Origin of the sequence: Corynebacterium nuruki S6-4 (assembly GCF_007970465.1) — a bacterium.
GTDB lineage: Bacteria > Actinomycetota > Actinomycetes > Mycobacteriales > Mycobacteriaceae > Corynebacterium > Corynebacterium nuruki.
Map to the genome: position 1 here is coordinate 1,958,842 of NZ_CP042429.1, position 230,686 is coordinate 2,189,527.

The window sequence follows — 230,686 nt, forward strand, 5'->3', positions numbered from 1 at the left end:
AGCTGGTGGACGCGGCGTCCTCGATGATCGTCGACTGGCCGACGAACCTGCGGGCGACGATGGGGCCGCTGACCGAGCTGCCGTCGGACAAGCTGCAGCGTGCGCTGACCACCCTGGAGCCCGGCGAGAAGTGGCTGGTGGAGCCGAAGTCGCTCGACAACACCGGCCGGCTGTGGTCCCCGGGCATCCGCGCGGACGTGAAGCCCGGCTCCTTCTTCCACCTCACCGAGGTCTTCGGGCCGGTGCTCGGCCTGATGCGTGCGGAGACCCTGGAGGAGGCCATCGAGCTGCAGAACCAGACCGATTTCGGCCTCACCGGCGGCATCCACTCCCTCGACGCCGCCGAGGTGCGGCAGTGGGTGGACAAGGTGCGTGTCGGCAACGCCTACGTCAACCGCGGGATCACCGGTGCGATCGTGCAGCGGCAGTCCTTCGGCGGCTGGAAGAAGTCGTCGGTCGGCCTGGGGTCGAAGGCCGGCGGCCCGAACTACGTCATGCTCATGGGCTCCTGGTCGGACGCGGTCACCAAGCCCGTCGAGATCGGCGTGACCACCGGATCCGGCGAGGTGGACGCCTTCCTCGGCGCCCTGTCCCACGGTGAGCACGCCCTGTCGGCCGAGGACCTGGCCTGGTTGACCACCGCCGCCGTCGATGACGCCGCCGCCTGGTCCGCCGAGTTCGGCACCCCGCGTGACCTCACCGGGCTGGAGTCCGAGGCGAACATCTTCCGGTACCGCCCGGCCCAGGTCGTGCTACGCGTCAGTGCGGACGCCGTGCCCCGCGAGGTCGCCCGGGTGCTCGCCGCCGCCCACCGTGCGGACGCAGCGGTGCAGGTCATCGTCGATCCCGGCGTGTCCGAGACCGTCTCCGCGGTGCTCGCCGCGGGCAGTGGGCTGGGCTTCCCGGTCAGCACCCTCGACGACGCGACCTTCGCCGCGCAGCTCGCCCTCGGTGCCCTCGACGACGACGCCTCCGCCCGGGTCCGCTACGTCGGCTCCGTGCCGGACGCGACCCACGAGCAGCTCGCCGGACGCCCCGAGGTCGCACTCCTCGACGACGACGTCACCGCGTCGGGCCGGGTCGAGCTGCGGTTCTGGCTGAAGGAGCAGGCGCTGGCGATGACGCTGCACCGCTTCGGTAACCCCGCCCCCGCGTTCCACGCGCTGGCCACCGAGCTGAAGGGGTAGGTTCCCCGGTCCCCCCGGTTCCCCGGTTCCCCACCGGGGCCGCTCCCGTGACGCGCGTCCCCGACGACTCTGCACCGACTGCTGATGCTCCGTCTCCTCGAACGACTGCTCCGTCGCCCAGGTGTACCTCCGCCACCATTCGGATCGGTTGTCCGCCCGCGTCTTCTGCCGGAGCGTCACCACCGCAGCGGCGATACCCACCGCCGCGACCAGGATCTGCACCAGCCGCAACCACTGATCCGCCCCCATCGTCCCCCACCTTCTGTCGTCTCCCGCGTCCGCTCGGCTCACCGGTGGGCCGGGCATGTCTCCCGGGAGACGTCACAGGTGTGCGTCGACCGGTTGGTTTCCGGGGCCCGGACCAACCGGTCGTGACGCACCTGGCGGGAGACCGCCGGTTGACCGCCGGACGGTGGTCCGGAGGCTGTTCCGCCACCCTCAGGCGGTCAACCCGGCCCGTCAGTGCCCGTCAGTGCTGCGCGGGGACGCCCGCGCCCGCTACGCCTTCACGTTCTGGTCGGTCGGCCGGATCATCACCGTGTCGACGTCCATGTGCGCCGGCCGGTCCGCGACCCAGCGCACCGTCTCGGCGATGTCCCCGGCCGACAGGTTCAGCTTGTCGGCGTAGACCGCGTCGGCCTTCGCGGCGTCCCGCAGGCGGTTGAGGCTGAAGTCGGTCTTCACCCGGCCCGGGTCGATCTGGCAGACGCGCACGCCGGCGTCGGCGAACTCGATGCGCATGACCTCGCTCAGGGCGGTCTCGCCGTACTTCGCGGCGTTGTAGCCGGCGCCGCCGCGGTAGCCCCAGCGGCCGGCGACGGAGACGATGTTGATGACCTGCGGGGCGGGGGTCCGGGTGAGCTCGCCGAACAGGGCCTGGGTGACCTGGAGGGTGCCGAGCACGTTCGCCTCGTACATCCACCGCCAGTCGTCGATGTCGCCGTCGAGCACCGAGTCCATGCCACGGGCACCGCCGGCATTGTTGACCAGCAGGTCAGCACCGCCGAGGTCGTGGACGGCGGTGGCGAGGGCGTCCACCGACCCCCGGTCGGTGACGTCGACGGGCACGACGTGGGTGGTGGCGTCCGGCGCGGCGGCGGCGATGCGGTCGGCGACCTCGGCGAGCTTCTCCGGACGACGCGCGGCGAGGACGACATCCCAGCCGTCGACGGCGAGAGCGGTGGCGGTGGCTTCGCCGATGCCGGCGGAGGCGCCGGTGACGACGGCGAGGCGGGTGCGGCCAGTGGTGTTGTCGGTGATGTTTTCTGCAGCAGTCATGTGGGCGATCGTACCGAACCGGCCCTGTCCGCCCGCTAGGATCAGGGACCATGAGCAGCTTCGAGAGCACCCTGGCGGACCTGAGGGCCCGCACCACCCGGCGGAAGAACGTCGCGCTGACCCGGGCGCAGATCGAGCGGCCGGTGCTGGCGGGGAAGGTCATCCGGCGGGTCACCGGGGGCGGGTCGAAGAAGAAGGGCGCCCATGCTCCCGCGCAGGACGCCGCCCCGACCGCCCCCGTCGTCCTGACCCGCACCAACGGCATCGAGGCGGCCAAGCGGGCCGCCGGCGTCCCGGCCGGGCACTGACCGGCACTGACCGGGCACTGACCGGGCACTGACCGGGCACTGAGCGCTACCGACAGGCCGGGTTGACCGCCTGAGGGTGGCGGAACCCCCTCCGAACCACCCTCCGGCGGTCACCCGGCAGTCTCCCGCCAGGTGCGTCACGACCGGTTGGTCCGCGCCCCGGAAACCAACCGGTGGACGCACACCCGCGGGTGTCGTCGACCTACGGCCGCGGCACGAGGTAGCGTCCCGCACCCGGCACCAGCTCGACCTCCATCGGCAGCGGTGCGAAGCAGTCCCCGTCGGCGTAGCCGTTGATGTGCTGCCCGCCGCGGTCGGTCATCTCGATGCGCACCTTCTTCGCCCGGTAGGTGTTCACACCCGTCTCCTCGACGAAGCTGCCGTCGAAGATCTTGATGAACTTGAACGCGGCCCGCGCCCGGTTCATCCGCTCCAGGACGGTGATGTCGAGGATCCCGTCGTGGTGGTCGGCGTCCGGACAGATGAGCATGCCGCCGCCGTAGCTCTTCGTGTTGCCCATCGCCACCAGCGTCATGTTCTCCTCCAGCACCCGCTCCTCCGGCGTCCCCGGATCAAGGACGAGCCGGGTGGGGATGGAGTGGAAGTTGAGGAATTCGGCGACGATGGAGATGTTGTAGCGCATCTGCCCCTTCGGCCAGACGATCCGGTTCGTCCGGTCGCTGACCAGCGAGTCGAAACCGGCGCAGGCGATGGTGCCGAACCAGTGCTCGTCACCGGCGTCGTTACGCATGATGCCCAGGTCGGTGGTGGTGTAGAAACCGCGGGCGATGACGTCGGCCGCCCGGCGCGCGTGGGTGGGGATGCCGTATTCGCGGGCGTGGTCGTTGCCGGTGCCCGCGGGGATGATGCCGAGCGGGACGCCCGACCCGGCCTGTTCCTGCAGGGCGAGGTTGATCAGTCCGTCGCCGCCGCACACCACCAGGGCGTCCACCTCCGGGTCGGCGACCATCTGGCCGGCCAGTTCCCGGGCGCCGTCGGGGTCGGCGCCCTGGATGGTGAGCACGTCGATGCCGTGGTCGGCGAAGCGGTCGCGGGCGATTTCGGCGGCGAGCCCGGCGCGTCCCTTCCCGGCGTGCGGGTTGGTGAGCAGGGCGACGCGCTGCAGGTCGACGGTGCCGACCTCGTAGGTGCTGTTCTCTACCGCGGCTGTCGCCGCCGCTGTCTTCTCAGCCATCAGGACGCCCCTCCCCGGTCGGCGGCCACCAGTGTGCCCGGGTTCATGATGCCGGCGGGGTCGAGCCGGGCCTTCACGGCCTGCAGCACCGCCACGCCCAGCTCCCCGATCTCGGCGGCCATGAACGGCCGGTGGTCGTGGCCGACGGCGTGGTGGTGGGTGACGGTTCCGCCGTGGGTGGTCAGTGCGGTGGTCACGGCCGTCTTCGCCGCCCGCCACTGGGCGACCGGGTCGCCCTGCTGGGCGGCGACGACCGTGAAGTACAGTGAGCAGCCCTCCGGGTACACGTGGGAGATGTGGCACATGATCAGCGCCATCGTGCCCGACTCGTTGAGGGACGCCGCCAGGGCCTCCCCCACCGCCTTCTTCAGTCGCGGCACATTCGCCCAGTCGGTGGCGGTCTCGAGGGTCTCGCACAGCGCGCCGGCGTCCAGCAGCGAGTCGCGGAGGACGGGGGCGTTGAAGCGGCCCTGTTCCCAGGCGCGGGCGGGTGCCTCGCCGCGGCTCTTCCCGCCGAGGGAGAGGATGAGGTCGCGGGTCTCCCGGTGGCGGGCGGCGGTGTGCTCGGCGGTGCCCTCGAAGACGGTGATGCACAGGCAGCCGGGCGGGGCGGTGGATTCGCCGGCCTTGTCGCCGGAGGAGAGGTTGATCGAGGACTCGATCTCGTCGGACAGCCGGATGACGGTCGGTCCGGTGCCGGTCTGGACGACGGCGCGCAGGGCGGCGGCGCCGGTGGCGAAGTCGGGGAAGGTGAAGGCCTCGTAGCGTTTCGTCTCCGGCACGGGGTGGACCCGCAGCCGGACCCGGGTGACCACACCGAAGGCGCCTTCCGAACCCATGACGAGTTCGCGGAGGTCGGGGCCGGCGGCGGAGGCCGGGGCCGCCTGACCGGCCTGCAGGACGCCGCCCGGGGTCACCAGGGTCAGTTCGCGCACCATGTCGTCGAAGCGGCCGTAGCCGGCCGAGTCCTGGCCGGAGGAGCGGGTCACCGCGTAGCCGCCGATCGTGGCATAGGGGAACGACTGGGGGTAGTGGCCGATCTGCAGTCCGTGTGCGGCGAGTGCGAGTTCGGCGGCGGGGCCGGACAGTCCGGCCCCTAGGGTGGCGAGTCCGGAGACCGGGTCGACGTCGGTGACCTCGTCGAAGCGGACGAGGTCGAGACTGACCACGCCGCGGAAGGTGTGGCCGGCGTCCGCGGTGTAGGGGGTGAGGCCGCCGACGACGGAGGTGCCGCCGCCGAACGGGACGACGGCGATGTCGCGGGTGGTGCAGTGCTGCAGGATCTGCAGGACCTCGTCGTCGGTGGCGGGGGCGAGGACGGCGTCCGGCGCGGTGATCTCGGAACCCTCCGCCCCGGACCGCCATTCCAGCAGGTCAAGGGAGGATTTACCGCGGGACCGGGGGGCGCGCTGGGCGTCGGCGGTGGTGACGTGGCCGTCGCCGACGATACGGCGGAAGGCCGCCAGGTCCTCCTCCGGCAGCCGCGGGGCGGTGAGGTGGAGCCGGTCGACGGGCACGTCCTTCGCCGGGACCGCACCGTCGTCGACGACACCCATGAGGCTCGACAGCATCTTCCGGGTCGATTCCCCCAGCGGCTTCGCCTCGTCGACCGTCCCCCACAGATTGAACTTCATCGGCGGCAGCGGCACACCCCGGTCGGTGCTCGTCTCGGTACTCATGGTGAGTCAGGATACCGGGGTACCGGACGCCGGGAGGCCGGTTCACACGATCGGCTCCATTGGTTCTCCCGGCCGGGTCGCGGCTAGTGTCGTCAGTGTGCCGCAGTCCCAGTCCCCACCTGCCCGAGGTCGCATCCTCGACGCCGCCGTGACCTATGTCTCCGAACACCCCGGCGAGGACATGCCGCTGCGGGCGGTCTGTAGCGCGGCGGGGGTCCAGCTGCCGACGCTGTACCACTATTTCGGCAGTAAACGGGGGCTGCTCGACGAGGTCGAGAAGATCGGTTTCCAACGCTTCATGGCGGCCAAGCGGCAAGTCCAGACCTCGGGGAACTTCCTCACCGACATGCAGCGCGGGTGGGACCGGCACATCGAGTTCGCGATGGAGAATCCGGGGCTGTACCTGCTGATGTACGGACAGCTCCAGCCGGGGTCGATCAATGCGGGCCGTCGTGAGCCGGAGGAGTACACCCTGGGACAGTGCCGGAAGGCCGGGCAGGAGGGCATCCTCGTCGTCTCCCCGGAGCTCGCCGCGGCGCACATCATGTGCACCTGCATCGGCGCCGCCCTGCGTTTCATCGTCTACGGGGAGGTCGATGCCGTCCTGTCCCGGGAGATCCTGGACGCCACCCTCGACACGGTCACCGGGAGTGACCACCGGGCGGAGTCCCCACGGGTCACCACGGCGGCCCGGGAGCTGCTCCTCGCCCTCGCCGAGGAGGACGTGGATCTCGCCGGCCCGGAGCTCAACCTGCTGCAGCACTGGCTGCAGCGGATGTGACGGCAGCGGCGCCGCGCCGGTGGCGGGGCTGACAGCGCCGCCACCATGCTCCCCCGCTCCGGGGAGACTCCATTTCACTAATAAAATCCCTGCTGCCCTGGGCCTATTGTCGGGACGATATCCCCATTTCGTCGGCGGCAAGGAGCAGTCATGACCCCCGTCCCTCCGGTCCGCGGACGCCTCCGGAGGCCGCTCTCCCGCCGCCGGTTCTTCACCGCCACCGCAGGGGTCGCCGTCCTCGCCGCCACGACCGCCACGACCGCCTGCAGCAGGACCTCCGGGTCCTCCGCCGACGGCACAACCCCCGGCACCACCGGTCCGACCGGGACACCTGACACGGCCGCGGCGTCCGACCAGCTCCCGGACACCGCCCCCGCCTATCCGCCGGACCCGATGGACCGGATCAACGCTCTCGAGGGTGCCGTCCCCAACCAGTGGGGCACGGACATCCCCGGGATCACCGCCACCGTGGGCACGGTCCCGGGGGTCCGCACCCTCGCCCTCACCTTCGACGCCTGCGGCGGTCCCGGCGGGTCCGACGTCGACCACGCCCTGCTCGACCTGCTCCGCGAGAAGGCCGTGCCGGCCACGCTCTTCCTCAACTCGCGGTGGATCACCGCCAACCCGGAGATGGCCCACGACCTCGCCGCCGACCCGCTGTTCCGGGTGGAGAACCACGGCACCCGGCACTGTCCGTTGAGCGTCACCGGCCGGTCCGCCTACGACATCCCCGGCACCACCGACGTCCACGACGTGTACGCGGAGGTGACCGGGAACCGCGATCTCATGCGCACCGAACTGGCCACCGATCCGGGCTGGTTCCGGTGCGGCACCGCCTTCTACGACGATGTCGCCCTCACGGCGGCGTCCTACCTCGGCGTCCGGATCGCCGGTTTCACGACCAACCTCGATGCCGGCGCCACCTTCACCCCCGACCAGGTCGCACAGCAGTTCGCGACCGCCCCTGACGGGGCGATCTGCATCGGCCACACCAACCAGCCCGGCGGCGGGACAGCAGCCGGGCTCCGCACCGCGCTCGAGGCCACCGACCTCAGCACCGTGCGGTTCGTCCAGCTGCCCTGATCCGATGGTCCACCACTCACACACCCTCCGCGTCCTCCCCTGAATCCCAAGGAACGCCATGAACCTCCACAGCCCCACCCGCGTCACCACTCTCGCCACCGCGCTCTCCACCGCGGCACTCGGCATCGCCGCGTCCGTGGCCACCGCCGGGAACGCCGGTGCCGCCACCCCGGTCGGCGATGCCGTCGTCTTCGGGGACTCGTACTACTCGTCCCCGGCCTCCGCCGACCGGACCGGGGACTGCGGACAGTCCGACCAGAACTGGCCGCGGCTCGCTGCCGCGGACACCGGTTCCCGTGTCGACGACTGGAGCTGCAGCGGCGCCACCTCCGGGTCCATGCTGGACCGTATCGACGCCGCAGCCGCCGCCGGAGCACTGTCCCCCACGACCTCCTCGGTCTTCATCTCCGTGGGCGGCAACGACTTCAGCCATCAGGACGCCGTGCGGGGCAACCCGGTCCCCGACCTCGACGCACGTCGGGCCACGGTACTGGGCAACGTCGGCGCCGCGGTGGCGAAGATCCGCGCCGCCGCACCGGTGACCCGCATCATCTTCTCCAGCTACCTGCCGGCTACCGACGGACCGACGTACTGCCCGCAGGGCACGGCCGGCCCGGCGCAGTCGGACCCCGGCCTCGACTCGACCGAGGCCTATATCAGCGACACAATGGCATTGGCGGCCGGTTCCACCGGCAGCGAGTTCGTCGATGTCCGCGGAGCGGCGAAAGCGCAGGGCAACTCGACCTGCAGCCCGGTCGGGCAGCGGTTCGTCACCGGTTTCAGTGACGGCGGCGCCGACCACCTCTTCGACTGGCACCCGACACAGGCCGGCAACCGCTTCATGGCGGACCAGCTGGAGCCGCGGATCACCGCCCTGCCGTTCTAGGACCGGCACTTGGCTCCCGACCACAGCACCCACGACCAGGAGGACCGAGACATGGCCCCGACCACTCCGACGACTGCACAGACGACCCGCCCCCGCACCCGACGCCACCCGCTCCGTCGCCCGCTGCGTCGCCTGGGATCCACGCTGGCGGGTGCCGTGCTCGCCTCATCGGTGCTCGTGGCCTGCAGCGACAACGACGACGACAGCTCCGCGGCCGACACCAGCGTGAACAGCACCAATGACGCCTCCGAAGGCATCCTCGCCGGTGGTAACCAGGGTAACGGGGAGATCGTCCAGGCCATCGACATCCAGTCGAGCGTCCCCGGTGAGAACCTCGGCGACCGGTTCGTCGAGCGGATCCACTACCCGGTCCGGAACGGGGTGGCGGACCCGACGCAGAACTGGGCGGACTTCTACCTCCCGGAGGGCCACCACGATGTCGATACCGTGCCCCTGGTGATCTTCATCCACGGTGGCGCCTGGCACGGCGGGGCGTCCAACGTCCGGCCGATCGTCCAGAAACTCGCGGAACGGGGCATGGCCGTCCTCAACGTCGAGTACCGCGACATCAGTAACGGGGGCGGCTACCCGGAGACCTTCTCCGATGTCGCGGACGCCCTCGACTACGTCCCCGCCCTCGACCAGCGTCACCCGGAGATCACCACGGACGACGAGACCGTCGTCGGGCACAGTGCCGGCGCCCAGCTCGCCGCCTGGGCCGGCACCCGCGGTGACCTCGACGAGCACCAGATCGGGGCGAACCCGAAGTTCACCCCGTCCCGGGTGGTCTCCCTCGCCGGTCCGCTGGACCTCGTCTGGGCCGCCGAGAACGGCGACCACAACATCGTCACCGCCATGCGGGGCACCCCGGAGGAGGTTCCGGACAAGTACAACAACGTCGACCCGATCCAGAACATCAGCCGGAAGGTCCCGGTCGTCGCGATGCACGGGCTCAACGACAACCTCGTGCCGAAGGACAACTCCGAGCACTACGTGGACGCCGTCACCCGGGCCGGCGGCCACGCCAAACTGGTGCTCATGGAGGGTGAGGACCATGTCTCCTTCCTGCAGGAGAGTTCCCCCCACTTCGAGCAGATCCTCGACGTCATCCACAAGGTGACGACCCACCCGCGGGAGACCCTGCGCGACAGGCTCGACGGCGCGACGGTCGACCTCGCCGAAGGTCTCCGGCACCACTGAGCGGTACCGGGCAGCACCGGGCGGCACTGAGCCGTTCCAGGCCGGCTCAGGCCGGTCAGTACACGACGACGGTCTCGCCGATACCGAGGGTGTCGAAGTAGTGGGCGGCGACATCCTCGGGAAGGTGGACGCACCCGTGGGACTCCTCATTGACGTCACCACCGTGCAGGGCGTGGCCGTTGCCCGTGAAGTACACCGAGTTCGGCATGGCGTCCCCGTCGAACACGTAGCTGACCTCGTCCTTCACCTTGCGCACCGTGTGGAAGGTCCCGCGGGGCGTGTCCTCGCCGGGGCGTCCGGAACTGATCGGCACCGGCCCGAGGGTCACCGCCCCGTCCTGCTGCAGCCAGCTGCGTCGGCCGTCGATGTCGACGCACACGGCGGCCTCCGCCGGGCACGGCGTGGTGGCGGGATCGAAGACCGGGGGTTCCGGCGGTGCCGGCACGTGTGTATCGTCTGCACCGTCTGTGCCGTGTGTGCCTTCGGCCACGACGGCCCCGACCGGGCCCGGCGCGCCGGTCGCCGCGCCCGGCGAACCGGTCGGGTCGCCGCTCTCCGTCTGTTCCCCCGATCCACCGCACGCGGCCGTGAACAACGCGGCACCCAGGGCCACCCCCAGACCGCCGAGGCGGGCCGCCTGACCCCGGGATTTCCGTACCGTTCGCCGTATCATCGCCAACTCCTGCATTCTCTCCGTGGACATCAGACCGGCCGCAAAATATAACAGCCGCCATTCCGGCATGTATCAGAAATACATTGTGCGCACGACCGTACGCACCCTGCGCCACCCGGGAAAGCCCCGGCACCGTTGACCGTCGGCGCAACCCCTGCCCGGAGGGGGAAGTGCTTCACTATTGGCCGCTGACTGTCACCCCGTTTCCCACGGCATTATTCTCGGACAACGCACCTGCCCGGCCATCAGAAAGCGCACCACCGTGAGTACCACTGCCGTCCTTTCCGCGACACCCCCTTGCGGGACTTTCCGGAATGAGCCGCGGCAGGTCCTCGGATGAGAGGGCCCGGGAACCGGAGAGGAATCCGGAGGGCGACAAGATTCACGATCGCCGCCGTCGCCGCGGCAGCAGTCGGCGGCGGCGCCCTCGTGTACGCCGGGGAGTACCGGAACGGCGCGGACGCCGGAAACGACGTGAACGCCGCTGATGCCGAAGCACCCGCGACCACCTCCGCACCGGTCCCGGCACCCGAGCCCCTCCCCGCACCGCCGGACTGGGACTACAGCACCGTCATCGGCTACACCGGTGACGACACCGAGATGCACCTCACCTTCGACGACGGCCCGGGGAAGGACACCCCCGCCATCCTCGACATCCTCGACCGCTACAACGTCAAGGCCACCTTCTGCATGACCGGCAGGCAGACCGACGAGGAGCCGGACATCGGCCGGCAGGTGCTCGCCCGCGGTCATCTACTGTGCAACCACTCGTACTCCCACCTCCCGTCGATCAACCGGGGGAACGCCGCCGGCATCACCGCGGAGATCAACAAGGCGAACGATGCCTTCGCCCGCCAGTACGGCGCCCCGCAGCCCACCTACTACCGGGCGCCGGAAGGGGTGTTCAACGGTCAGGTCCCCACTGCCCTGGCCGGACTGAAGATGCGGGCACTGGGCTGGGCCGTCGACAGCCGGGACTGGACGAAGCCCGGGGTGGACACCATCGTCAACAACGTCCTGTCCCAGGTCGGCCCCGGGAAGATCGTGCTGATGCACGACGCCGGCGGCACCGACCGCGCCCAGACCGTCGCCGCACTCCCCCGCATCATCGAGGGAATCCGGGCAGCCGGCTACCGGCTGACGACGCCGCGCTGACCTCCCCGCCCCCACGGTGGATCACCCCCTCACCCCCTCCCGGAACCGCCGCCGGGAGCGCCCCGACCGCATAGACTCAGGAGCCATGCCGCTCCACCTCCCCTTCCGCCAGACAGGCCGGACAGCTGCCGCCCCCCACACCGTCGCCTTCGACACCGGCGGATCACACCTCTCCGCCGACCGCCGTCGGATCGACCTCGACGCACTTACCGCGGCGTCCGACCGGGGCGCCCCGGAGCATGTCGACCTCGTCGTCATCGGCGCCGGGGTGACCGGCACCGGGGTCGCGCTCGACGCCACCACCCGCGGCCTCGACGTCCTGCTCGTCGACGCCCACGACCTCGCCTTCGGCACCTCCCGCTGGTCCTCGAAGCTCGCCCACGGCGGCCTGCGCTACCTCGCGACCGGCGACGTCGGCATCGCGCGACGCTCCGCGAAGGAACGCGGAATCCTCATGGAGACCTCCGCCCCGCACCTGGTCCACGCGGTACCGCAGGTCGTCCCGGTGCAGGACCGCTACAGCCTGGCCAACCGGATCCTGCCCCGGCTGGGGTTCTTCGCCGGTGACCTGCTGCGCGTCGCCGCCGGCACCTCCTCCACCACGCTGCCCTGGTCCCGCACCGTGTCGCCGAAGACCGTGCGGCGGCTGTGCCCCGCGGTCGAGACCGACGACCTCCGGTTCGGCTACGTCAACTATGACGGCCAGCTCATCGACGATGCACGTCTGGTCACCGACCTCGCCCGCACCGCCGCGGGCTACGGCGCCCGCGTCCTGACCCACACCCGCGCGGTCGAGGCCCACGGGGACCGTGTCGTCCTGCAGGACGGCCTGGGGACCGGTTCGCCGTTCACGGTCACCGCCGGTGCGGTGGTCAACGCGACCGGGGTGTGGGCCGGGGACCTCGATCCGCAGGTCACGGTGCGGCCCTCCCGCGGCACACATCTGGTCGTGGACGCCGCGGTGGTCGGCGACCCCGACGGCGCCCTGACCGTGCCGGTGCCCGGTCACACCAACCGGTTCTGTTTCATCCTCCCCGAGCAGCTTGGCCGCTGCTACGTCGGCATCACCGACGAGGAACCGGACTCCGACGACATCCCCGACGTGCCCGAGGTCCCGGACGCGGACGTCGACTGGATCCTCGGCGTGGTCAACCAGGCGCTGCACACCGACCTCACCACCGGTGACGTGATCGGGGCCTATGCGGGGCTGCGTCCGCTCGTGGAGTTCGCCGGGGACGCCGGGGCCGGCGGATCCACCGCCGACCTGTCCCGCGAACACGTCATCCTCACCGGCACCGGGCAGGACGCCCGGCTGGTCACCGTCACCGGCGGGAAGCTCACCGAATACCGGCTGATGGCCGAGCAGACCGTCGACGTGGTCGCCGGGCTGCTGCGTGAGGACGGGGAGGCACCGGGGCCGTGCGTCACCGACCGGCTGCCGTTGGTCGGTGCACCCGACTCCGGACCGTGCCGGGACATGCAGGCCACGGAGCTGATCGGCCTGCCGACCTCCCTCATCGACCGGTTCGGGTGGGAGGCGCCGCAGGTCGTGGCGGACTGCATCGTCGACCGGCCGCTGGATCCGGTGGGGTTCGTCGGCGACGGGGGCGGACGACGCCCGGTCGACACGGTCCGAGCCGAGTTCAGCTGGCACGTGACCCGCGAGGGGGCGGTGACGGTGGACGACCTGCTGGACCGGCGGTCCCGGATCGGGCTGGTCGAGACCGACCGGGCGGCGTGTGAGGAGACCGCCCGCGAGGTGCTGCGCGCGGCCGGACTGCCGGCCTGATCCACCGGCCCGCGGCAGCGCATCTGTCCCGGCGGCAGGCCAGGCAGGCCGGGAGCACCGGCGGCTACATGAGTTTCAGGTCGCCGGCGGCCGTGCGGGCGTCGTCGGCGTCCGCGAAGCCCATGATCTCGACGGACAGGCCGCTGTCCGAGTCGATGTAGAACAGCGTCTGATCGCCGTAGCTCTCGACGTCGGACGCCCCGACGGTCACCGGTCCCTTGTGGGTGAACACCTTGCCGGTCGCCCCGGACTCCTCACCTGCGAGCACACTGTTGAGGTAGTCGACCCGGCTGTTGCTGGTGAGGATGTCGACCTGGTGCTCGGTCTCGTCGCCCTCCCACATCGAGCAGGTCGATCCGTCGACGGAGTCCGGTCCACTCGTGTCGTCGACGTAGTTGACCTTGAACGATGTCAGGGTGCAGTCGCCGAGAAAGTCATTGAGGGAGGCGGGGACCAGGTTCTTCCACTGCGAGTCGAGACTCTGGTCACCGGCTGCGTCGCTGCCCGAGGAGCTCGAGCCGCTGCCGTACCCGTAATCGTCATAGCTGCTGGTCGACGGCGCACTGTCGCTGAGACGGCTGCCCGAGTTGTTGTCCCGTGCGGTCGTGTCCTTGTCATCGTCACCGCCGTTGCGCAGCACGGCGACGAGGATGCCGGCAATGACGATGATGACCACCGCCACCCCGGCGATGAGTGCGATCGCCTTCCCGCTGCCGCCGGACTTCCCGGGACCACCAGGACCACCCGGGCCACCGGGGCCACCGGGGCCACCGGGGCCACCGGGCTGACCGTACTGGTTCTGGCCGTAGGCGGGTGCGCCGTACGGCTGCTGGCCGGGCTGGGGTTGGCCGTAAGGCTGCTGCCCCGGCTGCTGCCCGAACTGCGGTTGCTGCTGGCCCGGTGCCCCCTGCTGACCTGCACCGTAGGGGTTCGCCGACTCATTCCCGGGGCTGTACTGGGCCCCGTACTGGGGTCCGTTCGGGGCTCCGTACGGAGACCCGTTCCCGGGCCCGTACTGGGGATCGCCGCCACCGCCCTGCGGTTGCGACCATCGTCCGTTGTCGTCCGGGTTGTTCTGGTCAGGTTCGCTCATCACGGGGCTCCGTTTCTCCGTCGTGTTCTACGTCACAACAAAAGAGTAGCGGAGGTGCGTCCCCCTCCACAGTGCCCCCACCAGGTGATCTGCGTTAACCCCGCTGCCCTCCCCGCAGATCCCCGGCCTTCTCCCCCGTCATCCCCGGTCACAGCCCCCGGGTGCCGCGGACTTCAGAGGAGCAGGACCAGTGCCGTGGCCGCCGCGACGACCACCAGCACTCCGCCCACGACGATCAGCCCTGCCCTGTTACCGGTGTTCTGCGTGCCGTTGGTGGTGGACATGGTGTGGCTCCTTCCGTCCGCCGCGAGGGGAAATCTTCCCGTCAGCTCTCAGCTTAGGCGTACGGTGGGCCCGCTGCCGCCCCTGCGGGCATACTGGACGCCATGGACCTGTCTTCCCTCCCCCGTCCGGGGTCCAGCCCCACCGGATCCCGGACCACCACCTGGCCGGCTGTGACGGGAGCCGGACCCGAACACTCCCGGAACTACATCGCACGGTGGGAGAACCTCGAGGCAGAGGGCCGGGACATCGTCGGCGAGGCCCGCCTCGTCGACGCTCTCGCCCCCCGCTCCGCCCGGATTCTCGACGCCGGTGCCGGCACCGGCCGCATCGCAGCCTGGCTCGCCGCCCGCGGCCACCAGGTCACCGCCGTCGACATCGACCCCGCCCTCGTCGGATACGCCCGGGAGCGGTACGCCGACGTCCCCGTCGACTGGCACGTCGGTGACCTCGCCGTCGACAGCGGTGACCTCGGCGTCCCCGCCGGACCGTTCGACGTCATCGTCTCCGCCGGCAACGTCCTCGCCTTCATCCCGGACGCCGCCCACCGCACCGCCCTCGGCGTCCTCGCCTCACGGCTCGCCCCGGACGGCCGGCTCGTCGTCGGCTTCGGCCTGAACCGTGGCCGCAGTGCGGAGTCCTTCCTCGCGGACGCCGCGGCCGCCGGCCTCACCGCCGACCAGACGTACAGCTCGTGGGATCTGCGGCCGTTCACGGCGTCCGACGGTTTCCTCGTCGCCGTCCTCTCCCCCGACCCCGGTACACAGGAGGTGCACCATGACTGACACCGGAATCGCGCGCGTCGTCTTCCGCCACAACCCGGCCAGCGACCCGCAGTGGACCTACTACGGCATCAACGCCCCACTCGCCGGATCCGCGCAGAAACTCTCCGAGGCGAAGTTCTCCGCCACACGTGACCTGCAGTTCCTCTCCGGGGAGGAGGAGCCGGCGATGCGCAGTTACGCCGAATGGGCGGTCGAGCAGGAACCGGCCCAGAACCTGGCCGCCGATCCCGGGTCGTTCGTGCATCCCGGCGTGCCGATCTACGTGCGCACCCTCCAGGACGAGGACACGAATCTCCGGTTGAAGCGGCAGAACCTCGCCCAGGCCTATCTGGAGAGCGTCCGCGAGGTGGCTGAGCTGCGCACCTCACTGCCGGCGCTGGTCGGCAGTGACGTGGAGTCCGGCGACGGTCCCGGGGAGGTCATCCTCGTCACCCTGTTCCCCCAGGATCTCCTCGGGGACGCCCTGCTCAATCTCACCGCCCTCGACACCGTCATCTTCTGCCTTCCGGAGGGTGCCTCCCTCGGATTCCTGCCGGTCAACGGCGCCGAGGTGTGGCCGGACAACGGCGGGCCGGGGCTGCTCGACCGGCTCGCACTCGACGAATTCGCGACGGTCCGGGATCTCATGGCCGCCAGCGACTGGGAGAACAACGGCCACCGGGACGACAGGGACGATGGCGACAGCGACGACGAGGACGACGAGGACGATGCCGGGGAGGACCGGGACTGACACGGAGACCGGAACGGAGACGGGGCCGGCAGCGACGCCGGGTGACAAACGGGACAGCAGGCGCGATACTTGTCCCCATGCATAATTCCCGCGCAACCTCCCGTACCCGCCGCGCCCTGGTCGCCGGCACCGCCGTCCTCGGCCTGACTCTCGCCGGGACCGGTGTCGCCTCCGCCACCGACCTGCCCGGTTCCTCGGTCGGCACCAAGGCCGACGAAGGGACTGACCCGGTGCAGTCGGTCGTCACCTCGCTGGAGAACTGGTACAACAACACCGACATCCTCGGCTCCCTCACCAGCATCGCCGGCTCCGCCCTGACCGGCGGTTCGACGGCCGGCTCCTGGATGTACCTGCTGCCGTCGACGGGCCACTAGACGCAGTCGCCGGGTGCATTGCCCGTAGGTGCACTGCCCGGGGGGTGCCGTGGCCGCCACGGCCGGAAGTGTTACCACCCCGCAGCGCTCTAATCCGGCATTTCCCCAGGTCGCGGAAAGTCTTACCCGGCTCAGCCGGTAACACTTCCGGCGGTGCCCCGCGGAACGAATCGACAGGTGGATTTCCCTGCGCTCAGGCGGCACCTCGGTTCGCGAACCCGGCATCCGCAGGATTCTACCGACCCCCGGGTTCTGAAAACCGACACCGACGGCGATGTGCGCGGCCTCCTCGGGGAACACCCCTAGTAGCCGTAGCCGCCGTAACCACCGCCGTAGCCGTAACCACCGCCGTAGCCGTAACCACCGCCGTAGCCGCCGCCCCACAGCGGGGCTCCGGTGTAGTCGTCGTAGCCGTCACCGTTGTTGTCGACCGGGCCCTGCGGCACCGCGGGGGCCTGCGGGGCTCCGGCTCCGCCGGTTCCGGCTGTGCCCTGGCCGCCCTGGCTGCCCTGGCTGCCCTGACCGGCGTCGGCGCCGTCGGGGGCCTCCGATGCGGGGGCGTCACCGTCGTCGGGCTTCTCCGGCTCCTCACCCGGCTTCGGGACGCGGTGGACGTCCTGCGGTGCCGGACCGGTCGCCCGGGAATCCTGCTCGGCCGAGCTGGCCGAGCCGGCCGACGATGTGGCGCCCGCCCTGCCACCGAGGTACATCTGCCGGGCGAGTTCCGGCGCCATGAGCTCCATCCACGTCGGGGTGAAGTGGTTGCCGTCCCGGTAGACCTGGACATTGCCGACCACGGCCGGGCAGGTCCCGTCCCGGCAGTACGCCGGACTCAGGTCGAGGTTGGTGATGTCGAGCCCACGGTAGGCCATGAGCGCCGGGTTCACCGGGGCCAGCTGCGACTGCGACGGGCCGCAGTCCGCGGGGTCGCCACCGTCGGCGAGGCAGAGCTGCGAGTTCGAGAGCACACCGTTGCTGTCCTGGGTCCACGCGTTGTCGCGCACCCCCCAGGTGTGGATGCCCGCCCTGGACAGTCGTCGGACCAGGTCGACGTAGCCGTCGGGAGACTGGTCGGGACCGTCACCCATCATGGTCGTCGGCCGGGTGCTGGTCATGAACACCCCGTCGGTCGGCGGGTTGTCGAGGATGTACTGTGCGGCACGCTTCTGCCACACCGAGCACTCCGGGTAGTCGGACCCGTCGAGGTGCGGCAGGTCCATGCCGACCACGCAGCCGAGCTTGAGCACGGGCACGACGGCGAAGCCGCGCTGCCGGCCGATGGCGTCCAGCGCCGGCAGGTAGTGCTCGGAGTGGGAGCCGCCGGCGAGGTACATCGTCCGGTCGGAGTCCACGTCGCCGTACCGGCAGGGTTCGTCGGACGCCCCGAGGTCGTGGGTGTGGATGATGTCCTCCTGCTCGAACTGGGCGACACAGCCGTCGAGGGTGGACTGGGGATTCATCGTCTTCTCGTCCCACACCGCCGGCGGCTGGAAGTTGACGCCGTCGGGGACCGGGGCACCCTCCAGGAAGGCGCGCGGCCCCGGGTACTCCGACGGGTCCAGTTCACTGACGGACAGGGCGCGGGCGTCCTGTTCGTTGCGGTGGGTGGCGTACGGCCCGAAAGCGATGACGCCGACGGTGGCGACGACCATCACGGCCGCGGCGACGAGGCGTCCGGTCGTGGCGGCGCGGCGGCCTTCCCGGGGACGCATCGCGGCGCGCAGGTAACCGGGGTCGGTGAGGACGCGGGAGCGCGGCGGCTTGGCCTTCTGCCGCAGCGGGGTCTCGATGAACCGCTCGGTCAACCACGCCAGCACCAGCGAGATGACAATGACCGCCACACCGACCACCGCACCCCGGGTGGTGCCGAGGCTGGCGGTGATGCCGGCGAGGCCGCCGTCGTTGCCCCGTCCGACGCGGGCGAGCCGGAAGGTGGCGAGGACCAGCAACGGCCAGTGCCACAGGTACAGGCTGTACGAAATCCGGCCCAACACCTGGAACGGACGGGTCCCCAACAACCGCGTCACACCCACCGGCTCCGACGCAGCCTCCGGATCCGCACCCGGATTACCCGCCACAATCACCAGCGCCGCACCGGCCAACGGCACCAACGTCCACGGCCCCGGGAACTGCGCCGCACCTTCCAGGAACACACCCGTCCCGACGATCAGCAGCACACCGGCCACCCCCAACGGCCACCGCAGCTTATCCAGCACCCCACCCAGCGGACGCCGCAGCAACCACAGACCGAACAGACCCCCCAACCCGATCTCCCAGAACCGGCTCACCGGCGAATAATAGTTCCACCCCTGGTCAGCACCGTGCAGGTACACCGCATAACCGAAGCTCGCCACCGTCGCCGCCACCAGCAGCCAGTGCAGCACACCCGCACCCAGCCGCTGCGCCATCCACGGCCACCGCCACCGCACCACCGCAGCCAGCACCGCGATCACCAGCAACGAACCCACATAGATCTGCAACTGCGCCGACATCGACCAGATGTGCTGGAACAGACTCACATCCCGGTTGATCGCCGCATAATCCTGCCCCGCCTGCGCCAGATGGATGTTCTGGTAGTAGAGGAGGGACGCCATGGCGTCCTTCCCGGTCTGGATCCACCGGGTCGGCGGATAGATGACCGTCGCCGCGATGACGATCACGGTCACGATCGTGATCAGGGCCGGGTAGAGCCGCCGGAAGATCCGCAGGAACGCCTGCACCACCGTCAGACCGTGCGGATTCAGCGCATTACGGATCTGCGGGCCGAAAAAGAAGATCCCGCCGACGAGCAGGAACACATCCACGCCCGACGACACCCGACCGACGAACACGTGGAAGATCACGACCAGCGCGATCGCCAGTCCACGCAACCCGTCAATGTCGGGCCGGTAGCCACCGCGGCGCCCCCCGCCGAGACGGGTGGACGTGCGGGGCGGGGTATGTGAAGCGTCTTGCATAGCGGGTCAACCTTACCGTTCCGGATCGTCGAAAACCGACTCAGGGGCAGAGCGTGCCGTATACCCCGTACGGGTCATAGCAGCCGTAGCTCCCGCCGTAACCGCTGTAGCCGCCGGAGCCACCGTACGGGTCGTAGGTCCCGTAGCCGGTGCCGGCGGCGCCGCCGGCGGATCCGGGCGAGGTGCCCTGCCCGGTGCTCTGCCCGGTGTCTGAAGCCTTCGGTACGCGGTACACGTCCTGCGGCGCCGGACCGGACCCCCGGGCGCCGGCCGGAGACTGGGCCGGATCCTTCGCCGGGTCCTGCGCCGGGTCCTTCACCGGGTTCTTCGTCGGCGCCTTCGCCGCCTGCCGCCGGGCCTGCGCCGCGGCCGCAGGGTCGAACATCTGCCGGGTCAGTTCCGGCGCCAGCAGGGTGGCGAACAGGTCACTGAAGTGCTGTCCGTCCCGGTAGACCAGGATGTTGCCGACCACGGCCGGGCAGCGGCCGTCGCGGCACAGGGCGGGGGTCATGTCGAGCAGGCTGACATCGAGTCCGGCGAGGGCGGCGGCCGCGGGGTTCACCGGTGCCAGGGCGTCCTGTTCGGAGGTGCCGCAGTCGCCGCCGTCGGCGGAGCCGCTGCCGGAGTCCTCACGGTCGGCGACGCACAGCCGGCCGTTGCCCTGGACCCCCGCGGACTCCATGTTCCATGGTGTGTCACGCACGCCCCAGGTGTGGATGCCGGCGTCGGAGAATTTCCGGACCATCGCCGTGTACTCGTCCGGTGTCTGGTCCGGACCGTCGCCGGCGATTGTCGTCGGCCGGGTGACGGTCATGAACACCCCGTCGGTCGGCGGGTTGTCGAAGATGAACTGCTGGGCCTTCCGGTCCCAGTCACGGCACTCCGGGTAGGCTTCCCCGTCGAGTTTCGGCAGCGGCATCCCCAGCACGCAGCCCATCTTCAGTACCGGGACAAGTCTGATGTGCTGCTGCTGCGCCACCAGGTCGAGGCCGGGGAGGTAGTGCTCGGAGTGGGAGCCGCCGGCGAGGTACATCGTCCGGTCGGAGTCCACGTCGCCGTAGACGCACGGTTCGTCCCCGTCGTTGAAGTCGTGCGTGGTGACCAGGTCGGTGTCCTCGAACCGGGCGTAGCAGCCGTCCGACTGCGTGGCGGGGAGCATGTGCTCCTCGTTCACCGGATCGGGCAGGACCGGCAGATCACCGGGGACGCCGGCGTTGTCGAGGAACGCCGCCGGTCCCGGGTATTCGCGGGGGTCCACACCCGCGGCATCGAGGGCGGCGAGCCGGGTATCGTCCCGGTGCTTCACGGTCGGGGCGAAGGACAGGACGCCGACGGTGGCGACGACGGCCACCACCGCGGCAAGGACGGCCCGGCCGTGTCCGGTGACCGCGCGGCGGATGTAGCGCGGGGCGAGCACGGTGGAGCGGGCGGGCCTGGTCTTCTGCCGCAGCGGGGTCTCGATGAACCGCTCGGTCAACCACGCCAGCACCAGGGACACGACGATGACCGCCACACCGACCACCGCACCGCGGCGGGGTCCGAGGGTGGCCGTGATGCCGGAGGTCCCGGCGGACCGGTTGGCGGCCGAGGTCGAGAACCAGAAGGTGACGAGGACCAGCAACGGCCAGTGCCACAGGTACAGGCTGTACGAAATCCGGCCCAGCACCTGGAACGGACGGGTCCCCAACAACCGCGTCACACCCACCGGCTCCGACGGCGCCTCCGGATCCGCACCCGGATTACCCGCCACAATCACCAGGGCAGCACCGGCCAGCGGCACCAGCGTCCAGGGTCCCGGGAACTGCGCGGCCCCCTCCAGGAACACACCCGTCCCGACGATCAGCAGCACACCGGCCACACCCAGCGGCCACCGCAACCTGTCCAGCACCCCACCCAGCGGACGCCGCAGCAACCACAGACCGAACAGACCCCCCAACCCGATCTCCCAGAACCGGCTCACCGGCGAATAATAGTTCCACCCCTGGTCAGCACCGTGCAGATACACCGCGTAGCCGAAGCTCGCCACCGTCGCCACCACCAGCAGCCAGTGCAGCACCCCCGCACCCAGCCGCTGCGCCATCCACGGCCACCGCCACCGCACCACCGCAGCCAGCACCGCGATCACCAGCAACGAGCCGACGTAGATCTGCAGCTGCGCCGACATCGACCAGATGTGCTGGAACAGGCTCACATCGCGGTTGATCGCCGCATAGTCCTGCCCCGCCTGCGCCAGGTGCAGGTTCTGCACGTACAGCAGCGAGGCGGCGGCGTCCTCCCCGGTCGCCGTCCACCGCACCCGGGAGTACACCACCAGGGAGGCCAGCAGGGTCACGGTGACGACCGTGACGAGCGCGGGGTAGAGCCGCCGGAAGATCCGCAGGAACGCCTGCACCACCGTCAGACCGTGCGGATTCAGCGCATTACGGATCTGCGGGCCGAAGAAGAAGATCCCGCCGACGAGCAGGAACACATCCACGCCCGACGACACCCGACCGACGAACACGTGGAAGATGACGACCAGGGCGATCGCCAGTCCACGCAACCCGTCAATGTCGGGCCGGTAGCCACCGCGGCGTCCCCCGCCGAGACGGGTGGACGCACTGGAAGCTAAAAGTGAAAGGCCTTGCATAACGCGTTCACCGTACCGGGGACGGTGGCGGCGGGCCGCATCATCCCCGTCGTGCGCGCGTCGTGTCCCCCCGCGACGGCGTCCCCCGGCGGCCGCTCAGAACTCCGCGGAGGCGAGGTCCAGTTCGGCGATCTCCCGGTCGGTGAGCTCCAGCGTCGCCGAGGCGAGCAACGGGCCGACCTGTGCCACGGTCCGGGCCGAGGCGATCGGGGCGGTCACCCCACGACTGCGCAGCCAGGCCAGGGCGACCGACGCCGGCTCCACCCCGTGGGCCTCGGCGACGGTCACCACGGCATCGACCACGGCGAACGGGTCGGCGTCCCCGCCGAAGTACCCGGTGGTCTGCGCTTCCCGGGCGGCACCGGCGATGTCGTCCCGGCTGCGGTACTTGCCGGTGAGCAGGCCGGAGGCCAGGGAGAAGTAGGAGTAGACGGCCACGCCGTACTCCTCGGCGAGCGGCCGGTAGTTCTTCTCGTAGCCGGCGCGGGCGAGCAGGCTGTACTGCAGCTGGACCGCGACGGGCGCCGCGGGGCCGTCGGCGGCGAGGCGGAAGAACTCCCGCATCCGCTCCGGGGCGTAGTTGGACAGCGCCATCCGCCCCACCCGGCCGGACTCCACCAGCGCCACCGCGGTCTCCACCTGGTCGGCGACCGGCACGGACTCGTCGTCGTAGTGGTAGTAGTACAGGTCGATCCGGTCGGTCTGCAGACGCGACAGGGAGGCGTCGAGGTTGCGGTCGACGACGTCGCGGGCGAGACCGGGGGCCGACTGGATGGCGCCGACCTTCGTGGCGATCTTCACCTTGTCACGGTTGCCGGCGGCGAACCACTCGCCGAGGACGGTCTCGGATTCGCCGCCGGACAGGCCCTCGCCCCACTGGGAGTACATGTCGGCCGTGTCCACCAGCGTTCCGCCGCCGGTGGTGAAGGCGTCCAGCACCGCGAAGGACTCCTCCCGGTCCGAGGTCCAGCCGAAGGTGTTGCCGCCGAGGGTGATGGGGATATCAGTCATGCCCCCACGCTACCCGGCGTCCTCCCCGACGAGCAGCGCGCGCTCGTCGTCGGTGAGCGGGGCGGGACGCCGCGTCTCCGGATCGAGGTTCACGATGACCGCATCCCCGTGGACGCAACGCTCCCCGTCCTGGTAGAGCTCGTGGGTCACGGTGTACGACGTCCGACCCAGCCGGGACACCCACACCCGGGCGGTGACCGGGGCGTAGCTCAGCTCGCGGTCGTAGTCGGCGTTGATGGTGCGCACCACATGCGGGGTCTGCGGGGTGGGGCTGGTCCCGGTCCACGCCAGGGTCGCCCGGACGCGCGCCTCCTCCATCAGGGTGATGGCGTGGGCGTTGTTGACGTGACCGTTGAGGTCCTGGTCGGACCACCGGACGCCGATCTCGGTGGTGAACACGGCATTTCCGCTCATCGCTGTCCTTTCGTCCCGGTGCTCCCGGGGTTCTTCTTCTCGGCACGGACCAGTCCCCCACCGACGATGAGCCGCTGGATCTCACTGGTGCCCTCATACAACCGCAGCAACCGGACATCCCGGTAAATGCGCTCGACGGGCACACCCCGCATGTAGCCCGTCCCACCGTGGATCTGGACGGCCTTGTCGGCGACGTCCCCGACCATCTCGGTGCAGAACAGTTTCGCGGCCGAGGGTGCGATCCGGGTGTCCGCACCGCTCTCGTAGGCCTCGGCGGCCTGACGGACCAGTGCGCGGCCGGCCATCACCCCGGTCTGCTGGTCGGCGAGCATGGCCTGCACCAGCTGGAAGTCGCCGATGACCGTGCCACCCTGGGTGGCGGTCGCCGCGTAGGCCACCGATTCGTCGAGCGCGCGCTGGGCGGTGCCGACGGCCAACGCGGCGATGTGGATGCGGCCCCGCGCCAGGGAGGTCATGGCGGCCTTGTACCCGACGTCCTCGGACCCGCCGACGAGGGCGGATTCCGGGACGCGGACGCCGTCGAAGAAGACCTCGGAGGTGCCGGCTCCCGCCTGCCCCATCTTCCGGTCCTTCGGGCCCACCGTCACGCCGGGTGTGTCCGCCGGGACGAGGAACACGGCGATCCCCGCGCCCCGGTCGTCGCGGGGGCGGGTGCGGGCGAAGGTGATGAACAGGTCGGCGTCCGGTGCGTTGGTGATGAAGCGTTTCGCGCCGGTGATGACCCAGCCGTCACCGTCGCGGACCGCCTTCGTCGTCAGGCCGCCCGGGTCGGACCCGGCGCCGGGCTCGGTGAGGCAGAAGGACGCGACGACCTCCCCGGTGGCCAGCCGCTCCAGCCAGGTGGCCTTCTGTTCCTCGGTTCCGTAGTTGACCAGGACTTTTCCGGCGATGCCGTTGTTGGTGCCGAACATCGACCGGAAGGACAGGGCGGTGTAGCCGAACTCCATGGCCAGCTCCACGTCCTGCGGCAGGGTCAGGCCGATGCCGCCCCATTCCTGCGGGACGGTGTAGCCGAACAGCCCCATCTCCTTCGCCCGGTCGCGGATGTCGGCGGGGATCGCGTCGGTCCCGGCGATCTCATCCTCGCGGGGGACGACGTGGTCCCGGACGAAGGACCGGACCAGGGCGAGGATCCCGGCGAACTCGTCGGGGCCCACCTCCGGGTCGCTGCCGGAACTGTGGGAACTGTCAGGTCTGCCGTCACTCATCTGACTGACAGTAGTCCTGATTGAACCCGGATTCAGCGGAACCGCTCCGGCAGTTCCGGCTCACCGAGCGACAGCATCAGCCGGTTCGCCCAGTTGAAGAAGGCGGCACCGTTGATGACGTCCAGGATCGACGCGTCATCGAGGCCGGCGGCACGCAGGGCGTCCACGTGCGGGGTACTGAACCGCACCGGGGTGGCGGCGAGCGCGACCGAGGCGTCCCGGACCGCGTTCCACACCGGGTCGCCGAGGTCGGCGCCCGGCCCCTCGTCACAGAGCCGCTGGACCGCGGCGGCACGGTCGGAGGCGTCCCCGTAGTGCTCCGATTCCTTGATCGCCCGGCCGGTGTGCACCGAGGCGCAGTACACGCAGCCGTTGAACCGGCTGGTCACCGCGGCGGACAGCTCCCGCTCGGCGCGACCCACACCGTCGGTGGTGTTGAAGAAGATGTCCCGGTCGGTCAGGGTACGGGCCTCGAGCGCGTCAGGGTCCCGGGCGAGCAGCCGGAAGTACTCCGACTTCGCCCGCAGCGGGTCGACCAGGGCCTCGCGCTGCCGGTCGGTGAGGTCCGCCTCCGCCGTCGGCGGCACCCACGGCACCCAGCCGAGGGAGTGGGTGACGAAGCGGGTCGGGCGGGCCAGGTCCGGGTAGCTGAGGACGTCGAAGGCGCCACCGGTCAGGTCGCCGTCCCCGTCCTTCTCCCCCTCGGCCGCAGCACCGTCGGTGTGCGGGTGGCGGGGGGCGGTGGTGCCGTCGAACCGGCGCACGTCACCGACCGGGATACGCCGGGCCGCCACCCCGAGACCGTGGGCGGTGCGCACCTGGAAGGTGAGGAAGGCGATGAGCTGGGCGAGGCTGACGACCTCGGTGGGGGTCCAGCCGGCCTGGGCCAGCGGGGCGAGGCGCTCCGGGCGGGAGTCCCGCGGGTGCAGGACGAGAACGTGGGCGAACTCGACGGCGGCGGACAGCCGGTCGCCGAGGACCCGCCGTTCCGACCCGGAGACGGTGAACGTCGGCCCCGGCGCGGACTCCCCGGCGAGGTCGGGTTCCCGGTAGTCGCCGTAGGGGCCGGTGAGGCCGGACGCGTTGACCAGCGCGCGGGCGTCCGAGACGACGGCGGCGAGGACGGCCACCAGGTCGGGGTTCGTGTCCTCGACCTCGTCGGCGAGCATGTCGGCGTAGACCCCGGTCGCCCGGGCGGCGGCGGTCGCCCCGCCGTGCAGGCCGGTGACGAAGGCGGCGACGGCGTACCGTTCCGCGTTGCTGAAGTTGCCCTGCACGGCCGGGTCGGTGGGTTCGAACAGGGCGGTGAAGCTGCGCTGCGCGTTCTCGCGGGCCTGTGCCCGGTGGTGGCGCAGCGCCGCGATGGGCCCGGTGGTCTCCGAATCCTCGTCGATCTCGGCGAGGTAGTCGATAAGGTCGTTGCTCACAGTCATAAGCCCAGGTTAAACCCGCCGGAGCGGTAGCGCTCCCCCGGGATCGCGGCGAGCAGCTGTCCGGTGAACTCCGTGGCGGGATGTTCGAAGATCTCCGGGGTCGGGCCGGACTCCATCTGCCGGCCGTGGCTCATCACCGACACGGTGTCGCTGATCTCGCGGACCACCGACAGGTCGTGCGAGATGAACACGTACGTCAGCCCGAGATCGCGCTGCAGTTCGTCGAGGAGGGTGAGGATCTGCGACTGCACCGTGACATCCAGGGCCGAGACCGCCTCGTCGAGGACGACGAGTTCCGGGTCGAGGATCAGCGCCCGGGCGATCGCCACGCGCTGCCGCTGGCCGCCGGACAGTTCCGCCGGACGCCGCTGGGCGATGTCGCCGGTCACCGACCCCGAGCCGCTGCCGAGTGCGACGCGGTCGAGGATGCCGGTGACCTTCTCCCGCACCGCACCGGCCGACAGGTCGGTGAGGTTGCGCAGGGGTTCGGCGAGGATCCGGCCGACACTCTGCCGGGGATCGAGGGAACTGTAGGGATTCTGGTAGACGAGCTGGACCCGCCGGCGCAGGTCGCGGCGTCCGGCCTGGTCGAGGGTGTCGACCCGCAGGTCGCCGAGGCGCACCTCGCCGGCGGTCGGCGCCTGGAAGGCGGCGATCATGCGGGCGACGGTGGACTTGCCGGAGCCGGATTCACCGACGATGGCGTGGGTGGTGCCGGGGGCGACGGTGAAGGAGACGTCGTCGACGGCGACGAGCGGGTCCCGGCCCCGGCCGCGGGAGAATTCGCGGCGCAGGCCGGTGACCTCCAGCAGCGGTTCCGGGGTCGGCGCACCGGTGGCGGGCCCGGGCCGGTAGGTGGACTGTTCCACCGCGCTGACCAGGGAGGGGGCGTCCGCCAGGAGGCGTCGGGTGTAGGGGTCCTTCGGGTCGGTGAGGATGCGGTCGGTCGGGCCGGTCTCCTTCACCTCACCGCCCTGCATGACGACGAGCCGGTCGGCGCGGTCCCCGGCGACGGCGAGGTCGTGGGTGATGAACAGCACGCCGAGGCCCAGTTCGGTGCGCATCCGGTCGAGCAGGTCGAGGATGGTGCGCTGCACGGTGACGTCGAGGGCACTGGTCGGTTCGTCGGCGATGATGAGTTCGGGTTCGGCGGCGACCGCCGCGGCGATCAGGGCCCGCTGCTTCATCCCGCCGGAGAGCTGGTGGGGGTACTGGCCGTAGCGGACCTCCGGGTCGTCGATGCCGACGGTCTCCAGCAGTTCCAGGACCCGCTTCCTCCGGGCGGCGCGGTCCAGGTTGCCGGTGGCGCGGCGGTGGATACGCAGCACCTCCCCCACCGATTCACCGATGGTCTTCACCGGGTTCAGGGAGTTGTTCGGGTCCTGCGGGATCAGTCCGATCCGGACGCCGCGGATACTGCGCCACTGCCGGGGACTGAGCCCGGTGAGGCTCTGCCCGTTCAGCCGGATCGTCCCGCTGACCTCGGCGCTGCCGGGCAGCAGGCCGAGGGCGGCGAGGGCGGAGGTGGACTTGCCGGAGCCGGATTCGCCGACAATGGCGGTGGTGCGGCCCTTCGCCACGGTGAGGCTGATGCCCCGCACCGCGGGCACGGTGCCGCGGCGGGTGCGGTAGCCGACGGCGAGGTCGGTGATCTCCAGCAGCGGTGCCGTGTCCCGGTGGGGTTCGTGCATCTCCGGACGCCACGAGCCGTCGTCCCAGTCCATGCGCGTGCTCATCGCAGGTCCTTCCCGCCGGCGCGCTGCAGCGCCTGGCTGAGGTGATTGGTGGCCAGGACGACGAGGACGATCGCCAGGCCGGGCAGGACCGTCAGCCACCAGGAGGTGGCGATGAAGTCGCGGCCCTCGGAGATGATCAGGCCCCACTCCGGGGTGGGCGGCGGGGCGCCGTAGCCGAGGAAGCCGAGGGTCGACAGCTGCAGGATCGCGCTGCCGAACTGCAGTGCCGCCAGGGCGAGGACCGGGGTCAGCGAGTTCGGCAGGATGTGGCGCCACAGCACCGTCCACGCCGACCCGCCGGAGCCGTAGGCCGCCTCGACGAAGTCGGTGGCCGCCACGCCGAGGACCTCGGAGCGGGCCAGCCGGGCGAACATCGCCACGTTGGTCACACCGACGGCGACGGCGGCGTTGAGGGTGCCGTAGCCCAGCACGATGATGACCGACAGGCTCAGCAGCAGGGCGGGGATGCTCAGCAGGACGTCGACGATCCGCATGATGACCGTGTCCAGCCAGCCGGCGCGGGAGCCCTGGCCCGACTGCCGCACCGACCCGGCGACGAGGCCGAGGAGGGTGCCGACGACCATGCCGACGAGTACGGCGATGAGGGCCCCGGCCAGTGACTGGCGGGCTCCCCAGACGACGCGGGTGTAGAGGTCGCGGCCGACGGCGTCCGTCCCGAACCAGTGGCTGCCCGAGGGAGCGAGCAGCGGGGCGGTGGTGCCGGACTCGGCCGGGTCACCGGAGGCGAACAGGCCGGGGACCAGGGCCGAGGCGACGGCGATGACGACGACGATGCCGGACAGCCACACGCCGGGACGGATACTGCGCAGGGTGCTCATGCCCGCACCTCCTTCCGGGTACGCAGCCGCGGGTCGAGCACCGGGTACAGCAGGTCGACCGCCAGGTTGACGAGCACGTACACGGCGGCGGCGAGGACGACGACGGCCATGAGGACGGGGGTGTCACGGTTGGAGACGGCGTCCACCGTCATCGCCCCGATCCCGGCGCGGGAGAAGACCGCCTCGGTGACGACCGCACCACCGACGAGTTCACCGAAGGTGAGCCCGGCGATGGTCAGTGCGGGCAGGGTGGCGTTGCGCAGCACATTGCGCCACAGCACCCACTGGCCGCCGGCGCCGCGGGCGCGGACGACGGTGATGAACGGCCGGTCGGTGACATCGTCGATGCCGCGGATCAGCACCTGGGCCAGCGGCGCGGACAGCGGCAGGGCCAGCGCCACCGACGGCAGGATGAGGTCCTGGAGGCTGGAGGCGTGGATCACCGGGATCCAGTCGAGGGTGAAGCTGAACACCTGGATGAGGATGATGCCGAGCCAGAAGGCCGGCAGCGAGACGAAGAGGGACGGGATGCTGCGCAGGACGCCGGCGAGCCACCGGCCGGCCCGGGTGTCCGGGAAGGAGGTCGCCGCGACCGCGAGGACGACGGCGACGACCATGGCCAGGACGAAACCGGTGGCGGCGAGGGCGAGTGTGCCCGGCAGCGCGTGGGCGAGGGCGGAACTGACCTTCTCCCCGGTCTGCATGGAGTTGCCGAAGTCGCCGGTCAGCGTACCGGTCAGCGAGTTCCAGTAGCGGGTGAGGACGGGTTCGTCGGAGCCGTAGGTGCTCCGCATCTCGGCGATCTGCTCCGGGGACAGGCCGAGCTCCGGGTCGGCGTAGCGGGTGGAGACGGCGTCCCCGGGCAGGGCGGTGAGCAGGATGAAGGCGACGGTGAACGTCGCCCAGAGGACGAGGACGGCCTGGCCGAGACGGCGCAGGACTGCGGCGGCGGTCATCGGCGGGCCTCCCCGGTGTCTCCGGTGTCTCCGGTGTCGATGCTGGCCGGGTAGAACCACGGCCGGCCGATGGATTCGGCGCGGAAGCCGTGGACATAGGGCTGCACGCCGTAGACCTGCGGTTCCTCGAACATCGGCAGGATGTAGGCCTGCTTGGTCAGGTAGTCCTGGACGTCCCCGGAGGCGGCCGCGCGCGCGGCGGCGTCCGGCGAGGAGGAGACCTTCCGCAGCAGCTCCTCGAGGTGTTCGTCGCCGATGGAGCCGTCCGGGTGCATGTTGAGCAGCTGGTTGCGGTCGTCGGAGTAGTACTGCGACTTGATGACGTCGTAGTCGGCGCGGCCGACCATGGTGACGTTGAGCTGGATGAGGGATTCGTCGGTCTGCGCGGCCTTCTGCGCGGCGACGTCGCCGGGGTAGAGCTGCACGTCCACGCCGATCTTCTTCAGCTGTTCCTGGACCATGGTGACGACTTCGCGGGTGCGGGGCTGCTGGGCGGCGTCATTGGCGGTGAGGCTGAGTTTCTTCCCGTCCTTCATCCGGACGCCGTCGCCGCTGCGGACCCAGCCGGCCTCGTCGAGGAGCTGTTCCGCGCGCTGCGGATCGTAGGTGTAGGCGTCCTTCTGTTCCCGGTAGCCGGCGGCGGTCGAGGCGATCGCGGAGGTGGCCAGCGGGTATGAGGGGGAGAACAGCGAGGACAGGATGCGCTGCCGGTCGACGCCGGCGATGAGCGCCTGACGGACCCGGATGTCGGAGAGCAGCGGGTGGCGGAACCGGAAGTCGATCTGGTTGTTCACCCCGGCGGTCGGGGCGGAGAGGATGTCCACCCCGGCATCCTCGAGGTGCTTCTCCTCGGGGGCCTCGATCTGGCGGGCGACGTCGCCCTGGCCGGACTTGATGCCGCCGACGCGGACACTGTCCTCCTTGGCGACGACGACGTGCACCGTGTCGAGGGCGGGGCGTCCGGTGTTCTCCCCCCGTTTCCCCAGCTCCGGCGGTGCCCAGTCGTAGTCCTTGCGGGCGGAGAGGGTGAGTTCGGTGTTGCGTTCCTCCCCGGTGACGACGAAGGGGCCGGAGCCGATGACCTTGCGGGCGTTGCCGGGGGCGAAGCCCTCGTCGGTCATGTCCAGGGAGGAATCGGCGAGCAGTCCGGCGTTGAAGGAGCTGGTGGCCTGCGGGAAGCCGGGTTCGGGGTCGGTGAAGTGGAAGCGCACGGTGTGGTCGTCGAGGACCTCGCCGTGGTCGTAGGTGCTGATCTGTTCGGACGCCGTGAGCTTGTGCGCCTTGTTCCCCTTGCCGAACAGGTCGAAGTTGCGGACCACGTTGTCGGCGGTGAGCGGGGAGCCGTCGGAGTAGGTCACCCCGTCACGCAGGTGGAAGGTGAACTCGGTGGCGTCGGCGTTGATCTCCGGCAGGTCCGTGGCGATCCAGGGGTACAGCTGCAGGGTGTCCGGGTCCTGCCAGAGCAGCCGGTCGGTGATGTTGTTGACCACGCCGCCGTTCGGGTAGTAGCCGGCGGTCGGCGGGTAGAGGGTCTGGAACGGCAGGGACTCCAGGTACGTCAGTTCCCGGGGCGTCGGTCCGTCGTCCGCGCTGCCGCAGCTGACGAGCCCGACCGCGGCCGCCACGGCGGTGACCGCGGCGACGACGGTGGTGACCCGGCCGCGGCGGGTCCGGAAGTTTCTCACTGCTGCTCCTGCTTCTCCCTGGTCGTCATAAAAACAGACAGGTCTGTCCGTTTCGTGCCTCTGTCATGCTACACCCGGCCCCACCATCATCCGGGGCACGTGGCCCGACCGCCACCCCACCGGCGGCGATATCATGGCGACCATGAGCACGATCGCCGTCATCGGAGGTGGTCCGCGCGGCATCTCCGTCCTCGAGAGGATCGTCGCCGCCCGGTCCGCCGGTACAGACACCCCCCGCAACTCCCCCGACTCCCCCGACTCGCCCGACTCCCCCGACTCCGCCGGTCTCACCGTCCATCTCGTGGACGACACCGAACCCGGCGCCGGCCGCGTCTGGCGCACCAACCAGACCCGCACGCTGTGCATGAACACCCTGGCGGACGCCGTCACCCTGTTCACCGAACCGCGCTCCTCCGTCACCGCCCCCGTCGTCGAGGGCCCCACCATGTACGAGTGGATGGAACTCATCCGCGGCGACGAACTCACCGCCGCCGCCGACCCGTCCGGCGCCAAGACCACCCTGTTCCGCGCCCACCGGGCCTTCGTCCCCGGCGAGTTCCACGCCGAGATCGCCGCCGCGGTCCCCGAGTCCCACCCCTCCCGCGCCCTCTACGGCGAATACCTGCGGTGGGTGCTCTCCGTCGTCCTCGCCAGAGCCGACGGGGCCGACGGCGCCGACGTCGACGTGCAGGTCCACCAGGCCCGCGCGACCGGGATCACGGCGTCCGGCACGCAGGACCGCATCACCCTCGTCACCGGCGACACGGCCACCGAGGTCCCCGACGAGATCCTCGCGGACGCCACCGTCCTCGCCACCGGCTGGACCGACACCGAACCCGACGCCCTCGAGACCTTCACCGCCTCCTCCCTCGAGATGCACCCCGAGCTGACCTGGGTCCGTCCCGGCAACCCGGCCGACCAGGCCGTCGACGACATCCCCTCGTGGGCGGACTCCCACGAGGAGGTGCTCGTCCGCGGCCTGGGCATGGGCTTCTTCGACCTCATGGCGATGCTGACCATCGACCGCGGCGGCCGCTTCGTGCCGGACGCCACCGCCCGCTCCGGCCTGTCCTACCGGCCGTCCGGCCGTGAGCCTCACCTGCTCGCCGCCTCCCACCACGGCTACCCCTACCAGCCGAAACCCGTCTTCCACTCGCTGCCGCCGGCGGCGTGGACACCCCGGTTCCGCGCCGCGGTCGCCCGGCTCCGGCAGGACGCCCCGGCCGACGGCTACCCCGCGGACTCCATCGACTTCGGCACCACCCTGTGGCCCGCCATTCTCCGCGACGCCCAGGAGGCCTACTACCGGGTCCTACTCGGTGAAGGGACCGTCGCCGAGACCGGCACCGGTGACCTGAGCACCCTCGACGCGGTCACCGACGTCATCGACGACCCCGACGCCGACCCGTGGACCCTCCACACCGACCCCCGGCTGGTCAGGCTGGTGCCCGAACACCGCTTCAACCTGCCGATGTACGCCGACCCGGTCGCCGGCCTCGTCGCGGCGTCCGAAGGGGCATCAGGTGGGGCGCCCACCGTCGACGACCTCACCGCCCGGGTCGCCGACCTGCTCGGCAGCGACCTCCACGAGGCGGAACTCGGCCGCGCCTCCGCCGTCAAGGCCGGACTGCAGGTCATCGGCTCGGTCCGGAAACCCGCGCAGGTCGTCGACGAACCCGGCCGGTTCACCACCCGCTCGCGCCGCGCCGAATACGCCGAACTGCGGCGCGTCGGCCAGATGGTCGGGTCCGGCCCGCCCGCCTTCCGCACCGCCGAACTCCTCTGCCTCGTCGACGCCGGCTACGTCCGCTTCCTCGGCGGGCACCCCACCCTCGTCATCGACCCGGAGAAGCCCGCGTTCGCCATGAGCTCCCCCTCCACCGGGGAAGAGACCGTCACCTCCCGCACCCTCGTGGACGCCTGGCTGCACAAGCCGGACACCCGCACCACCGCCGACCCGCTGAGCCGGGACCTGCGGGAGGCCGGCCGGCTGCGCACCTGGACCCGCGGGGACGGCACCGCCACCCACGCCCCCGAGGTCGACCTGGCGACATCCCGGCTGATCGGGGCGTCCGGTGAGAAGGATCCGCGGGTCCACCTCGTCGGCATCCCGCTGCAGGACGTCCGCGCCGACATGACCATCTCCCCCATGCCCCGCACCGATCCGCTGATGCTGCAGGAGACCGACGCCGCCGCGGTCTCCGCGCTGCACGCCGCCGGCTGACGGGTGCCGCCGTGATCGACCTCAGTCAGGCCCCGGAGACCGTGGCCCCGCAGCTGCTCGGCGCGGTGCTGCGCCGGCAGTCCGTCGACGGCACCGTCGCCGTGCTGCTCACCGAGGTCGAGGCGTACCCGGGGATCGGGGATCCGGCGTCCCACACAGCAAACGGGTGGACGCCGCGGTGCGCCACGATGTTCGGCCCGCCCGGCCACCTCTACGTCTACGCCAGCTACGGCATCCACCGCGCCGGCAACATCGTCTGCCGGGACGAGGGCACCGGCGCCGGGGTACTCCTGCGTGCCGGGCGCGTGGTCGAGGGGCTCGACCTGGTACGCCGTCGGCGCAGCCGGGTGAAGGACGGTGCCGAGGTCATCCCGGAGGATGCCGCCCTCGCCCGCGGGCCGGGCAATCTCGGGGCGGCGCTGGGCCTGGACCTCGACCTCGACGGGGCGACCCTGGCGGTGGTCGACGGCAGCGGTACTGCCGACGGCGCCGACGGCAGCGCTGGCAGTGCTGGCAATGCCGGCAGTGTCGGCAGCGCCGGCCCTGCCGCATTCACCCTGACTCCGCCGGCAGCCCCGGTGGAGTACGTCCGCGGTCCCCGGATCGGCGTCTCGAAGAACGCCGACGCCCCGCTGCGGTTCTGGATCCCCGGTGAGCGGTCCGTGACCTCCCCGCGGCGTCCGCCACGGGGCTGACGGTGCCGGCCCAACGCCCGGCCCAGCGCCGACCGCGGCGACAGCCCTAGGCCCGCCTTCAGTTCGTGTCACGTGCCTTCACTTACGGTCGCCGACCCGGGGGTTCGCCGACCGTAAGTGATGGCAGCCGACCCGAACTGAAGGCACCCGGGTACCGCACCCGCCGACTGCGGGACCGGGGACGCCGCCGACCGGTAGCGTCGGAGGTGACGCCCGCCCCGACCATCCGAAAGGCTGCACCACCATGACGAACACCCGCGCCGGCGACGGCTGGACCTTCCTCGACGGACTCGCCGACGCCTACCCCGGCATCGCGAAAACCGACTACGAACGACCCCGCACCGACATCACCGCGGCGAAGCCCGAGGTCGAGCTCCTCGGCCGGGCCTCCGGCGCCGCGGTCACCCGGCTGACCTTCCGCGACCGCGACGTGATGGCCGACCACCGGGCGGCGGCCCCGATCCTGCTGATCGGGCAGGCCGGGACGATCGACGTCACCGTCGCACCCGCCGATGACAGTCTCGCCGACCCCGTCCACCTCACCCTGACCCCGGGAACGGCCGTGCACATCGACGGTGGACGGGTCCACAGTCTCACCGCCGCCGGCCCGGCCACGGCCACGCTGGTGGTCCTGACACCGCAGACATAACTGTTCCGACAGAACCAGTGTCCGATCCGCGATGGTGAGCGGCCCTCGTTTTTCCGTCGAACACACCCGGCCACCCCCGGCCGCACGTCCGCAGAAGTGGGGCCGGGTGCTGCGCGGCCGGGCGCTGCGGCGTCCGCACGCAGTGTGTTCCCGGTCCGTGGGACGCCGCTCCCGAGGTGCAGTACGGCTGCTGCACAGTGGCGTGCATCACAGGGGGTTGTTAGCGTCCATGACACCCGGAGCCGCACACCGCGACCGCTCCGGACACCTCACCACCGACCGGAAGGAAAACCCCATGGCCGATACGTTCACCGGCGCCGTCGTCGAAGAGTTCAACACCCCGCTCGTCATCGAGGACGTCGAACTCCCCACTCCCGGACACAACCAGGCGCTCGTCAAGCTCATCGCCTCCGGCATCTGCCACACCGACCTGCATGCCGCCCACGGCGACTGGCCGGTCAAGCCCACGCCCCCGTTCGTCCCCGGCCACGAGGGCGTCGGCGAAATCGTCGCCCTCGGGCCCGGCGACCACTCCGTGAAGGTCGGCGACATCGTCGGCAACGCCTGGCTGTGGTCCGCCTGCGGCGACTGCGACCAGTGCCGCAAGGGCTGGGAGACGCTCTGCCCCAACGCCGAGTACGGCGGCTACACCGTCAACGGCTCCTTCGGCACCTACATGCTGGTCGACACCCGCTTCGCCCCGCGTATCCCCGAGGGGTCCGACCCGCTCGAGGTCGCCCCGATCCTCTGCGCCGGCGTGACCGTCTACAAGGGACTCAAGGTCTCCGAGACGAAGCCCGGCCAGTTCATGGTCATCTCCGGCGTCGGCGGCCTCGGCCACCTCGCCGTGCAGTACGCCAGGGCGATGGGCATGCGTGTCATCGCCGTGGACATCGCCGACGACAAGCTGGAGCTCGCGACGAAGCACGGTGCGGAGTTCACCGTCAACGCCTCCGAGGTCGACCCCGCCGAGGCCGTGCAGGAGTACACCGACGGCGGCTCGCACGGTGTGCTGGTCACCGCCGTGCACCCGCAGGCCTTCGGCCAGGCGATCAACATGGCCCGCCGTGGCGGAACCATCGTCTTCAACGGGCTGCCCCCGGGAGAGTTCCCCGCCCCGATCTTCGACATCGTGCTCAAGGGACTCACCATCCGTGGCTCGCTCGTCGGTGACCGGCAGGACCAGGTCGAGGCGCTGGACTTCTACGCCCGTGGGCTCATCCACCCGACGGTGACCGAGTGCAAGCTGGAGGACGTCAACGACGTCTTCGACAGAATGGAGAAGGGCCAGATCGACGGACGCATGGCGATCCGCTACTGATCTGTCACCGGTCTGCTGCTGATCCGCCGCGCCTGCGCGGTCTCCTGTGCAGCACCCCGCGCGGCCTCCGCGTGGCACATGCCCGCATCGCGCGACGTGGGGATGGTCTGACCCGGCTCCGACCATCCCCACGTCGCGCGTTGCGGACACGGGTGGCGTCCCGGCGGCTGTGGCGTCCCGGCGGCTGCGCAGCTACAGCCCGACCACGCGGCCGAGCCGGACCTGTTCGTGGATCCAGTCGATGACGTCGTCCTCTGTGACTCGGTCTTCGACTAAGTCGACGACCATGTCGTCCTGGTAACCACTGATCTGCTCAGTGAAGCGGAGACCGTTGAGATGGAGGAAAACGGTGAACGTGAACCAGGCCGTGCGCTTGTTCCCGTCAAAGAAGGCGTGAGCCTTTGCCACGCCGTAGAGCAGCGCGACCGCCTTTTCCTCGAGAGTCTCGTTGAGGTCCCGCCCGAACATCGTCTGGAAGGCCGCGTTGACGGCACTCTCCAGCTCCCCTGGCCCCGTGACGGCATGAACGCACTCATCCAGGTGCTGATTGATCCTGATGATCTGCTCCGCCTTAACCTTGACGGTCACCGGTCACGCAACCGTCGCTCCGTCTCCTTCCAGGCTTCCTTTTCTCTCATCAAGGCCGCCCAGAACTCCTCGTCAGTCGCCGTCCGATCCTCGGGTCCGTCATCGTCTACCCGAGCCCCCGCCGTCGTGACCTCGTCCGCCGTGTTGTCGTGTGCAGCTGTCATGATGATGCCCCTTCCTGCACTAACCGCTCTGTGAGGTACCGACCCTACACGGCACCACGATCGTCAGAAACCCCCGTCCACAGTGGTCAGCGCATCCGGCCGCATCACGCTTTCCCGGTGCGCTCGCGGTGCCGGCAGCCCGGCCAACAGCACGGGCGCCGCTTCCCTTCCTCCAGTTCCTCGCAGGTCCGACGGATACGCCGGGTGCGGGTCTTCGTCTGCTTCACGTCCTCGACCCAGCAGATGAATTCGTTGCGCCCCAGTGGGGTACAGCTCTCCCACAGTTCGAGGACGCTGCGCGCCACTGCCGGGCTGCCGTCATCACCCTCACCCCGGTCGCCACCGAGAAGTGCGGCGCGCAGGTCATCGGGCAGATCATGGACGACACCGCCGGAAACGGTCACTTCACTCATGGTCATGAAGCTACACGCCGCACGGTGCGGCCTCCATGCGTGACGTCCGATACACAATTCGCCGTCCCCGTGCCGCGCGCACGCGGAAATGTGTATCGCACGTGACGTGCGCCGGGAGGAACCCCTACACCCGGAAGCGCTGCACCGCGGACCACGTCGGGTCCGCGTCATCGGTGAGGGACGCCGCGCCGAGCTCCCAGGTGTCCACCGTCGCCCGCAGGGTGTTGATGACATGGTCCAGCTCCGTGGCGGCGGCACCGGCGGCGGCCGACGCACCGGCGGACACCTCACCGGACGCGGCATCGCCCGACGCACCGGATACCGCACCGGACGCAGCACCCAGGTAGTAGTGCAGGGTGACCACGTCATCCAGGCACACCCCCTCCAGCCCGGACCCGGGCTCACCGGTGCCCTCCCCGCCGCGGTGCACCACGGCGACGAGCAGCCCGGCGTGGTTCTCCCGGACGGTGTCGGACAGCGCGTCTTCGGTGGCCAGCACCGTCGACCGGACCTGCGCCCCGGTGAGGTCCGTCGCGCGGAACGGGTCGATATGCAGTGTGACCTGCACATGCCGGTCCCGCCCCGGCGCGACCGTCGGCGCCAGGGGCACGATCGTGCGGACCGTCGCGTCCGCCCCGTCGACCTCCATCGTCAGCTCGGTGTGTCCGGGTCTGCCGTCCGGGTCCGTCGCGGCGTCCGCCATCCGGTCGATGAGGGCGCGCAGGTCCGCCATGCCCACGGCATGTTCCGGGCTGTGGTCGGTCACCGCGACATCCCCGATCCAGGTCGCGGCCACGTCGGCGCCGAGGGCGGCGTCCAGCAGTGCCCGCGCCACCGCGACATCGGGTGCGGCGGTCTCCCCGGTGCCTCCGAACAGTCCGGCGCGCAGTGCCGCGGTCTTCGCCGACCCCCAGTGCGGGTGCCAGACGGTCACATGGAAAATGCTGTGACCTGCACGGATGCCGATCCGGCACTCGTCGGGGTCGTAGTCGAGTCCGTCAGCACCGGTCACCGGTCCGGGCACTGTCACAGGGCGTCGAGCGCCTGCGTCAGATCGGCGAGCAGGTCGTCGATGTTCTCGATCCCCACGGAGATCCGGACCAGGTCGTCGGGCACCTCGAGGGCGGAGCCGGCGGCGGACTGGTGGGTCATCTTCGCCGGGTGTTCCAGCAGCGATTCCACCCCGCCGAGCGACTCCGCCAGACAGATCAGCCGGGTGTTCTCGCAGAACTGCAGGGCGGGCGCCTCGCCGCCGGCGAAGCGGACGGAGACCATCGCGCCGAACCCGCGCATCTGCCGCGCCGCGACCGCGTGGCCCGGGTGGTCGGGCAGGCCCGGGTAGAGGACCTGCGCGATTTCGGGGCGTCCGGCGAGGAACTCGGCGACGGCCTGTGCGTTGGCGCAGTGCCGGTCCATGCGCACGCCGAGGGTCTTGATGCCGCGGTAGGTGAGGTAGGCGTCCATCGGGCCGGGCACCGCACCGGCACCTCCCTGCAGGAACAGCAGTTCCCCGTCGACGTCCTCATCATTGGTGACGACCACGCCGCCGACGACATCCGAGTGCCCGCCGAGGTACTTGGTGGTGGAGTGCATGACGATGTCCGCGCCGAGGGCCAGCGGATTCTGCAGGTAGGGGCTGGCGAAGGTGTTGTCGACGACGAGTTTCGCCGGGTGCTCCCCGAGTGCGTCGGCGACGGCGGCGATGTCGGTGATGCCGAGCAGCGGGTTGGTGGGGGTCTCCAGCCACACCAGCTTCGTCTCCGGACGCAGCGCCGCGGCGATCTGGGCGGGGTCGGCCGTGTCCACGACCGAGCAGTGGACGCCCCACTCCCGGTAGGTGGTGTCGATGAGGCGGAACGTTCCGCCGTAGGCGTCGTTGCCGAGGATGAGGTGGTCGCCGGGGCGGAGCAGGACGCGCAGCACCGCGTCGGTGGCGGCCATGCCCGACCCCCAGGCGCGGCCGAACCGGGCGCCTTCGAGGGCGGCGACGGTCTGCTCCAGGGCGGTGACTGTGGGGTTTCCGCAGCGGGAGTACTCGAAACCGCCGCGCAGCTGCGCCACCCCGTCCTGGGCGAAGGTGGTGGAGGTGTAGATCGGCACGTTGATCGCACCGGTCTGCGCGTCGGGCTCGTAGCCGGCGTGGATGGCGTTCGTGTCGAAGCCGAAGGGGCGTCCGGTGGCGTCGGTGAGGCGGCGTTCGGCGTGCAGGGCGGCCTCACGGCGGGCGGCGGTGCCCGCGTCCGCGCGGGTCTCGTGCTCGGTCATGCCCGCCATCCTAGAGGACCGAGCTGTCTGTTCGTGGGCGCGGGGGGCCGGTATCCGACCCGTCCCCGCCACCCCGTCAGGACGCCGTCCGGCAGACTGGGGACCATGACCGGAACTCCCCGAGACCCTGCCGCCGACCCTGCCGCCGACCCAGCCGCCGCAGTGCGCGCCGAGGTCGACGCCGACCCGCGCACGATGTGGCAGCGCATGACCGCCGGCGAGCTCTACCACGCCGACGACCCGGCAATCGCGGCCGCCGGCCTCGCCGCCCGCTCCGCCTGCTGGCGGCTGGGGCAGACCGACCCGGCCGACGAGGCGTCCTACGACGCGCAGCTGCGTGACCTGCTCGGCACCGTCGGGGAGGACGTGATCGTCTGGCCCGGGCTCCGGGTCGACTACGGGACCAACATCCACCTGGCCGACGGCGTGTTCCTCAACGTGGACGCCACGATCCTCGACGTCTGCCCGGTGCACATCGGGAAGGACACGAGGATCGGGCCGGGCGTCCAGCTGCTCACCCCGCTGCACCCGCTGACCGACCATGCGCTGCGCGCGACCGGCTGGGAGTACGGCGCGCCGGTCACCATCGGCGAGAACTGCTGGTTCGGCGGCAACGTGACCGTGTGCCCGGGGGTGACGGTCGGCGACAACGTGGTCGTCGGCGCCGGATCCGTGGTCACCCGCGACCTGCCGGACAACGTGCTCGCCGTCGGGACGCCGGCGCGGGTGGTGCGGCAGCTGTAGCGCTGCGCCGGATCAGGCGTCCTGCTCGACCGACTTCCCGGTCCTGTCGGCGACGGCCTCGCACTTGTCCTCGGCCCCCGGGGTGCAGAGGAACACCCAGTCGCCGTCGGAGACCTTGGTGAACTCGTCCCGGCCCACCTCCTCGAAGGCACCCCGCTTCTCCATCTCGTCGACATCCATGCCGACGCCGAGAATCATGGCGTTGCTGCAGAACGCCACCTTCCCCTGCCCGTTGGGGTCATCCAGACATCCACCGGTGATGTCCCAGGCACGCAGCTGGTCCTTCGCCTGCTTGAGACTGTCCCAGCCCCTGTAGGTCTCGGCCTCCCGCTTCCGGTCCGCCTCCATCCTGTCCACCTCGCGGTTCATCTCCGCGTCCCGCCGGGCCGCCTGGTCCTCCTTGGAGACGGTCCCGGGGAGAACACTGATGTCCAGCCCGACGGCCTTCGCGGCGGCGTCGCAGCCCTTGCCGATCGCATCGCAGTATCCGACGACCCCCTCGCCGTCGAGCGGCAGCACCTGCGCGGCCATTTCCTCACGACTCTGCGAGCCGTACGCCGCCTCTTCCGGCGACTCCTCCATACCGCTCTGCTGCGTCAGCTCCCACATCTTGTCGACCTGCTTTCCGGCCACCTCGGCGCCGGACGCGGCATCGGCCTTGTCGAAGATGGTGAGCTGCGGGAATTTCTCGAAGTCCCCGCCGTTGCCGTGGCAGGACAGGACCGTGACCGAGGAATCGCCGCCGAGGTCCGGGTGCCCCGAGCAGGTGTAGCCGTAGTCCTCCGCCTTCGTCTGGAGGTCCTTCTGGGCTGCGGTGAGCTCCATGCTGCTGAAGGCGCCGGAGTCCGCGGCGGCCGAGGATGCTGCGGCTGCGGCGGCGGCCGCATCGTCCGCGGGGTTGCTGTCGTCGTTGTCGCTGCCGCAGGCGACGAGGCCGACGGTGGAGAGCAGTGCGACCGCGGTGACGGCACGGCGGGACAGCGATCGGGCGGACAGGGATCGGGCGGACAGGGATCGGGCGGACAGGGATGTCAGATGTGAGGTGAACGTCATGGACTTCATCAGAACACAGAGGGCTTCACGGGTTGTTCATCTCCCCCCGCTGTCTCATCTCACGTCACGCTCATACGTTGTTCAGTCCCCGACCGGTCGCGGCGTCCCTTCGGACGCCCCGGGGACCCCAGCCACAGGCCGGTCCACCTCTCCCCCCCGTGGCGCCGTCACGGCGTCCGAGATTGTCTCAGACGCTTTCCACGTCATAAGGTCCACCCATGACGCTCAAGAAACTGTCCGGGATGCTGCTGTTCCGGATCATCGTCGCGATCATCCTCGGCATCGTCTGCAGTCTCTTCTTCCCCGACTGGCTCGCCCGGGTGTTCGTGACCTTCAACGGACTGTTCAGTAACTTCCTCGACCTCTTCATCCCGGTCCTCATCTTCGCGCTGATCACCCCGGCCATCGCCGGCATCGGCAAGGGTGCGGGCAAGTGGCTCGGGCTCACCGCCGGCATCGCCTACGCCTCGACGATCGTCTCCGGACTCATCGCCTTCGGGGTCGCCACCGCAAGCTACAACTGGCTGCTCGGCGACAAGAAGATGGACACCCTCGCCGACATCGACGAAGGCGCACTCTCCCCCTTCTTCGAGATCGACATGCCCGCCCCCTTCGAGGTCATGACCGCCCTCATCCTCGCCTTCTGCGTGGGACTGGCGATGACCGCCGTGAAGTCCGACGTGCTCTACACCGGCGTCCGCGAGCTCGAGGGCGTGGTCATGAAGGTCATCAAGGTCTTCGTCATCCCGCTGCTGCCGATCTTCGTCTACGGCACCTTCCTCGGCATGGGCATGAACGGCACCCTGCTCGACGTCATCGGATCCTTCATCAAGGTGCTCGTCCTGGCGACTGTCATGACGCTCCTGCTGCTGGTCCTCCAGTACCTCGTCACCGGCGCGGTCGTGAAGAAGAACCCGTTCAAGGCACTGTGGAACATGATGCCCGCCTACGCCACCGCGCTGGGCACCTCCTCCTCCGCCGCGACGATCCCGGTCACCCTGGAAGGCGCGAAGAAGAACGGGGTGACCGAGAACGTCGCCGGCTTCACCGTCCCGCTGTGCGCGACGACCCACCTCGCCGGCTCGATGATGAAGATCAGCCTGTTCGCCCTCGCCGTGATCCACATGTTCGACCTAGACATCGGCACCGGGCAGTTCCTCGGCTTCCTGTTCCTGCTCGGCATCATGATGGTCGCCGCCCCCGGTGTGCCCGGCGGCGCGATCATGGCCGCGGTCGGCGTGCTCGGCGACCAGCTCGGCTTCGACCAGGACCAGATCGCCATCATGATCGCCGCCTACATCGCGATCGACTCCTTCGGCACCGCCGCCAACGTCACCGGCGACGGCGCGATCGCCCTGGTCGTCAACAAGATCTCCGGCGGCGCACTGGGCGGAGTCGACTCGGCCGAGGCTCGGGCCGACGAGGCCATCGCCGAGGACATCAGCGAGAGCCGGAACTAGCCGGGTACTAGCTGACGCCGCCGATCCGGTTCAGCGGCCAGACCTTGAACCGGACCTTGCCCACGACATCGTCGACGGGCACCGAACCGCCGTCCGGGGCGTCCTGGTGGTAGCGGGAGTCCTTCGAGTTGGTGCGGTTGTCCCCCATCACCCACACGTCGTCGTCCGGGACGGTGACGGGCCCGAAGTACCGGCCCTGGCAGGCGTCCGACCCGGTCGTCGGATCGACCTGGTAGGTCATCGGCTTCTGCGTGTAGGAATCGTCGACCTTCTTGCCGTCGACCATGATCCCCGGGTCACCCTGCTTACACTGCACGGTCTGGCCGCCGGTCGCGATCACCCGCTTGACCAGTGTGTACTCGTCGGGGGCGAGGATGCCGATCGAGGACAGGACGTTCTGGCCCGCGCGGAGCACGACATTGTCGGACCGGGTCGAGGTCCAGCCTTCCTCCCAGCCTGCGGGCGCGGCGAAGACCACCACGTCGCCCTGCTCCGGTTCCCCGAACCGTTCGCTGATCTTGTCCACGAAGATCCGGTCGCCGGTGCAGCCCTCGCAGCCGACGAGCGTGGGCTCCATCGACTCGGACGGGATCTGGTAGAGCCGTCCGATGAACGTGTTGAACAGGCCGAGGAGCAGCAACGCCACCACGATGGTGACGAGGTACTCGACCCAGGCGGGCCGTTTCTTCTTCGCCGTCGTGCCGGCGGTGTCGGATTCGTTCGCGTCGCTCACCCCAGCGAGCCTAGCCGCTGAACGCGAACCAGCGCCCCGCGACCCGCTGCAGCTGCACGTCCATGTCGTAGAGGGTGCCGAGGTTCTCAGCGGTCATCTGCTCCGCGACGGGGCCGGACGCCATCACCCGGCCGTCCTTCACCATGAGCACATCGGTGGTGGACGCCGCCACCTCCTCGACATGGTGGGTGATCAGCACCGTGGTGAGCCCGGGCAGGGCGGCGCGCAGGTCGTCGACGACGCGCAGCAGGGTCTCCCGACCCGGCAGGTCGAGACCGGTGGAGGGCTCGTCGAGCAGCAGCATCTCCGGGTCGGTGACCAGGGCGCGGGCGATGAGGGTGCGGGCCTTCTCCCCCTGGCTCATCTGCCGCCAGGTGCGGTCGGCGCGGGTGTCCATGCCCACCAGGGCGAGGAGTTCGGCGGTGCGGGCGCGGTGTGCGTCGGTGTAGTCGAAACGCTGGATCAGCCCGTTGGAGGCCGAGACGCCGGAGAGCACGAGTTCGGTGGCCGGCAGGTCGTCGAGGCGCTGCTTCGGGTCGACGTAGCCGATGCGTTTCTGCAGTTCACGGACGTCGGTGCGGCCGATGGTCTCGCCGAGGATCCGCACGCTGCCGGTCGTCGGGTAGAGCCGGCCGCCGGCCATCTTGAGCATGGTGGACTTCCCGGCGCCGTTGGGGCCGAGCACCGCCCAGTGCGTCCCGGTCGGGACGGTGACGCTGAAGTCCTCGACGAGGGTCTTCGGGCCGCGGCGGACGGTGACGTCGGTGATCTCGATGGCCGCGGTGCCGGTGCCGGTCGCGGTCGTGGACGCGGTTTCGGTGCTGCTCTCGGTGGTGCTCTCGGTCATGCGGGGCAGGTTACTCCGCCTTTACGTCCCATTCAGCGGTCGCCCCGTCCCACTGTGCGGTATATCCCGCCATCCCAGCCGCCGCGCCGCCCCGTCCCGCCCCGGCCCACCGGCCCCGCCGCAGGTGTGCGTCGAGGGGGTGGGATTCCCGGGCTGCACCACCCGGTCGACGTACACCCGGAGCGCCGTCGTCAGATGACTACCTCGCGCCCGGTCCGGCCCCGCGGCGTCCGGCATCCGACGCCCGGGGGCGCGCCACCCGCAGCGTCCGGCATCTGGTGTGACGCACACCATGGTGACGACCCTCCCCGCGGCTGCTAGCACCCCGGCGCGGCACTCCGTCCACCGTTCGGTGGGTGAATCGGCGCTGGTCAGGGTGTCCGGAGAGAAAAGTCGGCAGAAGTTTCGCCGTTTTGGTTGTCATAGTGAAATAGATATCGTATCGTGGCCCACACAACCTGGAATGTGTGTTCCAAAACACATTCCTTCTCACAGTCCATGGAGGAGATCATGACTGCGACAACAGACGCCGTGACCGCCGGGTCAGGCGGAACCGACGACGCTTACGAACACCACCTGACCGCCGACGAACAGAAGTGGATCGACAAGAAGAAGTACGCCTGGGTCTTCAGCATCTTCCCGGCCACCATCCCGCTGATCATCTGGGGCGTCGCCGAGTGGATGAAGGCGATCAGCGCGCCCGAGTTCTTCGTCCACGCCTCCTGGTTCCTCGGCCCCGTCGCCGTGTTCATCCTCATCCCCATCGGCGACTTCGTCCTCGGCCGGGACGGTGAGAACGCCCCCGAGGAGTTCGTCCCCCAGCTGGAGGAGACGAAGTACTACCGCATCGTCTCCTACCTGTACTTCCCGGTGATGCTCGCCAGCCTCATCATGTGCTGCTGGCAGTGGACCTACGGCGGCATGCCCTGGTACGACAAGCTCGGCCTGGCATGGTCGATGGGTATGACCTCCGGTATCAGCATCGTCGCCGCCCACGAGCTCGGCCACAAGAAGACCGGCTTCGAGCGCTGGCTCGCCAAGATCGTCCTCGCCGTCCCCGCCTACGGCCACTTCTACGTCGAGCACAACAAGGGCCACCACGTGAAGGTCGCCACCCCGGAGGACCCGGTGAGCTCCCGGATGGGTGAGAACGCCTACGTCTACCTGCTGCGCTCCATCCCCCGCCAGATCCCGCGCGCCTGGAACGTCGAGAAGACCCGCCTGGCGCGGTCGAAGAAGGGCCAGTTCAACCTGGACAACGACGTGTGGAACGCCTGGCTGATCACCGTCGTCCTGTGGGGCGCACTGCTCATCGGCTTCGGCATCGGCATCCTGCCCTACATGCTGGTCCAGGCGGTCATCGGCATCGCCCTGCTGGAGTTCGTCAACTACCTGGAGCACTACGGCCTGCTGCGCCGCAAGCTCGAGGACGGACGCTACGAGCGCTGCTCCCCGGAGCACTCCTGGAACTCCGACAACCTGACCACCAACATCTTCCTGTACCAGCTGCAGCGTCACTCCGACCACCACGCGAACCCGACCCGCCGCTACCAGTCACTGCGCTCCGACGTCTTCGCCCCCGAGCTCCCCGCCGGCTACGCGACGATGATCTTCGCCGCCGCGCTCCCGCCGGTGTGGTTCTGGATCATGGACCGCCGGCTGATGCAGTTCTACAACTACGACATCGAGCGGGCGAACCTGCACCCGGCGAAGGCCGCGAAGCTCCGCAAGAAGTGGAACCGCATCGCCGCCCAGCAGCCCGCCGCCGTCACCGCCGGACAGGAGAGCTGACCCATGGCCACCACCCGCACCACCAACTCCGGCCCCGACCTCGAGGCCCTGCGCGCCGCCGGCGGCGGGGACATCCCCGTCACCCAGGCCCCGCCGCAGAAGAAGACCGACCCGAGACTGCACTACTCGATGTGCATCGGCCTGACCGTCCTGGGCATCGCCGTCATCGTGCTCGGGGTGTTCGGTCTCAACGGAACCGCCGGCCTCGACGTGACATACCCCTGGTTCCTGCTGATCTCCCTGTTCTTCCTGCTGCCCGGTATCGTCGGGCTCTACCGCGGACCGGGTGAGCCCTCGACCCACGTCATCCCGCGGCCGAAGAACCGCAAGCCGATCGACCCGACCGCCGGTGCCGGCGGCGCGGCCGGTCCCCCGCCGGCCGTCTGACCACGGCCGCGCTCCGCACCACCCCACCACCCACACCGCACTCCCACCCCGACTACCCGAGAAGAGAGAACACCATGGCCGTCTACCAGTGCCCCGGCTGCGACTACCGGATCGACACCACCGTCGGTGACAGTTCCGAGGGCTTCGCCCCCGGCTTCGACTGGGACGCCGAAGTCCCCGAAGACTGGTTCTGCCCCGACTGCGGCGTCCGCGACAAAGTCGACTTCGAGAAGATCTCCTGACACACCACGCAAGCGAAAGGACCCATCATGAGCACCAGCACGATCACCGACTACAAGGTCTGGGAATGCGCCCAGTGCGGGTACATCTACGACGAGTCGAAGGGCGACCCCGAGGAGGGGTTCCCGCCCGGCACCCGCTGGGAGGACATCCCGGACGACTGGGAGTGCCCGGACTGCGGTGCCGCGAAGGCCGACTTCGACATGGTCCAGATCGGCTGACATGACACGCATCGCGATCATCGGCGGCGGCGTCGCCGCCCACACCACCCTGAAGAGCTACCTCGCCGCCGCCGGCGGGGACCGCGACCCGTCGACCGACACGGTCGACATCTTCACCACCGAACCGCACGCCCCCTACCGGCGTCCCGAGGTGAACAAGGGGATGCTGCTCACCGGGAAGACCCCCGCCGAGGTCGCCCTGCCCGGCGGGATCCTCACCGAGCCGGGCGTCACCCTGCACCTGTCCACCGTGGTCACCGCGGTGGACCCGGCGGCGCACACGCTCACCGCCGGCGACACCACCTACGCCTGGGACCGGCTGGTCTTCGCCACCGGTGCCGGTCCGCGGCTGCTCGATCCGACAACGAACCCGTGGCTCGCCGACCGCGACGTCCACTACATCCGTACCCCGGAGCACTCCGCCGCCCTGCGCACCCGACTCGCCGGGCTGGCCCCGACGGACACGGTCGTGGTCGTCGGCGGGGGCGTCCTCGGTCTCGAGGCGGCGTCCGCCGCGGCGACGCTGAGCGACGCTCAGGTCCACGTCCTGGAGATGGGCGACGAGGTCTGTGCGCGGATGCTCCCGCCCACAGCCTCCCGCTGGCTGCGGGACCGGCACGCCGAGCACGGTGTGACGGTCACCTGCGGGCTGGACGCCGCCGCGCTCGCCGCGCAGATCGACCGGCTCGACCCGACGGTCGTCGTCGTGTCGGTCGGCGCGGTCCGCGACACGATGCTCGCGGAGGACGCCGGCATCGCCGTCGGTGAGCGGCCCGGCGCCGGCATCATCGTCGATCCGGCGGGCCGGACGTCAGCTCCCGATGTGTGGGCCGCAGGTGACTGCGTGGAAGTCCACGGCGAGGTCGACGGTGTGCCGGTGATCGTCCGCCCCGAGGACGAGGGCTCCGCCCGGACCCTCGGCACCCTCGTCGGTCGCCAGCTCGCCGCCACCGGCACAGCTGCCGCGACTGCTGAGCGGGGTTCCTACCTCACCGAGCAGCGGCGCGGCTGGACGAACCAGTACGGTCTCATGCTCAACATCGTCGGGGACGCCGGCACGGCGTCGGACGACCGACGTGAACAGGTGGAGCTGTCCTCGCCCGAGGAGCTGGTGGTGTTCACCGTGGCGTCCGGGGCCCCCGGCGCCGGCGACGTGGTCACCGGCGTGACGACCGTGGGCCGTTCCCCCGAGGTCCGCGCGGCGAAGAACGCGCTGGGCACCGTCCTCACCGCCTGACGCGGCACCGGGCGGGGCGCCGGAAATGTCTGCCTTTATATCCGTACCGCGGGGCACGGTCAGGAGGATACCGGTTAGGCTTCAGGTATGTCCGTCGAGTCCCCGAACCGCTTCACCACCACTACGGGCCGCATCGGCAGCCGGTGGGTCGTCGAGACCACCACCGGACCGGTCAAGGGCCACGCCGCCAACGGCGCCGTCGCCTTCCGCGGCATCCCCTACGCCGAACAGCCTGTCGATGACCTGCGGTTCCGTCGCGCCACCGCCAGGCAGCCGTGGCACGGCGTCCTCGTCGCAGACCGACCCGGCGACTACTGCGCCCAGTGGCGTAACCCGAAGACCGGCTGGATCGGCTCGGAGCACTGCCTGTGGCTCAATGTCGTCGTCCCCCGGCAGTCCGAGACACACAGCACGCACGGTACGGATGCCGACCGGATCATCGACCCGGAGGCGCGGCGCCCTGTCGTCATCTACCTGCACGGCGGCGGCAACGTCCACGGTTCCGCCGGTGAGCCGCTGCTGTCCGGCGAGTACTTCGCCAACGCCACCGACTGCGTCTACGTCGCGGTCAACTACCGCGTCGGCATCCTCGGCCAGCTCGCCCTCGGCAACGCCGACAGTCTCGACGCCGACCGGTTCGACAGCAACACCGGCCTGTCTGACATCATGACGGCGATCGAATGGGTCCACGCCAATGCCGCGGCCTTCGGCGGCGACCCCGACCGCATCACCGTCATGGGCGAGTCCAGCGGCGGTGCGATGGTCACCGCCCTGACCGCCGCACCGCGGATCCACGGCCTCGTCGCCGGCTTCATCGGCCAGTCGCCCGCCGCCGCCATGGTCCACACCCCCGACCTCGCCGGCATGCTCGCCGACCACGCGCTCGAGATCCTCCACGGCAGCGACGACGGCAGGCGCCCCCGCCCCGAGGGCACCGGCACCGACCTGCTGGACGCCACCCCCCAGGGCCTCGCCTGGCTCACCGAACAACTCAACGCCTGGTCCTGGGGCCGGGCGGGCATCGCCGGCGGCTTCGCACCGGTCCTCGACGATCTGCTGCCCCGCCATCCGCTGGAGCCCGGCGCACAGTTCGATGTCCCGTTGCTGCTCGGCACCAACCTCGACGAGTACGTGCTGATGCGCTGGTCCTACCCGCGGCGGAAGGTCTTCGAGCAGCAGGCCCGCGACTTCGCCGAGAGCCTCGACCCGCAGTACGGGCCGGGCGTGCTGACCGGCCTCTACAACAGCGGCCGCGGCCGGGGCGACGCCGGACGGTTCCTCGGCGACGCCCTGTTCACCGCCCCGTCGATCCGGATGGCCTCCCAGCATCCCAGCTCCCGGGCCTGGCTGTACCGGCTGGACATGTCCACCCCCTCGCTGGACATCAGCGGCATCGGCGCGACCCACGCCCTCGACCTGCCGATCCTGTTCGGACGCTACGATTCAGGCCGCGGCCCGGGCGCGCTGCTCCTCGGCGGGCGGGACCGGATGCGGGCGACGACGGCGGCGATGCAGCCGCGGTGGCGCCGGTTCATCCATGAGGCCGACCCGGGCTGGGAGCCCTACGCCGACGGCTATGTCACCCAGATCTTCGACGGTGGTGAGCGGTCGGTCCCCGACCCGGATCCGGCACTGCGCGAGGCCTGGGCGCCGGTGAGCCTCACCGGCATGCCGGCGTAACCTCAGATGTAGTTTCCATACTGTAATATGTCGATATTTCTCCTGATGATCGACATGTCTTCCTGGACGTGCCTACACTGTCGACATGTCCGGATCTTTCGACCCGAATGTCCCCTTCAACCAGCTGCCCGGCCTTCCCCCGGACGCTGATGTAGAGAACCGCGCCATTCTCAAGGCGGTGATCCGCGCTCGGGAGCAGCTGGCCGTACTCGACACGTCCTGCAGACTCATTCCCAATCCCGAGATCATCACCTCGACGATCCCACTGCGGGAGGCCAAGGCCTCCACCGAGATCGAGAACATCGTCACCACAAACGACGAGCTGTTTCGGGCCGACCACGGTATCGACAGTGCACCGACCCCCGAGGCCAAGGAAGCACTGCGCTACAACACCGCACTCCACGAGTGGCCTTGCCCGCAAATCGTGGACAGGTAACTAAGCTGCCTCAGGGTCCTGGACAGCAGGTTTGTTGAACAGATTCATTTCGAACTCCACCGGCGGCACGTAGCCCAGCGCGGAGTGCAGCCGCCGACGGTTGTACCGGGACTCGATCCAGTCACCGACCTTCATCCTCGCCTCCGCCCGGGTGGGCCACTTCCGACGGTCGTAGAACTCCGTCTTCAACGTCGCCCACACACTCTCGGCCATCGCGTTGTCCCAGCACACTCCGGTCCTACCCACCGACTGGAGCATCTCCAGGTCCCGGCAGGCCTTGTACATGTCGTCACTGGTGAACTCGGTACCCCGGTCGGCGTGGAACACCACCCCGTCGGGCACCTCGCCACGTAGCGTATGCGCCATGCGCAGGGCCTTGGCCACCAGGAAGGTGCCCATGTGGGAGTCCATCGCCCAGCCCAGGATCCGGCGGGAATGCGCATCGGTGACCGCCGCGAGGTACAACCAGCCCTCATCGGTGCGAAGATAGGTGATGTCTGAAATCCAGACACGGTTGAGTTCGCCCTGGTCCCAGCCGCGTTTGACCCGGTCAGGGATCTTGTAGGCGTCCACACCGGCAATTGTGGTCACCGGGGTGAACTTCTTCGGGCTGATGCCCTCCAGGCCCTGGCGGAGCATGGATTTCGCCACGGTCTTCCGGTCAACCTGGGTGCCTTCCCGGGCGAGTTGTGCGTGGACTCGGGGTGCTCCGTACACGTCGTCGGACTCGGCGAAGACCTTCCGGACCTTCGCATCGAGTTCGTCGCGTCCACGGCGCTGTGGGCCGGGTTCTGCGTGTTGCCGTGTGGTCCAGGCGTAGAACCCTGACCGGGATACGTTCAGCAGGCGTGCCATGCGGGTGACCTCGTAGTTTGCCTTCTCCGCCGCCATCAGTTCGTACCGTTCGTCGGTCGTTGCTTGGCTGCGAAGAAGGCCGCTGCTTTTCCCAGAAACTCGTTGTCCTTGCCCAGCTCGGCGACCTGTCGGCGCAGGGCTTTGAGTTCGGCGCGTTCGTCCAGGGTCAGTTCCCCGGTCGGTTCGCCGGCCTCCTTTGCTCGTTCAGCGGCGACCCACTTGCCCAACGACTGGGCACCGACATTGAGTTCGCGGGCGACTTCGGCGATGGTGCGGCCGGTGTCGATCACCAGCCGGGCGGCCTCGTGCTTGTACTCGGGGCTGAAGGTGCGCCGCGGTCGCTTGCCGCCGCTGGCCCTGCTGGCTCCGGGGGTCTTGTTGGTCATGGTGACATCCTCTCGTGCGGGACGGGTCCCGCTATATCGGGTGTCCACTCAACGAGGGTAAGGCCACGAGGGACGAAAGTCCCTGCTGACCAGGCCACTGTCAGCACGCACCGCCATCGATGTCTGTAGCGTGCTCCAGAACGCCCCGGTCGATGTACGCGCCACACCCGGCACGTACATCGGAGACGGCCGCTCCGAGGTCCGCCGCTATACACCGCCATCCGGACCGGAGACAATCCGCCGACACCTCTCCGCCTGGGAGCGGTTCATCTACTCAGACCACGATCTCGATCCCCTGGTTCTCATGGCGCTGACCCACTACCAGTTCGAAGCTGTCCACCCTTTCCCTGACGGCAACGGCCGGACAGGACGAGTCCTCAACATTCTTCTGCTCATCCAGGAAGGTCTCCTCGAACTCCCCGTCCTGTACCTCTCGGGAGTGATTGTCAGGCACAAGAACGAGTACTACGACCGGCTGCTGTCGGTCACAACCGACCAGGACTGGGAAGGATGGATCCTGTTCATGCTCAGGGCAGTGGAAGAGGCCGCCCGGGAAACCGCAGAACTCATCGACACCCTGCAGGCACATCAGGAAGCCACTGCACTCCGGATCCGCGACCTACTTCCGACCTCCCCAGCCAAGGAACTCGCGGAGCTGCTTGTCACTCTCCCCTATGTGCGGATCCGCGATATCGAGACCGCTGATCTGGCGAAACGACAGACCGCATCTCATTGGCTGACCACACTCGCCGGCGCCGGCCTGCTGGAGGAAGCGAGGTCGGACGGCAGGCAGAAGGTGTTCATCAACCGGGATGCCCTCCGCATCCTGACGTAGCTCCGGCGGACGGACCGTCAGCGGGCGGTGGCGGATTCCGTCGCGGCGGTGCCGAGCTCCGCACCGGCATCCCGGCCGGACCCCTCAACAGCGTCGTCAGCGTCGTCAACCTCGTCAGCGTCATCGGAGTCGAGGTCGACGCCGGACCCCTCCGCGGCGTCCCACACGTCCTTCTCCCAGATCCCCGCGCGCTTGGCGACGATCGTGGCGACGAGCGACTGGCCGGTCACGTTGATCGCGGTACGGCCCATGTCGATGATCGGTTCGATGGCCAGCAGCAGGCCCACGCCCTCCAGCGGCAGGCCCAGCGTGGACAGCGTCAGAGTCAGCATCACGGTCGCGCCCGTCGTCCCGGCGGTGGCGGCGGAGCCGATGACCGAGACGAACATGATCAGCAGGTAGTCGGTGAAGCTGAGGTCCATGCCGAAGAACTGGCTGACGAACAGTGCGGCGACCGCGGGGTACACCGAAGCACAGCCGTCCATCTTCGTCGTCGCACCCAGCGGGATCGCGAAGGAGGCGTAGGCCCCGGGCACGCCCATGGAACGTTCGGTGACCCGCTGGGTCACCGGCATCACGCCCATCGAGGAGCGGGTGACGAAACCGAGGGAGGTCACCGGCCACACCCGGCGGAAGAAGCCGATGACCGGCAGGCCGTTGAACTTCAGGGCCAGCGGATAGATGACCAGCAGCACGATGGCGAGGCCGACGTAGATGGCGAGGACGAACTTGCCGAGCGAACCCATGGCGTCCCAGCCGTAGTCGGCGACCGCGTGGCCGATGAGCGCGCCGGTGCCGATCGGGGCCAGGCGGATGATCCACCACAGCACCTTCTGCACCACGCCGAGCAGCGATTCGGTGACGTTGAGCAGCGGCTCGGCGGACTTGCCGGCCTTCACCGCGGCGATACCGAGGACGATGGAGATGATCAGCAGCTGCAGGACGTTGAAGCTCACCGAGATGTCACCGTCGGAGGACGCCGAGGCGCCGAGGCCGAGGAAGTTCTGCGGCACGACCGAGTCGATGAAGCCCATCCAGGACCCGGTGTGGGACGGCTCGGCGGCGGAGGCTGCGTCGATGCCGGTGTTCGCACCGGGCTTCATCACCACACCGACGAGGATGCCGGCGAGCACGGAGAAGAAGGCGGTGATGGCGAACCAGATCAGCGTGCTGACCGCCAGGCGGGCGGCGTTGGCGACCTTGCGCAGGTTGGCGACCGAGGTGATGACCGCGGTGATGATCAGCGGCGGCACCATGGTCTTCAGCAGGTCGACGTAGATCGACCCGGTCTTGTCGAGGAACTGGGCGAGCCAGGGGCCGTCGTCGCCGCCGTCGGCGCCCTGGGCGCGGGCGATGAAGCCGAGGATGAGGCCGACGACGAGGCCGGTGATGACCTGGGCGCCGAAGCCGGTGAGCCAGCCGGGGAGGTGGCGGCGACGGGACGCCGGGGACGATCCGGTGGTTCCGGGTTCTCCGGACGCCACCGCCGTCCCCTCGGGCGAAGTATCGGACATGGGGTGTGCGGTCCTTTCAGACAGATCTGTCTATTTACTGCTCCGCATACTGTAACGCCACACGCCCCGGACTCTGTTCCCGCCCCCGCCTACCGTGACAGAGCTCACCCGGCACTCACCCGGGTCCGGCCGACCCGGTCCGGCGACCCACGCCGTGACCTGCGCAGTTCGTTCCCGGCGCAACATGCTGGGAGCCGCCTGGCAGTTCGGGACGAACTCCGTGATCCGGCTGTTCTGCGCTAGGCGTCCCGGGCGGCGGGCACGTAGCGTCGTAAGCGTTATGACAACCACCACCGCACCCGCCGCCGCCACTGCCGCCACCGCCACCACCGGGGCCGCCGCCGCACTGCCGATGAGTTCCCGACTGCGCCTGCACGCCCGCGACATCGCGAGCGTCATCGCCGTCATCGCTGGACTCGCCGCCATCAACGTCACCGCCCACCTCACCGAGCTGTCGACGGTCGCGATCGTCGTCCCGGTCGGCGTGGCCACCCTGCTGGTCATCGCCAAGGCCCGCGGCATGAGCTGGACCGACCTCGGTCTGGGCCGCGCCTACATCGGCAAGGGACTGGCCTACGGCACCGGGGCGGTCGTCCTCGTCGCCGCGGTCATCGCGCTGGCCCTGGCCATCCCCGCGACCCGCGGTTTCTTCTTCAACGAGTCCTATGCGTCGATCCGCACCGCGCTCCTCGCCGCGCTCGTCATCATCCCGCTGCAGACCGTGCTGCCCGAGGAGCTCGCGTTCCGCGGTCTGCTCCACGGCCGGCTGAAGCGGCTCGGCGGGACGAAGGCCGTGTTCATCGGCGGTTCCGTCCTCTTCGGCCTGTGGCACGTCGCCAGCTCGCTGAGCCTGACGGCCACCAATGTCGGCCTGACGAAGATCCTCGGCTCCGGAAGCGCCGCCCAGTGGGCGGGCGTGGGCCTGGCCGTCGTCGCCACCGCCGGCGCCGGCGCGGGGCTGACCTGGCTGCGCCACCACACCGGCAGCGTGCTCGCCCCCATCGGCCTGCACTGGGCCCTCAACGCCGTCGGCGCGCTCGCCGCCGCCGCGGCCTGGACCTTCCTGTGACCCGGTAGGACGCCCCGTCCGTTCCACCCCGGCACCGTCAGGGCGGCCCGACGGTCAGCGGGGCCGTGACTCGCAGGCGATGCCGTCGTGGTCCCCGTCGAGACCCGGCCGGTAGCCCGGCTGTCCGGTGCGCAGCGGGGCCGCTCCGGCCGCCCAGGCGTCCGCGCAGCGGGCGAAGTACACGTCACCGACCGGGGCCTCCGCCGGGGCGACCGGCACGTCGGCGGGCGCCGGCTCCGGTTCGGGTGCGGGTTCGGGCTGCGGTGCGGGTTCGGGGGCCGGCGCCTCCGCCGGGGCGTCCTGACCGGGGATGACGGCCCCGGAGCAGTTCCCGAGGACGCGCTGCATGGCGTCCTTCTCCGCCTGGGTGACCCACAGCGTGTAGGCGGCCTTCACGTCGATCTGCTTCGACACGTAGGTGCAGCGGTAGGACTTGTTGGCGGGCAGCCAGGTGGCGGCGTCCCCGTCGCGCTTCTGCATGTTCGCCGGACCGTCGACGGCCAGCAGGTTGGCGGGGTCGTTGGCGAGCTGTTCGCGCCGTTCGGGGCTGAGCTGCTGGGCCCCCTTCTGCCAGGCGTCCGACAGGGCCACGACGTGGTCGATCTGCACGGCGGTGGAGGTGTTCTGGCCGCGGACGAAGTTGATGACCTGCCCGGTGTACGGGTCGTCGAGGGTGCCGGTGAGGACCCGGCAGCTGCCCGGCTTCAGCGTGATGTCGGTGAGGTCGCGGGCGAGGATGTCGTTGCGGGTGTCGCAGCCGTTGCGGTCGACGTCCGTCCACGCGGGGCCGAACTGCTCCCGGTCGTAGCCGGTCTTCGGGGCGCGCCCCTTGACCTCGAGGGTGTCCAGGGTGGCCAGGGCCGCGGCGGCCGCCCCGTCCGGATCCTCCGCCGGCGCCGCACCGTCTTGTGCGGGGGTGTTGTCCGCCGGCGGCGGGACGGGCGCGGCGGCCGGGGTGCTGTCGACGGCGCTGTCGGACGCCGAGGTGGTGGCGGTGGGGCCGGTCGTGTCATCGCAGGCCACGAGGGTGGCGGCCAGTCCTGCCGCGCACAGGGCGGCGGCGAGCGGACGGAATGTTCTCATGGCTGTGAGAGTAGAGCGCCCTGTTCTGCAGCCCGCCTGCTGCCCGTCCGGATCCGCCACGCGGCGACGCACAGCAGCAGCAGGCACACGATCCCCGCGAGGCCCTGGATGTTGCCGTAGAACCAGTTCGCGGTCCCGAAGCTGTAGGGTCCGTCCTCCGGGTACACCTGGTAGTGGTGGTAGCGGGAGGACTGGTAGCCCGGATCGTCGATGGTGGTGGTCACCCAGTTCGCCGCGAGGAGGACGGCGCTGCCGAGCAGGGTCGGCCAGTCCCACCGGTCGCGGCGCCCGGCGACGAGTGCGGCCAGCTGGGCCGCGAGCAGCACCACCGCCACGATCAGCCCGGTCCAGTGGTGCGTCACGGCGATGGGGGCGGCGGTGCTCACCGCCAGGACCATGAGCAGCAGCGTGCTGACCGGCCGGCGGGCCTGCAGCAGGTGCCACGCCGCCCAGCCGGCGATGACGGCGATGACGAGCAGTCCGGGGATCATGACCTTCTGCGCCAGATCGGGGTCCATGCCCGCCCGGGACAGCAGGCCGGTGATCGCCTGGTTCGCCTCGAAGTCCGCCGCCCCGCCCCGGTCACCGGCGAAGAACTCGTCGGTCCAGAAGTCGAAGGACTGGTCGGCGCGCGCGATCCAGCCGACGACCACGGTGGCGAGGAAGCCGCCGAGGGAGCGCGCCAGGTCGCCCCAGCGCCGCCGGACGAGGAAGACGAGCGCGTAGGCGGCCGGGGTGATCTTGATGCCCGCGGCGACACCGACCCCCGCACCACGCAGCCACCGGGGGGTGAAGCCCAGCAGGTCCGCGGCGACGAGGAGGATGAGGAAGACGTTGATCTGGCCGTACATGAGGTGGACCTGCAGCGGTTCCAGGCACAGTGTGAAACCGAGCGCCCCGACGCCGAGGACGCCGGAGAACCCGGCGCGCCCGGCGCGCCCGCGGAACTGTCGTCCGACCCATGCGGGCAGTTCCCGGGGCAGCACCCGGTACACCGCCATCCACAGCACGAGCCACGCCGCCGCCACCGAGGCCCACGTCCACGTCAGCTGCATGGTCGTCTCGTCCAGCCAGGTCAGCGGGACGAACAGCAGCGCGGCCAGCGGCGGGTAGATGAAGGCGAAGCCGCTGCGGGAGGGGAAGTCGTCCCCGTAGAACGGGGCGTGGTCGAGGAAGGCCTGGCCGGCGTCCCGGAACACCCCGACGTCGAGGAGGTAGGCGTTCCGGGAGTGGTCGAGCACACCGGTCAGCTGCCAGAAGCACAGCACGATCCCGACCACCGTGGCGGCCACGACCGCGCCCCAGGCCAGGCGCAGGCGGCCGACCGCCCCGTTCGGCACGGCGGACGGGGTGCGCGGGGCGCGCTGTCCCGTCGGGGTGGGCGGGGTCGGCGAGGTCGACGGATTGGCTGTGGTCATCGGGGATCCAGCGTACCGGCTCCACACCGCCTGGTAGGGTGCGGCCCCGATGCCGTCCCTGTCCTACCGTCACGACATCGACGGGCTCCGTGGCCTGGCCATCGGACTCGTCGTCGTCTTCCACGTGTTCATCGGCCGGGTCTCCTCGGGGGTGGATGTCTTCCTCTTCCTCGGCGGGATGTTCTTCGTCGGCCCCCAGATCCGCAATGCACTCGACCCGACGGGCCGGACGCCCCTCCAGTCGGTCGTCCGACTGCTGCGCCGGCTCTATCCGGCGCTGCTCACCGTCGTGCTCGTCACCGTTGCCGCCGGGCTGGTGATCTCCTCCCGTGCGCGGCGTTTCGGGATCGCGGAGGACGCCTCGGCCGCGCTGACCTACCGGCAGAATCTCCATCTCGCCGACCAGGGCCACGACTACGCCGCGGTCAGCCGGGACGTCAGCCTCTACCAGCACCTGTGGTCGATGGCGGTGCAGCTGCAGATCTACCTCGCCGTACTCGTCACCGTCTGGGTCGTGGTCGGGGCTGTCGCTGCGGCGGCCCGGACCCGGCGCGACGGTACCCGTCTCCTGTACGGACTGCTCACCGCCGCGACGGTCGCGAGTTTCTGCTGGGCCGTCCACCTGCACGGCACGGACCAGGGCTGGAACTACTACTCGCCGGCCGGCCGGTTCTGGGAGATCGGGCTCGGCGGGCTGGTCGGTGTGCTGCTGCTGAACCGGCCGCTGCCGGCGGCGTGGCGCCGCCGGCGGGTTCCGGCGGGGGTGGCCGGCGTCCTGCTGATCGTCGGTACCGGTCTGCTGCTCGACGGTGCAGCGCAGTTCCCCGGGCCGTGGACGCTCGTCCCGCTGTCCGGGGCCGCCCTGGTCGTGGCCGCGGGCAACCCCGTCACCGGGTCGGGGGCCGGTACCGCCGCCGGCACCCCCGTCGGGGTGACCCGGCTGCTCGACGGCCGGACCTTCCAGCTGCTCGGCCGGTGGTCCTACAGTCTCTACCTGTGGCACTGGCCGGTCCTGGTGCTCGCCACCCGACTGCTGTCCCCCGGACCCGACGGCACGGAAAGCTCCGGTGATGCCGGAAGCGCGGGAGGCACCGGAGGTACCGGAATACAGGGCATCACCGCGACACTCGGCACCGGGCGCGGCCTCGCCACCGGCACCGCGGTCATCGTGGTCTCCCTGGTGCTGGCCCGGGCCACCCACCGGTACATCGAGGAACCGCTGCGCGAACACGGCCGGCGCCCGCGGTCGTGGTGGCCCGTCCGGCCGGCGGTGGTGCGCAGTGGTGCGGCGGTCGCCACGGTCGCCGTCACCGCCGCGGGCACCGTCGGTGTGCTCGCCACCGGGCCGGTCGTCGCCCACCGGGACGCCGTCCTGGCCGCGGCCACCGACCCCGACCATCCTGACCCGGCGGAGTATCCGGGGCCGCGGGCCCTGCTCGAGGAGGCCCCGGTACCCGAGGGTCCCCCGGTCGTCCCGGACGTCAGCGACGAACCTGCCATGATGCCGGTCTCGACCACCCCGGACGGGTGCACGGCGTCCTACGCGGAGACCGAACCGGTCCTGACCTCGGACAGCGGGGAACCGTGCGCCTACGGCGACGTGACCGCCGACCGGTCGATGTATCTGGCGGGGAACTCCCACTCGGAGCACTTCCTCGCCGCGCTCGACAGGATCGGCCGGCAGCGGCACATCCGGGTCATTCCGCTGCTCAAGGCCGGGTGTCTGCTCGGTGCCCCACTGCCGAAGGCCGACGGGGAGCCCTACCCGGAGTGCGGGGAGTGGAACGGTCACGCCCGGCAGTTCATCCTCGACAACCCGCCGACCGACGGGGTCTTCCTCAACTCCACCCGCCCCACGAACCTCGACGGCCGGGGGCCGGACCACACCCCGGACGGGGTCGTCGACCTGGTACGGCAGTTCACCGCCGCCGGTATCCACACCTGGGGCATGCGTGACACCCCCTGGCCGCGCGAGAACGGTGACGTGGTGGATCCCCGGCTGTGCGTGGCGGACATCGGCGAAGTCAGCGACGACAGTGATGACACAGACTGCGGCAGCCCCCGGCGGGAAGCCCTGGCACCGGTCAATCCCGCCGTCGAGGCCTTCCGCGGGGAGGACGCCGACATCACCCAGCTGGACGTCTCCGACGCACTGTGCGATGACGAACGCTGTCCCGGGGTGATCGGCAACACGCTCGTCTACCGGGACAGCTCACATCTGACGAGGACCTACGCAGGGATGCTCGCCCCCGAGATCGACCGGCAGATGTTCGGTTGACCGGTTACTGACCGTCGGGGATGTTGCCGTTGCCGTCCTCGAGGTGGGCGCGGAGGAACCACTGGAACTGCTCCATCGCGCCGATCTGGCTGATGAACATGTCCTCACTGACCGGATCGAGCTGGTCGAGCGCCGCATCGGCCTCGCGGGAATCGGCGACGACCTTGTCGTAGACCTCGTTGAGGGCCTTGAGGTGCTGGGTGGTGGTGCCCTTGTTGACGGGGTACTGCAGCGGCTCGCGGCCCGGCGCGTGGGAGTCCGGGGTGCCGATCGGCTCGCCGCCGAGGGCGGCGATGCGCTCGGCGACGGCGTCCGCGTTCGCACGGATCGCGTCGACCTCGGGGTCCAGCATCTCGTGGACGCCGATGAAGTTCGGGCCGACGACGTTCCAGTGCGCGTGCTTGAGGATGAGGTGGAGATCGTTGTAGGCGGTGAGGCGCTCCTGCAGGATGTCGATGACCTGCTTGGCGTTGCCCTCGGACAGGCCCGGTGCGGTGAAGTTACTCATGGTCGTCTGTCGCTCCTTCATGGATCGTGTGGTGTTTTCCTGTGGTCCGTCCATATCAACGGCTCACCGCCCATCATATTCCGGATCGGGACACCCCCGTCGGCCGTTCCACCCCCGGATGGGAAAGATGAAGGTAACGTCTCCATCACTATGTTGAGTGCGTTGAAGAAGCCGCTGACGGCGATCGAGAAAAGGGTTCTGGGCAGGGTGTTCGCCAACCCCCGCGCCTTCGAACGCGGACTGGCGATCTGGCCGCCACTGGCCGGCGACGGGGTCCGCGTCCACAACGTCGCCGACGACTGGTCCTACGGCGAAGTCGTCCTGCACTCCAGCCCGCTGACACAGAACATGCACGGCGCGGCATTCGGCGGCACCCTGTTCGCGATGACCGACTTCCTGTTCGGCACGCTCGTCATGAAACGCCTCGGACCCGACTACGAGGCCTGGACCCGCACCGGCCAGTTCCAGTTCCTCTCCCCCGGCAAGAACGGCGCACGCATGCCCGTCCACGTCACCGACGAGCTGTGCGAGGAGATTCTCGAGGGCATCGCCGCCGACGGCTACTACAACGTCGCCTTCACCTGCGTGATCACCAACCGGGACGGCTCGGTCGCCGGGGTCGGCCAGCAGGACCTGCATGTGCGCCCCCGCAAGGGCCGGGAAGCGGATCGGACGCCGGGCACCCCGCGCTCCCCGGAGGAGACCATGGCCGCCCGGGAACCCCGGGGCATGACCCTGGAGAACCTCGCCACCGCCGCGGCATGGCGCGCCTGGGGCGGACGCCCCGGGGAGCCCGACAGTGGCGAACACGGTCGGTTGACGGCTGTGCTCTCGGCCGCGCGCCGGATCCCGGATCCGGAGGACCAGGCCCGGTACGTGTGCGGTGAGATCCTGTCGCGGGGGTCGCTGACGCGGGAACAGCTGCTGGAACTGTGCATCCCGGAGCGGCTGCTGGAGCCTGCCGGGCAGTGACCCTGCCCCCGACCCCCGGCTAGACCCCGGGATGTCCGGGCAGGACGACCGCGAGAATCTCGGGGAGCGCGACGATCCTCGGCCGCTGCCCCGGGTCCGCGACGCCGACGATCTGCCCACCGTCCTCCCGCATCCGCCGCAACGCCTCGTGGGCCGGCAGCTCAGGGGGCAGGACCAGCAGGGGACGCGCCAACCCGTCCACTGCCCCGACACGGGTCTCCCGCGGCAGGGTGAGGGTGTCCCGGACGTGGACGTACCGGTCATCCGGCACAAGTACCCGCATCCTGTACCCGGCCCGGGCGGCGTCCTGCACCTCGCCGACGGTGGCACCCTCCGCCAGCACGGGGATGTCCGTGCCCGACAGGTCGGCCAGGCGCCGCCGGGTGAGGTCGAGCGCACCGACCACACGGTCCCGGTCCGCGGCATCCAGCACACCGGACGCCGCGGAGTGTTCCACGAGGTGACGCAACGATTCGGCGTCGTGGCCGCCCGCCGCGGCCCGGTCGACAGGTTCCACACCGGACCAGCGCACCAGTCGGTTGGCGACCCGGTTCATCCACAGCAGCAGCGGACGCAGCGGCCACGCCAGCATCCGGGCGGGGACCGACACGAGACGCGCCGCCCGGTCGGGGAAGGCGATGGCCCAGGACTTCGGCGCCATCTCGCCGACGACCAGGTGGAGGAACGTGACGACCAGCAGGGCGAGGAGGAACGAGACACTGTAGGCGGCACCGTCCGGCAGCCCGGTGGCGGTGAGGACCGGGGTCAGCCAGGAGGAGACGGCCGGTTTCGTCACCGCACCGAGTGCGAAGGTGCAGGCGGTGATGCCGAGCTGGGCGGCGGCGAGCATGACGGTGAGTTCGTCCATGCCGCGCAGGGCGGCGCGGGCGGTGAGACTCGTGGCCGCCCGCTCCTCCAGGCGGTGTCGCTTCGCCCCCAGCAGGGCGAACTCCACCATGACGAAGAATGCGCTGGCCACCAGCAGTGCGACGGTGACGATGATGACGGTCAGGGTAGTCATGCGGTCTCCTCCACACTCACGTCCACGGCGGACGGCACGTGTCGGTCCACCTCCGTGACCTCGGCAATGAGGACCCGGTCCGGAGTCTCCGCCAGCACCTCCCGGGGATCGGTGGGCAGCGGGACACGGACCACGTCCCCGGGGTGCGCCAGGGCACCGAGCTGCTCGATGACCAGGCCGGCGAGGGTCTCCGCGTCCGACACCGGCGGCCTGACGCCGAGCGTGCGGGCGACCTCGTCGAGGTGCTCGCCACCTGCGAAGCCGGCGGCCCGGGTCGCCGGTTCGTCGTGTTCGTCGTGTTCGTCGGTGATCTCACCGACCACTTCCTCGGCCAGGTCCTCGAGGGTCAGCACACCGGACATCCCGCCGTATTCGTCGACGACGCAGGCCAGCCGGTGTCCGCCGGCGGTGAGCGCGGCGAGGGCGTCCGGCAGGGACATCGCCTCGGGCAGCACCGGCGCCTCCCGCACGAGCCCGACGACCGTGGACGTCGGTCCGAGGTCGGGGTCCAGTACGTCATTGAGGTGGAGCACGCCGTGGAGTACCTCGTCGGCGCCCGCGCCCGAGACGACCGGATACCTGGTGTGCTCCACCGCCATCCGGGCCCGGGCCTGCGCCACAGTCACGGTGTCCGCGAGCGCGCCGGTACGAGAGCGCGGCACCATGGCATGGCCGACAGTGCGTTCCGGGAAATCGAGGATGCGGCCGACCAGCCCGGAGATGTCCCCGGGGAGATGACCGGCGACCTGTGCCTCGGCGACGAGGCGCTCCAGTTCCCGCGGGTCGGCCGTCGCGTCGACGTCCTCCACCGGGGTCACTCCGACCATTCTGAGCAGACCGTTGGACGACCGGTCGAACAACGCGATGACCGGACCGGCCACCCGCAGGTAGATTCCGGTGGAGCGGGCCAGGCCGAGCGCCAGCGGTTCCGGCGCCGCGATCGCCAGATTTTTCGGGTACAGCTCGGCGAAGATCATCTGCACCGCGGTGGCGATGGCCAGGACGACCACGGCGACGGCTGCGGCGGTCCCCGCCCCGCCGCCGAGCAGGTCGCCGACCGAGCCACCGATCAGCGGTTCGGCGAGCTCACCGACGAGCAGGCCGGTGACGGTGATGCCCAGCTGTGCCCCGGACAGCATGAAGCTGGTGCGCCGGGTGATGCCGAGGGCCCGGCCTGCCCGACCGGCACCACGGTCGTCGGCCGCGGCAGCGGCGGACAGCCGGGCGCGGTCGACGGACATGTAGGCGAACTCCTGCGCGACGAACCAGGCGTTCAGGACGATGAGGACGAGTACTGCGGTAATTCCGGTGATGAGCACCGCGACGGCTGCCGTGGTGCTCATCGTTGTTCACCGTCGTCCATGCGGGACGATCAACTCCTCGAGTCGGGGTCGGTCATGTGGTGAACGGAGTTTACAGGAACACGGGGACTGCTGCCGGTGCTGCCTGACCCCGCCTGGTACCGCCGGTACCTGTCGGGGGTGCGCGGCGGTGCGTAGCCTCGGGTCACATGAGTGAAGCAACATTTCCCGATATCTACCGTGCCGATGACCTCCGCTACTCCGACGAGGGTGACCACCCCGCCATGCCGTACCGCCGCAGCGGGGCGTCCGGCCTGAAACTGCCCGCGATCACCCTCGGCCTGTGGCACAACTTCGGTTCCGACCGGCCGCTGCAGACCCAGCGCGAGATCCTCCGCCACGCCTTCGACCGCGGCGTGACCCACTTCGACCTCGCCAACAACTACGGTCCCGTCCCCGGTGCCGCCGAGGAGAACTTCGGCCGCATCATGGCGTCCGATTTCCGCCCGTACCGCGATGAACTGCTGATCAGCTCGAAGGCCGGCTGGGACATGCAGGCCGGCCCCTACGGCTTCGGCGGCTCCCGCAAGTACCTCGTCGCCAGCCTGGACGCCTCGCTGAAGCGCATGGGTCTGGACTACGTCGACATCTTCTACCACCACCGCCCCGACCCGGAGACCCCGCTGGAGGAGACCATCGGCGCGCTGGACCACATCGTGCGGTCCGGCCGGGCCCTCTACGTCGGTGTCAGCTCCTACTCCCCCGAGCGCACCCGCGAGGCCCAGGCCATCGCGAAGGACCTCGGGACGCCGCTGCTGATCCACCAGCCCAGCTACTCGATGTTCAACCGCTGGACCGAGGAGGAACTGCTGTCCACCTGCGCTGACCAGGGCATGGGCGTGATCGCCTTCTCCGCGCTGGCCCAGGGGCTGCTGACGAACAAGTACCTGCACGGGGTGCCGGAGAACTCGCGGCTCGGCTCCCACAAGATGGACAGCGGCTTCCTCACCGACGAGACGCTGGAGGCCATCCGCGCCCTCAACGACATCGCGGCGAAGCGCGGCCAGACGCTGGCCCAGATGGCGATCGCCTGGGTGCTGCGCCGCCCGGAGGTCACCAGCGCGCTGATCGGCGCGTCCTCGGTGAAGCAGCTCGACGATTCGCTGGACGCCGTGAAGAACCTCGAGTTCACCGACGCCGAACTCGCCGAGATCGACAGGTACGCCACGGACCGCGGCATCAACCAGTGGGCCGGGGCGACCGCCTCCACCGAATAGCCCGGGTCGCCCGGGTAGCCCGGGGTCACCGCACCGCCCCGCTACGGCCGACCGGTCACCGCGAAGCCGGCGAGGTTGGTGGAGACCGCCTCCGGCTCACCGGTGTTCTGCCGGGCGTTCGCGGTCAGTGCGTCCAGGTGGTTGTAGCCGGGCAGGAACACCGTCCGGTTGGCGGGGTCCTCCGGCGGGTCGGCGACGATCCCGCCCTGCGCCGTGAACGTCAGGGTCGGCCTGCCACGGTACGCACCGCGGTAGAGCCGGTGGCTGTCGGTCGGACCGCCCTGGCCCAGCGCCATCTCGGTGGCGAGCCGGGACGGGAAGTACCACTCCGTGAAGTCCAGCGGCGGCTCGGACAGGCTCCGGGCCAGGTCGTGGATGGAGGTCACCTCGGTCTCCGGGCCCTGCCCCGGTGCCAGGCCGCCGTCCTCGTCGTAGTCGACCCACCGGTAGAGCGAGTCGTCCTTCATCGCCGGGGCGTACTTGGGGGCGTCCCCGAACGACTCGGTCGACAGCCGCCGGGCCCCCACCGCGTCGGCGGCACCGTCGGCCATGTCCTGGTTGACCGGGAACGTCTTCTGCACCACCGGGCCGTCGATGAAACCGACGGAGGACTGGAGGATCCCGAACGGCATGGAGTTGTCGTCGAGCAGGGCCCCGAGCACCGCGTCATTCGTCGCCCGGATCGACCGGATGTCGGGCTCACCGGTGACCGCGGTGACCGGGTTGCCGCCCAGCAGGACGCGCATCGTGGACTCGATGTTCGCGTTGTCCGGCAGCCGCGGGACGATCGCGGACAGTCCGTCCGGGTCGTCGTTGGCGGCCATGCCGATGAGGCCGAGGAGGTTCATCGTCTCCGGGTTGATCAGGCTCGGCGCCGCGAACACCGGGAGGCCGGGGCCGGGTGCCCCGTAGAGCGTGTCCACCGCGTCCCCGACCCCGGCGGGGAGTCCGTCGACGTCGACGGGCACCGGGGACAGGATGTGGCCCGTCAGGTCCGTGTCCACGACGGTGTCGAGGGCGAAGTAGCCGCCGCACTGGTTGAAGCCCGCGTCGTCGGTGGTCGACGGGTCGCCGTCGAAGTCCCACTCCGCGAAATAGCCGGACAGGTAGCCGCCGAGCGAGTGCCCGCCGCACAGCATCTTGTCCTGCCGGGTGGCCAGGTCGGGCACCTCGGAGCGCATGATGTCGTACTGGTCGCGCAGGGTCTGGTCGAGCCCGATGTCGTTGAGCCAGTCGAGGGAGGGGTCGACGGTGACGGTCGTGTCCCCGACGGGACTGGCCGGGTCACCGCCGTCGTACACGCCGAAGCCGTCGAAGGTGCGCCCGTTCTTCTCCTTGCCGCCGACGTAGTAGTCGAGGGCGTCGTTGACGTCCCCGGAGGCCCGGCCGGCCTCGAAACCGGTGTGGTCCTCCAGGCAGTTCGAGCGACGGTCCATCGCCCAGACCTCGATGTTCTTCCCCTGGGACGCCGCCTCGGTGACCGTGTTGCGGGCGACGCTCTCGTAGGCGCCCGCCCCCTCCAGGACGCCGGGCTGGCTGACGAGGATGCGGTCGGCTTTGTTCGGGTCGGTGGGGCCGGACGCGTTGCGGAAGCGCAGGTAGCTGACCCGGTCACACTGTTCCGGATGGGGCTTGGAGCCCTCGGGCAGCGGGATGTGCAGTGTCACGACCGAGGCCGCGACATTCTGCTGGTCGAAGGTCGTGTCGTAGGGGGTCTCGGTGCGGTCGAGGGACGGGGATTCCGGTGGGGGTGCCGGCGATGCGGCAGCGGGGGCCACGGTGGCCAGCGTCGCCAGCGTGGCGGTGGCGACCACGGCCGCCCCGACGGTGGAGAGAGCATTCTTCGTCATGGCGGACACACTATCGACGGAGAAACTATGCCGTGGCCGTTTCGTGACTTTCCGTCAGCCGGTCAGCCGCCGAGGACCACGCCCTCCCGGCGCGGATCCGCCCCGCCGAGCAGCGAGCCGTCCTTCTGCCGGACGATCGCGGACAGGCCGCTGGTCTGCGGCTCGGTGGAGACCTCGTGGCCCTTCTTCTTCAACGCCTCGACGAGCTTCTGTGTGTCCGCGGTGGGTTTCCCGTCGGCGCCGGCGATGAGCGGGTGTTCGCCGCCGATGCCGGTCTCCGCGGTGTTGCGGGCGCCGAAGTCGGGCATCGAGACCGCCTGCTGCGGGTCGAGACCCCAGTCGATCACGCCGATGAGGGTCTTCAGCACGAACTGCGGGATCACCGCCCCGCCCGGGGAGCCGACGACCATCGACAGGTCGCCGCGCTTCCCGTCGCGTCCGGTGTCGAAGACCATCGTCGGCGCCATCGAGGACCGGGGCCGCTTCGCCCCCTCGACCCGGTTGGCGACCGGGGTGCCGTGCTTGTCGACCGGGTCGGTGGAGAAGTCGGTGAGCTGGTTGTTCAGCAGGAACCCGTCGACCATGTGGAAGGAGCCGAAGGCGGATTCCACACTGGTGGTCATCGAGGCGGCGTTGCCTTCCCGGTCCACCACGCTGATGTGGCTGGTGCCGTGTTCCGGCTGGTCGGCGCCGCGGGCGGCGGTGAGACCGAGACGGCCCGGGTCGGCCTGCCCCATCGACGTGTCCGGGTCGATCAGGCCGGCGCGGTTCTTCAGGTAGTCCGGGGCGAGCAGGGTGTCCGCGCTCTGTCCGTCGGGTCCGGGCAGCGGGGTGAAGGCCGTGTCGGCGACGTAGGCGTCCCGGTCGGCGTAGGCGAGCCGTTCGGCCTCACTGATGAGGTGCACCGCGTCGGCGTCCGGCACGAAGCCGTCGGCGCCGGCCTCGGTCGGCGCGTATTTACCCAGGTCACTGTGGTCGAGGATCCCGAGTGCGCTGAGCACCGTGATGCCGCCGGAGCTGGAGGGCCCGGCGCCGCAGACGACCTTCTCCCGGTACGGTCCGCAGACCGCGTCGTGGATCTCGGGTGTGTAGGCGGCGAGGTCGGCGGTGGACAGCTGCGCCGGGGTGGTGCCGCCCTCCCGGCTGTTCGCGCGGTCCACGATGTCCTTCGCCAGGTCGCCGGTGTAGAGGGCGTCCGCCCCGCCGGCGGCGAGCGACCGCAGCGTGGCGGCGTAGGCGGGGTTGGCGAGCTTCTCGCCCGGCTGCTTCGCCGCACCGTTCCCGTCGAGGAAGTAGGACGCCGCCTCCCGGTCGCGGGACAGGTCATCGGCACTCGCGGCGATGGAGGCGGAGAGCCGGGGGCTGACCGTGAACCCCTCGTCGGCCATCTTCTCGGCCGGGGCCACGAGGTCGCCCCAGCCGGTGGTGCCGTAGCGGTCGTGGAGTTCACCGAGGGCGGCGACGGCGCCGGGCACCCCGATGGACCGGCCGGAGCGGCGGGCGTCCGGGGTCGGGGCGGAGGTGTCTTCCCGGGAGATCTGGCTGAGGTAGGTGCCGGTCGCGGCGACCGGGGCGGTCTCCCGGCCGTCGATGCTGGTGAGCTTCCCGGTTTTCGCGTCGTTGTAGAGGATGTAGCCGCCCCCGCCGACGCCGGAGGCCTGCGGTTCGACGAGGCCGAGGACGAACTGGGCGGTGACCAGGGCATCCGCCGCGGTGCCGCCGTCGCGGAGCACGTCGCAGGCGGCCTTCGTCGACAGCGGGTTGGCGGTGGAGACCGCGTAGTGGTCGGTCTTCACCGGCGTCATCCCGGTGCGGAAGCCGGTCGTCGCGGTCTCGGGGTTCGTCGCGAGGTTCTCGGGGGCGGCGGAGGTGGTCGCCGGCGCTGCAGGTTCTGTGGCTGCCGTGGATTCTGTGGCGGTGGCTGCGGCGGATCCGGCGGGGCCGGACACGGACTCACAGGATGTCGACGTCTGCGGCGCGTCGGCGGCGGGGGTGGATGAGCCGGTCGAGCCGGCGCTGGTGCCGGCGGCGGCATCCGTCGTGTCCGTCGGGTCAGCCCGGTCGGCGGTGTCGGGGCTCTGGCATCCCGTCAGGACCAGGGCCGCGGACACGGCGGCAGCAGCGACGGTGGCGGTCCGGCGGCGGGTTCTCCTCAGCATTCCGGTCATGCTTCGAGGGTAGCGGCGGAGCGCCGACTGTGCCGTCCGCTCTGCCGTCTGCGTTGCGACGCCGGAGGATGGTTTTCCCGGCCGCGACCGTCCTGGCGCGTCGAGATGCGGACGGCCAGGCACGGCTCAGCGCCGGCCCGGCTCAGCTCAGGCGCCGACGTGGGTGATGACGGCCTCGATGAACGGCTCGAGGTCGGCCTTGGTGCGCGAGGTGATGAGCAGGGGCTTACCGGCACCCTCCCCCGCATCGACGTGCACCGCCTCATCCACCCAGTCCGCACCGGCGTTGACGAGGTCGGTCTTCAGGCTGGGTGACGAGGTCAGGGTGCGTCCCTGCACCGCGTCGGCGTCCGTGAGGATCCAGGCGCCGTGGCAGATCGCGGCGACCGGCTTCCCGGCGGCGACCATGCCCCTGACCAGGTCGACGGCGGCGGCGTCCGTCCGGAGCCGGTCGGCGTTGGACACGCCGCCGGGCAGCAGCAGGGCGCTGAAGGAGGCGGCGTCCGCCTCACCGCTCAGCATGTCGGGGTCGTAGGAGGTGCCCCGTTTGCCGATGACGGGACTGTCCTCGGGGGCGACGATGAGCACGCGGCCGCCGGCTTCCTCGACGGCGTGCTTCACGCGGCTGATTTCGGCGTCCTCGAATCCGGTGGTGGTGAGGACGGCGACGGTCCTCCTGCTGAGATCGCTCATACCACGATACGGTACGCCCCACCGCGGTGATCCCAGTCACCGGGATCACCGACGGTGACGGACACGACAGTTCCGGCAGTGCCGGCAGTTCCCGCGGTACCGGCAGCCGGAAAGCGGCCGGTACCCGGTCAGTCCCCGGTCAGAACAGACCGTTCGGGTTCTCGTCGTAGGACCACAGCAGGTTCTTGGTCTGCTGGTAGTGGTCCAGCATCATCAGGTGCGTCTCGCGCCCGATGCCGGACTTCTTGTACCCGCCGAAGGCCGCGTGGGCCGGGTAGGAGTGGTAGTTGTTCACCCACACCCGACCGGACTGGATCGCCCGGCCCGCCTTGTAGGCGGTGCGGCCGTCGCGGGACCAGACGCCGGCACCGAGACCGTAGTCGGTGTCGTTGGCGATCTCGATGGCCTCGTCGAAGTCCTTGAAGGTCGTGACGGCGAGGACCGGGCCGAAGATCTCCTCCTGGAAACACCGCATCGCGTTGTTGCCCCTGAGGACGGTCGGCTCGACGTAGAAGCCGTTCTCCAGACCCTCGACGGTGCGCACCGACCCGCCGATGAGCACCTCGGCCCCCTCCTCGGGGCCCGACTTGAGGTACCCGGTGATCTTGTCCATCTGCTCGACCGATGCCTGGGCGCCGATCATGGTGGCCGGGTCCAGCGGGTTGCCGGCCTTGACCTTGCTGACGCGGTCGACGGCGAGCTCGAGGAACTCGTCGGCGATGGACTCCTGGACCAGCGCACGCGACGGGCAGGTGCAGACCTCACCCTGGTTCAGCGCGAACATCGAGAAACCCTCGAGGGTCTTCTCCCGGAAGGAGTCGTCGGCGTCCATGACATCGCCGAAGAAGATGTTCGGCGACTTGCCGCCCAGCTCCAGGGTGACGGGGATGAGCTTGTCGGCGACGGCCTTGTTGATGACCTTGCCGATCTCGGTGGAGCCGGTGAAGGCGATCTTCGCGATCCGGTCCGAGGCGGTCAGCGCGGCACCGGCCTCTTCACCGAGACCGTTGACGATGTTGAGCACACCGGCGGGCAGGATGTCGGCGATGAGCTCGGCGACGACGAGGATCGAGGCCGGGGTCTGCTCGGCGGGCTTGAGGACGATGGCGTTGCCGGCGGCGAGCGCCGGGCAGATCTTCCATGCCGCCATGAGGATCGGGAAGTTCCACGGGATGATCTGACCGACCACTCCCAGCGGCTCGTGGAAGTGGTAGGCGACGGTGTTCTCGTCGATCTGGGACAGGCGTCCCTCCTGCGCGCGCAGGGCGCCGGCGTAGTACCGGAAGTGGTCGATGGCCAGCGGGATGTCCGCGGCGAGGGTCTCCCGGACCGGCTTGCCGTTGTCCCAGGTCTCGGCGACGGCCAGGACCTCGAGGTTCTCCTCGAGCCGGTCGGCGATCTTCAGCAGGATGTTGGAGCGGTCCTGGACGCTGGTGCGGCCCCAGCCGGGGGCTGCGACGTGGGCGGCGTCCACCGCCGCGTCGATGTCGGCCGCCGTGGAGCGCGGCACCTGGCAGAAGACCTTGCCGTCGACGGGACTGACGTTCTCCAGGTACTGGCCCTCGGCGGGGGCGACCCACTCGCCCCCGATGAAGTTGTCGTAGCGGGGCTTGAAGGAGACGAGGGAGCCCTCGGTTCCGGGGGCGGCGTACACGTTGCTGGGTGCTGCGGTGACGGTCATGGAGTACCTCCGTGATCCGGCCCGGAATGGTGCCGGGCCGTCGGTGAACGGTTTCCCCGATCAAGGTAATCCTCCGGAGGTGTGACGGCGACCACTATATGTACATATCCGTTCCCGTTCCGCAGGACGCCGCCACGTCGCCGCTGGATACGTCACTCACCACCCCGTGCCGCCGGCAGCGGCAACCCCCGTTCCACAGTCGGAACGGGGGTGAAAAACGGGGGCGGCGGGGGTTGTCCCGCTGCGACGTCCTGACCTATGCGGCCGCCTTGCGGTGGAACAGCAGCCGGTCGAGGCTGAACTTCCCGCCGACGAGTGCGCCGATGATCGCGGCACCGGCGGCCAGCATGAGGACCAGCTCGTAACCGCCGCCGTCGACGAAGAACGTGCCGGCGTCCTTGTGGACGAACCACCAGGCGCCGAGCATGTCGATGACGACGAGGACGGCGACGACCGGGGTGAACAGTCCGACGATGATGAGGATGCCGCCGACCAGTTCCACGACGGCGGCGAAGACGGCCGAGGCGGTCGGGGCGGTGACCCCCATGGCCTCGAAGCCGTCCGCGGTGCCGCCGATGCCGTTGGTGAAGAATTTCTGCCAGCCGTGGGCGAGCAGGGTGACACCGATGGCGATGCGGGCGATGAGGATGACGATGTCGCTGATGAGCGGGGTGCCCTTCATGGAGACCTTCCGGGATCGACTAACAAGTTGACATGTCCACCATAGGCTTCTTGGTTGACATGTCAACTAATGTGAAGTCCGCCACCCCGGGGAACTCCCCGTCACAGCTTTCCGACACGCACCGCCACCGGCCACGACACCGGCCGCGGCCGGCCACTGTCCCCCCAGGCCTCCGCCACATCCGTGCAGAACGACTGGAACAGGTCCGCCCGCCCCTGCTCCTCCGCCTTGCGCACCGCCGACCACGTCCCCACGTAGCCGAGGAACTCGTCGAGGTCCAGATCCCGGTCGATGCTGAGCACCGGTGCCTCGACCTCCTCGAACGGGAAATCGATCGTCCGGTAACCCTCGTCGACAAAGTGCCGCTCCGGATCCCAGAACGGCCCGATCTCGTCGTAGTAGAACCGGCCGAACCGCTCCTGCAGGCCGGCGTCCCCGATCCGCAGCACCCCGTAACTCACCAGGGCGATGACCGCCCCCGGCACCGCGATCCGGCGGGCCTGCGCGTAGAACGCCGGCAGATCGAACCAGTGCGCCGCCTGCGCCGCGGTCACCAGGTCAGCCGTCCCGTCGACCACCGGAAGCTCCTCGGCGGACGCCACCTCGTAGGTGACGTTGGGGTGCGGTGCCGCCGCAGCGATCTGCGACCGGCTCGGATCGAAGGCGAGCACCCGGTCGAAACAGTCCGCCAGCTGCGTGGACAGCTGACCGGTACCGCAGCCGACATCCACCGCCAGCCCGGTCGACGGCGCCAGTTCCGCGAGGAACGACGCGACCTGGGTCGGGTAGGTCGGACGGAACTGGGCGTACTCGGCACCGCCGGTGAACCAGTTGCTGGGGACGTTGCCGGAACCGTCGGTGGCGGGTGAATCAGTCATGGCCCTCAGCGTACCGGGAGCTTCACAGGTCCAGGTCGGCCGCTGCGACGACCTCGGCTGTCCGCCCGGGTGCGGACTGGAACTGCCAGTAGAGATTGGTGTGGGCGATGACCTGGTCGACCGGCGGGGCTCCCCAGGCCGTCTTGTCTCCGGCAGTGTGTGCGTCGGACACGAGGGTGACGTCGTACCCGCGGGTGAACCCGCCGTGGATCGTGGAACGGATGCAGGCGTCGGTCTCTGCCCCGGTGACGATCAGACGTCCCACACCGGCCCCGGCGAGGACGCCTTCCAGGTCCGTGTCCTCGAAGGCGTCCCCGTAATGCTTGACGACCAGAGGTTCCTCCGGTGCGCGGGCCCGGAGTTCCTCGAGCTCGTCGACGAAGGCGGCGTCCCGCGAGCCGACCGGCAGGTGTCCGGCCTCGTGCCGCACCCACACCACCGGGACGCCCCTGTCCCGGGCGCGCCCCACGAGCCCGACGACGGCGCCGACCACGTCATCCCGCCGGTAGGCATCCTCGACCACGGCATTCTGGACGTCGATGACGAGCAGTGCGGAGTTCGGACGGTCCACCAGGGAAGTCATGGCCCCGACCCTACGCATCCCCGACACCGCGGAAACCCCCCGTTCGACGCGTACCCTCGGAACCATGTCACACAGTGAGCTGCACAAAACCTACGATCACGTCATCGTCGGTGGCGGCGTGGCCGCCGACAAGGCCGCACGCGCCATCCACGACCGCACGCCCGGAGCCTCCGTCCTCATCGTCACCCGCGACCCGGAAGGCCCGGTGTCCCGACCGGACCTGAGCAAGGGACTCTGGCTCGACGAGGCGACCACCGTGGACTCCGTCGACCTGGGCACCGCCGCCGACACCGGCGCACAACTGGTCACCGGCACCACGGTCACCGCCGTCGACCCGGCCGCCCACACGGTCACCACCGACGGCGGCGACACCGTCACCTACGGGACACTGCTGCTGGCGACCGGCGCAGCCGCCCGCACCCTGCCGGGTGTCACCGACGACCGGGTCCTCACCCTCCGCAGCCTCAGCGACTACCGCGCACTGCGGGACCGGGTGGCCGACGGCACCCGCGTCGCCGTCGTCGGCGGCGGCTACATCAGCTCCGAGATCGCCGTGGCGCTCAACGCCGTCGGCGCCGCCGTGCACGTCTACACCCCCGACGACCGGCTGCTCGGCCACATGTTCCCCACCTCGGTGACCGACCACCTCGAACGGGTCTACGCCGACCGGGGCGTGACCGTCCACCACGGTTTCCTGCTCACCGCCACCGGCACCTCCGACGACGGCCGGGACGAGCTGTACCTGGCCCCCGACGACGGGGACGCCGTGGTCGCCGACCTCGCGGTCATCGGCTTCGGTGCCGCGCCGGAGACCGGCCTGGCCGAGGCCGCCGGCCTCACCCTGGAAGACGGTGCGGTCGCCGTCGACGCCTCACTGCGCACCAGTGACCCCGACATCTTCGCCGCCGGGGACATCATCGAGTTCACCGATCCCCTGCTCGGACGCCGCCATGTCGAGCACGTCGACAACGCCGAACAGTCCGGGGCGGTCGCCGGGGAGAACATGGCCGGCGGGACGGCGACCTACGACTACACCCCGCTGTTCTTCTCCGACATCTTCGACGACGGCTACGAGGCGGTCGGGACGCTCAGCACCGACCTCGACATCGTCGAGGACTGGAACACCGACCACAGCGCCGCCGTGCTCTACTACCTGCGTGACGGGGTGGTCGTCGGGGTCCTGCTGTGGAACACCTGGGACAGTGTGCCGGCGGCCCGCGAGGTGATGGCCGCCTCGAAGGCCGGCACGCTCAGCGCCGCCGACCTGCCGGGGCGCATCCCCGTCGGCGACTGAGCTTCACAGTTCCAGCCGTTCCCCGGCCCAGCGTTCCCGCAGCCACCGGTCGTGGGACGCCACGACGACCGCACCCGGATAATCCGGGACCGCCTCCTCCAGCGCGGTGACCAGCGACAACGACAGGTGGTTGTCCGGCTCGTCGAGGAGCAGCAGGTCCGGCGGGTCCGCCAGCAGCACCGCGAGGGCGACCCGGCGCTGCTGACCGAGGCTCAGTTCCGCCAGCGGCCGGTGTTCGTCGCGCGGGTGGACCAGCCCGAAGGTCGACAGCGGCACCTCGTCCGCGGTCTCCTCACCGACCAGGTCACGGTAGGTGCGCTCGACGGTGCGTCCGGCACCGCGACCGTGCGGGTCGGGCAGCACGACCTCCTGGGTGAGGTGGCCGACGGAGCCGACGGTGACCGTCAGCGAGCCGGAATCCGGCTCCAGAGCGCCCGCGATCACCGAGAGCAACGTGGACTTCCCCGACCCGTTGGGGCCGGTGACCAGGAGTTTCTCTGTGCCGTTGAGGGTCAGTGAGGTGATGGGGAGGCGTCCTTCCACGGAGATACCGGACGCCACCACCACCGGACCCTCCGCCGGTTCCCGGACATGTCCCGGCACCGCCGCCGTGAGCCCGGCGAAGGTCAGCGGCTCCGGGGGTCTGCGGACCTGGTCCTCCTCCAGTTTCTCCAGCCGGGAGCGGGAATCGTTCACCCGGCGCGAGACGACCTTCGCGTTCCGGTCGCCGTAGAACTTCTTCGCGAGCTTCCCTTCCGTCCGCGGCGCGGCACCGGGATGTCCGACAGTGTGGTTGTCGCGGACCCCGGCACGCAGGCGTTTCAGCTCCGCCTGCTCGTCGCGGTACCGCCGCTCCCACCGGACACGCACATCCTCCCGGGCGGCAAGGTAGTCGGTGTAGTTCCCGGTCCAGCGGGTCGCCCCGCCGTCGACCCCGACCTGCGTGGGTGCCGGGTCGAGATCCACCAGGTCGGACGCCACGGCGTCCAGGAACGCCCGGTCGTGGCTGGCGAACAGCACCGGCCCGTGCCAGGAGTTCAGGACGCCCGCGAGGTAGTCGGTGGCGTGGTCGTCGAGATGGTTGGTGGGCTCGTCGAGCAGCAGGATGTCCGGCCGGTCGAGCAGCAGCCACGCCAGGGACAGGCGCGCCCGCTGCCCGCCGGAGAGTTCCCCGGTCGGCCGGTCGGTGGGGATGTCGGAGAGTCCGAGTCCGGCGAGGGTGGCGGCGATGCGGGAGTCCGTCTCCCACACGTCGAGCTGCTCGGCACGGTCGAGGGCTGCGGTGTAGGCGGCTTCGTCATAGGGGTCGGCGGCGGCGTCCAACGCGGCGAGGGCGCGCCGTTCGGCGGCGACGGCGGTTTCCAGTGCCTGTCCCACCGTCTCCGCCGGGGCGAACGGGGCGGCCTGGTGGAGCAGGCCGACACGGGCGGTACCCGTGCCGATGTGGCCCGCGGTGGTCGCTCCGGTCGGCAGGGAGCCGTGCACGGCATGCAGCAGGGTGGACTTGCCCGAGCCGTTCTCCCCGATCAGGCCGGTGCGCTGACCGGCGGAGACGGTGAAGGAGATGTCGGTGAGGATGCGGGTGCCGGCGATCTGGACGGACAGGCCGTCGATGCGCAGCGGGGTGGATACATGTGGGGATGGCATGGCGGAACTCCTGACCGGAGACACGGTGTGCCCCGCCGGGCTTGTGCCGACCGGTGGCCCGGAGCGTGTCGCTCGACGGTACCGCTGCCGGTGGCGCCTCAGGCGCGGGACGGTTCAGGGGTTCTACTTCCGCATGGCACCGACGGTAGCAGCGGCTGTCCGCATCGCGCAACGGGAGGATGGTCCGGGCCCCGGTCCACCATCCCCACGTCGCGCGGTGCGGACACCGGTCGTCCGGTCCGCCCCTCAGCCCTCGATGATCCCCCGGATGGCGTACAGCGTCTCGGTGATGCCGTAGGTGGCGGCGTCCTTCCGGTCCGCCTCCTCGGCGGCGGCGTCCTCCCCGAACTTCTGCGCGAAGTATGCCTCACCGTCGCCGGTGAAGGCGGTGTACTCGGTGAGGACGGTCGCGTCGTCCCGACGGTTCACCGGCGCCAGACGGTAGCCCCACACCGTGCCGGACGAGGTGACCTTCCAGGCGAATTCACGGCCGGGATCCCAGGTCACGACCTCGGAGACCGTGGACCACTCCCGGCCGGGCTTCCGGTTGTGGCCGGTGAATGTCGCACCGACGGTACGTGCCGCCGGATCGGTCGCGGCGGCACCGTTCCACTCCGCCTGGTAGCACTGGGCGCTCCACTCGCCGGTCCTGGTGATGTCGCTGACCAGGTCGAAGACCTCGGCGGGAGCGGCGGCGACGGTGACCGAGTCGCTGAGTTCGTAGGACATGGGACCGAGGATAGTCACCGGCAACTACCGTGGGCACATGTCCACCACACCTCACCACCGTCCGGAACACCGCCGCACGCCCCGCCGCCGCACGGCCGTCGTCTCCGCAACCGTCGCCCTCACCGGTGCACTCGTCCTGGCCGGCACCGGGACTGCCGGGGCCACAGAGGCCACCGAGGCCACAGCGGCCACAGACCTGCCGTCCGTTTCCGGGGCGCAGTCCCAGGTCAGCGGGGCGGTCGAGGACTCCGTCGAGTACGGCGGCTACGTCGTCGGCAGTGTGCAGGAGTTCTTCCGGTTGCCGGTCGACCAGGCCGTCGCCGGCAGCGTCGCCGCGGGTGCACTCGCCCTGTGTCTGCTCCTGCCGGACCCGCCCGTCCCCGACGGCACCTGCGTGATCTGAGGTCGCCCGGTTGACCGCGTCAGGGTGGAAAAGTACGCCCAGACCACCCTCAGGCGGTCAACCCGGGTCCGACGCGGGGCAGGCAGGGCGGGGCAGGCGGGAAGCCCTACACCGCCCCGCCGGCGGCGAACTGACTGCGGTACAGGTCGGCGTAGGCACCGTCGGCGGCCAGCAGTTCCTCATGGGACCCCTGCTCCACGATCGCCCCGTCCGTCATGACGATAATGCGGTCGGCGTCCCGGATGGTGGACAGCCGGTGGGCGATGACGAAGGAGGTCCGGTCCGCCCGGATCGCGTTCATCGCCTTCTGCACCAGCACCTCGGTGCGGGTGTCCACCGACGACGTCGCCTCGTCGAGGATGAGCAGCTCCGGGGCCCGCAGGAACGCCCGGGCGATGGTGATGAGCTGCCGCTCCCCGGCCGAGACCGACCCACCGTCCTGACCGATGGCCGTGTCGTACCCGTCGGGCAGGGCGTGGACGAACCGGTCGACATAGGCGGCCTTCGCCGCGCCGACGACCTCGTCATCGGACGCGTCGAGCCGGCCGTAGCGGATGTTCTCCATGATGGTGCCGTCGAACAGTACGGCGTCCTGCAGCACCATGCCGGTGCGCGAGCGCAGGTCGTCGCGGGTCATCTCACGGATGTCCACCCCGTCCAGCAGGATCGCACCACCGGTGACCTCGTAGAACCGCATGATGAGGTTCACCAGGGTCGTCTTGCCCGCACCGGTCGGCCCGACGATGGCGATGGTCTGACCCGGCTCGACCATCAGATTCATGTGCCCGATCATGGGACGGTCGGTGTAGCTGAAGGAGACGTCACGGAACTCCACCCGCCCCGGCTTCTGACCGGGGGCGAGCTGCGGAGTCGCGGGCTCCGCCGGATCCGGGTCCTCCTCGTCGGCGTCCAGCAGTTCGAAGATGCGCTCGGTGGAGGCGATGCCGGACTGCAGCATCGTCATCATCCCGGCGATTTCGCTCAGCGGCTGGTTGAACTCACGGGAGTACTGGATGAACGCCGTCGCCGCGCCCAGGGTCATCGACCCGCCGGCGACCTTCAGGCCGCCGGCCACGGCGATGAGCACATAGGACAGGTAGGACAGGAACTGCATCGTCGGCTGCATCGACCCGGACAGGAACTGCGCCTTCGCGCTCGCCGTGTACATCGCCTCGTTGCGGTCGGCGAACTCGGCGGACATCTCCTCCTGGCGTCCGTAGGCGACGACGAGGTCGTGGCCGGTGAAGGACTCCTCGATATGACCGTTGACCCGCCCGGTCTCCCGCCACTGCCCGGCGTACTGCTTCTGAGCCCGCGAACCGACGACCGCGACGACCACGGCCGTGACCGGCAGCGCGATCAGGGCGAGCAGCGCGAGCTGCCAGGACACGGTGAACATCATCACCGTGATGCCGATGAGCATCATGCCCGAGTACGCGACCTGGGAGATCGCCTGCTGCAGCGCCTGCTGGACGTTGTCGACGTCATTGGTCACCCGCGACAGGATGTCGCCGCGCTGCCGGGTGTCGTAGTACTTCAGCGGCAGGTGGTGCACCTTGTACTCCACCCGGGCGCGCAGTTCGATGACGACGTCGACGACGAGCTTGTTGAGGACGAAACCCTGCAGCCAGTTGAAGATGCTGGCCACCAGGTACATGCCCAGCACGAGGGCGATGAGCCCGCCGAGCCGGGAGAAGTCGATGCCCACGCCCGGGGTGAAGTCCATCCCCGACATCATCGAGGCGAGCTGGCCCTGGCCGGCCTGCCGCGCCCCGTCGATCGCCTGGTCGCGGGTCACCCCGCCGGGCAGCATCATGCCCACCGCGCCGGAGAAGATCTCGTCGACGGCGTGGCCGAGGACCTTCGGGGCCCACACGGTGAGCACCACGCACACCACCAGGGCGGCGAAGACCACGGTCAGGGCAAGTTTCTTCGGGGCCAGCAGGCCGAGCATGCGGCGGACCGCCAGCCCGGTGTTCTTCGCGGCCCGCGGCGCGCCCTGCATGTCCTGCGTGCTGTCGTCGTTCTCGGCCATTACCGGGCACCTCCCTGGGCGTCCTGCAGCTGCGACTCGACGATCTCCCGGTAGGTCGCGCTGGATTCCAGCAGTTCATCATGGGTCCCGCGGGCGACGATACGGCCGGCCTCGAGCACGAGGATCTGGTCGGCGTCGAGGATGGTGGAGACCCGCTGGGCGACGGTGACCACCGCGGCGTCCACCACCGTCGGGGCAAGCGCCTCCCGCAGCCGGGCGTCGGTGGCGACGTCGAGCGCGGAGAACGAATCGTCGAAGACATAGACCTTCGGCGCCGCGACCAGGGCGCGGGCGATGCACAGCCGCTGCCGCTGACCACCGGAGACGTCGGTACCGCCCTGCGCGACCGAGGACGCCAGCCCGGTGGCGGTGTGCTCCCCCTCACCGGTCGTCCGGCCGGCGACGAAATCGGCGGCCTGGGCGGTGCGCAGTGCCTCCCACAACTCCTCGTCCGTGGCGTCCTGCCGGCCGAAGCGCAGGTTGGAGGCCACCGTCCCGGAGAACAGGAAGGCCTTCTGCGGCACCAGGCCGACCCGGTCCACGATCTCTGCACGGTCCAGCTGCGTCACCGGCACTCCGTCGAGCAGCACCTCGCCGGCCGTGGGGACATACAGCCGGGGGATGAGGTTGATCAGCGTGGACTTGCCGGACCCGGTGGCGCCGATGACGGCGGTGGTCTGGCCGGGGTGCACGGTGAAGGAGATGTCCTGCAGCACCGGCTTCTCCGCACCCGGGTAGGTGAAGGAGACGTTCCGGAACTCCAGTTCCCCGCGCATCCGGTCCGGGGTGACCGGGACGGCGGGTGCCCCGATGGAAGGCTCGTGACGCAGCACCGTGCCGATGCGTCCGGCACAGACGATCGCGCGCGGCAGCATCATCGCCATGAACGAGCCCATCATCACCGCCACGAGGATCTGCAGCAGGTACTGCATGAACGCGGTGAGGGAGCCGACCTCCATCTGCCCGGCGTCCACCCGGTGACCGCCGAACCACAGCACCGCGGCAGTCGCCCCGTGCATCACCATCATGATCACGGGGCCCATGAGGACGAAGACCCGGCCGACCCGCTCGGAGACGAAGGCGACCGCACTGTTGGCCCGGTCGAACCGGGCGGTCTCGTGCCGTTCCCGGACGAAGGCCCGGATGACGCGGATGCCGGTGATCTGCTCGCGCATCACCCCGTTGATCGCGTCCACCCGGTCCTGCATCGAGCGGAACAGCGGGACGAGCTGGGCGATCATGATCCCGACGACGATGAGCACGACCGGCACCGAGACCCACATCAGCCAGGACAGGCCGACATCCTCGCGCAGTGCCATGACGATGCCGCCGACGCACATGACCGGCATCGTCACCATGAAGCTCAGTGCCATGACGGTGACCATCTGGATCTGCTGGACGTCGTTGGTGCCGCGGGTGATCAGGGTGGGCACCCCGAACTCCCCCATGTCCTGGGCGGAGAACCGGTCCACCCGGGCGTAGATGTCCCGGCGGAGGTCCCGGCCGATGCCCATGGCGGCACGCGCGGCACACCAGGTCGCCGCCACCGCCGTGATCACCTGGGCGAAGGCCACCGCGACCATCACGCCGCCGGTCGACCAGATGTAGCCGACATCGCCGCGGGAGACGCCCCTGTCGATGATGTCGGCGTTGAGGCTCGGCAGGTAGAGCGTCGCCAGGGCCGAGACGGCCTGGAGGACGAGGACCGCGGTCAGCAGTCCGGCGTAGGGGCGCGAGTAGGCGCGCAGCAGACGGAGCAGGTGCACGGCCCCGAGTCTAGATGGCCCGGCGGACAGAAGGACACGGTGAATTTTTGGCACCGCCGACCTCTCCCCGGGCCCGGTTTCCTTCAGGTCCGCGGCGGGGTCCGGGCCACTGCCCCCGATCGTGACAGCCGCTCGCTGTGAATTCGCTGGAGCATTGGGAGTACGGGCCCTCCTGTGCCTACGCTCAAGGGATGAGCCGGGCGAGGATCCACGGCTGCACCACCTTCTCGGACACCGACCACGGAAGACACGATCACTGCAGATGACACGCAAGAACCATCCGCCCCGCAAGGCATCCGTCATCAAGCTCACCGCACCGGTCCAGGCACCCCCTGCACCCCGGTGGATCCCGCCGACCCCGGACGTCGGTTCGGGAGCGGACGCCGTGGCGCCCGCTCCGGCCCGCACCCCGATGAAACTCACGGTCCCGACGGCTGCAGCCCCCGCTGCACCCGCAGCTCCGGGTGCTGCAGCACCCGCTGCGCCGGACGCGCCGACGGAGCCGCCTGTCCTGGTGCTGGGTCCGGCACGTGTCCCCGCGGCGCCTGCGGCCGTCCCGGCCCCGGAACCCGCGGCCGCGACCAAGAAGGCCGAGCCCAAGAAGCCCGAAACCGAGCCTGAAGCCACGCCCACGCCCGCGCCGGCGGCACCGCAGCCGGCCGCCGCCGCGACGACCGTCCGGCCCACCCGGAAGACCTCACCCGCACCGCAGCCCGCACCGGCCGCGGCCCCGGCGCCCCAGCCCGCACCCCAGCCAACCCGCGAGCCCGCCACGGTGCCCGCCGCCGCAGCCACAACCGCCGCAGCCCCCGCCGCGGCGTCCGGCAGGCCCGCCCGCGACCGCCGCCCCGCACTCCCCGCCGATCCCCGGCACACCGCGAAACCGGGCCGGATCCGCCGGCTCCCGGGCCTTGACGGCCTGCGCGGCATCGCGGTCGCCGCGGTCCTGATCTACCACTTTTTCGGCAGCGCCCTGCCGGGCGGCTTCCTCGGCGTGGACGTCTTCTTCGTCCTCTCCGGCTTCCTCATCACCGCCCTGCTCGTCCGCGAGTACGGCCACAACGGCCGCATCTCGCTGAAGAAGTTCTGGCAGCGACGGGCCCGACGGATCCTCCCGGCCGCCGCGACGGTGCTGGTCGTGTGCACCGCCGTGGCCGGCATCCTCGGCGGGGACGCCGCCGTCAATCTGCCACCGCAGTTCCTCGGATCGCTGTTCTTCGTCAACAACTGGGTGCAGATCAGTGAGGCACACAGTTACTTCGCGGACACCACCCCGCAGATCTTCATGCACTACTGGTCGCTGGCGATCGAGGAGCAGTTCTACGTCCTCTGGCCGCTGCTGTTCCTCGGCGCGATCCTGCTCGCCCGGCGGCTGGGCGTCCGCAGCCCCGCCACGCAGATGCGGTGGCCGGCGGCCCTGGCCACGGTCATCGGGATCGCCTCACTGATCGCCATGATCGTCCTGTTCAACCCGGACGATGACCCGAGCCGCGTGTACTTCGGCACCGACACCCACGCGTTCGGGCTGGTCACCGGCGTGGTCCTCGCCCTCATCGTCACCGCACCGTCGGACCTGTGGCCGGATTCCTTCCCGGTGATGGTCCGTCCCCGGATCACGAAGATGCTGGGGTGGACGCTGGCGCCGGTGGCGTTCATCGCCCTGGTCGCGATGATCATCTTCCTGCCGGACACCGCCCCGTTCACCTACCGCGGCGGCCTGTTCGTGGCGTCCCTGCTCACCGCCGGGGTGATCCTCTCGGTGGTGCGGGAGCGCGGCCCGGTGCCGGTCCTGCTGCAGTGGCGTCCATTTCGCTACCTGGGTGAGCGCTCGTTCAGCCTGTACCTGTGGCACTGGCCGGTCGTGGTGTTCCTGCTGCAGGAGCTGCAGGACGGCCCGAAGGGCCAGGAGACCGGTGTGCCGGACTGGGGTGTGGGACTGATCGCGGTGGCGGTGAGCCTCGTGCTCTCCGAACTGTCCTACCGCTACGTCGAAACCCCCTTCCGCCGCCGCGGCTACCGGGGCGTGCTCGACGGTCTCGGCGAGGCGAAGCGGATGCTGCCGGTCCCGGCGGCGGCGCTGACCCTGACCCTGCTGGCCGGTGTGGCGCTGGGCGACAGCCCGGAGCATTCCGAGCTGGAGGAGCAGCTGAGCAGCATCTCGAAGTCGCAGGACATGCAGAACCAGGCGCCGCCGCCCGCGGCCGGTGCCGCCGATCCGGGGCTGCCCGCCGGGCAGGACATCACCGCCATCGGCGACTCGGTGATGCTCGCCTCCGCCCCCTCGCTGTACCAGCGGTTCCCGGGTATCACGGTGGACGCCGAGACGTCGCGCCACTACACCGCCGGTGCCGGTGTGATCGACACGATGCTGGCCGACGGGTCGCTGGGCGAGTACGTGGTCCTCGGTTTCGGTACCAACGGGCAGGCCTTCGACGGTCAGCTCGACCAGATCATGGCGCAGCTCGGCCCCGACCACAAGGCCGTCCTCGTGGTCCCCTACGGCCACCAGGATCCGATCCCCACGGCCGCGCAGCAGGTCATCGACTACGCCCACGCCCACCGGAACGTCTACCTCGCCCCGTGGTGCAGCATGATCAGCGACCACCCCGAGGACCTGTACGACGACGGCGTCCACCCCAACGACGAGGGTGGTCCGGTCTACGCGGACGCCGTCGCCGCCGGTCTGCGGGCGGCGAAGGCCGGCACGCAGGACGCCGCGGTCAGCTGCGCGCTGTAGCTTTCCGTACCGCGCCGGTCACCCAGCGGTAGACGGCGACGATGAGGAGCACGAACGCGATGCCGCCGATCCAGTTGGCGGCGGTGGCGAAGCCGTCGGGCATGATGCCGAAGGCGTCGGAATCCCCGGTCCCGGCGATGACGGCGGCGTTGATCACGCCGAACAGGCTCTCGCCGACGATGAGCCCGGTCGCGGCGAGGGTGCCGAGCCGGCGGGCGTGGACGGGGTTGCCCCGCCGGTCCGCCCACCGGTTGTAGAACCAGCCGATGAAGGCACCGACGGGGATGATGAGGGTCAGGGAGACCGGCAGGTACATGCCCATGCCGACCGCCAGCGGCGGGAGGGCGAGGCGCACCCGGGCGTCCTTCGTGACCCGGCCGAGGATCTCGTCGACGAGGACGACTCCGGCGCCGATGAGCGCGCCGAGACCGATGAGACCCCAGTCCAGTGAATCGCCGAAGATACCGTCGGCGACCGAGGACAGCAGACCGGCCTGCGGTGCGGCGAGGGCGTTCTCCCCCGCGCCCGGGGCGCCGGCGAAGCCGAAGGCGGAGTTCATCAGGTCCATGATCAGCGGGATGAGCAGGGATCCGAAGATCACACCGAAGATCAGCGCGACCTGCTGCTTCCACGGGGTGGCGCCGACGAGCTGGCCGGTCTTGAGGTCCTGGAGATTGTCGTTGGAGATCGTCGCGACGCCGAAGACGATGGCGGCGGTGAACAGGGTGTAGGCCACCAGCGCGGTGGAATCCCCGTCGCCGCCGGTCACCCACTTGAAGATGAGGGCGGCGGCGAGGACGACGATCACGCCGACACCGGAGATCGGACTGTTGGATGCCCCGATCAGTCCCGCCATGTAGCCGCACACCGCGGCGATGACGAGGCCGAGGACGAGGACGAACAGCACGCTGATGATGATGAGCACCGCCGCGTGGTGGCTGATGCCGGTGCCGTCGAGGAAGACCCACAGCAGTACCCCGATCGGCACCATGAGCAGGACGATGCTGGTGACCACGGTGGGCAGCGGAATGTCCTTCTCGGTGATGTCGACCTCGGTGCCGGCGCGGCGGGCGCGGGAGGCTGCCAGCGAGTCGCGGATACCGCGGGCCACCGGGGCGATGATCTTCAGCAGGGTCCAGATGGCGGCGACGGCCATCGCGCCGGCGCCGACGAAGCGGACGTCGGAGGAGAACGTGTCGTCGACGACGTCGGCGATGTCGCTGAGTCCGCCGAGGTCACCGTGGGTGAACACGGGCAGCAGCACGCCGAAGGAGATGACCAGGCCGACGATCATGGCGATCCCGACGGTCGGACCGACGAGGTGTCCCACACCGATGAGCGCGAGGGAGAGGCTCGACCCGACCATCGTGCCGCCCCCGGCGACCTTGAACGCGGTGGACAGTTCGGCGGCACCGACCTTCAGGGCGCCGATCAGGGCCATGCCCGCGGAGGCCACGCCACCCCAGACGATGGCCATGAGTCCCTGGTGGTTCTCGTTGCGGCTGTCGGCCTGTGCTGTGGCGTCCTGTGGGGCGTCCTGTGCGGCGTCCTCGCGGTTCTCCGCGTCGCCGACCTTGAGCACCTCCGCGGCGGCGACGCCCTCCGGGAAGGGCAGGTCGTCGGGGCCGCCGGTGTCGGTGACGAGGGCGCGGCGCAGCGGGATGGAGTACATCACGCCGAGGATGCCGCCGATGAGGCAGACCAGCATCGTGGTCCAGTAGGGGAAGCCCGTCCACCAGCCGATCATGATGAGGCCGGGGAGCACGAAGATGATGGCGGAGAGCGTGCCGGCGGCCGAGGCGATCGTCTGGACGATGTTGTTCTCGCCGATGCTGTGGTTCTGCAGCTTGCGCAGGACCGCCATGGAGATGACGGCGGCGGGGATCGAGGTGGCGAAGGTGAGGCCGACCTTGAGTCCCAGGTAGACGTTGGCCGCGGTGAACACCAGGGTGATGAGACCACCGATGATCACCGCCCGGATCGTGAGCTCCCGCAGGGGGTGGGGCGCCGTGGCGGACGCCGCCTGTTGTGTCGTGGTCATTGGCGGCACATTAGTCGCCACGCTCCCGGGGCGCACTCCCCCTCGCACCATCTGTCCTGTCCGAAAGGCCCCCACCCCCGATCATCCGATCACCGCGGTCCGCAGCCGCGCACTGAACACCAGGAAGGTCAGCAGCCCGACGCCGACGTTGAGCAGCGCCCCGAACTGCTCGGCGACGAAGTTGAAGATCTCGGTGAGCAGAACCGTCACGAGGGACGCCGCGCGCAGCAGGCGCAGCGGCCACAGTCCGCCCCGGCGCATCAGATGCAGGACGACCGCGCCGGCGCAGAGCAGGAAGGCGAGGGTTGAGCCGCACAGTTGGCCGATCTGGGTGACGGCGGCCCCGGACCCCGGACGCATGTCCTCACCGACGGTGAGCACGGAGGAGACCACCCCGCCGGCACTGAACAGACTGATGAGCACGGCGGCGACGACGGTCACCCGTCGTCCGGTCCGCCGCCCCATGTCGACGGGGATGCGCGCCGCCACGGACTGCCGCAGCCGTTCCGTCGGCCCGGGATCGCGCCGCGGCAGGATGTCGAGTGTCCCTGACACGGCGGCGACAGCGCGGGGGTCCGCACCGCTGAGCCGGGCGTCGTCAAGCAACCGGGTGATCACCGTGCGCTGCCGGTCGGAGACCCCGGAGCCGACGCACTCCGCCACGAGGCTGGTGGCGGCGGCGAGATGCCCCGCGGGTGAACCCAGGCGGGAGTCCTGGATGAACCGGTTGACGAGGAGCAGGAGGACGAAGACGACGTACATCACCGAGATCGCCGGCGTGAAGAAGTAGTCGTTGCTCCTGGTGAGGAACTTGCCGACCTCGTCGAGGAAGAGACCGAGCCCGATACCGCCGATGACCACGGACAGCCGACGGACCCGTCGCCCGATGAACGACAGCAGCAGGACGATCGCCACGGTCATCGCCGCACCGCCCCACAGAGCGTGGGCGATGTGCAGGGTGCCGCCGCCGACCTGCGGATAGCCGGTGGCGGCGAGGTAGGCCCGGGTGACCAGGATCGTGGCGACGGCGGTCACCACCATGGCCTGGACGAAGGACCCGCCTCCGGAATATCTGGGCACGGTGTTCTCCTCAGGGTCTCAGGTTGCGGCTCAGGTGGCGGCTCAGGTGGCGGCAGCGCGGTTCACAGCAGGATGTGGAGCAGTCCCGTGGCACCGGCGACGACGACGCCGACGTTGATGACGGCACTGACCACGCTCCACACCAGGAGGCGTTTCCGGTCGTAGCCGGCGAGGGCGAGCACGAAGCAGTTGACGGCGATGGGCGAGATGAATCCGCACAGCACCATGGCCGGCCCGAGTCCGTACCGGTCGACCTGGCGCAGCAGGCGGACCGCGGCGTTCCGGTGCCGGCCGTCGACCTCGTCAGGCGCCCCGGCCTCCTGCTCTGCCCGCTCCGCGCGTCGTGCCGCCCGGCGTGTCTGCCGGATCGCGGCGATGCGGGTACCCCACAGCGTGGTGACCCAGGCGGCGACGACGGTGCCCGCCGTCGCAGCGAGGAAGGTGAGCTCCCAGTCGATGCCGGCGACCATGCCGATACCGGCGGCGATGTCGCCTTCGACAACGGGGATGACGGACAGGACGAACACCGCGACGACCTGCAGGGCGCGCGGCAGCATGTCCACCCACGTCTGGATGTCGTTGATCACGGTGGTGACCACGTCATGAACACCACTCATCACGTCCTGTATCATTGATAGAACGCTATCAGGGATGGACCCCCCTGACCATGTCTTCCGGCGTCCTGCCGGACACGCCGACCCACCTCAGACAATGCCTGATTTCATCCGTTCCCTCCCACTGACCGGCACCACCGTGGTGACCGTCCTGGCCGCCGTGGGTGTCGGTTGCCTGCTCGTGCTCGTCGCCGCACAACGGCCGCGGCGTGACCGACGGACCGTGGGTCGGCTCCTGTGGACGGCTCTGGTCGCCGTCGCGGTACCCGCCGCCGTCACCGCGGTCGCGGTCGCCGCGCTCGACCTCACGCTGGTCGAGATTCCCGTCACCGCGGTCGCTGCCGGTGTCCTGCTCAGGGCGGCCCTGATCCTCACCGGCACGGCGGTGGTCACCCGTCGCAGCCGGGCCTGGTGGACGGTATTTCCCTCGGTGGGCGCTGTCCTCACGACCGTGCTGCTGGTCAACGCGGGGTACGGGATGTTCCCCGATATCGGTTCGCTGCATCCGGAACCGTCCTACCGCGAGGTCGCCGCCGATGAGCTTCCACCGGCCGTAGCGGACGCGGTCCCCGTCGACCACTGGCACGCGCCGACGACGCTTCCGGAGTACGGCACGCTGACCACCCTGCCTGTCCCTGCCCCCTCCTCGGGTTTCCACGCGCGGGACGCCCATGTCTACCTGCCGCCGGCCTGGTCCGCGTCGCCCCGTCCACAACTGCCTGTGCTGGTGCTCATGGGGGGCATTCCCGGATCACCGGAGCAGTGGATCAGCCGTGGCCACGCCACCGAACTCGCCCACGACTACCAGCGGAAACACGGCGGACTCTCACCGATCATCGCCGTGGTGGACGCCACCGGTTCGACGTGGGGCGACCCGGTCTGCACCGACTCACCGACGGCGAAGGTCCGCACGTTCCTCAGCCGGGACGTGCCCGACTGGCTGCTCAGCCGGTTCAATGCGGACCCCGACCAGTCCCGGTGGACGATCGGCGGCTACTCCTACGGTGGTCTCTGCGCGCTGCAGGTGGTCGCCAACGCGCCGGACACCTACGGCGGCTTCCTCGACTTCTCCGGGGACCGGCGCCCCACTGACGAGCACCGGAAGCACGACAGCACCGTCCGGGACTTCTTCGACGGGTCGGAGCAGGCCTACCGGGACGCCAATCCGGAACATCTCCTCCACACCCGGTCCGACGACGGCCGGTACAGCCGCCTGCACGGCTGGTTCATCGCCGGCCACCGGGACCGTCCTGCAGTCGATGCCCTGCATGCGTTGTCTTCTGCGGCGGAACGGGCCGGGGTGGATGTCTCCACGGCCACGCCGCGGGGCGGCCACGACTTCGGCCTCTGGCGGGATGCCCTGCGCACCACCTTCCCTGACGTTGTCCGGTGGGGCGGCCTGCCGCAGAGCGGGCAGTGACCGGACGCCTAGAAGTGGCGTCCGATGTGCGCCTCCTCCCGCATGGTCTTCACCATGTGCGGGTAGTGCAGTTCGAAGGCCGGACGCTCCGAGCGGATCTTCGGCATCGAGTCGAAGTTGTGCACCGGCGGCGGGCAGCTGGTGGCCCACTCCAGGGAGTTTCCGTAACCCCACGGATCGTCGACGGTGACGACCTCGCCGTAGCGCCAGGAGCTGAAGATGTTCCAGATGAACGGCAGCATCGAGACACCCAGGATCACGGCGCCGACCGTGGAGACCTGGTTCAGCGTGGTGAAGCCGTCCGAGTCGAGGTAGTCGGCGTACCGCCGGGGCATACCCATGTTGCCCAGCCAGTGCTGCACCAGGAACGTGGTGTGGAAGCCGATGAAGGTCAGCCAGAAGTGGATCTTGCCCAGTCGTTCACTGAGCATCCGCCCGGTGAACTTCGGGAACCAGAAGTACACGCCGGCGAACGCCCCGAACATGACCGTCGCGCTGACGGTGTAGTGGAAGTGCGCGACGACGAAGTAGGTGTCCGTCAGGTGGAAGTCCAGGGCGGGGGACGCCAGCATGACGCCGGTCAGACCGCCGAACAGGAAGCTGACGAAGAAGCCGATGGCGAACAGCATCGGGGTCTCGAAGGTGATCCGGCCCTTCCACATGGTGCCGAGCCAGTTGAAGAACTTCATGCCGGTCGGCACGGCGATGAGGTACGACATGAAACTGAAGAACGGCAGCAGGACGGCACCGGTGGCGAACATGTGGTGCGCCCAGACGGCCATGGACAGGGCGGCGATCGACAGGGTGGCGAAGATCAGTCCGACATAACCGAACATCGGTTTCCGGCTGAAGACCGGGAAGATCTCGGAGACGATGCCGAAGAACGGCAGCGCCAGGACGTAGACCTCGGGGTGGCCGAAGAACCAGAACAGGTGCTGCCAGAGGATGGCGCCGCCGTTGCCGGCGTCGTAGATGTGGCCGCCGAGCAGCCGGTCGTAGAGCACGCCGAGGGCGGCGGAGGTCAGCAGCGGGAAGATCAGCAGGGAGATCACGGCGGTGACCATGATGTTCCAGGTGAAGATCGGCATGCGGAACATCGTCATGCCCGGGGCCCGCAGGCAGATGGTCGTGGTGATCATGTTGATCGCCGAGGCGATGGTGCCGATACCCGTCATCGCCACCCCGACGATCCACAGGTTCGAGCCGACGCCCGGCGAGTGGATGGCGTCCGCCAGCGGCATGTACATGGTCCAGCCGAAGTCGGCGGCACCGCCGGGGGTGAGGAAGCCGGAGAGGACCATGAGACCGCCGAACAGGGTGATCCAGAACCCGAAGGCGTTGAGCCGGGGGAAGGCGACGTCGGGTGCGCCGATCTGCAACGGCAGGACGGCGTTGGCGAAGCCCCAGACGATCGGTGTGCCGAACAGCAGCAGCATGATCGTGCCGTGGATGGTGAACAGCTGGTTGTACTGCTCGTTGGAGAGGAACTGCAGGCCGGGGTGGAACAGCTCGATGCGCATGAGCAGCGCCATCAGTCCGGCGGCGAAGAAGAAGCCGAAGGACATGATGATGTACATGATCCCGAGCTTCTTGTGGTCGGTGGTCGTCAGGATGTCCCATGCATGTCCGCCCTTGCGGGACCGTCCGCCGTGCGGGGCAGGGCGGGTGGAGCTTGCGGGAAGGGTGGTGGTCACGATCGGCCTCCTCGACAGCCGTTCCTCCTCCGGGGTCGTCATACCCCGGTCCCGGCCTCTCCGGGATACCTTCTCCCACAATAGTACGCCACGCAGGCTTTGTTAAGGGGTGGTCACCTCCTGCAATGTCGGATAGTCGGTGTAGCCGCTCGCACCGCCGAAGTAGAAGGTCTTCGGGTCCGGGGTGTTCTCGGCCGTTTCCGCATCCGTTTCCGCAGCCGTCCACCGGGCGACGAGGTCGGGGTTGGCCAGCGCGGGGCGTCCGACCGCGGCGGCGTCGTAGCCGAGGGCGAGGATGTCCAGGGCGTCCTGCCGGGTGCTCGCGACCTTCGTGCCGGTGTTGCGGTTGGCGAAGACGGGGCCGTGGAACCGGTCGCGGAGGCCGGTCGCCAGGTCGCCGGCGAGGTCGGGCTGCGTGAGGTTGAGGTAGGCGATGCCGGTCCCGTCGCCGAGTGCGTTGAACCCGTCGATGAGGTGCGCATAGGCCTCGGCGGCGACCGCGTCATCGTCCTCGACCGCGCCCTGGATGGTCATGCCGGGGCTGATGCGCACACCCACCCGGTCGGCGCCGATCTCCGCGGCGACGGCGGCGGTGACCTCGGTGACGAAGCGGGCGCGGTTCGCCGGGGATCCGCCGTAGGAGTCGGTCCGGATGTTCGAGTTCGGGGCGAGGAAGGAGTGGAGCAGGTAGCCGTTGGCGGCGTGCAGTTCCACGCCGTCGAGTCCGGCGTCGACCGCCCGGCGCGCGGCTGCGGCGAAGTCGGCCCGGATCCGGTCGAGCCCGGCGGCGTCCAGTGCCACGGGTGTGGCGAACGGCAGGCGGTTGCCTCGGGCGTCGTGCGCCCAGCCGCGGTGGTCGACGGCGCTGGCGGAGACGACGGGCAGGCCGGTGACGTCCTCGTGGGTGTTCCAGCCGGCGTGCATGAGCTGGGCGACGATGTGGCCGCCGGCGGTGTGGACGGCATCGGCGACGGCCCGCCAGCCGGGGATCTGGGCGTCGTCGTAGAGGCCGGGCTGGGTGACGAACACCCGGCCGTCGCGGCTGGGGGAGGTGCCGTCGGAGACGATGAGCCCCATGCCCGCACGCTGCCGGTAGAACTCGGCCATGAGGTCTCCGGGTCGGCCCTGCGGGTCGGCGCGCAGCCGGCCCATGGGGGCCTGGACGATGCGGTTGGCCAGCGGGATGCGTCCGGCTGTCAGCGGCTTGTTGAACTCTGGTTCAGTCATGGGACGCAGCCTACGCGGCCCCGGGCGCCGTCGGGGCGGAACACAGTTCCGCCCGAACACTTGTTTTGTTTCCGGTTAGCATGTATGGTCGACTGCAGTACCTCGGAAAGCACCTTCCACCACAGATCATGAGCCCCAGGGGGACGCCATGACCACCACCGTTTCCACACCGAACCGCACCACCATCCATCAGATGGCGTTCAACGCCCTGTTCGACAGGATCGTCAGTGACCTCACCGACGGGGACGACACCCTGCTCGGCCTGTACGCCCACTGCCTCGACGACCCCGACGGTGCCCTCACCACCGAACGCCCCGGACCGGACCACTCCCTCGACCCTGCCGCGCCCGTAGGCTGGGCCACGCAGGACAACCCTGACCTGTTGTCGACGACCAAGACCGCCGCGAACCTCCTCGACCTCACCCTCGCCGCCGCGCTGACACCCGACGGCTCCGACGAGGTCCACCGCACCACCGCCAACGCGGCCCGCCGCCTCGGGGTCACCCGGTCGAAGGCCCGGGTCTACTGCGATGTCGGGACGATGCTCAGCCGTATGCCGCTCACCGGCGCCGCGGTCTCCTGCGGTGCATTCAGCCTCGACCTGCTGCGCATCCTCGCCGACGTCACCTGCGCCGTCGACGACGACCACCTCGCCGCGGTGGACGCCGACCTCGCCGACCTGCTCACCCCCACCCGCCCGGCGCAGGCCGTCCCCGGTCCCGTCATCCTGCGGCGGGCGGCCACCGAGATCGTCGGAACCCACCAGCCCGCCGCACTCCCCCTCGACCCGGAGGCGCAGGACGTTCCACCACCTGAACTGCAGACCGACTTCGCCGTCGACACCCGCAACGACGACTTCACCGTCTTCCACGTGACGCTGCCGGCCGACGAGGCGGTCGGTGTCACCCGTATCGTCGACGCGGTCGCCGCCGCCCACGGGTCCTCCCGCGCCACCGCGTTCGCCGAACTCTGCCACGGCCACGTCGACGATGTCCGGGTGACCCTCAACTGCTACCGGAACATCGACAGCGGCACCATGCACCTGGAGAACCGGTGGCTGAACCGTGTCGCCACCGACCGGTGGACCCGCCGGGTCACCCACCTCACCGTGCCCTCGCACTCCGCCCATGACGGCCGGTTCGCCTCCGACAACCAGAAAGCCCTGCTGGCCGGCATCGACGGCACCTGCCGGGCCCCCGGGTGCGAGAGTCCCGCCGCCACCGCGGACACGGACCACGTCCACCGCTACGACAGTGAACCCCGCACGGACACCGAACGGATGCAGAGCCTGTGCCGCCGGTGCCACAACGCCAAGACGCGCGGCCTGGTCGACTACACCCGCCACCCCGACGGCACCGTCAGCGCCACCAGCATCGACGACGGCCACACCGTCACCACCGTGCCGACCGGACCGATGGCGGAGGCTGTCACCACCTTCGCCCGGGACCTCGCACGGAAGGTACAGACCCGGGCCGAACATCAAGCGGCCCGTGACGCGTGGAACGCCGCCACCCGCGCCGCCGTCGAGGAGGTCGTACCCTTCTGACGGAAACAGTCATTTCTGAAGGGAACATGTCTTAGAGTTTCCTCCCATGACATTCCTGCGCACCGCCCTCACAACCCTCACCGCAGCAGCGCTGACCGTCGGCACCGCTGTCGCGGCACCCGGCGTCCCGCCGTCACTGGTGGATACCGACCCGAGCATCGCCCAGCCGGCGACCGACCCCTTCTACACCCCGCCGGCCGAGATCCCGGACACGCCCGGCACGCTCATCCGCAGCCAGGACACCCCCCACCTGGCCGAGGGGCTCGGCGGCGCGCAGAAGATCCTGTACACCTCGACGACGCAGGACGGCTCCCCCGTCGCGACGTCCGGCACCGTCATCGAACCCACCGCACCGTGGACCGGCCAGGGCCCCACCCCGACCATCGTCTTCTCCCCCGGCACCCGCGGCGCGGGGGACGGGTGCGCCCCGTCCCGCGCAGGCCTGCTCGTCGCCTCGATGGACCAGGGCACCGACGGGCCGATCAACCTCGACTACGAGTACCCGTTCTACGCGGCGGCCGCCGCCATGGGGGTCCGGGTCGTCGTCGCCGACCTCATCGGCCTCGGCACACCCGGCCAGCACACCTACGTCAACCACACCGAGGAGGGACACGCCGCACTGGACGCCGCCCGGGCCGCCGTACCCGCCGGCTTCCCCGTCGCCTTCTACGGCTACTCGCAGGGCGGCGGTGCCTCCGCCGGCGCCGCGGAACTCGCCGGGACCTACGCCCCGGAGCTGAACGTGAAGGGCACCTTCGCCGGGGCACCACCCTCGGACCTCATCAGCGTCACCGAAGCCCTCGACAACCACCTCATCGGCGGCGTGCTCGGCTACGCCCTCAACGGCGCGCTCGCCCGGCACGCCGAACTCCGCCCGCTGATGGACCGGTACCTCAACGACAAGGGGAAGGAGTTCCTCGCCTCCACCGCCGACGAGTGCATCGGCAACTCGGTGCAGAAGTGGGAGAACCTGGACACCCGCACCCTGACGCAGGACGGCCGCTCCCTCGCCGACATCCTGCGGGACGACCCGCAGGTCAACGCCATCTTCACCAGCACCGACTACCGGCTCGGCACCCGGCCGCTGAACGCCCCGATGCTGCTGCTCAGCGGCGACCACGACGACGTCATCCCGCACGCCCCGGTCGAGCAGCTCGCCGCGGACTACTGCGGGCTCGGCGGCACCGTGCAGTTCGTCGCCGACCCGCTGCCGCAGATCGGTGAGAAGAACGCCGTGAACCACGCCCTGCCGATGATCACGAACTCGGTCACCGCCTTCGACTGGATCCTCGACCGTTTCAACGGGGAGCCGGCACCGACGACCTGCCGGTGAGTCAGCAGCCGTCAGGACATGACCTTCGTCTTCTCGATCGCCGCATTCGTCGACCGGTTGTAGCCGTCCAGGAACCGCCGCAGGAACAGTCCCAGGATGAGTGCCGGAACCGCGAACAGCAGCAGCATGCCCAGGTTGATCCACAGGTCACCCCGGTACATGCCCGCGATGGCGGCGCGCATGGCGTCCATCGCGTAGGTGGCGGGCAGCCACGGGCTCACCGCCTGGAACCAGCCGGGCAGCAGCGGCAGCGGATAGGCACCGCCGGCACCCGAGACCTGGATGACCAGCAGCACCACCGACAGTGCCTTGCCCGCACTGCCGAACGACAGCACGAGTGTGTAGACGATGAGCATGAACACCACCGACGTCACCCAGCCGCTGACCAGCAGCAGGAACGGGTGGACCGCACCGATCTGCACGAAGACGACGAGGCCGGCCACCGCCAGGGTGCTCTGCGCCAGCCCGATCAGCGCGAACAGGCCGAACCGGCCGAGGTAGGCCTGCGTCCGCGTGTACTCCCGGTCCCGCGGCGGCGAGGTCCGGACGAGCACCACGGTGAGCAGTGCGCCGACCCACAGCGCCAGCACCGTGTACAGCGGCGCCATCCCCGCGCCGAAGCTGGCGACGGGGAACACCGGATCGCGTTCCACCGAGACCGGCGCGGAGAGCTGCGAGGCCAGGGCGTCCGGATCGTCGCCGACGATCGCGGCGAGCCGGGAGAAGTCACCGGTCTCCCCCGCGGTCGCCAACGCCTTCTCCAGGTCGGCGAAGCGGGCGGCGTGCCCGTCGAGCCGGTCCGCGAGCGTCGCGGTGGTGGTGCGCGCCCGGTCCAGCGCCCCCTGCACCGATCCGGGCGACCCGGACAGTCCCGCCGTGATGCCGTCGAGGTCGTCGCGGATGCCGGAGACACTCCGGCCGAGCGAGTCCAGGGTGCCGCCGAGCTGGGAGAGCTGCGGCTTCAGGTCCTGCCGGTAGGAGGCCACCGCGCCGTCCACCGCCTGCCGGGCCCGGTTCAGCGCGTCCGCGGTCCGCTGCCGCGACTGGGCGGCCGAGGTGGTCCCCGCCGTGATGTCGTCGGCGGTGCGGGCCAGCCGGTCGTGCAGGTCGGCACTGCGGTCCACGGCCGCGTCCAGGGCGGGGACGCCGCCGGGCGTCGCGTCCGCCACCCGGTCACGCAGGGCGGCGAGGGCATCGGTCTGCTGCTGCACCCGGTCCGCCAGGGTGGTGAACGTCGCCGCCGTCCCGGACCCCGCGGACCCGGCGCGGTCGAAGAGCTCACCGAGCCGGTCACCCACCGCCGCGTAACTGTCGCCCGTCGCGGTGAGCGCGGTCTCCAGCGAGTCCGTCGCATCCTTCAGTGTCGAACCGAGGTCGGCGGTCGCCCCGGATCCGCCGCCGAGGTCGGTCCCCGGGTCACCGAAGTCGGCCCCCGCCGCCCGGGCGATGTCGTCCGCCCCGGTCAGCAGCGGTTTCGTCGAATCCAGCAGGGCGGTCAGGGAGCGGGTCGTGCCGGCCACCGAATGCAGCCGGTCGCCGAGCCCGGCCACCCGGTCCCGGATCCGGTCGAGGGCGACCTTCGTGTCGTCCTTGTCGAGGTAGTCCGACAGGGAGGAGATCACGCCGAGGCCCACGTCGCTGATGATGCGGGTGAAGGTGTCGTTGATCTGCGTGATCACCCCGTCGGCGCCCTGTGAGGTGATGACCGTGGACAGGGCGTTCTTCTTCTCGTTGGTGTACAGCGCGAGGTGCGTGGGTTCGGTACCGGTGAGGTAGAAGGTCAGCATCGAGGTGCTGAAGTCCGGGGGCAGGACGATCGAGGCGTAGTACTCCCCCGATTTCGTGCCCTCGACGGCCGTGTCCTCGTCGGTGACGACCCAGTCGATCTGGTCGTTGCGGCTGAGCTGCGACAGCACCTGGTCGCCGAGGTTGATGCGCAGGTTCGCCAGATCACTCTCGTGGCCCTCGTCGGCACTGGCGACGGCGATCCTGAGCTGGTCGGTGCGGCCGAAGGGGTCCCAGCTGGCGAGCACGTTGAAGCAGGAGAACAGCAGTGGGATGATGATCAGCCCGAACACCACGACGGCGGTCATGACGTTGCGGCGGATGCGGCGGAGGTCGCCGCGCACGATGTGCAGGATGTTCCTCATGATGCTGTGTCCTTACCGTCGGTGAGTGCGTCCTGCAGGTCCGCGGTCGGCAGCTCGGAGAGCTCCCGGGCGCGCGCGAAACTCTGCCGCATGTACTCCAGCCCGGCGATGACCGCGACGGTCAGCAGGAGCCACAGGCTCACCAGGCCGAAGAACAGCGCCTTCTGGTCGTCGATGACCCGGGCGAGCACCCCGAGGACCAGCACGCCGGCCACGCCGACGGCGATGGTGGTGCGCAGCAGCGCCGGATAGTGCTCCCGCACCGGACGCCACTGCCGGTCGACCTCCTCCCGGTAGCCGTCCCGGTCACGCAGCGCGTGGATGACGTCCGTCAGCCGGTAACTGCTGCCGACGACCTGCACCTCCTCGTTGACGATGAGGCCGCCGGCCTTCAGCTGGCCGTTGACCAGGGCCTTGACATGCGACAGGCGGCGGCTGAGCAGGGCGCCGGCCACCACGGCGACCAGCGCCATGCCCACGAGGATCCCCGTCGCCCGCCACCAGTGGTCGCCGTAGAATCCGCCGATGGTCTCCCGCAGGGCGTCGATACCGTAGGTGAACGGCAGGAACGGCGAGATCGCCCGGAAGAAGTCCGGTGTCATCTCGATCGGGTACATGCCGGACGCCCCGGGGATCTGCAGGAAGGCGAGCACCACCGCGATCCCCCGGCCGATATGACCGAAGGCGGACACCAGCCCGTAGACGATGCCGAGGTACGCCAGCCCGGTGAGCACCACCGTGCCGACGAAGGCGGCCGGGTTCACCGTCTCCACCCCGATGAGCAGGTCGCCGATGCCGACGATGAGGCCCTGCCCCACCGCCAGCGCCGCCAGCAGCAGCAACCGGCCCCGGTAGGCCTGGCCGACGGTGAGGCGGCGGATCCCGGCCGTGTCCACCTCGGTGCGGAAGATGATCATCAGCATGAACGCGCCGATCCACAGCGACAGGTTGGTGAACAGCGCCGCCATCCCCGACCCGTAGTGGTCGACCGGGTACACCGGGTGACTGTCGACCTCGGCGGGGGTGGAGACGAACCGGGAGACCCCGACCGAATCCAGTGAGGTCACGGTCCCCAGCACCCCGTCGCGGGACGCCGCGACAAGGGCGAGGACATCGGTCCGCGCCGTGGCCAGACCGTCCGCGATCCCGGAGAATTCGCCGCCGACCCGGTCCAGCACCCCGCCGGTGGCGTCGAGCTGGCGGCCGACGCCGTCGAGCAGGCCGACGGACTGGCGGACCAGGGTCTGCTGCGACTGCAGGGAGGCGGCGAATCCGCCGGCGGTCGAGCTGACCCGGCTGATCGCCGCGTTGAGGGCGGGCAGGGAGTCCCCGACCGAGTCCTTGAGGCCGCGGGCCCGGTCGCGGGTGTCGCCGGTGGCGCGGGCCAGGGCGTCCGAGGCGCCGTGGACCGCGTCGAGGGAGGCGGAGGCGTCGTCCTGCAGTCCGGACAGCCCGTCGAGCAGCTCCCGGTCGGAGGCGGTGCGGTCCTCCAGGTCGGAGAGGGCGTCGCGCAGCGGCTGGGCCGCCGCCGGGGGCAGGGACGCGTCACCGAGCAGCTGCCGCAGCTGGCGCACGGCCCGGTCACCCTGGTCGACGAGGCCGGAGGCCTCCCGCGTCGCCGTCGAAATGCCCGCCCCGGCGCGCTCGAGCTCGCCGGTGACCCCGGCGACGGCGGCGTCCGCCTGCGCGGTCCCGTCCGCCAGCGCGTCCGTCGTCCCGACGTAGGCGTCGGTGGCCGCGCCGGAGAAGTCGGCGACCTGTTTCTGCACGGTCCCCATCACCGACTGCACCTGGCCGAGCGCCGTCGCCGCGTCACCGAGGGTGGTGTCCACCGAGCGCAGGGCGTCCTGCGTCTTCGTGATGGTGGGCCGGGCGTTGCCGAGGCTGTCGCGGATGCGGGTGAACTCGTCGCGGGCGGCGGACAGGGTGCCGGTGGTCTCGTCGAAGGCGCCCGCCACGCCCTGCCCCGCCCCGGAGAGGTCGCCCTGGAGGGTGCCGCCGGCGGTGCGCAGCCGGTCGGTGACGACCCGGGCGATCTTCTCCTTGACGACCGAGTTGATGGTCTCGTCGAGGGTGGTCGCGCCCTGGTCGGTGATCTTCGGGCCGATCGCGCTCTTCTTCTCGTTGACCCGGTAGGTCAGGGTGGGCTGCGAGTAGGTGCCCTGGAACATGCTGAGGATGTCCGCGGTGAAGTCGGCGGGCACGGTGACCGTGGCGTACACGTCACCACGGCGGATCTGGTCGTCCGCCTCGTCGCGGTCCATGAACCGCCAGTCGAGCCGGTCGTTGTCGGCCAGCTGGTCCGTGAGCTGACTGCCGACATCGAGTGGTCCGGTGAGGGCGGAGGAGCCGCCCTCGTCCTCGTTGACCACCGCGACCCCGATGTGCCCCGTGTTCTCGTAGGGGTCCCAGAACGCCGCGACGTTGAACCAGGAGTACAGGGCAGGGGTGATCATCACCCCGACCACGATCACCCACACTTTCGGGGTGCGCCAGAGGCGGGCCAGGTCCCGGATGAATACTCGCCAACTTGCCGTCACCCCGGTGACGCTAGCAGGACGCGGCCTCCGGCCGCACCGTGGAGACAGCTACCCCAGCGGGGTGACGCGGAGCCGGGCGGCGTTGAGGATGACGCTCACCGACGACAGTGCCATCGCGGCGGCGGCGAGCATCGGGGAGAGCAGGACGCCGGCGAAGGGGTAGAGCACACCGGCGGCGACCGGGATACCGATCGCGTTGTAGATGAACGCGAACACGAGGTTCTGCCGGATGTTGCGCATCGTGGCGTGCGACAGGCTCCGCGCCCGCGCGATGCCGCCCAGGTCACCGGACAGCAGGGTGATCCCGGCGCTCTGCATGGCGACGTCGGTGCCGGTGCCCATGGCCAGGCCCACGCGGGCGGCGGCCAGCGCCGGGGCGTCGTTCACCCCGTCGCCGGCCATGGCGACGGTGCGGCCCTGTGCCGTGAGGTCATTGACGACGGCGGACTTGTCGTCGGGCTGGACGTCGGCGTGCACCTCGTCGATCCCGAGCTGCGCCGCGACGGCCTCGGCGGTGGTGCGGTTGTCGCCGGTGAGCATCACCACGCGCACGCCCCGGTCGTGCAGGGCGGCCAGTGCCGCCGGGGTGGTCTCCTTGACGGGGTCGGCGATGGCGATGACGGCCTCGACGGTGCCGTCGACGGCGAGGAAGACGGCCGTCGCGCCGCCGGTCCGCAGCTCGTCGGCGCGGGCCTGGAGGTCTGCGGCGTTGGTGCCGGCCGTGCCGGCACTGACGTAGCCGAGGTTGCCGACCCGGACGGTCCGGCCGTCGACGGTGCCGCCGACCCCGCCGCCGGCGTCGGAGGTGAAGTCGGTGACCGTGGGGATCCCTGTCGCGTCGGACACCGAGTCCTGCGCGGCCGTGACGATCGCGGCGCCCAGCGGGTGCTCGGAGGAGCTCTCCACCGCGGCGGCGCAGCGCAGCGCCCCGTCCCGGTCCAGGGAGCCGGTGAGGACGATGTCGGTGACGGCCGGGCTGCCCTCGGTGAGGGTGCCGGTCTTGTCGACGACGACGGTGTCCACCTTCTCCATCGCCTCGAGGGCCTCGGCGTCCCGGATGAGGACGCCGTCGCGGGCGCCGCGGCCGACGCCGACCATGATCGACATCGGGGTGGCCAGACCCAGCGCGCACGGGCAGGCGATGATGAGGACTGACACCCCGGCGATCAGGGCGTGGGTCAGGCGCGGGTCCGGGCCGACGGACAACCACACGACGACGGCGACCAGGGCGATGCCGATGACCGTCGGGACGAAGACCGCGGCGACCTTGTCCACGACCGACTGGATGGGGGCGCGGGAGCGCTGCGCCTCAGCGACCATGTCGACGATCCGGGAGAGCATCGAGTCCGCGCCGAGTTTCCCGGCGCGGACCAGCAGGGTGCCGGAGCCGGCGACGGTGCCGCCGACGACCTCGTCGCCCCCGGTCCGGGTGACCGGCAGGGATTCGCCGGTGACCATGGACTCGTCGACGGCACAGCGGCCGGAGACGACAGTGCCGTCCACCGGGATCTTCTCGCCGGGGCGGACCCGCACCAGGTCACCGACCTGCAGGTCGTCGAGCTGGACCTCGTGCTCGGTGCCGTCGGCGTCCACCCGTCGGGCGGTGGCCGGGGCGAGGTCCATCAGTGCCCGGATGGCGCCGGAAGTCGAGGCGCGGGCCCGCAGTTCCAGCACCTGACCCAGGGCGACGAGGGCGACGATCACCGCGGACGCCTCGAAGTACACCTCGGGCCGGCCGTGGGTGTACACGGTCTCCGGGAAGATGCCCGGGAACAGCAGGGCCACCACGGAATAGAGGTAGGCCGCCCCGGTGCCCATCGAGACGAGGGTGAACATGTTCAGGGAGCGGTTGCGCAGTGACTGCCAGCCGCGGCGGAAGAACGGGGCGGCGGCCCAGAGGACGACCGGGGTGGCGAGGACGAACTGGATCCACTGGGACGCCGCCACCGGAATGAGGTGTTCCCAGGCGGGCACCATCGGGAAGACCATGGACAGGACCATGACCGGGACGGCGAGGGCCACGGCGATCCAGAACCGTCGGGTCATGTCCTTCAGGGCCGGGTCGGGGCCGGTGTCGGCGGTGGTCGTCACCGGTTCGAGCGACATGCCGCACTTCGGGCAGGTGCCGGGGCCGATCTGACGGATCTCCGGGTGCATCGGGCAGGTGTACTCGACGTCGGTGGGGGAACTGGTGTGAGCGGCGGTGGCCGGGCTGGCGGGATGGGCGTGCGGTTGGTCGGCGTGGTCGGCGTGGTCGGCGTGGTGGTCGTGCGCAGCGTGGCCGGAGGCGTCCCCGGTCGTGGTGGCCCCGGACTCCGGCACCAGGTCCATGCCGCATTTCGGGCAGGTGCCCGGGCCGACCTGGTGCACCTCCGGGTGCATCGGGCAGACGTACACGCCGGTCGCCGTCGAGCTGTCCGTCACGTACTTCTCCGGGTCCGCGGTGAACTGCCGGTGGCAGTGCTCGGAGCAGAAGTAGTAGGTGCGGCCACCGTATTCCTCGGTCGCGGCGGCGTCCTCGGGGTGGATCGTCATGCCGCAGACCGGATCGGTGACGGTCGGGGTGTCGCTGCTGGTCATTGGTCCTCCTTCGCCCCACCACGATATACCCCTCCGGGGTATGTTGCGAGGGTGTGTCGCGGGCCCGGCGCCGTACCGTCAGACGTCGTCCACGGTACGTCCGTCGGCGCCGTGACGCTTTTACCGCTGATCCCTGACACGGCGGTTGTGTGCGCGCGCTTTCATCCGGTTTCCGCAGGTGGCCATGGAGCACCACTTCGCGGTACCCGGTCGGCTGTGGTCGATGAGGAAGAGGTTGCACTCGGTGTTGGCGCAGGGGCGCAGGCGTCCGGGCAGGTCGTGCAGTACCTGTGACCAGGCCAGGACCGTGCGGGCGGCGAGCCGTCCGTCGGCCGGGGCCTCGAGCTCCCAGTGGATGCCCTCGTGCGTGAACCCGGGCACCAGGGCGACGTCCCCGACGGCCGCGGCGAGCCGTTCAGCGGCGGCATCGTTCCCGCGGGCGATGTCCTGGACCGCGTCGCGCGTCCGGCGCAGCTGTGCGAGCTCCGCCGCGGACCCGGTCCCGCCGAACCGTTCCGCCAGCTCGCGACCCGCCGCGCCGTCGAGCTGCTCGGTGACGACGCCGTCGACCACCGGCGCACTGTTCAGTACCGCCAACAGCAGGTCCTCGTCCCTGACCATCGACTGCTCCTTCTTTTTCTCCGGTGTGCACTTCTCCCGGGCCCCGGGGCAGGACCCTCGCGCTTTCCGGTTCCCCATGTTAGCGTACGGATAACCAGTTAACTCGATGTAAGGGGTTACTCATGCCTGCCGTCCACCACCGCACCGTCACCCTCGACGGACTGGACGTCTTCTACCGGGAGGCCGGCCCGCAGGACGCACCCGTGATCCTGCTGCTCCACGGCTTCCCCACCAGCTCCCACATGTTCCGCCACTGGAAGGTGTCAAGTTTTGAGGACAATCAAGACGCATGAATCGTGTTGTGGAGGTCAGGCCGCCAGGTCAGCGGACTGTGACTGTTCAGGCTCAGGCGACCACCGGGCTTTGAACTCACCCATCACCACCGCCGGGATGCGGTAGCCGATCGCCGAATGCCGACGTCGGCGGTTGTAGTCCACCTCAATGTACTCGGCGACAGCGACCCTGGCCCGGGCCCTGGTGGTAAACGACTGCTGGTGGAACATCTCCTTTTTCAACGAGGCGAAGAAGGACTCGGCGACCGCATTGTCCCAGCACACCCCGGTCCGTCCGACAGACAACCGGACATCCAACAACCGGGCGGTGGTCGCGAACTCCTCAGAGGTGTACTGGGATCCTCGGTCGGAGTGGAAGATCGCGTTACCGGCGACGTAACCGGCCGTGTGCGCCATGACCAGGGCCTGGCTGATCAGTGGGGTGCGCATATGGGATGCGGTGGCCCAGCCGACGACCATCCTCGTGGTCAGGTCAATGACCGTGGCCAGGTACAGCCAGCCCTCCCCGGTCTTCAGATACGTGATGTCGCCGACAAGGGTGGACGTGGCAAGAGGCGGGGCGAACCGGCGACGGACACGGTCGGGCCGGGCGTCGGCATCATCGGCGGGGATGGTGGTCCGCTTGGTGGCCCTGGGCTGAACACCGGCGATACCGAGGGTGTTCATGATCTTCCGGATTAACCACAGCGACACCTGCTCGCCGTCGTGTTCAACCAGGTCGGCCTGGATCCGTCGGGCACCGTGACGCCCCTTGGACCTGTCCCAGTGCAACCAGATCCGGTCGGCGAGCCAGGCCCTGCGTGCTGCCCGTGATCCGGGGACGGGATCGTCGCCGAAGGCTGCCCGGTGGGCCTTGAACGTGTAGTAGCCGGTGCGGGACACGCCGAGCAGGCGTGCCATGAGGGTGACGGTGAACAGGCCTTCTTCGCGGAACATGAGCCGGTACTTGTCGGTCACCGGGTGTCCCGGGCGAAGAAGGCCGCCGCTTTTTTCAGAAAGGCGTTCTCCGCTTCCAGTTCGGCGACCCGTCGGGCGAGTTGGTCGGGGTCGGTGCTGGTCGGGTCGGCGGGTTTGTTGTGGCTGCCGCGGCCGGTACCGACTGTGTCGGTGGCTGCGGCGACCCAGCGGCCGAGGGTCGAGGGTGAGACCTGGAGGTCTTCGGCGACCTGGGCGCGGGACTTGCCGAGCTCGGTGACCATGGCCACGGCGTCGGCTTTGAACTCTGCGGTGTAGTGGGGTCTCGGTCCCCGGTGTGGTCGGGGGTTGGGTGTAGACATGTGCGGGATCCTTTCGGGTGGGTCTCACTGTCTACTCAAAGCATGACACTCCACACCTCATCCCGGCGCTCGCCGACCGGTACCACGTGATCGCACCCGACCACATCGGCTACGGCCGCTCCGCCGCACCGTCGGCGGATGAGTTCGGGTACACCTTCGACAACCTCGCCGCGGTGACACGGTCACTGCTGTCGCACCTCGGTATCGACCGCTACACGATGTACGTGCAGGACTACGGTGCGCCGGTCGGCTGGCGCCTCGCACTCGCCGACCCGCACGCTGTCCGGGGTGTGATCAGCCAGAACGGCAACGCCTACGAGGAAGGGTTCGTGCCCGACTTCTGGGATCCGGTCTGGGCCTACGCCGCGGATCCCGACGCCGGGAATGAGGCGGCCATGCGTGCCGCACTGGGCCGGGACGCCGTGCAGTGGCAGTACCTCCACGGAGTTCCGGATCCCGGGCTGGTCGACCCGGACGCCTGGGAGCATGATCTCGCGCTGCTCGGGCGTCCGGGTGTGGACCGGGCGCAGCTCGCACTCTTCGCCGACTATCCGACCAACCGCGCGCTCTACCCCGCCGTGCACTCCTGGCTCCGTGAGAGTGGCGTCCCGGTGCTGGCCGTCTGGGGTCGCAACGACCGCATCTTCGGTCCGGACGGGGCACGTGCCTTCCGGCAGGATGCGCCGGATGCCCGCATCGAACTGCTGGACGGCGGCCACTTCCTCCTGGAATCCCACCTCGACGAGGTCACCGGGATCATCCGGGACTGGCTGGACACCGTAAGAATCCGCCGGTACCCGGGTACAACCACGGGGCCGTCGGGTGGCAGCGCGCGGAGAACGCACTGACCGCCGTGGCCGTCGTCCTCGTCATGATCGCCCGGGGGCAGCCGTGGTGGGTACTGCCCGCCGCCTTCCTCGCCTTCGACATCTCCGCCCTGGGATATCTGGTCAACTGGCGGGTCGGGGCGCTGTGCTACAACCTGGTGCACAACTACGCTGCGCCCGCTGTGTTACTGGCCGGGTGGGCGGCACTGCAGCTCAGCCAGGTGCCTGCTGACTGGCCGGCGATGCTGGCGGCCTGCTGGGGCTTCCACGTCGCCGTCGACCGGGCCCTGGGGTTCGGCCTGAAGATCAGCCCGTTCGACCACACCCACCTGGGGATCATCGGGGCGTCCCGGGGTCCGGAGGCGGACTGGTCGGCGCGGGACGCCCCTCCACCGCATCGTCGGTGAGCCCCGGATCGGTGAGCGCCGGCAGGGACAACGCTGCCACGGCGGCGATCGCCGCCACGTCCGGGCGTCCGACAGAGGACCGGTCCACCGGCTACCGACGCTTCGTGACCAGGCCCACGATCCACAGCAGGATGACCGCGCCGAGCAGACACGTCAGGAAGCTGAAGATCCATCCGCCGCCGGCGACGTCCACACCGAACAGGGTGAGCAGCCAGCCGCCCAGGAATCCACCGAGGACGCCGACGACGATGTTGAGCAGCAGTCCCATCTGGTTGTCGCGTTTCATGATCTTCGAGCCGATCCACCCGGCTAGACCACCGATCACGATCCATCCGATGAAGCCGAGTGCAGGTGCGGAGCCTGCGGCGAGGATCAGGGTATCGGAATCCATTGTCTTCTCTTCTCCCGTAACGTCAGAAATGTGTGCAGGTCAGCACGGTGCGGCGGACCACTCCTGACGCTACGGGGAGCCCCGTACCCTCCACCACACCCCTGAGGGTGGCCTGCCGTGGGTGCGGGAGTTACCCCGCGCCGTGCTCGATCCCCCACCGGACCGCCTGGGCGCGGCGCTCCACACCCATTTTCCGGTAGGCGGACCGGATGTACGACTTCAGCGTGTTGATCGAGATGTAGGACATGCGGGCGATCTCCTCATTGGTGAACCCCCGGGTGATCAGGGCGATCACCTCGGCCTCACGGGCGGTGAGCCCGGCGTCCTGCCCGGGCCACGCACCGACGGCGGGTGCGGCGGACGCGGCGGCATCCCTGGCGCTCAGCGGCAGGCCGTTCCTGCCGGAGACCAGGACGTCACCCCGCCCGACCGCCTCGAGACACTCCACCAGTTCGCGGGCGCCCACCGACTTGTCGAGATAACCGTGGCACCCCTTGCGCAGCGAGGCGGCCACCAGCTCCTCCTGCATGTTCCAGGTGTAGACCACGACCCTGCCGGAGGTCGGGTCGTCGATCACCCCGTCGATCTCCTCACCGTCGGCCTGCGTCAGCCCGAACGTGTCGTACAGCGTGACATCGACGGGTGCCCCACCGTTCTCCCCGACCTTCGTCGAGACAATGTCGATCCGGTCCGAGTAGGGGGCGAGCATGGCTTCAAGTCCGGCGACGACGACCTCGAAGTCGTTGCGCAGTCGGACACGCAGGGGCACAGACGGTGTAGCTGACACCCGGGTCACTCTATAGGTTCCCCGGTCGGTGGTGCGGGCCCGCCGGCCGCGTCCCCACCGGTACCTGCGGCCCCGTCCCTGCCTGCGCTCCCACTGCGGCTCCTCCGACACAGCTTTTGCACCGACATTCCCCCACTTTCGTGGCACTTGAGTTTCGCGGTTTCTCCGGTAAAACGAACATGAACCCCGTGCGGCGCGCCTTCACTACCACCCCCACCACTAACAGGAAACATCAGCGGGGAAAACCAACTCCGATCAAAAAGTGGCTCCCTGCCGATTCATGTCCACCCGACGCAACACGACAGCAGCAACGCGATTTTTGGGAAAAGCGTTGCGTAGCACTGGTCACCGTGTCCGCAACGGTGAGCAACCCAGTGGTCCTCGGGTCATCTGCACCGACAAAACACCCACCTACGCTGCAGCGATCCAGGAACTGATCGACGAGCATAAGCTGTCGAGGACAGTAGTTCACCGGCAGGTGAAACACCTTGGGCAATGTGATCGAGGGGGTGGAAGGTGTCAAGTTTTGAGGACAATCAAGACGCATGAATCGTGTTGTGGAGGTCAGGCCGCCAGGTCAGCGGACTGTGACTGTTCAGGCTCAGGCGACCACCGGGCTTTGAACTCACCCATCACCACCGCCGGGATGCGGTAGCCGATCGCCGAATGCCGACGTCGGCGGTTGTAGTCCACCTCAATGTACTCGGCGACAGCGACCCTGGCCCGGGCCCTGGTGGTAAACGACTGCTGGTGGAACATCTCCTTTTTCAACGAGGCGAAGAAGGACTCGGCGACCGCATTGTCCCAGCACACCCCGGTCCGTCCGACAGACAACCGGACATCCAACAACCGGGCGGTGGTCGCGAACTCCTCAGAGGTGTACTGGGATCCTCGGTCGGAGTGGAAGATCGCGTTACCGGCGACGTAACCGGCCGTGTGCGCCATGACCAGGGCCTGGCTGATCAGTGGGGTGCGCATATGGGATGCGGTGGCCCAGCCGACGACCATCCTCGTGGTCAGGTCAATGACCGTGGCCAGGTACAGCCAGCCCTCCCCGGTCTTCAGATACGTGATGTCGCCGACAAGGGTGGACGTGGCAAGAGGCGGGGCGAACCGGCGACGGACACGGTCGGGCCGGGCGTCGGCATCATCGGCGGGGATGGTGGTCCGCTTGGTGGCCCTGGGCTGAACACCGGCGATACCGAGGGTGTTCATGATCTTCCGGATTAACCACAGCGACACCTGCTCGCCGTCGTGTTCAACCAGGTCGGCCTGGATCCGTCGGGCACCGTGACGCCCCTTGGACCTGTCCCAGTGCAACCAGATCCGGTCGGCGAGCCAGGCCCTGCGTGCTGCCCGTGATCCGGGGACGGGATCGTCGCCGAAGGCTGCCCGGTGGGCCTTGAACGTGTAGTAGCCGGTGCGGGACACGCCGAGCAGGCGTGCCATGAGGGTGACGGTGAACAGGCCTTCTTCGCGGAACATGAGCCGGTACTTGTCGGTCACCGGGTGTCCCGGGCGAAGAAGGCCGCCGCTTTTTTCAGAAAGGCGTTCTCCGCTTCCAGTTCGGCGACCCGTCGGGCGAGTTGGTCGGGGTCGGTGCTGGTCGGGTCGGCGGGTTTGTTGTGGCTGCCGCGGCCGGTACCGACTGTGTCGGTGGCTGCGGCGACCCAGCGGCCGAGGGTCGAGGGTGAGACCTGGAGGTCTTCGGCGACCTGGGCGCGGGACTTGCCGAGCTCGGTGACCATGGCCACGGCGTCGGCTTTGAACTCTGCGGTGTAGTGGGGTCTCGGTCCCCGGTGTGGTCGGGGGTTGGGTGTAGACATGTGCGGGATCCTTTCGGGTGGGTCTCACTGTCTACTCAAAGCATGACACTCCAGGGATCACGGCCGGCTCAAGCGGATCCTGGGTCCCAAAGGTGGCGGGTTCAAGAATCCGGTGTCGGCGTACAGGACACTGCAGGGTATGGAGGCGGTGCACGCGCTACGCAAAGGCCAGGGCAGGGTGTTCGCCTTCGGGTGTCTGAACCCGGATGCGGTGATCGTCGCCAAGGCCTTCACAGGCGCCTGAGAGATCAGGGCTACAGGGTTGTGGACCGCCTTGTCGATCAGCGTCCGGGCACCGCCCGCTCCACTTTGCAACAGCACCTCCCGCATGCCAGCGTGTCGCGCTACACCTGTGACAACGCCGGATGCGCGACGTCGATCTACCGGGCAGGTCTGCCCCGGGTCGCTGATCTCCGACAATCCGTCACCCGTCGGGTGACCCGTTGGATTCTCCTAGCGCGTGGCCATCGACAACACGGGGGACTGCTGCACGGTTAGGTGACATCTGCCCTGCAGAGCAGATGTCACCTAACCGTGCAGCAGTCCCCTCAGCTCCTCCCGCCCCCCCTAGGGCGTGTCTCCTAATGCTTTGAGCCAGGCGACGATCGCAGCCAGGACGGCAGCCCCGCGGTAGATCACCGCCAGCTTGTCGTACCGGGTCGCCAGTCCCCGCCACTGTTTGAGCAGGTTGAACGACCTCTCCACCACATTGCGGCCCTTGTACGCCTCCCAGTCCATCTTGGGTGGACGACCGCCGGCAGATCCTTTGCGTTTGCGGGCGTTGACGTGGTCGACCTTCTCCGGGATCACCGCGACGATCCCCCGGTCCCGCAGGTACTCCCGATTCGCCCGACTCGGGTACGCCCGGTCCGCCATCACCGCATCCGGGGTGGTCCGGGGCCTGCCCGACCGTCCTGCCGGCTGTGGCACCCGGATATCGTCAATGACCACCTGCAACATACTGCCGTCGTTACGCTGACCTCCGGTGACCACCACCGACAGTGGACGGCCCTTCCCGTCGACGGCGTGATGGATCTTCGTGCTCAACCCTCCCCGCGAACGCCCAACCCCATGGCCTGCAGGTTCGCACTCATCAAGGTCAGAACAGGCCTGATTCCTGTAATTCGACTGGGCCCCCCGTGTGCTGCTCGGGGCGGGTCGTGTTCGTCGCGTGCTGGTGAGCACGGTTGATCGTCGCGTCGACCGAGACGATCCAGCTGATCAGGCCGGCGGCGTCAGCGTCGGCCAGCAGTGACTGCAGGATCCGGTCCCAGGTCCCGTCGACGGTGTAACGGCGGTGACGTTTCCACACCGTCTGCCAGGGTCCGAAGTGTTCGGGCAGGTCACGCCAGGGAATCCCGGTGCGGTACCGGTAGATCACCCCTTCGAGGATCTGGCGGGAGTCCCGGAACGGGCGACCCCTCCTGCCGTCACTGGAGGGTAGGAGGGGTTCGATGCGGGCCCACTGGGCATCGGTGAGTTGCTGGTAGCGGTCGGTGGCGGCCATGAGCCCAGTATGGCGGGACACGGCCACTATTTAAAGAGACACGCCCTAGGAGCACGCCTTCGGGTCACCATGGAGGACTTCCCTGCATCACACTCGACAAGTAGGTATATTCAAAGTTGAGCGCGTTCGATTTCTATTCTAGATAGTTATTGCTAGGTAGGTGACTGGGTTGCAGAGCCGAGGTGATGTCCCGAGCCGGCGCGAACGCAAGCAAGCCGCCACGCGGGCGTCAATCTTCGAGGCGGCGTGTGCCCTGTTTCAGGACCGCCCCTTCGATGACGTGACCGTCCAGCAGATCGCCGAAAGGGCTGACCTGGGGGTGGGTACGCTGTTCTACCACGCCCCGAACAAGGTCGAGATGTTCCTCATGGTGTACAACGTGACACTGGAGCAGGCCATCACGGAAGGAGAGGCCGCTGAGTCGGTTATGCCCCAGGCTGCCAATCTCTCCGACCGGATCATGTCCCTGGTCCTTCCCATCGCACGGCTGACGGAAAGCCCGCAGGTGGTCAACCTGGTGCGCTACCACCGGGAGCTGTTGTTCGGTGATTCCGATGGCCCGCACCGCCGGGAAGGCATTGAACTGGTCCGCCGGCTGGAGCAGCATCTAGCCGCCGTCCTCTGCGCGGCGCTCGGGGGCAACGAACACAGCCACCTCGCGCGGCTCACAGCGAGGACCATTTTCGCTGCGCTGCACTTCGACATCGCCCTCTCTGGCACCGATCTCAATTCGGAGACGGGTTTCGTCAGCAACGGCGAGCCCCGCCTCAAGACGCAGATCGACACGGTCGTGCGCGGCTTCGCGGCGCAGGTCAGTTCGGGCCGAAGCGGGGACGCCACCCCCTCCACCGTCGCCACCTGCGACTCAACCACCACTCCCACTACTACAGATACGGCACTTCTCAAAGAAAGGTCTTGACCATGTACTACTCCAACGGTAACTATGAGGCGTTCGCACGCCCACGCAAGCCCGAAGACGCAGACTCGAAGTCTGCATGGATCGTGGGAGCCGGCCTCGCTGGGCTGGCGGCCGCGGTGTTCCTGATCCGCGACGCACAGGTGCCCGGTAAGCAGATCCACCTTTTCGAGGAGATGCCGCTCTCCGGAGGTTCCCTCGATGGAATCGACAACCCGGCGATCGGGTTCGTCACCCGTGGCGGCCGCGAGATGGAGAACCACTTCGAGTGCCTGTGGGACATGTACCGCTCGATCCCGTCCCTTGAGATCGAGGGCGCTTCCTATCTTGACGAGTACTACTGGCTGGATAAGGACGACCCGAACTCCTCGAACTGCCGCCTCATCCACGACCGAGGCAACCGCGTCACCAGAGACGGAGACTTCACGCTCACCGACGGAGCTCAGGAGGAGATCGTTCGCCTCTGCGTGTTGGCCGAGAGCGAGATCCACGGCAAGACCATCGAGGACTTCTTCTCGGAGGACTTCTTCGATAGCAACTTCTGGGTGTACTGGTCCACGATGTTCGCCTTTGAGCGGTGGCACTCGCTGGCCGAGATGCGCCGATACCTGCTGCGCTTCGTGCACCACATCAAGGGTCTCCCCGATTTCACAGCCCTGAAGTTCAACCGGTACAACCAGTACGAATCGATGGTCAAGCCGCTCCTGGCCTACCTGCAAGACCACGGTGTCGACATCCGGTATGGCACCACGGTGCGCGACATCCGGGTGAGCGAGACCGGCGACACCAAGGTCGCCACGCAGCTGCTACTTACAGTCGCCGGAGAGGACCAGGAGATCGACCTCACCAAGGACGATCTGGTGTTCGTGACCAACGGGTCGATCACCGAATCCAGCACCTACGGTGACCACCACACCCCGGCCCCGCCGACCACCGAGCCCGGTGGCAGTTGGACGCTGTGGAAGAACCTCGCTGCCCAGTCCCCGGACTTCGGACGCCCCGAGGCGTTCTGCGAGAATCTCCCGGAACGCAGCTGGTTCATCTCCGCTACAGCCACGATCGAGAACATGGGCGTCGACCCGTACATCGAGCGCCTCACCAAGAGGGATCTGCACGATCGCAAGGTCAACACCGGTGGCATCATCACGGTGACCGACTCCAACTGGCTGCTGAGCTTCGCCATCCACCGTCAGCCCCACTTCAAGGAGCAGAAGGACAACCAGACCACGGTCTGGATTTATGGTCTATACTCCGACACCGAGGGCGACTACGTCCACAAGAAGATCACGGAGTGCACGGGCGAGGAGATAACCCAGGAATGGCTTTACCACCTGGGTGTTCCTGAGGCGCTGATCCCCGAGCTTGCGAAGCAGGAGTCGATCAACACCAATCCGGTGTACATGCCGTTCATCACCTCCTACTTCATGCCTCGTCGCCCGGGTGATCGTCCCGATGTCATCCCGCAGGGTTCCCAGAACCTCGCATTCATCGGCAACTTCGCCGAGTCCCCGACCCGCGACACTGTGTTCACCACCGAGTACTCGGTGCGCACGGCCATGGAGGCGGTCTACACGCTGCTGAACGTCGACCGTGGCGTGCCCGAGGTGTTCGCCTCGGCCTACGACATCCGCACCCTCCTCAGCGCCGCGTACTACCTGCGCGACCGGAAGAGCCTGCTGGAGGAGCCTCTTCCCACAAAGTTGCCCGTGCCCGAGTTCCTCAAGTCGCGCGCGCTCAAGAAGCTCCAAGGCACCTGGATCGAAGAGATGTTGAAGGACGCCCACCTCCTCTGAGCCTGGGCATCACCGGCCAGAACCGTCAGTCGGATGGTACGCGGTGGTCGTCTGGATCCCACGGGATTCGGACGACCACCGCGTGTCTTGGCATTGCTTCAGCTCGCTCAGCACCAGGAGGGTAGAACGATGAACGTCGCGATCGATCTGACATTGCCCTTCACTGGAATCTGTCTGGTCCACAACAGCCCCGCCGAGCGCGTCCCGAGCCACGGCACGGAGAGGAAAGCGCCCATCGCGTGAACCGGGGGCTCCGTCAGTGGCATATGCGTTGACGCAAGGGCGTCGCGTCGTCAGTGGCATATGCGTTGACGCAAGGGCGTCGCGTCGCCCGCGGTTGACGGGCTCGCCGAACAACCCGATCCTCAGGGAAGTAGTCGTCTAACAGGGTTTTAAGCCCCAGTCGTCTCCCCGGAACAGGCTTCCGCCCACATCCTGGCCACCAACATCGGAGTCACGCTGCATCAGATCATCCAGGGGTACCCTGATCCTGACCTTTCTGCGGCGGTGCGCAACGGGGCGATCGACGCGATTACCGGCACTGGAGGGCGCGATGGCATTGACGGCTCCGGTGCTATCTCGGCGGTCACCGAGCTCGCTGCGTCCAACCCGGATGTTCTGGGCCCTACCGAGACACACCTCCTGCAGGAATGGCTGCGGAAACTGAAGAGCTCAAAGCACTGACGTCACCATCCAGTTAGCGACAATGATGTGAATTTGTTCGCTACATGGCGTGGATTCTTGAACGCTGTGTGGCGCCTCGGAGTGCCTCCTCGTGAGACACGGCTCCGGTACGACGGTCAGCAGTCACGACGGAGCGTGCGTCAGGCAGGATCATGTGTTCGGTGTCGAGCTGCTCGTCCTCACGGACAGAGCACGGCTGCGGCTACATAATCGCGGCGACTGCCAACACCACGGTGGCCAGCAGGGGGAGCGCCCCCTGCTTCAGGGCTGCGCCGCGTTTGTCTCGAGACGTCAGCCAGAGCACCGCGGCGGCGCCTGACATGCTCACGGTGCCGGCCAGGACCAGTGCCAGTCCGGCTCCGTCGGAGGCACCTGCCGTGAGAAGCACCACGCCGAAGATGACCTCGATGGCCAGGAACAAATTGTAGAATCCCTGGTTGAATGCCATTTCTCTGGTGTTGTCAGCTTCCTTGGCTGTGAGGCCGAAGACTGCACGGGTCCGTTCACTCGTCCAGGCCATGGATTCGAGGTAGAAGATGAGCACGTGAAGTAGAGCGGCTGTGATTGCCAGGATCGAACCTGTGATGAGCATTGCTGTTCGGCCTCTGTTTTCTTTGCCTGTGGTCTGGGTTTGGTGTCGACCGGTCAGAACCGGAGTAGGACCTTGCCGGTACGCCCGGAGGACTTGCTGGCGAGCATCGCTTCGCTGAAGTCGGAGACATCGAAGACGCCGGCGACCGGAAGGGTGACATTACCGTCCGAGATCCGTGAGATCAGTTCGGCGAAGAGTCCGGACTTCTTCTCGGGCTCCATTTCCTGGCTGATCTTGCTGCCCCAGAATCCCCGGACGGTGATGTCTTTGAAGATCACCGGGCCGGAGGGGACTGTCATCGTCGGGCCACCCATCGCGCCGAAGCACACGAGGGTGGCGCCCTCTCCGAGTACGGAGACGAGATCGGCGGTCGCCTGGCCACCGACTGAGTCCAGTCCGGTCGCTACCCGCGCACCGCCGGTGATCTCCTGCAGCTTCTCTCGCCAGGCAGGATCCTCGGTGGAGAGCACGTCAGTGATACCTTCCGCCGCGAGGTCGGCGACCGCTGCGTCACGGCGGACCAGGCCGATGACGTGGATGCCACGTGCCTTGGCGAGCTGGGCAAGGATTCTGCCGACGGCGCCGTTGGCGGAGTTCTGGATCAGCCGGTCACCCTCGTTCAGGTCTAGGAAGTCCAGCAGGCTGATGGCGCTGAAGGGCATCGATACCAGCTGTGATGCACTGTCGTCGGTCAACTGGTCGGGAACCGGGATCGCCCCTGCGGCATCGATCAGCGCGTATTCTGACCAGGTTCCGAAGGAGGTTGCGCTGACCACCCGCTGCCCGGGCACGAAGCCGGAGACTCCAGGGCCGAGGGCGTCAATGGTGCCAAGAACCTCCGTGCCGGCGTGCGCGGGGAGATCGGGAACGAAGCCGTAGGTTCCCCGGATCGTCCAGATATCGTGGTTGTGGATGGGTGACAGGTTCACCCGGATCCTGACTTGCCCCTCCGAGGGCTCGGGCATGTTTTCCTCGGTGAGGTGTAGGACATCCTCGGGTTCTCCGAAGCTGTCGTGAATGAGGCTGCGCATTGGTGTCTCCTTCGTGTGTGGTTGGGGGATACTGGTCCGGTAGGTGGCCGCGGGAGTGGTCAGTCGTCGACGACGGAGACTGTCACCTGAATGTTCCCGCGGGTGGCGTTGGAGTAGGGGCAGACCTGGTGGGCGGCATCGGCGAGGGCCTGAGCCTCATCGGTCGGCATGTCGGGAATCGTGACTTCGAGGTGCACGCTGAGCTCGAATCCGCCGTTGCCGTTGGAACCGATGCCGACCCGGGTGCCCACCGAGCTGTCGGCCACGGAGACCTTCTTTGTTCGGGCGACCGTCTGGAGAGCGGAATGGAAACAGGCCGCGTAACCGGCAGCGAAGAGGAGCTCGGGGTTGGCGCCGTCGCCGCTGCCTCCCATTTCGGTGGGGATGGCGAGATCCAGGTCCAGGCGTCCGTCGGATGTTGCGACGTGTCCGTTGCGGCCGGCGCCTGTGGCCAGTGCCTCTGCCGTGTAGAGCGGGGTCATGTCAGTCCTTTCGGGTGGGGGTGTGTGATGTGGGGGCGGGGTCTTGATGGCCGAGTTGCCGCAGGCTCCGGATGAGCCCGCTGGCGGTGGCGTCATCGGTGACTCCCATCGCGGCTGCGACGTCCCGGGGGATCCGGGACAGCGGTTCCCGCAGCTGCTCACCGGCTTCTGTGAGTCTGACGTTGACCACCCGCTCGTCTTCCGGGGTGCGGTGCCGGCTGACGTAGCCGGCCTGCTCCAGGCGCTTCAGCAGCGGGGAGAGGGTGCCGGAATCCAGCTGCATCTCCTCCCCGAGTTCGCGGATGGTCCGGGGTCCCTGGTTCCAGAGGACGTAGAGCACCAGGTACTGGGGGTACGTGAGGTTCCAGGGCTCGAGCAACTCCCGGTACGTGCGTGTGGTCTTACGGCTTGCGGAGTAGAGGGCGAAGCATAGCATGCGGTCGGTGGCTCCCATGTCGACAACTATTGCACACATTTCAATTGTGCACAACCTTTATTGTGGCAGCAGGGCCCTCGCAGTGCCATCCCCAACTTTGCAACAGCACCACGGCGTGGATTCTTGGCCGCTGCGCGCCATCATCGCCAACCGGTTGGGGTCAAGTCCGGGGAAGTGGTGTATCTCCCTTCCGCTGAAACAAAAGCGCGTGACACCAGGTCAAGGACCATCACGGGCCTGATAACGGGCTCCGCTCATGCTGCCTCCTGCACCCGGTCGTCGCCGTCGACGTCGATGACGTTGGCGCCTATCACCGTCCGGGTATGCTCCAGACTCGTCAGCGACATGTACCGCTTCTGCTGGATCCAGTCATCATGCTGCTCTGCGAGCACTGCCCCGACCAGACGGACCACCGCATCGCGGTTAGGGAAGATCCCCACGACATCGGTACGCCGGCGGATCTCCCGGTTCAGCCGCTCGGTGGGGTTGTTGGACCAGACCTTGGTCCACACCGCCTTCGGCGTGTTGGTGAACGCCAACAGCTCGTCGAGAGCTTCCTCGAGGTAGTCGGCGACATGCGGGAACTTGCTCTGACAGAAGCTGACGACCTCACGGGCCTGGTCCCACACCGCGGCAGCATCAGGCTGCTGGAAGATCGTCTGGAACATCGCCGACAACGTCGGCCACTGGGTCTTGGACACCATGGACGACAGGTTCTTGGCGAAATGCGTCCGGCAGCGCTGCCACGACGCGTTCGGCAGGACCTCACCGATCGCGTGCTGGATACCCAGGTGCGCATCACTGGTGACCAGGAACACCTGGTCCAGTCCGCGGGCCTTCAGGTCGCGGAAGAAGCCGGTCCAGGAGGCCACGGACTCTGCCGTGGCGACCTGCATGCCCAATAACTCCCGGTAACCTTCCGCGTTGACCCCGGTCGCCAGCAGCACCGACGTCTTCACGACCCGACCGCCTTCGCGGACTTTCATCGTCAGCGCATCGCAGGACACGTACAGGTACGGCCCAGTGTCGAGTGGGCGGTGGCGGAAATCCTCAACCATGGAGTCAAGGTCCCTGGCCATTTCGGACACCTGGGACTTCGACAGGTTGGTGATCCCCAGGCTGGCGACCAGGTCGTTCATTCTTCGGGTGGAGACACCCTTGAGGTAGCAGGTCGCGATGACGGTGCTCAAAGCTCGCTCGGCCCGGCTTCGTCGTTCCAGCAGCCAGTCGGGGAAGAACGACCCGGAGCGGAGCTTGGGAACGGCGACGTCGACGGTGCCGACACGGGTGTCGAGGTCGCGGTGACGGTAACCGTTGCGGGTGTTGGTGCGGGACTCGCTGGTGGTGGCGTAGTCCGCGCCGCAGACCTGATCGGCCTGGGTGGACAGGATCTGGTTGATGAAGCTCTGCAGCATCTGGCGCATCAGGTCCGGGGAGGCCTGGGTGAGCAGTTCGTCGAGGTAGGTTGACGGGTCGATATGATGAGGGCTGGTGACCATCGTGGAGTCCCTTTCGAGGATATGTAGGAGTTGAGTCGAAAGGTACCTGCGGTGGTCGCCGTCGTCGTGGACGGGCGGTCACCGGCAGTTACAGATACACCACGCTAGAGGACGTAACCCCGGTTGGTGACGTCAGGGCTTTGAGCTCTTCAGTTTCCGCAGCCATTCCTGCAGGAGGTGTGTCTCGGTAGGGCCCAGGACCGCCGGATTGGAAGCAGCGAGCTCGGGGACCGCCGAGATCGTGCCGGAGCCGGCAACGCCGTCCGGCCCGCAGGTCTGGTCATAGAAGCACTCGACGAACTTTAAGGTAGCCGCTTTGAAACTGCCGCTCCGCGGTGTGCTCATCGTCCATCGCGTTGCAGGGAATGCCGTTGGTCATCAATCAAGCCCCGGGCATGTCATCATGAGGCCATGAACAGCGCGCATATGCTTCTGATCGGAGGGCGATCCGGTGTAGGAAAATCTACCGTCGCCTTCGCCCTCCATGACCTACTGTCAGCACGCGGCGTCCATCACGCCGTCATCGAGGGCGATGTGCTCGATCTCGCGTACCCGGTACCGTGGGAGCAGTAGATCGCAGAGCGAAACCTCAGGGCCATGTGGAACAACTACGCCGCCGACGGGTATCGCCGACTGATCTACACCAACACAGTCAGTGTTCTGGAAGTAGACAAGCTAGCTCGGGCACTGGGGGAAGATGCCGAAGTAACCATCCGTGTTGCTACAAGCATCAGACAAGACAACGGAAGAGAGGCTAGGGCTGGAAGGTGTCAAGTTTTGAGGACAATCAAGACGCATGAATCGTGTTGTGGAGGTCAGGCCGCCAGGTCAGCGGACTGTGACTGTTCAGGCTCAGGCGACCACCGGGCTTTGAACTCACCCATCACCACCGCCGGGATGCGGTAGCCGATCGCCGAATGCCGACGTCGGCGGTTGTAGTCCACCTCAATGTACTCGGCGACAGCGACCCTGGCCCGGGCCCTGGTGGTAAACGACTGCTGGTGGAACATCTCCTTTTTCAACGAGGCGAAGAAGGACTCGGCGACCGCATTGTCCCAGCACACCCCGGTCCGTCCGACAGACAACCGGACATCCAACAACCGGGCGGTGGTCGCGAACTCCTCAGAGGTGTACTGGGATCCTCGGTCGGAGTGGAAGATCGCGTTACCGGCGACGTAACCGGCCGTGTGCGCCATGACCAGGGCCTGGCTGATCAGTGGGGTGCGCATATGGGATGCGGTGGCCCAGCCGACGACCATCCTCGTGGTCAGGTCAATGACCGTGGCCAGGTACAGCCAGCCCTCCCCGGTCTTCAGATACGTGATGTCGCCGACAAGGGTGGACGTGGCAAGAGGCGGGGCGAACCGGCGACGGACACGGTCGGGCCGGGCGTCGGCATCATCGGCGGGGATGGTGGTCCGCTTGGTGGCCCTGGGCTGAACACCGGCGATACCGAGGGTGTTCATGATCTTCCGGATTAACCACAGCGACACCTGCTCGCCGTCGTGTTCAACCAGGTCGGCCTGGATCCGTCGGGCACCGTGACGCCCCTTGGACCTGTCCCAGTGCAACCAGATCCGGTCGGCGAGCCAGGCCCTGCGTGCTGCCCGTGATCCGGGGACGGGATCGTCGCCGAAGGCTGCCCGGTGGGCCTTGAACGTGTAGTAGCCGGTGCGGGACACGCCGAGCAGGCGTGCCATGAGGGTGACGGTGAACAGGCCTTCTTCGCGGAACATGAGCCGGTACTTGTCGGTCACCGGGTGTCCCGGGCGAAGAAGGCCGCCGCTTTTTTCAGAAAGGCGTTCTCCGCTTCCAGTTCGGCGACCCGTCGGGCGAGTTGGTCGGGGTCGGTGCTGGTCGGGTCGGCGGGTTTGTTGTGGCTGCCGCGGCCGGTACCGACTGTGTCGGTGGCTGCGGCGACCCAGCGGCCGAGGGTCGAGGGTGAGACCTGGAGGTCTTCGGCGACCTGGGCGCGGGACTTGCCGAGCTCGGTGACCATGGCCACGGCGTCGGCTTTGAACTCTGCGGTGTAGTGGGGTCTCGGTCCCCGGTGTGGTCGGGGGTTGGGTGTAGACATGTGCGGGATCCTTTCGGGTGGGTCTCACTGTCTACTCAAAGCATGACACTCCAGGATTCACCGTCGCAGAGCTTTCCCCCGCCTGCTTCGACTACAACGAAGAGTTCGGCGTCACCACCCTGACCGAAAATGCCACCGGTGAGACACTGATCAACTCCGTGTGCGCCAACCTGAACTTCCACCGCACCCCGGCTCACCCCGTGTTCCACGGGGTCCGTGGCCGCATGCGCTTGATTGTCGTGGACGACACCCTGATCAACACCCGGGTCGACGAACTCATCGCCGAACTGGATGACGGTGAACTGCTCACCATTGCCGCGACCGAGGCCCCCGACGAGATCCGTGGCTACCTGCGCCGGGCCCGACGAGGATGCACACTGGTCCGGATTCCCGGCGACATTTTCCACCCCACCACCGAGCCCACCCAGGAGGCCTGACCGATGAACCAGCCACTGTCCCTCGTCCGCGACGACACCCTGATCGATGCCGTCGCCTCGAAGTTCGACCTGCGTACCCCTAACCGTGAGGCCCTCGACGCCACCGTCACCCGTATCTCCGGCGGGGACTTCGATCCGCAGAACCCTCTGGTACTCAACCTGGCTACCGGTGTGGGCAAGACCTACATCATGGGCGCTCTCATCGAGTACCTCCGCGAATGCGGTCACACCAACATCATGGTCGTCACCCCGGGACTGGTGATCCAGAACAAGACGATCGCGAACTTCACCCGCGACAGTCGCAAGTACATCGGCGGATTCGACGTTCCCCCGCAGATCATCACCCCGGACAACATGCGGGCCTGGGGCAGGACCACGAACGGCCAGCAAGGCGCTTTCGACAGTTTCATCGGGTCGGACGTGTTCATCTTCAACGTCCAGAACCTCCTGGCCCCGAAGAAAGCTGACCAGGCCACCCTCGGCACCACGATGGAGGCCCGCAGGGCAAAGATCCGCCGGTTCGACGAGAACAGCGGGAACCTTTACGCCCACCTGCAGTCCCTCGACGACCTAGTGATCATCGCCGATGAATCCCACCTCTACGGCAGTGACGCGAAGGCCTTCAATGCCGCGCTCAAGGAACTGGATCCGGCAGCGACCATCGGTCTGACCGCCTCGGCTGAGCCCGGTGACGACATCGTCTACCGGTACCCGCTGTTCCGGGCGATCACCGACAGGTACATCAAGCGTCCGGTCATTGTCTGCCGCAGCAAGGACTACGACAAGTACCCTGACTCCGAGGAACGTCAGCTCCGTGACGGTCTTGCGGTCCTCCGGGGTAAGGCTGCGGCCTACCGTCGGTACGCCCTCGACCACCCCGAGGTCACACCTGTCCGCCCGGTGATGCTGGTGACCTGTTCGGACATTGACCACGCCACACAGATCACGTCTCTGTTGGCCGGGGTCGGATACGTCGGTGACTGTGGGAAGGTACTGCAGGTCGACTCACGGCACAACGATGAGCAGACCAGGTTCCAGCTCGAGAACATCGACGCCACCGACTCCACCGTTGAGGCAGTGGTGGCCGTCGGTAAGTTGCGGGAGGGCTGGGACGCCCGCAACGTCGCGGTGATTGTCTCGCTGCGGGTCTCCGCCTCCGAAGTACTGACCCAGCAGACTATGGGCCGCGGCCTGCGGCTGCCGTTCAAGACATACACCGACGTCGACACCATCAACCAGCTCGACATCATCTCGCACAAGTCCTACCGCGCCTACCTAGCCAGCGAGGACGCGCTCAAAGTCTTCGGTATCGAGAAGGCCACCGACAGTTCCAACCCGTTCGTCGGTCCGGTGATACCTGAATGGACGTCTCCGGAGGATGGTCGGGGCGCGGATGACTCTGCCTGGGACACAAACGGCGACGCCACCTCCGCCGGCACCACCGATGGCGTTGCTACCGGCGTTCACACGGGCACTACCCCTGGTGAATCCGGAGTCTCTGATACGTCCGGGGATGATCCGTTGCCTCCGACGCCTGACGAAGATGCGATGTCACCTGTCGGCTTCGTGGAGCTCGGTGAAAACGAAGAAATACCGACACCACCCCCAGTCCCGGATCCGGTGAAGGTCACGGTCAACAGCAAATTCGCCGGCGAGTACTTCGCATTCCCTGCCTCCACCATGGAGACGAAGGTCGCGCCCTTCGACCTCGCGGAGATCACCGATGACCAGGTCCGGGCTGCAGCCAAGAACGTGTCGACCGAGGGTGTTGTCCTCAACCGCGAACTTGTGGAAACCGACGGGAAGAAAATCACCCTGCGGGACACCACCATAACCACTGGCGGGGTCGATGAGGTGCCCGACGACCAGGTGGTCAAGACACTGACAAAGGTGGCACTGGGCACGAATACGTTCGCCCAGACGAACTCGAACATGGCGATCCTGGGACGCCGGATCATTACTCCGTTCATCAGTGCCGTCGGCCTGTCCCCGTGGACGGAGAAGGCACTGGAGAGTGGTCGCAAGGAGCTGCAGACACTGCTCCGCACGGCGAAGAAGGCGTTCAATGCGAACAACACCGTCGCTGATCCGGAGATCAAGGTGCAAGTCCTACCGATCGAATCAGAGTTCACCCTGCCTGTCGATGAGCAGATCCTGCCAGTGGAGAAGCCCCAGCAGTTGAGGGGCAGGTTCGCCACGGATCGGTACTACGGCCCGTGGAAGGAGAGCGGACTGTTCACCGCCGCGATGTTCGACTCTCTCAACGCGGAGTACCGGCTGGCATACATGTTGAACAAGTCGGACCAGATCCGGTGGTGGAAGCGGCTGTACTTCACCGACAACGCCCGGTTCGCCTGGTCCGGCGGTTCCCGGTTCTACTACCCGGACTTCGTCGTGTGCGACAACGCTGGCAACTACTGGATCATCGAGGCCAAGTCCGACAGCGACGTGAACGATGCTGAGGTCCTGGCAAAGCGGGAGGCCGCCGACAAGGTGATGCGCAAGCTCACTGGCGATGAACGGTTCCCGGATCAGTGGGGCTACCTGTTCGCCTCGGAGAAAGACATTGCCGCAGTCGAGACCTGGGAGGGCTTAATCAAACGGGCCAACCCTGTCACCTCATAATCTTACTAATGAAATTTTGAGCATCGTCTACTTTCCGTTCCCGATACGAGGAGATCAATGGCAGACCCACAAGCAAAATCATTGGCCCCAGACGGAGCCGACCTGTTCATCTCCTACGCATGGACGTCCGCACAGCACCAGCAGTGGGTACGTCTCCTCGCTGCCCACCTGAAGATGCTCGGCTACCACGTCCTGGTCGATGCTGATCTCGACTACGGGGACTCGCTCACGGGCTTTATGCGTAGGATCCGTCACGCCCCCGCCACGTCCTCATGATCGTCGATGACAACTACACGGACAGGGCGGACAACGTCCCGGGTTCTGGGGTCGCCATCGAAAACCGGTGGATTGCCGAGGTGCTTTCCGACAAACCCGCAACATGGCTGACTGTGCTGTTCAAGGACAATCCTCGACACCGGCTCCCAGCATGGTTGGCTGGAACCAAGCCGAAAGGTCTGTCTTTCAACGCCCACCCTGACGTCGGAGACTTCCCCGGTTCCGAACAACTCCAGGAGCTCTGGCGGTGGCTTGAGGACCTGCCGGCCAACGATGATCACGCAACAACCATCGCGACTCTCCGAGAACGATCCGCCCGGCTGGAACGACATGCCTTGCAGTCCTCCACCGCACTCTGGCGCGACCCCTCCTTGAACGGAAGAACGCATTTTGAGTACAACAAGGCCCCACACAGCGAATTTACCTTCGGCTTCGGCGAACAGGAGTTCACACTGCATGTCAGTGAGTGCGACAGCGACTCGATCTACCTCTACAAAGATCCAATCAAGGCCGTCGGAGTCCTACGCCCTGAGTCAGCTCCCGAGGACGACCTGGAAGCGCACCTGTCCCCCGGCCGAACTGTCGAACCCCGCAAAGGTGAGACTGCCGTACTCATGAACAAGTACGGTGCGCTCTGTCTCGTTGACATCCTCTCTGTACAACGAAGCTCCTCAATGCCCTACGCTCCACCCTCGATCGACTTTCAGTGGCACGTCGTTACCGGAACATAAGCCACTGGCACTGGACATGACTTGCAGGAAGCACTCCCGCGACGCGCCCCAGGGATCCTGTAACGGCGGATGAACCGGGACACAGACAAGCTCGATGCCTCCTCGACAGACCGACCAGGACATCTACCGCCAGTGTCACCGGGATCGGAAAAGCCAGCCGACGCGGACAAAAGCATTAGCCCGGATAGTACATCTCGGGGTTAATATCCCGCGCCCACAATCCGATCCGCCCTGCCGGGACACGCACGGTCGGCAGTTGCGCGCGGCTCCCCACCGCCAGGTCGCAAAACCTGGAATTCTCTGCAGGCCCGGCCGCCACGGCGACATGTGGGACTTGCACTGTCATTCCCCCGGAACGGCACTTTCGCGGCGGCCGGACACGGGAACGCGAAAAACCGGAGGTCACAAACCCTTTCGAGTTTGTGGCCTCCGGCCCGTGCAGTTCGAGAACCGCTCACTGTGGGCGAAGGGGGACTTGAACCCCCACGTCCCTAAGGACACTGGCACCTGAAGCCAGCGCGTCTGCCATTCCGCCACTCGCCCGTGGCATCAACCGAAGTGGTCGACGTGGGTTGCTGCTGCAACGGTGTGAAAGCCTAGCAGTCTCCGGCACATGGCACAAACCCCGCACAGAACGCCACGTCAGAACCGGTTTCCGCCGGCCCGGCCGGGGCAGCACCGACGATCGGACTGTCCCGACCCCGCCGAATCCACCGTCCCACCGGGGATTTCCCGCCCTGTCAAACCACTCGGTGACCTCGATCCCCACGACATAGAACGGACGCCGCACCGCAGACATCCCTATAATGGGTCCCCACTGTGCCACCCGCACGACGTTCAGGCACGAGACCGAGAAAGGCAGGATCCCGCTACCCATGGATCTCTTCGGACGATTCCGCAAGCTCGACAGCTCGCTCCAGCGCGGGCTCGACAACGGCTTCGCGCGCGTCTTCGGCGGCGAGGTGGTCCCTGCCGAAATCGACGAGCTGCTCAAACAGGAGGCGGAGGATTCCCTCATGGAGGACCGGTCGGGCGGCTACCACGCCCCGTCCTCCTACCTCGTCCACGTCTCCGCACGTGACCATGAGGCGCTGCTCGCCGACCGCCCCACGCTGGGCGACGACCTGCGCGACCGGCTCCAGCGGTTCCTCCGCAACGAGGGGTGGTCGACCAGTGGTCCGGTCACCGTGGACATCGTCAAGGACGAGTCGCTCCACACCGGTCAACTGAAGTCCCGCTCCTGGTTCGACCAGGAAACCCCCGGGGCCACCCCGCAGAACCCGCAGTCCCGACCGGCCGCGCAGCGTTGGCCGGAGCCCGGGGACGGTGAACCGGAACCCGCCCCGGAGTGGCCGCGCTCCGGTCCGGATTCCGGACGCAACTCCGCCGCGCAGGCCTACAACGCCGACAATGCCGACGGTCAGGCGCAGGCCGACCGCACTCCACGGGCCACCCCCGGACCCGCCGCCGCGGCAGGCGCCGCAGGTGCAGCAGGCGGAGCGCTCGCCGGCCTCGCCCACCCCCACGCCGAGTCACCGCGCCCGAAGAGCACCCCCGCCCCGGCCGACCGGCCCCCCCGGGCCGACGGCCCTGCCGGCCACACCGCCGCACCCCGGCAGGAGTCGCCGAGTGTCCCGGGCACCGAGGTCTTCTCGGACCAGCACGCCCAGGCCCCGGTCGCCGGGGCCGACGGCGCCGAGGGTGCCGCCGCCGGTCAGCCGCAGCGCACGGTGACCCTGTTCCTGCGCGACGGTTCCGACCGCACCTATGTCCTCACGCCGGGCAGTAACCTCATCGGCCGCGGCAACGCGGTGGACTTCCGGCTGCCGGACACGGGTGTGTCACGGCAGCACGTCGACATCGCCTGGGACGGCTACGATGCGGTCCTCACCGACCTGAAGTCCACCAACGGCACCACCGTCAACGAGACGCCCGTGGAAAACTGGTTGCTCGCCGACGGGGATGTCATCGTCATCGGTCACAGTGAGATCGAGGTGCGGATCAGCTGACCCGCGCCATCTGCCACACCCGTTCCCCACGCGTCCTTCTCGTCGCGTGCCATCGGTCCCCTCCCACCGGTAAAGTGTGGCAACGTCCCTATTCACGTTGTCCCCTATCCGATCCGGCCCCGAGGAGCTGACCTGCATGCAGTCGTCCATGGTTCTGCTGGCCAAGATCGCCCTGCTGGTCGTTCTGTGGCTGTTCATCTGGGCCGCGGTCCGCGCCATGAACCGTGACGTCAGCCGGGCGTCCTCCGCAGGGAACGGCCCGGTGAGCCCCGCGGTGGTTGCCGCGGGCACCGGTGCCTCCGGGTCGCCCGGCGGCACGCCGAAGGGCAGGCACGGCCGAGGTTTCGGCCGGTCGTCCGCCCCGCATTCCCTCGTGCTCACCAGTGGTCCGCTGACCGGAACCACCCTCGACCTCGCAGGATACGAGGAGATCACCGTCGGCCGCTCGACGGGCTGCACCCTGGTCCTGGAGGACGATTTCGCCTCAGGTACCCATGCCCGGCTGCACCGTCGCGGTGAGGACTGGTACCTGGAGGACCTGGATTCCCGCAACGGCACCTTCCTCGACGGACAGCGGATCGACCAGCCTGAGCTGCTCACGACCGGCCAGGAAATCCGTATCGGACAGACGACAGTGAGGATGCAGCCATGACGCTCGCCCTGAATTACGCGGCCCGGTCCGACCGCGGTCTGGTGCGTGGCAACAACGAGGATTCCGCGGTCGCGGCGTGCCACGTCGTCGCCCTCGCCGACGGCATGGGCGGTCACGCCGCCGGTGAGGTCGCCTCCGACCTCATGATCCATGCCCTGCTGCCCCTGGAGGAGTCCGTCGCGACCGCCCTGGACCGGGGCGCGGACATCCCGGCCGAACGGCTGGTCGGCCTGCTGGTCGAGGCGATGGACACCGGCAACCGGGCCATCGCCGCACATGTCGACGAGAACCCGACCCTGGAGGGCATGGGCTGCACCCTCACGTCGCTGCTGTTCGACGGCGACCGGCTGGGGGTCTGCCATGTCGGTGACTCGCGCGGCTACCTGCTGCGCGACGGTGCCCTGGAGCAGGTTACCAAGGACGACACGTTCGTCCAGTCCCTCGTCGACGAGGGTCGGCTCGCCCCGGAGGACGTCAGCAGTCACCCGCAGCGTTCCCTCATCCTCAAGGCACTGACGGGGCGTCCGGTCGAGCCGACGACGCAGATCCGTGAGGCGCGCGCCGGCGACCGCTACATGCTGTGCTCGGACGGCCTGTCCGATCCGGTGAGTTTCGACACGATCCAGGAGGTCCTGGCGGTCGGGACGCCGGATGAGGCGGCGACGAAGCTCATCGACCTCGCCCTGCGTGGCGGGGGGCCGGACAATGTCACGGTCGTCGTCGCCGACGTCGTCGACCCGGACGCGCCCGACTCCTCCGTCACTGCCGCGGACCTGCCCACCACCCCGGCGCTGGCCGGCGCGGTGGACCTCACCGCGAGTGAGTCCCCCCGGCCGGACACGGCGGCGGGACGCGCGGCCCGCGTCAATGTCGTCCGCCGTGCCGCAGACGGCGCAGGCAACGCCGACGGGGCCGACGGCACCGACGGCGACGGGTCGGACGCCACGGGTGACGCCTCCGGTGCCACCACCGTCGCCGACGACGGGGAATCCACCGGCCGTCGGCGCGGCACCCGTGCCGGCCGGACGGGCCGCTCCCGGCGCAACCGCCGGCTGCTCACCGCACTGACCGCCGTCGTGGTGGTCCTGGTGGTCCTCGCCGGTTCGGCGTGGTTCGTCCGCCACAACCTCAACGACTCGTACTTCCTCGCCGTCGCAGAGCCCGACGACATCCCCGCAGTGGCGGTCACCCAGTCGGAGCAGGCGGAGGCTGCCGCGTCCGAGGCCGCCAAGGCCTCCGCCACGGCCGCTCCTACCGACGCACCCCCGTCGGAACCGGCCCCCGGCACGACCGCGAACACGGTGCCGGGGTCCTCGTCGGCACTGCCGTCCACCCTCGGTGCGGCGGCGGAGGCGGCCGCACACGGCACTCCGGTCATCATCTACCAGGGTTCCCCGAGCAGCTTCCTGGGGATCTCGCTGCAGACCCCGTACCAGGAGGTCTGCCTCGACGACAAGGGTGCGGTGCGGCTGCTGCCCGCCGGCAGCGACGACCCGTGCCACCGGCTCAGCACCTCCGACCTGACCCCGGCGGCGCGCGGCACGCTCGACAATCTGCCGCGGGACTCCTACGAGGAGATCCAGGCGCAGCTGCGCCGGCTCGCCGAGCAGACGCTGCCCGCCTGCGTCACCCGCGACAGTGATCATTCGGACCATCCGGATCACCCGGACAACCCGGATCACCCGGATCACGCAGACAACGCTGACCGGCCGGATTCTGACCTCACCACACCCGGTGTCTCCTGCCGGGAGGTGGGATGATGAGCCGCGCACACTTCCGCCCGACGGAGCTGACCCTGCTGGTCTTCTCCGCCCTGATCCTCGGGGTGGCGCTCGTCGCCCTGCAGACCTCCCTGGAGAACGACCTCGATTCGGAGGTCTTCACCGTGGTCGGCGGCTATGTCGCCACGTTCGGTGTCGCCCATGTCGTCCTGTGCCTGAAGGCCCCGGAGGCGGACCAGATCATGCTGCCCATCGCCGCGCTGCTCAACGCGCTGGGCCTGGTGATGATCTACCGCATCGACCTCGCGCTCGATTCCTCGCGGGCGACCTCGCAGATCATGTGGACGGTGATCGGCGTGGTGATCTTCTGCGCCGTCATCATCGCCATGAAGTCCCACCAGAACCTGCAGAACTACGCCTACCTGCTGGGGCTCGGCGGGCTGGTGCTGTCCGCACTGCCGATCGTGTGGCCCACCTCGATCAACGCGGACGCCAAGGTGTGGATCAGCATCGGCCCGGTCTCGATCCAGCCCGGCGAGTTCGCGAAGATCATGCTGCTGATCTTCTTCGCTGCCCTGCTCGTCAACAAGCGCACCATGTTCACCGTCGCCGGACGCCGCGTCCTCGGTCTCCAGTTCCCCCGGTTGCGCGACCTGGGGCCGATCCTGCTGGTCTGGGGCATCGCCATCCTCATCATGGCGGCGCAGAACGACTTCGGCCCCGCCCTGCTGCTGTTCGGCACGGTGCTGGGCATGCTCTACATCGCGACCGGACGCCCCTCCTGGCTGGTCATCGGCATCGGCCTGGCGGCGATCGGCGCGTGGGGCGTGTTCCAGATCTCGGACAAGATCCAGGACCGCTTCACCAACTACCTCGACCCGATCGCGAACTACGACGGGAACGGCTACCAGCTGGCCCAGGCACTGTTCGGCATGTCCTTCGGCGGTGTGACCGGTACCGGTCTCGGCGAGGGCTACCCGCAGATCGTGCCGGTCGCCTGGTCGGACTTCATCCTCTCGTCGGTCGGTGAGGAGCTCGGCTTCGTCGGCCTGGCGGCCGTGCTGATCCTCTTCGCGGTGCTCGTCGCCCGCGGGTTCACGACGGCACTGCGGACCCCGGACTCCTTCGGGAAGCTCGTCGCCGCGGGCCTGTCGTTCACCATGGCGATCCAGGTCTTCGTCGTCACCGGCGGTATCTCGAAGCTGCTGCCGATGACCGGTCTGACCACCCCGTTCATGTCGCACGGCGGGTCGAGTCTGCTGGCGAACTACATCCTGCTGGCGATCCTGCTGAAGATCTCCCACGACGGCCGGCTCCGGCGCGCCGCCGCGGCCGGCGACAGCACCGCCGCAGCCGTCGACGGTCCGGCCGACAGTGCCGGCCACCCGGGGACGGGTCTCAACCAGGAGGTGCAGAAATGAACCGTGCCATCCGCAATGTGTCGGTCTTCGTCTTCCTCCTCATCGTCATTCTGCTGGTGAACCTCACCTACATCCAGGGCTTCAAGGAGGACGACTACGCGAACAACCCGCGTGACGCCCGCCAGTACTTCGAGACGAAGTCGGTGCCGCGCGGCCAGATCACCGCCGGCGGCCAGGTCCTCGCCCAGTCCACCGCCGACGAGGACGGCCTCTACTCCCGTCAGTACCCGATGGACCCGGTCGCCTACGGTTCGGTGCTCGGCTACCTCTCCGACCGCTACGGCGCCTCGGGGCTGGAGCAGTCGCAGAACAGCATCCTCGACGGCACCGATGACTCGCTGTTCTCCCACCAGGTGTGGGACACGCTCACCGGCAAGGAGAAGCGCGGCGCGAACATCGACCTGACCCTCGAGCCGAATGTGCAGCAGGTCGCCTACGAGCAGCTGGCGAACGCGGGCTACTCGGGCTCGGTCGTGGCACTGCGTCCCTCCACCGGGGAGGTGCTCGCCATGGCGTCCACCCCCTCCTACAACCCGGCGGACCTGGTCTCGACCGACCCGTCGGCCGAGGAGAACGCCTTCACCGCGCTGCAGAACGACGACAGCGCCCCGTTGCTCGACCGCTCCACCCAGCAGATCCAGCCGCCCGGGTCGACGTTCAAGCTCATCACGACCGCGACCGCACTGCAGGCCGGGGACACCGCCGACACGCTCGTCAACGGCGACAGTCGGATCACCCTGCCGGACGGGACGACCACGCTGGAGAACTACGGCGGCGAGACCTGCGGCGGCGGGCCGGTCCCGCTGCGCACCGCCTTCGCGAAGTCCTGCAACACGTCGTTCGTGGACCTGTCGCAGCGCCACGGTATCGACCCGTTCAAGGCGACGGCGAAGGCCTTCGGCATCGACGAGGACACGGACAGTCTCGGCCTGCCGGTGCAGACCTCCACGGTCGGCCCCATCGAGGACAACTCGGCGCTGGCGCAGTCCGCCATCGGTCAGCGCGACGTGGCCCTCACCCCGCTGCAGAACGCGGTCATCGCCGCGACGATCGCCAACGGGGGCGTCCGGATGGAGCCCCACCTGATCAAGCAGGTAACGGGAGCGGACCTGAAACCGCTGTCTACAACGAAGCCCAAGGAGGTGAACCGCGCCATCCCGAAGGAGACGGCAGACCAGTTGACCGATCTCATGCGTGGGTCGGAGCAGTACTCCGGCGGCACCGGCGACATCGCGTCGAAGACGGGTACCGCCGAGCACGGTGAGGATTCCCGGAACTCGAACCCGCACGCCTGGTACGTCGCCTTCGCCCCGAGTGAGAACGCCGATGTCGCGGTCGCCGTCCTCGTCGAGAACGGCGGTAACCGGGGGCAGGCCGCCACCGGTGGGGCGGTGGCCGGGCCGATCGGCCGGGCCGTCATGCAGGCGGCACTGCAGGATGCACAGTAGGACGATCCCCGGACAGGAGGTGAGAGCACATGAGTGACAACGACAGCGTGAACGGTACGAACGGAGAGACCGGAGAGACACAGGCTTTCGGGGTTCCGGACGCCGTCGCCGGGGGCTCCGGTGACCGCAACGCACACGACCCGGGGCGGATGCAGCGCGTCCTCGACACCCACTACGGTGCCGGACGGTTCCGGACCGGGAAGGTCATCGGACGCGGCGGCATGTCCACCGTGTGGCTCGCCTACGACACCGGCGAGCAGCGCGATGTCGCGGTGAAGGTCCTCAAGCCCGAGCTCACCGACGACCCGGAGTTCCGGGCCCGGTTCCGGGCGGAGGCGGAGGCCGCGGAGACGATCCGCTCCGAGCATGTCGTCGCCACCTACGACTACGGCGAGCAGGCCAACGTCGACGGCACCGGGATGACCTACTGCTTCATCGTCATGGAGTACATCCAGGGCGAGTCGCTGGCGGACATCCTCGCCCGCGAGCGCACCCTGCCGGAGGTCATGGCACTGGACCTCATCACGCAGGCCGCACTGGGTCTGCAGGCGATCCACGAGCGACGGCTCGTGCACCGCGACATCAAACCCGGAAACCTCATGGTCACCGCCGACGGGGTGGTGAAGGTCACCGACTTCGGCATCGCCAAGGCGGCGTCCGCCGTCCCCCTGACGCGCACCGGCATGGTCGTCGGCACCGCCCAGTACGTGTCCCCGGAGCAGGCCCAGGGCCACGACGTGGGGCCGTCGAGCGACGTGTACTCGCTCGGTGTGGTCGGCTACGAGATGCTGGCGGGACGCCGTCCCTTCGCCGGCGAGTCCACCGTCTCGGTGGCGCTGAAGCACATCAGCGCCCCGGTCCCGGAGATCCCGGGGGAGGTCTCCGCGCCGATGCGCCGCCTGATCAGCGTGTGCCTGCGCAAGAACCCGGCGGCACGCTACGCCGACGGCGCCGAGCTCGCCGCCGCCACGGTGCCGGTGCACGACGGCCAGATGCCGCCCGAGCCCCGGTCGGGCGTCGGCCCGGCCACTGATCCGCGCAGTCCGCAGGCCCCGCAGACGCAGCTCGCCCCGGGCACGACCGCGGTGCCTGCGGCGGCGGGGGCGGCGGCCGCCGGGTCCGGGCGCCTCGGCCGGGTCACCGACCGGTCGAACATGGGTCCGGCGCCGCGCGACCGGCGACGGGGCAGGACACAGCAGGCACAGCAGGGTCGGCCGGCGCCGAAGAAGTCGGGCAGTCCCGCGCTGTGGGCGTGGGCCGGTGGCCTGATCCTCGTCGCCGCACTGGCCGTGGTGGTCTGGATGCTCGTCTCCGGTGACCACGACGGTGGTTCCGCACCGGCGACGGAGACCCACACCGTCACCAACGACGTGCCGGTCCAGCAGGACCCCGGCTACGGCAGCACCCCGGGCAACGGAAGCGGTACCGGTACCGGCGGGGCGAACACGCCCACCAGTCCGGACGAGGGCACCGGGGAGGAGTCGCCGACCCCGACGACCCCGCCGGAGACCTCCCCGGAACCGTCGCCGTCGCCGAACCCGTCGCCGAAACCGTCGCCGTCGCCGAACCCGCTGCCGGATCCCTCCGACATCGGCGGCGCCCTCGACGATCTGCTCGGCGGGAACGGCAACACGGCCATGCCCGACCCCACCGGCGGCACCGGACACGGCACCGGCGGCGCGACGACCACGGACAAGGAAGCGTGATCTTTGTGCACCGATCCGCTATTGTCACACCAGTCACACCGGCCGCCGCGACCGACGCCGCCGTCACCACCGAGGGAGTGAGGTCATGAGCCTGAGCAACACCACGCTCGACGGGCGTTACCTGCTCGGACCCGTCATCGGGACCGGCGGCATGTCCGACGTCTATGCCGCGACCGACCAGCTGCTCGGCCGCGACGTCGCCGTGAAGATGATGCGCGCCGACCTCGCCCGCGACCCCACCTTCCTGGAACGGTTCCGGCGCGAGGCGCAGAACGCCGCCAAGCTGAACCACCACGCGATCGTCGCCGTGTACGACACCGGTCAGACCGACGAGGCCAGCGGCTCGGTGCCGTACATCGTCATGGAGCGGGTCCACGGCGAAACCCTCCGGGAGATCGTGCAGGACTCGGGTGCCATGCCGCTCGAGGAGGCGAGCCGCGTCATGGCGGAGGTGTGCCGGGCGCTGGCGTTCTCCCACGAGGCCGGCATCATCCACCGGGACATCAAGCCCGCGAACATCATGATCACCAACACCGGTGCGGTGAAGGTGATGGACTTCGGCATCGCCCGCGCCCTCACGGACTCCACCTCCGCGATGACGCAGACCTCCGCGGTCATCGGCACCGCCCAGTACCTGTCGCCCGAGCAGGCCCGCGGCAAGTCCGCCGACAACCGCTCCGACCTCTACGCCGCCGGCTGTGTGTACTACGAAATCGTCACCGGACGGCCGCCGTTCACCGGCGAGTCACCGTTCTCGGTCGCCTTCCAGCACGTGCAGGACAATCCCGAGCCCCCGTCGACCTATCTCCGGCTCGACGACCGGCGGGCCCTCGCACTCGACGCGGTCACCCTCACCGCCATGGCCAAGGACCCCGGCGACCGGTACGACACGGCACTGGAGATGGCCGACGACCTGCAGCGGGTGGCCGACGGTCGGACGCCGCTCGCCGCGGCGGCCTGGGCCGAGACCACCGACTTCAGCTCCCAGGGTGGTGGCCATGAAGCCGCGACCACCGTCCTGCCCGTCGCGACCGGCGCCGCCGGTGGTGCCGCAGCCGGAGCAGCCGCCGCCGGGGCCGCCGGGGCGGGTCAGCCGCCGCTGCCGCCGCAGCCGACGCCGCAGCCCGCCGCACCGGACCCCGCGGCGTCCGACGACGCCCGTCACCGGCAGCGCCGGTGGACGACCGTGCTCTGGTCCGTCATCCTCGTCGCCCTGCTGGGACTCGGCGGGTACTTCGTCTACAACGCCGTCCGCGGCGACGACCACAGCGGCGAAGCCTCCGTGGCCGAACAGGTCCGCGTCCCCGATGTCGCGAACAAGTCCCAGGCGGAGGCGGAGGACCTGCTGAAGAAGGCCGGTTTCCGGGTCTCCACACGCGACCAGCCGGACGCCGAGGTGCCGCGCGGCACCGCCGTCGGTACCGACCCCGCGGCGAATTCCTCCGTCCCCAAGGGGTCGGACGTCACCCTGCTGGTCTCCTCCGGCAAGGAGATCACCGACGTCCCCGACCTCACCGGGATGACGACCTCGCGCGCCGAGAAGGCGCTGTCGGACGCCGGGCTCAAGCTCAAGTCCCAGGTCGCCGAGGAGTCGAGTTCCGATGTGCCCGCCGGGCAGATCATCTCGCAGAACCCCGCCCAGGGCACCCAGGTCTCGAAGGGCACCGAGGTGGCCATCACGGTCTCCAGCGGCTCCGAGCAGGTGCGGGTGCCGACCGTGACCGGTCAGACCGTCGATGAGGCGCGGGCGAACCTCGAGGGCGCCGGCTTCACCGTCGAGGTCAACCAGGTCGATTCCACCCAGCCCACCGGCCGGGTGCTGTCCGCCAGCGACGAGGGGTCCCGGGTGCCGAAGGGTTCCACGGTCACGCTGACCGTCTCGAAGGGCAACCAGATCCAGCTGCCCGACGTCACCGGTAAGCAGTTCAGCGATGTCTTCGGTGCACTGCGCGCCGCCGGCTGGGAGGGCTCCCAGTCCGACATCCGCCGCGAGGACGTCAACCAGATCGACCCGTTGGCCGTGGACAAGGTCGTCGGGCAGAGCCCGTCGGCCGGTGCCACCGTCGGCAAGCGCGACCAGATCACCGTGCGGGTGAACGTGCTGGGCGTCGATCTGCCCCGGCCGTGACCGCCGGCCGGGCCGGCACAGTCGGCAGGGTCAGCTGAGCACTGCGGCGGTGGACTGCTGGGCCTCGGCGTGCCGGGCCTCGAGGGCGGCGATCTGTGACTCGTCGACGGGGCGTCCGGCCACCGCCAGCCAGTTCGCAAGGATCCGGTGACCGTGCTCGGTCATGACGGACTCGGGGTGGAACTGCACCGAGTGCACCGGCAGTTCCCGGTGCCGCATCGACATGATCATGCCCGAGGGGGCTTCACCGGTGACGACGAGTTCGTCGGGCAGACTGTCGCGGGCGACGGTCAGTGAGTGGTAGCGGGCGACGGTGAACGGGGAGGGGATCCCGGCGAGCACGCCGGTCCCGTCATGGACGACCGGGCTGGTCTTGCCGTGGAACAGTTCGCCGGCGCGGATGACGTCCCCGCCGAAGTGCAGGGCGATGGCCTGGTGGCCGAGACAGACGCCGAACAGCGGGACGCGGTGGTCGACCGCCCAGGAGATGACCTCGGGCATCCGGCCGGCGGCGGCGGGCTCGCCGGGTCCCGGGGAGAGCAGGATCGCGTCGAAGCCGGACAGGGCCGTGTCGAGTGCCGTGCCGGCCGTGTCCGGGGCACCCAGTTCAGCGGCATCGTTGCGCCACACCGTACAGTCCTCGCCGAGTTCCCCGAGGTACTGCACGAGGTTGTAGACGAAACTGTCGTAGTTGTCGATGACGAGGATGCGCATGCTGACATCCTAACCGCTGCCGTGTCGCTGGTACGCTGGAGACGTTCACCGTACGACCACACGTCTCCACCATCTGGGAGGACACCCCATGCCGAAGTCGAGGATCTCCGACAACCTGGACGCGCAGTCCGGCAGCACCTCCTCCGCCGCCGACCGCCGCACCCCGGTCAAACTCAACGCCACCGGCACCCCGCGCTGGTACATCGTGCTCATGCTCGGGCTGATGCTGCTGGGTCTGGCCTGGCTCGTGGTCAACTACATCGCCGGCGACAAGATCCCCTTCATGCAGGATCTGGACGCCTGGAACTACCTCATCGGATTCGGCCTGTTCATCGTCGGCCTGCTCATGACCATGGGTTGGAAGTAGACCCGGGGGTTCCCCCACCCCGTCGGGCGTCCCGCTCCGCACCGGGACGCCGCCGCAGCCGGTCCCGCAGCCACAGCACCAGCACGACGACCGCTCCGGAGACCAGCCCGCCGAGATGGCCGGCCAGCGACACCCCGCCGGTCATCGAGTACACGAGGTTCACCGCGATGAGGATCAGCGGGGCGCGCACGTCCGTGCCCCGGTAGAGGGCGTCCCCCACGAGCATGGCGAACAGGCCGTAGGCGACGGTCGAGGCCCCGCCCATCGCCGTCGCCGGGTCGAGCCACAGGGCGGCGGCACCACCGCCGGCGGCGCACACCACCATCGCGACCGCCAGGGTCGCGGTACCCCAGGTGCGCTCGAGCATCTGGCCGACCAGGCCGATGACCAGCATGTTCATCAGCAGGTGCACGAGATTGAGGTGCACCAGTGCGCTCGTCGCGAGCCGCCACCACTCACCGTGGCCGGTGACCTCGGACCTGACCATCATGAGATCCCAGGCCAGCGGGCTGCCGAAGTGCGGTCCGGTGCCGACCGGGTCGTCGAGGCGTCCGGACTGGGCTGCGGTCACGATGTACACGACAACGCAGGCCACCATGAAAAAAGAGCAGGCCGGCGCCGCCCTGAGGTAGCGCCTGACCTGCTCCATGATGTTCCCGGCTGCGGCCGCGCGGGACGCGGCGACGGCGCGTGTTACTCGGTGATGTCGATCGAGTTGATGACGACATCCTCGACCGGACGGTCCATCCGACCGGTGGCGACGCGGCCGAGCTTCGCGGCGACCTTCTTCGAGTCCATGTCGGTGACCTCACCGAAGATGGTGTGGTGGTTGTTCAGGTGCGGGGTCGGCGCGACGGTGATGAAGAACTGCGAGCCGTTGGTGCCGGGGCCGGCGTTCGCCATGGCCAGCAGGAACGGCCGGTCGAACTGCAGCTCCGGGTGGAACTCGTCGGCGAACTGGTAGCCGGGGCCGCCCCGGCCGGTGCCGGTCGGGTCGCCGCCCTGGATCATGAAGCCGTCGATGATGCGGTGGAAGATCGCACCGTCGTAGAACGGGCCCTCGGTCGTGCCGGAGGCGTTCTCGGTGGTGTACGGGGCCTTCTCCTTGTCGCCGGTGGCGAGACCGACGAAGTTCGCCACCGTCTGCGGGGCCTGGTCACCGTACAGGTCAATGCTGATGTCGCCGAGGTTCGTGTGCAGAACCGCGGTCGCAGTCTTCTGGACGCTCATGGTGATCCAGACTACCTGCGTCCGGCGCCGCCGTGTGACCGTGGGTGGGCACGGCACCCGTTTCCCGCTCCTCCTCCCCCTTCCACGGTGATTCGCACTACCCTCGGTGGTCCATTTGTTTATGATCGAATGACAAAGACAGCACTGACATCACCGTTGTAGAGGAGAACCGGGTCCGATGAGCTTCACCAGCGCACGTATCGCACTCCTGGCCGCCCGACAGGCCTCCGCCTGGAACAAGGCACGCAAGGAGCACGCACGGCAGACGGATTTCGATGACCTGACCGACCTGCGTGCGACCGCGACGACCGCCGCGGGACGCGAGGAGCTGCTCGCTGCGGCACCCGGCCACCAGCGGGCTGTCGTACGGCGCATCCTCGCCGAGGACTCTGCGGCCCGGAACACCGACAACGACCACACGAAGGGACACACCGTGAGCGACAAGAAGGCCGAAAAGCTCGGCAAGAAGGCCGAGAAGACCGCCGCCAAGGCAGAGAAGGCCAGCTCCAAGAGCGAGAAGCGCGAGGCCCGCGCGGACAAGGCCGCGGCCAAGCTCGCCAAGTACGAGAACAAGGTCGCCAAGAAGGCCCGGAAGGCGGACAAGAAGGCCGCCAAGGCCGCGAAGAAGTCGGGTGCGGTCGCCGCACTGCCCGCCGGCGCCTCGGCGTCCTCGGCGAACTCGTCGGACGCCGGGACGAAGACGGTGGCCCTGCTGCGCGACCTGCGCTCCACCGGTATCGAGGCGCTCAGCGAGGCCGGCTCCGAGGCGAAGAAGGTCGCCGCGAAGGCCGAGAAGAAGGCCTCCAAGGCCGCGAAGAAGACCGCGAAGAAGGCGGAGAAGCAGGTCAGGAAGGCCCGGAAGGACGCCCCGAAGCAGTCCCGCGCCCTGAAGAAGCAGGCTGCCGCCGCGCTGGAGTCCGCCTCCGACGTCGCCTCCGACGTCGCCGCCACCGTCTCCGAGGAGGGCCGCAAGGTCACCCGCTCGGCGAAGAAGGCCGCGAAGAAGAACTCCAAGGAGGCGACGAAGCAGGCCAAGGCCGCGAAGAAGCAGCTCGAGACCTCGGGAAAGAAGATCCGGAAGTCGGCGGAGAAGAAGGCCGAGAAGGTCCGCGCCAAGGAGCTGAAAAAGGCGAAGAAGGCCGAGAAGAAGAACCGCCACACCGGCCGGAACATCTTCCTCGTCGCCCTCGTCGCCGCCGGTGCCGGCATCGCGGCACAGAAGGTGCTGAAGAAGGACGCCACCCCGGCGCCGAAGGCCACCCCGAAGAACGACGCCCCGAAGGCTGAGGCGAAGTCCGAGGCCGCCAAGCCGGCCGAGAAGGCTGAGGCGAAGTCTGAGGCCGCCAAGCCCGCCGAGAAGGCTGCCGCGCCGAAGCCCGCCGCGAAGACCGAGGCCGCCAAGCCCGCTGACAAGGCTGAGCCGAAGAAGTCCGCCCCGGCGAACGCCCCGGCAGCACCGGCCGCCCCCGCCGCCCCGGGTGCGCCCGCTGCCCAGAAGGCCGCCGACAAGACCGACAAGGCCGACGACAAGGGCGAGACCGACGAGAGCGGTAAGCACCGCCTCTAGGCACTGAGGCTCCGTCCCGCCGCCTGACCACAACCCCGCCACAGCACCGGACAATGGTTCTCCGTCCGTTCCGCTGTGGCGGGGTTGGCGTGTTGGCGCTTTGACGGTGCCCGTGCCGTGCCCGGCCGGTCGTGCCGACGACCTCCGTGGCGACCCCCGGCCGGTGGCAGCGGTCCGGCAGCCTGGCAGGCCAAAACACCGTTCACGCTCGCTGTCAAGCTGTGTGGAGTCACCCGACCCTAAACCGTTGCTTCCTGCCTGTGATTGATGCCGACGACCTCCGCCGGCTTCCGGGTCCTCGGCCTGCCACGGAACCGCTCCGGATGCCGGTCGAAGTAGCGTTGCAGTGCATCATCCCGGCGCTGGTGTTTGGTCTTCCACGTCCCGTCGAAGACATCCTGCGGGCTGAACAACGCAACTCCCGAGTGCTTGTGGCAGGTGTTGTACCAGGGCACATACGACCGCAGGAACGTCCGGGCATCCTCGAGTGAGTCGAAGACGCCCGGGTAGTCCGGCCGGTACTTCATCGTTCGGAACTCTGACTCGGAGTACGGATTGTCGTTGGACACGTACGGCCGGTTGTGACTCATCTGCACACCATGGTCACTGAGCAGGTTCTTCAGGTCGTTGGACTTCATCACCGTCCCGTTGTCAGCGTGCACGACCCCGGGAGGTCCGTAGGCCTCGATCGCCTGGGAGAACATCTCGTTGACCAGAGACTTGTCCTCGCGGTCGGCGACCCGCCAGGCGATGATCATCCGCGAGTAGATGTCGATCACCGAGTACGCTTTGAACGTCTTCCGGGCGTACGGCGACTTCAGATCCGTGATGTCCCAACTCCACACCTGGTTCGGGCCGGTGGCGACCACCACCGGTGTGGGCCGCTTCTTCGACGTGCCGGTGCCCCTCGTCGGGGCAACCGGGCGGGTGGCCTGGTCCAGGTCACCGGCGATGCGCCACCAGGACCGCTTCGACGCGATCATGATCCCGGCGTCCCACGCGGTGGCGAACGCGTAGTCCACCGAATTGCCGGCCGCCCAGGCCAACTGGATCAATGCGGCGATGACCGCCCGGTCTGCCAGGTCGATGCGTGACTCGTAGGCCCGGTCGGCCTGGTGGACCGGATCAGCGACCGTGGTACGGGGCTGGTGACGGTAGTGCCACGTTGACCGGGCCAGGTCGACCAGGTTCAGTGCCTTGCGCAGAGATCCGAGGTATTCCGGGCGTTTCAGCTCGTTGACCAGGTCATTGTCGATCCTCAGGAATCGGAGGGCCTGGTCTGATCCGGGTTGTCGTCGGGCCCGTGCGCGTTCAAGTCGTGCAAGAGCCCGATAGCTTTTCCCAGTGCATCGTTGGTCGCCTCCAGTTTGGAGTTGGACGACTTCAGTTCGGCGACCTGTTTTTCCAGCTCGGCGATACGACGAGCTTCGGTGTCCTGCCGACTTGCGACGGCCCGGCGTTGGGAATTGGAGGATTTCACCCCATCACTGTCCCTGGGTACCAGTCCTTTGTCGATGTCCCCGTCGTAGACCGCGGAGCGCCATCGGCGGAGAACGCCGCGGGACACTTCCGTTCCTGCCAGCCATGTGGCCTTCGTGCCGTGGGGCTGCCGGTCGTATTCGTAGACGAACTCGCGGATCTGGTCGTTGGTGTAGCCCGGTGCGATGCTCATCGCCGGGGACTCCTTTCTGTGCGGGAGTCGGAGTGACTCACACACAGCCTGGCAAAGAGGGTCAGAAGCCTCCGCGACGGTGTTTTGGCCTGCCAGCGCTCGCTGTCAAGCTGTGTGGAGTCACCCGACCCTAAACCGTTGCTTCCTGCCTGTGATTGATGCCGACGACCTCCGCCGGCTTCCGGGTCCTCGGCCTGCCACGGAACCGCTCCGGATGCCGGTCGAAGTAGCGTTGCAGTGCATCATCCCGGCGCTGGTGTTTGGTCTTCCACGTCCCGTCGAAGACATCCTGCGGGCTGAACAACGCAACTCCCGAGTGCTTGTGGCAGGTGTTGTACCAGGGCACATACGACCGCAGGAACGTCCGGGCATCCTCGAGTGAGTCGAAGACGCCCGGGTAGTCCGGCCGGTACTTCATCGTTCGGAACTCTGACTCGGAGTACGGATTGTCGTTGGACACGTACGGCCGGTTGTGACTCATCTGCACACCATGGTCACTGAGCAGGTTCTTCAGGTCGTTGGACTTCATCACCGTCCCGTTGTCAGCGTGCACGACCCCGGGAGGTCCGTAGGCCTCGATCGCCTGGGAGAACATCTCGTTGACCAGAGACTTGTCCTCGCGGTCGGCGACCCGCCAGGCGATGATCATCCGCGAGTAGATGTCGATCACCGAGTACGCTTTGAACGTCTTCCGGGCGTACGGCGACTTCAGATCCGTGATGTCCCAACTCCACACCTGGTTCGGGCCGGTGGCGACCACCACCGGTGTGGGCCGCTTCTTCGACGTGCCGGTGCCCCTCGTCGGGGCAACCGGGCGGGTGGCCTGGTCCAGGTCACCGGCGATGCGCCACCAGGACCGCTTCGACGCGATCATGATCCCGGCGTCCCACGCGGTGGCGAACGCGTAGTCCACCGAATTGCCGGCCGCCCAGGCCAACTGGATCAATGCGGCGATGACCGCCCGGTCTGCCAGGTCGATGCGTGACTCGTAGGCCCGGTCGGCCTGGTGGACCGGATCAGCGACCGTGGTACGGGGCTGGTGACGGTAGTGCCACGTTGACCGGGCCAGGTCGACCAGGTTCAGTGCCTTGCGCAGAGATCCGAGGTATTCCGGGCGTTTCAGCTCGTTGACCAGGTCATTGTCGATCCTCAGGAATCGGAGGGCCTGGTCTGATCCGGGTTGTCGTCGGGCCCGTGCGCGTTCAAGTCGTGCAAGAGCCCGATAGCTTTTCCCAGTGCATCGTTGGTCGCCTCCAGTTTGGAGTTGGACGACTTCAGTTCGGCGACCTGTTTTTCCAGCTCGGCGATACGACGAGCTTCGGTGTCCTGCCGACTTGCGACGGCCCGGCGTTGGGAATTGGAGGATTTCACCCCATCACTGTCCCTGGGTACCAGTCCTTTGTCGATGTCCCCGTCGTAGACCGCGGAGCGCCATCGGCGGAGAACGCCGCGGGACACTTCCGTTCCTGCCAGCCATGTGGCCTTCGTGCCGTGGGGCTGCCGGTCGTATTCGTAGACGAACTCGCGGATCTGGTCGTTGGTGTAGCCCGGTGCGATGCTCATCGCCGGGGACTCCTTTCTGTGCGGGAGTCGGAGTGACTCACACACAGCCTGGCAAAGAGGGCAGCCGGACGCTTGGCCTGCCAGCCGACAGGACGGAGGCCACGGAACGAACCGAGGAGTCGCTGAAGAGCAGAAATAACGGCACCCGGGTTCGTTTGCCCGACACCTGGACCGGCCCACCACCCTCCGGGTTCGTTTCCCGACACCCCCGGATGCCCCCACATGACTCCGCTTCCACTCCGAAACCATGTCCGCCGCCAACACAGCCGGTTACCGTTGGGGCATGGCCGACCCCACCACAGCCACCACCACTGCACCAGCCACCAACACCACCACACCCACCAACGTGACCAACACCGCCACAGCCCCCAACGCCGCCTCAGCCGACACACCCACCACCGCCGACCGGCCCACCCCGGCCGCGGACCCGCTCGACCTCCTCATCGTCGGCGCCGGTATCGGCGGCATCGACCTGGCCCACCACGTCCTCCGGGACTTCCCCGGCTGGAACTGGGAGATCATCGACTCGAACACCGACATCGGCGGCACCTGGGCGACCTTCACCTACCCGGGTATCCGCTCGGACTCGGACATGGCGTCCTTCGCGCTGCCGTACCGGCCGTGGGAGGGGAAGCACACTCTCGGCCAGGGTGCCGAGATCCGCAGCTACCTCCGCGACGCGGCACGTGAGGACGGCGTCCTGCAGCGGATCCGGCTGAACACCTGGGTGAAGTCCGTGAACTTCGACACGGCGTCCGGGCTGTGGGAGGTGACCACCGTGCCCGCCCACGACCACGGTCCCGACGACCGGCCGGACGCCCCGGCGGCGAACCGTGAGGAGACCGTCATCCGCACCCGACGGCTGCACCTCGCCACCGGCTACTACGACCACCGCAACGGATACCTGCCGCACTACGAGGGCCAGGAGGACTTCACCGGCACCCTCGTCCACGCCCAGGCGTGGGACCCCGCCCGGCAGGGCGACCTGCGGGGGAAGCGGATCGTCGTCATCGGGTCGGGGGCGACGGCGGTGACCGTGGTGCCCGCACTCGCCGAGCTGGGCGCCCGGGTCACCATGCTGCAGCGCACCCCGACCTGGGTCGCCGCCCTCCCGGACTTCGACACGATCACCACGATCTGGACGCACCTGGTGCCGAACCGCCGACTCGCGCACAAGATCGCCCGGGCGAACCACATCGTGCGCGACATGTCGCAGTGGTACATCGCGCGGTACACACCGTTCCTGTTCCGCTGGTTCCTCCACGGCATCCAGCGCCGTTGGCTGACGCCCGAGCAGATCAGACGTGATTTCACCCCGCCCTACGCCCCCTGGGACCAGCGGGTGTGCAAGGCACCGGAGGGTGACATCTTCGCCGCGGTGAAGGCGGGAACGGCGGAGGTCGTCACCGCGACGATCGACCGGTTCGTGCCGGAGGGGGTACGGCTCACCGACGGCCGGGTGCTGCCGGCGGACACGGTGATCTCCGCGACGGGCCTGCAGCTGCAGATGTTCGGAGGGGCGTCGGTGCACGTCGACGGGCATGCGGTGGACGTGTCCCGGCTGGTGGCGTACCGGGGTGTGCTGCTGTCGGGGCTGCCGAACATCAGCTTCACGGTCGGCTACCTCAACCAGTCGTGGACGACACGGGCGGATCTCACCGCCCGCTACCTGGTGCGGCTGTGGCACCACATGGTGGACCACGGGGAGCCGCTCGCGGCGCCGCGGGTGCCGGGGCCGGAGGTGGAACGCCGGGAACTGCTGGACTTCGAGGCCGGGTACGTCCGGCGCGGCCGGCACCTCACCCCGCGGCAGGGTGACCGGTCGCCCTGGCGCTACCGGCAGGACTACCTGGCGGAGTGGCCGGAGCTCTCCCGCGGGGACGTGACCGACGAGATGACCTTCGGGGCGGACGCCGCGTCAGCTGCCACATCAGTCGCCGCGTCAACCGCCGGCTCGGTCGCCACGTCAGGCACTGCAACCACCTCGACCGCGTCGGCGGGCTGAACCTCCGCCAGGGGGGACGGGTCGAGCTTGCGCAGCTTCGCCCGCTGCCGGTTCTGCGACCAGGTGATCCCGGCGGAGGCACAGATGACCAGGACGATGGTGACCGCACGCCAGCCGGTGAGGTTCTGGCCGAGGAGGATGAAGCCCGCGGCGGCGGCGAAGGCCGGCTCCAGGCTGACGAGCACGCTGAACACGGAGCCGGGCAGCCGGCGCAGCGCCGCGAGCTCGAGGGTGTACGGCAGCACCGAGGCGAGCAGGGAGGTCAGCACGGCGAACCAGATGAGGTCGGGGTGGTCGATGATCCCGGCGGCGTCCGCACCACCGACCGGGGCGATGACGACGGCACCGAGGACCATGGCGACGGCGAGTCCGCCGGTGCCCGGGATCTTCTGGCCGACCTGCCCGGAGTAGATGATGTAGCCGACCCAGAACAGGCCGGCGACCAGTGCGTAGATCACGCCGAGCGGGTCGAGGCCGTCGCCGCCGACGACGGCTTCGGCACCGAGCACGACCATGCCGGCGGCAGCGCAGCCCACCCAGATCAGGTCACTGCGGCGGCGTGAGGTGAGGGCGGAGTAGACCAGCGGGCCGGTGAACTCGAGGGCCACCGCCGCCGACAGCGGGATGAGGTTGATCGCCGCATAGTAGAAGCCGTTCATCAGGGCCATGGCGACGGCGAAGCACACCACGGACTTCCACTGTCCCTTCGTCCACCGGTGCACCGCGGGTCGGGAGACCGCGAGGAGCACCAGGCCGCCGATGCCGAGGCGGAGCAGGGTGACTCCCCAGGTCCCGAGGTCGTCGAAGAGACCGACAGCGGTCGCGGCGCCGAACTGGAGGGAGGCGCAGGATCCGAGCACGAGGAGGACAGAGTAATTCACGGGAGTATTGTCACTCAGCCGGTATGATCAGGTCCAGCTCACGTTATCGACCGGAACCGGTGAAAAATGCTGAACCTTCATCGCCTCACGCTGCTGCGTGAACTCGACCGTCGCGGGACGCTCGCCGAGGTCGCGCGCGTGCTCAACTACTCCCCCTCCGCGATCTCCCACCAGCTGGCACAGCTGGAGAAGGAGGCCGGCGTCCGGCTGCTGGAACCGGTGGGCCGCCGGGTGAAACTCACCACCGCCGCCGAGCGGCTCGTCGAGCACACCAACGAGGTCCTCGCCGTCCTCGACCTCGCCGAGGCTGAACTGGCGGCCTCCACCCCCACGGTCGGCGGGGTGCTGCGTGTCACCGCCTTCCACTCGGCGCTGGTCTCGATCCTGCCGACCGCCCTCACCCTGCTCGGCGGACGCCACCCCGAGCTGCGCGTGGAGGTCTACGAACGCGCCATCCCGGACGCCTTCGACGGGCTCGCCGCCCACCTTTACGACCTGGTCCTCGGCGACCAGTGGCCCGATGAGCCGGATCCGGTGCCGGCCGGGATGGAACGCCAGGAGCTGTTCGCCGACCCGCTCCTGCTCGCCCTGCCGGCGTCCTGGCCCGACCACGGGACGCCGGAGGACCTGTCGGCGCTGGCGGACGCCCCCTGGGCGATCGACCCCGAATACCTCCCCGGCGGCCGGTGGGTACGGCACATGCTCGCCAGACACGGGGTGGTGCCGCGGGTCCTCGCGGACACCGACGATCCGCTGCTGCAGGCGCACCTGGTGCGCACCGGGCATGCGGCGGCGGTCATCCCCTCCCTGCTCGTCGGCCCCTTCCTCGACGAGACCCGGGCGCTGCCGCTGCCCGGCGATCCGGCGCGGCGGCTGTACACCGCCGTGCGGGAGGGGCAGACCGGCCACCCCGCGGTGCGCGCGTTCCGCGCGGCGCTGGCGTCCGCCGCCCGGCGCGAGTCGCCGGACCTGTGAGGTCGGTCAGCGCTTCTTCTTGAAATTCCCGCGGATGTTCATGCCGCCGGGGAGCTTGATGGAGTAGGTGCCACGGGAGTTCACCGTCACGGGGCCGAAGCGCCGCGACATCGAGGCGCCGGAGCCCGAGTAGTTGATCCAGGAATCCTTGCCGGTCTTCTGGCGGTTGCGGAAGTATATGCCCATGGGTGGCAGGGTACCTGTCCGACGGGCACCATGGAGAGGCATGGACACTCCCCGCCCGTGGACCGACCTGCCCGACGATGCCGCCGAAGGTGCCGCCCCGGACCTGAAACTCGTGGTCCTGGACATGGACGGCACGCTGCTCGACGGCGACGACCGGGTCCCGGCCGCGTTCTGGGACCTGCTGCCGGTGATGCGGGAGCGGGGGATCATCGTCGTCCCGGCGTCCGGACGCCAGTACGCGACGCTGCGCGGCATGTTCGCCGACCACGGCATCACCACCTTCCTCGCCGAGAACGGCACGCTGGTGGTGCACGAGGGGTCGGTGGTCTCCACCTCGCCAGTGGACGGGGCGGCGGTGGACCGGATCATCGACATCACCCGCACCGCGGAGACCGACCGGAACATCGGGCTGGTGCTGTGCGGCCCGCGCGGCGCCTACGTGGAGCGGGAGGACGAGGCCTTCCTCGCCGAGGCAGGACGCTACTACGCGGAGCTGTCGGTGGTGCCGAACCTGCATGCGGTGCCCGAGGTGCATGAGGGTGGGGCGGGCACCGTGCTCAAATGTGCGGTCTACGACTTCGACTCGGCGGCGCAGGCCGCCCCGGCCCTGTTCACCGGTGGTGGCCCGGGCGTGGCCGACCTGCGGGAGGGGGCGGACGGCGCACCGGGGCACCAGGTGGTGGTCTCCGGGAAGAACTGGATCGACATCATGAACGCCACGGCGAACAAGGGGCGTGCCCTGCGCCAGCTGCAGATGTCGCTGGGCGTCCCGCGGTCGGCGACGGCGGTGTTCGGCGACTACCTCAACGACCTGGAGATGATGGCGGAGGGCGACTGGTCGTTCGCGATGGACAACGGGCATCCGGCGGTGCAGCGGGCGGCGAACTTCATCGCCCCGCGGAACACCGAGGAGGGTGTGGTGCAGGTGCTGCGCCGGCTGCTGGGGGTGTGAGCGGCTCAGCGCCATTGCGCGGTCTCCGGGTCCACCCCGAAGGCCCGCGCCCGGGCGTCGATCGACTGACGGAGCCACGTGGTGAGCCCCGGCGCGACCTTCTCGTAGTGCGCGGCGAAATCGGCGGCCGATCCGGCGCTGGCCTCATACATCCGCCCCAGGCATACCTGCATGGACACGCTGAGGGTGAAGTAGTCGGAGAAGACCTCCCGGTGTTCATCGACCAGGGCGTCCGCCACCTCGGAGCCGGGTTCCACGCCCGACCTCACCGCCTCGCCGAGGCGTTCCTCCAGGTCCTTCATGCGGGACTGGAGCATGGTCCACTGCTCCGGCGAACGCTGCGCCGACCGTTCGGCGTACTCGGCCCACTGGGTGGTGCCGCCCCATCTCCCGCGGGCCTGACGTGACCAATCAGGGTCCCAGTCGTCGCCGAAGATCTGCCGCTGCTGCGCGACGGTCAGCAGGACGCCGTTCTCGTGGGCCTCGATCATCCTGTCGATCCCGCGCTCCAGTTCCGCGAGGTGGGCGACCTTGTCGAGGATCCGCGTTTTCTGGTCGTTGAGGGACTGCACCGGGTCGGTGTCCGGGTCATCGAGGATCATGGCGATCTCGGGGAGCGGAACCCCCAGTTCGCGGTAGACCATGATCCGTTGGAGACGCCGCAGGTCGCCGGCGGTGTACCGGCGGTAGGCGTTTCCTCCGCGTTCTGACGGGGACGCCAGGCCGATGGCGTCCCAGTGGTGGAGCGTGCGCACGGTGACGCCCAGGGATTCGGCGGCCTCGCCGACGGTGATGCCGGGATCGTCCTGGTCACGCATCGTGCTCCCCCTCCGTCTGGTCCGGAGCGGTGATACCGATGTCTGCCAGGGTCGCCGCCTCCGCACTGTCCGGGTCGAGGGGTTTCGCCGCGGTCATGATGATCCGCACCCCGTCGGGAGCACATATCCGCAGGTCCCTCGTGTTCCACGGGGTGTCCTCCGGGTCAGCTGCGCAACCTGGGAGAACTGCCGTGCAGTGTTCCGCGATGCTGTCGATCTCGGTGAGTACGCAGGCGAAGCTGACTGTCACGCCCGGGGCCGGGGCATCCACGGTCTGCGATGCTCCATCTGCGACAAGAAGAACGTCCTGGAACGCCCACCGCCGCAAATGCACCATCACACCGGGGACGGAGAACAGGGTGAAGAAGCCGGGTCCCCGGTTCCAGAACTGTTCAGCGCGGTCGATGTCCCGCGTCCGGACCGTGATGAACATAGGCATACCGTAGATGCCCCGGTACAGGTCAGGCGCTGAGACTCCGGGGTGCGGAGCGGGTACCGGGCTGATCTCGAAAGCGTTGTAGTGGTCGGTCATGTCGCTCACTCTCGACCCTGACGTTACGTGAGGGTCAAGTCCGACGGCTGAAACGAGATCTGGCACAGTGTGTTCGCCGGTAGAACGGGGTTCCCGTCTTCACGACCGTCTGAATCCGCCCCCGGATGCAGACAGTCGTGACACCCACGGGTGGACGCCACGATCATGAGAGGGCAGGCTGCCGCCTTTGTTGTCCGCATCCACCGCGTACCAGATCCGCGCGGATCCTCGAACGGTCGGTTTGTACTGCCACCGTTGCCGTTCTGCTCCGTCGGAGTCCGGGTGAGGAAATCCCAGACGTTCGCCGCCGCATTGCGCTGAGTCGCCGTCAGATCCATCCACCCCTTCTCCGCTGACTGACTCGCGAAAACCACGAGGTATCCCGTTGACTTCAACGGGCAACCAACGGCCCCTCTTCTTCCCGATTCCCGTCCCCCATTCCGGCCGCTGCACCGGTGGCACGTCCCCGGCAAGATCGGATCATGGAGTTGCAACACCACCGCCCAGGAACGTCGCGTCCTCGGTCTCTACTATGCCGACCACGGGGTGACCGGAACGGTCCACGTCATGCGCAAGGGAAAGCCCGGATATTCCGAGGTCAAGGAGTTCCAGAAGGACATCTTCCCCCGGCAGGGCATTGTCGACACCAACCGCGGACAGGGCACGCCGGCTACAGGTCCTCGAGGTATTTTCCCCGGGCCTTCATCGCGTGGATGACCAACGTGTACCCGTCGTCGAAGATCATCGCGACCAGCTCCAGGACCCGGCCGGCCGGGTCGATGCCGAGCATCAACCACCGGCGGGGATTGTCCTCATCATCGAGTGGCCGGGAGGACAGCACATGGGTCGCCGCATAGATGACCGCATCGTCGGTGAGGCGGTCTCTCCGGTAGTGCTTCTGGGCCGAGCGATGCAGCGCCGGTCGATCAAACTCAGGCGGCATGGGGGTCGCGGGTCCCACCCCGGGTCCACTGGCGGATCGCCGTACGGATCGCCTCGGAGCGGGTGGTGATCCCCTCAGCCTTCGCCTTCTCGGTCAATGCGTCGATCGTCGCGGCGTCGAGGCGGACCGGAACCACGGTCCCCGGGCCGTCACCGACAGTCGGCCGACCCCGGCGGGGCGCAGGAAGGGTCGACAGGTCGTAGCCGGCCTCGGCCTCGTCGGCCCACGCCTGGATCTGCTCGTCAGTGACGGGCTTGCCGTGCAACAGGTGCTCACTCATAGCAATATCGTATACGTAAATACCGGAGAGTGGCAGGCCCCCGCACCAACCAGGCCTGACCACACACCCGGTAGACCACCCCCGTGCCGCAGGAACATACTTTCCTGTGCGATAGTGTGAGCCATGGCACAAGAATCGCCCAGAGTCTGCACAGAGGAGACCGCAGTCCCCACGGCGCCCCCCGCCGCGTCCACGCCCGCGGCAGCGTCCGGCCCCGCCCCCCGTGCGACCACCGGCCCCGCCGCGTGGTTCCGCGTCGCCCTCGGCATGTTCCTCGTCGCCGTCGGCGCGAACCTCTTCGCCCCGCTGCTGCCCGTCATGCGGGAGGTCCACGATCTCAGCCAGGCCCAGGTGAACTTCACCCTCGCCATCTACGTCCTCGGCCTCGTCCCCGCCCTCATGGTCGGCGGACCGATGTCGGACCGGAAAGGGCGCCGCGCCGCGGTCCGCCCCGCCCTCCTGTTCTCCATGGCCGGCACCGCCGTCACCCTGCTGGCCCACCTCGGCACCGGTGGTGCGGCCGGCCCCGTCCTGCTCGTCATCGGACGCCTCATCACCGGCATCGCGGTGGGACTGGTGCTCGCGGCCGGGGCGTCCTGGCTCAAGGAGGTCACCCCGGCCTCCGCCGGCGCGGGCGTCGCCGCCCGGCGCGCCACCGTCGCCACCTCCGCCGGTTTCGGCATGGGCCCGCTGGTCGCCGGCCCCGTCGCGGAGTGGATCCCCGGCCCGGACGTCACCACCCTGGTGGTGCACCTGGTGCTCGTGCTGGTCTGCACCCCGCTGATCTGGACCACCCCGGCCCCGCCGCCGCCCGCGCACGCCGTCGCCGCCGGGTCAGGCGGGACGCCGCGGCGTCCGGCACTGATCCCCGCCACCGCGCGGCAACCGAGGTTCCTCGCCTCGGTCGCCTCCTGGGCGCCGTGGGCGTTCGGCTGCGCCACGACCTCCTTCGCCGCCCTCGCCCCCGTCGCCGCGCAGGCCGTCGGCCCGAACGTGGCCTACACCGGCGTCATCGCCGGGATCACCATGCTCACCGGCGCGTTCGTCCAACCCTGGGTCGGACGCCACGCCGATTCCGGACGCGGCCCCCACCCCGCCGTGCTCGGACTGGGGGCGGCGACCGTCGGGATGCTGCTCGCGGTCCTGCTGTGCAGCCTCGCCCCCGGTACCGCCGCAGCCTGGGTGATGGTGCCCGCCGCGGTCGTCCTCGGTACCGCCTACGGCATCATGATGGTCTCCGGACTCCGCGAGGTGCAGCGCATCGCCCCGGCCGAGCAGCTCGGCGCGCTGACCGCCGTGTTCTACGCGCTGACCTACGTCGGCTTCTTCGTGCCCTTCGTCATCGCCCTGCTGGAGCCGCACACCGCCTATGTGCCGATCTTCGTCTTCGGCGCAGTGGTGACCGTCGCCTCGATCCCGCTGGTCATCGGCGCTACCCGCGGGACCCGTGGTCCGCAGGTCCGTCAGGACGGGTGACCAGGTGCGCCCCGATCACCCCGTGGAGCAGCTCCGGGGCGACCGGGGTGCCCTCCCGCAGCACCGACAGGGCGCCGGTGGGTTCCACGATCACGCACTGGACCTGGGCGGGGTCGGTCACCCCGGCGCGGCGCAGGGCGCTGGCGAGGTCGGTGCGGTGGACGTGCTGGCGGGCCATCGCGTCGGCGAGGACGCGGCCGTGGGCCATGATCACCACCGGCGGTGAGGTGACGGTGGTGTGCACCGCGCGCATCTTGCGCACCTGGCCGAAGATCACCTCCATGACCATGAGGGTGGTCAGGCCGATGACGCCGGCGGCCAGGGTGGGCGGGTGGCCGATGATCACACGGCCGGCGACGGCGCCGAACATGATGATGACCACCGCGTCGAACGTGGACCAGGCGGTGAGGATCCGGGTGCCGAACAGTCTGACGAGCACGAGGAAGGCCAGGTAGACACCCACCGCGCAGAGGATGACGACGGGGATGCGCCAGGCGGCGATGCCGAGGGAGTTCGCCAGGGCGCTGCCCCAGCCGCCGGGCGGGGATGCGGCCTGCCACGTGAGAGTCATGCTGTCCGTTCTACCGCGTGCGGTGCGCGGGGGCGGTGGGCGGTGGGCGGCGGCGCACAGTCACCGCAGTCAGCCACTGCACGCATCGCGCGACGTGGGGATGGTGGCACCGGCCCCGGACCAACCTCCCGTCGCGCGATGCGCACACGCCGGGGTCGTTCACCGGACGCCGGTCAGGTCGAGCGTCGCCGCCCGCTGGTTCTGCTCGATCGGGAGCGTGTTGTCGGTGACGATGATCCGGGAACCGTCCCAGTGGAAGGTCGCGGACCCGGGTTCCGACTCATTCACCACGGCCGGGGCGTCGGTGTAGAAGGCGTAGTTCACCCGAACAGTGCTGTCGTCGATGCGGTCGACCGAGTCGATGCGCCGGGCGAGGATCGGGGCGGGGTCGGTGACCAGCTGCCCGTCGGCGAACAGGGCGACGGTCTCACTCATGCTGCCGGTCGTGGCACCGTCTTCACTTGTGCCACGGTGCCCCTTCAACGTCACCCAGCTCAGTGGCATGCAGGGGTCGATGTCCTCTCCGCCGGCGGTGTAGTAGAAGTTGATGTCCGTGCTCTCCGGGCGGTCGGCGAACCGCACCGGGATGGGCTGGTCGCCGGTCAACGGGTTGCTGACAGGCGTGTTCCGGCAGGAAGTGTCTCCTCCTACCTCGCCCCCACCCTCGTCGGGAGCCGGGGACCGGCCGGTGTTCTGCGCCGGGGCGGTCGGATCGCCGGCCGGTTGCGTGACAGTCTGCGTCGCGGTCACCGTGGCGCCGGCACTGTCCCCGTCCGCCGGACTGTCGTCCTGTGAACAGCCCGCCAGCAGTGCGGTGGTGCAACCGAGGGCGACCAGTCCGGTGAGAGCGGGGCGCGGACCTGGCATGGAGCGGCTCATGCTCCCACCGCATCCGCGCGGGACAGCCAGCCGCTGCACGCATCGCGCGACGTGGGGATGGTGGCACCGGCCCCGGACCATCCTCCCGTCGCGCGATGCGCACACGCCGGGGTCGGTCACCGGACGCCGGTCAGGTCGAGGCCGGCACCCGCTGAGAGAAAGGACGGTCCCCTCACAACCACCCGTTGTCGCGGGCGGCCTGCACCGCCGCGTACCGGTTCGTGGTCCCCGTCTTGCCGATCACCGACGACAGATGGTTCCGCACCGTCCCGGGCGACAGGTGCAGCCGCGCGGCGACCGCCCGCACCGGCCCGCCGGGCTCCGCCGCCCGGCACACCTCCACCTCCCGGGCGGTCAGCGGGGAGGCCGGGGTGAACAGGGACTCCTCCGCCAGCGCCGGGTCCACGACCCGGAGCCCGGCGTGCACCCGTCGCACGGCCTCCGCGAGCTGGTCCGGTGGGGTGTCCTTGACGACGAACCCGCTCACCCCGGCGTCCAGCGCCCGTCGGAGGTAGCCGGGACGTCCGAAGGTGGTGACGATGACGGTCCGGCAGGTGGTCTCCCCCGCCGCCACCGCGTCGCTGACCTGTGCGGCGGCGTCGATACCGGTCATCCCGGGCATCTCGATGTCGAGCAGGGCGACGTCCACCCGGTGTTCCAGGACGGCATCACGTACCCCGTCACCCGACCCCTCCTGGGCGACGACGGTGATGTCCGGCTCCGTCCCCAGCAGGGCGGCCAGGGCACCGCGGACCAGGTCCTGGTCATCGGCGATGAGCACGCGGATCATGAGGGCTCTCCTGTCATGGTGACGGCCACGGTGGTGCCCGTGGCATCCGAGGTGACGGTGAGCGTACCTCCGGCGTCGGTGACCCGGGTACGCAGTTTCTGCAGCCCGTTGCCCGCCACACCGTCGAACCCGTGCCCGTCGTCGTGGACGCACACACTGTGCCCGGTGAGCTCGACGGTGCATCCAGTCGCGCCCGAGTGCCGCACCACGTTGGTCACCGCCTCACGCACCACCCAGGAGAACAGCCGGTCGTTCGGGCCCGCGCCGGCCGGGGACGCCTCCGGGACGGACGCCGCGATGCCCGCGGTCTCGAGCGCCCGGCGCGCGCCGGCCAGCTCCCCGGCCAGATCGGGCTGCCGTATCCGGGTGACGGTGGCGCGGACCTCGGCCAGTGCGGTCCGCGACAGGCCGGCGATCTGGGCGAGCTCCGCCTTCGCCGCCGCGGAGTCGGTGTCGACGAGCCGGGCGGCGAGTTCGGCTTTCAGGGTGACGACAGTGAGCGAGTGCCCCAGCAGGTCGTGGACGTCGACGGCCATGGCCTCGCGCTGGCGGGTCTGGTCGAGGTCATGGGCGAGCTGCTGTTCCCGTTCGGCACGGTGGGACGCCATGGCGATGAGGTACACGAGTACCGGGGAGACCAGCGTGGCGCCGAGGAATCCCGGCCAGTACGGTTCGCCGGCGATGAACACCGCCCAACTGGAGGCCACGGTGATCGCCGCCACCGGGGCGATACTGCGCGCCGGCGGCAGGGGCAAGGCCAGGTACGCGACGAGGAACGGCACCAGGTAGGCGGAGCCGATGCCGGTGGTCACCGCAGCGACGAGTGTGAGGGCGGCCAGCAGCGCCAGCCAGAACAGGTACCTGCCGCGGGTGGAGAACCGGGCCGGGGTGTGGGCCAGCACGCCGAACGCCACGGCGTAGACGGCCCCGAAGGCGATGAACGGCACCGTGCCGGCCACCTTCTGCCACCAGGGGTCGTCGCCGGTGAGCACGGTGGCCACCGGGACGACGAGGATGACGAACCACACCGAGGCCAGGAGGCTGGCGGTGGTGTCGAACCGGCGCACCGGCCCCGCCGACCCTGCCGTCACTGCCGACCCTGCCGTCACTGCCGCCCCCGTTCCCGGTGCTGCAGGGCGATCGCCGCGGTCACGAAGACCACGGTCCAGCCCGCGATGTTGAGCAGTGCCCACCACAGCGGGTCGGTGGTCGAGCCCTCGCCGAAGCTCACGGTCTGTTCACCGTGTCCCAGCGGCCAGTGCGCCAGCGCGCTGACGCCGTACAGCGGGGTGAACCGTCCGACGGTGAGCAGTCCCTCGGGCAGCGGCATGAACACGTTGCCGAGGAAGGCGAGGATGACGACGGAGGTGCTGGCGATGCTCACCGAGGTGTCGGTGGCGACGAGCAGTGACCAGATCATCCCGTAGAACCCGAACGGGACCGCACCAGCCACGCACAGCAGCGGGCACGCCAGCCACGCCCCGCCGGGCATGACCGCACCGGTGAGCGCCCCGACGGTGAAGACGGCGAGGACGGGCAGCACGGCGCGGACAAGGATCCCCGCGACGGTGGCGGCGGTCCGCTGGCCGGTGGTCAGCGGGGTGAGGGCGAGTTGTCTGCCCCAGCCGGTCTTGGTCTCGACGACGACGTTACCGGACGCCGCGACGGCCCCGGTGATTCCGGCGTACAGGGCCATGCCGATCATCACGGAGGCTTTCACGTTGCCGGAGCCGAAGGGTTCGGAGCCGTAGCCCATGGCGGCGCCGAAGACGAGGTAGAAGATGACCGGGAGGGCCATGGAGAAGAACAGCATCGCCCAGTCGCTGATGAGGCGCCGCAGGTCGAATCCGGTGAAGCGCAGGGTGCGCAGGACGGGGCCGGTGGCGGTGGTCATGACGGGTCCTTCCGGGTCAGCCGGAGGAACGTGTCCTCCAGGGTGTGCGCGGCGATGCGCAGGTCGCTGACCGCCGGGTCGGCGAGCAGGGTGCGGGCGCGGGCGTCGGACGCCGCGGCGTCCGGTACGTCCTCGGTGCGGGTGGCGCCGTCGCGGGTCCAGGTGAGGACGCGGCCGGCGTCGTACTCCCGCAGTTCGTCGGGGCTGGCGTCGGCGGTGATGCGGCCGTCGTCGACGAGGACGATGCGGCGGGCGAAGTTCTGCGCCTCTTCGAGGTAGTGGGTGGCGAAGACGACGGTGGTGCCGTCGGCGGCGCGGTCGGCCATCGTGTCCCAGAAGCGGTGGCGGGCGGTGGCGTCCATGCCGGCGGTCGGTTCGTCGAGGATGAGGAGTTCGGGGTCGCCGACCAGGGCGAGGGCGAAGCGGAGCCGCTGCTGCTCACCGCCGGAGCACTTCCCCACCCGGCGGTGGGCGATGGCGGTGAGGTCGGCGAGGCCCAGCAGGTCGTCGACCGGGCGCGGATGCGGGTAGGTCGAGGCGATCATGCGGACGGTGGTGGCGACGGTGAGGTCGGGCAGCAGGCCGCCGGACTGCATGACCGCGCCGATGCGCTGGTCGGCGACGGCGGCTGCCGGGGTGGTGCCGACGACGTCGACGGTGCCGGCCGTGGGTGTGGTGAGGCCGAGGATGAGGTCGATGAGGGTGGATTTTCCGGCGCCGTTGGGTCCGAGCAGGCCGACGATCTCGCCGCGGTGGACGGTGAGGTCGATGCCGTCGACGGCGCGCACGGTGCGGTCGCCGGCGCCGAAGTGCCTGTGCAGACCCGTGGCGCGGATGACGGTGGTGGGTGGGGCTGCTGTGGTGGACATACCTCCAGTCAACCGCTTTCACCGGCCCACCGAATCCCCCGCGCGTCACGGTTCACCCGTGACCTGTGTCAGGGGTGGGCGCGGAACCCCTCCTCGATCTGTTCGAGTGTGCGGTCCTTGGTCTCGGGCACGGTGCGGTGGAACCACACCACGGCGATGAGCTGCAGCACCACGAAGATGAGCAGTGTCGGCCCGAAGGACAGCACCGAGTCCGCGTACGGGAAGCCGAGGGCGACGATGAAGTTCACGGTCCACTGCACCCCGGCGGCCAGGCCCATCGCTTCACCGCGGACCCGCATCGGGAAGATCTCGGACATGAGCAGCCAGGTCATGGCGTTCACCGAGCCCTGCACGATGCCGACGAAGGCGACGATGGCGACGAGGATGACCCACTTCTTCGCGGGGTTGCCGTCGTCGGCGAGGATCGAGGTCAGCGACATGACCAGCAGCACCCCGGTGGTGCAGCAGAGTCCGACCGTCATCATCACGCGGCGCCGCACGTGCTGGTTGAGCACCAGTGACACGGCCATGCCGGCCACCCCGGCGACCCCGATGAGCAGGTTGACCATGAAGGCCGTGTCCCCCTCGAAGCCGGCGTCGGTGAGGATCGACACCCCGTAGTACTGGACGACGTTGATTCCGGAGATCTGGTTGATGACCGCCAGGCCGATGCCGATGACCATGATGCGGCGCAGCCACGGTTCGGCGAACAGGTCGCGGGCCGCGAGGCGGCGTCCGGTCGTCCCGGTCCGCCGGGCCTCCCGCCAGCGCGGCGACTCGGGCACGAACCGCATGCCGACCAGCAGACCGACGGCGGGGATGACGCAGGCGGCGAGCATCCAGCGCCACGTGCCGGGTTCCTCCCCGCCGCCCCCGCCGACGTTGGTGGCGATGACCGCGTTGACGGTGAACGCCATGAGCTGGCCGAAGACGACCATGAACTCGTTCTGGTTCACCACCCGGCCGCGCAGTCGGGTGGGCGCGAGTTCGGCGAGATAGATGGGGATGATGCCGGACGCCGCCCCGACCGCCAGCCCGAGCACCACCCGGAACAGGGCGAGCACCGGCCACGCCGGGGAGAGGACGGAGCCCAGGGAGCCGACGAGGAACACCGCGGCCACTCCGGTGACCGCGGTGCGGCGTCCGGTCCGGTCGGAGATCCGGCCGCCGTAGAGTGCGCCGAAGATCGCGCCGAACTGCACGGCGGAGGTGACGATCCCCTCCATGGCGGACGAGAGTCCGAGGTCCTTCGTCAGCGACGGCAGGGCACCGTTGATCACGCCGGTGTCGTAGCCGAAGAGCAGTCCGCCGAGGGTGAGGACGCTGATGACCGCCCAGAATTTCGCGGTCGGGTGGGCGGGCTGCGGGTCAGTGAGGGGGTGGGTCATTGCCCCCAGTTTACCGGCCCCGGACACCGGCCCCGGACACCGGCGACCGGCGGCATTTCCGGGGGCGGGCGCAAGAAATCTGCGGGGCGGTGTCGCCGCACATCAGCACCGGTATCCACCGTGGTGAACGACGGTCACTGTTTTGCGTCGGCCACGTGGCGTCCGGTAACCGTGGAAGAGTTCCCCGCACGACCGCGGACCCCGGCAGGTGACGCTGCCGACCGCGCGGCTGCGGGCTCGCCGCCGGGTATCCTCCCGCGGCGGGACGACAACACGGGAGGCAGACCATGCCCCGCACAACCAGACAGGTGCACGAGAAGGTCAGGGACGCCAAACTCCGCCGCTACCGGCGCCACGCGTCCAGCCTGCAGAAGCCGTACACCCCCGATGACGTCACCGTCGTCGACAAGCCCACCCTCAAGCGCGCCGCCGGCGGCGCCTCGCTGGGCAACATGATGGAGTGGTTCGACTACGGCGTGTACGGCTACCTGGCCGTCACCATGTCCACCGTCTTCTTCGACAATCTCCCCGAATCCCTCGCCCTCGTGGCGACGTTCGGCACGTTCGCGATCAGCTTCATCATCCGCCCGCTCGGCGGCATCGTCTTCGGCCCGCTCGGCGACAGGATCGGCCGGCAGTCCGTACTGGCCACCACGATGATCATGATGGCGATCGGCACGGTGTGCATCGGGCTGATCCCGGTGAGCCTCGTCCCCGGCTGGGCGGCGGTGCTGATGCTGATCGGCGCCCGGCTCATCCAGGGCTTCGCCGCCGGCGGTGAGTACGCCGGGGCGATGACCTTCACCGCCGAGTACGCCCCCGACAACCGGCGCGGCTACTGGGGATCCTTCCTGGATTCCGGCACCTACCTGGGCTTCGCGCTCGGTGCGGGCCTCGTCGCCCTGCTCAACGCGACCCTCGGCCAGGAGACCATGGAGGCCTGGGGCTGGCGGCTGCCGTTCTGGTGCGCCGGCATCCTCGGCGTGGTCGGCCTGTACCTGCGCCTGAAGCTCGAGGACTCGCCCGCTTTCCAGGAGGCCGTCGCCGAAGCGGAGGAGAAGGAGGACGCCGCCACCGCGGAGACCGGTGTGCAGAAGACCGGCCTGGTCTACCTGCTGAAGAACCACAAGCGCGAGATGCTGGTCCTGCTGGGCATCGTGGCGGTGTACAACGTGCTCAGTTACACGCTGACCTCGTTCATGAACACCTACCTCACCGAGTTCGCCGAGCACAAGACCACCGTCTTCGAGTCCGACATGCTGGTGCTCATCGCCATCGTGATCACCGTGGTCACCGCCCACCCGGTGGGACGCCTCTCCGACCGGATCGGACGCCGCCCGGTGCTCATCACCGCCGCGGTGGGCCTGGTGGTCATCGCGTTCCCCGTCTTCGCCATGCTGCAGTCCGGCAACATGGTGCTGATCTTCCTGGGCTGTGCGCTGCTGGCCCTGGACCTCGGCATCTTCGCCGGGCCGGTCGCCGCCACCCTGCCGGCGATCTTCCCGACCCGGACGCGGATGGCCGCGCTCGGCATCGGCTACAACCTGTCGGTCGCGGTGTTCGCCGGCACCACCCCGATGATCAACTCCGCGCTGATCCCGGTGTTCGGCACCTGGTGGCCGGCCGTGTGGCTGATCATCTTCGGCGTCGTCGGCCTGGTCTCGGTCCGGTTCCTGCCCGAGTCGGCCCGCCAGCCGATGATGGGCAACAGCCCGCAGGTGGAGAACCGGACGCAGGCCCTGCGCCTGTCCCGGACGGTGGAGGTGCTGCGCACCTCGATGCGCCGCCGCCGCAAGGACCGTGCGGACTACGACGAGTGGAATGAGCCGTGGGACCGTGGCCGGATGCCGGTGGGCAGCTACGACCCGCCGCAGCCGACCGCCCCGGCGTCCCCGTCGCCGATCGTGGTGCGCGACGGGAAGGCCGTGGACCGCGACCAGCTGTGGGCCGAGGAGGCCGCGCGGGTCGAGCGGGCAGAGAAGGCAGCCGAGAGGGCGGCCGAGAAGGCCGGAGCGCGGTAGCGGCGGCCACGTAGAGTCGGGGGATGCCCACCGACTCACCGCAGACGGCGTCCCGCGCCGACGACCTCCTCGCCGGTCCCCGCGGACGCCGCGTCCTGCTCGAATTCCTCACCGGGGTGGAACAGCCGACCGGCCCGGACGGTGGATTCCCGGTCTCCCGGGCTGTCCATACCGTCGCCGACGCCCTCGATCCGCAGCGGGACCGGCGCGCACGGTATGTCCGGTTCGTCCACGACGACGCTGCCGGTGACGACGGCGACGACAGTGACGGCTCCGGCGACACATCCGCTGCGCCGGAGACGTCAGAGACGCCCGGCACCCCCGAGGCCGTCGCCCGGCTCATCGGGGAGGTCCTCGCGGCCGGGCCACCGCTGCCCGACCCCGCCGCGGAGTCCCTCGACAGTGCTCTCGATCTGTCGGTCAGTGCGGCGATGTACTGGCAGGAACCCGACGGCTACGACGCACTCGCCGCACATCCCGCCGTCCGCGAGGCGCTCCGCCCCGTGGCGGAACACCTCGCCGCGTCACCGGTGACCGACTGGTGGTGGTCCACCCCGGACCTCACCGACCAGTGGTCGGTGAGCTGGGGTCGCAGCGACACCGACGCCGACCCGGTCCCCGACATCCCGCCGGAGAAGCGGGCGGCGAACCTGCGCGACTGGAGTGCGGAGACCCGGACGACCGAGCAGCGGCACGACACCGGCCCGGAGCGGCGTCGGGCACCGGAGGACGTCCCCGGTGGCAACTGGTGGTCGCTGCCGCTGTGGTGCGTCCCGACGTCGAGCCGTCGGTGGCCGGGTACGACCGGGCCGACGGATCCGGTGCAGGCACTGTTCATCGAGGACCGGTGGGAGGATGATTTCTCCGCCGGCCGGTTCACACCGCCGACAGGGTCCCGGATCCGGGAGATCACCGGTGCCGACGACTGGGCCGCACTGTGCCGGGAGTTCCCGCTGGAGGTGACCTGGTCCTACCGTGGCGTGTGGTACGAGGTGACCGGCCGGGATTCCCGGGAGGCGGGCCCCTGGCTCGTCCCGGACTGGTCGCAGGTCGCGCAGGAATGGGACGCCGTGCACCTCACCGTCGCCGGCTACCTGGCCGCGGCCACCCGGTGCATCCCGGTCCCCGGCGCCGCCGGCGCGGCCGGCTCAACCGGTCGAGTGGAGGCGGCGTCCGTCATCGGCGGGTGGGGGCCGGACGTGACCTACTGGCTGGTGTGAGAGTCCGGTCTCCCCTCTACTCCTCCCCCACCGCCACGCACCGCGGCTCGGGGACCGAGCCGGGGGTCAGGGCGTTGCGGACGAGGTCGATGACCCGCGGCGATGCGGTCATCCCGTGCGGCGACCGGTCGATCTCGCAGCCGTCCTGCAGGGTGATGTTGTCGACGGTCGCCCCCGGGCCCGCCGTGAGGAACGTGGCCTCGTAGGGCGTGCTGGTCGTGTCGTACCGGGTGCCGATGACCGTGTAGTCGATGCCGGGCACCGTGTCCCCGTCGGCGTTGAGGTCCTCAAGCAGCGGCGACCCGTAGATCTGCTGGACGCCCGCCTCCCCGACGATGTAGTCGAGCGTCGGGTCGAGGTCCACGCCGTACCCGCCGATCTGCCGGTCGAGGGTGCCGAGGCCGTTCATCGTGGTGCCGTGATTGGTGGCCCCCAGGGTGACGACGTTCTGTGCCTTCTCCGCCCCGGCGTGGTACTTCAGCCAGTGCCGGATGAGCAGTCCACCCTGTGAGTGGCCGACGAGGTCGACGGTGTCTGCACCCGTGGCACCGAGGACGGCGTCCACGTAGTCGTCGAGTTCGACCGACGATGCGGCGATGTCCTTCGTCGCGTAGGTGCCGGGGTCGGTCGACCGGTACCCGCCCTTGGTCGCGAGGTCCGCTTCCCCGTAGTTCAGGGCGAAGACACAGTAGCCGTCGGCGGCGAGCTCCGGCGCCATGTCCTTCCAGATGTCGTAGGCGTTCCCCCAGGTACCGTGCACGAGGACGACGGGGCGCGGGTGCTCCGCGGTGGGCCGGCAGTCCCAGTCGTTGGCGCCGGGCGGTGTGGCCCGCGGGTCAGCAGCCGCATCAGTGGCCGGGTCCCCTGGCACGGTGCTGTCCTGCGGCGCCGGCACCGCAGGGTAGTCCGGGCCGGGGACACCGACGGCGGCGAGCGGGGCATCCGGCGCGGCGACCGCCTGCGGCGCCGCGAGCGCCGCCCCGAGAGCCAGCGCGGACGCCGTGAGCAGGACATTCGTTTTCCTCATGAACATGCTCAGATGCTAGCAGTCCCCCGGACAGCGACGGCGGGCAACCCGCGATGAGCCGCCGGCGGTCGGTTACCCCGCGATGAGCTGGTTGACCAGGTGGACGACCGGGGCCGGGGCGAACCGGGCGGACAGCCGCAGGGCCAGGTCCGGGAAGGACACGGAGTAGTCCTGGCGCTGCCGCTCGAACCAGTTCCTCGGGTGGACGGCCTTCCACACCGCGTCGGCGACATCCTCGGTCCTGATCCGCACACCGAGGCGCTTGGTGGACTTCGCCTCCACGTCGGCGAGTTTGGTCTTCACCCACAGCGGCATGAGGTTGACCACCCGGATGTCGTCCTTGCGCCACTCCAGGCTCATGGCCTGGGTGAAGCCGTGGACGTAGAACTTCGAGGCGGAGTACGGGGTGATGTGCGGCTGGCCGTAGATGCCGGACGCCGAGCCCATGGACAGCATGTGCGCGCCCCGGGTGGCCTTGAGGTAGGGGTAGGCGGCCTTCGCGCCGAAGGTCACACCGGTGCAGTTGATCTCGATCTGCTTGGCGATCAGCCCCTCGGCCTGCTCGGCGATGTCGAGGTCACCGATGATGCCGGCGTTGTTGTCCAGCACGTCGAGCGTGCCGCCGGTGTGGGAGGTGAAGTCGGCGAGTGCCTCGACCCAGTTGCCGTAGTCGGTGACATCGAGCGTACCGGTGACGATGCCGGGGGCGTCCGCGGCGAGCCTGGTCAGCCCGGCCTCGTCGATGTCGTAGGCGCCGACGAGCCAGCCGGCGTTGTAGAACTTGAGGGCGACTTCGCGGCCGATGCCCGCGGCGCCGCCGGAGATGAAGATGCTCTTCTGTGTGGTCATGGGGGCCAAGCTACCTCGCGCCGGCCGATCGCGTCTACATTTATCGGTTTTTTCTAAAAAAAGTTAGCCTTCGCTGATATCACGTCCCTGAACTGCTAATTTCCCTGAGCGCCGCCGGCGGCGGACGCTACAGCGAGGAACCCGGGATGAGCTGGTCGGGCAGCGGCTGCGCGTTCTCCGAGATCCAGCCGAACGGACCGCTGAGCCCCTCGGTGGGCTCCTCCGTGCCTGCGCCCATGACCGGCGAGTTCGGGGTGCAGCGCGGCGACTCGACCGACCCGGGCGTCAGCGCGTTCTTCACCAGGTCGATGACCCGCGGCGAGTAGACCATCGAGATGTGGTCGGAATGGTCGATGTCGCAGCCGTCCTGGACGGTGATGTTGTCGACGGTGGCGTCCGGCCCGGCGGTGAGGAAGGTCGAGGAGTACGGGGTGGTGACCTCGTCATACTTTGTGCCGATCACGGTGTACTTCCCGCCCGGGACCGTGTCGCCACCGGCGTTGAGCCCGTTGAGCAGCGGCGATCCGTAGACCTGCTGCATCCCGGATTCGCCGACGACGTAGTCGAGCACCGGATCGAGGTTCAGGCCCAGCCGCGCGATGAATCGGTCGAGGTTGCCGATGCCGGACAGCGTGGTGCCGTGGTTCGTCGCCCCCAGCGTGACGGTCGTGTCGACCTTGTCCGCACCGCCGTTGAAGGCGAGGTACTGGCGGGCGAGCAGACCACCCTGCGAGTGACCGACGAGATCGACCTTGGCCGCGCCGGTGGCACCGAGCACCGCATCGACGTAGTCGGAGATCTCACCGGCCGATTCGGCGATGTCCTTCGTCGCGAAGGCGTTCGGCAGCAGTGACCCGGCACCGCCCTTGGTCGGCGGGTCCGCCACCCCGAAGTTCGGGGTGAACACGCAGTACCCCTCGTCCTTGAGCGCCGGGGCCAGTCCGGACCAGTTGTCGTAGGCGTTCTCCCAGGTGCCGTGCACGAGGACCACCGGCTCCGGGTGCTCCGCCGACGGGACGCAGCCCCAGTCGTCGGCGCCGACCGGGGCCAGGCGCGGGTTGCTGAAGGACTGGACGAAGGCGTCGACGAAGTCGGACGCCCCGGGGCCGTTGCCGGTGGTGCTGTCCTGCGGGACGGGGACGCCCGGATAGGCGGGGCCGGGGATTCCCACGGACCCGAGCGGGGCGTCCGGTGCGGCGGCGGCCTGCGGGAGTTGGGCGACACCGGCCGCCAGTCCGGCGGCGGCGGTGAGTGCCAGGGTGGCTGATGTCATTTTCCTCGTGAACATGGTCACCGACTGTAGCAGTGATGCAGCTCACACCACCGCGTTTTCGACGATGACCCGGATTTTCCGACGGTCAGCCGCGGAAGACGGTCCCCCGCGCCTCGAGCAGGTCCTTCAGCCGGGTCGGATAGTCGGTGATGATGCCGTCCGCGCCGGCATCGAGGTAGCGGGTCATCTCGTCGACGTCGTTGACCGTCCACGGCAGCACCCGGAATCCTGCGGCGTGTGCCCGGTCCACGAAGCCGGCGACATCACCGCCGTCGCCGTTGCCGTCCAGCCACGGATTGTCGGTCCCGGACTCGGGACTGAGGATCTCCACACCGAGCTGCTCCGCGGCGGCGATGACGTCGCCGCCGACCCCGTCGTAGTCCACCGGGCCGAGGAACGGCGAGCCGGAGGCCCAGGTCGAATCATCGAACAGGGCGGACAGCGGGACCTGCGGGGCCCGCTCGCGCACCAGCGGGAGCGTCGCCCAGTCGAAGGACTGCACGGTGATGCGGTCGGTGGTGCCGGCGGCGTCCGCGGCGTCCAGGATCGTGTCGACGAACTGCTGCGGGTCGGCGGAACGCTCCGGGTGATCGGCCTCGACCTTCGTCTCGATGTCGAACCGGACCTGCGGATCCCGCGCGGCCAGGTCGAAGACGTCGGAGAGCTGCAGGATGCGGTTGCCGCCGGCGGGTTCGGCGTCCGGGAAGTCCGCGAGCTTCCTGTCGCAGGTCAGGGTCTGGATCTGGTCCCAGGTGAGGTCATGGACGTCCTTGCCGACATAGGGGAACTGCGGGTCGTCCGGGGTCGCCGGCGCGGTGTCCGTGCACTTGTCCGCCTGGATCGAAGGATCGTGCCAGACCAGCGGCACACCGTCGCGGGTGATGTGGATGTCGAGCTCCAGGGTGGTGACCCCGAGGTCCAGGGCGTGCTCGAAGGCGGTGCGGGATTCCTCGGTGTGCTCACCGCGTCCACCACGGTGGGCCTGCAGGTCGAAGGTGGTGGGGAGGTTGTCGGCGGCGGTGGAGGAGCCGGGCAGGCCGGGCAGCGAACCGGTGATGCTGCCTACGGAACCTGCAGAACCGGTGGAGGAGCCGGGCACGTCGGTGGCGGTGGCGGCGGGGGCCGAGGCGAGGAGAGCGGACGCAGCCAACGCGGCGGAGAGGACGGCGGTGGAGAGGTGACGGGTGAGGGTTGTCATGCCGGGGACGTTAACGGTCCCCGCACCGGCTGTCTGTGCATGTCAGCGCTTGTCAGTGTCTGTGCACCGGATGTTCACCGGGGACCCGGGAGGATTCATCTGCGGGTCAACTACGGTCCATGCCGCGCGACCATAGTTTCCGGCATTCAGCAACGTTGCAGTGGCCTCGCCGGACGCCTGTATTCGACCGTCCGCCACCGAGAGAAGAGGTCATGAGCAGCACCACCGACAGGGCCTCCCAGGCCTCCAGATCCTGGAGATAGCCCGGTGAGAATGACCAGTTTGTCGTCCACCGGATCATGGGCGACGTCCTCAAGCACCGGTGAGCGGTAGCCGAGATCGTAACGGTCCCTGTCCCGGAGCATCCTGTGGGACGCCGTCCACCCCGTCGATGGCGTCTTCATGACCGGTACCAGCCACCAGGGATTGGATTCGCGGAGCACCGCACCTATCTGATCATCGCGCATACCTGCGACAATGCCTTTCGGACGCTGTACAGAAGGGGGGTCTGGAGAGTTCGACACTGTACAGACCCGGGGGTACGACCCACCACGGCTGGTCAGCATCCGACGCAGCGTGCGGCTCAGGACCCCGACACCAGACCGAAGGCGGGGGCGCTGCCCTCGGTGCTCCCGGCGGTACCTGCCCCGACGAGCGGTGAGTTCGGGGTGCAGCGCGGCGCCCCCACCGACCCCGGCGTCAGCGCGTTGCGGACCAGGCCGGTGACCCAGCTCAGTGCCGGATCAAGGTCCGGACCGGAGGTGCTGATCTCCCGGCCCAGGGTGCCGATACCGCCCATCGTCGTGCCGCGGCTCGTCGCACCGAGGGTGACGACCTCGGCGGGCACCGGAGCGTCGTCAGTCACCGAGGTCTTCCCGCAGGTTCTCGCGGAAGGTCGCGCCGGAGTAGTCCCGGCGCAACCGACCACGCTCCTGCAGGACCGGCACCACACCGTCGACGAAGGAGTCGAGCCCGGCGGGCAGGGTCGGCGGCATGAGGTTGAAGCCGTCGGCCGCCCCCTCGTCGATCCAGCGCTCCATCTCGTCGGCGATCTGCGCCGGGGTGCCGAGGAAGGTCGCGTGGCCCCCGCCGGCGGCGAGGTAGCCGAGCAGTTCACGGAGGGTGGGCCGGCAGTCCGCACCGCAGCCGGAACCGCGCGTTCCGGCGGTGGCGATGATGTGCAGCACGGTGGCGTAGATCCCGCGGGAACCCTGGACCTCGTCGATGCCCGGCAGGTCGGGCACCGGCGCGTCGAGCTCCCAGTCCGAGACGTCCCGGCCGATGAGCTGCGACAGGCCGCGCAGGGCGTCCTGTTCGGGCAGCAGGGCAGTCAGCTCGCGCTGCCGGGCGTGCGCCTCCTCCTCGGTCGCACCGACATAGGTGACGAGGCCCGGCAGGACGAGGATGTCGTCGGGATTGCGGCCGTAGGCCTCGGCGCGGGCGCGGACGTCGGCGCGGAAGGCCTTGGCCGTGTCGATGTCCCAGGCGACGGTGAAAATGGCGTCCGCGCACCGGGCCGCGAGATCCCGGCCGGGTTCGGAGGCGCCGGCCTGGAACAGGACCGGACGCCCCTGCGGCGACTGCGGGATGTTGAGGGGGCCGTCCACGTCGAACCAGCGGTCATGGTGGCCGATGCGGTGCAGCTTGCCGGGGTCGGCGTAGAGACCGGCACGGTCGGCGACGGTGGCGTCCGCCGGCCAGGAATCCCACAGGTCGTTGAGGGTGCCGATGAACTCCCCGGCGCGGGCGTAGCGGGCGGCGTGGTTCGGCAGCTTGTCCATGCCGTGGTTGCGCGCCTCTTCGTCGGTCTGCGAGGTGACGATGTTGAGGCCGGCGCGGCCACCGGAGATGTGGTCGATGCTGGCGGCGATGCGCGCGGCGTGGAACGGGTCCCAGAAGGTCGAGGAGACGGTGGAGACCAGGCCGAGGTCGGTGGTGGCCCCGGCGAGCGCCGCGAGGGTGGTCAGCGGTTCGAGATACCAGGTGGGGCCGTCGGCGACGCGGCCGAGACCGGCGGACTGGCCGTCGCCGAGGAAGATCGCGTCGAGGCGTCCCCGCTCGGCGGTGCGGGCCAGGTCGCTCCAGTAGCTGATGTCACCCAGCCTGTCGACGGCGGAGTCCGCTGCCCGCCAGGCGGCGGCGTGGTGTCCGCATGCGTAGGCGAAGAGGTTGAGGTGCATGGTGCGCATGCGTCTCAGCCTATATGTTGCCCTGTCCCCACGCCCCGTAGCCTGGGTGCCATGGAGAGTTCCGTGTTGTGGATCGCCGTCCCGGTGGGCGTCATCGTCGGTGCCGTGGCCCTTGTCGTGGTGACATGGCTGCTGGCCAACGTCATGCGCCGGGTGCTGGGTGTGCCGGTGGGCTGGCCCCGGTCGATCATCGTCGCCCTGCTCGTCTCACTCGCCACCGGTGGGCTGGTGTACCTGGCGGTGGACCAGTTCTTCACCGACGAATCCGGACGCCACGTCTCCCCCGGCCCGGCGATCATCCTCGGCGGCATCGCCCTGCTGTGGATGCTGGGCCTCGGCGCCGGGGTACTGACCGTCCTGGAGCTCATCATCCCGACCGGGGCGCTGCCGAACCCGGCGTCCTGGGCGATGGGGCTGCGGGACCGGCGGGCACGCAACCGGCGGTACCGCCAGGTCGTCGCGATCTTCTTCCGGCACGGGCTGACCTCCTCGATCCCCGGGCTCAGCCGGCGTCCCGGCCACCGGCACGGCAGGTCGGGCGACGGGGCCGGCACCTCCGCGGCGTCCGGTGACGACCGTGCCGCGGTGCGGCGGGCGGCGCGGCACTTCCGCGAGGCGCTGGAGGAATCCGGCACGACCTTCGTGAAACTCGGCCAGAACCTGTCGACGCGCGACACGCTGCTGCCGAAGGAGTTCACCGCGGAACTCGGCCGGCTGACGACGAGCGCCTCCCCGGAACCGTGGGAGGACATCCGCGCGGCGATGACCGAATCCCTCGGCGCGGACCCCGAGGACGTCTTCGCCCGGGTCGACCATGAGCCGATGGCCGCGGCCTCGGTCGCGCAGGTCCACCGCGCCCGGCTCGACGACGGGACGCAGGTCGTCCTCAAGGTCCAGCGGCCCGGCACCCGGGAGAAAGTCACCCGGGACACCGACATCCTCATGCGGCTGTGCACCTGGCTGGACCGCAGCACCGACTGGGGCCGTGACATGGGGATCCGCAACATCGCCGCCGCCTTCACCGAGTCGCTCACCGAGGAGCTGGACTACACGGTGGAGGCCGCGAACATGCGGGAGATCAGCGCGGCGGTGCACGCCACGAAGCTGGTGATGCCGCAGGTCTACGACGAGTACTCCTCCGCCCGGCTGCTCGTCATGGACGAACTGGACGGGACGCCGCTGGGGGACGCCGCCGGGGAGCTCGCCGACCTGTCCGCGGAGGACCGCAGGTCCCTCGGCGATGCGCTGATGGTCTCCGTGATGCGCCAGATGATGCAGTACGGGGTGTTCCAGGCCGACCCGCACCAGGGCAACATCCTGCTCATGCGGGACCAGACGTGGCGGGAACAGTGGTCCCGCTCCGTCGGGTCCCTCGAGATCTCCGGCGGTTCCGAGGAGCGGCGTCCGGTCGGACTGGGCATGCTCGACTTCGGCGCGGTCGGCCACCTGGACGCCGCGGACCGGCAGCAGCTCGCCGCGGTCTTCGCCGCCATCGAGCACGGGGACGCCCGCATCCTCACCGATGCCCTGCTGGGCCTCATGGACCGCCCCGAGGATCTCGACGAACGGTCCCTGCAGCGCGCGGTGGGGGCGATGCTCTCCCGCTACCGCGGCGGCTTCGCCAAGGGCGAGGGGACGGCCCTGTTCAGTGGCCTGATGTCGATGATGAACGACTACCGGCTGGGGGTGCCGGAAGCTGTCGCCGCCGCGCTGCGCTGCCTCGGCGAACTCGAGGGGACGCTGCGGCTCATCCAACCCGACTACCCGGTCGTCGAGACCGCGCGGAAGGAGGGGTCCGCACTGGTCAAGGAGCAGTTCCACCCCTCGAGCCTGCGGGACGCCGCGGAAGGTGTGCTCATGGAGTCCCTCCCCATGGTCCGGGACCTGCCGCGGCAGCTCTCCGGCATCGTCGGCGACCTCAAGGACGGTCGGCTGTCGGTGAGTATGCGGATGTTCCGCAACCCCTCGGACCGGTCGTTCCTCACCAACCTGCTGCAGCAGTTCACCGTGGCGATCGTCGCGGGATTCTGCGTGCTCGGCGGCGTGGTGCTCATCGCCTTCGGCACCGCCGGACCGGTGCTCACCGGGGACCTGACGTGGCACGCGGCGATGGGCTACGTGGTGCTGTTCGCCGGCTTCCTCATGTCACTGCGCACCGTGGCGATGGTGCTGTTCCAGCGGCGGAGGTGACTACCTCGCGTCTCCGGCGTCCCGGCTGCCCTCAGTCCCCGCGATGCAGAGGCTCTGCAGGGTGTGGTCGTAGACGTCCAGGCTCTCGGTGGTCAGGTAGGACGCCGCCGCGGTGACGTCGGGGACGGTGGAGTACGCCTTCACCGTCGGCGTCCCGCCGAGGAGGTTGCCGACCGGATAGCTGACGTTCGTCGGCGCGGTGACCGTCCCCCAGATCTCGCCGGCGATCAGCGAGGTCAGTGCCTCGGCGACCGTGGCGTAGTCGATGCCGTTGCCGACAGTGAGGTCGGCGACGGCGGTCGACTGCCCGGCGGTGCCGTCGAACGCACCCTGCACCGCACCCCAGGCGAAGGTGACCATCGGGTTGTCGACCATCGCGAGAACCGGGTTGAGGTCCTCCGGCTCCTTCATGATGAAGTTATTCGTCACCTGCGCAGTCCGGGCGTTGCTCTTGAGCCGTACGACCTCCGCGTCGAAGGCACCTTCCTGGCCGGCGGGCACCTGGCCACGCATTCCCTCGGCCACGCGGTCGAGTGCTGCGCCGAAGGTCTCGGCGTCCCCGGTGGTACAGGTCGCCGTGTCGCCGAGGGCGAGATAGGCGGCGTTGCCCTGCTCGGCGGGCTGCACCGGGACCACGGGCGCCGCACCACCGTGGGTGAGCCGGTCCCCGTCGGCGGGGGCGGCGTCCCCGGTGTAGCAGCCGGCGGTGAGATTGCCCTGGAGGTTGTCAGCGAGCTGCTTGATGCCCTGCGAGCCGTACTGCAGCGGCAGCTTCGCGAGGTAGCCGATGGTGAGGTAGCCGCCGATGAGCGGGGTGCCGCCGGCCGCGGTGCCGATGCCGGGGATCGGGCCGATCGAGGGCATGGAGCGGGCGGCGATGTCCAGGGGGACGGTGAAGGAGTACATGCCGAGGACCAGGGTCTCGACGACCTCGGAGAGGCTCAGGTCCCTGAAGGCGACGGTGGCGTCCGCATCACCGTTGCGGATCTTGTCGAGCCGGGCGACCGCGAAATTGGCGTAGTGGTCGTCGTTCTCCACGGCCGTGTCGTTGAGCTCCGAGGCGTCCCGGGAGACGTCGACGTAGGCGACCTGCGAGGTCTGCAGCGCGGAGCGGAGATTGTCGACGTTGGTGGTGAACAGGGGCTGCAGCTGGGCCGGGATACCGACGCGGGTCTCGGCGACGATCTGGTCGTAGGCGGAGAGCACCGAGATGGTGTTGGCGTCCTGACAGACGGGGCGTCGGGCGCGGTGGTGTCGGGGGCGGGGGCATCGGGGTCGGCAGCGGCCGTCGGTGCGACAAGCACGGTGGTGCCCGCGGTCGCGGAGGCGAGCATGAGGGTCGTGGCGGTGCGCGACAGGCGCCCCGGAATGCGGAAAGTGAACGTCATGAGATAAACGTACCCTTACCTTTTCCGAAAGGCACGGCGAGAACCACCGGATGTTCCCTCCACTCACCCCGGCCCGGTCGGCCGGGATGACCGTCGGTCATTCCCGGTCAGCAGTTCCCCCTCAGTAGTTCTCCGGCGGATCACTGGCGGGGAAGGACTCCTTCTCCCACTCGTCGATCTCCTCGTTCTCCTCCTTCAGTTCCTCGACGGACACGCCGGAGTTCCCGGTCTCCGTGCCGTCACCGGAGCCGTCGGCCGGCTGCCCGCGGTGCCGGCCCTGGTACGCAGAATCTGTCTCGGACATCCTGGATGCCACCTCCACTCATCGTGTGTGTGCAGTTGTGTCACCACCGTACGCGCCCGTACCTGACCCGTCCACCGGCTCACTGCGACGGTCGTAGAAGTCCGTCATGAAGGTGATGCGGACCCCTCCGGATGCTCTCTCTGTGGTGGGCAGGTGGGAGGCCGGGACCGAGTTTGCGCAACCTCACACCCGCAGCACCGGACCAGAAGGACGTGACGCTCAACAACACCACTGCACGAACACCATCCCACCGCTGGCACCCCCTTCCTCACGGCAGGAAGACACGGCCCCACAGCCCTCCGCCACCACCTCGTGCGCAGAACCAGCCCCACAGGAACCCGCGGGACCGAACCTGCGCAACCGGACACTCCGATCCTGCACACCGGGCCCCGGAAAGTCCCGGTGGCATCGGTACCCGGCCGTTACAGCCGACATCCGTTGACCCCGTAAAGACTGTGACAGGCCTGTCCGACGGAACGGCCGGACTCCCTCAATCCGGCCAGTTACGCCGTTACAGCTCCCGTGACAGAACTGCAGACGCACCGGCTATCATCACCCGTTCCGCCCTTCGCCGTATGGGACGGTGACAGTACGGAACTGGAGGGACCACTCACATGCCGGAGTCTCGACGCCGGGTGTTACAAGCACTGTTACAGGCTCCGTTACAGCGAAATTCACCGCGGCACCAGCGACTGTTCCAGGACGTGTTACAGACAGCGCTACAGAAGCTGTTACAACACCCGGTGGCATCAGCCGCACTGCACAGGTCACACGTCGTCTTGATATCCGGACTCCGACCGCGTCGACCGTTCCCGCCGCCACCGGTTGACCGGGCCGGAGCCGTGCTTTCCATGGACTCCCGACATCATGATCATGACGACGTCGCCACGAGCCGAAGACACACCCGGACACGCTGCTCCCATAGGCAGAACTACGTCACGTCCCCGACAGCAAATCCCCGTGTTGGGGCGTCCACGCGTCCCAGTCCTACTTCTGCGCAGCGGTCCTGATCCGGTGAATCACCCGTGCCTGTGAAACCCGATCCGGCAATCGCTCCCGCGAGTGCTACGACTCTGCACCTGCGCAGAACCGGACACACGAAACTAGTCCGCAGCCCATCACGTCCCCTACCCTCAACCCCCGTGAACACCACCCCGGACCCCGACCGCATCGTCTTCGTCGGCGACCTCCACGACAACATCCACGCGTTCATCCACACCACCGACCTCGCCGTGTCCACCGGCGCGGCCACCATCATCCAGACCGGCGACTTCGGCTTCCACCACCCCGCCGACCTCGACCTCCTGCAACTCCTCCTCGACGAACGCGCCCCCGGCGTCGACTACCGGACCATCGACGGCAACCACGAGGACTTCACCGGCTCTTCCGGTTTCAGAGTGCGTTGATTGCGCCCCGGAGTCCACCCGAGTGGATCAGTGACCTCAAGATGTAGTTGGCCTTGTTCCGGAATCCCAGGGCGATACCGCGCAGGTGTCCCAGCTTGCCGTTGATGTTCTCGACCGGACCGTTGGACGCACCGGTGTCGAAGTACGCGAGGATGTCAGCCTGCCGCCGCCACAGGGTCTGACCCAGCACCCGCAGTTCCCGCAAGTCATTGGGGATCTTCACGTGCAGAGCCTTGATCACCTTGAACATCCGCAGCTTCCCGTCGCGTGGCCGGTCAGCCTGATAGGCGGCAAGAATCTCCTGGTAGAAATACCACGTCACCTGCACCGGCAGGTGCGCCTCGGCGGTGAGCACGTCATCAAGTTTCACCGCGTTGGCCGGGGTCACCAGTGACTTACGGGTCAGCAGAATGCGCCGGATCCCGTACAACGGATCCCCCGACCGCCCGCGGTGTCCTGTCGTCTCATTCTGGACCCGCTGCCGACATGCGGTGAGCTTGTCGATGGCCAGATGGACGACATGGAACGGGTCCATGACCTGCCGGGCCTGGCTCAGATGCTGGGTCGCGGCTTTCGCGTAGCCGGTGAATCCGTCCATGGTCACCACCCGGATCCTGTGGCGGAACGTGCTGCCGCGGGCGTCGAGCCAGTCGCCGAACGCGTCGGCACTGCGGCCGGGCACCATATCGAGCAGTCGGGCCGAGCCCACCCCGTCGACCAGCGGGGTCAGGTCGACGATCACGGTGACGAAGCCCGGGGGACCCGTCACCACGGACGTGCTTCCACTTGTGCTCGTCGACGCCGAGGACCCGGACCCGGTCCAACCGGGACGGATCCTGATAGGACAACTGCCGGCAGGCCGACAGGGCCAGTTGGTTGACCTTGTCCCAGCCGATACCCAACGCCCGGGCACAGGCTGTCACGCTCATCCCGTCGGTCGCCATGCGCTGGAGGATCCAGCGGGTCACTCGGCAGGTTACGGACTGTCGATCGTCGGCCGCCTGAGGGATAGGGGCCTGGAAGACGGTGACAGGACAATCGTCGTTGCCGCAGACCAGCCGGGGTACACGCACGTGCAGGACACTGGGGTGCCCGGCGATGGGCAGGTCTGTTAGTCGTCGTTCGACGTGGTCACGGACCTGGCAGTCCCGCCCGCAGCCCGGGCAGGTGGTGGACACCGACACGGGGTGGCAATACAGGTGGGTGACGTCCCCGGCGTCGGCGGCGTTGTCGATCGACAGGCCCAGCTCGGCAGTCCGGCAGATCGTGTCGGCGACGAGGTTCGGGGCGGGACCAGGGGTAACGGTAGGGTGAGACATGGATCCTGGAGCGGTTGGATGGATGCTTAAGACACCTTCATCCTGTCACTGCAGGGTCCTTCTACGTTCCCGGCCCCGGCCCCCTACATGTTGTGGTGGCCCATCCGGCCTGCTGCACACCTGCTACGCACTCTTCATTCGGAAGAGCCTGGAAACAGGGACAGTGCACCGCAAGTGTCTTCCATTGAGGCTAGGTATTGAAAAACTTTAGAGGTAGACGGCCATTCTTTATGGGGTTAGTCGCACCGGTTATACCGCAGACCTACTCACAGGACGCCGCGAGCTTACGCGACAGAGCCTCCAGATAGACCGCGTCCTGCGAACCCGGATCCCAGATCATCTCATTGAACATCTCCGCGTAGGTGCCGTCCTCCCGGAGGATCCTGCGGTAGGCCAGCCCCGGGGTGACGTTGCGCTCCGGCAGCAGGATCGAACCCATCCCCTTGCCCACCCAGCTGAGCAGGGTGGAACAGTTGGCGACCTCGACCTCCGACCGCCCCAGGGACAGCCCCTCCTCGTCCAGCAGACTGTGGACGGTACGGGTGATCCCGCACCCGTTCCTCGCGAGAATGAGCTCTTGTTCCGCCAGTTCCCGGACAGTCACCGGTTCACGTTCCCCGGACGTGTCCGACGAGCCCTCGGTCTCGACGAGGACGAGGTAGTCCGAATTGATCAGGCGGTGACTGTAAGCCGGCAGCAGTCCGTGCGCCGGAACCATGATCACGTCCAGCATCCCACCCCGGAGGTACTCCTCCAGTTGGTCGAGCTCGGACTCGAAGAGAGTGGCGTCCCTGCCCGGCGTCTCCGGCGAGTAGGTCTCCGGCCCGTAGACCAGTTCGCGCAGCCTGGTGACCAGGACCTTCTCGATCTGCGGTGACGTCCCGACCCGGATCTTCCCGTGCCCCCGTTCCGTGAAGGCCCGGGCCTCCGTCTCGACCCGTTCCAGGTCGACGACGACCTGGTTGACGCGGGGAAGGATGACGTCCCCGAAAGCTGTGGGCAGCGTCCCCCGCGGGTTACGGAGAAAGAGACGTCCACCGAGGTATTCCTCGAGCTTGGCGATACTGGAGGACAACGCGGGCTGGGTGACGTTGAAACGTCGCGCAGTGAACCGTCACACTTTTGTTGCCGCCGTTAGATTGGCTGAGTGGCCTTCTCAGACACCTGTCTCAGTGTAGCGTGTTCGGCCCAGAACGTGTCCTCGAACTCCGCCGGCGGGACCATCCCCAACGACGAGTGAAGTCGGGACGTGTTGTACCAGTGCACCCACGACGACGTCGCAATCTCCACATCCACCACCGACTCCAGCACCTCGGGGCTGAAGACCCGGTTGCGGATGCACTCGGCCTTGTACAACCCGTTGATCGTCTCCATCAACGCATTGTCGTACGCGTCTCCGACAGTGCCGACTGACGGGCTGATGCCCTCATCGGCCAGCGCACCGGTGAACCTCACCGCCGTGTACTGGCTTCCGGCATCCGAATGATGGATCAACCGGTCACGGTCTACCGGATGATCACCGCGTCTGCGCTCCCACAACGCCAGGCGCAGCGGGATCCGCACCAGTTCCACACCCTTGGACGTCTGCGCGTGCCAGGCGACGAGCCGCTGGGAGAACACGTCGACGATGAACGCGACGTACACCCAGCCTGACGTGGTCATCACGTAGGTGAAGTCCGCGACCCACACCAGGTTCGGTGCCGCTGCGGTGAAGTCCCGGTGCAGCAGATCCGACGCCCGGTCCTCAGGCTGGTTCTTCTTGCTTCGTGACGGTGACTTGCGCCTGCTCACCCCGGCCATTCCGGCGACACCCATCAGCCGGTCGACGGTCCAGTGCGCCACCTCGTGGCCGAGGCGCCGCAGGTGGGCAACCATTTTCCGCCGTCCGTACAACGATTCCGGGGTACCTTTCAGCCCGTGGAGGGTGTCCAGCAGTTGCGCATCGGACACCGTCCTGGGCGACGGGCCGGTGGCCCTGGCGTGACGGTAGGTCCGCGCCGCGATCGCCACACCCTGCCCCCGCAGGACCCGGCAGATCGACTCGACGGCGTGGCCTTGGCTTCTCATCTGGTCGATGAACCCGATGATCAGCGGTTTCGGGGGTCGAGTTCCCCGGCGAAGAAAACCGTCGCCGCCTTGAGGATCTCGTTGGATTCCCGCAGTCGCTTGATTTCCTTGCGCAGGCGCCGGATCTCCTCGTTGTCACCGGTGGTGACACCGGGGGCGTCTCCGGCGTCGATGTCGGCCTGGCGGGCCCAGTTACGCAGCGTCTCACGCGAGACTCCGAGCTCGTCACCGAGAGCGCGGCACACCGCAGTCATTGACGGGTAGTCACTGCGTTGCTGCTGCACCAGGCGGATGGCCCGGGCCTTGAACTCCGGGTCGTAGTGCTTGTTCATGTTGTTGATCCTTCCTCATTGGAAGGCGGCAAGATACCCGTGACGGTTCACAGCAGCGCTGAAGGACCCCGCATCAGCCACGGCGTCAGCATAGCGCAGTGATTCCAGTGACAGTCGGCCATTCATAATGCTTCTAGTCTAGTGTTCTGACCTCTAACATCAGCATCGCAGCCATAAGTGATGCTGATGTATCGGCTCTTTCGTCTATGCCGTCCCGCCAAGAGCCGGGCCCCGACAGTCGGTCAGGCGTCCGCCAGCGACGCGATCGCCGCGGAAACCCGGGCCGCGGCGTCCTCCGCGACCTCCCTGACGCCGTCGGCACCCTCGGAACCCTCAGCACCGACGAAGGACACCATCAGCGCCGGATTCACCGCCTCGACATGGATGATGCCGCCGTCTTCCCGGTCACGCCGAATGACCACGTTGCAGGGCATCATCAACCCCACCGCCCGTGACGCCTCCAGTGCCCGGTAGGCGAAATCCGGCTTGCAGGCACCGAGGATGAGGAAATCCTCCAGCTCAGCGCCGATCTTCGTCCTCATCGTGGCGGTGACGTCGATCTCGGTGAGGACGCCGAACCCTTGTGCGGCCAGGGCCCCGCGGGTGCGGGTCACGGCCTCGTCGAAGGGACAGGTGACGGTGGTGGAGAAGGAAAGCTGGTCAGACATGGTCGAACCTTTCGTGGTGAGTTCAGTGGGATCGGTCAGTGGGAGAAACTGATGTCCGGCAGCATCCGGCGCAGCCAGGCCGGTGACCACCAGGCCGCGGGTCCGGTGAGGATCAGCACCGCCGGCAGGAGCACCAGACGGATGAGCAGTGCGTCGAGGAGGACCGCGGTACCGAGGATGATACCCATCTCCTTCGGCGGCAACGGCTCCGCCAGGGCGAAGGTGAAGAACACGGCGACCATGACCGCCGCCGCGGCGAAGATGATCCTGCCGGAATGCGCCATACCCTCGATCACCGCGGTCGGGGAGTCACCGGCGATCTCATGGTGCTCCTTCACGGTGGCGAGCAGGAACACTGTGTAGTCCATCGCCACAGCGAAGATCATCGCGAAGAAGAACACCGGCCCCCAGCCGTCGAGGAATCCCTGCGGTTCGAAGCCGAGGAACCGGGACAGATCCCCGTTCTGGAAGATCAGCCGGGCCACGCCGAAGGCAGCGCCGGTGGACAGCAGGCTGACCACCGTACCGATCACCGCGATCAACGGTGCCCGCAGTGCGATGAGCAGCAGCAGGAAGCCGAGCAGCAGGATCACGCCGACGATCAGCGGGAAGTAACTGTCGAGGGCGTCCTGCAGATCGATGTTCTCCGCCGGTGCACCGCCGACCAGGGCAGAACCGGGCAGATCATCGCGCAACTGTTCGAGGATCCCGTTCATCGCCTTGTCCGAGGGGTCAACCTCAGGAACGGCCTGGAACATGGACAGTCCTGAATCATCGGTGGCGGGCATGGTCGGCGTCACCGCACCGATGCCGTCGGTCGCGGCGGCGATCCGTGCAGCCTCTGCGGCGTCACCGTCGTCGACGATGACCTGGAGCATGCCCGGCGCACCCTCTCCCATGGCATCCTGGACAAGGTGGTAGCCCTGGCGGACCGGTGCATCCTCGGGGACGACCGCGATCGACGGCATCGCCACCTTGAGACCGATAACCGGGATACACAGCACGATGAGCAGTCCGGTGGACGCCCCGGCCGCAATCAGCGGATGTCTGCGCAGCAGCGTCGCCCACCGGGCGAACACCGGTGACCGGTGCGTCTGTCGCTTGGCGAAGGGTAGGGCGACCGCATTGACGCGGGGCCCCAGCGCCCCGAGGACCGCAGGAAGGAGGGTGAAGGTCGCTGCGAGGACGAAGACCACGGCGAGCATGATGCCGACCGCCATGGTCTGCACCGCCGGTGCCGGCACGAGCAGGACAGCGGAGAGGCTGATGAGCACGGTGAGCCCGGACAGCAGGACCGCCTTTCCTGCGGTGCCGTAGGTGACGACGACGGCGTCCTTCGGCGTGTCCGAGGTACGCAACGCATCCCGGAAACGGGCGACGATGAACAGCGCGTAGTCGATCCCGAGGGCGAGGGCGAACATCAGGGCGAAGTTCATCGCCCACACCGAGATGGGGCTCACCGAGTTGAGCAGCACCAGGGCACCCGCGGAGGCGACGAGGCCGGCGATGGTGAGCATCAGTGGCAGTCCGGCGGCGACGAGACTACCGAAGGCGATGACGAGGATGATCAGAGTGACCGGCCACGACATCATCTCGGCCTTCATCATGGCGTCATGGTTGGCCTTGTTGAAGTCACTCCACAGCATCGACTGCCCGGTGGGGAAGACCTCGACGGTGTCGGTGGCCAGATCGGTGATGTCACCGGAGAGCTCATCGGCGAGCCGGACCATGTCGTCGGTGTCCGCGGCGGCCCCGGCGATGAGGATGCCGGTCCTCCCGTCCTGACTGACCGTGACGCCGGGGGTCGGGGGCATCACGTCGGCGATGCGGTCATCGGCCTCGAGCAGGTCGGTGGCCTTGTCGATGATGGCGGTGGTGGCGTCATCCCCGATTGTTCCGGCGTCGGTGTGGATGACGACCTGGATGGCGGAGGACGCGTTGCCTCCGAAGTGTTCCTGGGCGAGGTCCCGGACGGCGACGGATTCGGAACCGTCAGCCTGCCATCCCGCGCCGGCGAGGTCGTCGAAGACCGAGGGTGCGGCGGCACCGAGGCCGACGAGGACCATCAGCCAGACACCCAGGACCGGTTTCATGTGGTGTGCCATCCATCCGCCCCACCGTGCGAGGACGCCTGGCGGTCCCACCTGGTCGGATGCAGTCGCCATGGACTGTACGGCGTCTGTCTGCGTGGTCACATTGTCTCCTTCTGTCGTCTACCGTCCCCTGCGCGGTATATACCCCGGGGGGTATGTGCGAGAGTCCAACATACCTGTGGGGGTATAGGATCGCAACCATGAGCCTCAACGACGAGACGACCGCCGCCGCCCTGAACCGCCTGAAGAGGGCGCGCGGTCAGCTCAACGGCGTCATCGACATGATCGAGCAAGGCCGCGACTGCCGCGACATCGTCACCCAGCTCGCGGCCGTGTCCCGCGCCCTCGACCGGGCGGGTGTGAAGGTCATCTCCGGGGGAATGCGCGAATGCATCCGCGCCGCGGAGAACGGGGAACAACCCGAATTGTCCGAGGATGAGCTGGAGAAGATGTTCCTGTCACTGTCATGACTGCCCCGAATGGCGCACGCAACACTGCAGGGTTGACGTCGGTAGATGTTCGCAGCACCGGACGGGTCTGGTCGACTGGCCTGCTTGTATGCAGCCGGTAGGGAGACGGCGACCGCGCGGACGAACTCGGGTAGTGCGTCGTACTGGGCGTTCCGGTGGTGCCCCGGGGCCGGGGTTGCACCAATCCCGGGAAATCAACCCTCCCCGGGGATCTCAACGAGATCGAGGCAGCAACTCCCACCACGCTCAAGGTGGTGGGACACGGTCAAGGAAATACACGTCCACGTCGTGGCGGGTGCTGGGCGTTGACCTGCCTAGCCGTGATCATCGGCCGGCGGCCATGGGCCGATGTAGTCGGGGTTGCGCACCTGGCCCGGATAGTTCACCCGGCTGCTGATCCGACCCCCTGAAAACACGAGAATAGTGACCCTGAACTGCTACGATTCTAGGTGCTGAAGCCGAAATCTGAACAAGAACGTCGATCACCCTCACAGTGCAAGACCACCAACACTTGTCAATCGACATCACCACTGACCAGTCGATCTGCACAGGCGCCGGCACACTGCTCGTCGCCGACACCGCGAACACCCTCGGCATCGCAGAGGTTCTCGACGAACATCTCGCCGGCCTGACCCCGTCAGCAGTCACCCACACCGCCGGGACGGTGATGACGTCCCTGGCTGTCGCTTTGACTGCTGGCGCCACCTGCCTCGATGACCTGGACCTGCTGAAGCCTCTGGTGGCTACGGGTCTGACCAGGCCCATCGACTCAATGACCACCGCACACCGGCGGATCCACCAACTCCACGACCACGCCGATCTGGTTGACGACAAGATGACCCGGGCAATGCGACAGGCCCGCACCCTCGCCTGGAACGCACTCGGGGCACTGAACCCGATCGCTTCGGCAACCAGGGATGACCCGCTGATCATCGACATCGACGCCTCCCTGATCCACATCCACTCCAACACACAGAACGGGCGCACCGACCTACAAAGGCGGCTACGGGTTCCACCCCCTGTGCGCCTTCGTCGACCACGGACCGGGTCTGGGCGGTGAACCCCTGGCCCTGCTCATGCGGCCGGGAAACGCCGGGGCGAACAACGCCGACGACCACATCACCCTGCTCCGCCGGGCCTACCGGGCCCTGCCCGGATCCCAGCGCGGCGGCAACATCGGACACAAGATCCTCGTACGCACCGACGGGGCCGGCGGAACGAGAAACGTTGCCGCCTACCTCCACTCCCGCGGCTTCGCCTACTCGTTGGGCATCCGGGTGACCGACAAGATCGGCGCGCTGGTGTCCACCATGTCCGACGAGATCAAGCAGGGCGTTCTACGCCCCGGTGCCAACGGTGGGGTCACCGATGCCGACACCGCCTATGTCGCCGATATCACCGGGCTACTGTCCACCGGGAAGGCCGGGGAGTACGGCATCAACCTGGATAGCTTCCCCACCGGTACCCGGGTCATCGTCCGGGTGGAGTACCCCGCGGCGGGCTGCCAGTTGCGCATCACCGATGTGGACGGTCGACGGGTCACGGCATTCATCACCGACTCGGCCGGCCAACCCCAGGTGCTGGACCTGCGACACCGGGGCCGGGGCCGGTGCGAGCAGCGCATCAAAGACGCCAAGGACCTCAGCTTCCTCGCCGTGCCCCACCACTCGTTCGCGGCGAAGAAGGCCCGCACCGCTGCCCGGTCATGGTGGTGGTTATGGGACCCCGGCTCACTACGAGCCCGGCTGCTGTCCACTGCGGCGACGGTGGCCCGTCACGCCAGACAGGTGCGGGTGCACTTGGATGGTCATGCCCCGCACACTGGCCTGCTGGCCGCGGCCTTGGCCCAGATACGGTCACTGAACCGGCTCTTCCGGTTTCAGAGTGCGTTGATTGCGCCCCGGAGTCCACCCGAGTGGATCAGTGACCTCAAGATGTAGTTGGCCTTGTTCCGGAATCCCAGGGCGATACCGCGCAGGTGTCCCAGCTTGCCGTTGATGTTCTCGACCGGACCGTTGGACGCACCGGTGTCGAAGTACGCGAGGATGTCAGCCTGCCGCCGCCACAGGGTCTGACCCAGCACCCGCAGTTCCCGCAAGTCATTGGGGATCTTCACGTGCAGAGCCTTGATCACCTTGAACATCCGCAGCTTCCCGTCGCGTGGCCGGTCAGCCTGATAGGCGGCAAGAATCTCCTGGTAGAAATACCACGTCACCTGCACCGGCAGGTGCGCCTCGGCGGTGAGCACGTCATCAAGTTTCACCGCGTTGGCCGGGGTCACCAGTGACTTACGGGTCAGCAGAATGCGCCGGATCCCGTACAACGGATCCCCCGACCGCCCGCGGTGTCCTGTCGTCTCATTCTGGACCCGCTGCCGACATGCGGTGAGCTTGTCGATGGCCAGATGGACGACATGGAACGGGTCCATGACCTGCCGGGCCTGGCTCAGATGCTGGGTCGCGGCTTTCGCGTAGCCGGTGAATCCGTCCATGGTCACCACCCGGATCCTGTGGCGGAACGTGCTGCCGCGGGCGTCGAGCCAGTCGCCGAACGCGTCGGCACTGCGGCCGGGCACCATATCGAGCAGTCGGGCCGAGCCCACCCCGTCGACCAGCGGGGTCAGGTCGACGATCACGGTGACGAAGCCCGGGGGACCCGTCACCACGGACGTGCTTCCACTTGTGCTCGTCGACGCCGAGGACCCGGACCCGGTCCAGTCGGGTGGGATCCCCGTAGGACAGGTGCCGGCAGGCCGACAGGGCCAGTTGGTTGACCTTGTCCCAGCCGATACCCAACGCCCGGGCACAGGCTGTCACGCTCATCCCGTCGGTCGCCATGCGCTGGAGGATCCAGCGGGTCACTCGGCAGGTTACGGACTGTCGATCGTCGGCCGCCTGAGGGATAGGGGCCTGGAAGACGGTGACAGGACAATCGTCGTTGCCGCAGACCAGCCGGGGTACACGCACGTGCAGGACAATGGGGTGCCCGGCGATGGGCAGGTCTGTTAGTCGTCGTTCGACGTGGTCACGGACCTGGCAGTCCCGCCCGCAGCCCGGGCAGGTGGTGGACACCGACACGGGGTGGCAATACAGGTGGGTGACGTCCCCGGCGTCGGCGGCGTTGTCGATCGACAGGCCCAGCTCGGCAGTCCGGCAGATCGTGTCGGCGACGAGGTTCGGGGCGGGACCAGGGGTAACGGTAGGGTGAGACATGGATCCTGGAGCGGTTGGATGGATGCTTAAGACACCTTCATCCTGTCACTGCAGGGTCCTTCTACGTTCCCGGCCCCGGCCCCCTACATGTTGTGGTGGCCCATCCGGCCTGCTGCACACCTGCTACGCACTCTTCATTCGGAAGAGCCACTTCACCCTCCTGCACCCCGACGCCACCACCCCCACCCCACTGACCCGCAGCATCACCCACATGCCACGCGGCACCCGCGACCGGATCGCCGGAGCGGACCTCCTGTTCCTCGGCGGGGCGACCTCCACCGACCGCAGCTGGCGCACCGAAGGCCTCGACTGGTTCCCCGCCGAGCACATCACCGACACCCAGGTCGACCGCGCCATCACCACAGCCCCCGACGCAGCCGGCGGCCCGGTCGACGTGCTCGTCACCCACGAGACCGGCACCACCGCGTTCGCCGCCCTGGCCGCCGACAGTGAACACGCCCGCGACAAAGTCGGCGACCCGCTCGGGGACGCCGACCGGGCCCGCATCGACCGCGTTCTCACCGCCGTGCACCCAACAGTCCACATCCACGGTCACCACCACACCCGCTTCGCCGCACCCCTGGACGGCGACCTGACCGGGGTGCTGGACATCGCCCTGGCCAAAGAGACCGACGACGGATCCGTCGTCGTCCTCGACACCCACGCCGGTGGTCCGGATCAGTGGACCTGGTCGGTACCGGTGGCCCACCGGCAGGTGATCACCGACACCGGCTGGTACCCGGTCGACGAGTTCACCGTGACCGGGTCCGGTCCCCTGTGGCCCTGGGCCGACACCGAACTGCCCTGGCCCACACCCGCGTTCACCGCCGACACCCCGGCGGCAACGGTGGAGTCGGTGACCGCCCACCGCATGACCCTCCAGCGGTTCCTCGACCGCGGCGGCGGGACACACCGACTGCCGAGGACCCGGTGGATGCGCCTCGACGCCGACAAGGCCGTCGAGGCGCATCCTCAGTGGGCCGGCCCGGCCGAGCGGTTCACACACTGGCTGACCACCGAGGACCTCACCGCCCTGGCGACCCACCTGTTGGATCCGCGGCCGGAGTGCGACGTCTACCGGGCACTGAGCACGATGCCACTGCGCTGGGGCACCGCGGAGATCCGACTGTGGGCCACCGACGCCGCGAACCAGCACCGACGGCGAGCAGGAAAAATACTCTGACCTGCGCAGAAGTGGGCACACAATACTGGACGGCACGTCTCCGATCGGCTTAGCCTTGTCCCCATGAGCGTCCACCCCGACTACCCGGACCCCAGCCTGATTCCCGGTGACCTCCCCTTCGAGCACGTCTGCGAGGTCTGCGGGAAAACCGAGTCATTGTCCTCTGATGCGGCCTACGCCGCCGGCTGGGACTACCCGCCGGAGATGGGAGAGTGGGGTGTTATCTCCGTGCGCACCTGTGACCGCTGCAGGATGACCGACACGGTGTGGTGGGCCATGATCCACTGGAAGAAGACCCTCGACGATCTCACACCGGAGCAGCGGAAGACGGTGGCGAGGATCCTCAATGAGGTGCCGGACTAGGAGTAACAAGACAAGCCCTTCATCACGTCCCTGAGCTGCGATGACTGAGTATGTGGACTCCCCGGACGCCGGTATCGTTTCAACACATGACATACAAGTTCACCGCATTCACTGCTGCACTGACCGCCGCTCTCTCCCTGACCGCCTGCGGCTCCGACGGCGCCGCCACCGAGAGCGTTCCGCTCCCCACCGGCGAAGCCACCGGGTATCACGAGTACGACGACGGCACGTCCGTCTACGAGTTCCGTGGAGCCCCCACTCCTCTGGGCGGCGTCGACCCCTCGAAGCCAAAAGTGCGGGCACGACAACCGTAGAGCTGTCCTGCAGTGGCCCTGCAGAGGCCTGGACCGACGGTGATGCAGGAGCCACGGAACACATCGAGATGTCCACTGACTCGCGTCACCCCTACGTCTTCGCTTCCAACGATCCCGCCAGCGGCGGAAGGTACAGCGCGACCATCAAGCCCGAAAACCAGGAAACGGCGTGCGGAGCCACCGTCTACGACGGAGACCGGGTCGAGGCAGCCGCCAATTACGTGAACCGCGGCACTGTGGTTGTCACGCTGGAGATTCCGGCCAACCCCAACGCCTGACTGCACGGCCACCCGAACCTTCCGGCATTTCACCGGAATCCTATCCCCGGAACGCAGTGACTCAATGGTCCTCGTGGGCGCCTCGGACCACCACGACCAGCGGCCGTCGTGGAAAATGCCCTCAGCACCACGAAGGAATCATCCGAGAACAACGCCGGAACCATCCAACTCCCGCTTCGTCTCGGCATCCTCAGCCCCCGAGGCCAAAACTACTGGCGCCCCGTCCGACCGGTACTTCGGGGCGTCTCCAGTCAGCCACCGCACAGCACGGTGCAGGCTGGCGTAGCAGGGCTCGCCCGCCACGTGCGTCGCGTAGTCCGCTTTGTCCTTCTCCCAGTGCTTGGCGAACCTCGGGTCCGGTTTGGGCAGTTCGTCGGTGGGGATCCAGCACAGCTCCACCTCACCACCGAACTTGGTCTCCCCGAGGATGAGGTTCGTCCCCAGACGCATTTCCGCGTGTTCATGCGCCGCGACAATCGGAACCTTGTGCGTCACCGTGTTGCGCACAACCCGAAGCGCGGCGACCAGCTCCGCCTCGTCACTCTCTGTGCCGTCACCGGTCAGTCGGTTGCCCGGGTAGGCGAGCTGCTCGGCCAGCAGACGCACCCACCACAGCGTCTCCACGGCCGCCAACCGCCCCTCGGAGGAATCGCCGTCCCCGGGTCGCCGGGCCAGCCGCAGCCTCTCCAGCGCCGCCCGCGCTCCGCGGCAGGCGAGGTTGATGTCTTCGGGTGTGGGAGCGGGCACAGGCGGCCTCCTGGAGTTAGGCGCGGGGTGATCGGCGCCGAGGGTACGTGAGTTCGTGGACTCCTCGGGGGTGAACCCTCGGGAGTTTCCGGCCCGATGTACCCGGAGCCCCGTATTCGGGAGTTCCACCCGTGACTCACGAACCTTCGATTTCCCGGGGACGATTTTGCCGGACATCGAAAAACCGGAGGTCACCAACCCTTTCGAGTTAGTGGCCTCCGGCCCGTGCAATCCGTGGACTGCACATTGTGGAGCTATGGGGAATCGAACCCCAGACCTTCGCATTGCGAACGCGACGCTCTACCAACTGAGCTATAGCCCCGCTCGACCATCGGCACTGCCGTGGACAACATCGGACAGCCTACACCCGCCACCGGAGAACTCATAGTCGGCCCCGGCATCTCCTGCTTTAGGCTCACGACCATGACACGCATCACCCTCATCGAAGCCCGTCTCGTCGCCCAGGGACTCACTGCTCCGACAGCATCCTCGGCCTCGGCGGTTCTGGCCGCGTCCGGTCCGATGCAGGGGCAGGAGCTCCCCGGGGTGACGAGTTCGTTGGCTCTGCGACTCGCCGGGGGCGCAGAATGGAGCGGAAGAGTAGTTCAGGCGTTCGACAACGGTGATATTGTCCGCGGGTACCCGATGCGGTCGACGGTGTTCGCCCTTGCCGCTTCGGACGCCGCGTGGGTGACGGAACTCTGCTCGGTCACACAGCGTCGACAGTCCGCCCGCCAGCTCGCCCGCCATGACATATCCGGGGCCATGACGGCGACCGCCGAGGACGTGCTGCTCGCCCATCCGGGCGGTCTCACCCGGTCGGCACTCGCCGAACAATGGCGGAACCGGGGACTGCCCGGAGGCCGTTCCTTCCTGTATCTCATGGTGCGCGACCTCATGCTGCGCGGCGTGGCGGTCTACGGCCCGACGGAGGGGAGGGAGCAACGTGTGGTGCCGGCGGCGGGGCGTCTGCCGTCCGGATCCGACCTCGCGGGACGCTTCAACGGGGACGCGGTCGCGGCGACAGCCGAGCTGCTACGTCGGTACCTCCGGAGCCACGGCCCCGCGGGCCTCCGCGACTTCGCCTGGTGGACGAAACTGCCGCAGCGGCAGATCAATGCCGCGTTTTCGGAGGTCAGACATGACGTCGAGCCGGCGGCTCCGAGTTTCTCGACGGTTCTCCGGGAGGAGGCGTTCGTCCGGCCCGGGCTCATGGACGAGGTGACCGAGGCCCGGAAAGAAGCGCACGGGACATTCCTCCTGCCCGCGTTCGACGAGATCGTCCTGGGCTACCGGGACCGGCTGGCGGTCATGGCGGACGATCATCACCGGCAGGTGGCGCCCGGCAACAACGGCGCGTTCCGGAAGACCGTGGTGCGCGGCGGGCGCTTCATCGCCACCTGGTCGGCACCCGCGAACAGCTCAGGACGCCGCCTCGACCTCTCTCCTTTCCGCCCGCTCAGCGCGGCCGGTGTGCGTGATGTCGAGCGGGCTTTCCGGAACTATCCACACAGTCGGTGACCGGGTGCCGGTCACTCGACGCCGGGAACGTCATGCCGCGGATGGTTTCACGTGAAACTGCCCGCGGAGAACTTTTACTTCCGAATGCTTGACATCGACCGGGGTCGTCATTACAATGAAACACAGGATCGAATCAGTCGGTCAGTGAATCCACCTGGACCAGGTGGGGGAAGCACAGGGGCGGGGACATGGACGGTACAGAACTCCTACCGGAGCCGGAACTGAATCCTCCCGTCGGCGTCACCAGTGTCCGGGATCTGGAAGACGCTGTCGCCGCTGTCGAACAGTCCGTCGCGGACCTACTCACCCATGACGACGGGACGTGGGCGCGTGCCGACTGTGTCACCCGCCTGGAGCTCTACCGGAGGCTCGAACGGGTGCGGAACCGCCTCGCGCTCGTGGACACCCGGTTCCTTGACGCTGTCGAAGCCACCGGCGACATCACTCCCCGACGGCGGCAACGACCGACCTGGTTCGCCCGCACCGTCGGCATTCCCCGACGGGAGGCGCGTGAACGGCTCGCCGCCGCCTCCCGCCTCTCCCCCGGCCGCGATCCGTGGGCGCCCGATCCCGGTGCACCCGGCCCCGACCACATGCCGGCGATCACGGAAGCCGTTGACGAGGGGGTCATCGGCACGGCGACAGTTGCGAAGCTGGACAAGCAGCTGCGCGAGATGCCCGAGAATGTCCATGCCGAACTGACGGCGTCCGCCGACGCCCCCGTCGCAGCACTCCTCCGGGAGACCGACCCCGACATCATCGGGAAGGTGCGGCCTTTCCTCCTCCAGCTCACCGGTACCGAGGACCCGTTCACTGATGCTGACCGCCGGCGACTCCGGGGAGTGACCATCGGCGCACAGGGCCCGGACGGGATGAGCCGGCTGTCCGGCTACCTGACCCCGGAAGCCGCCACCGTCATGACCCGACTGTTCGCCGATCACGCCAATGCCGGCAGCCTCGACGGCGGTGCACAGGATATCGCCGATCGACGTGGCGACGGGTCCACTGTCTCCGACGCAGCCGGCGACAGTGACAGTGCCGCTGGTACCGAACCCGACCCACGGACGCCGGCGCAGTGCCGCCATGACGCCCTTTTCGCGGCGGTCAACGCAGGATACGGCCCCTCCGGGGATCTGCGCCCACGCAGAGGTGCCACGACCATCGTCGCCGCGATGACAGTCGACCAGCTCCTGGCCAGAACGGGAACGGTGACCACAGATGCCGGAACCTCGGTCAACGTCAGCACGCTGGTGGAACAGACCGACGTCCGGGATGTGTTCCTGCAGGTCATGGACTTCCGCGGTCAGACTCTCTACCTCGGGCGGTCGGCGCGGAACGCCTCGTTGGCACAGTATCTGGCCCTGGTCGGTGAAGAGGGTGTCAGTTCAGCACCCGGGTCCTCTGTCGCTCCCGCATTCACCGACGTGCACCACATCGTGGCCTGGAGCCGGAACGGCCCCACGGACCTCGACAACCTCACTCTCGTCGACCGGGCCCACCACCGGACCATCGATGACTCGAAGACAAACGACGAACGGTGGCAGACGTATCCGGCTCCGTCAGGTTCAGTGGAACGTCTGGACTGGGTCCCGCCGGTCATGGAGGATCCCGACCGCGAACCCAGAACGAACCCCCACCCGATGGTCTGGAACAACCCCGGCCAAACACTGCGCCGCCATGCCCACGACCGAGGCTGGCACCGACCCCAGGGCGCGGAAGGCACGGACCCGACCGGGGGACACCAACCGTGGTACCGGACAGTGCCCTCGGACGCCGGGTCCGCACCACCGGCGGAGTCGCCACCGCCTGCCCCACCTTCCCCGCACCCGGAGCATGACCCACCTCCGTAGTCCACACACGGTCTCGAGCGGTCGGACCGATTGTGGAGTCCCGATGACCTTCGCCCCGTCCAGGACCGGCATCTCCCGTCCGCCATGGTCGAAATGCGTCCAGCTTCCAATCGGCACCCGCATCCGCATTGCCTGGTCATTTCGTCACAGTGATGCTATGAGATCATGTAGCGCACATCGCACCTATGGATGCGCGTACCGATGGCGGTTCAATGATCGACCGCATAGCACAACGTCCACCGCCCGGATACCTGACCGCAATCGCAGTACGTCCGTTCTCTCCGGCAGTCTCCTGGAGGAGTGCGGAATACCGTCGACGAAAACCATGTCGCCTGTACCGGTGATTGTCTCCTCTATCGCCGTCCGTCCAGCAGGCATGCCTGGCCCGGACCCGCCCAACTGATATCGCGCTGCTATCGGGATCCACACCCGCCCGCGCTTCCGGACACGTTCACCCAGTTTCTGACGGCCAAGGATTCAGCGCGATTCCGGGTCGGCGGACCCGTCGACGATGCACAAAACCCGGTCGCTCCCTTGACGGCACTCTCCACACTACGGTGCAAGGATTCCTCGCGAGACCTTTCCATTCGCTCACGCCCGATTGTCCCGTCTCCGGTCCCGGAAACCTCGTCGGCCCATCCCCCTCCCCCGTAACCACTTTCCCCGGATCAGTCGTCGCCAGGACCCGGGACGAAGGAAGATCAGCCGATCACCCGTGGAGGTTTCACGTGAAACTCGCACACCATCTCCCGACAGCAGACTGAAGAACCGACAACTCCGGAGCTTCCCGTGATCCTGGCGTACATCCCGAATTCGTTGCAGCAGTGCCTGGCGTCGGTGATGCTCCCGGATCCGCGGGGTTGATCCACCGGTCCCGAATCGCCGCTGCGTCCGACGACGCCACGGCGTGCGGTGCTCTGGTCCGCCGGCCAGTCCAAGCGAAGAAGGCCGCTGCCGTCCCGCGTGACAGAAGTGACCGGGCCCTACCCTGAGCCGCACCGTCTTCCGCCTCGGTGGCCCCACTAGGGGACGGCATCTCTTTCCCGACCGTGGATCAGCATCCGAGGGCGATACGGACTCCGCTGACTGACAGGCTGTGTCGACCGAACGATCCCCTTGGTCGACTACGGTAACCATGCCTCGTGCCGACGACGACGGACACCAGAGCTACCAGGAACACGCCGGAGACGGGGTCAGTGTCTGTGGTACCGACGGCAACCGCTACCCCGCTGGCCGTCCGCCGCACCACCACCGACGGATCGGACACCAGCACCTTCACACCCGCGCGTCCGAGCACGCGCACACCAGCACACCCAGGCACCCACGCGCCCAAGCCCCCGCACGCCCAAGCGCCCACGCAACCAAGAAGCCGCCCGCCCACACGTCCGCCCACTCTTACTCATCCCAGGTTTCACGTGAAACAACTGCGCTCCCCTTTCCGCCGACATCGCGCACGGCGTCGCTCGGCCGTAGTCATTCACTCAGTAGCGGCACACACGTCGAGAATCGCCGCGCACCTCCTCCCCGACGACGTGAGTCCCCGGTACGGACCAAGGTCGCAATCCCTTCTGAAAGACACCGACCATTCAGTACAGCGACATCAGCGCGATCGCCCGGAGCCCGAGACGGAACCGCCACGCCGCAACACCCTCAGCCACCGGACACCAGAACACCGGTCTCCCTCACAATTCCGTCCGTTTCTCCAGGCCCGGCCCTGGGCCGGCGCTCACTCCAACCTCCACCCCGGACCGGCGGTCACCCCAGCCGCGACCGCCCGCCCACCGTCGCCCGCCGGACTGCTCCGTCCTCCCGAATTGCAGCAGTCGTCTCCACAGTGCCGCACTCCGATACCTGGACCGCACGTCGCTGACGATGTCATGGGCGAGCACGGGCGACCTGCTCACCTCCCCCGCCGTACCACCACCGGCCTCCGCCGCCATCCATCATCTTCCGCCCGAGCCCGCACTTCGGTCTCGACCTCTTCGACGCGAACCACCGGGAGACCTCACTCATTCTCACACCGGACATCGCCGGGACCCTGATGTTCGTATCCTGACTCGGGCCCCTCCCCGGATACCCGGGTCCGGGCACCGGACCGGCGGCCGACACCGTCCGTCATCCGACGGACGGGGCCGGACAGGAAGTCCTTCCCCTCCCCCGTTCCCTCCCCCTCCCCCGCGAGCCTCCCCTACCCCACGAGGTCGCGCTTGACGACCTTACCGATGACGTTGCGCGGCAGTGCCTCGGTCTGCAGCACGACGTCCCGCGGCACGGCGGGGATGATGAGGTTCTCCTCGATGTACGCCCGCACGTCGTCCTCGCTGACCTCCGTGGTGCCGTCGACGACGACGTAGGCCTTCACCCGCTGGAAGGTGTTGTCATCCTCCACGCCCACACAGTAAGCGTCCTCGACACCGTCCATCCGGCAGATCAGGTCGGAGACCGAACTCGGCCAGATGTTCTCGCCGCCGACGATGATCATGTCGTTGTCCCGGCCGAGCACCTTGAGCCGGCCGCTCTCCGGGTCGATGACACCCTTGTCGCCGAGGTTCAGCATGCCGTCGGTCTCCTCCGCGGCATCCCGGTTGCCCAGGTAGCCCTCCATCGACATGATGTTGCGCGCGTGGATGATCCCCACCTCGCCCGGGGCGACAGGTTTGCCGTCCTCGCCGAGGACCTCCAGCCGACCGTTCCACACCGGGTAGCCGGCCGTGGTCGGGTCAACCCTGAGATCCTCCGGACCCGCGAACGCGACGAGCAGCCCCTCGGTGGAGCCGTAGCCCGAGCCGAGGATGTAGCCGTACTGCTTCTCGAGACCGACGACGAGATCCTCGCTCATCGCGTTGCCCGCGTTGAGGATGAACTTCACCGACGAGTGGTCGTACTTGCCCGGGTTCGCCAGGTCCACCTCCAGCTGGTCCTTGAGGAACACCGCGGAGCTGATGATGCCCTCGCACTTGTACTCGTCCACCTGACGCATGACGTTCTCCGGGTCGAAGACGCGCTGGGTCACGATCTTGCAGCCGGCGAGCATCGCGATCACGGACACACCCCAGCCGAGGACGTGGAACATGCTTGCGGTCATCTGCAGGGTGCAGCCGGCCTTCACGCCGAGCGCCTCGATGGGCGGGCCGATGACCCCCACCGGGAACGTCGGTTCACTGTGGTTGACCGCCTTCGGGGTGCCGCTCGTCCCCGACGACATGAGCACCACACCGCCCTGGTGCGGCTTCTTCGGGAGCGTGTCATCCTCCGGCCCGGGCGACGCCCACAGGTCCTGCATCGTGGGGAAATCGATGTCGGTGCGGTACCCCTCCCCCGCCCACGCGTGGCAGAGGGTGAGGCCGTCGACGTCGTCCGGCAGCTTCGCGTCGAACTCCGAGTCGGCGAAGATCATGTCGAGGCCATGGTCCTTGGCGATGCCACGCAGCTGCTGTCCGCTCGCACCGACGTTGAGGAGGAACACGGTGAAGCCGAGGTAGCCCTTCGCGGCGAGCGGGATCAGGAATCCGCGGCCGTTGCGGGCCATGATGCCGACCCGGCTGTTCTCGTCGATCCCCCGGCTGGCCAGCACGTGGGCGGTCAGGCGGGCCTGGGTCCGCAGTTCGCGGTAGGTGAGCTCCCCCTCGTCGTCGACGAGGGCGATGCGGTCCGGGTACCGGGCGGCGCCGGCTTCGAGCAGGCCAGCAAGCGTGGCACCGTAGCGGGCGACGTACTTCACGGCGTCCAGCTTCTCCGAGGCGGTCCCCCCCTTGAGCAACCCGGTGTTCAGGACGGCCCGCCCGCCCTTGACCATCCCCTTGATGTCGTAGGCCAACTGGTCGCGGGTCCTCTTGTCGAACAGGTCGATCACGGTCTCTCCTTCTCGGTCGGTGCTGCGGATGTCCGTCGCTGGTGGCGCACACCGTACCCGTCATAGTTTCATGCGACATACCGAATGCCGCATCCGTCGTGTTACACCGGGACTGCTGCACGGGACGCCGCCCCGGTTCCCGCAGCACAGCACTGCGGGAACTCCGACCACCGGAATCTACGGTGACTGCACTTCTGCTGCTACCCCCGTATGACAGGAGTTACAGAATAGCACTCGTGTTGTTCCGCTGGTCAACGGGTGACCCCGCCTCTCATCCAGGAAAAATCTGGTGTTCGAGCCGGTAGACGGTACTATTGTGCCAGAATGCTCCACAGAATGTAACGGTTTGGTATCGTTCCGTCGTTGGAACGTGACAGATACCGACGGTCGCCGGTGAAGTCCCAGCCACCCGCCGACCATCACTGACGAAGTTTTTCGAGAGGACGCTCCCCGATGAGTTCACGACACACCAAGGCTTCCGGCCACCGCCTGCGCAACCGGATCGCCGCCGCATCCACCGCAGTTCTGGCCGCCGCCGGCATCGCCGCCGGCGCCGTCGCTGTCTCCGGGAACGGCGCACAGGACGCCCAGGCCGACGGCGGTCGCGCCGTCCTCGTCGGCGACTCGCTGCCGGCCAACCCGGACCTCTACAACTTCGCCGCCGGCAAGGGCCTCCCCCTCCCCGACGCGATCCTCTCCCGCACCGGCTGCGGCACCGACAACCGCTTCCGGGACGCCATCGCCGGGTCCAACGGGCAGGATGTCCAGAACTACACCTGCGCCGGGGCGTCCTACCGCACGGGTGGCGCACATGTCATCGACCAGGTGAACCAGGCCGCCGCCAACGGTGACGTCGCCGGGGCCACCGTGTACATGCTCGCCGGCGCGAACGACACCTACCCCTACATCCTCAACGACCACATGCCGGTCCCGGAGATTCAGAACAACCTCAAGAACTCCATCGCCGACGCGGTCCGCGCCGCGAAGAACGCCCACGCCGCCGACGTCAAGGTCGTCGGCATGCCGCGCATCACCAGCGGCGCCGGTGAGGTCTGCGCCATCAACCTCATCCCGGGCGTCCAGGTGCCGACCTTCGGCATCGACATCTCCAACGTCGAATGGGCACTCGAGAACGCCGGCCGCGACGGCGCCGCCGAGGGCGGCGGACGCTTCGTCTCCCTCAAGGACGCCAGCAACGGCCACGACATGTGCTCCAACGACCGCTACATCGTGGGCCTCATCGACACGACCTCCCAGCGCCGCAACCTGCCGCTGCACATGACCGACGAGGGCCACGCCGTCCTCGGCGCCGTCACCGGCCGCGCCTAGCAGGACAGGAGTTCTCGACATGTCCCGCCACAGCAGCAGGAAGTCCCTGCGCACCCGCATCGGCCTGGCCACCGGGTCCGTCGCCGCGGCCGCCGCGCTCGTCGGCGGCGTCCTCGCCGTCAACCAGGACGCCACCCCGACCGCCGAGGCCGCACCCGGCCCGATGGTCGTCTTCGGCGATTCCTTCGTCTCCGCACCCGACCAGTACGTCACCTACGGTCTCGCGGACGACCCGAACTACCCCAGCACCGACGGCTGCGTCCAGGACTACAGCAACTGGCCCCGCCGCATCGCCGACCAGACCGGACGCGAGGTCCACGACTGGTCCTGCAACGGCATGACCAGCGGCGAGATGCTCGGCAAGATCGACCGGGCCCGCGACGCCGGTGCACTCAACGACGGAACCCGCGTGGTCGCCCTGTCCGTCGGCCTCAATGACTGGGGCCCCTACGGCTTCACCAAGGACGGCAACAACTTCCTCGACCCCGGTGTGGTCCACGGCGCTTACGTCGACCACCTGCGCCAGGCCGCCGAGAAGATCCGCGCCGTCGCCCCGAACGCGCAGATCATCATGCCCGGCATGCTCTCGGTCACCGACCCGAACTCCCTGTTCTGCCCGCTCAACGTCATCCCGGAGTTCCCGCTGGGCGTCCCCGTGCCCGTCCTCCACGACGTGGAGAACTGGAACCGCGACGCCCAGCAGGACGCCGCCAACCAGATCGGCGCCACCTTCATCGACGTGAAGGGCGCCTCCTGGGACCGCTCCACCTGCTCGACCCCGGATTCCGAGCGCATGGTCGCGGGCTGGATCGACACGACCACCCCCGACTGGAAGATGGTCAACCACCCGTCCGCGAAGGGCAACCAGTTCGTCGCGGACCTGGTGAAGGGGCAGATCTAGGCACCCTCCGGCGCCACCCCGGCGACCGCGCCGTCACGGCGTGCGTCCGCCGCGCCGGACACCTGCTCCCCCGCGACACGCAGCACACTCAGCCCCGAGTCGAACGACCCGGGGCGCAGCTCATGGCCCCAGCCCTCGAGCAGGCGCCGTGCCGTGTCCGCGTCACTGTCGCTGGCCCCGTCACCGTGCTCGGACACGGAGTAGACCGCGCCCCGGTTCTCGGCCCCGAAGTTCGGCATCCGCACCGCCTGGGCCGGTGTGAGATCCCAGTCGACCATCGCGACAAGCGCCTTGACCACGTACGAGGGGATCTTCCGGCCACCGGGGGAACCCAGCGCCATCACCGGCGCCCCGCCGGCAGAGCCGGCAGAGTCGGCACCGTCAGCACCGTCGGCCCCGTCGCTGAACACCAGCAGGGGCGACATCATCGTCCGCGGATGCGCGCCCGGCTCCCGGCGGTTCGGCTGCCCCTCCTCCGCATCGGCGGTGAAGTTGTCCAGCGAATTGTTGAGGAAGTAGCCGTGCTCCTTCTCGCCGCTGCCGAAGCTGCGCTGCAGCGTGGTCGTCAGGCTGGCGGTGCTCCCGGCCGAGTCCCGTACCGTGATCTGCGAGGTCCCCTGGTCGTTGCTGTCGGAGTAGTCCGCGGACCGGCCGGCCAGTGACGAGGGCTGCGGATCGTGCAGCGTGCGGCGCTGTGTGATCCGGTCCGCGGCGTCCGCCAGATGGTCGGAGCCGGTCACCAGGTCACGGACGTAGTCGCGGGCGCGGTCCGGGTCGACCGCGGCGTCCGCCATCCAGGTGTTCGCGTCGGCGAAGGCGAGGCGTTCGGCCTCCATCACCAGGTGCTGGGCGGTCGCGCGGGCGACCGGGGCCGTCCCCGTCGAGTACGGGGTGAGCCGCGCGAGGTCGAGGTGGTCGAGGATCCCCAGTGTCTCGCCGACGACCGCCATACCGGTCTCCGTGCCGTGCGAACCGCACACCCGGTACCCCTGGTAGGGCACGCAGAGCGGGTCCGCCGGTTCCAGCGGGTCCGACGTGCCCTGCAGGCCCGCCAGATAGTCGGCGTAGTCGGTGTTCGTCATCGTGTCCCCCGCCGCCGGCAGGTGGTCGAAGAGCTCACGGCGCGCCGACATGGCGTCCGCCAGCCGACGGCTGACCGGGAACCCGTCGGTCGCGAGCCGGCGGGCCGGCTCCGTCAGTGTGCCGAGGTCCATGGTGCCGAACCGGGCACGGAGCGTATCCATCAGCCGGTCGGTCTGGGGCACACCCACCGACCCCCGCGCCGCGGCGTCCTCCGGTGCGTGGACCGTGCCGTCGAAGCTCTCGGTGATCCCGGAGGGGCCGTCGTGGTAGACCGCCAGACCGCCGCCGCCGGGCCCGGAGTACTGCGGTTCGGTCAGGCCCAGCACGTACTGGGACGCCACCAGGGCGTCCGCCGCCGTCCCACCGTCGGCGAGGACACGGCAGCCCGCCGCGGTCGCCTCCGGGTCCGGGGTGGAGACCATCCCGCCGGACGCCGGGCCGGTGGCGTCCAGCGCCCCCTCCCCGCAGGACGCCGCCTGCGCCGGGGACGCCGTGGGCAACGGGTGCGGATGCGGGGCCGGACGGCTGTCACCGCCGCAAGCGCAGCATGCCGCGACAGCCGACGTCACCAGCACGGCGGCAGTGGTCCGGAGGAGGCGGGGCTGTCCCGCCGGTGAACTCAGACCCACGCCATCACCGGAACCGTCACCGCCGCACAGCCGGCGAGCGACAGGCCCATGCCCGCCGACGTCCGCTTCACCCCGTACTGCACGAGGTCATTGGAGATGATCGCCGGCAAGACGCAGAACACCACGTTCTGCGGACCGCCGAACCGGACGCCCCACACCTGTGCCGCGATGATCTCGCAGGCGGTGACGAAGACGAACGACAGGCTGCACAGCAGGATGAACCGGTCCTTGCCGAACAACGGCACCCGGCGGGAGAACGGGACGTACACCGCCAGCACACCGAGGGTGGCCACGGCCAGGATCGCGATGTAGGACAGCTGCGTCAGTGCCGCGATGATCATGCCCGCGGTCACGTAGCCGCCGGTGCGCAGCTTCCAGCTGCGGACCGTCCCCTCCTGCACCAGGACGGCGAACAGGACCGACAGGGCGCTGACGAGGAACAGCAGCGGGAGCGGTTCCACGTCGGAACTGGTGAACGTGTCCGCCAGCGACAACGGCAGCACCGTGGAGGTCAGCAGGGTCAGACCGAGTCCGGCGACGGCCGTCACCGGCACCATCCAGCCCAGCGGTACGAGCGTGTGCACCACGCCCTGCTTGATCAGCGAGTTGCACAGCATCCCGGGGACGATCACGCCGACGAGGGCGAGTCCCCGGTCCTGTGCCCCCGGCAGTGCCTCGGAGACGGCGAGCCACAGCCCGCCGCACACGACGCCGACCGCCAGGCCGATGGCGAAGATCTGGCGGGGCCGGGGCAGGAAGATCTTCAGGATCACGAACCGGATCAGGAGATAGCCGAACATCGACACCAGCAGTGTGACCAGGACGTTCAGCGGCATGTACAGGGCAGCCGCGAGATAGCCGACCGCCAGGGACCCACCGACGGAGATCTGGCGGCGGCGGAAATAGAGGTAGCTGACGATCAGTCCCAGGAGGAACGTGAGGTGGACATAGTCGGTGATGAACCCGTAGGAGCCCATGGTCTGGCTGGTCACCGGACCGTCACCTCCCGACCGGCCGGAGCGGGGGCGGCGTCCGGTGCAGCGGCGGGCAGCTGTTCCTCGGCGAGTGCACCGACGTACCGCTGCATGGCGAGAACGTGCTCGGTGTGGATGTTCACCATGCCGAAGATGGCGACATCCTCACCCTCGAAGCCCTCGCGGGCCCGGGCAACCAGGTCACGGCCCGACGCGACATGGTCCCCGTCGAGGTCGTAGGTGGTCTTCACCTTGTCCTCCGGCACGCCTGCCGCGATGAGCCGCTGGCTCACGACCTCCTGGAGTTCGCCGTAGAGCACCACGGCATCGATCTCGTCGACGAGATCCTGGGCGAGGACGTCGACGAACATCGCCGCCCGGTCCGTCCGGTCGGCACGGTTGTTCATGGCCACCACCCTGCGGCAGTCGGCCGGCAGGTCCTCGGCCACGACGTCGCGGAACACCCGGGTCGTGGACTCCCAGTCGTTCACCGCGAACATCGGCACCCAGTAGAACGGTCCGTCCGCCACATCGCGGACCCGGGTGATCTTCGTCGTCCCCGGATCCGGCTCGGCGCGGAGCATGCCGCGGACCGCCGTCTCCTCCCCGATGCCGTGCACCTCGGCGACCGCCAGGACGACGGCGACGTTCTCCTCGAACTGCCGGTAGTCGAAATCGCCGCACAGCCGACGGGACAGCCCGGTCTCCGCCGCGACGATGAGGCGGGAACCGCGCCGGTCGCAGTGCTCCCGGAGCACCTCGACGATCTCGGGGTTCCGCTCGCCGGTGACGACCACGCCGTGGTCGGGGACGGTGTTGCACAGGGACGCCGCGATCTCGGGCAGGGTGTCCCCCATGTCCTCCTGGTGGTCCAGCCGGACATTCGTGATGACGGTCAGTGGGGATCGCAGGATCACGTTCTGGCACAGGTCCTGGTACTTCGGCTTCACGGCCATGCACTCCACCACGAGTGCCTTGACCGGGTCCTCGGCGCCGTCGAGCCAGTCGGCGAGGAAGCGGTACTGCTCGTTGATGTTGGCCGGGCCGGTGCGCCGGATCGGGTGTTCCCCGCCCTCGGGGTCGATGACGCAGGCGAAGGTGCCGGTGGTCTTGGCGATGCTGGTGTGCCCGGCCTCCCGCAGGACGCCGCCGATCATGCGGGTGACGGTGGACTTTCCCCGGATACCGTTGACGTGGACGTTGATGTCCAGGTCACTCATGCGACGGCGGTGCCGCCGTTCCTTGCTGTGGAATACGCTCATGCCGGCCGCCGCGGTCACCGCGGACAGGGCCAGGTAGGAAAGCACGGAGAGATCTCCTTCTGTGAGGGGTATGTGGAGAGATGCTGCAGGCCTTCCGACGACCACGGCTGGAGAGGTGCCGTGAGCGCCGTCAAATGTTATCGGCAGATGAAGTACCTGGTAGAAGGCCTGACGGCAGTTACCATAGCCTTACGGAGGCGGGTCTGCCACTCGGCGGAACACCACGCATCAAAGGGGGTGGGGCCGGAGCCGCCGCGGCGCTGCCGGTCGGCGGTGAACGGAAGATACTGCACTGCTCAGCACCGTTGTTCCGGGTCAGGCGGTGACAGGGGGCGCAGTATCGTGTACCCCCACCCGCGGACGCGGAAAGAGCGCCTCCCGGACACCGGAAGACGCTCTCTGTCCTGCAACTACGCTGGTGGAGCTGAGGGGAATCGAACCCCTGACCTCCTGCTTGCAAAGCAGGTGCTCTACCAATTGAGCTACAGCCCCGTAGAAATGTTGGTGGGCCTAGGAGGACTTGAACCTCCGACCTCGTCATTATCAGTGACGCGCTCTAACCACCTGAGCTATAGGCCCGCGAACAGGACAGTACTCTACCGACCGCCCGGATAACCGGCAAATCGCCTGGTCATCGACGGTTTTCCAGACCCCATCCCGCGAGCCTGTCGGCAGGGGTGGGATCGGACACCACAGAGACCGTCGGATCGTCGGATCCCGTCCGGCCGGCGTCCCCGGCAGTGGTGGAGGTGTCCGTCCCGTAGCGCTCCCTGTCGGCGCCGTCAGCACTGTCGGCGATGTCGGCACTGTCGGTGATGTCGAACGCCACGTCCGCCGGGGCGTCCCCCACCGTCACCCGCAGACCGCCCACGAGCGTCGCCACGCTGTTGTAGAGGACGGCGACGACCGGGGCCAGCACGGTGACCACGACGGCCTCCAGGACCCCCACACCCGCGGCCACGCCGAAGTACGTGCCGGCCCCGACCGTGTCCGAGCCCGTGAGGTCGGCGAGGAGACTGTTCATCCTCCCCCACACCCCCGAGATGCCGAGCCCGATGAAGACCACCAGGGCGGCCACCATCCACACGAGGAACAGCACCGTGTTCATCGCCGCGGCGACGCGCAGGGCGCTGCGCGGCGAGATCCGGTTGAGGGTGCTGTCCCGTTCCATCTTCCCGACCCTACTTGCCGTCCGGCTTCGCGTCCGGCTTCACGTCAGGGTTGTCGGCGGTCTGCTGGGCCGCTTCCTCGCCCTCGTCCTCGACATTGCGGTCGATCGCGTAGAGCTCCACGCCCTTGGCCAGGTCGACCAGCCGCACGCCCATCGTGTCGCGGGCGGACTTCCGGATCTGGTCGACCGGCGTCCGGATCACACCGCCGGCGGTGGTGATGGCGAAGATCTCGTCATCCTCGGCCACGGTGAGCGCGCCGATGAGCTTGCCACGCTTCGGGGTGTACTTGAACGTCACCACGCCCATGCCGCCGCGGCCACGGATCGGGTAGTCCTCGATCGGGGTCCGCTTGCCGTAGCCGCCGGAGGTCGCCACCAGCAGGTAGCAGCCCTCGGACGCCACGGTGAGCGACAGCAGCTGGTCGTCGCCCTTGAAGCGCATGCCCTTGACGCCGGCGGTGGCGCGGCCCATCGGACGCAGTGTCTCGTCGTCGGCGGTGAACCGCAGCGCCTGGCCTTCCTCGGAGACGAGCAGCAGGTCGCTCTCCTCGGTGCAGAGCTGGGCGCCGATGAGCTTGTCGCCCTCGTTGAGGTTGATGGCGATGAGGCCGCCGGACCGGGCCGTGTCGTAGTCGGTGAGCCGCGACTTCTTGATGCGTCCCTGCTCGGTCGCGAGGACCAGGTAGGGGGCGTCCTCGAAGGTCTGGAGCTGGATGACCTCGGCGATCTGTTCACCGGGCTGGAACTCCAGCAGGTTCGCGACGTGCTGGCCGCGGGCGGTGCGGGTCGCCTCGGGCAGTTCGTAGGCCTTGAGGCGGTACACCCGGCCGTAGTTCGTGAAGAACATGATGATGTCGTGCGTGGAGCAGACGAAGAAGTGGCGGACCACGTCGTCCTGCTTCAGTTCGGCCCCGCGGACGCCCTTGCCGCCGCGGCGCTGCGAGCGGTAGGCGTCGACCTTCGTCCGCTTCGCGTAGCCGGTGGAGGTGATCGTGACGACCACGTTCTCCCGGGCGATGAGGTCTTCCTCGGAGACGTCGCCGACGGCCCCGATGATCTCGGTGCGCCGTTCGTCGCCGTACTTCTCGACGATCTCGGCGAGTTCGTCGTGGACGATGGTGCGCTGCCGCTCCGGGGACGCCAGGATCGCCTTGAGGTCGGCGATGGTCTTCTCGATCTCGGCGAGTTCGTCGATGATCTTCTGGCGTTCCAGGGCGGCCAGGCGGCGCAGCTGCATCGCGAGGATGGCGTCCGCCTGCACCTCGTCGATGTCGAGCAGGTCCATCAGGCCCTCGCGGGCGATGTCGACGGTCTGGGACCGGCGGATCAGGGCGATGACCTCGTCGAGGGCGTCCAGCGCCTTGACCAGGCCGCGCAGGATGTGGGCCCGCTTCTCGGCCTCGTCGAGCCGGAACTGCGTCCGGCGGACGATGACCTCGATCTGGTGCTTCACGTACAGCGTGAGCATCTGGTCGAGGCGCAGGGTGCGGGGCACACCGTCGACGATGGACAGCATGTTCGCGCCGAACCCGGTCTGCAGCTGCGAGTGCTTGTACAGGTTGTTCAGCACGACGCGCGGGATGGCGTCCCGCTTGAGGGTGACCACGATGCGCATGCCGACGCGGTCGGAGGATTCGTCGTCGATCTTCGAGATGCCCGCGATCTTGCCGTCCCGGACCTGCTCGGCGATGGAGCTGACGAGATTGTCGGGGTTGACCTGGTACGGCAGTTCGGTGATGACGATGATCTGCCGGTTCCCCTCCTCCTCGATCGTCGTCTTGCCGCGCATCCGGATCGACCCGCGGCCGGTGGTGTAGGCGTCCCGGATGCCCTTGTCACCGACGATGAGGCCGGCGGTCGGGAAGTCCGGTCCCTTCACGCGCTCCATGCAGGCGTCCAGGGTGGTCTGCTCGTCGGCGTCGTAGTTGTCGAGGATCCAGAAGATCGCCTCGGCCAGCTCGGTGAGGTTGTGCGGCGGGATGTTCGTCGCCATACCGACGGCGATACCGCTCGAGCCGTTCATCAGCAGGTTCGGTACGCGCGACGGCAGGACGTCCGGTTCCTGGGACTTGCCGTCGTAGTTCGGGGAGAAGTCGACCGTGTTCTCCCGGATGTCGCGGACCATCTCCAGCGCCAGCGGGGTCAGCCGGCACTCCGTGTAACGCATGGCGGCGGGGCCGTCGTTGCCGCGGGAGCCGAAGTTCCCCTGGCCGTCGACGAGCGGGTAGCGCATCGACCACGGCTGCGCCATGCGGCAGAGGGTGTCGTAGATCGCCGTGTCGCCGTGCGGGTGGTAGTGACCCATCGTCTCGGCGACCGGGCGGGCCGACTTCACGTAGCTCCGGTCATGGCGGAAGCCGTTGTCGAACATGGCGTAGATGACGCGCCGGTGGACCGGCTTCATCCCGTCCCGGACTTCCGGGAGCGCGCGGCCCACGATCACGCTCATCGCGTAATCGATGTAGCTGTTCCGCATCTCATCGTTGAGATCGATGGGACTGATGCGGTCGTACAGCGTCTCGCCGCCGCCGTTGGTGTCGTCGCTCACTTCGGTGCGATCCCTTCTGGCAGACAAACAGATATTCGTATCCATTCTAGCATGTCAGGCGCAATTTTCCCGGTTACAGGTACGGTGGTGAGGCATGACTACGCCACGGAAACGCCCTGACCGCCCCGCACACCTCGCCACCGTCACCGCGACGGAGCGCACCGCCCCTGACATGGTCCGCGTCCACCTCGACGTCCCTGCCGTGCGGGACGCCGCCACGTTCCCCCTCGACCAGACCGACCACTACGTCAAACTTCTCTTCCCGCCGGTCGGGGCGTCCTGGTCCTGGGACGACGACGATGCCGACGCTGACCTGCCGGGCCGCGTCCGCAACACTCTGCCCCGCGAGGGATGGCCCGTCATGCGCACGTACACGCTGCGCTCCTGGGACCGGGACGAAGGCAGTGTCATCATCGACTTCGTCGTCCACGGGGACGCCGGTATCGCCGGCCCGTGGGCAGCTTCCGTGACCCCCGGTTCCCGGATCGGGTTCATGGGCCCGGGTGGCGCCTGGCACCCGGAAGCCGGCTACGACCGTGTCATCTTCGCCGGTGACGAGGCGGCCGCGCCGGCGATCTTCGCCGGGATCGAGGCGCTGCCGTACGGCACGCCCGCCACCGCCTACGTCGAGGTCGCGGACGCCGGGGAGCCGCTCCCCCTCCCGGTCCGCGCCGACGACGACGGGGTCGATGTCGTCTGGGTCGGACGCGACGGCGCGACGCACGGGACCGAACTGGTCCGGGCGGTCACCGCCGCCGGGATTCCCGCGGGCCGGACGCAGTGGTTCGTCCACGGTGTCGCGGAGATGATCCGGGACCTGCGCCGTTTCCTGTTCGTCGAGGGCGGGGTGCCGAAGGAGGACGTCTCCATCTCCGGCTACTGGCGGCTCGGCATGGTCGAGGACGAGTGGCAGGCGAGCAAGCGTGACTTCAACCGGGAGATCGAGGAGGCCGAGGCGGCGGCGGCCGGGTCCTGAGTCCCCGGCCCGGGGGCTCCGGGTCCTGAGTCCCTGCCCCGGGGGCTCCGGTTCCTGTGCGGAACGAGCGGGGACGGGGACGGTCCCGGGGACAGGACAGCGGACAGAAGAAAGCCCCGCCGGTGGGGCGGGGCGGACGGTGAGGGGTGTGTCCGCGGACAGATGATCCGCGGTGGACCGGGGTCAGGCGGCGTGCCGGACGCCCGGGCCGTGGTGCGGTGCGGTGGTGGCCGTGTTCTGTGGTGCGGTCAGGGGGCCTGCCTCCCGGCCGGTGACGTGGAGCAGGGCGACGGTGTAGTCGCCCGAATCGAACTCCTGGTAGAGGCGGGTTGTCAGATATTCCTCGGCGTTGGTCAGCCGACCACTTCCGTTGTCGTCCGCCCGGAGGCCGCGTGGTGTGCCGTGTCCGGCGGAAAAGTTGCCGGCGGCGAGGGTCTGCAGGGGGTTGAGGACCGAGATGCCGAGCACCGGGGCGGTGCGCAGCGTCGCCCAGTCGGGGTGGTCGGCGGGAATCCAAACGGAGACGAGGCCGGGAGCGAGGCTCTCATCGAAGAAGGAGTCGATGACCACACACATCATGCGGCCCGAGACCTCCGCGGCCAGGACGGCCAGCGGAAGTCGGTCAGTGGCGACGTCTCCGTGTGTCGTGACGGTCGGGGCAACTGTGTGCGCCGGAGCCGTCTTCAGTGCTGTGGTCATGGCAACCAGTAGACCACTCTGTCTGCCGGAATGCAAGAGCAATGTCGGGAGAAATAGAGTTTCCGCAGGTCACGCCAGGAAAATTACTAGACTGATCTGTCTGTTCCGCGTGCGGATACGACGTTTCGGACTCTCGACCCCACGGCGTGCGCCGCACTGATCGCTTCGGACACCTCATGCCGCAGTGCGACAAACCCGGGATCCGCGGTCAGGTCACGCAGCCGGCTCTGCAGTGTTTCACGTGGAACATCGGGCGAGAGGAGCGTCCTGTCGCGCCGTGTACCGGGCCCGAGTTCCGGTGGCACCACGACCTCCTCCAGAGTGCGCCCGGGACGGGAGGCCATCACCACTACCCGGTCACCGAGGAGGATGGCCTCCTCCACGCTGTGCGTCACGAACAGGATCGCGGGGCGGTCCCGGGCCCAGACCCGTAAGAGTTCAGCCTGCAGCTGTTCGCGGGTAAAGGGATCCAGTGCTCCGAACGGTTCATCCATCAGGACATGCCGCGGGCCGGCAGCCAGAACCCGCGCAATCTGGGCGCGCTGCTGCATGCCGCCCGACAACTCGTGGGGCAGACGGTCAGCGGCCTCGGTCAGGCCGACCAGATCGAGCAGGGCATCGGCACGCTCCCGCTGGACTTTCTGCCCCGAGTACCGGGAAGCCAGCCGGATGTTCTCGCGCACCGGGAACCAGGGCAGCAACGTGGGTTGCTGGAAGACCACTCCCCTGTCGGTACCCGGACCGGTGAGCTCCCGACCGTCGACCCGTGCGACCCCGGATGTCGGGGCCAGAAAACCGGCGAGTATGCGCAGCAGTGTCGACTTGCCGCATCCCGACGGGCCGACCAGACAGACGATCTCCCCGTCGTCGACGGTGAGGCTCACATCCGTCAGCGCCGTCACCGTCCCCGCCGTCTCCGTCTCATAGATTTCCCCGACACTGTCCACTTCGATCACGGCTTCTCCTCCTTCAGTACTGAGTCTGCCGCCGGCGTGGCGGCAGGAGTGTCCCACAACTCCGGCCGGGTGGCGGCCGCGTACTCCTCGACCGGACGTGCCGAGGGGATCTCCCCCTGGTCCGTCAGGAAGCCCGCCGTCTCATGGATCCCGTCAGCGACGGCCGCCAACTGCGCGCGTTCCTCGCCGCTGTGAATGAACCGGAGTCCACCGATCTGGCGACGTGCCGCCTCCTTGTCCATCCCGGAGGCGGCAGCGTTCACGGCGGCAAATCCCCCGGGATCCTTGTCGGCATGATCCACCACCCACCCTTCGAGTGACAGGAAGGTCGACAGCAGCTCGGCATGGGAATCCGCCCACCGGTCGGCAGCGAGAGAGACGTTGTAGGTGGCGTGACCGGCCGCCGCCTGCTGTTCCGAGTCCGTCAGGACGTTCCCCGCCGGCGATCCACCCGTCCCGTCCTTCAGCTCCTGAAGGGTCGGATCCCAGACGTAGGCCGCGTCGATCTGGTCCGACTTCCAGGCTGCCGGGAGCTTGTCCGGAGAAATGTTGACGATCGTCACGTCCTTCGCCGGATCGAGTCCACTGTCGATCAGTGCATTGAGAAGACTGTAGTGGGACGTCGAGGAGGACGGCACGGCGATACGTTGTCCCTTCAACTCTCCGATGGAGTGCGCCTTCTTGGCCACGAGCGCCTCCGAGGTGCCGATGACGGAGTTCACCCCGACCACCGACACCGGAAGATTCAGTGGCGCACTGAGAGCCTTCGTGGTCGGTGTCGAACCGAGTCCGGCGATATCGACCGAGTCGGAGGCGAACCCCTGGACGATGTCCTGGCCGGTCGGGAACCGGGTCCAGCTCACCTCCGCATCGGGTAGACATGCTTCGGCGAGACCCTGGTCCTGTGTGTAGAGATCTGCACCGGGACTGCCCAGATAGCCGATCCTGATGCGGCCGGTGGCGTCGGAGGGGGTGACCGGACACTCGACCTCCGCCGAGGCGTCCGCCCACTCCGCGGCGGGCAGACCCACGCATCCGGTGACCGAGAGAGCACAGGTGGCCAGCACTCCCCCGGTGACCGCCAGGTGCCACCGGCCCCGGCCGTGCCCCGTCGGCCGTTTCACGTGAAACATGCCGTGAATCCTCACTGCCTCGTGCGCCATGGCGCATACCTCCGTTCACTCCACAGCAGCACCCGATCCAGCAGTAGTGCCGTCACACCGATGACGATGATGCAGGCGATGGCCAGCGCGGTATCCAGTTGCGTCCCCGAGATATAGGCGAGACCGCCGATACCCGGGATACCGTCGTTCATTTCCGCCGCCACAATCGCCGCCCAGCACAGGCCGGCGGCGAGCCGCACACCGTTGATGATCTCCGGCAGTGCGCCCGGCAACAGGACGGTCCGGAATACCTGGGTCGACGTCGCGCCGAGCGACTCGGACGCCAGAATCCAGTCCCGTCGTACCCCGGTCACACCGGCCAGAGTCGACACCGTCACGGTCGGGAACGCCGCCAGGAACAGCAGCACAACCTTCGACTGGTCACCGATTCCGAACCACACGATGAGCAGCCCGATATACCCCAGCGGTGGCAGCGCACGGAGGAATGACAGGTACGGTTCCACGACCGCCCGGACCGTCGCAGAGCTGCCGAGCCACCAGCCCAACAGGATCCCGACCAGAGTACCGGCACCCAGTCCGACCGCGATCCGCTCGATCGTGGCCAGGAGATGCTGCCACAGGAAATAGCCCTGCACACCGCATTCCGGTCGGGCACTGCCCTCCGCACCGGAACGGCAGATATTGGTGTCCACAAGGTCATGGAAGACGTCGCCCGGTCCGGGCAGGACCACCGGGTCCACTCCGGTGAACCGCGCGACCGCCCACCAGGCGGCGAGCAGTCCGATGAGCGTCGAGCCCTGGTTCAACCGGATCCGGCCCGTCGACCGGCGGCGAGTCGACCTATTACGTATCGACCGGCTGCGCGTTGACCGGCTCCGCGACCGCCGTGCCTGTCGTCGCTGCCGACCGTCCACCGAACCCCTCCCCTCCCCCTCCGGGGCGGGGCCGCCAATTCCCGCACCGCCGACTCCCGGCACGACCACTCCTGGACCGCGGTGGTCGGTACCGGCACCGGTTCGTCCGCCCCGGACGGTGTGCGACGTGGCCGGCGAGCCGTCGGGATATGATGATCTGACCGTCATGCTGACCGCCGCGGGTCCCCGGACCTCTGAGATCCGATGTCGGGACCGCCTGAAGAGGCACCATCGGTCGCTGTCCGATTCGTCACTGTGACACCACGCCGGTGCAGTGCGGGGATCACGCCCTCACCGACATGGAAGCTCTCCTCAAGATGCGGATAGCCCGAGAGAATGAAGTGGGACAGTCCCGCACGACGGAAGTCGTCGATGCGTTCAGCGACCTGGGCATAGGACCCGACGATCGCGGTTCCCGCTCCCCCACGGACCAATCCGATACCGGACCACAGGCTCGGGGAGAACTCCAGGGCCCGGGCGTCCCCGCCGACGACAAAGTCTCCGCCGCGGCCGTGGATCTCCGACATCCGCCGCTGCCCATCCGACTGCGAGGTCCGCAGCCCCTGCTGCGCCCGGGCGACCGTGGCCGGATCAAGACTGTCATAGAGCTTCTGGGCGGCGGCCCAGGCCTCGGCCTCGGTATCCCGGGCGATCACGTGCAGCCGGATGCCGTAGTCCAGGCTCCGGCCGAACTCCGCCGCCCGCGCGGCGACACGGCCCAGCTTCTCCGCCACACTGTCGGGGTGTTCGCCCCACGTCAGGTAGACATCCGCCCGGCGTGCCGCGACCTCGATCCCGGCCGGTGAGGAGCCGCCGAAGAACACCTCCGGAACGACGGCGGGGCGCCGTGCGAGTGCCGCCCCCTCGACATGCACATGCTCGCCATGGAAGTCGAGGGGTTCCGGCTCGGTGAGCAGGTGCCGGACGACTTCGAGCGCCTCATCCGCGGTGGCGTACCGCTCCTCCTTCGTGGAGAAGTCACCGTAGGCGCGCTGTTCGGCGTCCTCACCACCGACGACGACGTTGAGGTTGAGCCGGCCGCCGGACAGCTCCTGGTAGGTGTGGATCTGCTGGGCGAGCAGGGCCGCGGGAACCAGTGTCGGCCGGAAGGCCACAAGGAATTTCAGTCGTTCGGTCTCGGCGAGCAGCGCCGAGGTGGCCAGCCAGGAGTCCAGGCACCACCGTCCGGTCGGGGTGAGCACGGACTCGAACCCGTTGTACTCGGCCGCCTTCGCCGCCTGGATGAGGTAGCGGAGGTCGGGCGCCCGCTCCCCCACTTCCGCGCCGGCCCCGTGACCGCCTCCGATGATGCCCCGTGAGTCGCCACTGGTCGGAAGGAACCAGTGGAGGGTGACTGTCTCTGATGCTGCAATTCCACTCATGGCGAAAAAGTAGACCATGCTGTCTACCAGAGGGCCAGGATTACAGTCCCCGTGAATGGAATCCGTTGACCCGGCCACTCCCGACCGCGTACTGAGTGGATGCGGAACGTGAACAGACAGATCAGTCTGTTCTTTTCATCTCCGATCACCTAAGGTGGCATCATGCCCGTCACGACATCCCCCACTGTCCGGCACCGCGGTCCGAGCCGTGCCGGGCGGGACCGCGTCTCCGCCTACACGGGTCCGGCGGCGACGACAGCGACCCGAGCAACCCAGGCAGCCCGAGCAACCACACCGGCTCCGGCACCGCCGACCATCACCGACCAGGCCCCGGAGGTCACCACGGTCACCACCGCACGCTTCTCCGTCCCCACCTCCGGCCCCGCCCGGGTTCTGCACCAGATCCGCACCGTCCCCGGCATCACCCGGGCCAGGCTGCACGACGATCTCGGACTCTCCCAGCCGACCGTCACCCGCCATGTCTCGGCCCTCATCGACGCCGGACTGGTCGAACAGGCCTCCCCTGATCCCGGTGCCGCGGCCATCGGACGCCCCGGCTCCACGCTGCTGCCCGACGGCCGCGACATCACCGCCCTCGGCGCCCACGTGGGTCTGCGCAGCACCCAGCTCATCGCCGTCGACGGCGCCGGTCGGCCGCTGCGCTCCCGTACCCTCCGCCTCCCTCTGCCCGACCTCGACCCGGACGAGGCGCTGGAGGCCGTCCACCACGGTCTCGCCACCCTCGGCCGTGGCCTCCCCCGCCCGGTCGGGCTCGGCGTGGCCTTCTCCGCCCACGTCAATGCTCTCGGCCACATCTCGTCGGCCGCCTACGGATGGGAGGACGTCGACGTCGCGGAGAAGCTCGTCGCTGCGGGATCGCCGCTGCCCGACGTCCCGGTGGCCCTGTCCACCGGTGTCAGCGCGATGGCCGGTGCCGAACTCTCCAGCACCGTCCTCGCCTCCGGCACCACCGACGCCCCCGCCGGCCGCATCCCCGGAACGGCGACCGCCCGGTCGACCCTCTACGTCTACGCCCGCGAACTCGTCGCCCACGCCTGGATCGTCGGGGACGCCGTCCACCAGCCCTTCACGGGTGCCCCGCCCGCCGCGTTCACCGCGCTCGCCGAGTCCGGCAGCTTCGCGGCGTCCCGCAACGGGATCGGGCACCCGCTCGGTACGACGGCGGTGCTCAACGTCGCCCGCGAACGCGGACTCGAGGTCTCCGGGCTCCACGAGCTCGTCGCCCTGTCCGACCACGACAGCACCGCCCGGGACATCCTCGATGAGCGTGCGGAGCTGCTCGGTCAGATGATCTCGCTCGCCGTCGACGTCGTCGACCCGGCGTCGGTCGTCTTCGCCGGGGAGGCGTTCACCGCCGACCCCCGCGCCGTGAAGATCATCGCCGGCGCACTCAACGGCGGGGACCACCGCAGCGCAGGCGGGTCCGCCGTCCCCCGCCGGCGGCTCAGCATCCAGCGTGCCGGCGACGGCATTCTCGCCCGTGCCGCCTCCGTCACCGCCCTCCACCAGCTCTGGTCGGATCCGCTCGGGACCCTGGGCTGACTCTGCCGGCCCTGCTGACTCTGCTCACCGGGTCCGGACGCCGCCCTCCCCGGCGCCCGGTCACCAGCCTGTCACAGTCCGATCTCGTCGATGAAGCGCTCGAACCGCCCCGCGACGATCCCGGGCTCCCGGGCCCACCGGTTGTGCCCCAGGGTCTCCGGGAACTCCTCGACGTGCGGGTAGGCCTTCGGCATGAGCCGTGCGAGCGCCTCGGCGGAGGCGCGCGGGCAGTCCTCGTCGTTGCTGAACCGGGTGAGGAGCACCGGGAGACGGAGCTTCTGGAGGGCAGCCATGTAGTCGATGTCCCTGCCGCGCAGCCGGTCCAGTGCGTTGCGGCGTCCGAACCGTGCCCACTCACGCAGCTGCACGTCGGACTGTCGACCGTAGTTCGTGATGTCCAGTGGACCGGAGAGCCAGTGGCCGAGCAGCCGGCTCACGGCGGGCATCATCACGGCACCGAGCCGCAGCCGACGCCGCTCCGGGTTCGGGAACGCCCGGTGGAACGGAGTTCCGGTGCCGACACCCATCATGCCGCGCAGACCGAGGTCCGCGGCCTCCGGACGTGCGAGAACGAGCGCGCCGATCTGACCACCCATGGAATGGGTGAGGAACACTGTCGGGTAATCCGACGGTAGGTCGAACCAACTTTTTGCGGCACGGACTGTTCTCGGGTAGTCCTGGGTCGCCAGATCGTGGTATCCCCACCGGTCGCTGAAGGAAGCCAGGGCCGTGCTCGACCCCTGGCCCCGCAGCTCGCCCACGGCGACCGGGAAACCGCGGGACGCCAGTTCCGCCGCGATCGGACGGTAGTAGTGCGCCCCCATGCCGAAGCCGGGCCAGATCACCACGAGTGGCCGGTCGGGGCTCCCGGCGGCCGGCGGGTACATCAGCACCCGGGACGCCGACCCGTCCGGCATCACCACCAGGCAGCTCTGCGCCGCGGTCCCTTTCATACGGCCGGACACCGGATCAGACATCGAGGAACCGGACGTCCTTGGCGTTCCGCGTGATGAAACTGCGGCGGGCGACCACGTCGTCACCCATGAGGATGCTGAAGGTCTCGTCGGCCGCCGCGGCGTCATCGAGGGTCACCTGACGAAGGATGCGGTCGTGCGGGTCCATCGTGGTCTCCCACAGCTCCTTGGCGTTCATCTCGCCGAGGCCCTTGTAGCGCTGGATACCGTCATCGGTGTTGATCTTGCGGCCCGCCTCGAGACCCTCCTTGAGCTGGGCGTCCCGCTCGTCGTCGGAGAACGCGAAGCCCGGCTCACCCTTCGACCACTTGAGCTTGTACAGCGGCGGCTGGGCGAGGTAGACGTGCCCCTCCTCGATGAGGGGGCGCATGAAGCGGTACAGCAGCGTCAGCAGCAGGGTGGCGATGTGCTGGCCGTCGACATCGGCGTCCGCCATCAGGACGATCTTGTGGTAGCGCAGCTTGGTGATGTCGAACTCGTCGTGGATGCCGGTGCCCAGCGCGGTGATGATCGCCTGGACCTCGGCGTTCTTCAGCACCTTGTCCAGGCGGGCCTTCTCGACGTTGAGGATCTTGCCGCGCAGCGGGAGGATCGCCTGGTACATCGAGTCGCGCCCCGACTTCGCCGAGCCGCCGGCCGAGTCGCCCTCCACGATGTAGATCTCGGACTTCACCGGATCCTTGGAGCGGCAGTCGGCGAGCTTGCCGGGCAGGCCGCCGAGATCGGTGGCGGACTTGCGGCGCACGAGATCGCGGGCCTTGCGGGCCGCGACCCGGGCTTGCGAGGAGGAGACCGCCTTGTTGATGATGGTCTTCGCCTCCGCCGGGTTCGCGTCGAACCAGTCGGACACGTTCTCGTAGGTGGCCTTCTGCACGAAACTCTTGATCTCGGTGTTGCCGAGCTTCGTCTTCGTCTGACCCTCGAACTGCGGATCGCCGACGCGGACCGAGATGACCGCGGCGAGGCCCTCACGGCAGTCGTCACCGGTGAGGTTCGGCTCCTTGTCCTTGAGCAGCTTGTGCTCCCGGGCGTAGCGGTTCATGAGGTTCGTCAGCGCGGCGCGGAAGCCCTCTTCATGGGTACCGCCCTCGACCGTGTTGATCGTGTTCGCGAAGGTGTGGACCGACTGCGCGTAGCCGCTGTTCCACTGCAGCGCGATCTCGACCTCGTGGTCGTCGCCCTTCTGCTCCAGGTCGATGACCGTCGGGTGGATCGGGGTCTTGGACTTGTTCAGGTAGTTGACGTAGTCCTTGAGCCCGTCCGGGTAGTGGAACACCCGGGTACGGACCTTCGACTCGGTCTTCTGTTCCTCGGCCTTCTGCTCCTCGGCGGTCTTCGGTGCCGCGGCGTCCTCGGCGGCGGCGTCCTCCAGATCCTCCTCGGCCTCCACGACGTGCCGGCGCTCGTCAGTGAGGGTGATGGTCAGACCCTTGTTGAGGAACGCCATCTCCTGGAGACGGCGGGAGACCGTGTCGAAGTTGTAGGTCGTCGTCTCGAAGATCTCCGGGTCAGCCCAGAACCGCTGCTTCGTCCCGGTGCCACGGGTTTTCTTGACGTCCTCCAGCTTCTCCGGCACGGAGTGGTCGAAGACCTGGCGCCACAGGTGGCCGTCACGCCGGATCTCCGTCACGACCCGGGTCGACAGGGCGTTGACCACCGAAATGCCCACGCCGTGCAGACCACCGGAGACCGCGTAGGCCTGCGAGTCGAACTTGCCGCCGGCGTGGAGTTCGGTCATGACCACCTGGACGGTCGGACGCCCCGACGGGTGCATCTCGACCGGGATACCACGGCCGTTGTCCTGCACCTCCACGGAACCGTCGTCCTTGAGGGTGACCTCGACGTGGGTCGCGAATCCCGCCATCGCCTCGTCGACGGAGTTGTCGACGACCTCCCAGATCAGGTGGTGGAGGCCGCGCTCACCGGTCGAACCGATGTACATGCCGGGACGCTTGCGGACAGCCTCCAGGCCCTCGAGGATCGTGATCGAATCCGCACCGTAGTGCTCGGAACCGTGGTGCTCCGGACTCGTCGCGGGATTCTGCTCAGGCTCAGCCACAGTCGTGTCCACTCCTTGGTAGATAGTTGTAACCACATCATCCTACCCGTTGTCCCACCTGCGGCGTAAGGCGACGGGCCGTCCCGTCACCCGTAGGTGTCGCGCGGTCCCCGTCCGCTGACGTGCAGTCGTCCGGACCGCCAGCTCGGCGCCCGCGGCCCGTAGATCCTCAGTTGCGCGACGACGTCCGGCCCGATCTTCTTTGCGATCGTCTGCAGGATCACCGACTGCATCAGCCGCAGGTTCGTCGCCCACGCCGTCGAGTCGCACTCGATGTGCAGCTGCCGTTCCTTCTCCTTGTACATCACCACGCGGGCGTGCCGGGCCACATCGTCGCCGACGATCGACGGCCAGTCGTCACGGAGCGTGCCGACCGCGAAGTTACGGCTCCACCCGTTGCGCCGGATCTCCCGTCGCACCAGGTCACCGAACGAATCCGGTTCCCGGAAACTGCGGTCCGGACGACCGTCGTACCGGGTCTCCCGGCGGTACACCCGCCCCGCGCGGGCGTCCTGCGTACGGCGGGACGCCGCGGCGGACTCCCGTGCCGCCGACCCCGCCCCCGGCTGCCCCGGTACGGCCGGGCGCTGTCCGGGCGAAGCGGGGCGTCCGCTGAGCTTGCGGAGCATCTCCCACCGCTCGTTGACCGGATCGTTCACGGTTCACCACCGGCACTCCCCGGATCCTCCGGCGCTTCCGGTGCATCCGGTGCATCCGTCGCGTTCGCATCGAGCACCGAGACCCGCCGGCCCCCGGTCATCTCCGTCGTCACCGTGTGGACCTCCGACACCTCGCGGAGACCGGTCGGGATATCGTCGGCGACCGCGGCAGTGATGAGCACCTGCTCCGCCTCCCCCGCCAGCACGACGAGCTGTTTCCGCCGGGCCGCGTCGAGTTCCGCGAAGACGTCGTCGAGGATCACCACCGGTTCCGTGCCGTCGGCACGCTGCATCCGGTGGGAGGCGAGCCGCAGGGTGAGGGCGAAGGACCAGGACTCACCGTGGCTGGCGAACCCCTTCGCCGGCTGGGTCCCCAGCACCAGCAGCAGATCGTCGCGGTGGGGGCCGCTCAGCGTCACCCGTCGTTCAAGGTCCGCCGTCCGCCGGTCCGCCAGGGCGGCGAGCAGCACCGCCTCGGCGACATCGGGATCCAGCAGGCCCGGTTCCGCGGTCGCTGTCCCGGCCGCCACCCCGGCGTCCTGCAGCTCCCTGTCCACTGTCGAGGTGTAGCCGATGAGCGCCGGCCGGGACCCCGGCGCCAGCCGGGAGTAGGCCTCGGCGACGTGCGGGGCGAGGTCATGGACCAGCTGCATGCGCGCCGACATGATCTGACCGCCCAGGTGGGCGATCCTGGCGTCCCACACATCCAGGGTGACCAGCGCGGACTCGTCCGGACGCCCGCCGGCCGGACCGCCGACGGAGCGCAGCAGGGCATTGCGCTGCCGCAGTGCCCGGTCATAGTCGGCCCGCACCCCCGCCAGCCGCGGGTAGCGGGCGACCATCACCTGGTCGAGGAACTGCCGGCGCTGTTCCGGTTCACCCCGGACCAGTGCCAGGTCCTCCGGGGCGAACATCGTGGTCCGGACGATACCGGCGAGACCACGTTGGTTCTTCAGCGCCGTCCGGTTCACCGCCGCCTTGTTCGCCCCGTGGGCGTTGATCACCAGATGGGCGGTGAGCTCCCTGCCGTGGTTCACCGCCGTCGCGGACACCCGCGCGGAGCTGCATCCCTCCCGGACGAGAGGGGCGTCCCCGCTGACACGGTGGGAGCCGAGATGTGCGAGGTAGCCGACCGCCTCGACGATGTTCGTCTTCCCGTTGCCGTTCGACCCGGCGAAGACCGTCACCCCGGGGGTCAGGTCGAGATCCAGTGACTGCCACGAGCGGAAGTCACCGAGGTGGAGCGAACGAATGTACATCCGGTCAGCCCGGCAGGCGGACCGGCATGAGCAGGTAGATGAACGGGGTCTCCGGGGTGGGGAACGTCCCGTCCGGGCCGGCCTCCGGCAGATCGTCGGACTCGGGGAACATGATCGCCGGTCGGGACGGCTGGGTGAAGCCGAAGACCACCCGGTCGGTGTGGATGGCCCCGAGCCCGTCCTTGAGGTAGCCCGGGTTGAACGCGATGACCAGCGGTTCACCGGCGAAGGCGCAGGGCAGCTGCTCCTCGGCGACACCGATGTCGCTGCCGCCGGCGGAGAGCGTCAGCATGCCCTCGTCGAAGGACATCCGGATCTGCGAATTGCCCTCGGTCACCAGGGCGACACGACGGATCGCGTCGAGCAGCGGGGCGATCTCCACGGTCGCCAGCGCATTGTTCGACTTCGGCAGCAGCGGGCGGAACTTCGGGAAATCCGCGTCGATCAGCCGGGTCGTCGAACGACGGTCATTGGTCGCGATACCGAGGAGGTGGCGTCCGGCGGAATCCTCCGTGTTGAGGGCGATCTCCACCGGGTCACCGGATTCCAGCGTCTTCGTGGTGTCCGCCAGGGTCTTCGCGGGGATGAGCAGCTCCGCGGTGAGATCCGCACGCGCGGGGGCCCAGTCGACCGTGCGCACCGCGAGACGGAAGCGGTCGGTGGCTGCGAGTACCAGGTGCTCCCCGTCGATCTCCACCCGGATGCCGGTCAGCATCGGCAGCGTGTCGTCCCGGCCGGCGGCGACCGCGACCTGCCCGACAACCTCCGCGAACAGGTCCGGATCGAGGGTGCCGGCGACCGGCGGGAAGTCCGGCAGCACCGGATAGTCGTCGATGGTCATCGCGGGCAACTCGAAGTGCGAGTTGCCGCAGTTGACGAGGACCTTCGTGCCGTCGTAGTCGAGCCGGACCGGCTTGTCCGGCAGGGCACTGATGATGTTCGCGGCCAGTCGGCCGGCGACGAGCACCCGACCCGGCTCGGCGACATCGGCGGAGACCCGGACCTTGGTGGACACCTCCCGGTCGAATCCGGAGAGCTGGAGCCCTTCATCGGTGGCTTCGATGAGGACGCCACGCAGAATCGGCTGTGAGGCCCTGCTCGGGAGGCTGCGCGCCACCCACGAGAGTGCCGAGGAGAAGTCGTCCTTGGCCACCGTGAAGCTGACGGACTGCTGGCCTGCCTGGTCCTCTGCCACCTGGTTCCCTTCCGTGGTCGGGGTCGCCATGTCTGAGCGGACAGTCCCCGGACCGTGTTGCGTTTTCTGCATAAGTGCCGGTGGAGGCTTCGATCCGGTCAGGAAGGGCAGATCAGCCATTCGAACATCGTTCGAACATGCATGTTCGGTCCGACCCTTTCCCCGGTCCGGGGGACGCCACCGACGTCTGACACGTAACCCTAGCCGAATGACAGGGGTCACGTGAACCGGACCCGAACTTGTCATTCGGGTCGGGACTGCCGGTCAGTCTGTCTCTCGATGCCGGTCGGCCACGTCGTGGCGACCCGGAGCTCTTCGCATCGTCCGTCCACATCCCATCTTTCTTCTCTACCTGGAACGAGAGAAATTTGTAGTAGGGGCAGTAGGGGGTGTGGACACTGTGGACTACCTGGTTCCGGCCCTGTTCGGAGCGGGTTCGTGGGTGTGTGTGGAGCGTTCACCGATCTGTGGACAACTGTGTCAGATTGTGGACAACTTCCGGTCGTGGGAAGTTGTCCACAGGCCTGTCCGCCGTCGCTGCACAGTTTCCGGCGAGTTGTCCACTTTTTGTACAGGCCTCTGACCTGCGGAATTACAAGAATTCGGTGTGAGTGCCGGCGAGCGGCGTCCTGCGGAAACACACTCTTGTCATTCATCCACAGCTCCTCGGAGTTATCCACCGGTCGATGCGGTCCGGGGTGTTCGACCCTCCGACGTGTGACAAAGTCCACGGTCTGACAAGGATGTAATTACAGCGCTGTGGATAACCCTGTGGAGATGTGGATACCGGCGTGTCGCGTTCTCCTGACGCCCGGACGATGGAGTAGGCGCTCCCCGCGGCGTCAGCGGAGTCTCAGCGGGGCCGTTGAGGGCGCGTCCCGCGGGTCGCAGTGGATCGGGGCTCCCCTCCCTCAGGGGTGACGTGGGGACCGGTCGGTCGCGTTGTCCGTTTCAGGACCGGGCGCCTTCAGTACGTGTCACGTGCCTTCAGTCCGGGTCGTATCCCCTGGGTCTTCCGGCCCGGACTGAAGGCACGTGACACGTACTGAAGGCAGCTGACCGCAGACAGGTCGGGGTTGGGCAGTAGTCGTCGACTGCCCGGTGGGCCACCCTTCCTCCTTCCTTCCCCTTCTCTTTTCCTGGTCGCCTCGTGCGTACCGGTTCCCTGCTGTCCGGGTCGTCGCCGGGGTCGTCCGGAAGTTGGGGGCCGGCGCGTCCCGGGGATCGGTCGGGCAGAAATTTTCCGTCTCCGAATATAAAGAATTACATTAATGCAATTCCGTAATTCCACATTCTATTTATTCCAGTGTTTTATGTTCGGCATTAAATATTGCGCCTTTCGTTATATTTCCCTCGGTGCCGCAGAGAATTCTCTGACAGTATTGCCCGGCAGTGTGACGGGGACTTATTTTCCGCCTGTATCGCGCCTCGATGTGTTCACTCAGGTGCGCCCGGACGGCGTGTCCGTACCCGCTTCCACCGTGTAAATTCTGCGATGTACTTTGTGTGAAAAATATGACATAACTTCCGTAAGTGATGACGGGTTTTCTGGAGAAATTAGCGGCGACAATCAGCGGGTCCCGGAATACTCCGACGGAGCTCACTGTGGCGGTCGCCGAATATTTGGTCTGCGGGCGGCGGCGGCCGCTGACGACATCGTCTGGCCGCGTTGTATATGTTCTGACCTGCTCCGATATGAACCTGATGGCCCGGTGTACGGGATATCGGGGCCGGTGCTGTCCGCTGGTCGGTGGAAAATTGGTGTTATTTCTCGACCGACGAATAACAGTTCACGGTACCGGAATTATCTCGCCGGCGGGACTGTCGATTCCCCGTACGCGATCCCCGCGTTGCGGCTCCCGGCTCCGCGGACTCTCCGGAGGGGGCGGTGACGGCCCGGCGGGCCGCCTTGGGTGGATCCCGCCGGCACCGGACCGAACGGGAAAGGGTCCGGCGCAGACGGGGTCACGCGCTCGTCGGCGGTGCCGCTGTCGGGCTCTGACAGGCGCAGACCAGCGTGCGGCCGCGGTCCAGCGGAGCCGGAGACCGCGTCCGCACGCCCGGTGGCCGATCCCCGGCGGTCCCGCACGGGGGAGACGGCACGTACGTTCCGGCGCCCCGCGGCCGGCCGCAGCGGACAACGGTACCTTCTCCATGACCCACGCCATGGAATCCGGTCAGAGTGGTCATGACCGGTGAATTGAGAATATTTCCCGGCATTTCTCCGGACCGGTTTGTCGACACCGGGAATTTCCGGAGCAGGAGGGGTAATTACGGGGAATTCTCCGGCCGTCCACGACGGCGTCCGGAATAACCGGAAATCAGCCCTGCCGGGCCGTGGTCTTGATCTGCTGCGTGAGATCCTGGATCTGCTGGAATGCCTTGTGGTCGGTCTGGATGGCGCCCCGGATCTTCCGTTCGGCGTGCAGGACCGTCGAATGGTCCCGGCCGCCGAACGCCTCCCCGATCTTCGGCAGGGAGAGATCCGTCAGTTCACGGCACAGGTACATGGCGTACTGGCGGGCGCTGGCGATCTTGCGGACCTTCCCCTTGCCGACCAGCTCATCGACGGTCACGCCGCAGTACTCGGTGACCACATCGATGATGATCTGCGGGGTGATCTCGACGTCCTGGGGGACGATCTCGCTGATCACGGCCTCCGCAGACTGCACGGTGATCGGTTCGTGCGTCATCGAGCAGTAGGCGATGACACGGGTCAGTGCCCCCTCCAGCTCCCGGACGGAGGTCTGCTCCTGACTGGCCAGGTACTCGAGGACATCGTGGGGCACGGTGGTCCCGTTGATGTCGGCCTTCTTCGCCAGGATCGCCATCCGGGTCTCGAGATCAGGGGTCTGGATGTCGGTCGTCAGGCCACCCTCGAAGCGGGTACGCAGCCGCTCCTCCAGGGTGGTCAGTTGCCGGGGCGGACGGTCCGAGGACAGGACGACCTGGTGGTTCGCCTGGTAGAGGGCATTGAAGGTGTGGAAGAACTCCTCCTGGGTGGACTGCTTCCCCTGGAGGAACTGGACATCGTCGACGATGAGCATGTCGAGGTTGCGGTACTTGCGCTTGAAGGCGTCCATCGCCTGGTTACCGGCCTGCAGCGCGTTGATGAACTGGTTGGTCAGCTGCTCACTGGAGAGGTAGCGGACCTTGATGCCGGGGTTGAGCTCGCGGGCGTAGTGGCCGATCGCGTGCAGCAGGTGGGTCTTGCCGAGCCCCGGGGGGCCGTAGATGAACAGCGGATTGTAGGACCGGCCCGGCTTCTCGGCGACGGCGCGGCAGGCGGCGTAGGCGAAGTGGTTGGACGAACCGATGACGAAGGTGTCGAAGGTGTACTTCGGGTTGAGCGGGATATCCTCGTCGTCCTGGCGGGACGCACTGTCGGCCGACGGGCGGGTCGGTGCGGGGCGGGATGCCGGCTGCGGGGCCGGCTCCGGTGCCGCCGGCACTGCCGGTTCGGTGGGGGCGACCGGGGTTCCGGCCGTGTCCGCTGCCGGGACGCCGGGGAAGTCCTCCGGCTCGGGGAACGAACTGTCGGGCAGGGGTTCCCAGAACGGGTCGGGCGCTGCAACCGCCGCCGTCGGAGCAGACGTGGCAGGTGCTGCTGCCGCTGCCGTGGGCGTGGCGGGGCGTCCGGTACCGGGTACCGGGGTGCCGGTGGTCCCGGCCGGTTCGTGCAGCGTGTTCCGTGCCGGGTCGCGCGCCGGTTCGCGTGACGGTTCCCGGTCAGCGACAGGGTCGACGGCCGGTTCCGGCGTCGGCTCGGGAACCGGTTCGGACGCGTGCTCGGAGGTGGACGCCGAGGATTCCTGGACACTGAGGGACAGTGACACGGAGATGCCGAGTTCCTGGGAGAGGACCTCGGTGATGAGCTCACTGAGCTTCTTCTCGATCTCGGACCGTGCCCAGTTCGACGGGGCCGTGATCACCGCGATGCCGCTGACCAGTGTGATCGGGGTGAGCTGCTTGAGGAGTCCCTTGAGCCTGCCGTCGATCTGCGGGAATTCCGCGGAGTCCTCGTCAGCGGTGACCCACCTGCTGACGAGTGAGGTCCATGTCTCCGGGAAATCGGCGGCGGTGGTCATGTCGGGTGAGCGTCCTTTCGACGGCGTCAACGGGGTCGGCGGTGCAGGGCCAGCAGGGTCGTGCAGGGTCATGCGGGGGTCATGCGGGGGTCATGCAGGTGCGGAGAGTCAGCCTAGTCCGTGACTGCGCTGTGTCAGACGGAAGCCGGAACGCGGGGGAAAATAACAGAAATGTCATTCCACCTGCGTCATCAACCGTTCATCCTCCGGAAATCTACCGGTCTGTACACATCCTGGAACGGCCTCTGGTCTGCATATCCACAACGTTGTACACACCTGTGGACAACTCGTCCGCAACGGTTGTGCACAGTGTACTGCACCGTTGTGGACAACTCGCGGATGCCTGTGTATAAACCCGTGACCTGCGGTGATGGTGGCTTAATCGGCGCTTGAGGGTTCGGGGGTGCCGAAGTTGTCCACATGCGCAGGTCAGCCCTGGGGACAACCTGACCACCGTCCGCCGTACCCCTCCGGTCCACCGCAGAATGACAGAATTGTCATTCGTGACCAGCGCGTGTCGGATTTTGTTCTCCCCGTCGGTGCACGTAGACTGCCACCTGTCTTTGAGTGTCGCCGCATCTCCGTCACCGTCCATCGGCCAGCGGAGGTCGCCGCCACTCCCCCGCCCGGCCACCGGCCGCGGCGGACGGCCGACCCGGGCTCGCCTGTCGACCCGGCCGACCGGATCATCCGACCGCTATAACGAGCCGCGGTCGTCTCCGGCAGTCGCCGCCGGCCCTTCGGGGCGGTCGACGATCCGACCGGGGAAGTTCGCGGCCGAGAACTACAAGGAGTGAGTACCGTGGCCAAGGGCAAGCGGACTTTCCAGCCCAACAACCGTCGCCGCGCCCACAAGCACGGCTTCCGTACCCGGATGCGTACCCGTGCCGGTCGCGCCATCGTCTCGGCCCGTCGGGCCAAGGGCCGCAAGGCCCTGACGGCGTAGTCCGTCACCGGCTGCGTCCCCCGGACGAATCGAACAACCACCACAGTGCTGTCCCCCGAACACCGCCTCCGCTCCACCGCCCTCTTCACTGAGACGGTGCGACGGGGTCGGAGGAAAGGGTCCAGGACTGTGGTGGTTTCCGTGTATGAGAGCCCGTCCGGCGGCGCCGACCGGCGCGCACTGCCGACGGACCGGGATCTCCCGGTCACCGTCGGCGGCCCGCGCGTCGGGCTCGTCGTCTCGAAGGCCGTGGGTAATGCGGTCACCCGGCACGCCGTCTCGCGGAAACTGCGTCACGTCGCCCGGACCGTCCTCGACGATCCGGAGACCGGGTTCAACCCCGCGCACACGGTGGTGCTCCGGGCGCTGCCGGCGAGTGCCGGGGCGTCCTCCGGGGAGTTGGAGCGCGATGTGCGGCACGCACTCCGGCGCATCCTCGGTTCCTGACCCGGACCGTGCCCGGTGGGTACGGCGCCTGGTCGTCGGTTACCAGAAGTACGTTTCACCCCTTAAACTGGGTCCGTCGTGCCGCTTCACCCCGTCATGCAGCGCCTATGCACTGACGGCGTTGTCCCGCCACGGAGTTGTCAGAGGAACCGTGCTGAGCCTCGTCCGGCTCGCGAAATGCGGCCCCTGGCACCCCGGTGGCTGGGATCCGGTTCCACCGGTGCGCCGTCGACCCCGGCGCCGCAGGTAGCGTTGACGCCGGACTACCGGTGAGACAGACCCCGACCGAGCAAGGAGAGTCAAAGAGCAGTGCTCAACTTCATCTACTACCCGATCTCATGGGTCCTGTGGTTCTGGCACAAGGCCTGGAGTCTCATTCTCGACCCTGACTCCGGTGTCACCTGGGCACTGTCGATCATCTTCCTCGTGGTGACGATCCGTCTCATCCTCCTGAAGCCGATGATCAACCAGCTGCGCTCCGGCCGCAAGATGCAGGAGATGCAGCCCCGGATGCAGGAGATCCGGTCGAAGTACTCCAACGACCAGCAGACGCAGGCGATGGAGATGCGCAAGCTCCAGAAGGAGATGGGCGTCAACCCGCTGGCCTCCTGCCTGCCGATGCTCGTGCAGATCCCGATCTTCATCGGTCTGTTCCACGTGCTGCGCTCGTTCAACCGGACCGGCAGCGGTCACGGCCAGCTCGGCATGTCGATCGAGGAGACCCGCAACACCGCCAACTACGGCTTCGGGATCGACGACGTCCAGTCCTTCCTGGACGCCCGACTGTTCGGTGCGCCGCTGTCCTCGTACATCTCCATGGACCCGGACATGTACGGCGCCTTCTCCTCCGACGGATCGGTCGACTTCTCCCGCGGCAACATCATCGCGGTCGTCCTGCCGATCATGGTCATCGCCGCTGTCTTCATGCACTTCAACGCCCGGATGTCGCTGAACCGTCAGGCGAAGCGCAAGGCGTCCCAGCCGAAGAAGAAGAACCCCACGCAGCAGGAACAGATGATGGAAACCCAGATGAACATGATGCAGAAGCTCATGCTCTGGGTCATGCCGGTGCTCTCCATCGCCGGTGCGTTCCTGTGGCACGTCGGTCTCGCCGTCTACATGTTCACCAACACCACCTGGACCGTCTTCCAGCAGTACTTCGTGTTCAAGAAGATGGACCGCGAGGAAGAGGAGGCCAAGGAGGCGAAGCTCGCCGCCAAGCGCACCTCCGCCCCGAAGGTCGGCAAGAAGCCGAAGCAGGGTCAGGCCGCGGCGGCGCAGCAGACCGCCACCGCCGTCCTCGACAAGAAGGACGACAAGGACAACGGGGACGATGAGGCGGCGCCGGACACGGCGAAGGCCGCCAAGGCAGGTAAGGCAGGTAAGGCGGAGGCGGCCACGACGGAGGACGCAGCGTCCGGCCAGCAGGCCGGGGCCGGCAGTCACCTGACCGCGGAACAGAAGGCCACGGTCACCGGCCAGATTGCCGGGATGTCCGCCGACCAGCTCGATGCGGAGATCGCCCGGTTGACCGACCTGATCGACAATCCGCCGTCGAAGAACCAGCGTAAGAAGCGGGGCCGCAACATCGAGCACCGGACGCTGCTGCAGCAGCGCCGGTCGGAACTGGACTGATCCGGTTCCCGTCCGGTTCTCATCCGGCTCAGGGCGACGGGTTTCCCGGCACCCCGGACAGCGCCCGCCGACGCCCCGGTCACCGCAGCTGACGGTGACCGGGGCGTCCCGCTGTCCGGGGTGCCCGCTATGCTGGTCACCGTGAGCAACAGCGACGTGAGTGAGGCAGCCCGCCGGATCTTCGGTGACCGGATCGACCTGGCGGAACGCTACGCCGACTGGCTTGCCGGGGCCGGTGTGGAACGCGGACTCATCGGCCCGCGGGAGGCGGACCGGCTCTGGGAGCGGCACATCCTCAACAGCGCCGTCCTCGGTGAAGTGGTGGAGGAGGGGGTCCGGGTCGTCGACATCGGTTCCGGTGCCGGTCTCCCCGGTATCCCGCTGGCGATCGCCCGCCCCGACCTGCAGGTGCAGCTGGTGGAGCCGCTGCTGCGCCGTACGACGTTCCTCGACGAGGTCGTCGCCGATCTCGGGCTGGACACGGTGGAGGTCCACCGCGGCCGTGCCGAGGAGAAGACCGTCCGCCGTGCGGTCGGCGGTGCCGATGTCGTGACGTCCCGCGCCGTCGCCCCGCTCGGTAAGCTGATGGGGTGGTCCCTTCCGCTGGCGAAGGTCGGCGGGTACGTCCGTGCCATGAAGGGATCGAGCGTCGCCGAGGAGTTCGAGCGGGACGCCGACCAGATCGCGAAGGCCGGCGGTGTGGACGGCACCGTACGGGAGATCGGCGGGGACCTGCTCGGCCGGCCCACCTACATCGCCGAGGTCCGTCGGGCCCGGTAGACCGTCCGGCGCCCGCACGACTAGGCTGGCACGGTCAAGACCGAGAAAAAGGATGTCCATGACTGCAGACCGCTGGGACGATACCCCGATCGCGGACGCCGCACGCCGCGCCGCCATGATCAACAATCCGGCGCGACTGTCACTGCCCCACCCCGACCAGACGCGACGGCTGACCGTCGCGAACCAGAAGGGGGGCGTCGGCAAGACCACCTCGACGGTGAACATCGCCTGGGCGCTGGCCATCCACGGCATGAAGGTCCTCGTCGTCGACCTCGACCCGCAGGGCAACGCCTCCACGGCGTGCGGGGTGGCGCACCAGGTCGGCACGCCGTCGTCCTATGAACTGCTCATCGGCAAGGCGACCGCCGCCGAAACGGTCCAGGTCAACCCGGACAACGCGAACCTGCACTGCATCCCCGCCACCATCGATCTCGCCGGTGCGGAGATCGAACTGGTCTCCATGGTGCGCCGCGAGTACCGGCTGCGCGACAACCTCACCGACGAGTTCCTCGCGACCGAGGGCTACGACTATGTCTTCATCGACTGTCCGCCGTCGCTCGGTCTGCTGACCATCAACGCGATGAACACCGCCACCGAGGTACTCATCCCGATCCAGTGCGAGTACTACGCCCTGGAGGGCGTGGGGCAGCTGCTCAACAATATTTCGATGATCCGGCAGCATCTGAACCCGGAGCTGCACGTCTCCGCGGTACTGCTCACCATGTACGACGCGCGCACCAAGCTCGCGGAGCAGGTCGCCGACGAGGTGCGGTCGCACTTCGGCTCGGTGGTGCTGGACAACCTCATCCCGCGCAGCGTGAAGGTCTCCGAGGCACCCGGATACGGTCAGACCGTCCTGCAGTACGACGCAGGCTCGCGTGGTGCCCTCGCCTACTTCGATGCGGCCGTGGAACTGGCTGAGCGGGGTGACTACCTGCCGGTCGAGCAGACCGCCCCGATCGGGGTCGCCCCCGAACTCCGCGCCGAGCTGGCCCAGCAGGGAGCACAGTCATGAGTGGTAAGCGCAGGAAGCCCACGTTGCCGCAGATGGATCTGCAGCGCCCCGCCTCGGGGTCCGGTGGACTGGGCCGCGGCCTGTCCGCCCTGATCCCCACGGCGCCGACGAAACCCCATCTGGGCAACAGCGCCGCCGATGTCATCCTCGGCGCCGGGTCCGGCAACGGGGCTTCCGCCCGTGCCGCCGCGGCCGCCGAAGCTGCTGCCGCGGACGCGGCCGGGCAGGCCGTGGAGAACGCCGCCACCGCCGGCCCCGGTACCGGCTCCGATGCGGGGTCGGAGGCGGCCCCGAACGAATTCGGCGCGACCTACCAGGAGCTGCCGGTCGGTGACGTCCGGGTCAACCCGAAGAACCCCCGCCAGGTGTTCGAGGAGGAGCCGCTCAACGAGCTCGTCCACTCGATCCGCGAGTTCGGACTGCTGCAGCCGGTCGTCGTGCGCCCCGTCGCGGACGGCTATGAACTCATCATGGGTGAGCGGCGACTGCGCGCCACCCAGCTGGCGGGGCTCGAGACCATCCCCGCGATCGTCCGGGAGACCGACGATCAGGCGATGCTGCGGGACGCCCTGCTGGAGAACATCCACCGGGTGAACCTCAATCCGCTGGAAGAGGCGAGCGCCTACCAGCAGCTCCTCGAGGAGTTCGACGTGACGCAGGCGGAGCTGGCGAAGAAGCTCGGCCGCTCCCGCCCGGTGATCACCAACATGATCCGCCTGCTGCAGTTGCCGGTACCCGTGCAGCGCAAGGTCGCCGCCGGCGTCCTCAGCGCAGGCCATGCCCGGGCCCTGCTCGGGATGAAGGGGCCGACGGACGCCGACATCGCCGCCGCCCAGGAGGCACTGGCGGGCCGTATCGTCGCCGAGGGGCTCAGTGTCCGGGCGACGGAGGAGGCGGTCGTCCTCCACAACCGTGGCGAGGGTGGGGAGCCGGTCAAGACGAAGCGGGCGGCCCGCGAGCAGCCGCCGCAGGTCCGGGAATGGGCCAGCAGCGCCGCGGACGCCCTGGACACCCGTGTCACCGTGCAGATGGGGACGAAGAAGGGGAAGATCGTCGTGGAATTCGGTGACACCGACGACTTCGAGCGCATCACCGATCTGCTGCGCCTGCCCCGCGAGGGTCAGTAGCGCCGGCGGCCCCGCCGGCTGCTGCTGCAGCTGCAGTAGCGCCGGCGGGGCACTGCCGGTACATCGCGGACCGGTAGACTTTCCCTGACGAACGGAGGACCGGGTGGAGATCAGGTACAGGGCACTCAGCCATGACGGCGGGGCCGAGCTCGAGGAACAGGCGGCGCGGAGCACCTTCTGGGAACTGCCGCCGGCCACCCGGCCGACCGACCCGGAATTCGACAAGCAGATGTGGATACAGTCCGTCCTGTACCGGTGGGGCATCTGCGGCTACACGGCCTATGTCAGCACCGGTGACGTCGGCAGTGTGGAGCGGCCCGCCGCCACCGTCTTCTTCGCCCCGGGCGGCTACTTCCCCGGTGTCGGGGCGCTGCCCTCCGGCCCGGTCTCCTCGGACGCCGTGCTCGTCTCCACGGTCTTCGTCGACCAGCCCTACATGGGCCTGTATCTGGAGCACAGTCTCATCGAGACGGTCATGACCGAGGCGGAGCGCCGCGGTGTGAAGGCCGTCGAGGCCTTCGGCCGCAATGACGCGGACGCCGCCCCCGGGGGCATCGACGGTCCCGACGGCCCCACCGGCCCCGGGGCGTACACGCCGGAAGGCTACCGTGGCTGGGAGGAGCGTCCCGCCGGTGACATCACCGACCTGGAGAGTGCTCCGGTGCTTTCAGCGGACATCCTCGAGCAGGAGGGGTTCACCGTCGTCGGCCGGCACCCGCGGTTCCCGCGGTACCGCAGGGAGATCGAGTCGCGGTCGTCGCTGTTCAGCACGCCGCCGGCGGACGCCCACGCCCTGCTCAACGATGTCCGGCCACTGTCGACGGTGCTCGGCGGGTCGGGGCGGTGACACCGGGCGTCGCCGCTACCGCCGTTCGTCCTCCAGCAGCTCGCTGAAGGTGTAGGTGCCGGTGGGGGCGTTGTCGTTGTCGAGGAGGTACAGCCGCTTCACCGCCACCACGATCGCCTCCGCCATCGTGTCCCGCTGGTCCGGGTCGGTGAGGACGGCGACATCGTGGGGGTTCGTCAGATAGCCGGCGTAGAACTGCACCGTCGGCATCTGCGTCAGCCGCAGGACGTCCCAGGTCCGCCCGTGGCGTCCGCAGTCGGTCAGCGGCGTCCGGGCGACGACCTCCCGCTGGATGAAACCGGCGAGCTTCTCCCCCATCACCGACGAGTTGCCGGATTCGGAGCCGAAGAAGAAGGAGGCGGCGCCGTTGGCCTTGTCGTTGCGGTACTGGTCGCAGCGCAGGGAGATCATGAGGTCCGCGCCGAAGGCGTTGGCGATGCTCGCCCGGTCCAGACTCGTCGGATCGCCCGACCGCGGCCGGGAGAGGATGGTCTCCATGCCCGCCGCGATCATCCGGCCCTCGGTCCGGGTGGCGAGATCCCACAGGATCTCCTCCTCGGTGATCTCCCCGTAGCGGCCGCGGACGACCTGTCCGGAGTGGTCGTCCCCGAAGCCCGGGTCGATGACCACCCGCTTGCCGGTGAGCCGGGATCCGGCGGCGCGGATCTGCTCCTGCTCGTGGATGGCCTGCGGGGAGCCGCCGGTGATGCGTCTGCCGAGGTAGGACAGGGCGCGCAGGGTCACCGGACCGCAGATGCCGTCCGAGGTGAGGGCGTAGTCCAGCTGGTAGCGGCGGACCGCGTCATGGGTGTTCGGCCCGAAATGTCCGTCGACCCGGTCGGTGTAGAAACCGAGGTCGTTGAGCTGCTGCTGGAGTGCGGCGACATCGTCACCGATGAACCAGTGTCCCGGGGGCTGCAGCGACAGGACGCGGGCGCCCAGGGTGTAGGACGCCTCCCGCAGTGCCCGGAGTGTGCCCGCGGTGATGTGTCCGTCGGCGATGATGCCGCGCTGCTGCTGGAAGGCCCGGAGTGACGTCTCCAGGGCGGGATCGAACAGGTCGTCACCGGGGCGCCACTGCTGGGAGTCGCCGGCCGCGTCGCCGGTGAAGCCGTCGATGTAGCCGAGACGTGCGAGCGTGCCCCGGACCTCCGCCACCCGCGGATCCCGGTCGCCGACCTTGAGTACTTCTCCGTACACTGTGCGTTCTCCGAGCCCGGATCAGGCCAGGGCGTCCAGGCGGTCGGTGAGGTCCTCGCGTGACTGACGTCCGTGGAGCTCGGCGACCTTCTTTCCGCCGGAGAACACCATCAGAGCGGGGATGCTCATCACCTGGAACATCGAGGCCAGGACGCGTTCCTCGTCGACGTTGACCTTCGCCACGGTGGCGCGGCCGTCATAGGTCTGCGCGATCTCCTCGAGGACCGGCTCCATCTGGAGACAGGGGCGGCACCAGCTCGCCCAGAAGTCCACGAGAACCGGTCGGTCCGCATCGATCACGGTGGAACGGAAGGTGTCCTGGGTGACGGTGATCGGCTCAGCCATGGTGGGGGCCTCCTGGAGAGTGCGGACGGACGGGGTGCGGTCCCTCATACTCTACCCGTCACAGTGCACCGGAACGCGAATGACGGGACGGGTGGCGTGCACTCACAGGCTCTGCACAGCCGGCGCCGGGTGTCCGTCTCAGGCGCCGAGCCCGGCGAGGTAGGCCTCGGCGTCGAGCGCGGCGCGGCAGCCGGACCCTGCGGCGGTGACAGCCTGCTGGTAGTGCGAGTCCACGAGGTCGCCGGCGGCGAAGACGCCCGGCAGGGAGGTCGCGGTGGAGGGCTCGGCGACCTTCACGTAGCCGTCCTCCTTGAGATCCACCTGGCCTTCGAAGACGGCGGTGCGCGGATCGTGGCCGATGGCGACGAACATGGCGTCCATCGGGACCTCCCGGGACTCGCCGGTGACCGTGTCCTCCAGCCGCAGCGCCTGCACCGCGCCGTCGCCGAGGACCTCGGTGACCTTCGCGTTGTAGATGACGTCGATCTTCGGGTTGTTCAGGACCCGCTCCTGCATGATCGCGGAGGCGCGGAACTGGTCGCGCCGGTGGATGATCGTGACCCGGTCACCGAACTTCGTCAGGAAGTCGGCCTCCTCCATCGCCGAATCGCCGCCGCCGACGACGGCGATCTGCTTCTCCTTGAAGAAGAATCCGTCGCAGGTGGCGCACGCGGACACGCCGTGGCCCAGCAGCTGCTCCTCCCCCGGGACGCCGAGGTAGCGGGGTGCGGCGCCGGTGGCGAGGATGACCGACTTCGCGTGGAGCTCCTCGTCGTCGGTGAAGACCTTCTTCACGTCACCGTCGAGCTCGACGCGGACGACATCCTCGATGCGCAGGTCGGCGCCGAACTTCTCGGCCTGGCTGCGCATGTCCTCCATCAGGGCGGGGCCCTGGATACCGGCCGGGAAACCGGGGAAGTTCTCGACCTCGGTGGTCTGCATGAGCAGACCGCCGTACTCGATGCCCTCGAAGACGATCGGCTTCAGTTCGGCGCGGGCCGCGTAGACGGCGGCGGTGTATCCGGCAGGGCCGGATCCGATGATGATGAGGTCGTGGACGGTACCGGGGGCTGCTTCACTCATGGGCGCCGATCTTAGTCGGTCGGGACCCCGGTCCGTCAGTCAGTCGCGGTCGGCCATGGTGGCCGGGGCGACGCCCATCGCCCGCAGTCGTCCGGCGAGCTGGTGGCGGGCCCGGGAGCGCCGCGATTTCACGGTCCCGGTCGGGACGCCGAGTTCGGTGGCGACGTCTCCGACGGTCAAGCCCGCGACCTCCGTGAGCAGCAGGACGCGCCGCAGTTCGGGGTGGAGACCGGCCAGTGCCTCGGTGATGAGGATCCGGGTGAGTGAACCGGTGGTCTCCGGGGTGCGCCGGTCGGAAAGGCGGGTGACGAGGTCGGCGTCCGGTGACCGGAGCTGGTGTTCGTCGGCGCGGGCGGTGCTGCGCAGATGGCTGCGTGCGGTGTTGGTCATGATCGCGCACATCCAGCCGGTGGCCGAGTCGTCGCCGCGGAAGGACCCGGCCCGGCGGTGGATCTTCAGCAGTCCGTCCTGCATGACGTCCGCCCGGTCGTCGTGGGCGACGCCGGCCTGCCGGACGGTCCAGCCGAGCAGGCGTTCATGCCGGGTGACCAGGTCCCGGTAGGCGTCCGGGCAGCCCGCGCGGTGGCGCCGGAGCAGTTCGGCGTCGGTGGGCGCTGTCGACGCTG

Annotated in this window: 195 protein-coding genes, 4 tRNA genes and 8 pseudogenes (2 of these 207 running past the window's edge); 85 read left to right on the forward strand and 122 right to left on the reverse strand. The window is 68.7% G+C overall.

Annotation, left to right across the window (positions count from 1 at the left end):
- On the forward strand, window positions 1-1,187 hold the 3' portion of the coding sequence (locus tag FSW06_RS08770; RefSeq protein ID WP_010121415.1) for a proline dehydrogenase family protein. Its footprint begins 2,377 nt before the window's first position; only the last 1,187 of its 3,564 coding nucleotides appear in the window; its start codon lies beyond the left edge, outside the window; it ends in the stop codon at window positions 1,185-1,187.
- A 498-nt stretch (window positions 1,188-1,685) separates the two neighbouring features.
- Here the strand turns inward: FSW06_RS08770 and FSW06_RS08775 are convergent, their stop codons facing one another.
- Window positions 1,686-2,465 carry an SDR family oxidoreductase gene (locus FSW06_RS08775; RefSeq protein ID WP_010121416.1) on the reverse strand — a complete coding sequence of 260 codons (780 nt, stop codon included), beginning with the start codon at window positions 2,463-2,465 and terminating at the stop codon, window positions 1,686-1,688.
- 50 nt (window positions 2,466-2,515) lie between these two features.
- Between FSW06_RS08775 and FSW06_RS08780 the strand changes: the two genes are divergently transcribed.
- Window positions 2,516-2,773 carry a hypothetical protein gene (locus tag FSW06_RS08780; protein ID WP_010121417.1) on the forward strand — a complete coding sequence of 86 codons (258 nt, stop codon included), beginning with the start codon at window positions 2,516-2,518 and terminating at the stop codon, window positions 2,771-2,773.
- Window positions 2,774-2,975: 202 nt separating this feature from the next.
- On the opposite strand, the gene FSW06_RS08785 is transcribed toward FSW06_RS08780, so the two are convergent.
- Together FSW06_RS08785 and FSW06_RS08790 are read right to left on the reverse strand one after the other, a co-directional pair.
- The gene (locus FSW06_RS08785) at window positions 2,976-3,968 is read right to left on the reverse strand and encodes a diacylglycerol kinase (protein WP_010121418.1); all 993 of its coding nucleotides are present in this window, start codon (window positions 3,966-3,968) and stop codon (window positions 2,976-2,978) included.
- The gene (locus tag FSW06_RS08790) at window positions 3,968-5,647 is read right to left on the reverse strand and encodes an FAD-binding oxidoreductase (protein ID WP_010121419.1); all 1,680 of its coding nucleotides are present in this window, start codon (window positions 5,645-5,647) and stop codon (window positions 3,968-3,970) included. The genes FSW06_RS08785 and FSW06_RS08790 overlap by 1 nt, the downstream gene beginning before the upstream one ends.
- 97 nt (window positions 5,648-5,744) lie before the next feature.
- Between FSW06_RS08790 and FSW06_RS08795 the strand changes: the two genes are divergently transcribed.
- The 4 genes from FSW06_RS08795 (at window position 5,745) to FSW06_RS08810 (ending at window position 9,597) form a co-directional block, all read left to right on the forward strand.
- Window positions 5,745-6,428: a TetR/AcrR family transcriptional regulator gene (locus FSW06_RS08795; protein WP_040430502.1), complete on the forward strand. Its 684-nt coding sequence runs from the start codon at window positions 5,745-5,747 to the stop codon at window positions 6,426-6,428.
- Between the two features lie 150 nt (window positions 6,429-6,578).
- A complete protein-coding gene (locus FSW06_RS08800; RefSeq protein ID WP_010121421.1) occupies window positions 6,579-7,511 on the forward strand; it encodes a polysaccharide deacetylase family protein in 933 nt (310 codons plus the stop codon).
- Between the two features lie 58 nt (window positions 7,512-7,569).
- On the forward strand, window positions 7,570-8,397 hold the full coding sequence (locus FSW06_RS08805) for a GDSL-type esterase/lipase family protein (protein ID WP_010121423.1): 828 nt from the start codon (window positions 7,570-7,572) through the stop codon (window positions 8,395-8,397).
- A 51-nt stretch (window positions 8,398-8,448) separates the two neighbouring features.
- Entirely contained in the window at window positions 8,449-9,597 is a 1,149-nt protein-coding gene (locus FSW06_RS08810) for an alpha/beta hydrolase family protein (RefSeq protein ID WP_010121425.1), read from the forward strand.
- A 55-nt stretch (window positions 9,598-9,652) separates the two neighbouring features.
- Here FSW06_RS08810 and FSW06_RS14530 read toward each other — a convergent pair whose 3' ends face one another.
- The gene (locus FSW06_RS14530) at window positions 9,653-10,042 is read right to left on the reverse strand and encodes a L,D-transpeptidase (RefSeq protein ID WP_158005224.1); all 390 of its coding nucleotides are present in this window, start codon (window positions 10,040-10,042) and stop codon (window positions 9,653-9,655) included.
- 564 nt (window positions 10,043-10,606) lie between these two features.
- On the opposite strand from FSW06_RS14530, the gene FSW06_RS08820 reads away from it, so the two are divergent.
- Together FSW06_RS08820 and FSW06_RS08825 are read left to right on the forward strand one after the other, a co-directional pair.
- Complete coding sequence (locus FSW06_RS08820) at window positions 10,607-11,425, forward strand: polysaccharide deacetylase family protein (RefSeq protein ID WP_083827080.1); 819 nt, start codon at window positions 10,607-10,609, stop codon at window positions 11,423-11,425.
- A gap of 85 nt (window positions 11,426-11,510) precedes the next feature.
- Window positions 11,511-13,214: a glycerol-3-phosphate dehydrogenase/oxidase gene (locus FSW06_RS08825; protein WP_010121431.1), complete on the forward strand. Its 1,704-nt coding sequence runs from the start codon at window positions 11,511-11,513 to the stop codon at window positions 13,212-13,214.
- A 64-nt stretch (window positions 13,215-13,278) separates the two neighbouring features.
- Here the strand turns inward: FSW06_RS08825 and FSW06_RS14740 are convergent, their stop codons facing one another.
- Window positions 13,279-14,307 carry a hypothetical protein gene (locus FSW06_RS14740; protein ID WP_010121433.1) on the reverse strand — a complete coding sequence of 343 codons (1,029 nt, stop codon included), beginning with the start codon at window positions 14,305-14,307 and terminating at the stop codon, window positions 13,279-13,281.
- Window positions 14,308-14,693: 386 nt separating this feature from the next.
- Between FSW06_RS14740 and FSW06_RS08835 the strand changes: the two genes are divergently transcribed.
- The 3 genes from FSW06_RS08835 to FSW06_RS08845 all read left to right on the forward strand — a co-directional run bounded on the left by FSW06_RS08835 (window position 14,694) and on the right by FSW06_RS08845 (window position 16,478).
- Entirely contained in the window at window positions 14,694-15,374 is a 681-nt protein-coding gene (locus tag FSW06_RS08835) for a class I SAM-dependent methyltransferase (protein ID WP_010121434.1), read from the forward strand.
- Window positions 15,367-16,104, forward strand: coding sequence for a hypothetical protein (locus FSW06_RS08840; protein WP_010121435.1), 738 nt, complete (start codon window positions 15,367-15,369; stop codon window positions 16,102-16,104). The genes FSW06_RS08835 and FSW06_RS08840 overlap by 8 nt, the downstream gene beginning before the upstream one ends.
- 77 nt (window positions 16,105-16,181) lie before the next feature.
- A complete protein-coding gene (locus FSW06_RS08845; RefSeq protein ID WP_010121437.1) occupies window positions 16,182-16,478 on the forward strand; it encodes a hypothetical protein in 297 nt (98 codons plus the stop codon).
- Window positions 16,479-16,780: 302 nt separating this feature from the next.
- On the opposite strand, the gene FSW06_RS08850 is transcribed toward FSW06_RS08845, so the two are convergent.
- The 10 genes from FSW06_RS08850 to FSW06_RS08895 all read right to left on the reverse strand — a co-directional run bounded on the left by FSW06_RS08850 (window position 16,781) and on the right by FSW06_RS08895 (window position 31,367).
- A complete protein-coding gene (locus tag FSW06_RS08850; RefSeq protein WP_139024533.1) occupies window positions 16,781-19,435 on the reverse strand; it encodes an acyltransferase family protein in 2,655 nt (884 codons plus the stop codon).
- Between the two features lie 40 nt (window positions 19,436-19,475).
- On the reverse strand, window positions 19,476-22,064 hold the full coding sequence (locus tag FSW06_RS08855) for an acyltransferase family protein (protein ID WP_139024534.1): 2,589 nt from the start codon (window positions 22,062-22,064) through the stop codon (window positions 19,476-19,478).
- Between the two features lie 96 nt (window positions 22,065-22,160).
- A complete protein-coding gene (locus tag FSW06_RS08860) occupies window positions 22,161-23,075 on the reverse strand; it encodes an aldo/keto reductase (protein ID WP_010121443.1) in 915 nt (304 codons plus the stop codon).
- A gap of 9 nt (window positions 23,076-23,084) precedes the next feature.
- Window positions 23,085-23,489: an acyl-CoA thioesterase gene (locus FSW06_RS08865; protein WP_010121445.1), complete on the reverse strand. Its 405-nt coding sequence runs from the start codon at window positions 23,487-23,489 to the stop codon at window positions 23,085-23,087.
- Window positions 23,486-24,718: an acyl-CoA dehydrogenase family protein gene (locus FSW06_RS08870; protein WP_010121447.1), complete on the reverse strand. Its 1,233-nt coding sequence runs from the start codon at window positions 24,716-24,718 to the stop codon at window positions 23,486-23,488. The genes FSW06_RS08865 and FSW06_RS08870 overlap by 4 nt, the downstream gene beginning before the upstream one ends.
- 32 nt (window positions 24,719-24,750) lie before the next feature.
- Entirely contained in the window at window positions 24,751-26,151 is a 1,401-nt protein-coding gene (locus FSW06_RS08875) for an alkylhydroperoxidase domain protein (protein WP_010121448.1), read from the reverse strand.
- Window positions 26,148-27,875 (reverse strand): dipeptide ABC transporter ATP-binding protein, encoded by a 1,728-nt coding sequence (locus FSW06_RS08880; protein WP_139024540.1) that lies wholly within the window; start codon window positions 27,873-27,875, stop codon window positions 26,148-26,150. The genes FSW06_RS08875 and FSW06_RS08880 overlap by 4 nt, the downstream gene beginning before the upstream one ends.
- 8 nt (window positions 27,876-27,883) lie before the next feature.
- On the reverse strand, window positions 27,884-28,726 hold the full coding sequence (locus FSW06_RS08885) for an ABC transporter permease (RefSeq protein WP_010121452.1): 843 nt from the start codon (window positions 28,724-28,726) through the stop codon (window positions 27,884-27,886).
- Window positions 28,723-29,682, reverse strand: a complete 960-nt coding sequence (locus tag FSW06_RS08890) for an ABC transporter permease (RefSeq protein WP_010121454.1) — start codon at window positions 29,680-29,682, stop codon at window positions 28,723-28,725. The genes FSW06_RS08885 and FSW06_RS08890 overlap by 4 nt, the downstream gene beginning before the upstream one ends.
- Window positions 29,679-31,367: a TIGR04028 family ABC transporter substrate-binding protein gene (locus FSW06_RS08895; RefSeq protein WP_010121457.1), complete on the reverse strand. Its 1,689-nt coding sequence runs from the start codon at window positions 31,365-31,367 to the stop codon at window positions 29,679-29,681. The genes FSW06_RS08890 and FSW06_RS08895 overlap by 4 nt, the downstream gene beginning before the upstream one ends.
- 142 nt (window positions 31,368-31,509) lie before the next feature.
- On the opposite strand from FSW06_RS08895, the gene FSW06_RS08900 reads away from it, so the two are divergent.
- From FSW06_RS08900 to FSW06_RS08915, 4 genes are all read left to right on the forward strand, one after another.
- On the forward strand, window positions 31,510-33,591 hold the full coding sequence (locus FSW06_RS08900) for an FAD/NAD(P)-binding protein (protein ID WP_029449852.1): 2,082 nt from the start codon (window positions 31,510-31,512) through the stop codon (window positions 33,589-33,591).
- A gap of 11 nt (window positions 33,592-33,602) precedes the next feature.
- Window positions 33,603-34,286 (forward strand): DNA-3-methyladenine glycosylase, encoded by a 684-nt coding sequence (locus FSW06_RS08905; protein ID WP_010121459.1) that lies wholly within the window; start codon window positions 33,603-33,605, stop codon window positions 34,284-34,286.
- Window positions 34,287-34,530: 244 nt separating this feature from the next.
- The gene (locus tag FSW06_RS08910; protein ID WP_010121460.1) at window positions 34,531-34,935 is read left to right on the forward strand and encodes a cupin domain-containing protein; all 405 of its coding nucleotides are present in this window, start codon (window positions 34,531-34,533) and stop codon (window positions 34,933-34,935) included.
- Window positions 34,936-35,230: 295 nt separating this feature from the next.
- Window positions 35,231-36,256 carry a zinc-dependent alcohol dehydrogenase gene (locus FSW06_RS08915; RefSeq protein WP_029449854.1) on the forward strand — a complete coding sequence of 342 codons (1,026 nt, stop codon included), beginning with the start codon at window positions 35,231-35,233 and terminating at the stop codon, window positions 36,254-36,256.
- Between the two features lie 192 nt (window positions 36,257-36,448).
- Here FSW06_RS08915 and FSW06_RS08920 read toward each other — a convergent pair whose 3' ends face one another.
- From FSW06_RS08920 to FSW06_RS08935, 5 genes are all read right to left on the reverse strand, one after another.
- Window positions 36,449-36,844 (reverse strand): type II toxin-antitoxin system death-on-curing family toxin, encoded by a 396-nt coding sequence (locus tag FSW06_RS08920; protein WP_010121462.1) that lies wholly within the window; start codon window positions 36,842-36,844, stop codon window positions 36,449-36,451.
- A complete protein-coding gene (locus FSW06_RS14540; protein WP_010121463.1) occupies window positions 36,841-37,008 on the reverse strand; it encodes a hypothetical protein in 168 nt (55 codons plus the stop codon). The genes FSW06_RS08920 and FSW06_RS14540 overlap by 4 nt, the downstream gene beginning before the upstream one ends.
- 104 nt (window positions 37,009-37,112) lie before the next feature.
- Entirely contained in the window at window positions 37,113-37,421 is a 309-nt protein-coding gene (locus FSW06_RS08925; RefSeq protein WP_029449855.1) for a YdeI/OmpD-associated family protein, read from the reverse strand.
- A gap of 124 nt (window positions 37,422-37,545) precedes the next feature.
- Window positions 37,546-38,451: a hypothetical protein gene (locus FSW06_RS08930; RefSeq protein ID WP_244946805.1), complete on the reverse strand. Its 906-nt coding sequence runs from the start codon at window positions 38,449-38,451 to the stop codon at window positions 37,546-37,548.
- Window positions 38,448-39,686 carry a cystathionine gamma-synthase gene (locus FSW06_RS08935; RefSeq protein WP_010121470.1) on the reverse strand — a complete coding sequence of 413 codons (1,239 nt, stop codon included), beginning with the start codon at window positions 39,684-39,686 and terminating at the stop codon, window positions 38,448-38,450. Before FSW06_RS08935 ends, FSW06_RS08930 begins: the two co-directional genes overlap by 4 nt.
- Before the next feature lie 105 nt (window positions 39,687-39,791).
- Here FSW06_RS08935 and FSW06_RS08940 point away from each other — a divergent pair, with 105 nt between their 5' ends.
- Window positions 39,792-40,430, forward strand: coding sequence for a sugar O-acetyltransferase (locus FSW06_RS08940; RefSeq protein WP_010121471.1), 639 nt, complete (start codon window positions 39,792-39,794; stop codon window positions 40,428-40,430).
- A 12-nt stretch (window positions 40,431-40,442) separates the two neighbouring features.
- Here FSW06_RS08940 and FSW06_RS08945 read toward each other — a convergent pair whose 3' ends face one another.
- A complete protein-coding gene (locus tag FSW06_RS08945; RefSeq protein ID WP_010121472.1) occupies window positions 40,443-41,483 on the reverse strand; it encodes a hypothetical protein in 1,041 nt (346 codons plus the stop codon).
- A 218-nt stretch (window positions 41,484-41,701) separates the two neighbouring features.
- On the opposite strand from FSW06_RS08945, the gene FSW06_RS08950 reads away from it, so the two are divergent.
- On the forward strand, window positions 41,702-42,943 hold the full coding sequence (locus FSW06_RS08950) for a dicarboxylate/amino acid:cation symporter (protein ID WP_010121473.1): 1,242 nt from the start codon (window positions 41,702-41,704) through the stop codon (window positions 42,941-42,943).
- A gap of 7 nt (window positions 42,944-42,950) precedes the next feature.
- Here the strand turns inward: FSW06_RS08950 and lepB are convergent, their stop codons facing one another.
- Window positions 42,951-43,676 (reverse strand): signal peptidase I, encoded by a 726-nt coding sequence (lepB, locus tag FSW06_RS08955; RefSeq protein ID WP_010121474.1) that lies wholly within the window; start codon window positions 43,674-43,676, stop codon window positions 42,951-42,953.
- Between the two features lie 10 nt (window positions 43,677-43,686).
- Window positions 43,687-44,523: an ABC transporter ATP-binding protein gene (locus FSW06_RS08960; protein WP_010121475.1), complete on the reverse strand. Its 837-nt coding sequence runs from the start codon at window positions 44,521-44,523 to the stop codon at window positions 43,687-43,689.
- Window positions 44,524-45,033: 510 nt separating this feature from the next.
- On the opposite strand from FSW06_RS08960, the gene FSW06_RS08965 reads away from it, so the two are divergent.
- The 7 genes from FSW06_RS08965 (at window position 45,034) to FSW06_RS08995 (ending at window position 50,515) form a co-directional block, all read left to right on the forward strand.
- Window positions 45,034-46,314 carry an alkane 1-monooxygenase gene (locus FSW06_RS08965; protein WP_050802004.1) on the forward strand — a complete coding sequence of 427 codons (1,281 nt, stop codon included), beginning with the start codon at window positions 45,034-45,036 and terminating at the stop codon, window positions 46,312-46,314.
- A gap of 3 nt (window positions 46,315-46,317) precedes the next feature.
- Entirely contained in the window at window positions 46,318-46,701 is a 384-nt protein-coding gene (locus tag FSW06_RS08970; protein ID WP_010121479.1) for a hypothetical protein, read from the forward strand.
- 74 nt (window positions 46,702-46,775) lie between these two features.
- On the forward strand, window positions 46,776-46,943 hold the full coding sequence (locus tag FSW06_RS08975) for a rubredoxin (RefSeq protein WP_010121482.1): 168 nt from the start codon (window positions 46,776-46,778) through the stop codon (window positions 46,941-46,943).
- 27 nt (window positions 46,944-46,970) lie between these two features.
- Window positions 46,971-47,162 (forward strand): rubredoxin, encoded by a 192-nt coding sequence (locus tag FSW06_RS08980; RefSeq protein ID WP_010121484.1) that lies wholly within the window; start codon window positions 46,971-46,973, stop codon window positions 47,160-47,162.
- Window position 47,163: 1 nt separating this feature from the next.
- A complete protein-coding gene (locus FSW06_RS08985; protein WP_010121486.1) occupies window positions 47,164-48,399 on the forward strand; it encodes an FAD-dependent oxidoreductase in 1,236 nt (411 codons plus the stop codon).
- A gap of 87 nt (window positions 48,400-48,486) precedes the next feature.
- Window positions 48,487-50,079, forward strand: coding sequence for a carboxylesterase family protein (locus FSW06_RS08990; RefSeq protein ID WP_010121488.1), 1,593 nt, complete (start codon window positions 48,487-48,489; stop codon window positions 50,077-50,079).
- 85 nt (window positions 50,080-50,164) lie between these two features.
- The gene (locus FSW06_RS08995) at window positions 50,165-50,515 is read left to right on the forward strand and encodes a Fic/DOC family N-terminal domain-containing protein (RefSeq protein WP_010121490.1); all 351 of its coding nucleotides are present in this window, start codon (window positions 50,165-50,167) and stop codon (window positions 50,513-50,515) included.
- Here FSW06_RS08995 and FSW06_RS09000 read toward each other — a convergent pair.
- Window positions 50,516-51,756, reverse strand: a protein-coding gene (locus FSW06_RS09000) for an IS3 family transposase (RefSeq protein ID WP_420794964.1) whose coding sequence is annotated in 2 segments (ribosomal slippage) — window positions 50,516-51,450 and window positions 51,450-51,756 — 1,242 coding nt in all. Because the reading frame shifts where the segments join, the coding sequence is not laid out codon by codon here. It lies immediately after the preceding gene.
- A gap of 130 nt (window positions 51,757-51,886) precedes the next feature.
- On the opposite strand from FSW06_RS09000, the gene FSW06_RS09005 reads away from it, so the two are divergent.
- Entirely contained in the window at window positions 51,887-52,591 is a 705-nt protein-coding gene (locus FSW06_RS09005; protein ID WP_010121495.1) for a Fic family protein, read from the forward strand.
- 17 nt (window positions 52,592-52,608) lie between these two features.
- Here FSW06_RS09005 and FSW06_RS09010 read toward each other — a convergent pair whose 3' ends face one another.
- Window positions 52,609-54,105, reverse strand: a complete 1,497-nt coding sequence (locus FSW06_RS09010) for a dicarboxylate/amino acid:cation symporter (protein WP_083827082.1) — start codon at window positions 54,103-54,105, stop codon at window positions 52,609-52,611.
- A 280-nt stretch (window positions 54,106-54,385) separates the two neighbouring features.
- Here FSW06_RS09010 and FSW06_RS09015 point away from each other — a divergent pair, with 280 nt between their 5' ends.
- On the forward strand, window positions 54,386-55,174 hold the full coding sequence (locus tag FSW06_RS09015) for a CPBP family intramembrane glutamic endopeptidase (protein WP_010121500.1): 789 nt from the start codon (window positions 54,386-54,388) through the stop codon (window positions 55,172-55,174).
- A 54-nt stretch (window positions 55,175-55,228) separates the two neighbouring features.
- Here FSW06_RS09015 and FSW06_RS09020 read toward each other — a convergent pair whose 3' ends face one another.
- Both FSW06_RS09020 and FSW06_RS09025 read right to left on the reverse strand, forming a co-directional pair.
- Window positions 55,229-56,257, reverse strand: a complete 1,029-nt coding sequence (locus tag FSW06_RS09020) for a GmrSD restriction endonuclease domain-containing protein (RefSeq protein WP_010121501.1) — start codon at window positions 56,255-56,257, stop codon at window positions 55,229-55,231.
- Window positions 56,254-57,675, reverse strand: a complete 1,422-nt coding sequence (locus FSW06_RS09025) for a glycosyltransferase 87 family protein (protein WP_010121503.1) — start codon at window positions 57,673-57,675, stop codon at window positions 56,254-56,256. Before FSW06_RS09025 ends, FSW06_RS09020 begins: the two co-directional genes overlap by 4 nt.
- Before the next feature lie 49 nt (window positions 57,676-57,724).
- Between FSW06_RS09025 and FSW06_RS09030 the strand changes: the two genes are divergently transcribed.
- The gene (locus FSW06_RS09030; RefSeq protein ID WP_010121505.1) at window positions 57,725-59,953 is read left to right on the forward strand and encodes an acyltransferase family protein; all 2,229 of its coding nucleotides are present in this window, start codon (window positions 57,725-57,727) and stop codon (window positions 59,951-59,953) included.
- Between the two features lie 4 nt (window positions 59,954-59,957).
- On the opposite strand, the gene FSW06_RS09035 is transcribed toward FSW06_RS09030, so the two are convergent.
- Window positions 59,958-60,461 (reverse strand): Dps family protein, encoded by a 504-nt coding sequence (locus FSW06_RS09035; RefSeq protein ID WP_029449870.1) that lies wholly within the window; start codon window positions 60,459-60,461, stop codon window positions 59,958-59,960.
- A gap of 162 nt (window positions 60,462-60,623) precedes the next feature.
- Between FSW06_RS09035 and FSW06_RS09040 the strand changes: the two genes are divergently transcribed.
- Window positions 60,624-61,433 (forward strand): PaaI family thioesterase, encoded by an 810-nt coding sequence (locus tag FSW06_RS09040; RefSeq protein WP_244946806.1) that lies wholly within the window; start codon window positions 60,624-60,626, stop codon window positions 61,431-61,433.
- A 19-nt stretch (window positions 61,434-61,452) separates the two neighbouring features.
- Here FSW06_RS09040 and FSW06_RS09045 read toward each other — a convergent pair whose 3' ends face one another.
- Window positions 61,453-62,454: a CNNM domain-containing protein gene (locus FSW06_RS09045; RefSeq protein ID WP_010121510.1), complete on the reverse strand. Its 1,002-nt coding sequence runs from the start codon at window positions 62,452-62,454 to the stop codon at window positions 61,453-61,455.
- Complete coding sequence (locus tag FSW06_RS09050; protein WP_010121512.1) at window positions 62,451-63,797, reverse strand: hemolysin family protein; 1,347 nt, start codon at window positions 63,795-63,797, stop codon at window positions 62,451-62,453. The genes FSW06_RS09045 and FSW06_RS09050 overlap by 4 nt, the downstream gene beginning before the upstream one ends.
- A 167-nt stretch (window positions 63,798-63,964) precedes the next feature.
- Here FSW06_RS09050 and FSW06_RS09055 point away from each other — a divergent pair, with 167 nt between their 5' ends.
- On the forward strand, window positions 63,965-65,032 hold the full coding sequence (locus FSW06_RS09055; RefSeq protein WP_010121514.1) for an aldo/keto reductase: 1,068 nt from the start codon (window positions 63,965-63,967) through the stop codon (window positions 65,030-65,032).
- Window positions 65,033-65,073: 41 nt separating this feature from the next.
- Here FSW06_RS09055 and FSW06_RS09060 read toward each other — a convergent pair whose 3' ends face one another.
- The 7 genes from FSW06_RS09060 to FSW06_RS09090 all read right to left on the reverse strand — a co-directional run bounded on the left by FSW06_RS09060 (window position 65,074) and on the right by FSW06_RS09090 (window position 73,567).
- Window positions 65,074-66,882 (reverse strand): hypothetical protein, encoded by a 1,809-nt coding sequence (locus FSW06_RS09060; RefSeq protein WP_010121515.1) that lies wholly within the window; start codon window positions 66,880-66,882, stop codon window positions 65,074-65,076.
- Window positions 66,883-66,944: 62 nt separating this feature from the next.
- On the reverse strand, window positions 66,945-69,041 hold the full coding sequence (locus FSW06_RS09065; RefSeq protein ID WP_029449877.1) for a gamma-glutamyltransferase family protein: 2,097 nt from the start codon (window positions 69,039-69,041) through the stop codon (window positions 66,945-66,947).
- Window positions 69,042-69,197: 156 nt separating this feature from the next.
- Window positions 69,198-69,743: a type 1 glutamine amidotransferase domain-containing protein gene (locus tag FSW06_RS09070; RefSeq protein WP_010121519.1), complete on the reverse strand. Its 546-nt coding sequence runs from the start codon at window positions 69,741-69,743 to the stop codon at window positions 69,198-69,200.
- Window positions 69,744-69,882: 139 nt separating this feature from the next.
- Window positions 69,883-71,424 carry an acetaldehyde dehydrogenase ExaC gene (gene exaC / locus FSW06_RS09075; protein WP_010121521.1) on the reverse strand — a complete coding sequence of 514 codons (1,542 nt, stop codon included), beginning with the start codon at window positions 71,422-71,424 and terminating at the stop codon, window positions 69,883-69,885.
- Window positions 71,425-71,680: 256 nt separating this feature from the next.
- A complete protein-coding gene (locus FSW06_RS09080; RefSeq protein WP_010121523.1) occupies window positions 71,681-72,106 on the reverse strand; it encodes a DoxX family protein in 426 nt (141 codons plus the stop codon).
- Window positions 72,107-72,207: 101 nt separating this feature from the next.
- The gene (locus FSW06_RS09085; protein ID WP_010121525.1) at window positions 72,208-72,984 is read right to left on the reverse strand and encodes a class I SAM-dependent methyltransferase; all 777 of its coding nucleotides are present in this window, start codon (window positions 72,982-72,984) and stop codon (window positions 72,208-72,210) included.
- A 22-nt stretch (window positions 72,985-73,006) separates the two neighbouring features.
- Entirely contained in the window at window positions 73,007-73,567 is a 561-nt protein-coding gene (locus FSW06_RS09090) for an isochorismatase family protein (protein ID WP_010121526.1), read from the reverse strand.
- Window positions 73,568-73,631: 64 nt separating this feature from the next.
- Here FSW06_RS09090 and FSW06_RS09095 point away from each other — a divergent pair, with 64 nt between their 5' ends.
- Window positions 73,632-74,861: an NAD(P)/FAD-dependent oxidoreductase gene (locus FSW06_RS09095; RefSeq protein WP_040430574.1), complete on the forward strand. Its 1,230-nt coding sequence runs from the start codon at window positions 73,632-73,634 to the stop codon at window positions 74,859-74,861.
- A gap of 3 nt (window positions 74,862-74,864) precedes the next feature.
- Here FSW06_RS09095 and FSW06_RS09100 read toward each other — a convergent pair whose 3' ends face one another.
- Together FSW06_RS09100 and FSW06_RS09105 are read right to left on the reverse strand one after the other, a co-directional pair.
- Window positions 74,865-76,508, reverse strand: a complete 1,644-nt coding sequence (locus FSW06_RS09100) for an ABC-F family ATP-binding cassette domain-containing protein (protein ID WP_010121528.1) — start codon at window positions 76,506-76,508, stop codon at window positions 74,865-74,867.
- A 246-nt stretch (window positions 76,509-76,754) separates the two neighbouring features.
- Window positions 76,755-77,237 carry an SRPBCC family protein gene (locus FSW06_RS09105; RefSeq protein WP_010121529.1) on the reverse strand — a complete coding sequence of 161 codons (483 nt, stop codon included), beginning with the start codon at window positions 77,235-77,237 and terminating at the stop codon, window positions 76,755-76,757.
- Window positions 77,238-77,274: 37 nt separating this feature from the next.
- Here FSW06_RS09105 and FSW06_RS09110 point away from each other — a divergent pair, with 37 nt between their 5' ends.
- Entirely contained in the window at window positions 77,275-77,640 is a 366-nt protein-coding gene (locus FSW06_RS09110; protein WP_010121530.1) for a hypothetical protein, read from the forward strand.
- Between the two features lie 106 nt (window positions 77,641-77,746).
- Here FSW06_RS09110 and FSW06_RS09115 read toward each other — a convergent pair whose 3' ends face one another.
- Both FSW06_RS09115 and FSW06_RS09120 read right to left on the reverse strand, forming a co-directional pair.
- Window positions 77,747-79,675, reverse strand: coding sequence for an ABC transporter ATP-binding protein (locus FSW06_RS09115; RefSeq protein ID WP_010121532.1), 1,929 nt, complete (start codon window positions 79,673-79,675; stop codon window positions 77,747-77,749).
- Window positions 79,675-81,441 (reverse strand): ABC transporter ATP-binding protein, encoded by a 1,767-nt coding sequence (locus tag FSW06_RS09120; RefSeq protein ID WP_010121533.1) that lies wholly within the window; start codon window positions 81,439-81,441, stop codon window positions 79,675-79,677. The genes FSW06_RS09115 and FSW06_RS09120 overlap by 1 nt, the downstream gene beginning before the upstream one ends.
- Before the next feature lie 262 nt (window positions 81,442-81,703).
- Between FSW06_RS09120 and FSW06_RS09125 the strand changes: the two genes are divergently transcribed.
- Window positions 81,704-84,178 (forward strand): acyltransferase family protein, encoded by a 2,475-nt coding sequence (locus FSW06_RS09125; RefSeq protein WP_146881331.1) that lies wholly within the window; start codon window positions 81,704-81,706, stop codon window positions 84,176-84,178.
- On the opposite strand, the gene FSW06_RS09130 is transcribed toward FSW06_RS09125, so the two are convergent.
- The 3 genes from FSW06_RS09130 to FSW06_RS09140 all read right to left on the reverse strand — a co-directional run bounded on the left by FSW06_RS09130 (window position 84,162) and on the right by FSW06_RS09140 (window position 87,916).
- Window positions 84,162-86,219, reverse strand: coding sequence for an OPT family oligopeptide transporter (locus tag FSW06_RS09130; protein ID WP_010121539.1), 2,058 nt, complete (start codon window positions 86,217-86,219; stop codon window positions 84,162-84,164). The genes FSW06_RS09125 and FSW06_RS09130 overlap by 17 nt on opposite strands.
- 81 nt (window positions 86,220-86,300) lie before the next feature.
- Window positions 86,301-87,260: a hypothetical protein gene (locus FSW06_RS09135; protein ID WP_010121540.1), complete on the reverse strand. Its 960-nt coding sequence runs from the start codon at window positions 87,258-87,260 to the stop codon at window positions 86,301-86,303.
- 101 nt (window positions 87,261-87,361) lie between these two features.
- On the reverse strand, window positions 87,362-87,916 hold the full coding sequence (locus FSW06_RS09140) for a hypothetical protein (protein WP_139024544.1): 555 nt from the start codon (window positions 87,914-87,916) through the stop codon (window positions 87,362-87,364).
- A gap of 94 nt (window positions 87,917-88,010) precedes the next feature.
- Here FSW06_RS09140 and FSW06_RS09145 point away from each other — a divergent pair, with 94 nt between their 5' ends.
- Window positions 88,011-89,333 (forward strand): alpha/beta hydrolase, encoded by a 1,323-nt coding sequence (locus FSW06_RS09145; protein WP_010121542.1) that lies wholly within the window; start codon window positions 88,011-88,013, stop codon window positions 89,331-89,333.
- Between the two features lie 8 nt (window positions 89,334-89,341).
- Here FSW06_RS09145 and ctaD read toward each other — a convergent pair whose 3' ends face one another.
- Both ctaD and FSW06_RS09155 read right to left on the reverse strand, forming a co-directional pair.
- A complete protein-coding gene (ctaD, locus tag FSW06_RS09150) occupies window positions 89,342-91,069 on the reverse strand; it encodes an aa3-type cytochrome oxidase subunit I (RefSeq protein ID WP_010121543.1) in 1,728 nt (575 codons plus the stop codon).
- A gap of 60 nt (window positions 91,070-91,129) precedes the next feature.
- Window positions 91,130-92,254, reverse strand: a complete 1,125-nt coding sequence (locus FSW06_RS09155) for an oxidoreductase (protein WP_010121545.1) — start codon at window positions 92,252-92,254, stop codon at window positions 91,130-91,132.
- 148 nt (window positions 92,255-92,402) lie between these two features.
- Here FSW06_RS09155 and FSW06_RS09160 point away from each other — a divergent pair, with 148 nt between their 5' ends.
- Together FSW06_RS09160 and FSW06_RS09165 are read left to right on the forward strand one after the other, a co-directional pair.
- The gene (locus tag FSW06_RS09160) at window positions 92,403-93,800 is read left to right on the forward strand and encodes an HNH endonuclease signature motif containing protein (RefSeq protein ID WP_010121547.1); all 1,398 of its coding nucleotides are present in this window, start codon (window positions 92,403-92,405) and stop codon (window positions 93,798-93,800) included.
- A gap of 46 nt (window positions 93,801-93,846) precedes the next feature.
- Complete coding sequence (locus FSW06_RS09165; RefSeq protein ID WP_010121548.1) at window positions 93,847-95,133, forward strand: lipase family protein; 1,287 nt, start codon at window positions 93,847-93,849, stop codon at window positions 95,131-95,133.
- Window positions 95,134-95,144: 11 nt separating this feature from the next.
- On the opposite strand, the gene FSW06_RS09170 is transcribed toward FSW06_RS09165, so the two are convergent.
- The 4 genes from FSW06_RS09170 to FSW06_RS09185 form a co-directional block, all read right to left on the reverse strand.
- The gene (locus FSW06_RS09170) at window positions 95,145-97,283 is read right to left on the reverse strand and encodes a YhgE/Pip domain-containing protein (protein WP_010121549.1); all 2,139 of its coding nucleotides are present in this window, start codon (window positions 97,281-97,283) and stop codon (window positions 95,145-95,147) included.
- Complete coding sequence (locus FSW06_RS09175; protein WP_040430594.1) at window positions 97,280-99,823, reverse strand: YhgE/Pip domain-containing protein; 2,544 nt, start codon at window positions 99,821-99,823, stop codon at window positions 97,280-97,282. The genes FSW06_RS09170 and FSW06_RS09175 overlap by 4 nt, the downstream gene beginning before the upstream one ends.
- A gap of 48 nt (window positions 99,824-99,871) precedes the next feature.
- A complete protein-coding gene (locus tag FSW06_RS09180; protein WP_010121551.1) occupies window positions 99,872-102,403 on the reverse strand; it encodes a heavy metal translocating P-type ATPase in 2,532 nt (843 codons plus the stop codon).
- 120 nt (window positions 102,404-102,523) lie between these two features.
- Complete coding sequence (locus tag FSW06_RS09185) at window positions 102,524-103,024, reverse strand: CGNR zinc finger domain-containing protein (RefSeq protein WP_010121553.1); 501 nt, start codon at window positions 103,022-103,024, stop codon at window positions 102,524-102,526.
- Between the two features lie 122 nt (window positions 103,025-103,146).
- Here FSW06_RS09185 and FSW06_RS09190 point away from each other — a divergent pair.
- Window positions 103,147-103,275, forward strand: a pseudogene (locus tag FSW06_RS09190) (alpha/beta fold hydrolase); the annotation flags it as partial.
- Window positions 103,276-103,332: 57 nt separating this feature from the next.
- Here FSW06_RS09190 and FSW06_RS09195 read toward each other — a convergent pair.
- Window positions 103,333-104,594 (reverse strand): IS3 family transposase gene (locus tag FSW06_RS09195; protein WP_202945441.1). Its coding sequence is split into 2 segments (ribosomal slippage): window positions 103,333-104,300 and window positions 104,300-104,594, totalling 1,263 coding nucleotides; the frame shifts between segments, so codons are not numbered across the junction.
- 17 nt (window positions 104,595-104,611) lie between these two features.
- On the opposite strand from FSW06_RS09195, the gene FSW06_RS09200 reads away from it, so the two are divergent.
- Both FSW06_RS09200 and FSW06_RS09205 read left to right on the forward strand, forming a co-directional pair.
- A complete protein-coding gene (locus FSW06_RS09200) occupies window positions 104,612-105,442 on the forward strand; it encodes an alpha/beta fold hydrolase (RefSeq protein ID WP_146881333.1) in 831 nt (276 codons plus the stop codon).
- A 5-nt stretch (window positions 105,443-105,447) separates the two neighbouring features.
- On the forward strand, window positions 105,448-105,828 hold the full coding sequence (locus FSW06_RS09205; RefSeq protein ID WP_010121562.1) for a DUF4260 family protein: 381 nt from the start codon (window positions 105,448-105,450) through the stop codon (window positions 105,826-105,828).
- 91 nt (window positions 105,829-105,919) lie between these two features.
- Here FSW06_RS09205 and FSW06_RS09210 read toward each other — a convergent pair whose 3' ends face one another.
- Both FSW06_RS09210 and FSW06_RS09215 read right to left on the reverse strand, forming a co-directional pair.
- On the reverse strand, window positions 105,920-106,219 hold the full coding sequence (locus FSW06_RS09210) for a GlsB/YeaQ/YmgE family stress response membrane protein (protein WP_010121564.1): 300 nt from the start codon (window positions 106,217-106,219) through the stop codon (window positions 105,920-105,922).
- A gap of 130 nt (window positions 106,220-106,349) precedes the next feature.
- Window positions 106,350-107,006: a response regulator transcription factor gene (locus tag FSW06_RS09215; RefSeq protein WP_139024546.1), complete on the reverse strand. Its 657-nt coding sequence runs from the start codon at window positions 107,004-107,006 to the stop codon at window positions 106,350-106,352.
- 277 nt (window positions 107,007-107,283) lie between these two features.
- Between FSW06_RS09215 and FSW06_RS15060 the strand changes: the two are divergent.
- A pseudogene (locus FSW06_RS15060) lies at window positions 107,284-107,514 on the forward strand (DDE-type integrase/transposase/recombinase); the annotation flags it as partial.
- 56 nt (window positions 107,515-107,570) lie between these two features.
- On the opposite strand, the gene FSW06_RS09225 reads toward FSW06_RS15060, so the two are convergent.
- A protein-coding gene (locus FSW06_RS09225) for an IS3 family transposase (protein WP_202945441.1) occupies window positions 107,571-108,832 on the reverse strand; the annotation gives its coding sequence in 2 pieces (ribosomal slippage) (window positions 107,571-108,538 and window positions 108,538-108,832; 1,263 coding nt in all).
- A gap of 55 nt (window positions 108,833-108,887) precedes the next feature.
- On the opposite strand from FSW06_RS09225, the pseudogene FSW06_RS09230 reads away from it, so the two are divergent.
- Window positions 108,888-109,076 (forward strand): annotated as a pseudogene (locus tag FSW06_RS09230) (IS6 family transposase); the annotation flags it as partial.
- Between the two features lie 323 nt (window positions 109,077-109,399).
- On the opposite strand, the pseudogene FSW06_RS09235 reads toward FSW06_RS09230, so the two are convergent.
- Window positions 109,400-110,339: pseudogene (locus tag FSW06_RS09235) on the reverse strand (IS5 family transposase).
- Between the two features lie 160 nt (window positions 110,340-110,499).
- Between FSW06_RS09235 and FSW06_RS09240 the strand changes: the two are divergent.
- Together FSW06_RS09240 and FSW06_RS09245 are read left to right on the forward strand one after the other, a co-directional pair.
- Window positions 110,500-111,258 (forward strand): TetR/AcrR family transcriptional regulator, encoded by a 759-nt coding sequence (locus tag FSW06_RS09240; protein ID WP_083827089.1) that lies wholly within the window; start codon window positions 110,500-110,502, stop codon window positions 111,256-111,258.
- A gap of 2 nt (window positions 111,259-111,260) precedes the next feature.
- On the forward strand, window positions 111,261-113,048 hold the full coding sequence (locus FSW06_RS09245) for an oleate hydratase (protein WP_010121570.1): 1,788 nt from the start codon (window positions 111,261-111,263) through the stop codon (window positions 113,046-113,048).
- Window positions 113,049-113,934: 886 nt separating this feature from the next.
- On the opposite strand, the gene FSW06_RS09250 is transcribed toward FSW06_RS09245, so the two are convergent.
- The 5 genes from FSW06_RS09250 to FSW06_RS09270 form a co-directional block, all read right to left on the reverse strand.
- Window positions 113,935-114,324: a DUF1304 domain-containing protein gene (locus tag FSW06_RS09250; RefSeq protein WP_010121571.1), complete on the reverse strand. Its 390-nt coding sequence runs from the start codon at window positions 114,322-114,324 to the stop codon at window positions 113,935-113,937.
- Window positions 114,325-114,377: 53 nt separating this feature from the next.
- Window positions 114,378-115,253 (reverse strand): zinc-binding dehydrogenase, encoded by an 876-nt coding sequence (locus FSW06_RS09255; RefSeq protein ID WP_244946808.1) that lies wholly within the window; start codon window positions 115,251-115,253, stop codon window positions 114,378-114,380.
- A 161-nt stretch (window positions 115,254-115,414) separates the two neighbouring features.
- Complete coding sequence (locus tag FSW06_RS09260; RefSeq protein WP_010121574.1) at window positions 115,415-115,837, reverse strand: organic hydroperoxide resistance protein; 423 nt, start codon at window positions 115,835-115,837, stop codon at window positions 115,415-115,417.
- Window position 115,838: 1 nt separating this feature from the next.
- On the reverse strand, window positions 115,839-116,291 hold the full coding sequence (locus tag FSW06_RS09265; RefSeq protein WP_010121577.1) for a MarR family winged helix-turn-helix transcriptional regulator: 453 nt from the start codon (window positions 116,289-116,291) through the stop codon (window positions 115,839-115,841).
- A gap of 236 nt (window positions 116,292-116,527) precedes the next feature.
- Entirely contained in the window at window positions 116,528-117,772 is a 1,245-nt protein-coding gene (locus FSW06_RS09270; protein ID WP_010122907.1) for an IS256 family transposase, read from the reverse strand.
- 426 nt (window positions 117,773-118,198) lie between these two features.
- On the opposite strand from FSW06_RS09270, the gene FSW06_RS15065 reads away from it, so the two are divergent.
- Complete coding sequence (locus tag FSW06_RS15065) at window positions 118,199-118,345, forward strand: adenylyl-sulfate kinase (RefSeq protein WP_420838764.1); 147 nt, start codon at window positions 118,199-118,201, stop codon at window positions 118,343-118,345.
- Window positions 118,346-118,587: 242 nt separating this feature from the next.
- Here FSW06_RS15065 and FSW06_RS09280 read toward each other — a convergent pair.
- A protein-coding gene (locus FSW06_RS09280; protein WP_202945441.1) for an IS3 family transposase occupies window positions 118,588-119,849 on the reverse strand; the annotation gives its coding sequence in 2 pieces (ribosomal slippage) (window positions 118,588-119,555 and window positions 119,555-119,849; 1,263 coding nt in all).
- Between the two features lie 17 nt (window positions 119,850-119,866).
- Between FSW06_RS09280 and FSW06_RS09285 the strand changes: the two genes are divergently transcribed.
- The 4 genes from FSW06_RS09285 (at window position 119,867) to FSW06_RS09300 (ending at window position 123,918) form a co-directional block, all read left to right on the forward strand.
- Complete coding sequence (locus FSW06_RS09285) at window positions 119,867-120,286, forward strand: hypothetical protein (protein WP_146881336.1); 420 nt, start codon at window positions 119,867-119,869, stop codon at window positions 120,284-120,286.
- Between the two features lie 3 nt (window positions 120,287-120,289).
- Window positions 120,290-122,911, forward strand: a complete 2,622-nt coding sequence (locus FSW06_RS09290) for a DEAD/DEAH box helicase (RefSeq protein WP_010121580.1) — start codon at window positions 120,290-120,292, stop codon at window positions 122,909-122,911.
- An 81-nt stretch (window positions 122,912-122,992) separates the two neighbouring features.
- Window positions 122,993-123,187, forward strand: a complete 195-nt coding sequence (locus FSW06_RS09295; protein WP_029449897.1) for a toll/interleukin-1 receptor domain-containing protein — start codon at window positions 122,993-122,995, stop codon at window positions 123,185-123,187.
- Window positions 123,184-123,918 carry a hypothetical protein gene (locus tag FSW06_RS09300; protein ID WP_139024547.1) on the forward strand — a complete coding sequence of 245 codons (735 nt, stop codon included), beginning with the start codon at window positions 123,184-123,186 and terminating at the stop codon, window positions 123,916-123,918. Before FSW06_RS09295 ends, FSW06_RS09300 begins: the two co-directional genes overlap by 4 nt.
- 460 nt (window positions 123,919-124,378) lie before the next feature.
- On the opposite strand, the gene FSW06_RS09305 is transcribed toward FSW06_RS09300, so the two are convergent.
- A tRNA-Leu gene (locus tag FSW06_RS09305) sits at window positions 124,379-124,461 on the reverse strand.
- Between the two features lie 332 nt (window positions 124,462-124,793).
- On the opposite strand from FSW06_RS09305, the gene FSW06_RS09310 reads away from it, so the two are divergent.
- From FSW06_RS09310 to pknB, 7 genes are all read left to right on the forward strand, one after another.
- Complete coding sequence (locus tag FSW06_RS09310) at window positions 124,794-125,927, forward strand: DUF3662 and FHA domain-containing protein (protein WP_010121587.1); 1,134 nt, start codon at window positions 124,794-124,796, stop codon at window positions 125,925-125,927.
- Window positions 125,928-126,063: 136 nt separating this feature from the next.
- Window positions 126,064-126,579: an FHA domain-containing protein FhaB/FipA gene (locus tag FSW06_RS09315; protein WP_010121589.1), complete on the forward strand. Its 516-nt coding sequence runs from the start codon at window positions 126,064-126,066 to the stop codon at window positions 126,577-126,579.
- Window positions 126,576-128,339, forward strand: coding sequence for a PP2C family protein-serine/threonine phosphatase (locus tag FSW06_RS14945; RefSeq protein WP_010121591.1), 1,764 nt, complete (start codon window positions 126,576-126,578; stop codon window positions 128,337-128,339). Before FSW06_RS09315 ends, FSW06_RS14945 begins: the two co-directional genes overlap by 4 nt.
- A complete protein-coding gene (locus tag FSW06_RS09325; protein WP_010121592.1) occupies window positions 128,339-129,721 on the forward strand; it encodes an FtsW/RodA/SpoVE family cell cycle protein in 1,383 nt (460 codons plus the stop codon). The genes FSW06_RS14945 and FSW06_RS09325 overlap by 1 nt, the downstream gene beginning before the upstream one ends.
- Window positions 129,718-131,169, forward strand: a complete 1,452-nt coding sequence (locus tag FSW06_RS09330) for a peptidoglycan D,D-transpeptidase FtsI family protein (protein ID WP_010121593.1) — start codon at window positions 129,718-129,720, stop codon at window positions 131,167-131,169. The genes FSW06_RS09325 and FSW06_RS09330 overlap by 4 nt, the downstream gene beginning before the upstream one ends.
- 29 nt (window positions 131,170-131,198) lie before the next feature.
- The gene (locus tag FSW06_RS09335) at window positions 131,199-132,875 is read left to right on the forward strand and encodes a serine/threonine-protein kinase (RefSeq protein ID WP_010121594.1); all 1,677 of its coding nucleotides are present in this window, start codon (window positions 131,199-131,201) and stop codon (window positions 132,873-132,875) included.
- A gap of 85 nt (window positions 132,876-132,960) precedes the next feature.
- Window positions 132,961-135,003: a Stk1 family PASTA domain-containing Ser/Thr kinase gene (pknB, locus tag FSW06_RS09340; protein WP_010121597.1), complete on the forward strand. Its 2,043-nt coding sequence runs from the start codon at window positions 132,961-132,963 to the stop codon at window positions 135,001-135,003.
- A gap of 30 nt (window positions 135,004-135,033) precedes the next feature.
- Here the strand turns inward: pknB and FSW06_RS09345 are convergent, their stop codons facing one another.
- Window positions 135,034-135,717, reverse strand: coding sequence for an anthranilate synthase component II (locus FSW06_RS09345; protein WP_010121598.1), 684 nt, complete (start codon window positions 135,715-135,717; stop codon window positions 135,034-135,036).
- Window positions 135,718-135,805: 88 nt separating this feature from the next.
- On the opposite strand from FSW06_RS09345, the gene crgA reads away from it, so the two are divergent.
- Window positions 135,806-136,084, forward strand: a complete 279-nt coding sequence (crgA, locus tag FSW06_RS09350; protein WP_010121599.1) for a cell division protein CrgA — start codon at window positions 135,806-135,808, stop codon at window positions 136,082-136,084.
- Here crgA and FSW06_RS09355 read toward each other — a convergent pair.
- The gene (locus FSW06_RS09355) at window positions 136,062-136,655 is read right to left on the reverse strand and encodes a rhomboid family intramembrane serine protease (protein WP_238525991.1); all 594 of its coding nucleotides are present in this window, start codon (window positions 136,653-136,655) and stop codon (window positions 136,062-136,064) included. The two genes, crgA and FSW06_RS09355, sit on opposite strands and share 23 nt — an antisense overlap.
- A 122-nt stretch (window positions 136,656-136,777) precedes the next feature.
- Window positions 136,778-137,314, reverse strand: a complete 537-nt coding sequence (locus FSW06_RS09360; protein WP_010121601.1) for a peptidylprolyl isomerase — start codon at window positions 137,312-137,314, stop codon at window positions 136,778-136,780.
- 178 nt (window positions 137,315-137,492) lie between these two features.
- Between FSW06_RS09360 and FSW06_RS14545 the strand changes: the two genes are divergently transcribed.
- A complete protein-coding gene (locus FSW06_RS14545; RefSeq protein ID WP_010121602.1) occupies window positions 137,493-138,881 on the forward strand; it encodes a hypothetical protein in 1,389 nt (462 codons plus the stop codon).
- A 239-nt stretch (window positions 138,882-139,120) separates the two neighbouring features.
- Here the strand turns inward: FSW06_RS14545 and FSW06_RS09370 are convergent, their stop codons facing one another.
- The 4 genes from FSW06_RS09370 to FSW06_RS09385 all read right to left on the reverse strand — a co-directional run bounded on the left by FSW06_RS09370 (window position 139,121) and on the right by FSW06_RS09385 (window position 142,116).
- Window positions 139,121-139,927: a DDE-type integrase/transposase/recombinase gene (locus tag FSW06_RS09370; RefSeq protein WP_146881279.1), complete on the reverse strand. Its 807-nt coding sequence runs from the start codon at window positions 139,925-139,927 to the stop codon at window positions 139,121-139,123.
- A 212-nt stretch (window positions 139,928-140,139) separates the two neighbouring features.
- A complete protein-coding gene (locus FSW06_RS09375; RefSeq protein ID WP_010122930.1) occupies window positions 140,140-140,553 on the reverse strand; it encodes a hypothetical protein in 414 nt (137 codons plus the stop codon).
- Between the two features lie 130 nt (window positions 140,554-140,683).
- Complete coding sequence (locus FSW06_RS09380; protein WP_146881279.1) at window positions 140,684-141,490, reverse strand: DDE-type integrase/transposase/recombinase; 807 nt, start codon at window positions 141,488-141,490, stop codon at window positions 140,684-140,686.
- Between the two features lie 212 nt (window positions 141,491-141,702).
- Window positions 141,703-142,116: a hypothetical protein gene (locus FSW06_RS09385; RefSeq protein WP_010122930.1), complete on the reverse strand. Its 414-nt coding sequence runs from the start codon at window positions 142,114-142,116 to the stop codon at window positions 141,703-141,705.
- 283 nt (window positions 142,117-142,399) lie between these two features.
- On the opposite strand from FSW06_RS09385, the gene FSW06_RS09390 reads away from it, so the two are divergent.
- Window positions 142,400-144,121: a flavin-containing monooxygenase gene (locus FSW06_RS09390; RefSeq protein ID WP_010122669.1), complete on the forward strand. Its 1,722-nt coding sequence runs from the start codon at window positions 142,400-142,402 to the stop codon at window positions 144,119-144,121.
- A gap of 122 nt (window positions 144,122-144,243) precedes the next feature.
- Here the strand turns inward: FSW06_RS09390 and FSW06_RS14755 are convergent.
- Window positions 144,244-144,789 (reverse strand): annotated as a pseudogene (locus FSW06_RS14755) (EamA family transporter); the annotation flags it as partial.
- A gap of 279 nt (window positions 144,790-145,068) precedes the next feature.
- On the opposite strand from FSW06_RS14755, the gene FSW06_RS09400 reads away from it, so the two are divergent.
- Entirely contained in the window at window positions 145,069-145,977 is a 909-nt protein-coding gene (locus tag FSW06_RS09400) for a LysR family transcriptional regulator (protein WP_146881337.1), read from the forward strand.
- A 6-nt stretch (window positions 145,978-145,983) separates the two neighbouring features.
- Here the strand turns inward: FSW06_RS09400 and FSW06_RS09405 are convergent, their stop codons facing one another.
- Window positions 145,984-146,163: a DUF4236 domain-containing protein gene (locus FSW06_RS09405; protein ID WP_010122665.1), complete on the reverse strand. Its 180-nt coding sequence runs from the start codon at window positions 146,161-146,163 to the stop codon at window positions 145,984-145,986.
- Between the two features lie 40 nt (window positions 146,164-146,203).
- Here FSW06_RS09405 and FSW06_RS09410 point away from each other — a divergent pair, with 40 nt between their 5' ends.
- Window positions 146,204-147,115 (forward strand): HAD family hydrolase, encoded by a 912-nt coding sequence (locus FSW06_RS09410; protein ID WP_010122664.1) that lies wholly within the window; start codon window positions 146,204-146,206, stop codon window positions 147,113-147,115.
- Between the two features lie 5 nt (window positions 147,116-147,120).
- On the opposite strand, the gene FSW06_RS09415 is transcribed toward FSW06_RS09410, so the two are convergent.
- The 4 genes from FSW06_RS09415 to FSW06_RS09435 all read right to left on the reverse strand — a co-directional run bounded on the left by FSW06_RS09415 (window position 147,121) and on the right by FSW06_RS09435 (window position 149,688).
- Window positions 147,121-147,933, reverse strand: coding sequence for a MerR family transcriptional regulator (locus FSW06_RS09415; protein WP_010122663.1), 813 nt, complete (start codon window positions 147,931-147,933; stop codon window positions 147,121-147,123).
- Entirely contained in the window at window positions 147,926-148,465 is a 540-nt protein-coding gene (locus FSW06_RS09420) for a glycosyl transferase (protein ID WP_010122662.1), read from the reverse strand. The genes FSW06_RS09415 and FSW06_RS09420 overlap by 8 nt, the downstream gene beginning before the upstream one ends.
- Before the next feature lie 670 nt (window positions 148,466-149,135).
- Complete coding sequence (locus FSW06_RS09430; protein ID WP_010122661.1) at window positions 149,136-149,408, reverse strand: hypothetical protein; 273 nt, start codon at window positions 149,406-149,408, stop codon at window positions 149,136-149,138.
- Window positions 149,398-149,688 carry a ribbon-helix-helix domain-containing protein gene (locus FSW06_RS09435; RefSeq protein WP_010122659.1) on the reverse strand — a complete coding sequence of 97 codons (291 nt, stop codon included), beginning with the start codon at window positions 149,686-149,688 and terminating at the stop codon, window positions 149,398-149,400. Before FSW06_RS09435 ends, FSW06_RS09430 begins: the two co-directional genes overlap by 11 nt.
- Before the next feature lie 123 nt (window positions 149,689-149,811).
- On the opposite strand from FSW06_RS09435, the gene FSW06_RS09440 reads away from it, so the two are divergent.
- A complete protein-coding gene (locus FSW06_RS09440) occupies window positions 149,812-151,164 on the forward strand; it encodes an MFS transporter (protein ID WP_139024608.1) in 1,353 nt (450 codons plus the stop codon).
- Here the strand turns inward: FSW06_RS09440 and FSW06_RS09445 are convergent.
- The 7 genes from FSW06_RS09445 to FSW06_RS09475 all read right to left on the reverse strand — a co-directional run bounded on the left by FSW06_RS09445 (window position 151,121) and on the right by FSW06_RS09475 (window position 157,555).
- On the reverse strand, window positions 151,121-151,735 hold the full coding sequence (locus tag FSW06_RS09445; RefSeq protein WP_010122655.1) for a DUF421 domain-containing protein: 615 nt from the start codon (window positions 151,733-151,735) through the stop codon (window positions 151,121-151,123). The two genes, FSW06_RS09440 and FSW06_RS09445, sit on opposite strands and share 44 nt — an antisense overlap.
- Before the next feature lie 159 nt (window positions 151,736-151,894).
- The gene (locus FSW06_RS09450) at window positions 151,895-152,614 is read right to left on the reverse strand and encodes an LppP/LprE family lipoprotein (RefSeq protein ID WP_010122654.1); all 720 of its coding nucleotides are present in this window, start codon (window positions 152,612-152,614) and stop codon (window positions 151,895-151,897) included.
- A gap of 172 nt (window positions 152,615-152,786) precedes the next feature.
- Window positions 152,787-153,404 carry a response regulator transcription factor gene (locus tag FSW06_RS09455; RefSeq protein ID WP_010122652.1) on the reverse strand — a complete coding sequence of 206 codons (618 nt, stop codon included), beginning with the start codon at window positions 153,402-153,404 and terminating at the stop codon, window positions 152,787-152,789.
- A complete protein-coding gene (locus FSW06_RS09460; RefSeq protein WP_010122649.1) occupies window positions 153,401-154,471 on the reverse strand; it encodes a sensor histidine kinase in 1,071 nt (356 codons plus the stop codon). The genes FSW06_RS09455 and FSW06_RS09460 overlap by 4 nt, the downstream gene beginning before the upstream one ends.
- A 38-nt stretch (window positions 154,472-154,509) precedes the next feature.
- Entirely contained in the window at window positions 154,510-155,298 is a 789-nt protein-coding gene (locus FSW06_RS09465) for an ABC transporter permease (RefSeq protein ID WP_010122647.1), read from the reverse strand.
- Window positions 155,295-156,167 (reverse strand): ABC transporter ATP-binding protein, encoded by an 873-nt coding sequence (locus tag FSW06_RS09470; protein ID WP_010122645.1) that lies wholly within the window; start codon window positions 156,165-156,167, stop codon window positions 155,295-155,297. Before FSW06_RS09470 ends, FSW06_RS09465 begins: the two co-directional genes overlap by 4 nt.
- 68 nt (window positions 156,168-156,235) lie before the next feature.
- The gene (locus FSW06_RS09475; protein WP_010122643.1) at window positions 156,236-157,555 is read right to left on the reverse strand and encodes an MFS transporter; all 1,320 of its coding nucleotides are present in this window, start codon (window positions 157,553-157,555) and stop codon (window positions 156,236-156,238) included.
- 287 nt (window positions 157,556-157,842) lie between these two features.
- Between FSW06_RS09475 and FSW06_RS09480 the strand changes: the two genes are divergently transcribed.
- Both FSW06_RS09480 and FSW06_RS09485 read left to right on the forward strand, forming a co-directional pair.
- Window positions 157,843-159,576 carry an MFS transporter gene (locus FSW06_RS09480; protein ID WP_010122642.1) on the forward strand — a complete coding sequence of 578 codons (1,734 nt, stop codon included), beginning with the start codon at window positions 157,843-157,845 and terminating at the stop codon, window positions 159,574-159,576.
- Window positions 159,577-159,599: 23 nt separating this feature from the next.
- Entirely contained in the window at window positions 159,600-160,796 is a 1,197-nt protein-coding gene (locus FSW06_RS09485; protein ID WP_010122640.1) for a hypothetical protein, read from the forward strand.
- Between the two features lie 16 nt (window positions 160,797-160,812).
- On the opposite strand, the gene FSW06_RS09490 is transcribed toward FSW06_RS09485, so the two are convergent.
- The 6 genes from FSW06_RS09490 to FSW06_RS09515 form a co-directional block, all read right to left on the reverse strand.
- A complete protein-coding gene (locus FSW06_RS09490; RefSeq protein WP_238526023.1) occupies window positions 160,813-161,823 on the reverse strand; it encodes an esterase/lipase family protein in 1,011 nt (336 codons plus the stop codon).
- Between the two features lie 72 nt (window positions 161,824-161,895).
- The gene (locus FSW06_RS09495) at window positions 161,896-162,672 is read right to left on the reverse strand and encodes an SDR family oxidoreductase (RefSeq protein ID WP_010122636.1); all 777 of its coding nucleotides are present in this window, start codon (window positions 162,670-162,672) and stop codon (window positions 161,896-161,898) included.
- 127 nt (window positions 162,673-162,799) lie between these two features.
- Window positions 162,800-163,960: an esterase/lipase family protein gene (locus FSW06_RS09500; protein WP_139024607.1), complete on the reverse strand. Its 1,161-nt coding sequence runs from the start codon at window positions 163,958-163,960 to the stop codon at window positions 162,800-162,802.
- A gap of 70 nt (window positions 163,961-164,030) precedes the next feature.
- Window positions 164,031-165,143, reverse strand: coding sequence for a glycerophosphodiester phosphodiesterase family protein (locus tag FSW06_RS09505; protein WP_010122632.1), 1,113 nt, complete (start codon window positions 165,141-165,143; stop codon window positions 164,031-164,033).
- Window positions 165,144-165,726: 583 nt separating this feature from the next.
- Window positions 165,727-166,008: a hypothetical protein gene (locus FSW06_RS09510; RefSeq protein ID WP_010122630.1), complete on the reverse strand. Its 282-nt coding sequence runs from the start codon at window positions 166,006-166,008 to the stop codon at window positions 165,727-165,729.
- Window positions 166,001-167,332 (reverse strand): LLM class flavin-dependent oxidoreductase, encoded by a 1,332-nt coding sequence (locus FSW06_RS09515; RefSeq protein ID WP_010122628.1) that lies wholly within the window; start codon window positions 167,330-167,332, stop codon window positions 166,001-166,003. Before FSW06_RS09515 ends, FSW06_RS09510 begins: the two co-directional genes overlap by 8 nt.
- A 51-nt stretch (window positions 167,333-167,383) precedes the next feature.
- Here FSW06_RS09515 and FSW06_RS09520 point away from each other — a divergent pair, with 51 nt between their 5' ends.
- Window positions 167,384-169,522, forward strand: a complete 2,139-nt coding sequence (locus tag FSW06_RS09520) for an ABC1 kinase family protein (protein ID WP_010122626.1) — start codon at window positions 167,384-167,386, stop codon at window positions 169,520-169,522.
- Here FSW06_RS09520 and FSW06_RS09525 read toward each other — a convergent pair whose 3' ends face one another.
- Both FSW06_RS09525 and FSW06_RS09530 read right to left on the reverse strand, forming a co-directional pair.
- Window positions 169,523-170,728 carry a hypothetical protein gene (locus FSW06_RS09525; RefSeq protein ID WP_010122624.1) on the reverse strand — a complete coding sequence of 402 codons (1,206 nt, stop codon included), beginning with the start codon at window positions 170,726-170,728 and terminating at the stop codon, window positions 169,523-169,525. It abuts the gene before it with no gap.
- Window positions 170,729-171,031: 303 nt separating this feature from the next.
- A complete protein-coding gene (locus FSW06_RS09530) occupies window positions 171,032-171,214 on the reverse strand; it encodes a hypothetical protein (protein WP_010122622.1) in 183 nt (60 codons plus the stop codon).
- A 1,142-nt stretch (window positions 171,215-172,356) separates the two neighbouring features.
- On the opposite strand from FSW06_RS09530, the gene FSW06_RS09535 reads away from it, so the two are divergent.
- Complete coding sequence (locus FSW06_RS09535; RefSeq protein WP_170233723.1) at window positions 172,357-172,620, forward strand: metallophosphoesterase; 264 nt, start codon at window positions 172,357-172,359, stop codon at window positions 172,618-172,620.
- Here the strand turns inward: FSW06_RS09535 and FSW06_RS09540 are convergent.
- The 6 genes and pseudogenes from FSW06_RS09540 to FSW06_RS09560 all read right to left on the reverse strand — a co-directional run bounded on the left by FSW06_RS09540 (window position 172,607) and on the right by FSW06_RS09560 (window position 179,171).
- Window positions 172,607-173,939: pseudogene (locus FSW06_RS09540) on the reverse strand (ISL3 family transposase). The gene FSW06_RS09535 and the pseudogene FSW06_RS09540 sit on opposite strands and share 14 nt — an antisense overlap.
- A gap of 262 nt (window positions 173,940-174,201) precedes the next feature.
- Complete coding sequence (locus FSW06_RS09545; RefSeq protein ID WP_273051040.1) at window positions 174,202-174,942, reverse strand: LysR family transcriptional regulator substrate-binding protein; 741 nt, start codon at window positions 174,940-174,942, stop codon at window positions 174,202-174,204.
- Window positions 174,937-175,032: pseudogene (locus FSW06_RS14950) on the reverse strand (LysR family transcriptional regulator); the annotation flags it as partial. The pseudogene FSW06_RS14950 and the gene FSW06_RS09545, both read right to left, overlap by 6 nt.
- Window positions 175,033-175,073: 41 nt before the next feature.
- Window positions 175,074-176,338 (reverse strand): IS3 family transposase gene (locus tag FSW06_RS09550; protein WP_238526022.1). Its coding sequence is split into 2 segments (ribosomal slippage): window positions 175,074-176,065 and window positions 176,065-176,338, totalling 1,266 coding nucleotides; the frame shifts between segments, so codons are not numbered across the junction.
- 242 nt (window positions 176,339-176,580) lie between these two features.
- Window positions 176,581-177,006, reverse strand: a complete 426-nt coding sequence (locus tag FSW06_RS09555; protein WP_010122609.1) for a DUF302 domain-containing protein — start codon at window positions 177,004-177,006, stop codon at window positions 176,581-176,583.
- A 35-nt stretch (window positions 177,007-177,041) separates the two neighbouring features.
- Window positions 177,042-179,171, reverse strand: a complete 2,130-nt coding sequence (locus tag FSW06_RS09560; RefSeq protein WP_083827138.1) for an MMPL family transporter — start codon at window positions 179,169-179,171, stop codon at window positions 177,042-177,044.
- 128 nt (window positions 179,172-179,299) lie between these two features.
- Between FSW06_RS09560 and FSW06_RS09565 the strand changes: the two genes are divergently transcribed.
- The 3 genes from FSW06_RS09565 (at window position 179,300) to FSW06_RS14960 (ending at window position 181,509) form a co-directional block, all read left to right on the forward strand.
- On the forward strand, window positions 179,300-179,569 hold the full coding sequence (locus tag FSW06_RS09565) for a metal-sensitive transcriptional regulator (RefSeq protein WP_010122607.1): 270 nt from the start codon (window positions 179,300-179,302) through the stop codon (window positions 179,567-179,569).
- Window positions 179,570-180,080: 511 nt separating this feature from the next.
- Complete coding sequence (locus FSW06_RS14955; RefSeq protein WP_158005232.1) at window positions 180,081-180,629, forward strand: transposase; 549 nt, start codon at window positions 180,081-180,083, stop codon at window positions 180,627-180,629.
- Complete coding sequence (locus tag FSW06_RS14960) at window positions 180,619-181,509, forward strand: transposase (RefSeq protein WP_276508052.1); 891 nt, start codon at window positions 180,619-180,621, stop codon at window positions 181,507-181,509. The genes FSW06_RS14955 and FSW06_RS14960 overlap by 11 nt, the downstream gene beginning before the upstream one ends.
- Here the strand turns inward: FSW06_RS14960 and FSW06_RS09580 are convergent.
- Window positions 181,449-182,781, reverse strand: a pseudogene (locus FSW06_RS09580) (ISL3 family transposase). The gene FSW06_RS14960 and the pseudogene FSW06_RS09580 sit on opposite strands and share 61 nt — an antisense overlap.
- 211 nt (window positions 182,782-182,992) lie before the next feature.
- Here FSW06_RS09580 and FSW06_RS09585 point away from each other — a divergent pair.
- From FSW06_RS09585 to FSW06_RS09600, 4 genes are all read left to right on the forward strand, one after another.
- The gene (locus FSW06_RS09585; protein ID WP_146881340.1) at window positions 182,993-183,964 is read left to right on the forward strand and encodes a hypothetical protein; all 972 of its coding nucleotides are present in this window, start codon (window positions 182,993-182,995) and stop codon (window positions 183,962-183,964) included.
- A 63-nt stretch (window positions 183,965-184,027) separates the two neighbouring features.
- The gene (locus FSW06_RS09590; RefSeq protein ID WP_010122594.1) at window positions 184,028-184,327 is read left to right on the forward strand and encodes a hypothetical protein; all 300 of its coding nucleotides are present in this window, start codon (window positions 184,028-184,030) and stop codon (window positions 184,325-184,327) included.
- An 86-nt stretch (window positions 184,328-184,413) separates the two neighbouring features.
- Window positions 184,414-184,641 carry a hypothetical protein gene (locus FSW06_RS09595; RefSeq protein WP_029450319.1) on the forward strand — a complete coding sequence of 76 codons (228 nt, stop codon included), beginning with the start codon at window positions 184,414-184,416 and terminating at the stop codon, window positions 184,639-184,641.
- A gap of 68 nt (window positions 184,642-184,709) precedes the next feature.
- Window positions 184,710-184,919: a hypothetical protein gene (locus tag FSW06_RS09600; protein ID WP_010122591.1), complete on the forward strand. Its 210-nt coding sequence runs from the start codon at window positions 184,710-184,712 to the stop codon at window positions 184,917-184,919.
- 138 nt (window positions 184,920-185,057) lie between these two features.
- Here FSW06_RS09600 and FSW06_RS09605 read toward each other — a convergent pair whose 3' ends face one another.
- Window positions 185,058-185,666, reverse strand: a complete 609-nt coding sequence (locus tag FSW06_RS09605) for a hypothetical protein (protein WP_010122590.1) — start codon at window positions 185,664-185,666, stop codon at window positions 185,058-185,060.
- A gap of 249 nt (window positions 185,667-185,915) precedes the next feature.
- Window positions 185,916-185,988: transfer RNA gene (locus tag FSW06_RS09610), tRNA-Ala, on the reverse strand.
- Window positions 185,989-186,089: 101 nt separating this feature from the next.
- Here FSW06_RS09610 and FSW06_RS09615 point away from each other — a divergent pair.
- Both FSW06_RS09615 and FSW06_RS09620 read left to right on the forward strand, forming a co-directional pair.
- The gene (locus FSW06_RS09615) at window positions 186,090-187,187 is read left to right on the forward strand and encodes a winged helix DNA-binding domain-containing protein (protein ID WP_040431014.1); all 1,098 of its coding nucleotides are present in this window, start codon (window positions 186,090-186,092) and stop codon (window positions 187,185-187,187) included.
- Between the two features lie 188 nt (window positions 187,188-187,375).
- Window positions 187,376-189,037, forward strand: a complete 1,662-nt coding sequence (locus tag FSW06_RS09620) for an HNH endonuclease signature motif containing protein (RefSeq protein ID WP_010122587.1) — start codon at window positions 187,376-187,378, stop codon at window positions 189,035-189,037.
- 2,188 nt (window positions 189,038-191,225) lie between these two features.
- Here FSW06_RS09620 and FSW06_RS09625 read toward each other — a convergent pair.
- Window positions 191,226-192,890, reverse strand: coding sequence for an AMP-binding protein (locus tag FSW06_RS09625; protein WP_010122586.1), 1,665 nt, complete (start codon window positions 192,888-192,890; stop codon window positions 191,226-191,228).
- A 453-nt stretch (window positions 192,891-193,343) separates the two neighbouring features.
- Between FSW06_RS09625 and FSW06_RS09630 the strand changes: the two genes are divergently transcribed.
- A complete protein-coding gene (locus FSW06_RS09630) occupies window positions 193,344-194,219 on the forward strand; it encodes an SGNH/GDSL hydrolase family protein (RefSeq protein WP_010122585.1) in 876 nt (291 codons plus the stop codon).
- A 19-nt stretch (window positions 194,220-194,238) separates the two neighbouring features.
- A complete protein-coding gene (locus tag FSW06_RS09635; RefSeq protein ID WP_146881341.1) occupies window positions 194,239-195,120 on the forward strand; it encodes a GDSL-type esterase/lipase family protein in 882 nt (293 codons plus the stop codon).
- Here FSW06_RS09635 and FSW06_RS09640 read toward each other — a convergent pair.
- The 7 genes from FSW06_RS09640 to gyrA form a co-directional block, all read right to left on the reverse strand.
- The gene (locus tag FSW06_RS09640) at window positions 195,117-196,703 is read right to left on the reverse strand and encodes a gamma-glutamyltransferase (RefSeq protein ID WP_139024603.1); all 1,587 of its coding nucleotides are present in this window, start codon (window positions 196,701-196,703) and stop codon (window positions 195,117-195,119) included. The genes FSW06_RS09635 and FSW06_RS09640 overlap by 4 nt on opposite strands.
- Before the next feature lie 119 nt (window positions 196,704-196,822).
- Window positions 196,823-197,824: a poly-gamma-glutamate biosynthesis protein PgsC/CapC gene (locus tag FSW06_RS09645; protein ID WP_010122580.1), complete on the reverse strand. Its 1,002-nt coding sequence runs from the start codon at window positions 197,822-197,824 to the stop codon at window positions 196,823-196,825.
- Window positions 197,821-199,113 carry a poly-gamma-glutamate synthase PgsB gene (gene pgsB, locus FSW06_RS09650; protein WP_010122579.1) on the reverse strand — a complete coding sequence of 431 codons (1,293 nt, stop codon included), beginning with the start codon at window positions 199,111-199,113 and terminating at the stop codon, window positions 197,821-197,823. Before pgsB ends, FSW06_RS09645 begins: the two co-directional genes overlap by 4 nt.
- Before the next feature lie 371 nt (window positions 199,114-199,484).
- Window positions 199,485-199,560 (reverse strand) — tRNA-Ala (locus FSW06_RS09655).
- A gap of 10 nt (window positions 199,561-199,570) precedes the next feature.
- Window positions 199,571-199,647 (reverse strand) — tRNA-Ile (locus FSW06_RS09660).
- Between the two features lie 52 nt (window positions 199,648-199,699).
- Window positions 199,700-200,239, reverse strand: coding sequence for a DUF3566 domain-containing protein (locus tag FSW06_RS09665; protein WP_010122578.1), 540 nt, complete (start codon window positions 200,237-200,239; stop codon window positions 199,700-199,702).
- A 10-nt stretch (window positions 200,240-200,249) separates the two neighbouring features.
- Window positions 200,250-202,787: a DNA gyrase subunit A gene (gyrA, locus tag FSW06_RS09670; protein ID WP_010122576.1), complete on the reverse strand. Its 2,538-nt coding sequence runs from the start codon at window positions 202,785-202,787 to the stop codon at window positions 200,250-200,252.
- A 94-nt stretch (window positions 202,788-202,881) separates the two neighbouring features.
- Here gyrA and FSW06_RS09675 point away from each other — a divergent pair, with 94 nt between their 5' ends.
- A complete protein-coding gene (locus FSW06_RS09675; RefSeq protein WP_029450308.1) occupies window positions 202,882-203,763 on the forward strand; it encodes a siderophore-interacting protein in 882 nt (293 codons plus the stop codon).
- A gap of 183 nt (window positions 203,764-203,946) precedes the next feature.
- Here the strand turns inward: FSW06_RS09675 and FSW06_RS09680 are convergent, their stop codons facing one another.
- From FSW06_RS09680 to FSW06_RS09700, 5 genes are all read right to left on the reverse strand, one after another.
- Window positions 203,947-204,462, reverse strand: coding sequence for a hypothetical protein (locus FSW06_RS09680; protein ID WP_010122573.1), 516 nt, complete (start codon window positions 204,460-204,462; stop codon window positions 203,947-203,949).
- Between the two features lie 86 nt (window positions 204,463-204,548).
- Window positions 204,549-205,418, reverse strand: coding sequence for an ABC transporter ATP-binding protein (locus FSW06_RS09685; protein ID WP_010122571.1), 870 nt, complete (start codon window positions 205,416-205,418; stop codon window positions 204,549-204,551).
- Window positions 205,415-206,551, reverse strand: coding sequence for a taurine ABC transporter substrate-binding protein (locus tag FSW06_RS09690; protein WP_010122569.1), 1,137 nt, complete (start codon window positions 206,549-206,551; stop codon window positions 205,415-205,417). The genes FSW06_RS09685 and FSW06_RS09690 overlap by 4 nt, the downstream gene beginning before the upstream one ends.
- Before the next feature lie 11 nt (window positions 206,552-206,562).
- Window positions 206,563-207,348 (reverse strand): ABC transporter permease, encoded by a 786-nt coding sequence (locus tag FSW06_RS09695; protein WP_010122568.1) that lies wholly within the window; start codon window positions 207,346-207,348, stop codon window positions 206,563-206,565.
- Window positions 207,349-207,620: 272 nt separating this feature from the next.
- Complete coding sequence (locus FSW06_RS09700; protein WP_050802070.1) at window positions 207,621-208,838, reverse strand: LLM class flavin-dependent oxidoreductase; 1,218 nt, start codon at window positions 208,836-208,838, stop codon at window positions 207,621-207,623.
- Window positions 208,839-209,000: 162 nt separating this feature from the next.
- Here FSW06_RS09700 and FSW06_RS09705 point away from each other — a divergent pair, with 162 nt between their 5' ends.
- A complete protein-coding gene (locus tag FSW06_RS09705; protein ID WP_010122564.1) occupies window positions 209,001-210,401 on the forward strand; it encodes a MarR family transcriptional regulator in 1,401 nt (466 codons plus the stop codon).
- 71 nt (window positions 210,402-210,472) lie between these two features.
- Here FSW06_RS09705 and FSW06_RS09710 read toward each other — a convergent pair whose 3' ends face one another.
- The 6 genes from FSW06_RS09710 to dnaA all read right to left on the reverse strand — a co-directional run bounded on the left by FSW06_RS09710 (window position 210,473) and on the right by dnaA (window position 220,635).
- Entirely contained in the window at window positions 210,473-211,378 is a 906-nt protein-coding gene (locus FSW06_RS09710; RefSeq protein ID WP_010122562.1) for an alpha/beta fold hydrolase, read from the reverse strand.
- A complete protein-coding gene (gyrB, locus tag FSW06_RS09715; RefSeq protein ID WP_010122560.1) occupies window positions 211,371-213,434 on the reverse strand; it encodes a DNA topoisomerase (ATP-hydrolyzing) subunit B in 2,064 nt (687 codons plus the stop codon). The genes FSW06_RS09710 and gyrB overlap by 8 nt, the downstream gene beginning before the upstream one ends.
- Before the next feature lie 86 nt (window positions 213,435-213,520).
- Complete coding sequence (locus FSW06_RS15015) at window positions 213,521-214,093, reverse strand: DciA family protein (RefSeq protein ID WP_010122558.1); 573 nt, start codon at window positions 214,091-214,093, stop codon at window positions 213,521-213,523.
- Entirely contained in the window at window positions 214,090-215,352 is a 1,263-nt protein-coding gene (gene recF / locus FSW06_RS09725) for a DNA replication/repair protein RecF (RefSeq protein ID WP_010122557.1), read from the reverse strand. The genes FSW06_RS15015 and recF overlap by 4 nt, the downstream gene beginning before the upstream one ends.
- A gap of 4 nt (window positions 215,353-215,356) precedes the next feature.
- Window positions 215,357-216,577 (reverse strand): DNA polymerase III subunit beta, encoded by a 1,221-nt coding sequence (gene dnaN, locus FSW06_RS09730; protein WP_010122555.1) that lies wholly within the window; start codon window positions 216,575-216,577, stop codon window positions 215,357-215,359.
- A 2,291-nt stretch (window positions 216,578-218,868) separates the two neighbouring features.
- Window positions 218,869-220,635, reverse strand: coding sequence for a chromosomal replication initiator protein DnaA (dnaA, locus tag FSW06_RS09735; RefSeq protein WP_010122553.1), 1,767 nt, complete (start codon window positions 220,633-220,635; stop codon window positions 218,869-218,871).
- Between the two features lie 802 nt (window positions 220,636-221,437).
- Here dnaA and rpmH point away from each other — a divergent pair.
- The 8 genes from rpmH (at window position 221,438) to FSW06_RS09775 (ending at window position 227,432) form a co-directional block, all read left to right on the forward strand.
- Entirely contained in the window at window positions 221,438-221,581 is a 144-nt protein-coding gene (gene rpmH / locus FSW06_RS09740) for a 50S ribosomal protein L34 (protein WP_010122551.1), read from the forward strand.
- Window positions 221,582-221,626: 45 nt separating this feature from the next.
- Complete coding sequence (gene rnpA, locus FSW06_RS09745) at window positions 221,627-222,028, forward strand: ribonuclease P protein component (protein WP_029450304.1); 402 nt, start codon at window positions 221,627-221,629, stop codon at window positions 222,026-222,028.
- Entirely contained in the window at window positions 221,991-222,278 is a 288-nt protein-coding gene (gene yidD / locus FSW06_RS09750) for a membrane protein insertion efficiency factor YidD (protein ID WP_010122547.1), read from the forward strand. The genes rnpA and yidD overlap by 38 nt, the downstream gene beginning before the upstream one ends.
- Before the next feature lie 59 nt (window positions 222,279-222,337).
- On the forward strand, window positions 222,338-223,663 hold the full coding sequence (gene yidC / locus FSW06_RS09755; RefSeq protein WP_010122546.1) for a membrane protein insertase YidC: 1,326 nt from the start codon (window positions 222,338-222,340) through the stop codon (window positions 223,661-223,663).
- Window positions 223,664-223,792: 129 nt separating this feature from the next.
- Entirely contained in the window at window positions 223,793-224,443 is a 651-nt protein-coding gene (gene rsmG / locus FSW06_RS09760) for a 16S rRNA (guanine(527)-N(7))-methyltransferase RsmG (RefSeq protein WP_010122545.1), read from the forward strand.
- Between the two features lie 58 nt (window positions 224,444-224,501).
- Window positions 224,502-225,458, forward strand: a complete 957-nt coding sequence (locus tag FSW06_RS09765) for a ParA family protein (protein WP_029450300.1) — start codon at window positions 224,502-224,504, stop codon at window positions 225,456-225,458.
- Entirely contained in the window at window positions 225,455-226,585 is a 1,131-nt protein-coding gene (locus tag FSW06_RS09770; protein ID WP_139024602.1) for a ParB/RepB/Spo0J family partition protein, read from the forward strand. The genes FSW06_RS09765 and FSW06_RS09770 overlap by 4 nt, the downstream gene beginning before the upstream one ends.
- A 103-nt stretch (window positions 226,586-226,688) precedes the next feature.
- Entirely contained in the window at window positions 226,689-227,432 is a 744-nt protein-coding gene (locus tag FSW06_RS09775) for a hypothetical protein (RefSeq protein WP_010122540.1), read from the forward strand.
- Between the two features lie 15 nt (window positions 227,433-227,447).
- Here FSW06_RS09775 and FSW06_RS09780 read toward each other — a convergent pair whose 3' ends face one another.
- The 4 genes from FSW06_RS09780 to FSW06_RS09795 form a co-directional block, all read right to left on the reverse strand.
- A complete protein-coding gene (locus FSW06_RS09780; RefSeq protein WP_010122539.1) occupies window positions 227,448-228,632 on the reverse strand; it encodes an N-acetylmuramoyl-L-alanine amidase in 1,185 nt (394 codons plus the stop codon).
- A gap of 21 nt (window positions 228,633-228,653) precedes the next feature.
- Entirely contained in the window at window positions 228,654-228,977 is a 324-nt protein-coding gene (gene trxA, locus FSW06_RS09785; RefSeq protein WP_010122538.1) for a thioredoxin, read from the reverse strand.
- A 138-nt stretch (window positions 228,978-229,115) separates the two neighbouring features.
- Complete coding sequence (gene trxB, locus FSW06_RS09790) at window positions 229,116-230,060, reverse strand: thioredoxin-disulfide reductase (RefSeq protein WP_010122536.1); 945 nt, start codon at window positions 230,058-230,060, stop codon at window positions 229,116-229,118.
- A 39-nt stretch (window positions 230,061-230,099) separates the two neighbouring features.
- Window positions 230,100-230,686 carry the 3' portion of an RNA polymerase sigma factor gene (locus tag FSW06_RS09795; RefSeq protein ID WP_083827133.1) on the reverse strand. 154 nt of this gene lie beyond the right edge of the window, so only the last 587 of its 741 coding nucleotides appear in the window; its start codon lies off the right edge, out of view — the gene reads right to left on this strand; it ends in the stop codon at window positions 230,100-230,102.

Bases quoted from the DNA above. Each gene is read 5' to 3' on its own strand.
- FSW06_RS08860 (WP_010121443.1), bottom strand. From the start codon at position 23,075: ATGACTGATATCCCCATCACCCTCGGCGGCAACACCTTCGGCTGGACC.
- ctaD (WP_010121543.1), bottom strand. From the start codon at position 91,069: ATGACGACCCCGGAGGAGGAACGGCTGTCGAGGAGGCCGATCGTGACC.
- FSW06_RS08975 (WP_010121482.1), top strand. From the start codon at position 46,776: ATGGCCGTCTACCAGTGCCCCGGCTGCGACTACCGGATCGACACCACC.
- FSW06_RS09600 (WP_010122591.1), top strand. From the start codon at position 184,710: ATGTCCACTGACTCGCGTCACCCCTACGTCTTCGCTTCCAACGATCCC.
- FSW06_RS09030 (WP_010121505.1), top strand. From the start codon at position 57,725: ATGCCGTCCCTGTCCTACCGTCACGACATCGACGGGCTCCGTGGCCTG.
- FSW06_RS09050 (WP_010121512.1), bottom strand. From the start codon at position 63,797: ATGAGCACCACGGCAGCCGTCGCGGTGCTCATCACCGGAATTACCGCA.
- dnaN (WP_010122555.1), bottom strand. From the start codon at position 216,577: ATGGCGACCCCGACCACGGAAGGGAACCAGGTGGCAGAGGACCAGGCA.
- FSW06_RS08805 (WP_010121423.1), top strand. From the start codon at position 7,570: ATGAACCTCCACAGCCCCACCCGCGTCACCACTCTCGCCACCGCGCTC.
- FSW06_RS09270 (WP_010122907.1), bottom strand. From the start codon at position 117,772: ATGGTCACCAGCCCTCATCATATCGACCCGTCAACCTACCTCGACGAA.
- FSW06_RS09265 (WP_010121577.1), bottom strand. From the start codon at position 116,291: ATGGGAGCCACCGACCGCATGCTATGCTTCGCCCTCTACTCCGCAAGC.
- FSW06_RS09590 (WP_010122594.1), top strand. From the start codon at position 184,028: ATGAGCGTCCACCCCGACTACCCGGACCCCAGCCTGATTCCCGGTGAC.
- pknB (WP_010121597.1), top strand. From the start codon at position 132,961: ATGAGCCTGAGCAACACCACGCTCGACGGGCGTTACCTGCTCGGACCC.
- FSW06_RS09675 (WP_029450308.1), top strand. From the start codon at position 202,882: ATGACTACGCCACGGAAACGCCCTGACCGCCCCGCACACCTCGCCACC.
- FSW06_RS08835 (WP_010121434.1), top strand. From the start codon at position 14,694: ATGGACCTGTCTTCCCTCCCCCGTCCGGGGTCCAGCCCCACCGGATCC.
- FSW06_RS08925 (WP_029449855.1), bottom strand. From the start codon at position 37,421: ATGAGTGAAGTGACCGTTTCCGGCGGTGTCGTCCATGATCTGCCCGAT.
- FSW06_RS09095 (WP_040430574.1), top strand. From the start codon at position 73,632: ATGTCACACAGTGAGCTGCACAAAACCTACGATCACGTCATCGTCGGT.
- exaC (WP_010121521.1), bottom strand. From the start codon at position 71,424: ATGACCGTCACCGCAGCACCCAGCAACGTGTACGCCGCCCCCGGAACC.
- FSW06_RS09705 (WP_010122564.1), top strand. From the start codon at position 209,001: ATGCCCGTCACGACATCCCCCACTGTCCGGCACCGCGGTCCGAGCCGT.
- FSW06_RS09070 (WP_010121519.1), bottom strand. From the start codon at position 69,743: ATGAGCGATCTCAGCAGGAGGACCGTCGCCGTCCTCACCACCACCGGA.
- FSW06_RS08970 (WP_010121479.1), top strand. From the start codon at position 46,318: ATGGCCACCACCCGCACCACCAACTCCGGCCCCGACCTCGAGGCCCTG.
- FSW06_RS09765 (WP_029450300.1), top strand. From the start codon at position 224,502: ATGACTGCAGACCGCTGGGACGATACCCCGATCGCGGACGCCGCACGC.
- FSW06_RS09345 (WP_010121598.1), bottom strand. From the start codon at position 135,717: ATGCGCATCCTCGTCATCGACAACTACGACAGTTTCGTCTACAACCTC.
- FSW06_RS08945 (WP_010121472.1), bottom strand. From the start codon at position 41,483: ATGACGTTCACCTCACATCTGACATCCCTGTCCGCCCGATCCCTGTCC.
- FSW06_RS09105 (WP_010121529.1), bottom strand. From the start codon at position 77,237: ATGTCCTACGAACTCAGCGACTCGGTCACCGTCGCCGCCGCTCCCGCC.
- FSW06_RS09555 (WP_010122609.1), bottom strand. From the start codon at position 177,006: ATGTCTGACCAGCTTTCCTTCTCCACCACCGTCACCTGTCCCTTCGAC.
- FSW06_RS09160 (WP_010121547.1), top strand. From the start codon at position 92,403: ATGACCACCACCGTTTCCACACCGAACCGCACCACCATCCATCAGATG.
- FSW06_RS09325 (WP_010121592.1), top strand. From the start codon at position 128,339: ATGAGCCGCGCACACTTCCGCCCGACGGAGCTGACCCTGCTGGTCTTC.
- FSW06_RS08950 (WP_010121473.1), top strand. From the start codon at position 41,702: ATGACGCTCAAGAAACTGTCCGGGATGCTGCTGTTCCGGATCATCGTC.
- crgA (WP_010121599.1), top strand. From the start codon at position 135,806: ATGCCGAAGTCGAGGATCTCCGACAACCTGGACGCGCAGTCCGGCAGC.
- FSW06_RS09025 (WP_010121503.1), bottom strand. From the start codon at position 57,675: ATGACCACAGCCAATCCGTCGACCTCGCCGACCCCGCCCACCCCGACG.
- FSW06_RS09455 (WP_010122652.1), bottom strand. From the start codon at position 153,404: ATGATCCGCGTGCTCATCGCCGATGACCAGGACCTGGTCCGCGGTGCC.
- FSW06_RS09680 (WP_010122573.1), bottom strand. From the start codon at position 204,462: ATGACCACAGCACTGAAGACGGCTCCGGCGCACACAGTTGCCCCGACC.
- dnaA (WP_010122553.1), bottom strand. From the start codon at position 220,635: ATGACCACCGCCGCCGATTTCCCGGAGACATGGACCTCACTCGTCAGC.
- FSW06_RS09360 (WP_010121601.1), bottom strand. From the start codon at position 137,314: ATGAGCGTCCAGAAGACTGCGACCGCGGTTCTGCACACGAACCTCGGC.
- FSW06_RS08810 (WP_010121425.1), top strand. From the start codon at position 8,449: ATGGCCCCGACCACTCCGACGACTGCACAGACGACCCGCCCCCGCACC.
- FSW06_RS09060 (WP_010121515.1), bottom strand. From the start codon at position 66,882: ATGACGAAGAATGCTCTCTCCACCGTCGGGGCGGCCGTGGTCGCCACC.
- FSW06_RS08910 (WP_010121460.1), top strand. From the start codon at position 34,531: ATGACGAACACCCGCGCCGGCGACGGCTGGACCTTCCTCGACGGACTC.
- FSW06_RS09405 (WP_010122665.1), bottom strand. From the start codon at position 146,163: ATGGGCATATACTTCCGCAACCGCCAGAAGACCGGCAAGGATTCCTGG.
- FSW06_RS09015 (WP_010121500.1), top strand. From the start codon at position 54,386: ATGACAACCACCACCGCACCCGCCGCCGCCACTGCCGCCACCGCCACC.
- FSW06_RS09155 (WP_010121545.1), bottom strand. From the start codon at position 92,254: ATGACTGAACCAGAGTTCAACAAGCCGCTGACAGCCGGACGCATCCCG.
- FSW06_RS09310 (WP_010121587.1), top strand. From the start codon at position 124,794: ATGGATCTCTTCGGACGATTCCGCAAGCTCGACAGCTCGCTCCAGCGC.
- FSW06_RS09770 (WP_139024602.1), top strand. From the start codon at position 225,455: ATGAGTGGTAAGCGCAGGAAGCCCACGTTGCCGCAGATGGATCTGCAG.
- FSW06_RS08990 (WP_010121488.1), top strand. From the start codon at position 48,487: ATGTCCGTCGAGTCCCCGAACCGCTTCACCACCACTACGGGCCGCATC.
- FSW06_RS08985 (WP_010121486.1), top strand. From the start codon at position 47,164: ATGACACGCATCGCGATCATCGGCGGCGGCGTCGCCGCCCACACCACC.
- FSW06_RS08940 (WP_010121471.1), top strand. From the start codon at position 39,792: ATGACCGGAACTCCCCGAGACCCTGCCGCCGACCCTGCCGCCGACCCA.
- FSW06_RS08775 (WP_010121416.1), bottom strand. From the start codon at position 2,465: ATGACTGCTGCAGAAAACATCACCGACAACACCACTGGCCGCACCCGC.
- FSW06_RS08995 (WP_010121490.1), top strand. From the start codon at position 50,165: ATGTCCGGATCTTTCGACCCGAATGTCCCCTTCAACCAGCTGCCCGGC.
- FSW06_RS09210 (WP_010121564.1), bottom strand. From the start codon at position 106,219: ATGGATTCCGATACCCTGATCCTCGCCGCAGGCTCCGCACCTGCACTC.
- FSW06_RS14945 (WP_010121591.1), top strand. From the start codon at position 126,576: ATGACGCTCGCCCTGAATTACGCGGCCCGGTCCGACCGCGGTCTGGTG.
- FSW06_RS09115 (WP_010121532.1), bottom strand. From the start codon at position 79,675: ATGGCCGAGAACGACGACAGCACGCAGGACATGCAGGGCGCGCCGCGG.
- FSW06_RS09415 (WP_010122663.1), bottom strand. From the start codon at position 147,933: ATGCGTGACCAGGACGATCCCGGCATCACCGTCGGCGAGGCCGCCGAA.
- FSW06_RS09180 (WP_010121551.1), bottom strand. From the start codon at position 102,403: ATGACCAGCAGCGACACCCCGACCGTCACCGATCCGGTCTGCGGCATG.
- FSW06_RS08790 (WP_010121419.1), bottom strand. From the start codon at position 5,647: ATGAGTACCGAGACGAGCACCGACCGGGGTGTGCCGCTGCCGCCGATG.
- FSW06_RS09630 (WP_010122585.1), top strand. From the start codon at position 193,344: ATGAGTTCACGACACACCAAGGCTTCCGGCCACCGCCTGCGCAACCGG.
- FSW06_RS09185 (WP_010121553.1), bottom strand. From the start codon at position 103,024: ATGGTCAGGGACGAGGACCTGCTGTTGGCGGTACTGAACAGTGCGCCG.
- trxA (WP_010122538.1), bottom strand. From the start codon at position 228,977: ATGGCTGAGCCGATCACCGTCACCCAGGACACCTTCCGTTCCACCGTG.
- FSW06_RS08850 (WP_139024533.1), bottom strand. From the start codon at position 19,435: ATGCAAGACGCTTCACATACCCCGCCCCGCACGTCCACCCGTCTCGGC.
- FSW06_RS09485 (WP_010122640.1), top strand. From the start codon at position 159,600: ATGCCCACCGACTCACCGCAGACGGCGTCCCGCGCCGACGACCTCCTC.
- FSW06_RS08780 (WP_010121417.1), top strand. From the start codon at position 2,516: ATGAGCAGCTTCGAGAGCACCCTGGCGGACCTGAGGGCCCGCACCACC.
- FSW06_RS09690 (WP_010122569.1), bottom strand. From the start codon at position 206,551: ATGTTTCACGTGAAACGGCCGACGGGGCACGGCCGGGGCCGGTGGCAC.
- FSW06_RS09450 (WP_010122654.1), bottom strand. From the start codon at position 152,614: ATGAGCCGCTCCATGCCAGGTCCGCGCCCCGCTCTCACCGGACTGGTC.
- FSW06_RS09595 (WP_029450319.1), top strand. From the start codon at position 184,414: ATGACATACAAGTTCACCGCATTCACTGCTGCACTGACCGCCGCTCTC.
- rsmG (WP_010122545.1), top strand. From the start codon at position 223,793: ATGCTGGTCACCGTGAGCAACAGCGACGTGAGTGAGGCAGCCCGCCGG.
- FSW06_RS09665 (WP_010122578.1), bottom strand. From the start codon at position 200,239: ATGGAACGGGACAGCACCCTCAACCGGATCTCGCCGCGCAGCGCCCTG.
- FSW06_RS09130 (WP_010121539.1), bottom strand. From the start codon at position 86,219: ATGACCACGACACAACAGGCGGCGTCCGCCACGGCGCCCCACCCCCTG.
- FSW06_RS09335 (WP_010121594.1), top strand. From the start codon at position 131,199: ATGAGTGACAACGACAGCGTGAACGGTACGAACGGAGAGACCGGAGAG.
- FSW06_RS09290 (WP_010121580.1), top strand. From the start codon at position 120,290: ATGAACCAGCCACTGTCCCTCGTCCGCGACGACACCCTGATCGATGCC.
- FSW06_RS09410 (WP_010122664.1), top strand. From the start codon at position 146,204: ATGGACACTCCCCGCCCGTGGACCGACCTGCCCGACGATGCCGCCGAA.
- FSW06_RS08840 (WP_010121435.1), top strand. From the start codon at position 15,367: ATGACTGACACCGGAATCGCGCGCGTCGTCTTCCGCCACAACCCGGCC.
- FSW06_RS09495 (WP_010122636.1), bottom strand. From the start codon at position 162,672: ATGACCACACAGAAGAGCATCTTCATCTCCGGCGGCGCCGCGGGCATC.
- FSW06_RS08825 (WP_010121431.1), top strand. From the start codon at position 11,511: ATGCCGCTCCACCTCCCCTTCCGCCAGACAGGCCGGACAGCTGCCGCC.
- FSW06_RS15065 (WP_420838764.1), top strand. From the start codon at position 118,199: ATGCTTCTGATCGGAGGGCGATCCGGTGTAGGAAAATCTACCGTCGCC.
- FSW06_RS09560 (WP_083827138.1), bottom strand. From the start codon at position 179,171: ATGGCGACTGCATCCGACCAGGTGGGACCGCCAGGCGTCCTCGCACGG.
- FSW06_RS08785 (WP_010121418.1), bottom strand. From the start codon at position 3,968: ATGGCTGAGAAGACAGCGGCGGCGACAGCCGCGGTAGAGAACAGCACC.
- FSW06_RS09490 (WP_238526023.1), bottom strand. From the start codon at position 161,823: ATGAGGAAAACGAATGTCCTGCTCACGGCGTCCGCGCTGGCTCTCGGG.
- FSW06_RS14545 (WP_010121602.1), top strand. From the start codon at position 137,493: ATGAGCTTCACCAGCGCACGTATCGCACTCCTGGCCGCCCGACAGGCC.
- FSW06_RS09430 (WP_010122661.1), bottom strand. From the start codon at position 149,408: ATGCCGCCTGAGTTTGATCGACCGGCGCTGCATCGCTCGGCCCAGAAG.
- FSW06_RS09045 (WP_010121510.1), bottom strand. From the start codon at position 62,454: ATGACTACCCTGACCGTCATCATCGTCACCGTCGCACTGCTGGTGGCC.
- FSW06_RS09420 (WP_010122662.1), bottom strand. From the start codon at position 148,465: ATGACCGACCACTACAACGCTTTCGAGATCAGCCCGGTACCCGCTCCG.
- FSW06_RS09465 (WP_010122647.1), bottom strand. From the start codon at position 155,298: ATGACCACCGCCACCGGCCCCGTCCTGCGCACCCTGCGCTTCACCGGA.
- FSW06_RS08890 (WP_010121454.1), bottom strand. From the start codon at position 29,682: ATGACCGCCGCCGCAGTCCTGCGCCGTCTCGGCCAGGCCGTCCTCGTC.
- FSW06_RS09475 (WP_010122643.1), bottom strand. From the start codon at position 157,555: ATGACCCACCCCCTCACTGACCCGCAGCCCGCCCACCCGACCGCGAAA.
- trxB (WP_010122536.1), bottom strand. From the start codon at position 230,060: ATGAGTGAAGCAGCCCCCGGTACCGTCCACGACCTCATCATCATCGGA.
- FSW06_RS08980 (WP_010121484.1), top strand. From the start codon at position 46,971: ATGAGCACCAGCACGATCACCGACTACAAGGTCTGGGAATGCGCCCAG.
- FSW06_RS08885 (WP_010121452.1), bottom strand. From the start codon at position 28,726: ATGAGCACCCTGCGCAGTATCCGTCCCGGCGTGTGGCTGTCCGGCATC.
- FSW06_RS09470 (WP_010122645.1), bottom strand. From the start codon at position 156,167: ATGTCCACCACAGCAGCCCCACCCACCACCGTCATCCGCGCCACGGGT.
- FSW06_RS08845 (WP_010121437.1), top strand. From the start codon at position 16,182: ATGCATAATTCCCGCGCAACCTCCCGTACCCGCCGCGCCCTGGTCGCC.
- FSW06_RS09085 (WP_010121525.1), bottom strand. From the start codon at position 72,984: ATGACTGATTCACCCGCCACCGACGGTTCCGGCAACGTCCCCAGCAAC.
- FSW06_RS09700 (WP_050802070.1), bottom strand. From the start codon at position 208,838: ATGAGTGGAATTGCAGCATCAGAGACAGTCACCCTCCACTGGTTCCTT.
- FSW06_RS09110 (WP_010121530.1), top strand. From the start codon at position 77,275: ATGTCCACCACACCTCACCACCGTCCGGAACACCGCCGCACGCCCCGC.
- FSW06_RS09140 (WP_139024544.1), bottom strand. From the start codon at position 87,916: ATGAGTGGTGTTCATGACGTGGTCACCACCGTGATCAACGACATCCAG.
- FSW06_RS09390 (WP_010122669.1), top strand. From the start codon at position 142,400: ATGGCCGACCCCACCACAGCCACCACCACTGCACCAGCCACCAACACC.
- FSW06_RS09065 (WP_029449877.1), bottom strand. From the start codon at position 69,041: ATGCTGAGGAGAACCCGCCGCCGGACCGCCACCGTCGCTGCTGCCGCC.
- FSW06_RS09245 (WP_010121570.1), top strand. From the start codon at position 111,261: ATGTACTACTCCAACGGTAACTATGAGGCGTTCGCACGCCCACGCAAG.
- FSW06_RS09515 (WP_010122628.1), bottom strand. From the start codon at position 167,332: ATGCGCACCATGCACCTCAACCTCTTCGCCTACGCATGCGGACACCAC.
- FSW06_RS09565 (WP_010122607.1), top strand. From the start codon at position 179,300: ATGAGCCTCAACGACGAGACGACCGCCGCCGCCCTGAACCGCCTGAAG.
- FSW06_RS09315 (WP_010121589.1), top strand. From the start codon at position 126,064: ATGCAGTCGTCCATGGTTCTGCTGGCCAAGATCGCCCTGCTGGTCGTT.
- FSW06_RS09135 (WP_010121540.1), bottom strand. From the start codon at position 87,260: ATGGTGGTGACCGCCGTCGCCACGATCCTGGTCACCCGGGCCTACCTC.
- FSW06_RS08960 (WP_010121475.1), bottom strand. From the start codon at position 44,523: ATGACCGAGAGCACCACCGAGAGCAGCACCGAAACCGCGTCCACGACC.
- FSW06_RS09170 (WP_010121549.1), bottom strand. From the start codon at position 97,283: ATGAGGAACATCCTGCACATCGTGCGCGGCGACCTCCGCCGCATCCGC.
- FSW06_RS08915 (WP_029449854.1), top strand. From the start codon at position 35,231: ATGGCCGATACGTTCACCGGCGCCGTCGTCGAAGAGTTCAACACCCCG.
- FSW06_RS08875 (WP_010121448.1), bottom strand. From the start codon at position 26,151: ATGACTGTGAGCAACGACCTTATCGACTACCTCGCCGAGATCGACGAG.
- FSW06_RS09445 (WP_010122655.1), bottom strand. From the start codon at position 151,735: ATGACTCTCACGTGGCAGGCCGCATCCCCGCCCGGCGGCTGGGGCAGC.
- FSW06_RS09165 (WP_010121548.1), top strand. From the start codon at position 93,847: ATGACATTCCTGCGCACCGCCCTCACAACCCTCACCGCAGCAGCGCTG.
- FSW06_RS08800 (WP_010121421.1), top strand. From the start codon at position 6,579: ATGACCCCCGTCCCTCCGGTCCGCGGACGCCTCCGGAGGCCGCTCTCC.
- FSW06_RS09615 (WP_040431014.1), top strand. From the start codon at position 186,090: ATGACACGCATCACCCTCATCGAAGCCCGTCTCGTCGCCCAGGGACTC.
- FSW06_RS08855 (WP_139024534.1), bottom strand. From the start codon at position 22,064: ATGCAAGGCCTTTCACTTTTAGCTTCCAGTGCGTCCACCCGTCTCGGC.
- FSW06_RS09710 (WP_010122562.1), bottom strand. From the start codon at position 211,378: ATGTCTGATCCGGTGTCCGGCCGTATGAAAGGGACCGCGGCGCAGAGC.
- FSW06_RS09125 (WP_146881331.1), top strand. From the start codon at position 81,704: ATGACACGCAAGAACCATCCGCCCCGCAAGGCATCCGTCATCAAGCTC.
- FSW06_RS09330 (WP_010121593.1), top strand. From the start codon at position 129,718: ATGAACCGTGCCATCCGCAATGTGTCGGTCTTCGTCTTCCTCCTCATC.
- FSW06_RS09080 (WP_010121523.1), bottom strand. From the start codon at position 72,106: ATGAAGGGCACCCCGCTCATCAGCGACATCGTCATCCTCATCGCCCGC.
- FSW06_RS09385 (WP_010122930.1), bottom strand. From the start codon at position 142,116: ATGAGCATCGCACCGGGCTACACCAACGACCAGATCCGCGAGTTCGTC.
- FSW06_RS09530 (WP_010122622.1), bottom strand. From the start codon at position 171,214: ATGTCCGAGACAGATTCTGCGTACCAGGGCCGGCACCGCGGGCAGCCG.
- FSW06_RS08870 (WP_010121447.1), bottom strand. From the start codon at position 24,718: ATGAGTGACGGCAGACCTGACAGTTCCCACAGTTCCGGCAGCGACCCG.
- FSW06_RS09505 (WP_010122632.1), bottom strand. From the start codon at position 165,143: ATGACAACCCTCACCCGTCACCTCTCCACCGCCGTCCTCTCCGCCGCG.
- FSW06_RS08935 (WP_010121470.1), bottom strand. From the start codon at position 39,686: ATGACCGAGCACGAGACCCGCGCGGACGCGGGCACCGCCGCCCGCCGT.
- FSW06_RS09100 (WP_010121528.1), bottom strand. From the start codon at position 76,508: ATGCCATCCCCACATGTATCCACCCCGCTGCGCATCGACGGCCTGTCC.
- FSW06_RS09520 (WP_010122626.1), top strand. From the start codon at position 167,384: ATGGAGAGTTCCGTGTTGTGGATCGCCGTCCCGGTGGGCGTCATCGTC.
- FSW06_RS09435 (WP_010122659.1), bottom strand. From the start codon at position 149,688: ATGAGTGAGCACCTGTTGCACGGCAAGCCCGTCACTGACGAGCAGATC.
- FSW06_RS09250 (WP_010121571.1), bottom strand. From the start codon at position 114,324: ATGCTCATCACAGGTTCGATCCTGGCAATCACAGCCGCTCTACTTCAC.
- FSW06_RS09375 (WP_010122930.1), bottom strand. From the start codon at position 140,553: ATGAGCATCGCACCGGGCTACACCAACGACCAGATCCGCGAGTTCGTC.
- FSW06_RS09300 (WP_139024547.1), top strand. From the start codon at position 123,184: ATGATCGTCGATGACAACTACACGGACAGGGCGGACAACGTCCCGGGT.
- FSW06_RS08865 (WP_010121445.1), bottom strand. From the start codon at position 23,489: ATGAGCGGAAATGCCGTGTTCACCACCGAGATCGGCGTCCGGTGGTCC.
- FSW06_RS09635 (WP_146881341.1), top strand. From the start codon at position 194,239: ATGTCCCGCCACAGCAGCAGGAAGTCCCTGCGCACCCGCATCGGCCTG.
- FSW06_RS09055 (WP_010121514.1), top strand. From the start codon at position 63,965: ATGAGTGAAGCAACATTTCCCGATATCTACCGTGCCGATGACCTCCGC.
- FSW06_RS14740 (WP_010121433.1), bottom strand. From the start codon at position 14,307: ATGAGCGAACCTGACCAGAACAACCCGGACGACAACGGACGATGGTCG.
- FSW06_RS09585 (WP_146881340.1), top strand. From the start codon at position 182,993: ATGCCACGCGGCACCCGCGACCGGATCGCCGGAGCGGACCTCCTGTTC.
- FSW06_RS14540 (WP_010121463.1), bottom strand. From the start codon at position 37,008: ATGACAGCTGCACACGACAACACGGCGGACGAGGTCACGACGGCGGGG.
- recF (WP_010122557.1), bottom strand. From the start codon at position 215,352: ATGTACATTCGTTCGCTCCACCTCGGTGACTTCCGCTCGTGGCAGTCA.
- FSW06_RS09620 (WP_010122587.1), top strand. From the start codon at position 187,376: ATGGACGGTACAGAACTCCTACCGGAGCCGGAACTGAATCCTCCCGTC.
- FSW06_RS09020 (WP_010121501.1), bottom strand. From the start codon at position 56,257: ATGAGAACATTCCGTCCGCTCGCCGCCGCCCTGTGCGCGGCAGGACTG.
- FSW06_RS09480 (WP_010122642.1), top strand. From the start codon at position 157,843: ATGCCCCGCACAACCAGACAGGTGCACGAGAAGGTCAGGGACGCCAAA.
- FSW06_RS08820 (WP_083827080.1), top strand. From the start codon at position 10,607: ATGAGAGGGCCCGGGAACCGGAGAGGAATCCGGAGGGCGACAAGATTC.
- FSW06_RS09090 (WP_010121526.1), bottom strand. From the start codon at position 73,567: ATGACTTCCCTGGTGGACCGTCCGAACTCCGCACTGCTCGTCATCGAC.
- FSW06_RS08880 (WP_139024540.1), bottom strand. From the start codon at position 27,875: ATGGACTGGGACGACGGCTCGTGGCGTCCGGAGATGCACGAACCCCAC.
- FSW06_RS09035 (WP_029449870.1), bottom strand. From the start codon at position 60,461: ATGAGTAACTTCACCGCACCGGGCCTGTCCGAGGGCAACGCCAAGCAG.
- yidD (WP_010122547.1), top strand. From the start codon at position 221,991: ATGTGCGGCACGCACTCCGGCGCATCCTCGGTTCCTGACCCGGACCGT.
- FSW06_RS09145 (WP_010121542.1), top strand. From the start codon at position 88,011: ATGCCTGATTTCATCCGTTCCCTCCCACTGACCGGCACCACCGTGGTG.
- FSW06_RS09010 (WP_083827082.1), bottom strand. From the start codon at position 54,105: ATGTCCGATACTTCGCCCGAGGGGACGGCGGTGGCGTCCGGAGAACCC.
- FSW06_RS09440 (WP_139024608.1), top strand. From the start codon at position 149,812: ATGGCACAAGAATCGCCCAGAGTCTGCACAGAGGAGACCGCAGTCCCC.
- FSW06_RS09400 (WP_146881337.1), top strand. From the start codon at position 145,069: ATGCTGAACCTTCATCGCCTCACGCTGCTGCGTGAACTCGACCGTCGC.
- FSW06_RS08900 (WP_029449852.1), top strand. From the start codon at position 31,510: ATGAGCACGATCGCCGTCATCGGAGGTGGTCCGCGCGGCATCTCCGTC.
- FSW06_RS09500 (WP_139024607.1), bottom strand. From the start codon at position 163,960: ATGTTCACGAGGAAAATGACATCAGCCACCCTGGCACTCACCGCCGCC.
- FSW06_RS09260 (WP_010121574.1), bottom strand. From the start codon at position 115,837: ATGACCCCGCTCTACACGGCAGAGGCACTGGCCACAGGCGCCGGCCGC.
- FSW06_RS08965 (WP_050802004.1), top strand. From the start codon at position 45,034: ATGACTGCGACAACAGACGCCGTGACCGCCGGGTCAGGCGGAACCGAC.